Below are 222,486 nucleotides of genomic sequence, written 5' to 3' on the forward strand. Positions count from 1 at the left end.
GGGCAACTATCCCCAGACCTATTCTCTGGTCGGCATCATCAATTGCGCCGTGATGTTGAGCCGTTCTTGGACCGACGTGCGTTAAACCGCCGAACGCCGTGTCTGACCCCGGGGCTGGGGTCGTTGCCGAAGTGAAATCATGAGCCGTCTTATCGTCGTATCCAACCGGGTTTCGGCCCCCACCGATCCTGCCGCCGGCTCGGCCGGCGGGCTGGCCATGGCCTTGTCCGCCGCCTTGAGAAAATACGAGGGGCTGTGGTTCGGTTGGTCAGGCGAGACGATCGAGACCTTCACCGGCGAAATGAAGGTGGAGGACCGGGCCGGGGTCACGGTCGGCCTGGTCGATCTGGAGCCGCAGGACGTCGACGAATACTACAACGGCTACGCCAACAAGACCCTGTGGCCGCTGTTCCATCACCGCATCGATCTGGCTCAGTACGAAAGGTCCTACGGCGAGGGCTATGAGCGGGTGAATCGACGGTTCGCCGAGGTTCTGGCGCCGGTGATCCAGCCGGACGACGTCATCTGGATTCACGACTATCACATGATCCCGATGGCGCGGGACCTGCGCCGCCTGGGGATCCGCAACCGGATCGGCTTTTTCCTGCACACGCCCTGGCCGGCGCGTCAGCTGCTGGTCACCTTGCCCCACCACCGGCGACTGGTGGAGTCGATGTTCGATTTCGACCTGATCGGCTTCCACACCCAGGAATGGAGCGACCTGTTCACCGACTATGTGGTCAGCGAAGCCCAGGGCGAACTGTTCGGCCACGGCGGGCTGGAGTGTTTCGGGCGACGGGTTCAGACCGGCGTCTTCCCCATCGGCATCGACGTGGACGGCTTCCTGGCGGCGCGGAACTCGACGCTGGGCGCCCGGACCTATGACCGGATGGCGGCGTCGGCGGCCTTCCGGTCCATGATCGTCGGCGTGGACCGGCTGGACTATTCCAAGGGGCTGGAGGAACGGCTGCTGGGCTATGAGCAGTTCCTGCACGACAACGCCTCGATGCGGGGCGAGGTCTTCCTGCTGCAGGTGACGCCCATCTCGCGCGACGACGTGGACTCGTATCAGGATCTGCGGGCGCGTCTGGATTCCCTGGCGGGACGGGTCAACGGCGCTTTCGGCGACATGGACTGGCAGCCGATCCGCTATCTGAACCGCACCTATCGCCGCGATCAGCTGGCGGGCATCTATCGGGCGGCCAAGGTCGGGCTGGTGACGCCGTTGCGCGACGGCATGAACCTGGTGGCCAAGGAATATGTCGCGGCCCAGAACCCCGACGATCCCGGCGTTCTGATCCTGTCGCGGTTCGCCGGGGCGGCGGAACAGATGGGCGAGGCCCTGCTGGTCAATCCCTACAGCCGCGAGGAACTGTCGGACGCCATCCAGAAGGCCCTGACCATGCCCCTGTCCGAAAGAATCCGGAAATGGGAGGCCCTGATGCAGGTGGTGCGCGACACCGATGTCGGCATCTGGCGCGACGACTTCGTCAAGGCGCTGCGGTCTGTGGCGAGCGAGCCTGAATCAACCCAGTGGGCGGGGGCGGCCTGAGCAGCCTCAGCGCAGGTCGAAAGCCAGCAGAAGGGTGCGCTGGGCGGGGTTGGCGTTGTCGTCTGACAGCAGATAAAGCCGCGTCGCCCGGCCGCGCCGCTCGGCCGCCACCCCCTCGAAATTATCCGTCGTGCCGGGCAGTTTCAGCTCGATCAGCACCGGCCCCCGCGTTCCGTCTGACGACAGACGACGCAGACGGCCCCGCATGTCGAACGGCGGGCTGTAGCGGCGCTGGACCATGAACCAGCCGTCGCCGGACGGGTCGCGATCCAGGCCGGTGTTGCGATAATCGGCGCCCTGGGGCGCTTCGGTCGGTTGCGAGGCGACGAGGCGGCATCCGGCGGACGTGCAATCCCAGACGCCGCCCGTCTCGCCCGCCGCGCGCCAACCGTCCTGACGGTCTCCCGGAAGGGCGGCGGCCAGACCTTCCAGACCTTCATTGTCGGGGAAGGCGGCGTCAGGCGAGGCTGCGGGCGTCGGCGTCTTCAGGGCCGACAGGGGGCCATAGTTCCAGATGCGATGACGGCGTTCGAAACTGATCAACAGGTCGCCCGAGCGGGTCAGGGCCAGACCCTCGGCGTCGCCGTCGACCTTGTCTATGATCGGTCCGCCGTCTTCCAGCGTCAGCCGACGCGTGGCCAGACGATCGACGCCGATCAGCCGCCCGCGGGCGTCCAGCCGCAGCTCGCCGCGCACCAGGTCTCCGGCGTCCGACACGGCCACGAAGCCGCCGTCGCCGGTCAGTTTCAGGTCCGACAGACCGTGCAGCGGCGAACCCAGGCCGGCCACGATCTCCACCCCGCCCGCGAAATGAACACCCGGCGCCAGGACCGCGCCGGGCAGGCCGAGGCCGACAGGCTTCAGCTGGGCCGGGGCGTAGGTCCAGCCGTCCATCCCCGCCAGGTCCGGCTGGGGCGCGCTGAGCGCGGTGGCGCAGGCCGTCAGCGACAGGGCGGCCCAGACGGCGGCCAGACGGCGTAAACGGGTCATGCGGCCAGTTTCTTCCGCGTCCGGCGCGTGGGGCCGGCTGCCCCCTCGGCCTCGAACAGTTCGGCCAGTTTCTCGGTCATGGCCCCGGCCAGCTGTTCGACATCGACGATGGTCAGGGCCTTGCGGTACCAGCGGGTCACGTCATGGCCGATGCCGATGGCCAGCAGCTCGACCGGCGACCGGTCCTCGATCTCGGCGATCACCTGGCGCAGGTGTTTGTCCAGATAGAGGGCGGCGTTGGCCGACTGGGTCGAGTCGTCGACCGGAGACCCGTCGGAAATGACCATCAGGATGCGCCGCTGCTCGGTCCGGGCCAGCAGGCGGTTGTGGGCCCATTGCAGGGCCTCGCCGTCGATATTCTCCTTCAGCAGGCCTTCGCGCATCATCAGGCCCAGGTTCTTCTTGGCCCGGCGCCAGGGGGCGTCGGCGGCTTTGTAGATGATGTGGCGCAGGTCGTTCAGGCGCCCCGGATTGGCGGGCTTGCCGGCGCTGATCCAGGCTTCGCGGCTCTGTCCGCCCTTCCATGCCCGGGTGGTGAAGCCCAGGATCTCGACCTTGACCCCGCACCGCTCCAGGGTCCGCGCCAGGATGTCGGCGCACACCGCCGCCACCATGATCGGCCGCCCGCGCATCGAACCGGAATTGTCCAGCAGCAGGGTCACGACCGTGTCGCGGAACGGGCTTTCGCTCTCGGCCTTGAACGACAGGGGGGCGGTGGGGTCGGTGACGATCCGCGTCAGGCGGGCCGTATCCAGCATCCCCTCTTCCAGATCGAAGGTCCAGGAGCGGTTCTGCTGCGCCAGCAGGCGGCGCTGCAGCTTGTTGGCCAGGCGCGAGACGACGCTGGACAGGATGGTCAGCTGCTGGTCCAGCAGGTTGCGCAGCCGCTCCAGCTCCATCGGGTCGCACAGGTCGGCGGCGTCCACCACCTCGTCATAGGCGGTGGTGAAGACGCGATAGAAATCCACGGCCCGACCGTCGTCGGCGGTCTGCTGGCGATTGGGCTGCTGGCCCTCGTTCAGTTCCGGCCCGTCCTCGGATGCGTCGCCTTGCGGGTCGCCGGGCGCGCCCTCGGGTCGGCTGTCGCGTTCGTCCTCCGACGACTGATCGTCGGCGTCCCCCTCCATCGACTGGGAGCCTTCGCCGCCCTGTTCGTCCTCGTCCTCGTCCGGCTCGTCGCTGGCTTCGGGGTCCTGGGGATCGGGCTCGTCCTGGCCGGGATCCTCGGAGGAGTCTTCGCCCCGGCCGTCGCCGGGATCCAGGTCGAGGGCGCGCAGCACCTCGCGCATCTTCTCGGCGAAGCCCGCCTGGTCGCCGGCGGTCGCCGCCAGGGCGTCCAGCTTGTCACCGGCCTTGGCCTCGATGCCGGCGCGGACCAGGTCCAGCATGGACTTGGCGCCGTCGGGCGACGGGCGGCCGGTCAGGCGTTCGCGCACCAGCAGGGCCACCGCCTCGGCCACCGGCACGCGGTCGGCGTCGGCGATGCGCAGGGCGCCGGTCTTTTCCAGCCGGGTGACCAGGGCGGCGCCCATGTTGTCGCGCACCCCGGCCAGATATTCGGAGCCCACCGCCTCGACCCGCGCCTGTTCGACCGCGTCGAACACCTCGGCCGCCTTGGTGTCGAGGGGCCGCATCCGGGCGTTGATCGCCGTGTCGTGATTGGCGAGGCGCAGCGCCAGCCGGTCGGCCTGGCCCCGCAGGGACGCGCTCTCGGGTCCCGACGGATCGCGCGGCGGATGCGGCAGGGTCAGGACCCCGCCGGCCAGCTTCGGTCCGTCCGAACCGAACACCACCTCCAGCTCGGGCTGTTCGGCCAGGGCGCGGGCGGCATGGCCCAGCGCGCGCTTGAAGGTTTCGGCGGGAGTATCCGGGGCGGCCATGGCCCCCAGTTAATCCCTTCGCGCCTGCGATAAAAGCGCGATCAGCCCGCTTTTCGGATCGGCGTCCAGCGGCCGTAGGTCAGACAGCGCCAGACCCACTCAAGCGGCCCCATGCGGAAGGCCGCCAGCCATAGCGACGACCAGACCAGTTGAACCGCCCAGACGGCCGCCACCAGGCCCCACATGCCGACATAGTCCACCTGGCCGAACAGGCGCGGACCCCAGGGCATGTAGAACAGGCTGGTCATGATCAGGGTCTGGGTCAGATAGTTGGTGAAGGCCATCTGGCCCACCGGCCGCAGGGGCGCCAGCCACGACGCCCCGTGCCGGGTGATCAGGACGATCAGGCTGACATAGGCCAGGGTGATGAAGATCGGGAAGGAGGCGACGACCTCCGACAGGCCGCGCGTCGGGTGGCTCCCCCGGGGCGCCATGACCTCGGCCCATTCCAGAACGCCCAGCAGGGCCAGAACCGCGCCGCCGACCGCGATGACCGCCAGATAGAGCCTCGTCGGCGCCCGGCCGCTGAGGAAACCCGCCTTGAACAGGCCCATGCCCGTCATCATCAGGGCCACGGTCGAAAAGACGAACATGCTCAGACTGGCGCCCTGAAGGAAAAGCCAGGCCGTCAGGTTCTGACCCATGGCCCCGGCCCAGCCGCTGCGATAGGCGGCGATGGCGGCGTTGACGGCGTCGAGCGAATACTGCGGGCCGCCCTCGTTCATGGCGTCGACGACCACCGGCGGGCCGGCGACCATCAGCCAGGCGGCGCCCGCCTGCATCGCGCCCAGCGCCAGGGTCACGGCCAGGCCGATCCCGATCAGCAGCCGGGCGGAGAATGACCGCATCAGCATCACGAACAGGCCGGACCAGGCGTACAGCAGCAGGACGTCGCCGTACCAGAAGGCCAGGCCGTGGATCAGGGCGATGACCGCCAGCCAGAACAGCCGCCGCCGCAGCAGACGCCCGCGCGCCGCATCGCCCCGCTCGCCCCCGACCAGGAAGATCGAGGCGCCGAACAGCATCGAGAACAGGGTGATGAATTTCTGGTGGAAGAAGACATCCACCGCCCAGCGCGCCACGGCGTTGGCGCCGGTCACGGGAAAGGGGCTGAGGTCCGCGTCGCCATAGACCATGAAGGGCAGGCCGAACGAGGCGACATTGACGGCCAATATGCCCAGCACCGCCAGGCCGCGCATGACGTCGAGGCTGATGATCCGCGCGCCCGCCTCGACCGGCGCCAGGACGGCGTCGCCGACCACGGCGCGGTCATTCCCCTGATCTTCCATCGACATCGGATTCCCCAATCCCGCGGCCGAAAGGGCCGCGGGCCTCAGCCCCTCGGCATCAAGCCCAGCCGGTCCTTGACCGCCGGCTTGGCCTCGAAGGCGATGAAGGCGGCGCACAGTCCGGCCCACAGGGCGTAGCTGACGCCCACGATCATGGCGATGGGCAGGCCCCCGACGCCGTAGATCAGCAGGGTCGTCTCGGTCGCGCCCAGAGCCTGCATCACGTCGCCGGCCTCGAACCAGCCCGAGATCACCATCCCCAGGGCCACCGCCACCTGCAAGCCCGCCGCGGCCAGTCCGCCGTACAGCATGAACCGCCACACCACGCCCAGGCGTGATCCCGGCCGGCCGCTGTCACGACGCTCGACGATGATGCGCCACAGACCCAGGGGGACCACCACCAGTCCGATCAGCAGCACCATGAGACGCCAGTCCAGATCACGGCCGAGCGCGACGGCGTGGGGCGGCCACAGCGGCAGGGTCAGCAGCAGCGGCGGCCAGGCGGCGCCGGCGACGGACGCCAGGATCGGATACAGGGGCGCGGGGCGCGAATGGATCGTCGCCTGCCCCGGCAGGTCGCTGTAGCTCTCGAACCGGCTCATCGCGTCGGCGCCGGCGTGTCGCCGGAATAGTCATAGAAGCCGCGCCCGCTCTTGCGGCCCAGCCAGCCGGCCTCGACATATTTCACCAGCAGGGGGCAGGGCCGGTATTTGCTGTCGGCGAGGCCGTCGTACAGCACGTTCATGATGGCCAGGACCACGTCCAGACCCATGAAGTCCGCCAGTTCCAGCGGCCCCATCGGGTGATTGGCCCCCAGACGCAGGGCCTTGTCGATGGAGGCGACATTGCCGACCCCTTCGTACAGGGCGAAGATCGCCTCGTTCATCATCGGCACCAGGATGCGGTTGACGATGAAGGCCGGGAAGTCCTCGGCGTCGGTGGTGGTCTTGCCCAGGCTCTCGGCGAAGGCGACAGCGGCCGAATGGGTCTCGGCCGAGGTGGCGATGCCGCGCACGATCTCGACCAGTTTCATCACCGGCGCCGGCTTCATGAAGTGCAGGCCGATGAACCGGTCGGGCCGGTCCGAGGCCGAGGCCAGGCGGGTGATCGAAATGGAGGAGGTGTTGGAGGCCAGCAGGGTGTGCGGCCCCAGATGGGGCGCGACCTGGGCGTAGACTGCCTTCTTGACCGCCTCGTCCTCCAGCGCGGCCTCGATCACCAGGTCGGCGCCGGTCACGGCGTCGGCGATGACCTCGGTGACGGTGATGCGGGCCAGGGCTGCGTCGGCGTCGGCCTGGCCGATCAGGCCGCGCGCGACATGGCGCGACAGGCTGGCGGCGATCTCGCCCTGAGCCAGCGGCAGTCGGGCGGCGGCCACGTCATAAAGCCGGACCGAATAACCGCCCAGGGCCACCGCGTGGGCGATGCCTGCGCCCATCTGTCCGGCGCCCAGGACGGCGACTGTGGTGATCGTGCTCATGAACCGTGGTCTATAATGGTCGGGCGGGCACCTTTAGGAAGGTGGCGGCGCGGCGCAAGGGTGGATTTGTCCCTGCACATGAGAATCCTGCGCACCGTGTCCGCCCGGACCGACGCCCGGCCTCAGCCCAGAAGCCCGATCAGGGCGGGGGCGGCGGCGCGGTTGAACAGGACGCTGGCGAACTGAAGCAGCAGGATCACCACGATGGGCGAGATGTCGATTCCGCCCAGGTTCGGGATGATGCGGCGGAACGGCTCCAGCAGGGGCGCGGTGATCCGGTCCAGGAAGGTGCCGACCGAATAGACGAAACGGTTACGGTAGTTGATCACGTCGAACGCGACCAGCCAGCTCAGGATCGCCTGGGCGATGATGAACCAGATCATCAGACTGATGACGGCGTTGACCAGCCAGACGATGGCGAAACCCATGGACGCTTCTCCTGCTTGAGCGAGCGGCGCTTTTAGCCTGTCCCGCCCCCTTCCGACAACGCCCCTCGCGACCCTGCTTCGATTGCGCGCACAAGCCCGTTGACACCACGCCCGCCCGCCTTCTATGTCCCGGCCTCGCCTGGAGGCCCGATCCAGCACTGGAAACGGGGCCGTAGCTCAGTTGGTAGAGCGCGTCGTTCGCAATGACGAGGTCAGGGGTTCGACTCCCCTCGGCTCCACCAGGCGTTGTTAAGCTTTTGATGCTTAACAGAAGTCATGCAAAATCAGCCCCTTAAAGCGCCGTTGCCGCGTGTGTCCGCTACACATGATGCTGAGGGCGAGATGCCGACTGGGTTACAAAGACGAGAGGGCGGACGCTATTCGATACGTCGTCGCGTGCCTGAGGATTTGGTCGAGGCCTTCGGTAAGAAGGAGCTCACCAAGGCGCTGGGAACATCCGACCCCAAACAAGCTCGGCTTCTCCTGCCGGTGTTCTGGTCGGCGTATGACCAGATGTTTGAGCAGGCGCGCGCCAAGATTTCGGGAAAAATTGGACCCCGCGAAGAGGTGCCCCTGTCCGAGATCAGCCCAACGATTATCAGCCTGATCGAACTCGACACCCTAAGGGCAGATAGAGATGCTGCGGCAGCTAATGGCACACTAGCAAGCTTCATCAGTCTGCGTCGCGACGCTCTCCGTTTGCTACAAGGTATGCTAGACGGCGAGGTGCCACCTGATGGTGACTTCAGGACGATTGAAGGCAAGAGGAATGCTCTCCGCGCCCTCCTCACGGGTGAAAGTGTCAATCGGCGTCTAAAAGGGACCCCCTATCGGCGTGCAATAGGGACCCCCTTTTGAGGTTCGGGATGGACGTCACGAGCGCACCGCTTGCGAGGGTTGGGGCGTAGGGAGGGCGTAGCCCGACCGGAGGCTCAACCCTCGCCTGGCGTTCTTCGTGGAGGGTTAGCTGCGGTGTTTGAAGCGCCAGCTGTCGTTGCCGGTCTCGACGATGTCGCAGTGGTGGGTGATGCGGTCGAGCAGGGCCGTGGTCATCTTGGGATCGCCGAACACGGTCGGCCATTCGCCGAAGGCGAGGTTGGTCGTGACGATCACCGAGGTCCGCTCGTAGAGCTTGCTGATCAGGTGGAACAGCAGCTGGCCGCCCGAGCGGGCGAACGGCAGGTAGCCAAGCTCGTCGAGGACCACGACGTCGAGGCGGCAGAGGTGAGCAGCCAGCGCACCGGCCTTGCCCAGGCGGGTCTCCTCTCGAGGCGGTTCACCAGGTCGACGGTGTTGAAGTACCGGCCACGCGCCCCGGCCCGCACGACGTTGGCGATGATGGCGGTGGCCAGGTGGGTCTTGCCCGTGCCGGTCCCGCCGACCAGCACGATGTTGCGCCGGTTCGCCAGGAAGGCGCCGCTGTGAAGCGAGCGCACCAGCCCCTCGTTGATCGGCGTGTCGTCGAACACGAAGGCGTCGAGGTCCTTCACGGCGGGCAGCCTGGCCGCCGCCATCCGGTAACGGATGGAAGCCGCATGCCGGTGGGTCGTCTCGGCGCGCAGCAGGTCGGCGAGGATCTCCATGGTCGTGCGCTTGCGCTGCAGGCCCGTGGTGACCGCCTCGTCGAAGGCTCCGGCCATGCCCTTGAGGCCCAGGCCGGTCAGGGCCGCCATCATCTCATGCCGCTGCATGCATGCCTCGCAAGCTGTCGTAGCGGTCGCAGTCCGCCAGAGGCGGATGCCGCAGCGCCAGGTCATCGGGCGTGACGATGCTCAGCGGCCGGGGCGGTTCGCGCCGGCGCGCCAGGATGTTGAGGATGACGTCGTCGCTGACGGTCCCGGCGGCGAGCGCCTCGCGCGCCGCGGCCTCGACCGGCTCCAGGCCGTCTTCCAGCACCGCCGCCAGAACCCGCACGAACCGGCGATCGGCTTCGTCGCCCGCACCCAGCTTGCGCCTCAGGCGGGCCAGCCCCGGCGGCAACTCCCAGTCCTGGAACGGCGCGCCATTGCGCAGGGCTCCGGGCTTGGTCGCCAGCACCGGGAGGTAGTGCCAGGGATCGTAGAGGGTCCGGTCACGACCGAAGAACCGGCGATGGTCGGCGACGACCTCACCCTCGCAGCGCACGACGATCCGGTCGGCATAGGCGCGGACCTGCACCGTACGGCGCCCGGCCTTCGCCATCACCGAGTAGCGGTTACGGTCGAAGCTGATCAGGCAGGTCCCCGTCACCGCGTGCTCGCTCTCGTGGAAGCCGTCGAACGGGCCCAGCATCGGCTGCAGCGCCGGCCGCTCGGCGGCCAGGGCCTGAGCAACCGTCAGCTCTTTCTGCTCGGGGTGCTGACGCAGCTCGCCCCAGCGCCGGCACTCCGCCTCCAGCCAGCCGTTCAGCTCCTCCAGGCTGGTGAAGCGCAGGCGCGGCTGGAAGAACCGTCCCCGGGCCGTCTGGACCTGGTGTTCGACCTGGCCCTTCTCCCAGCCCGCCGCCGGGGAGCAGGCCGTCGGCTCCACCATGTAGTGGCTCGCCATGACCAGGAAGCGCCGGTTGAACACCCGGTCCTTGCCCGTGAACACCGTCGTCACCGCCGTCTTCATGTTGTCGTAGATCCCGCGCGTCGGCACGCCGCCGAAGAAGGCGAACGCCCGCGCATGCGCGTCGAACAGCATCTCCTGGGTCTCGCGCGGATAGGCCCGAACATAGATCGCCCGCGAGGCGCACAGCCGCATGTGCGCCACCTTCACCCGCATCGGCTTGCCCGCGATCTCCACGTCCTCGTGGCTCCAGTCGAACTGGTAGGCCTCGCCCGGCCGGAACATCAGCGGGATGAACGATGGCGCGTCCGCCACGCCCCGGCGTCGCTTCAGCCGCCACCCCGCCGCGTAGCGCCGGACCGCGTCGTACGACCCGTCGAACCCCTCGCGCACCAGCAGGTCATGAACCCGCGTCATCCGCAGCTTCTCGCGCCGCGGCCGCGCCTCGTCCTCTTCCAGCAGCTCATCGAGCCTGGCCTGGAACGGCGCCAGCCTCGGCAACGGCTGCACCGCCCGCCGATAGGCGAACTCCGCATCCGGCTCCCGGATCGCCTTGCGCACCACCTTGCGCGACAATCGAAGGTCACGCGCGATCGCCTTGATCGCCTTCCCGGACGCAAACTCGCGCCGAATCCTCAACACCGTCTCCAACACCAACATCCCGAACTCGCCGCCTGACATCCGCCAAGCCGCCACCGTTAGACCTCAGGAATGAGGGTCCTTATTCGACGCCGATCACACCGCTAACGGGGTCCCTTTTCCACGCCGATCCACAGTTGCCCCCTCGGAAATACGAGACAAATTTTCAGTCCGGGGTAGCTGCTTGCGTTGTGCGCCCTTCAGTGCCCCTACTGGACTGGACAGCCGTTCCACGGTTGATCAGAGTTGTAGGACAGGGAATTGGGCGCGGCGATGAAATACGCAGAGATGTGGCAAACGCCACTGGCGATAGCGGCAACGCTGATTGTCCTTTTGCCGATCTTAATCGCAGCGTTTGTAGCGGCGGCTTGCTTGGACTTCCTTCAGCGTCTGACCGGGACGTGGGAGGGTGATGGTTTAAGTTTCTATCTGGTCGGTATCCAATGGGGATTTGCCGCTGCTGGTGCGGTATTCTGTCCCCACTTGCTGTTTAGGCGCGCCAATCCTTACGTAGTAGCTTGGGCGCTCATCGGTTTGGTTGCTGCAGTATTGCTTTTCCTCGCTGTCGGCACTTTCATCAATGGGGATCCGGCCAGCTTCAACCAATGGCTTACGTTTGTTTCCATTCCCGTGGGGACAGGCATTGGGGCCCTCTCGGGTGCCCAAGCCGTAAGGCGCAGAACGCCGAAATCAGCTGATGCATTAGCGCAGCCTTCTCGCGTATTGCCATGATCAGCCCAGATCAAGACCGGCGAATTCCTATAGCAGTCTGGCTTACGACTGCGCTGCTGCTAATACTAGCGGCAGTAGGTTCCTGGCCGTATGGGTTTTACATGCTGCTGCGGTTGGTGGTTTGTGTGGCCTCGATTTTCATTGCGTGGAGGCTTGGCCAGCACCGTCCATTAATGTGGGTCTTTATATTCATTGCAATCCTATACAACCCGGTTTTCCGCGTGGCATTTGAACGTGATACGTGGTCAATTCTAAATGTCGTGTCGGCTCTTCCATATGTCGTGGTAGGCTTCCTTCAACGACCAAGAAAGGCGGATCGCTAGAGGGGTCAGTCGTCGCTTAACCGGCGTTGAACTCGTCTTCGCTGACCCGCTGCGGGCTCACGTTGCCTCCAGGAACGTTGTATAGCGTCAACGTTAGATTGCTCTTGATGATCTGGTTACCTTCATATTGCGTGATGAAGTTTTCTTTTCCCGGAAATCTCTGTGTTAACACGTCTCCGGAAAAGCGGCGGCAGCTTTCATCAAGTACGTTACCGGTAGCAAACAGCATCTCGTACTCTCCATCTGGAAGGTCGTTGAATGATGCCTGCTGCCCACGTTTAACAAACATGGTCGAAACTATTTTTCTAGATGGATACTCACGAATTTTTACAAGCGCATCGCCGGAACCCCCGTTCTTTATTGTGATGCGATGCCCATCTTCCTCTAAGCCGTCGCGAGCAAACTCGTCCCCGTTCAAAGGCGGGGTGTCGCATGAGGCCAGAATAACTTTGGGCTCAGGAATTGCCTTAGGGACATTCGTTGGAGCCAGCGGCGGGCCAGGGGCGGGCTCGGTGTACGTAGGAGAATACCGAGGTGGCGACGCGTAGCTTGATCCACCATCAAGCATAACGACGGCTAGCCCGACTGCTGCCGGTAGACCAAGCAGTGCGGCTCCATGTATTGCCCAGCCTCGCCCAGCCGGTTTCCATCCGGACTTAAGCGCAGGATTGTTCTTCGGGACGCCGCGACGCTCCAGCTCATCGACAAGCCGAAGCGCTTCTAATGCTAGTCGCTCGTCGGTCGAGCCGCGAACCTGCCGGGCAATGGCATGAGCGAGACTGAAATTCCCGCGAGAAGCAAAGGCGACTGCGTTGTAATAAGCTAAGCGATCATCGAGAGCAGGTTTCCTGTCTCCACCCGCAGCGTTCCGAATGATTTCCTTGATGGTCAGGATCGGCCCCCAAGGGACGCCCCACCATCCAAACAACCCTGTGGTTATTGAGGCTTTGATTGCTGTTTTTTGCGCGCAGTCGGAGCAAAAAATGCCTTGAACGGGCGTTGTGATAGTGGTGAGGATAACACTCACCACGCTTCTGAAGGTCACGTTCCGTGGTTGCGCGGTCACCTTTCGGCAGCGCGAGCAACTTATCGGCTCAAGAGCCTCGTTCGTTTCAATATCTGAAGCCGCATGTTCGTAGGCGGCGCTGTCGTAATGAGCACGCTTATCTGGATCTCCGAGTATAGAATACGCTTCAGAACATGCAGTAAACCTCTCTGACGCCTTGGGATCTGAGTTAACGTCAGGATGTAGTGCTTTGGCGAGCGACCGATATGCAGTTTTAATCTCGCTGAGGCTCGCATCGGGCGATAAGCCCAAGCGGCTATAGAAGCCTTTCGGATCGTGGTTCACGGTGCCCTCCCCAGAGGTCGTCACCCTAACGTTGCATCGCACAGCCCACTACCAAAAAAGTAGCAGGTTTCGCGACTAGCACCCGCAGGGGCTGGATGCTACACAGAGGGCCCACACGGGGCCCACGGCGTCTCATCTAAGTCGTTGATTTTACTGCGTTGAGCGAGCCTCCCCTCGGCTCCACCAGGCGTTATACTTCAATGACTTGGGCTTTGGGGCTGCGGCTTAAGGCTGCCGGGTTTCCCGCACCATGGACAGGTCGTAGCCCAGTTCTCGGGTCCGGCGCAGGATGGCGTCGCGGACGTCGCGAGATGGGTGGGGCGTGCGGCTCAGAAGCCAAAGATAGCGGCCGGAAGGCTCACCTACGATAGACCAGGAATAGTCTTCAGCGCGGGCGAGCACCCAATAGTCGCCTACGTAGAAGGGGCCGAAGAAGGAGACCTTCAGCTTGGCGTTCCGGCTTCCCTCGACGATCTTGGCCTTGCCCTCGACGGTCTTCTCCTCGCCGGTCAGGCCGCCCTGGCGGCATGAGTTCAGTATACCCACGAGGCCGTCGTCCCGCACGGCGTATCGCGCGGTGACGCCCTCGCAGTCGCGCTCGAACCCGTTCTCGTAGCGGCCGATCTCGTACCAGAGACCGGCGTAGCGGTTCAGGTCGACGGCCTGGGCGGGTTGGGGAACGGCGGTGTTGCCGACAGGACCGCGCTGGAAGGTGGCGCAGGCGGTCAGGGCGACGGCGGCGCCCGCCAGAGCAAGGATTGGAAGAGTGCGTCTAAGGGACATGGCGATACAAACGGAACGACACCCCCCGCGGTTCCTGGGAGAGATGGCGACCCCTCGGTCTCCTTACTTCAACACCGCATACCCGCGCTCCACCATCCGGCGCAGGGCCTCGTAGACTTCGGCGAGTTCGTCGAAGGCGGTGCGGGCGGCGGTCAGGCGGGCGACCTGGTCGGCGGTGACCGGCGAGCCCGAGTGGGCCAGGCGCAGGGCCTCGGCGCCCCATTTGGCGCGGGCGCCGGCGGTCAGGACGGCCAGTTTCTGCAGGGAGGCGGCGTCCAGCCCGGTCAGGGCCTGGCCGATCAGCTCCTTGTTGGCGACATAGGCGGCGTAGTCGATCTGCTCCAGCTGGCCGCGCAGGCGGCGCTGCTCGTGCGGATCGGTGTCCTGCGGCTCGAAATGGTCGCTGTGGCGACGCACGCTCGAGGTTATTTTGGTCGACATGGGCCGGCCCTCCACGGCCGATCCAGACGGTTGCTGGCGGCCACATGAAGACGAAGGTGCGCTGCGTCGGTTAACGCCGCGTTGCGCTGACGCTACGGAAACCCGATATCCGCCGCCTGAGCCAAAGCATGGAGCCGACATGGACCTGAAACTCACGCGCAAACGCGCCCTGATCTGCGGCGGTTCGTCCGGCCTGGGCCGGGCCGTGGCCACGGCCCTGGTGGCCGAAGGCGCCCATGTGGCCCTGTTGTCGCGCGACGCGGCCAGGCTTCAGGCCGTGGCCGACGAACTGAACGCCATGGGCCCCGGCAAGGCGGCCGTGGTCACGGCCGATCTGGCCGATCACGAGGCCCTGATGAGGGCCGCCGACCTGGCCGAGGAGCTGCTGGGCGGCCATATCGAGATCCTGCTGAACAACACCGGCGGGCCGCCGCCGTCGGGCGTGTCGGGGCTGGAGCCGTCGGTCTGGCGCGATCATTTCGAATCCATGGTGCTGTCGGTCTTCCGCCTGACCGACCGGGTGCTGCCGCGGATGCGGGCCGCCGGCTGGGGCCGGATCCTGAACGTCGCCTCGATCACCGTGGTCGAGCCGTCGGCCGCCCTGGGGGTGTCCAACACTTTGCGGGCTTCGGTCGCCGCCTGGGCCAAGACCCTAGCCAACGAGGTCGGGCCGGACGGGGTCACGGTCAACACCCTGCTGCCGGGCCGGATCGACACCCCGCGCATCGCCCGCCTGGACCAGGCGACGGCCGAACGCACCGGCGTGACGCCGCAGGAGGCCCGCGCCGAATCCGTGAAATCCATCCCCGTCGGCCGGATCGGCGCGACCGAGGAGTTCGGCGCCACCGCCGCCTTCCTGGCCAGCCCCCTGGCCGCCTATGTCACCGGCTCGCTGATCCGGCTGGACGGTGGCGCGGTGAGGGCGATCTAGTCAATCCGCAGTTGCAGGTTTAGGATGGGGCCAGAAACCGGAGGACTCCGATGCTGAGTTTGCTGATTCTGGCCCTGTCGAACGGGGCGGTGATCGTTCATCCGGCGCCGCCGGTCGATCAGCCCATGGTGCGGGTCGTGCCGGTGGTGGATCAGGCCATGATCCGGTGTGGCGACCCTCTTGTTCAGACACAGACCGCTTCGCCGTCATCGGCGGGGGCTGTTGCGCCTTTGCTGGATCGCTCGCGAGATGATGGGCAGGTGAGGCGTTACCTGCTTTTGGACCGGCGCGACCAGAACAACTGTCCGGCCCCCATCAGCTATGACGTACCGAATCAGCCGCGCGCCTTGGGACGCGAGTTCGGCCCGTACCGGACGGTCGAGCCGAACCGTTCGGAACGTCCCGCCCGCCCAGGTCTGTAGTCTTTAAAACCGAACCGGCGTCCCTCTAGGCGCGGGGATGGGCCGCCGCATAGGCGTTCAGCAGGCGTTCCGCATCGACGCCGGTGTATTTCTGGGTCGTCGAGAGACTGGCGTGGCCCAGCAGTTCCTGGATCGACCGCAGGTCGGCGCCGGCGCCCAGCAGATGGGTCGCGAAACTGTGGCGCAGGGCGTGGGGGGTGGTGCGTTCAGGCAGGCCCAGCCGCCCGCGCAGCCGCTGGACCGACGCCTGGACGTGGCGCGGGCTGAGCGGACCGCCGCGCCGGGCGCGGAACAGGGCGTCGGACGGCTGAAGCGGAAAGGGCTGGAGCGCCAGATAGGCGTCCACCGCCGCGCGTACTGCGGGCAGGACCGGGACGATCCGGGTCTTTGATCCCTTGCCGAGAACACGCAGGGTTTCGCCCAGCGGGGCGTCGGCCCGGGTCAGGGACAGGCCCTCGGAAATCCGCAGGCCGCAGCCGTAGAGCAGGGTCAGGACGGCGCGGTCGCGCGCGGCCTCCCAGGGTTCGGCGTCCGGGTCGGCGTTGGGTTCGGCCAACAGGCCGCGCGCCTGATCCTCCGTCACGGGCCGGGGCAGGGACGGCTTGATCCGGGGGCCGCGCACCAGGGCCAGCTGGGGGGCGGGCGTGTCCAGCCGCCGGTCGAGAAAGGCGTGAAAGCCGCGAATGGCCGACAGGCTCTGGCTGAGGGACCGGGCCGCCAGGGGATGATCGCCGGATCGGCGCTCCGCCATATGGGCGCGAACCTCGGCGGCGGTGACGGTTCCCAGGCCTTTCAGCGACAGGGCCTCGCCGCGATGGCGTTCGAGGAAGGCGACATACAGCCGACCGATATGACCGTAGGCTTCGAGGGTGCGCGGCGACAGCCGCCGCTCGTGCGCCAGATGTTCGAGCCAGGCGAGCAGGGCGTCGGCGGCGGTCAGTTCAACACCGGCCATCGCTCGGCCATCCGCTCCACCACCCGGGCCAGGAAGGCCGCCAGTTCGCAGCCCATGGTCGGGGTGAAACCCGCTTCCTCGGGCGAGCCGAAGGCGCACAGGCAGGACCGGGGCGGTTCGCCCGGCGTCAGATGCGGGGCCATGCGGATCAGGGCGACCGACTTCACCTGGTCTCCGGCCGCGCCGAACAGGTCCAGCCCCTCGAACATCGGGCCCAGCCAGGTCAGGCCGTGTTCGCCCAACAGATTGTCCACCGCGCCGGTCTCCAGCGCACGCCAGCCGAAGGGCACGCCGCCCGGCTTTTCCATGGCGATGGCGGCGCCGGCCAGACCGAACCGGCCCTGGGCCGCGGCATCCAGACGGCGCGCCAGGTCGGAATGGTTGCGGGCCTCCATAAGGTCCAGTGCGGCGACGTGGGTCTGGGTCTGGGCGGCGAAATTGGCCCGGGCGATCATCTCGACCTCGCGCCGGGCGCCGGTCTCGCGTTCGACCACCGCCTCGAGCCGGGTCAGGGCGGCGGCGCCAAACTCGACCACATTGCGACCGTGCGGACGCAGGCCGATCTCCTCCAGCAGGGAGCGATCGTCCAGCAGGGTCTGGGCATGCGTCTGCAGCCAGCCGCGCACCTCGGGCCAGTGCAGGCCGTCGCCCAGGTGGGGGACCGGCTCCGCCTCGGAGGTTTCGAAAAGGTCCAATGAGCCGCTCAAACAGACCTCTCCGTGACGCGCGATTTACAGGATGGACTGACCGGTCTTGGCCCAGTCCGCCACGAAGGCATCAAGACCTTTGTCGGTTAACGGGTGCTTTACCAGGGCCTTGAATGTGTCGGCGCCGAAGGTGGCGGCGTCCGATCCGGCCACGGCGGCGGCGGCCACATGGGCGACGTTGCGCAGCGAGGCGGCCAGGATCTGGGTCTCGAAACCGTGCACGTCATACAGGACGCGGATTTCCTCCAGCAGGGCGATGCCGTCGGCGCCATTGTCTTCCAGCCGGCCGACGAAGGGCGAGACGAAGGTGGCGCCGGCCTTGGCCGCCAGCAGCGCCTGGGCCGCCGAGAAGCACAGGGTGACGTTGGTCTTGATCCCCTTGTCGGTGAAGACGCGGCAGGCGCGCAGGCCGTCCCAGGTCAGGGGCAGCTTCACGACCACGTTCGGGGCGATGGCGGCCAGCTTGTCGCCCTCCTTGACCATGGTCTCGAAATCGAGCGAGACGGCCTCGGCGGAAATCGGCCCCTCGACCAGGGCGCAGATTTCGGCGATGACCTCGGCGATGTTCCGACCCGACTTGGCGATCAGCGACGGATTGGTGGTGACGCCGTCCACCATTCCGGTGGGGACCATGTCCTTGATGACGGCGACGTCGGCGGTATCGAGAAAGAGTTTCATGGACGGCTTCATAGCCGAGGGCGAAGTTCGGTGAAAGTCGCCTCGGTCCTCATTCCCCTGCCCGTGCCGGAAGCCTTCGATTACGAGGCGCCCGAAGGCATGACGCTGGCGCGCGGCGATCAGGTGGCAGTGCCCCTGGGGCCGCGTCTGATCCGAGGCGTGGTGGCCGAGGTGTTCGAGACCACCGGCTCCAACCGGCGGCTGAAATCGGTCGAGTCGAGACTGGACGACCCTGCGCTACCGGCCGGGGTGATGGACTTCGTCGAATGGGCCGGGCGCTGGACCCTGTCGCCGCCCGGCGAGATGGCGGCGACCGCACTGAAGGGGCTGCGCGCGCCACGCCCCAAGCCGGAACGCCGCGTGCGGCGGGTCGGCGACCGCCAGCCGGCGCGCGCCACCCCGGCCCGGACGGGGGTGCTGGAAGCCCTTGGCGAGCGCGCCATGGCGGGCGCCGATCTGGCGCGCGCCGCCGGCGTGTCGTCCGGCCTGGTCAAGGGCCTGATCGACGAGGGGGTGCTGGAGATCATCGAAATCGCGGCCGAGGCGGCGTTCGAACGGCCCGATCCCGACCATGCGCCGGCGACCCTGAACGGCGACCAGGCGGCGGCGGCTTCGGCCCTGGCGGCCGGGGTGACGGGCGGCGGGTTCCGGCCCTTCCTGCTGGACGGGGTCACGGGGTCGGGCAAGACCGAGGCCTATCTGGAGGCGATCGCGCGGGTGCTGCGGTCCGATCCGGCGGCGCAGATCCTGATCCTTCTGCCCGAGATCGCCCTGACCCAGGCCCTGATCGAGCGGATCACGGCCCGGTTCGGCGCCGCCCCGGCCGAATGGCATTCCGGCGTCGCCCCGCCCCGTCGCCGCCAGGTGTGGGAGGCGGTGGTCGCCGGCCGGTGCAACATCGTGGTCGGCGCCCGCTCGGCCCTGTTCCTGCCCTTCGTCGATCTGCGGCTGATCGTGGTGGACGAGGAGCACGACAGTTCGTTCAAACAGGAAGAGGGTCTGGTCTATCACGGACGGGATCTGGCGGTGGCGCGGGCGCGGATCGAGGGGGCGGCGGTGGTCCTGGCCTCGGCGACGCCGTCGCTGGAGACACTGTGGAACGCCCAGGCCGGGCGTTACGACTGGCTGAAGCTGGGCGCCCGGCACGGGGTGGCGGTCATGCCCGATATCGAACTGCTGGACCTGCGCCAGCACACGCCTGATCCCCAGACCTGGTTGTCCCAGCCCCTGCGTACGGCGGTGGCCGAGACCCTGGCGCGGGGCGAGCAGACCCTGTTGTTCCTGAACCGGCGCGGCTATGCGCCCGTCGTCCTGTGCCGCGTCTGTGGGCACCGGCTGACGGCGCCGGACACCGACAGCTGGCTGGTCGAGCACCGGTACACCGGCCGTCTGGTCTGTCACCTGACCGGCTTTTCCATGGCCCGGCCCAAACTGTGCCCGTCATGTGGAGCGGAGGACTCGCTGGTCTCGGTCGGCCCCGGCGTCGAACGGGTCGAGGAGGAGGTGCGCCAGCTGTTCCCCGAGGCGCGGACGGCGGTGTTCAGCTCCGACACCGCGCCCGACGCCAAGTCTGCGCGGGCCTTGATCCAGCGGATGACCGACGGCGAGATCGACATCCTGGTCGCCACCCAGGCCGCCGCCAAGGGGCACAACTTCCCCCGTCTGACCCTGGTCGGGGTGGTGGATGCAGATCTGGGTTTGCGGGGCGGCGACCTGCGGGCGGCCGAACGGACCTATCAACTGCTGGCCCAGGCGACGGGACGGGCGGGTCGCGCCGACCGGCCGGGGCGGGCCATTTTGCAGACCTGGACCCCCGAACATCCGGTGTTGATGGCCCTGGCGGCCGGCGACCGCGACGCCTTCGTCGAGGCGGAGATGGCCGAGCGGGAAGCCGCCGCCCTGCCCCCCTTCGGCCGGTTGGCGGCGATCATCCTGTCCAGCGAGAATGCGGCCGCGGTGGAGAAGGTCGCCGCCGACCTGGCCCAGGCCATTCCCAACGCCGAACGGCTGGAGGTCTATGGCCCCGCCGACGCCCCCCTGGCCCTGGTGCGCGGACGGCGCCGCAAGCGGTTGCTGGTGCGGGCGGACCGCGACGTGAATCTTCAGGCGTTTCTGCGCGCCTGGCTGGCGCGGGTGAAGGTCCCCGCCTCGGTCCGACTGACGGTGGACGTCGATCCCTACTCCTTCCTCTGACTGCAAGGAGAGGATGGAGGCCTGGCCTCCGAGTCGAACGGAGGGTTTTCGGGCTTGCAAGCCCGCCGCGTAGCCACTCCGCCACCAGGCCGTAACGCGTACAGACTGCCACAGGCCCGGCTGGGACTGATGTCGCGCGCGTTTCGACATGTAACGCGCTGTAGCGGCGAGATGGGGCGCAAAAACGCCTTGAGCGGGCGGCGACACGCGCATCGTCGGCGGCGGAGACGGTCATTCACGAAGGCCGGGTGGTCGCTCCCGCATGTCCGATGGCGAAGGCGTGCCCTCGTCTTCAGGGTCCAGTCATCGAGGGCCGGTCGGCGGCCCGGCATGAACAGGACGCCCGCATGAAGACCCTTTCCGCCCTTTGCGCTTCCGCCGCTCTTGCAACCGCCCTGGCGTCGACCTCCGCCTTGGCCGCAGACATCACCTTCGACTTCGACGTCGCTGCGCCGACCGGGCGGATCATGGTCGCCCTTTTCAACAGCGAGGCCAACTACGGCGGCGAGGGCCAGCCGGTTCGTTACGCCATGGTGGACGCAGCAGCCGCTTCCAAACAGGTCCGGTTCGAGGACCTGCCGGACGGCGACTACGCCATGCGCGCCTTTCACGACATCGATGGCGACGGGAAGATGAACACCAACCCATTCGGCATGCCGATCGAGCCCTTCGCCTTCTCCAACAACGCCGTCGGAAACATGGGGCCGGCCTCGTGGGAGCGCGCGAAGTTCGCGGCGACCGGCGCCGTCGCCCAGACCATCAGCCTGAAGTAACCAGACCTAAGCCCGGAGCCGGACCATGACCCCTTCACGCCGTTCCTTCCTGATGGGCGCCGCCGCGCTTTCAGCCGCCGTCGCCACGCCCGAGATGGTCCGCGCCGCCGCCGCCCTCGACGCCGCCGCCCAGGCGGACTGGGCCCTGGCCACCCGCGACGTCGAGGGCGATCTGCCGCGTCAGACGATGCGCCTGATCCACGGCCGGGCGCCGGCGGGGCTGGAGGGCGCCTTGTTCCGCAACGGACCCGGTCGGTTCCGACGGCCGGGCGGGTCCGTCACCCACTGGTTCGACGGCGACGGCCTGATGCGGGCCTTCCGCATCCATGACGGCCAGGCCACGCTGGAGGCCCGGTTCGCCGATACGCCCAAGCGCCGGGTCGAGACCGAACTGGACGCCGTCGTGACCCCGGGCTTCGGGACCGGCGGCGACCCACGCGCGCGGGTCAACTCGAACGACGACGCCAGCGCCGCCAACACGGCCGTCCTGGCGGTGGGAAACCAGATCTGGGCCTTGTGGGAAGGCGGTTCGCCCCTGGCGATGGATGCGTCCGACCTGTCGACCCAGGGCTTCGTCACCCTGCGGGACGATCTGAAAGGCATGCCGTTCCAGGCCCACCCTCGGCGCGCGCCCGACGGCTCGATCTGGAACGTGGGCACGGCCGGCGCCCAAGCCGTGATCTGGCGGCTGAACGCCGACGGCGGACTGAACCGGGCCGAGATCGTCCGCCTGCCGCGCGCCAGCTATATGCACGACTTCACCGCCACCGACCGGCACCTGATCCTGGTGCTTCAGCCCTGGATCCAGGAACGCCAGGCCATGCCCGTCATCAATGGCCTGGTGTGGCGTCCGGAGACCGGGACACAGGTCATGGTGCTGGACAAGGACGACCTCACGCAGTCACGCCTCTATGAGCTGCCGGGCTTCTTCCATTTCCATCTGGGCGACGCCTGGGCCGAACGCGACGGTACGATCCGTTTCGACGTCGCCGCCAGCGGCGATCCGCGCTTCGCCGTCGCCGGCGCGCGGGTGCTGGTCGAAGGCCATGGCGTCGTGCCGGGCGACCCAGCGAAACTGGCCCTGGTCACCCTGCGCCCCGACGGCAAGGCTGACATGCTGACGACCGACGCCGTCGGCGAGTTTCCAAAGGCCGACCCCCGTCGTCTGGGGCTGAAACGCAGCCTGACCGTCCACACCAGCGGCGAGACGCCCGGGCGCCCCCTGCCCACGGGCCTGGCGGTTCAGGACTGGGACAGCGGCCGGTCGCACGGCTTCACCTTCGGCCTCCATCAGATCGTTGAGGAGACGGTCTTCGTGCCCAAGCCCGGCGCCACGGCCGAGACCGACGCCTGGCTGGTCGGACCGTCGGTCAATCTGAAGGCCGGGCGCACCGAACTGCACGTCTTCGACGCGGCCCATGTCGAGGACGGGCCGGTGGCGACCTGGCAGGCGGACACGGCCCTCCCCGCAGGCTTCCACGGAACCTGGGTGGGATAGGGTGGCCAAGGCACGGCGCTTGCGGGCCTTCACGGTTCGCAAAGCCCGACGTGCCAAGGTGAGACCATGACCCCCGTCCAGACGCCCGCCGACCTGCGCCCCATCACCGCCCTGCGTTTCGGCGCGGCGATCTGGGTGGCCGTCTATACCTACTGGGAAAACCTGGCCGGCGCCGGGTCGTCCGGCCTTGTCGACAAGGGCTATCTGGGGGTCGAACTGTTCTTCGTCCTGTCCGGTTTCATCCTCAGCCACGTCTATCTTCAGTCGGCGGGCGAGAAGCGGTTTTCGTATCGCGGCTTCCTGTGGGCGCGGGTGGCGCGGGTCTATCCCCTGCATGTGGCGACCCTGGTCGGGGTGGGGTTGCTGGCCGCCGTCGCCCTGGTCGCCGGGATGAGCGTGGACGGCAATGTGCTGTCGTGGGTCTCGCTTCCGGCCAATCTGCTGATGGTCCACGCCTGGGGCCTGGCCCCCGTCGCCGGTTGGAACCATCCGTCCTGGTCGATCTCGGCGGAATGGTTCGCCTATCTGTGCTTCCCCCTGTTCGCCTTCGTCTTCTGGCGTGCGCGTGAGAAGCCGGTAGCGGCCGTGGTCGGTACGGCCGCCTTCTTGACGGTGCTGTATTACGGGTTCGAGCGCGTCGCGGGCTTCCCGTTGACCGAGGCGACCATCCGCTGGGGCGCCTTGCGGATCGTGCCCTGTTTCGCCCTGGGCTGCGCCCTGTACCTCGTCTACCGCAAGGCGCCGCTGAAGGCGCCCTGGACCGCCTCGGCCGTGTCGTTCGGTCTGATGGTGTTGAGCGCGGCGCTCGGCCTATGGGACGGGATCACCGTCCTGCTGGCCGGGGCCCTGATCCTGTCCTTGGCCTCCCTGCCGAACGAGCGGGCCGGATGGCTGGCCTCGAAGCCGGCGGTCTATCTGGGGGAGATCAGCTATTCGGTCTATATGGTCTGCGTGCCTTGGAAACTTCTGGCCGTTAACCTCGCGGCCAAGCTGACCGACGCCCCGGACAAGCAGCTTCAACTTTTCGTGTGGTTAGCGATTCTGGCGCTTTTGCCGGTCGTGGCGGCCCTGTCCTACCACCTGGTGGAACACCCGGCTCGCAAGGCTTTGAGAGGGATGGCGCAAGGACGCAAAACAGCGTCAAGCGACAAACCGCAGGACGGCGATACGCCGAAAAGGGTTTTTCAATCCTAATTTCCTATGGTCTAAAAAGACCATCGGCAGTCGGGACGAGACCTCAGCATGATGAAACGGCTCAAAGCCGCCGCGGTTGCGGCGACCCTCGGTTTTTTTGCGCTGGGCGTCACCCCCGTTTCCGCAAAGGCCGATGAGCCGTACTGGCAGTGCGTGACCTTCGCCCGCATGTTCTCGGGCATCAACATCTTCGGCGACGCCTGGACCTGGTGGCGTCAGGCCACCGAGAAGTTCCGCACCGGCGACGCGCCCGAAACGGGTTCGGTCCTGGTCTTCCGTCCCGAAGGCCGGATGAGCCGGGGCCATGTCGCCGTCGTCTCCGACATCCTGACCGACCGGGTCGTGCGCGTGACCCACGCCAACTGGGGCGGCAGCCGCGGCAAGGTCGAGGAAAACGTCACCGTCGTGGACGTCTCGCCGTCCAACGACTGGTCCCAGGTCAAAGTCTGGTACAATCCGATCAACGGCCTGGGCACGACCGTCTATCCGACCTACGGCTTCATCTACAAAGGCGCCCGTGACGCCTTCGACGCCGGTCGTCAGATCGCGTCGAACGCTTCGAGCCAGGGCCAGCACTAGGCCGGCTTGCGCATCCGCCCCCCGCGGGCGATAGCGGCGCATGACCCAATCCAGCGACATCACCTACGCCGGCTATCTGGCGTTGGACGACCTGCTCTCGACCCAGCATCCGCTGTCGGATCAGCATGACGAAATGCTGTTCGTCGTCATCCACCAGACCAAGGAGCTGTGGCTGAAGCAGATCCTGCACGAGACAGCCCTGGCCCAGCAGCTGGTTCGCGCCGGCGACCTGGTCCCGGCTTACAAGAGCCTGGCCCGGGTTTCGCGCATCCAGGCGGTGATGACCCACAGCTGGGACATTCTTTCGACCATGACCCCGTCGGACTATCTGCGGTTCCGGGGTTCGCTGGGCTCCTCCTCGGGCTTTCAGAGCGACCAGTTCCGCCGGTTCGAGGCCATGCTGGGCCTGAAGGACGCCAGCTTCCTGAAGTTCCACGCGGACCGGCCAGAGGCCCTGGCCGCGCTGGAAGCCGCCATCGCGGCCCCCAGCCTGTACGACGACGCCCTGGCCCAGATGGCCCAGGCGGGGCTGTCCATCCCGGCCGAGGTGCTGAACCGCGACGTGACCCAGCCTTATGAGCCGTCCGAGGCCGTCGAGGGGGCCTGGCTGGAGGTCTATCGCGACACCGAGCGCTGGTGGGCCCTGTATCAGCTGGCCGAGAAGCTGGTCGATCTGGACGACGCCCTGCTGACCTGGCGGCACAAGCACGTCGTCACGGTCGAGCGGATCATCGGCCGGCGGCGCGGCACCGGCGGCACCGAGGGTGCGGCCTATCTGGCCTCGACCCTGACCAAGCGCTGCTTCCCGGAACTGTGGTCCCTGCGCACCAAACTTTGATGTCGCGGGGCGGCAACCAAGGCCTCGCCCAGCCATTCCGCCGTTCGACCGCAATCGCGGAGGAACGCAAGACATGACCAATCCCAACGCTCACGACATCAAGGTTCTGAACAGCCTGATCGAGACGACCCTGGACAGCGCCGACGGCTATGGCGAAGCCGCCGTGGAATCCCGCGATCCCGATTACACCAGCCTGTTCGAGCGCCGCAGCATCGAACGCCAGCAGGTGGCGGACGACCTGTCCGAGGCCGTGCGGGGCCTGGGCGGCGACCCGGAATCCAAGGGCTCGATCCTGGCCAAGGCCCACCGCGCCTTTCTCGACGTCAAACACGCCCTGCTGCGCAACGACGACACGGTCGTCGGCTCCATCGACAGCGGCGAAGGCTTCATCGCCGCCAAGTTCGAAAGGGCGCTGGAAGACGCCAGCATTTCGGCCACGACCCGCGAGACCATCCGTCGGGCCTACGCCTTGGTGAAGGCCGATCATGACGAGGTTCACGACCTGAATCGCAGCCTGGAAGGCCAGAGGGACGCGTCCAATCCCCTGTACCCGCAGTAGGGTCAGTCATCGCGCATGAAAAAGGCCCCGGCGCTGTCGCCGGGGCCTTCGTCATTTCAGCACGATCCGCGCTCAAGCCGCGCGCGACAATGTCAAATCAGGCTTCGTCGCCCTTGGCGGCCGAACCGGTTTCCGGAACCACGACGCCCTTGGCGGGACGGACGGTCTGGCGTTCGGCGATCCGGGCCGACTTGCCGCGACGATCACGCAGATAATAGAGCTTGGCGCGACGCACGACGCCGCGGCGCTTCACTTCGATCGACTCGATGTTCGGCGACAGAATGGGGAATTTGCGCTCGACGCCTTCGCCGAACGAGATCTTGCGGACGGTGAAGGTCTCGCTGATGCCGCCGCCGTCACGGGCGATGCAGACGCCTTCGAAGGCCTGGACGCGCTCGCGCTCGCCTTCCTTGATCTTCACGTTGACGCGCAGGGTGTCGCCGGGCTGGAAGACCGGGATGGTGCGTTCGCCCAGGACGCGGGCTTTTTCTTCGGCGTCCAGCTGTTGAACGATGTTCATGTCATTTCTCCTCGAGCTTTGCGCTCTTTGCCTGTGATTTGGCGAGATGCGCTTCCCAGAGGTCTGGTCGTCGCTCCCGCGTGGTCTCTTCCCGCTGCGCCTCGCGCCATTTGGCGACCTTCTTGTGGTCGCCCGACAGCAGCACCTCGGGTATCTCAAGCCCCTCGAACGTCCGCGGTCGCGTGTACTGCGGGTGTTCCAGAAGCCCATCCTCGAAGCTTTCGGACGACAGGCTGTCTGCCGCGCCGAGTACGCCGGGGATCAGTCTTACGCACGCCTCGATCACGACCATGGCCGCCGCCTCGCCGCCGGCGAGCACCGCGTCTCCGACCGAGACCTCCTCGAACCCGCGTGCGTCCAGCACCCGCTGATCCACCCCCTCGAAACGGCCGCACAGCACGACGATTCCGTCGGCCCCACCCTTTTCAGGCGAGACCCATTCCTTGACGCGCGCCTGGGTCAGGGGCCGACCCCGGGCGCTCATGTACAAAAGCGGCCGTTTCGGTCCCGGCAGGCTATCCACCGCCCGAGCCACCACGTCCGCCTTAAGCACGGCTCCCGGGCCGCCACCCGCAGGGGTGTCGTCCAGGAAGCCGCGCGTATCTGTGGAAAAGGCGCGAATGTCAACCGTATCCAGGCTCCACAAGCCTTTCTCGCGCCAGGCCGTGCCAATCAGCGACACGCCGAGCGGGCCCGGAAAGGCCTCGGGGAACATGGTCAGGACGGTGGCGGTGAAGGACATGGCGGCGGCTCATACACGAAATCACGGGCGATGCCTCCCTCTCCCGGTGGGAGAGGGCTTGAGCGCCTGAGAGCGAAGCGATCAGACTTGCGCGAAAGGGTGAGGGTCGGGTGGTGCGAATTGGCCCGCCGGCCGACCCTCATCCGGCTCTTCGAGCCACCTTCTCCCAATGGGAGAAGGACGTGCTTATGCCGTCGGCGCCCCGCCGCCCGCCGCGATCCAGCCGTCGACCTGGTCTTCCAGCACGTCCAGCGGCACCGAGCCGGATCCCAGGACTACGGCGTGGAAGTCCTTGATGTCGAACCGGTCGCCCAGGGCCGCCTTGGCCCGGTCGCGCAGTTCCTCGATCTTCAGCTCGCCGATCTTGTAGCTGGTCGCCTGGCCGGGATTGGTGATGTAGCGCTCGACTTCCTTTTCGATGTCGCGCTCGGACAGCAGGGAGTTCTGACGGAAATAGTCCATCGCCTGTTCGCGGCTCCAGCGTTTGGCGTGCAGGCCGGTGTCCGTCACCAGACGCACCGCGCGCCACAGCTCGGTCGAGAGCCGGCCGAAGTCGGAATAGGGATCCTGATAGAAGCCCATCTCCTTGCCCAGCTGTTCGGCGTACAGCCCCCAGCCCTCGGCATAGGCGCCGTAGCCGCCGAAGCGGCGGAAGCGCGGCAGGCCCTCGATCTCTTGCGCATAGGCGATCTGGAAATGGTGGCCGGGCGCGCCCTCATGATAGCTGATGCCCTCGATCTGGGGCTTCAGCACCTGGGTCATGTCCGACAGGTTGACGTAATAGATGCCCGGCCGCGACCCGTCCGGCGCCGGCGAATTATAGAAGGCGATCGAGGCCGTGGCTTCGCGGAACGGTTCGACCGCCCGCACCTCCAGCGCCGCCTTGGGCAGGGTCGAGAACCACTGAGGGGCCGCCGCCATCACCTGGGCGATGAAGCCGCGCGCGTCTGTCAGATACTGTTCCTTGCCTTCCGGCGTGTTCGGATACTGGAAGCGCGGATCGGTCTTCAGGAAGACGAAGAAGTCCTGCAGCGTGCCGGTGAAGCCGACCTGGGCCTTGATGACTTCCATCTCGGCCTGGATGCGGGCGACCTCGTCCAGGCCGATCTGGTGGATCTGGTCGGCGGTCAGGTCGGTCGTCGTCGAGAGCTGGAGCCGGGCGTTGTAATAGGCCTCGCCCTGCGGCAGGCGCCATACGCCGGCGTCGCTGTCGGCCAGAGGCTGAACCTCGGCCAGGGCCGCCAGCACGGTGTCGAACCCGGCCTTGTAGGGGCCGGTCAGGGCGGCGCGTCCCTCGGACAGCAACCGGTCCTTGGTCGCCTGGGCGGCCTCCAGCGCCGCAACCTTCTTGTTGAAGTCGGCCCAGACCGGATTGTCCGGCCCATCGTCGAACGGGGCGCCGGAAATGACGTTGCGGGTATTGGCGATGGAGGGTGCAAAGACGAAACGGGGCGACACCACGCCGGCCGCCGCACGCTGGCGCAGTTCGTCGGCGACCTGGCCCATCTGGACCTGGGCGGCGCGCAGCCGGGCGACATAGGCTTCGGCGTCGGCGACGCTGGCGACGCGGTGGTTGTTGATCAGGAAAACCGGCAGGCTGGTGGTCGGATTGCCGTTGGCGGCGAACTGAAAGCCCCAGTCGCGCCACTGGTTCGACAGTCGGGCCTGTTGGACGCCATATTCGAACATCCGCCACGACAACCGCGCCTGAGGTCCCAGCTTCTGCGGATCAAACTCGGTCTTCATCCGGGCCAGCTGGCTTTCGGACAGGGCCAGGGCGCGGTCGGCGGCGGCGTCCGAGACGTCGTCCAGCCTGTCATAGTCGGTCTTGATGCCCAGCGAGGTCATCTGTTGCGGGCTGAGGGCGATGCGGGCCTGGAAGGCCTCTTCGAAGAAGGCGTTCAGCCGCGCGTCCTCGCTCTGGGCCTGGGGCGACGGCGCGGCGGTCGGCGCCACGTTTGGCGTCTGGGCCAGGGCCGGAACGCCGGACAGCAGCGCCAGGCCGGCGACGGACGAGATCAGAAGACGACGCATGGACAACCCCTCGAAGAACAGGCGTCCACCTTCGGGGCGTCGCCCGTCCGACGCAAGCGTGTCAGCACGGCAGCGTCACGACGATCCAACAGGGATCGGTCTAAATCGCGATATGGCGCCGCTTGATGCAACCTATGCCCAGGCGCGGCGTTGGGGGACAGCTTGACCATAACATCCGGGTTTTCACCATGCGCAAGATCATCGCCCTCTCCATCGTCGCCGCCGCCCTGGCCGTGTCGGCCTGCAACACCATCTCGGGCGTCGGCCGCGACGTCTCCGCAGCCGGTTCGGCGGTCAGCCAGGGCGCCGAAAACGCCAAGCACTAGGACCGGCCAACGCTGGAACGAAGAAGGCCCGCCGGCGTCCGGCGGGCCTTTTCTTGGGCGTCGTCAGGACGGCTGCCCCTCCGTCGCCGCGATGGCGGCGTCCTCTTCGACCTCGCTCTGCTGGCGCGCCTGAAGCGCGGTCTGTTTGGCGGCCACGACGAAGGCCAGGACGATGGCGAAGACGCCGACGACGGTCGAATAGAGGAAGAACACCACATAGCCGACCCCCAGGGCGGCCGGCGTCACACCGCTGGTCGCGGCGCCTGCGGCCAGCGAGCCCTCAGGAAGACGGGCGAACAGCGGGCGCAAAACCGCGAATGGACCGGTTCCCTCCGCCGCTCGGGCCGAGGCCTCGACGATACGCCCGGACTGAGAGGCGATCAGCTTGCCCGGCAGGGCGTATAGCGAACTGAACAGAGCGTACTGGGTGGCGGTGAAGCCGATCGACGTCAGGCTGGACATATAGGCGATCAGGGCCGTGCCGGCGTAGCCCGTGGCGCTGTTGTCCACCCCGATGGCGAAGGTCAGGGCCGGCAGACTGGGGCCCTGGGTCGCCAGCCAGGCGAAGACCAGGTTGGACAGCGGGCTCATGAATGCGCCGATCACCATGGTGCGGATCAGGCCTAGCCGCGCCACCGACCAACCGCCGATAAAGACGCCCAGGGTGGTCATGACGACCCCGAAGACCTTTCGAACTTCCGCCAGTTCCGTCTTGGTGAAGCCCAGGTCCAGATAGAAGGGGTTCATGATGTTCAGCACGAAATCGGCCAGGCGATAGACGCAGATCAGCGCCAGGATCAGCGTCGCCACTCCCGAAAACCGCTTGTAGAAGTCCGCCAGAGGTTCGCCGAAGGACCCCGCCAGATAGGCGCCCGGGCGGGTTCTCAAACCGGGAATAGGCCAGCAGGCCAGAACCAGAAGCGCCAAGCCCGAGAAAACCGACACGACCTGGAGATAGACGCCGCCCGGCCGGGCCGCCCAGGCGTCGGCGATGGCGGCCTGACCATCCGTTCCAAGGCCGAACAGACCCAGCAGACCATTCAGAGGGCCTGCCTGCGCCGTCAGGCCCGAGCCGACGACCATGGCGGCGGCGCCGATCAGGATCAGGCGGGCGATCCATTCCAGCACCTCCCACCTCGGCCGTGAGGGGGTGTCGCCCACCGGAATGGGTCGGATCGAATGAGCCTTTTCGCGCGGGGCGAACAGGACGCCGGCGACGCCGAAACCCATCAGGGCGGCCATCACCGCATAGGAGACATTCCAGTTGTAGAGATCGGCCAGGACCAGGGGCACGGCGCCGGCCACGATCATGGCGACGCGGTAGCCCATCTGATAGGCGGCGGCCATGGCGCCGTGGCGACTGTCATCCGCGGCCTCGATCCGCCAGGCGTCGATGACGATGTCCTGAGTGGCGCCGAAGAAGCCGACCAGGGTGGCGAACAGGGCCACAGCCAGCAGGGCGTTCGACGGATCGAGGCCCGAAATCGACCACAGACCGAAGACGATGACGGCCTGGGTCAGCAGCATCCAGGAGCGCCGATGGCCCAGAAGGGGCGTCAGGATCGGCACCGCCGTGCGATCAATCAGCGGCGCCCAGACGAATTTCAGCGAATAGGACAGGGTCGCCAGGGCGAAGAAACCGATGACCTCCAGTGTCTGGCCGCTCTCGCGCAGCCAGGCCGACAGGGTGTCGAAGATCAGCAGATTGGGCAGGCCGGCCGAAAAGCCCAGCAGCAGCATGATGAAGACGCGCCGTTCGCCATAGACGGCCAGACCACCGAAACGGCTGGCGGGCGTCGCCTTGCCGGATGCGGCGGCGGGGGTGGCTTGATCGGTCATGCACGGCTCCGGCGGCGGCCGGAATCGCGGGCGCCTGTAACTCAGCCGACCTTGGCGCGGATGTCGCGTTTCGTCCAGCGGGCCAGGGCGGCGCGCAGGGCCTCGGCGTCCAGCGGCTTGACGAGATGGTCGTTCATTCCGGCCTCCAGGCACAGGCGCCGGTCCTCGGCGAAGGCGTTGGCGGTCAGGGCCAGTATGGGGGTGGCGTCGCCCGCAGCGCGGATGGCGCGGGCGGCGGCGGGACCGTCCATGCCCGGCATCCGCATGTCCATGAAGACCAGGTCATAGCGGGCGCGCGCCAGGGCGGCGACGGCCTCATGGCCCGTGGCGGCGGTCTCGACGGTGCAGCCTTCGCGCCGCAGCAGGGTGCGGGCCAGAAGGGCGCCGACCGGATTGTCCTCGGCCAGCAGCACGCGGACGCCGGCGAACCGGGCGGGGACCACGCGGTCGTCTTCAGGCGCAGAGACGGCGGTCGGGGCGGCGGGGTCCGCACCCACGGCGGCCAGAACCCGTTCGGCCAGGGAGGCCCGGCGCAGGGGCTTGATCAGATAGCCGTGGAAGCCGGCGGCCCGATAGCGGGGGATCAGGTCCCGTTCGGACGGTTTCAGCAGCACGACGCCCCGCCCTGCGGGCGGAAGAGGCGCCAGGTCGCCGGCGGGGGCGCCCGCATGGTCGACCAGTGTCACCGGGGCCTTGGCGGCGACCCGGCCTCCGGACGCTTTGATCTGGTCGGCGGCGGCGGCGCGGACGAAGGAATCGGGCGAGTCGATGCAGACCGTCTGGCCGTGCAGCGGGGTGTCGCGCGGGCCGGCGACGGGCAGGAAACCGGCCTCGAAGCGGAAACGGGCTCCGCCGCGAGCATCGGCGTCGGCGCCGGGCGGTCGATCCTCGACCCGAGCCGTCCCCCCCATCGCCGTCGCCAGTTTGCGCACCACCGCCAGGCCCAGGCCCGCGCCGTCATGGCGCACGGCGTCGGAGGAATCGGCGTGGCCGAACTCCTCGAAGATGCGGGCGCGGGCTTCGGCCGGCACGCCGGGGCCGGTGTCGTCGATGATGAAGGCCAGGCGGACGCGCCCGTCGTCCATGTCGGTGGGATCCGGGGTGACGCGTTCGACCGACAGACGCACGCCGCCGGTCTCGGTGAACTTGACCGCATTGCCGGCCAGATTGAACAGCACCTGTCGCAGCCGGCCCTCGTCGGCCAGGATGTCGGGGGCGTCGGCGGCGACCGACCAGACGATCTCCAGCCCCTTGTCGTGGGCGCGCGGGCTCAGCAGTTCGGCGACGCCGCGCACCAGGCCTTCCAGATCGACCGGCGCCAGGTCGAACTCCAGCGACCCCGCCTCCAGCCGGGCGTAGTCCAGCAGGTCGTTGACCAGGCCCAGCAGATGTTCAGCCGACTGGCGCGCATTCTCGGCATAGGCGCGCTGGGCACCGTCCAGCCGTGTGCGCTGCAGCAGGTTGATCATGCCCAGCACGCCGTTCAGCGGCGTGCGCATCTCGTGGCTCATCAGCCGCAGGAACTGCTGGGCCGGATCCACGGCCTGCGTCGCCTGCGTCTCGATCCGTTTCGTCGCCGCCCGTCGCGCCATCATCGTCTCCGTAGACCGGCAATATAGGGGCGGCGGGTTAAGGATTGCCCCACTCACGAATAGAGGAAGGGCGCCTGTTCCGCCGTCGCTTCCCGGATCTCGGACCCCTCGCCCCGCTGGGCCTGGCGTCGGTCGAAGTCGGCCTCGGCGCCCACGGTGGTGCGGCGATAGATCAGGGCCTCGGCGATGTGGCGCCGCAGCACGCCGGTGCAGCCGTCCAGGTCGGCGATGGTGCGGGCCAGGCGCAGGGTGCGGGTCCAGCCCCGTGCGGTCAGCCCCCCGGCTTCGCCCGCCCGCATCAACAGCATCCGGCCCGCCTCGTCGGGCGTGGCGAACCGATCGAGGGTGTCGCCCGAGGCGCGGGCGTTCAGCCCCTGGGCCGGATCCAGCCCCGCCTCGCGCACCCGGTCCTCCTGCATGGCGCGGGCGGCGGCGACGCGGGCCCTGGCCTCGGCCGTGCCTTCGGCCGGCGGGGGCAGGGTCATGTCGGCGGCGGTGACGGGCGGGGTCTCGACCGTCAGATCGATCCGGTCGAACATTGGGCCGGAGATGCGGTTCTGGTAGTCGCGCTGGCAGCGCGGGGCCTTGCCGCAGGCGCCGCGCCCGGCCCCGCCCATGCCGCACCGACAGGGATTCATCGCCGCCACCAGCTGGAACCGCGCCGGATAGCGGATATGGGCGTTGGCGCGGGCCACCACGATCTCGCCCGTCTCCAGCGGCGCGCGCAGGGAATCCAGGGCCTGGGCGCTGTATTCCGGCAGTTCGTCGAGGAACAGGATTCCGTTGTGCGCCAACGAGGCCTCGCCCGGCTTGGCGCGCAGACCCCCGCCGGTCAGGGCCGCCATCGAGGCCGAATGGTGCGGGCTTCTGAAGGGCCGGTCCCGGGTCAGGGCGCCGCGCTCGATCAGGCCGGCGACCGACCAGACCATCGAGGTCTCCAGCAGTTCCTGCGAGGTCAGGGGCGGCAACAGGCCCGGCAGGCGTTGCGCCATCATCGACTTGCCCGATCCCGGCGGGCCGACGAACAGCAGATTGTGCCCTCCCGCCGCGGCGACCTCCAGCGCCCGCTTGGCCCCCTCCTGGCCCTTGACCTCGCGCAGGTCGGGCGCGACGCCGCCGGTCGCCAGCGGGCCGGGCTCCGGCGCGCGCAGGACCTGGGTTCCCTTGAAATGATTGACCAGGGCGATCAGAGAGCGGGGCGCCAGGATGCGGGCGCCGCCGGCCCAGGCCGCCTCCGGCCCCGTGGCCTCGGGACAGATCAGGCCCAGGCCCATGGCGTCGGCGGCCACGGCGGCCGGCAGGGCGCCGCCGACCCGCGCGATCTGGCCGTCCAGCCCCAGTTCGCCGATGGCCGCCCAACCGTCCAGGGCGTCCGGCGCGATCACCCCCATGGCCGCCATAAGGGCCAGGGCCAGCGGCAGGTCGAAATGACTGCCCTCCTTGGGCAGATCGGCGGGGGCCAGATTGGCGATGATCCGCTTGGCCGGAAGCGCCAGGCCGATGCCCGCAAAGGCGCCCCGCACCCGTTCGCGGCTTTCGGCCACCGCCTTGTCCGGCAGGCCGACGATGTTGAACACCGTCTGCTGATCCTGGCCGACCAGCTGGACCTCGACATCCACGCGCCGGGCCTCGACCCCGTCGAAGGCGACCGTGACAACCCGCGCGACCATGACGTCCTCTCCCACCCGGAGAAGGAACGAACCATGAACTGAAATCTAATTCAAGTGGCGATCACGCAACCTGTGCGGCGCGCTTGGCCTCGATCACGTCCCACATCAGGGCGGTGGCGTCGACGCCGGTGAAGGTCTTCAGCTGCTGGGCGCCGGTGGGGGAGGTGACGTTGATCTCGGTGAGATAATCGCCGATCACGTCGATGCCGACGAAGATCAGGCCGCGCTCTCTCAGGGTCGGGCCGATGGCGGCGCAGATCTCCAGGTCGCGCGGCGTCAGCTCGACCGGCATGGCCGTGCCGCCGACGTGCAGGTTGGAGCGGACGGCGCCGGCCGCCGGCACGCGGTTGATCGCGCCCACCGGCTCGCCGTCGATCAGCAGGATGCGCTTGTCGCCCTTGGACACGGCGGGGATGAATTTCTGGATCACCAGCGGATCGCGGCTGCCCACGGCGTGGATCTCGATCAGGGCGTCCAGATTGGGGTCGTCGGCGCGCAGCTTGACCACGCCCGAGCCCCCGTTGCCGTGCAGCGGCTTCAGCACCACCTCGCCATGCTGCTCGTGGAAGGCGTTCAGGGCGACGGGATCGGCCGAGATCAGGGTCGGGGGCTGGAGTCCGGGGAAGGCGGTGACCAGCAGCTTCTCGGGCGCCGAACGCACCTGGGCGGGGTCGTTGACCACCAGGGTCCTGGGATGGACCGTCTCCAGCAGATAGGTGGCGGTGACATAGGCCATGTCGAACGGCGGGTCCTGGCGCATCAGGATGACGTCCACGTCCTCGGCCAGGTCCAGCTTCACCCAGTCGCCGAAGTCGACGTGGTTGCCGACCTCACGTCGCACGGTGATCGGCCGGGCGCGGCAATAGAGGCGGCCCTCCTCCAGCGCCAGGGTGCGGAAATCATAGACCCACAGCTGGTGCCCGCGCGCCTGGGCCGTCTCGGCCATCAGGAAGCTGGTGTCCCCGGCGATGTCGACGGCCTCGATCGGGTCCATCTGGATGGCGACTTTCAACATCGGTAGGCCTTCTCTATGTAGCGGGTTTACGGGATGGGAACGCCGGAACACCGGTGAAACCCCCATCCGCTCATCCCGGCGAAAGCCGGGACCCAGTGCTTTGGGCGAAAGGTCGGTGTGGTTCGCACAGCCTTGTCCCCACGCACTGCCGAGCGAAAGAACTGGGTCCCGGCTTTCGCCGGGATGAGCGGAGTATAAGTCAGTCCAGCTGACGGGCTTCCTCGGCCAGCATGATCGGCACGCCCTCGCGGATCGGATAGGCCAGTTTGGCGCCGACGGAGATCAGTTCGCCCGCGTCGCGGTCGTAGGTCAGCTTGCCGCGCGTGACCGGGCAGACCAGCACCTCCAGCAGGCGGGGATCGACGGAGACGGGCGTGTTGAAGGCGTCACTCATTGTTCTGGGCCTGTCGCGCTTTGCGCTACTTGAGGGTTCTTTAGGGGGCTACCGCGCTTCGCGCTACTTGAGCCCGTCATTGCATGGACGGCGCCGCGTCGTCACCGGCGTCGGCGGCGTCGATGCGGAGCAGGGCGGTCAGGGCCTCGGCGCGGGGCAGCAGGCCCATGGCCTCCAGAAGGGCCTGTTTCTCGGCCGGTTCGAACGGCAGGGCCATCGACAGGCTGTTGATCAAGGCCTCCATCGGCGCGCTCTCGGCCGTATCCCAGTCGATGTCCAGCAGCCGGTGGGTCATGTAGGCGCGCAGGGCGTCGAGGAAGGCGTGGCGGTCGAAGTCCGGCTCTTCCGGCGGGGGCGCCAGATCGTCCTCATAGGCGTCGAAGGCCGCGCGCACCTGGCGATAGGGCGCCTTGGACGGCAGTTCGGCGGCGATGCGGAACCGCGACACCCCGGTCAGGGTGATCAGATACCGACCGTCCGAGGTTTCCGCAAAACCGGTGATCCGCCCGGCGCAGCCGACCGGCGACAGGCCGGGCAGGGCCGGAGTCCCGCCCTTGGGCTGGACCAGGCCGATGATCCGGTCCCCGGCCATGGCGTCGTCCACCATGTTGAGATAGCGCGGCTCGAAGATGTTCAACGGCAGCTGGCCGCGCGGCAGCAGTATGGCCCCTTCCAGCGGGAACACCGGGATCACCTGCGGCAGATCGAGGGCTCGAACATAGCCTTGAGGCATCATGTCTCCTTGGCCTATCGCCCTTCGGGCTGCTTGAGGCCGGTGTTGCTTGGCCTGTCGCCCTGCGGGCTATTTGCGGCCGGTGTTTTGGCGCCTACGAGAAAAGAATGGAGGACAGGCGGCGACGCCCGTCCTTGGCGACGTCGGAACTGACGCCGGCCGCGTCGAAGATGACCAGCAACTGCTTGCGGGCCGCCTGGTCGTTCCACTCGCGATCGGCCTGGATGATGTGCAGCAGATTATCGACCGCGCCCTTGAAGTCGCCGGCCGCGCTCTGGGCCTCGGCCAGGTCGAACCGGGCCTGGTGGTCGTCGGGGGCGGCCGCGACCTTGGCCTCAAGCTCGGCGGAAGCCCCGGTCGGCGCCTTGGCCGCCAGGGCTAGTTGCGCGCGCACGCTCTGGACCGCCGGCTCCTTGGAGTCCTGGGGGGCCATGGCGATGGTCTGGGCCGCCTGTTCGAGATCGCCGCTCGCCAGATAGACCCGCGCCATGCCGGCGATGGCCTTCTCGTTTTCGGGCTCGATCGACAGGACGTGGGCGAAGGCCTGGGCCGCGCCGCCGAAGTCGTTCAGGCCCAGCGACTCCTCGCCCAGCTCCAGCAGTTGCGCCGTCTCGGTGGACCCGCCCTGGCCCCCGGTCAGCTTGTCGATGAAGGCCTTGATCTGGCTGTCGGGGATCGCGCCCTGGAAGCCGTCCACCGGCTGGCCATTGACGAAGGCGTAGACGGTGGGGATCGACTGCACCCGCAGCTGGCCCGCATAGGCCGGGTTGGCGTCCACATCGATCTTGACCATCTTCACCGCCCCCTTGGCGGCGCGCACGCCCTTCTCCAGCGCCGGACCCAGGGTCCGGCACGGCCCGCACCAGGTGGCCCAGAAATCGACGATGACCGGCTGATGCTTCGACGCCTCGATGACGTCGGTCATGAAGGAGGCGTCCGTGCCCTCCTTGATCAGGTCGCCCGAGAGATTGGGGTCCAGGGTGGGGTCAGCGAAGGTCATGTCGGGGGTCCGTGCTGGGTCGAAAGATCGTAACGGCTCAGATGGCGACGGGATGCGCCGGCATCAAGCGGCGAATTGACCCGCTGTGACCCAGGGCGGCGCCCCGCCGCGCGGAATTCAGACTCGGCTTGCGGAAAAACACCGTCTGAATCGTCTGAATCGTCTGAAATTCCCCGCCTCACGCGCGGTTTCGCCGCGCCGCTGCATCCAGATGGGGCGCCGGGCGCACGGTTCAAGCGGCCAAAGCCGTCATCGCCCGCGTCGGCCGTGCGGTCCTAGTGCTGGTTTTCCGGCAGGCGCACGACCAGGCCGTCCAGGGCGTCGGACACGCGGATCTGGCACGACAGCCGGCTGTTGGGCTCGACCTCTTCGGCGAAGTCCAGCATCGACTCCTCCATGGCCGAGGGTTTGCCCGTCGCCTCGCGCCAGGCCTCGTCGACATAGACATGGCAGGTGGCGCAGGCGCAGGCCCCGCCGCAATCCGCATCGATCCCCGGCACATTGTTCCGGATCGCGCCCTCCATGACGGAAAGCCCCGGTTTCACGTCAACGACGTGCTCGGTTCCGTCATGCTCGATATAGGTGATGCTGGCCATGCGCCGCTCATATCAAGCCGGGGCGAGGGCGCAAGGGCGGATGGAAGGCGGGGGTGGTTGAGGCGGGGTGGTTGAGGCGGAACCTGACTCGTCGCCCACGTTGTGAAGGACCGCGATCGGGCCGTCCGAAGCGTCGCCCCAGCCGCGAAAGCAGGCGCTAGCCTGAAGGGCCGGAAGGTCAGGGCAGAGGGAGGTGTTCGTGAATTATGGCTACGATTAGTTGGTCTATTCCATGTACGGGGCCGTGGATGTGGATCCGGTTGCGATGGGGCTCGATCTTCAAATGCCACTCGCAATAGATTGTATCCTCCCCCAGTATCCGCTCCCGCGCTTTTCGCGTCTGGGCGTTCAGACGGACGTTTGGATTTTCGGGGGCGACATCCAGCCCGATTTGCCGAAAGCGGCGCTCAATTATCTGGTTTGACGGCGTGCCGCGAGTGGGATCGGGATGCAGACCATCGGTGGGCGTCAGCGGTGGCGGCGGTGTGGTGAATATCCATCGCCCATGGTCGTTGAGGGCTGCGAGCGCGGCCTGGACCGGGGCGCGGATGGCAAGATAGCCGCCGCCGAGGTCGTTCACTTGGTCCAGCACCCCCGGCAGGAAGTGGATCTCGGGATAGGCATGGGGGCCGAGCTGGGCCAGGCTTTCAGCGTTGTCGCCTTCGACGCGGATCGCGTCACGCCAGAAGGCGATCCGATCCGCCTCATGGCCTACGAAATGGACTTCGGTCACACCGATTGAGGTCTGGGTCGGCAAGGTGCCTTGCCGCCGGAAGGACAGGCTCGCCATCGCGCGGCCGGACCGGATCGTGTGATGAACCCAAGCGAGGTCCACGTTGTCCTCCAATGCTCCGCCGGCGACGGAAATCTCGGTCTGGTCCCAGCCCGCCGGCCAGTCCGGACTGTCCGAGTAGACCGTGGCACGCCCCAACCAAGCGTACAGTTCCTGGACGATTTCGCCGGTTAGCTGGATTTCGGCTTGGCCCGTGGCGATTTCCCAGAGTGAGAAGGCGTCCAACATGGCGCGGGACTGAAAGTCGCCGCCGATCAGTACCGGCTCCTCGCGGTCGAGGCTCGTTTTTACGAAGTCGAGCACTTGGTCGATCCATGCGTTGACCTCCGCGCCGCTCGCGCCGTCGAAGACCCAGTCCGCGCCGTTGACGACGAAGCTCATTCCTGGATGCGACGGCGGATCTGGCCAAGCGAGGCGACGTCGATCTGGTACTGATCGAAGAAGCCGCGTGGCCAAGCCGACAGCGCGCCCGCTGCGGACAACGACAAGGTGCGATGCGCTTGGCCGTCGTCGCCGTCCTCCGGCTGGCCGAAGAAGTGCAGCACGGCCTGGTCGGCTGCCAAGTAGCCGAACTCCGCGACGGCGCGCCGGATACCGTTCAGCACGTGGTCGGAGTGGGTCTCCACCACGACCTGGACCCCCTTGTTGGCCAGCCAGGCCAGGAAGACCCCCATTCTGGACTGGCCGGCCGGATGGAGGTGCGCCTCAGGATTCTCCACGATCAGCAGGCCGCCCGGCTCAGCGATCAGACCCCCTAGGATAATCGGGAGGGCATAGGTCAGGCCGAACCCCATGTTGGTGGAGCGCACCCAGCGCGCGTCGGGCGTGCGGTACTGGAGCTCCGCGATAGTCATGTCGGAGGGCCGCACGCCGTTGATTTCGATGGGCCGCGTCATCTCGCTCAGCCACTGTTCTGCCTCGTACTTGAGGAGCCGGGCCCTGCGCACGGTTGATTGAGGATGCGTGCGGTCAGCCTGGGCGAGCGGTCGGTCACCCAGGACGCTAAGGACATGGGCGCAGAACTCCCCGTGAAGGCCGACCTCAAGGTGATCGTCCGGCTGCGAGGAGGTCTTGTAGACTTCCCGGGGTCCTAGCCGCTCGGCGCTCAGGACGGTGAAGCCGCGCGGCGCGCGGCGGAACATTGCGAACGGGGCTTGGGGGCGCTCTGCGATCGCAAGATAGAGCGCATCCTCCGTGGGGACCGCGAAGACCCAGCGGAACATCACGCCGGCCTCGTCGAAAATGTCGATCCTGATCGGGCCTTCGCTGTCGGCGTTCAGAACCTCGCCCGCAGTCCCAAGCTCCATCCCGCACGGGCCATTCAGTGGCAAGGAGGCCTCCGCCGTGACCGACGCCTCGCGGGCGAGGAACACCGCCTGCAGGAGGGAGGTCTTGCCCGAGCCGTTGAGGCCCGTCAGCACGCTCAAGGGCGCCATCCGCACCCGCTCGTCGCTGAAGCGCTTCAGCCCGCGAACGTGGATTTCGCGGATCATTGCAGGGCGACCTCAACCAGGCGCCGGGTCTCGCCGAGACGCAGGGAGACCTTGGCGAAATCGCCGGTGCCGACCGTGACGGCCCGCAGATAGGCCGGGTCATCGAAGGCTGCGCGGAACAGTTCGGTGATCCGATCCTTGCGGGGCAGGAGCTCGTTCAGCGGGTAGTCAGCCAGCGCGTTCGCCTGGGCCTCGAAAACCGCGCGGTTGATCGGACCCCGCCGGATCTGGCTCGGGGGCCACCGGCGGAAGGCGGCGGGCCCGAGGATTTGATGGGCGTTGGTCATGCCGCGTTTAAAGGCCGCCGCCAGCTCGGCCAGCTCATCGTCCGTGAGACGGGGCCGGGTCGACATGTCATCGATCCGCTTGGTGAAGTCGATGAGGAAAGCGTCCAGGCTTGAGTACACTCGGTAGTCCTCGATGGAGGATTTCCGGAAGGCGCAGAAGCGCAGGGCAAGCTCGCGATTGGTCATCCGGGCGCTGTGGCGAACCCTCATGCCATCGATGCGCCGCCAGTATTGATTGTCGGTGGCCTTGTCGAACTCCTCCGCCTCGGCCAGCTCGCCGATGAACTTGCGCGAGCGCTCCTTGCTCATCGCGTGTCGGATCTCCTGGGCTGACAGCGGGCTGCCCAGGGTGTTCACACGGTTGAAGATGTCGAACTTCACCTCGTCCGGCGTCTGTGGTTCAATGACGTGGACGACGATCTGTGTAGCGCGAAACCGCCGCAGGGAGCCGGCGTCGAGCTGCTCATAGGTGAGACCGTCGAGGGTGATCAGATACTCGAGGTCGGCCGCGTTAAGAGCGTGCTCATTGCGCATGAAGAGCGAGATGGTCGACAGGCGCTGCACGCCATCGACCACCTGATAGGTTCCGTCGTCGTCCTGGTTGAAATAGAAGGCGGGCAGCGGGATGCCGAGGAGGATGGACTCGATCAGACGGGTGCGCTGTCGGGCCTGCCAGACGTACTCGCGCTGGAAATCCGGCGCGAGATCGATGTCCCCATCTTCGATCTGATCGACGACGTCGCGGAGCGAGAAGTTCTTCGTGGTGATGCGGATCTTGGCGGGATCCCACGGCTTGATGTCCTCGCCGCCGCCACTGGTGTCTTCTGCGTCGATCTCAAGCTCGACGTCTGGGGACGAATCCTCGCCTTGGAGTTCATTCATGTTTGAGCGCATCCAGATGGGCCGACCCGAGCTCTATTAAGTTTGGCCTAAAGCCTTCGCTCCCGATAGGTGACAGAGACAGAAATATGGTTAAAAAATCGCGCGAAACCTCAGCCGGATTGCGGGCTACCCACGGTCTGGGAGTACGCCTTGAGCGGACCTAGCCGGGTAGATCTAACGATATCCGAGGCCTCTTAACCATGCTGAGCCGCTCCCGCTTGGCTGGAAGAACCCAACGGAGCCGCGTCCAGTCGATTGAAGCTCGGTTGGAGTAGGCGCCAACCTGATCGGGGCGGCGCCAACGACCGCTGTCCGGCCCCGTCCGAGTGTCCGCTCCTGGCGCAATCCCGCCCCTCACCCCTCCGCCGCCACATACACCCACGCCCCCACGCCCGCCTCCGTCGTCACGCGCACCCGTCGATAGTCCTCGCCCTCATAGGCGTCGGCGGCGGTCAGGTCGGCGGGGGCGACAGGGTAGAGGCGGCCGGGGACGGGCGGGGCGGCGTCCGGCGTCGGGATCAGGATCGGATAATGGGTCAGGCCGGTCTCGGCCGTGATCTGGGGGTCGTCGACGGGGGGCTCGTCGATGGGGATGTGCGACAGGCGAAAACCGCTCAGTCGGTCCGGGGCGCCCGGCCCCAGGTCGCGGCCGAAGACGGCCGTCTGGACCGCCGGGTCCTGCAGCGTGCCATAGGCGAACAGCAGGACCTCAGCGGTCATCGGGGCATCGGCGGCGGTTAGGCCGCCTGTTTCTTGCGGCTGGGGGCGACCATCAGCTTCTTGGTTTCGGCGATGGCCTTGGCCGGGTTCAGGCCCTTGGGGCAGACCTGGGCGCAGTTCATGATGGTGTGGCAGCGGTACAGTTTGAACGGGTCTTCCAGGTCGTCCAGACGCTTTTGCGTGGCGTCGTCGCGGCTGTCGGAGATCCAGCGATAGGACTGCAGCAGGGCCGCCGGGCCGAGGTATTCTTCCTGGTTCCACCAGTAGCTGGGGCAGGAGGTCGAGCAGCAGGCGCACAGGATGCACTCGTACAGGCCGTCCAGCTTCTCGCGCTCGGCCGGGGTCTGCAGCCGTTCCTTCTCGGGGTCGGGCTCGTCCGACTGGAGATAGGGCTGGATCGAGTCGTACTGGGCGTAGAACAGGCTCAGGTCCGTCACCAGGTCCTTGACCACCGGCTGGTGCGGCAGGGGGGCGATGGTGATGTTGTGCGACTCGCACTCGTCCCAGCCCTTGGTGCAGGCCAGGGTGTTGCGCCCGTCGATGTTCATCGAGCAGGACCCGCAGATGCCTTCGCGGCACGAGCGCCGGAACGACAGGGTCGGGTCGATGGTGTTCTTGATGTGGATCAGGGCGTCCAGCAGCATGGGGCCGTGGTCGCCGGTCGGAACCTCATAGACGTCCCAGCGCGGGTCCGCATCGACCTCGGGGTCGTAGCGATAGACCTTGTAGGTGCGGACGTCCTTGGAGCCGGGCGCGGCCTTGTGGACCTTGCCCTTGGTGGGCTTGGAGCCGCGGGGGAGGGAGAGTTGAACCATCTGCGTTCGACCTCAGTAAACCCGAGCCTTGGGCTCGATGTACGCGATGTCGTCGGACATCGTGTAATTGTGCACGGGGCGGTAGTCGATCTGGACCTGCTCGCCCGGACGCTTCCACGCCAGGGTGTGTTTCATCCAGTTGGCGTCGTCCCGATCCGGATAGTCCTCGCGGGCGTGGGCGCCGCGCGATTCCGTGCGGTTCAGCCCGCTCTCGATGGTGACGACGGCCTGGGCGATCAGGTTGTCGTACTCCAGCGTCTCCATCAGATCGGTGTTCCAGATCAGGCCGCGATCCGTGGTCTTGATGTCGGCGCCGGCCGCATCGATGGCCCGCAGCTTGTCGGTGCCCTGTTGCAGGGTCTCGCCGGTGCGGAACACCGCCGCGTCGGCCTGCATGGCGCGTTGCATAGACAGGCGCAGCTCGGCGGTCGGGGTCGAGCCGTCGGCGAAGCGGAAGCGGTCCAGGCGCGCCAGGTGGGCGTCGGTCTGGGTCTTGGAGGCGGACGGCACGGCCGAGGCCTTGTCCACCACCTCGCCGCAGCGCAGGCCCACGGCGCGACCGAACACCACCAGGTCGGTCAGGGAGTTGGAGCCCAGGCGGTTGGCGCCGTGAACCGAGACGCAGGCCGCCTCGCCCACGGCCATCAGGCCGGGCACCACGCTGTCGGGGTTGCCGTCGCGCAGCGTCAGGACTTCGCCGTGATAGTTGGTCGGTATGCCGCCCATATTGTAGTGGACGGTCGGCAGGACCGGGATCGGCGCCTTGGTCACGTCGACGCCGGCGAAGATCTTGGCGCTTTCGGAAATGCCCGGCAGGCGCTGGTGCAGGATCTTGGGATCCAGGTGGTCCAGGTGCAGGAAGATGTGGTCCTTGTTCGGGCCCACGCCGCGGCCTTCGCGGATTTCGATGGTCATGGAGCGGCTGACCATGTCGCGCGGGGCCAGGTCCTTCACGGTCGGGGCATAGCGCTCCATGAAGCGCTCGCCTTCCGAGTTGGTCAGGTATCCGCCCTCGCCGCGCGCGCCCTCGGTGATCAGGCAGCCGGCGCCATAGATGCCGGTCGGGTGGAACTGGACGAACTCCATGTCCTGCAGCGGCAGGCCGGCGCGCAGCACCATGGCGTTGCCGTCGCCGGTGCAGGTGTGGGCGCTGGTGGCCGAGAAGTAGGCGCGGCCGTAGCCGCCGGTGGCCAGAACCACCATCTTGGCGCGGAACTGGTGAAGCTGGCCGTTGTCGAGCTGAAGCGCCGTGACCCCAGTGCAGGCGCCGTCCTGCATGATCAGGTCGAGCGCGAAATATTCGACGAAGAACTTCACTTCCCGACGCACCGACTGGCCGTACAGGGTGTGGAGGATGGCGTGGCCGGTGCGGTCGGCGGCGGCGCAGGTGCGCTGCACCGGGCCTTCGCCGAAGTTGCGGGTCATGCCGCCGAAGGCGCGCTGATAGATCTTGCCTTCGTCGGTGCGGCTGAAGGGCACGCCCCAGTGTTCCAGCTCGTACACGGCCTTGGGCGCGTTACGGACCAGATATTCGATCGAGTCCTGGTCGCCCAGCCAGTCCGACCCCTTGACGGTGTCGTACATGTGCCACTGCCAGCTGTCCTCGCCCATATTGCCGAGCGAGGCGGAGATGCCGCCCTGGGCCGCGACCGTGTGGCTGCGGGTCGGGAAGACCTTGGTGACGCAGGCGACCTTCAGCCCCTGCTGGGCGGCGCCGAGGGCGGCGCGAAGGCCGGAGCCCCCGGCGCCGACGACGACGACGTCGTATTCGTGATCGATCAGTTCGTAAGCGGCCATCAGCTAATCAGGCTCCGAAACCAGCGGGCAGGGGCGCCGAACCCAGCGCCATCCGCACGATGAAGAAGACGCTGGCGGCCGCCAGCACGAGGAAGACCAGGTTCAGCAGCGCCACGAGCGCCTTGCGCGTTCCCGGCTGGGGCACATAGTCCTCAAGGATCACCTTCCAGGCCACGCTGACGTAGCCGAAGAAGACCACGGCCGTCAGCGCCAGCAGGCCGGCGTTCAGCCGGTTGGCGAACCAGTCCTGCACGGCGTCATAGCCGGCGCCCGTCAGGGTGAAGGCGGTCGAGGCGACCCACAGGCCCAGCGGCAGCACGACGACCAGCAACACCCGCTCGGCCAGCCATTCGCCGGCGCCGTGGCGCTCGGAAATCTTGACGTTGTTCTTGAACCGGGCCCCGTTCCCTTTGCCTTGACCGCTCACAGCGAAACCCTCCCGACGGCGAACAGGACGACCCAGAACAGGATCGCCAGCGGAACCGGCGCCCAGACCGCGATGCGCGACAAGATCGTGGACGACTTGATGGTCAGGCCATTGCCGGTGTCGTTGATCGTGTGACGCGTCCCGTTCAGGATGAAGGAGAACAGCACGACCGTCAGGCCGAAGCTGACGAACAGGCCCAGCGGCGACCCGGCCAGGGCCAGGGCGGCCGCATAGGCGTCCGGTCCAAAGGCCAGGGCCCCCAGCCAGGCGACGACGATCAGCGCGCCGACCGTGGCGGCGATGATGGTGGCCCGGAACAGGATGGAGGCCGCCATGGTGACGTGCCAGCGCCAGATGCCGATGTGGGGCGAAAGCGGTGTGACGTGACCGTTGGGCTGGGTGACGAAACGACCGGTCCGGTCGCTAGAGGCGCCACCCGAGGTCGGGCTGGGCTGGGTCATGCGAATGGTTCTCAAAAGCGAATGAATTCAATCGCCGTGTGCGGTTGCGAAGGCTTTTGTGTCTCTAGAACGACGGTGTCAACGGACCGTGACCAACATCGCGAATTCTTGCCGCCTGTGGCCTGTTCCGTGTCGTGGTCGTCGGATTTGCGCATGATCGATCCACGCTCTGTCTCGGATAGAGGATTTACGCGGGCGGCCGGGAATTGGATTTTTCCGATCTGGCGGCGCTTCAAGCCCGTCTCCGATCTCGCCATGTCCAATCCGCCACCCTATATGTGACGAATGACCGAGATCACGCCCCGCCCCGTCCTTCGCCTGCATCCCGCCCATCGCGACGACATCGGCGACCTGACGACGCGCCGCCCGGTGCCCGGTCCGGGCCTGGACCAGGTCGATCCCTTCCTGTTCCTGAACCACCACGGGCCCCAGACCTATGCGCCGGGCAACGCCGGCCTGCCGTTCGGCCCGCACCCGCACCGGGGGTTCGAGACCGTCACCTTCATCCTGGACGGCGAACTGGCCCATAACGACTCCGGCGGGGGCGAGAGCATCATCAAGGCGGGCGGGATCCAGTGGATGACCGCCGGCTCGGGCCTGATCCACGCCGAACTGTCGCCGGCCGATTTCAAGCGGAACGGCGGGCCGATGGAGATCCTGCAGCTGTGGGTGAACCTGCCGTCGCGGCTGAAGATGACCAAGCCCGACTATGTGGGACTTCAGGCCGCCGACATCCCCACCTTCACCACCGAGGGCGGCGTGGTGGTCGAGCCGGTGTCCGGCGAATGGCTGGGGGTCAAGGCGCCGATCCAGTCGCTGATCGACATCCATCTGGCCGTCGTCCGCCTGCCCGCCGGCGCCCGGTTCCAGGCTCCGGTCGCGCCCGGCCGCACCGTCTTCTTCTATGCGGTCAAGGGCCAGGTCTCCGTCGCCGGAACCCCCGTGCCCGAATGGAACCTCGCCGCCCTGGGCGAGGGCGACACGGTCGAGATCACGGCCCAGACCGACGCCGTCGTCCTGCTGGGCCACGCCGAACCGATCAACGAGCCGGTCTTCAGCCACGGCCCCTTCGTCATGACCACCCGCGAGGAAATCATCCAGGCGATCGAGGACTACCAGTCCGGCAAGTTCGGCCCACCGCCGAAGGTGTGAGGCGCGCCCCTACGCTTTGAACAGTGGTCGCCGGCGCAGACAGCAGACATTGCAACGGACTGTTTGGGGTGATGGGGTGGACGCCCCCCGACGGCATCTATGTGCCAGAGTGAGGTGTTGAACAGCACTCGAAGGAGGCGTCCGTGGAACAAGTTAGCACTGTCGGTCTGGATCTCGCCAAGAACATCTTTCAAGCGCATGGCGCTGATGCCTCGGGCGAGGTGGTGTTTCGCAAGAAGTTGGGTCGAGGCCGATTGCTGGCGTTCTTCGCTGGCCTGTCGCCCTGCGTGGTGGCGATGGAGGCCTGCGCCGGCGCCCATTACTGGGGGCGTGAGCTGGCCCGCCAGGGTCATACGATCCGATTGATCCCGCCCATCTATGTAAAGCCGTTCGTGAAGCGTCAGAAGAACGATGCGGCCGATGCCGAAGCCATCTGTGAGGCGGCGCAGCGCCCCAGTATGAGGTTCGTGCCGCTGAAGGAGGAGGAGCAGCAGGCCAGCAGCGTGGTCTTTCGGGCCCGCGACCTTCTGGTCCGGCAGCGAACCCAGACGATCAACGCCCTGCGCGGTCACCTGGCCGAATACGGCTGGATTGTTCCCAAGGGCGTTCCGCACGTCGATAGGTTGATCGCGCGCGTCGAAGATCCGGCAGAGGCGCTTCCAACCGCCGCGCGGACGATTCTTCTCGTCCTGGTCTCGACCCTCCGATCGCTGGACCAGCAGATCGCCGTGCTCGATGCGGAGATTGCTTCCCGGGCCAAGAACGATCCGGTTGCGCGTCGACTGATGACCATTCCCGGATCGGTCCCATCACAGCTACAGCCTTGGTCGCACTGGCCCCGTCACCCGAAGCCTTCAAGAGCGGTCGGCACTTCGCCGCCTGGCTGGGACTGACGCCGCGACAACGATCCACCGGCGGTCAGCAGAAGCTCGGCGCGATCACCAAGATGGGCGAGCGAACGCTTCGACGGCTGCTGACCATCGGGGCCAGCGCGGTGATCAAACAGGCCGTCATTCGGGGCGCGCCAGCAGGTTCCTGGCTGAGCCAGATGCTGGAGAGAAAGCCCAAGATGTTGGTCATCGTCGCCTTGGCGAACAAGAACGCCCGCATAGTCTGGGCGCTCTTGGCCAAGGGCGATGTCTACCGAGCTCCGGTCGTGTCGGCCTAGCCAGCACGACCGCGAGACGTCGAAGCGTAGGGATGAGCGAAGGAGCGTATGGCGCAACAGTCGGCGAGACGGGATCAGGAAAACCAGGGCTTTCCACTGTGCTTCGAGCACGCCGTGGGTGATTTGGACCGGATCCGCGAACTCCCATACAGGCCAGCGGTCTTTGAGCGACCGCATCAACAGGCCGGACAGATGGCAGCATCCGACTACGTGTCAGAAATTCCCGAAAATCACTCTTGCGCTGAAGGGGGCGTCCACAGATGGAAAGCGGACTTGGCCTGACGATCTACCGCGATCTTGCGTCTGAGGTTTGATCCGGCTTCACCTCCGGGAGATCCAACCCTGCCGCCACTTCAACGGTTCGGGAAAGAGTCATTTCTGGGGTGCCGACCGCCAGCACAAGAGGCACCTTATGCTCGACGCCGCCAACGAGAACTATTAGGCTCAGGACTCATAGCCAGAATAGCACTGTAGCGGCGAGGGCGATGGCGGACAGGAAGACGGTCGGGCACCGATCGTAGCGGGTGGCGACGCGACGCCAGTCCTTGAGCCGGCCGAACATGATTTCGATGCGGTTTCGGCTTTTGTACCGGCGCTTGTCGTAACGGATAGGCGCGGTCCGGGATTTTCGACCGGGGATGCAGGGCGTGATGCCCTTGGCCTCCAAAGCGTCCCTGAACCAGTCTGCGTCATAGCCCCGGTCGCCCAGCAGCCATTGGGCCTTGGGAAGGCTGTCCAGCAGGGCCGCAGCACCGGTGTAGTCGCTGACCTGGCCTGCCGTCATGAACAGGCTGATGGGGCGTCCGTTCGCATCGGTTACGGCGTGAAGCTTGGTGTTCATGCCGCCTTTGGTGCGTCCGATGAGCCGCCCAAGACCCCCTTTTTTACCGCGAGGCTCGAAGCCGTACGGTGCGCCTTGAGATAGGTCGCGTCGATCATGAGGGTGCGCCGTTCGGCCTGAGCGCCGGACAGTCCCTCCATCATCCGGATGAAGATCCCGGCCTCGCTCCAACGCTTCCAGCGGTTGTACAGCGTCTTGTGTGGGCCATAGACCGGCGGCGCGTCACGCCAGCGAAGCCCGTTGCGGTTGACGAAGATGATCCCGCTCAACACCCGACGATCATCCACCCTGGGCTTGCCGTGGCTCTTGGGGAAGTGCGGCTGCAGCCGCGCCATCTGCTCGTCCGTCAGCCAATAGAGGTCGCTCATATCCAGTCTCCTTACAGAGCCTGAATCAGATCGAGCACATCACATCAATGGGTCCTGAGCCTAAGCTCGCGATGGCGGCGAAAGGCCATCCCCGCGCCAGCTTGCTGCCTGACGTCAGAAACTCTTCGATCGAGTCCGAAACTGTAAATGGCTGTGACCACAGCCATCCGATACCTACCCAAGCGACGCCCATCAGGCCGATCACCTTCAAAGCTGACAACCGAACGAGGACACGATTGGTTTGACGTGACATGCCGTCATCTTGGTCGTTGCAATAGGTGAACGCAACGTCCGCTTAGGGTCGGTTTGCGAAACCGGCCTCAGCCCCGAAATCGGACCTTGGCGTTGACGCAGGTGGACCCGCCGGCCTCCCGGAATCCTCAGAAACCGATCGTCACCGACGGCGCGCTACGCCGCGCCTCGCCATGGTGCACAGCTTCGATGTTGTTGCCGTCGGGATCGAGCACGAAAGCGGCGTAGTAGCCCGGATGATAGGCCCGCTCGCCCGGCGCGCCGTTGTCGCGTGCGCCATGGGCCAGCGCCGCCCGATAGAAGGCGTCGACCGTCGCGCGGTCCTTGGCCTGAAAGGCCAGGTGATGCCGACCCGTCAGGACGCCCCGGCTCTCCGCGCTTTCCGGCGAGGACACGACGAGTTCATCGGCCCAGAAATAGCCGTCGGCCGTATCGATGACGGGAATCTCCAGCACGTTCAGAACAGCCGTGTAGAATTCCCGACTGAGCTGGAGATCACGGACGACCAGCTGGATGTGGTCTATGAGCCGACCGCGATGCAGTTGTGTCGTTCCCATGGCCTGTCCTGTTTCCCTGGCGTCGCGAAATCCGAGTTTCGAACCGACATGTGTGACGCCGCAGAATGGTGCTCCGCGGAAGGATCGCCTTGATCTTTCGCAAAGCGATCATTCCCCCGGCTCGACCGCGACGGGCGCGGGGCGGGACCAGATGATGCGTTCCCCGACAAAACCCTATATGACGCCGGTTCCTTGCGACGACCGAGCCGAAGACACGCCCAAATGCCCAGCCTGAACGAGATCCGCGCCACCTATCTGAACTTCTTCGCGGCCGACGGTCACGAGAAGGTGCACTCGGCGCCGCTGGTGCCGCAGAACGATCCGTCGCTGCTGTTCGTCAATGCGGGCATGGTGCCGTTCAAGGACTATTTCACCGGCGCGTCCAAGCCGCCCTATCCGCGCGCCACCAGCTCGCAGAAGTGCGTTCGCGCCGGGGGCAAGCACAATGACCTGGACAATGTCGGCTACACCGCCCGCCACCTGACCTTCTTCGAAATGCTGGGGAATTTCTCCTTCGGCGACTATTTCAAGGAACACGCCATCGACCGGGCGTGGAAACTGGTCACGCAGGAGTTCGGCCTCGACGCCAAACGCCTGCTGGTCACCGTCTATATCGACGACGACGAGGCCGCCGCGATCTGGAAGAAGGTCACCGGCTTCGGCGACGACAAGATCATCCGCATCGCCGGCTCCGACAACTTCTGGGCCATGGGCGACAGCGGTCCCTGCGGCCCCTGCACCGAGATCTTCTGGGACCACGGCGACAAGATCGCCGGCGGCCCTCCCGGCTCGCCGGACGAGGATGGTGATCGCTACGTCGAGATCTGGAACAACGTCTTCATGCAGTTCGAGAAGGAGAACGACCAGATCGTTCGCAACCTTCCCAAGCCCAGCGTGGACACCGGCATGGGTCTGGAGCGGATGACCACCGTGCTCCAGGGCGTGCATTCGGTGTTCGAGACCGACCTGTTCAAGACCCTGATCGCCGCTTCGGAAGACGCCACCTCGACCAAGTCGGACGGCGAGCGCGCCGCCAGCCACCGGGTCATCGCCGACCACCTGCGCTCCTCCTCCTTCCTGATCGCCGACGGCGTCACCCCGTCGAACGAGGGCCGGGGCTATGTGCTGCGCCGGATCATGCGCCGCGCCATGCGCCACGCCCACCTGCTGGGCGCCGCTGATCCGCTGATGCACCGTCTGGTCCCGACCCTGGTGGCCCAGATGGGCGACGCCTATCCCGAACTGGCCCGCGCCCAGCCCTTCATCGAGGACACGCTGAAGCAGGAAGAGGTCCGCTTCCGCACCACCCTGGGCCGGGGCATGGCCCTGTTCGACACGGCGGTTCAGGGCTTCAAGCCGGGCGACATGCTGGACGGCCAGACCGCCTTCACCCTGTCCGACACCTATGGCTTCCCGCTGGACCTGACCCAGGACGAGGCCCGCCGTCGCGGCTTCTCGGTCAATGTCGACGGTTTCGAATCCGCCATGGCCGAACAGCGCCAGCGTTCGCGCGAACACTGGAAGGGCTCGGGCCAGACCGCCAACACCAACGAATGGCTGGCGATCCGCGACCGCATGGGTCCGACCGTCTTCACCGGCTATGACACGATCGAGGGTTCGGGCGAGGTCCTGGCCCTGATGAACGGCGGCGCTCCGGTCGAGACGGCCGAGGCCGGCGACATCGTCGAGATCCTGTTCGACAACACCCCCTTCTACGCCGAGAGCGGCGGCCAGACCGGGGATCAAGGCACACTGGAATGGCCCGGCGGGGAAGCCGAGGTTCTTGACGTCAAGAAACACGCCGGCGACCTGCATGTCCTGTCGGCCCAGATCACGGCCGGGACGCTTGAGATCGGCGCCCGCGTCGCCCAGCTGGTGGACGCCGACAAGCGTATGACCACCCGCGCCAACCACTCGGCCGCCCACCTGCTGCACACGGCGCTGAAGAATGTGCTCGGCCCGGCGGTCGCCCAGAAGGGCCAGTTGGTCGACTCTGAGCGCGCCCGTTTCGACTTCAGCCACGGGGCGCCCGTGACCGAGGACGAGCTGGCGGCCATCGAGGCCGAGGTCAACGCCGTCATCCGCCAGAACGTCCCGGCGGAGACCAGGCTGATGGCCCCGCAGGAGGCCATCGAGGCCGGCGCCATCGCCCTGTTCGGCGAGAAATACGGCGACGAGGTCCGGGTTCTGACCCTGGGCCGTTCGCTGGTCAGCGATAACGCCCCCTATTCGGTCGAACTGTGCGGCGGCACCCATGTGGCCCGCACCGGCGACATCGGCCTGTTCAAGGTGGTCCAGGAAACCGGCGTCGCCGCCGGCGTGCGTCGTATCGAGGCCCTGACCGGCGAGGCCGCCCGCCTCTATCTGGAAGCCCAGGCCAAGGTGACGCGCAACTTGGCCCGCGACTTCAAGATCCAGACCCAGGACGTGCCCGGCCGGGTCGAGGCCCTGCAGGGTTCGGTCAAGACGCTGGAGAAACAGGTCGCCGAGCTGAAGAAGCAACTGGCCCTGGGCGGCGGCTCGGGCGCGGCGTCTGCGCCCGAAGAGATCGGCGGGATCAAGCTGATGGCCCGCGTCCTGGACGGCGTGGACGGCAAGGGTCTGCGCGGCGTGGCCGAGGACTTCCGCAAACAGGTCGGAACCGGCGTCGTCGCCCTGATCGGCGTGACCGAGGGCAAGGCCGCCGTCACCGTCGCCGTCACCTCGGACCTGACCGACCGCGTCAACGCCGCCGACCTGGCCCGCACCGCCGTCATCGCCATGGGCGGCCAGGGCGCCGGCGGCAAACCCGACTTCGCCCAGGGCGGCGCCCCGGATGGATCCAAGGCCGAGGCCGGCCTGGCGGCGGTGCGGGTGGCCCTGGCGGGCTGAGGCCCGTCAGCCCATCGGATCCGGCGTCAGGTCCACCCCCGCCAGTTTCCAGTCGAACACCCCGCGGCGCTCCAGGATCAGCACCAGGGCGTCGTCGGGCCGGTCGTCACGCGTCAGGGTGACGGCGAAACGGTCGAACCCGCGATAGGCCCAGGACTGGTGGATTTCGGACTTGGGCGCGGCCGGGGTGTCCGTTGCGGGCACGGGCCGCTCCGGCCGGGGCTTTTCGCCGGACCGGACCATGGCGGCGACGGCCTGGGGGGTGACGAAATTATCGACGGCCCCGTCCACCAGCGACGGCGCCAGCAGCATGCCCAGGGCGGCCAGACCCGTGTCGTCCCCCGCCCGGTGGCGGATCTCCAGGGCGGCCCGGGCGTTCAACTCGCTCTTCAGACTGGCGCGGAAGGCGGGAAAATCGACCCGGCGTTCCAATCCCGCTGCATCCCCGGTGCGCGCCGCCCGGATCAGGCCCTGGGCGGCCACGAAGGGCGAGATAAAACAGGCGATCAGCAGGCCTGCGGCCAGTGCGGCCAGCAGCCCGACGACGATCTTCTTCAGCATAGGAACTCCATCCTCACTCAACGCGGATTCCGGCCGGCCGGTTGCCTCAGCGTGGGGCGGCGGCCGTCTCGCCGGAAACCGCAGCGACAGGCGCGGCCACGGCCGGCGCGGCGCCGTCAGGCAGACCGATCTGGACCAGGATCCACTCAAACGGCCCCTGGCGCTCGAAGGTGAAGATGGTGCGCGATCCGCCCTGGTCCGCCACCGCCATCCGCGCCCGGTTCACGCCCCAGAAGATCGGCTTGGGCCAGGGTTGGGGCGCATCGTCCGCAACGGCGGTCGCGGTCATGCTGGACCGTTGGCTGGCGTACCGGCCCTCGCCGCGCGTCAGGGCCCCCAGGGCGGCCGGGGTCAGATAGGCGTCCACGTCCGGCCCGTTCAGCACCGGGTTCCGCTCCATCTGGCGCCGCACGGCGCCGATGGGGTCTTCCAGGAAGGAGGGCGCGGGCGCCAGAGCCTGGGCCTTTCCGGTCAGCTGCGGCCGCAGCGACTGGCGCACGGCCGCAAAATCAATCAGGCGCGCCAGGCCCTGCACGTCTCCCGCCTCGGCCGCAGACCGGATGGCGAAGAAGCCAACGGCCGGCGCGGCGAAAAAGGCCACGGCCGCGGCCACGACCGCCAGGATCAGAAGATTGCCGAACAGTCGTTTCACGAAGCCTCCCCCACGCTGGAACCGATCATGCACGGCCTCCGCGACGACGCAATGAAAAGCCCCGCCGGATCGTTCCGGCGGGGCTTCATTCTTGTTTATCCTACCGCGCTTCGCGCTGCTTGAGGACGTTGTCCTGTCGGCAACGGGTTGCTGCCGGATCTTGTGGCTCAGCCGACGTCGGGCAGGGCGGTCTTCAGGTTCTCGGCGACCTTGTCGAGGAAGCCCTCGGTGGTCAGCCAGCCCTGTTGGTCGCCGACCAGCAGCGCCAGGTCCTTGGTCATGAAACCGGCCTCGACCGTCTGGACCACAACCTTTTCCAGGGTGTCGGCGAACGTGCCCAGGGCTTCGTTGCCGTCCAGCTTGGCGCGGTGCTTGAAGCCGCGGGTCCAGGCGAAGATCGATGCGATCGAGTTGGTCGAGGTGGCCTCGCCCTTCTGATGCTGGCGATAGTGGCGGGTCACGGTGCCGTGGGCGGCCTCGGTCTCCAGCACCTTGCCGTCCGGCGTCATCAGCACCGAGGTCATCAGACCCAGCGAGCCGAAGCCCTGGGCGACCACGTCCGACTGGACGTCGCCGTCATAGTTCTTGCACGCCCAGACGAAGCCGCCCGACCACTTGATCGCGGCCGCGACCATGTCGTCGATCAGACGGTGTTCGTAGGTCAGGCCCTTGGCCTTGAAGTCCTCGGCGAATTCGGCGTCGAACACTTCCTGGAACAGATCCTTGAAGCGGCCGTCATAGGCTTTCAGGATGGTGTTCTTGGTCGACAGATAGACCGGGTAGCCGCGTTGGAGGCCGTAGGACAGCGAGGCGCGGGCGAACTCACGGATCGACTCGTCCTGATTGTACATGGCCATGGCCACGCCGGCGCCGGGGGCCTTGTAGACCTCGTGCTCGATCACTTCGCCGTCGTCACCGACGAACTTGATCGTCAGGGTGCCGGGTCCGGGCATCAGGAAGTCGGTGGCCTTGTACTGGTCGCCGAAGGCGTGGCGGCCGACGACGATGGGCTGGGTCCAGCCGGGCACCAGGCGCGGCACGTTCGAGCAGATGATCGGTTCGCGGAAGACCACGCCGCCCAGAATGTTGCGGATGGTGCCGTTCGGCGACTTCCACATCTTCTTCAGGCCGAACTCCTTCACCCGCGCCTCGTCCGGGGTGATGGTGGCGCACTTCACGCCGACGCCGTGCTTCTGGATGGCGTGGGCGGCGTCGATCGTCACCTGGTCGTCGGTGGCGTCGCGGTGCTCCATGCTCAGGTCGTAATAGTCCAGATCGAGATCCAGGAACGGGAAGACCAGCTTGTCCTTGATCATCTGCCAGATGATGCGGGTCATTTCGTCGCCGTCGATGTCGACGATGGGGTTTTCGACCTTGATCTTGGCCATGCGTGAGGTCCGCCTCTGAACTTTGGGGAATGATATCGTGGCGGGGATATAGCGGGGCTGGGCGTCCGCGCAAACCCCGCCGTCCGTTAACCCTGCTCGGAAAAAACCTGACGGCCAGGTTGAACCCGCGTCACGGGTTTCGGCTTGTTAGACCCCAAGGGCCTGACCGGTCGCAGCGGCGGACGACGGAATGACGGATGAAGAGCGCGAACTCGTCGAGCGGTGGATCATCACCTTCTGCGAGACGCCGCCGGTGATCGATGTGGAACTGATGCGAAGGCTGATCGCTGAACAGCAAGCGACGCCGCAAGGAGTTCCCCCATGCCAGCCAAGACCTTCAGGACCGGCGACCGCGTAAGGTGGGATAACAGCCAGGGCGCATCCGTCGGCCAGGGGGCAGGACGATCACCGCCGAAACTCACATCAAGGGGCACAAGGCGGCGGCGTCGTCCGATAATCCGGAGTATGTCGTCGAGAGCGCAAAGACCGACGCCTGCGCGGCGCACAAACCTTCGGAGCTGAACAAGGCATGAGGACCATCGATCTGTTGCGGGGCGTCGCCCTTCCGGCGCTGGCGGCGTCTGCGCTCGCCGTCGCGGCCTGCGGCGACAAGGACGCCGCTCAAAAGGCGGGTTCGCCCCAGGCCCCGGCCTCTTCGACGCCGCCTGCCGCCGCCCCGGCGCCCGTGCTGCAGGCCCGCAGCGAGACCCGCCAGTTCAAGGACTGGCGCGCCACATGCGGCAATGACGGGACCTGCTGGGCCTTCGGCTTCGCGCCCGAATTCGCCGCAGGCTGGGTCCGCATCGCCCTCCAGCCCGGCCCTGACGCCAGGCCCGAGGTCAGCTTCGGCTATTGGCCCGACGGGGACGCGCCCGCCTCGCGCCAGATCGGCCTGGAGATCGACGGCCGCACCTTTGCGGCGACTCTCAACGACGATGGCGACAGCCAGGCCCCTGTCGGCCTGATCCGCACCGACGCCCGTCCTGTCATCGACGCCATGGCCCAGGGCAAGTCCATGGTCGTTCGCGGCGCCTCCACCCAGGCGGTGTCGCTGAACGGGGCGGCCGCCGCCCTGCTCTGGATCGATGAGAAACAGGGCCGCCTCAACACGCCCACCGCCCTGATCCGTCGTGGCGACCGTCCTGCCTCCACCGTCCCCGTCGCTCCGCCCCTGCCGACGGTCACGCCCGCGCCGGCTGTGGATCAGGCGGGCTTCGGCGACGTGAACCAGCGCGTGCCCGCCGCCCTTCGCGCCCGCACCGAGGTCGGCACCTGCCTGAAGGAATCGGCCATGCCGGCGGTCAGCGACATGGTGATGTCCGCCCGGCTGGACGCCCGCACCGAGCTGTGGGGCGTGCCCTGCGGTGCGGGGGCCTATAATGTCACCCACAACTGGTATCTGACGGGGCCGGATGGTCGCGACCCGCGTCCGGCGATCCTTGCCGGAACGGCGGGACCCGGCGCCGACCCGGTCATGCCCGACAACTCCACCGTCAACGGGGCGTATGATCCCAAGACCCGCACACTGTCGGCCTTCGCCAAGGGGCGCGGCATCGGCGACTGCGGCTCGGCTCAGACCTGGGCCTGGACTGGCGACCGCTTCGTCCTGACGCAGGAGAGCACGATGGGGGAATGCGCGGGCGTGCCGTCCGACTTGTGGCCCGTCGCCTGGCGCACGCGGTGAACGACCCGGAGGTCCTGATCATCGGCGCGGGTCCGGCCGGTCTGACGGCGGCGACCTATCTCGGGCGGTTTCGTCGGCGGACCATGGTGATGGACGCCGGCGCGCCGCGCGCCTGCTGGATCCCGCTCAGCCACAATATGCCGGGCTTTCCGGCCGGCATCACGGGCGCCGATATTCTGAAGCGGATGCGCGAACAGGCCGAGGAATACGGCGCCGTCATCAGGCCGGGTCGGGTCGAGAGCCTGGTCCATGACGGCGAAGACTTCATAGCCCAGGTCGAGGGGAGATCCATCCGCGCCCGCGCCATCCTGCTGGCCACGGGCGTCGTCGATCATCACCCCGACTTGCCGGGCGTGGAGCGCGCGGTGCAGAAGGCGCTGGTCCGCATCTGCCCCATCTGCGACGGCTATGAGGCGACCGGCAAGGCGGTCGCCGTCATCGGCGACAGCGACAAGGGCGCGCGCGAGGCCGCCTTCATGCGCACCTATTCAGACCGGGTGACCCTGATCCACATCGGCCCGGCCGACGCCCTGACCCGTCGCGACGAACTGGACCGGCTGGGCGTCGAACTGGTTCTGGCCCCGCTCGAGTCCATCGATATCGAACAGGACCGGGTGACCGCCCTGAGCTATGGCGGCCAGAGCCGGACCTTCGATCTCGTCTATTCGGCCCTGGGCACGTCGCCCAACGCCGAACTGGCGCAGGGCCTCAAGGCCCGGCTGGCCTCCGACGGCCGGCTGGAGGTCGATCTGCACCAGGCCACCAGCGTGCCGGGTCTCTACGCCGCCGGCGACGTGGTGCGCGGCCTCAACCAGATCGCCGTCGCCACGGCCGAGGCGGCGGTCGCCGCCACCGACATCCACAACCGCCTGCGCCAGATCGACGGGCTGACGGTCTCCGACTAGGCCCACTAAGCTTGGGTCGCGATCCAGCCGTCCACGATCCGCTCCAGCACCGACAGGGGCACGCCGCCGGCGGCCAGGGTCGTGTCGTGGAAGCCCTTGATATCGAAACGGTCGCCCAGGCTCGACTTCGCCTTTTCGCGCAGACGCACCCATTCGGCATGTCCGACCTTGTAGCTGCAGGCCTGGCCGGGCCAGACGCAGTACCGATCGATCTCGGTGGCTATGGCGCTTTCCTCGTCGCCGCCCGTGTCCACCATGTAGCGGATCGCCTGTTCCCGGCTCCAGCGCTTGTGGTGCAGTCCGGTGTCGGCCACCAGACGGGAGGCGCGGAACAACAGGCTCTGCAGATAGCCCAACTCGCCGAACCGATCGTCGGCGTAGACGCCCATCTCGTCGGCCAGTTGCTCCGAATACAGCGCCCAGCCTTCGCCATGGGCGCTGAAGAAAAGAGCCTTCGAGATCAAAGGCAGGCGGGTGTTTTCGATCGCCAGCGTGCCCTGGAGATGATGCCCGGGCAGAGCCTCGTGATAGGCCAGGGTCGGCAGGCTGAAGCGCGGACACTCGGCGGTGTCGCGCAGATTTATATAGAAGGCGCCCGGTCGCGACCCGTCCAGGCTGGGCGCCACGGCATAGCCCCCCGGCGCCCCGGCTTCGATGGCGGCGGGCACGCGGCGGACCTCCACCCTCGCTTTCGGCAGCCGTCCGAAATAATGCGGAAGCCGGGCCTCCATGTCAGCGATCTGTGCGTTCAGATCGGCCAGAATCTGGGCCTTGCCCGCATCGGTGTTCGGATAGATCTGGGACGGCTGGCGGCCCAGGGCGGCCATGCGCCGGCCCACCGTCCCCTCCGTCATGCCTTCGGCCTTCAGCAGCGCGTCCATGCGGGACAGGATGTCGCGCGACTGGTCCAGCCCCATCTGATGGATGGTCTCGGGGTCGAGGTCGGTGGTGGTCATCAGCCGCAGATTGGCGGCGTAATAGGCCTCGCCCTGAGGTCTGGCCCAGAGGCCCGCGTCGGTCGTAGCGCGCGGCCTCCAGGTCTCGAGCAGGGCGATCTGGCGCTCCAGTGCGGGATAGATCTCGTGTTCGACGATGACGGCCGCCCGCCCTGACCAGTCCCCTGCGATTCCCTTCTCAGCAGTGCGGCGGATGATGCTGCGGGTCAGGCCGGCCTCGGCGGCGGCCGGGGCGCGCAAGGCCCGCATCTGGTCCAGGGCCTTGGCGACGATGAAAATGGGCGGGATCACGCCGCGACGGGCGTCCGCACCGCTGGCCTCGGTCTCCTGATCCAGCACCTGTGCGAACGCCGAGAGGCGAGACAGATAGGCTTCTGCGTCGGCGGTGGTCTCGATCGAATGCTGGGTGTCGAGGAAATCCGGCGTCGCCTGATAGGCGCCGGTCAGCTGGGAGACTGTATAGGGCTGAAGCGGATACACGCTGGGATCGACGAAGCCGAAATCGCCGTAGCCGAAGCCCTTGGCCGCATCCAGAGCCTCGGCCTGGAAACGAACCACTTCGAAACTGGCGGCGCTCTGGCCGGTCAGGCTCGAGGCGTCGATGGCGCGAATCTCGGCCAGCCAGGTCTCGTTCAGGGCGATCGCCCTGGCCCGGTCCTGAAGGCCTCGGCCCGCCAGAGCGGACTTCAGGCCGGCGCGGGGCCCTGTATCGAGGCCGAGATTGGTCGCCAGCTGCGGATTGATATCGACGGCCTGCTCGCCGATCCGGGCGACCAGGGCGTCCGCCGCCCCGGTCTGGGCGCGCGCGAAGGCCGGTGCGGCAAACGCGGCGACGCCCGCAAAGGCTCCAGTCTGCAGTAGTCGGCGACGGTCGATCATCTCAGCCTCCTCAGCCGTTGGGATTGGCGACTTAGGCCTGCGTCGCGATCCAGCCGTCCACGATCCGCTCCAGCACCGACAATGGCACGCCGCCGGTGGCCAGGGCCGTGTCGTGGAAACCCTTCAGGTCGAACCGGTCGCCAAGGCTGGTCCTGGCCTTCTCGCGCAGGCGGACCCATTCGTTGTGGCCGACCTTGTAGGCGCAGGCCTGGCCCGGCCAGCCGCAATAGCGTTCGACCTCGGACACGGCCGCGCCTTCCTGGTCGCCATAGGCCTCCATCATGTACTGGATGCCCTGTTCGCGGCTCCAGCCTTTGGAATGGATGCCGGTGTCCACCACCAGACGGGCGGCGCGGAACATCAGCGACTGGACATAGCCGATCTGGCCGACGGGATCGTTCTCATAGGCGCCCAGTTCGTCGGCCAGCTGTTCGGCGTACAGGCCCCAGCCCTCGACATAGCTGGAGAAGCCCAGCAGATTCATCAGCTTGGGCGCGGCCGCGCTCTCCTGTTGCAGGCTGATCTGCAAGTGGTGGCCCGGCGTCGCCTCATGATAGGTCAGGGTCGGCAGGGTCCAGGACGGCCATTCCGCCGTGTCCTTCAGATTGATCCAGTAGATGCCCGGCCGGGTCCCATCCAGGCTGGGCGAGTTGTAATAGCCCATCGGGGCGCCGGCCTCGATCTCGGGCGGGACGCGCTTGATCTGGACCGAGGCCTTGGGCAGGCGGCCGAAGGCGCCGGGCAGACGGGCCTGCATGTTGGCCATCTGCTCGTTCAGCTTTTCGATCAGCTCGGCCTTGCCCGCGTCGGTGTTGGGATAGACGTATTTCGGATCCTGACCCAGGGCGCGGATCCGTTCGGCCACCGATCCCTGCGTCAGGCCCTGGGTCTTCAGCAGGCCGTCGGCGCGGGCGGTCAGCTCGGCCATCTGCGCGCGGCCGGTGCGGTGAATCTCGTCGGCCGTCAGCCGCGTGGTGGTGATGAAGCGCAGGCTGTTGGCGTAGTACTGCTGGCCCTGAGGCAGGCGACGCACCGAGGCCTCGTGGCCGGCGCGGGGCAGGGCGGCCTTCAGCAGGGCGTTCTGGGCCGACAGGGCCGGATAGACCCGCTGCGCCAGCAGGGTCTCGACCTGGGCGCCCCAGTCGCCGGTCAGTCCCTTGGCCCTCGCTCGATCCGCCACCGAGGCGACCAGGGGCGAGGCGGCGGCGTTCGTGGCCAATATGCCGTCCTGCTGGGCGATGGCCTTGGCCAGGATGAAGTCCGGCGGAATGACGCCCAGGGCGTACTCCTCACGCAAACGGTCCGTCTCGGCGCTCAGCACGTCGGCGAAGGCGTTGACGCGCGCCACATAGGCGTCGGCGTCGGCGGCGGTCTCGATCGTGTGCTGGTTGGCCAGGAAGTCCGGCGTCGACTGATAGGCGCCGCCCTGCTGGCTGACCCGATAGGGGTTGGGCCAGCCGCCCTGGCCATAGGGGATGGCGAAGGTGGCGATCACCCCGTCCAGATTGTCGGTGATGGTGTCGTAATAGATGCCATCCTGGGCGTCCATGGACGTGCGGTCCATGGCGCTCAACGCGGCGCGCTGGGCCTTGGTGAAGGCGCGGAACTTCTCCTCGTTCTCCAGGGTCGGCGCGGTCAGCTGGGACTTGGCGGCGGCGCGCGGGCCCTTGTCCAGGCCGAAGGCGGTGACGGCCTCGGGGCTCAGGTCCAGGGTCTGTTCGAAGGCCTGGTCCATGAAGCCGGCCAGGGCGGCCTTGGCTGCGGCGGCGTCGCCGGCCGGGGCGGTTCCGGCAAAGACCTGTCCCCCTGCGGCGGCCAGGCCCGCCCCGGCTGCGGCGGACAGAAGAAGGCGGCGACGGTCGATCATGGAAGGCCCCTGCGAAGATGTCGCCGCAATGGAGCCCCGAGAGCCGCAGGCCGCAAGTGAAATTGCAGACAGGCTCGATCCCAACGGGGAGGACAGGCGATCGCGTCAGCGAGCGTCAGGCGGGGGGCGACTCGGTGTCTGAAGCTGAGCCGGTCATCACCGCCGTCGGAGTCGCCCCCCTCCTGGTTGCTGCGCGACCTGTCCTCCCCACGCGCCTGCGCGCGCGGGGAGGTGAAGATCATCCCGCCGCCTTCACCGCCGCCGAAACCTCGGACACCACCCGTTTCACCAGGGCGGCGTCGTCGCCTTCCGCCATGACGCGGATCAGCTTTTCCGTGCCCGAGGGGCGGACCAGCAGCCGCCCCTGGCCGTTCAGGGTCGCCTCGGCCTCGGCGATGGCGGTCTTGACCGTGTCGCTCTCCAGCGGCTTGCCGGCGGTGTAACGGACATTCTCCAGCCGCTGCGGCACCGGGTCGAACTGGCGGGCCAGTTCGCTCATCGGCTTGCCGGAGTCCACCAGAACGGCCAGCACCTGCAGCGCCGCCATCAGGCCGTCGCCGGTGGTGGCGTGGTCGTGCAGGATGATATGGCCCGACTGTTCGCCGCCGATGTTGAACCCGCCTTCGCGCATCCGCTCCATCACATAGCGGTCGCCGACCTTGGTCCGCTCCAGCGTCAGGCCCTCGGCCTTCAGCCGGCGCTCCAGCCCCAGGTTGGACATGACGGTGGCCACCACGCCGCCGCCGGTCAGCAGGCCGCGTCTGGCCCAGTCCAGCCCGACGAGGGCCATGATCTGGTCCCCGTCCACCACCTGACCCTTTTCGTCGCAGATGATCAGCCGGTCGGCGTCCCCGTCCAGGGCGATGCCGATGTCGGCGCGGTAGCGTTTGACCGCCTCGACCAGGGTCGCCGGATGGGTCGAGCCGCATTCGGCGTTGATATTGGTTCCGTTCGGGGTCACGCCGACGGGGAAGACCTCGGCGCCCAGTTCGAACAGGGTGGTGGGCGCGACCTTGTAGCCGGCGCCATTGGCGCAATCGACGGCGATCCTCAGGCCTTGCAGCGTCAGGCGTTTCGGGAAGGCCTGTTTGGCGATCTCGATATAGCGGGCCTGGGCGTCGTCGATCCGCTTGACCCGGCCCAGCCTGTTCGACGGCGCCAGCCCCTGGTCCAAGCCATCGTCCATCAGGGCCTCGATCTTCAGCTCGATCTCGTCCGACAGCTTGTAGCCGTCCGGGCCGAACAGCTTGATCCCGTTGTCGGCGTAGTCGTTGTGCGAGGCTGAAATCATCACCCCCAGGTCGGCGCGCATCGACCGGGTCAGCATGGCCACCCCCGGCGTCGGCACGGGACCGAAGGTCCGCACGTCCATCCCCACCGAGGCGAAACCGGCGACCAGGGCGGGCTCGATCGTATAGCCGGACAGGCGGGTGTCCTTGCCGATCACCACCAGATGACGGCGGTCATCCCCGGTGCGGAACAGTTTGCCCGCCGCCAGGCCGACGCGCAGCGCGACCTCGGCTGTCATCGGATAGGTGTTGGCGCGCCCGCGAATGCCGTCGGTGCCGAAATATTTCCTGTCGCCCACGGGCTGGTCCTTCGTCTGGCGGCTTCCGAACAGGAAACCTTCCGAAACCCCTTTTTAGGTGCGGTCCGTCCTAAGATTGCATAGACGGCCGGTGGGGGCTGGTGCGTGGCTTAGCCCCGGATCGCCGTCTGTGCAAAGCGGCGCCCTTCTGTTTCCCTCTTCCTCGGAGTTCCTGCGCATGTGCGGCATCATCGGCGTCACCGGCAATGGACCTGTCGTTCCCCGGCTGATCGACAGTCTGAAACGGCTGGAATACCGCGGTTATGACTCGGCCGGGGTCGCCGCCATGGTGGACGGCGCGGTCGAACGCCGCCGCGCCAAGGGCAAGATCCGTAATCTGGAAGCCGTCCTGGCCGAACAGCCGCTGACGGCCTCGGTCGGCATCGGCCACACCCGCTGGGCCACTCACGGCGCCCCGACCACGGCCAACGCCCACCCGCACAAGGCCGGGCGCGTCACCCTGGTCCACAACGGCATCATCGAGAATTTCGCCGAGCTGAAGGCCGAACTGGCCGCCGAGGGCCATGTCTTTGAAAGCCAGACCGACACCGAGGTCATCGCCCATCTGCTGGACGCCGAGCTGAACACGGGCCGGGCGCCGCTGGAGGCCTTCAAGGTCACGCTGGACCGGCTGACCGGCGCCTATGCCCTGGCCGTGCTGATCGACGGCCAGGACGATCTGATCCTGGGCGCCCGTCGTGGCAGCCCCCTGGTCGTCGGCTGGGGCGAGGACGAGATGTATCTGGGCTCGGACGCCCTGGCCGTCGGCCCCTTCACCCAGAAGATCAGTTATCTGGAAGAGGGCGACTATGTCGCCGTGACCCGCAGCGGCGCCCAGATGTTCGATGTGACCGGCTCTCCGGTCGAACGGGCGGTGGTCCAGGTCTCGGCCTCTTCGGCGATGGTCGAGAAGGGCGAATATCGCCACTTCATGGAAAAGGAGATCCATGAACAGCCCGACAGCGTCCAGCACACCCTGTCGGAATATCTGGACCTGGTGACGGGTAAGGCCAAGCCTCAGGCCGTGGACTTCGCCGCCCTCGACCGGATCCAGATCGTGGCCTGCGGCACGGCCTTCTACGCCGGCCAGATCGCCCGTTACGCCTTCGAGAAGCTGGCGGGCCTGCCGTGCGACGTCGAGATCGCGTCCGAGTTCCGCTATCGCTCGCCGGCGGTGTCGCCAAGGACCCTGGCGGTCGCCGTCAGCCAGTCGGGCGAGACGGCCGACACCCTGGCCAGCCTGACCTGGTGCAAGGCCCAGGGGCTGAAGACGGCGGCGGTGGTCAATGTCCATTCCTCGTCCATGGCGCGCGAGGCCGAGGTGCTGTGGCCGACCCACGCCGGGCCCGAGATCGGCGTCGCCTCGACCAAGGCCTTCACCGCCCAGGTCGCGGCCCTGCTGGCCCTGGCCGTGGCGGCCGGGGTGGCGCGCGGCCGGATCGACGCTGCGACCGAGGGGGAACTGGTCAAGGCCCTGTTCGAAAGCCCGCGCCTGATCGCCGACGCCCTGCGCATGGGCGACAGCATCCGCGCCGTGGTCCAGGACCTGGCCAAGGCCGACGACGTCCTGTTCCTGGGCCGGGGGGCCATGTTCCCCCTCGCCATGGAAGGGGCGCTGAAGCTGAAGGAGATCAGCTATATCCACGCCGAGGGCTATGCCGCCGGCGAGCTGAAGCACGGTCCCATCGCCCTGATCGACGAGGAGACCCCGACCATCGCCCTGGCTCCGCTGGACGATGTGTTCGAAAAGACCGCCTCGAACCTGCAGGAGGTCGCCGCCCGCGGCGGCCCGGTCATCATGATCACGCCGGAAAGGGCTCCGGATCTGCACGGCGCCGGCATCCGCCGCATCCACGCCCCGGACTGCCACCCCCTGATCGCGCCCCTGGTCTACGCCGTGCCGGTCCAGCTGTTGGCCTATTACACCGCCGTCCAGAAAGGCACCGACGTCGATCAGCCCCGCAACCTGGCCAAGTCCGTCACGGTGGAGTGAGGGGCCTGTTCGCCGACCGAGCCCGCCGCCGCCCTTTGCAGGGCGGCCATGTCGGACAGCAGTATGGCCGCCCGTCGCACCCGGATCGCCCCGGTCGCCCGAAGCTCGCCTGCCGCGGTGGAAATTCCGGCCCGGCGTACGGCCAGAAGATCGGCGAGGTCGCTCTGGCGCAATGTGACCTCGGTCGCGCCGCCGAGAGCGTGGATGTCGAGCAGGAGGCCGGCCAGGCGTTCCGTCACCCGGCCATGCGCGTGACGCGTCACCTCGGCCCGGGCTGTTTCCATCCGACGGCGCATATCCGCCAGGGCGGTCTCGATCAGGGTGTCGCGATCAATCGCCTCGATGAGGCCGTCGGCTGAAATCACGACCTGGCGACCGCGCGTCAGCCACAGAGCGCTCTCGTCCGGTCCCGTTCCCAATGCGGCGTCGAAGTTCAGCAGGTCGCCGGGACCGACGAGGCCGAGGCAGACGGGATCCCTCGCTCCCTGCCGCGCCGCCACGCCTTCCAGAACCAGGGTCACAAGCGATCGACCCGCCTGCAGTGACTGGCTGCGGGCGCCGGGAAAGACGGGGTCTTCGCCCGGTTCCATCCCTTGGATCGCCAGTTGGGAGAGGAGTGCGCGCGCGAGATTCGGTCGGAGCATGGGCCGATCAATCGCGAAGCGGAGCCGCGCGCGATAACATGGGTTAAGCCGTCACACCGGCTCGTTCTGAAGGCGCAGATAGGTGGCGTCGAATTCCGCGATCTCGGCCAGCCGGCGCCAGTCCAGGATCTCCACCTGTCGGCCGCTCCAGTTGACCACCCCCTCGCCGCGCAGCTCGGTGATGAGACGGCTGACGTGAACGGTTGAAAGGCCCAGGGCGTCGCCCAGGGTCGCCTGGGTGAGGGGCAGGTCGAAACGCATTCCGTCGACCTTTCCGCTGGTCTTTCCCGTTGTTTGGCCGACCGCCTGAAGACGCAGATAGAGTTCGCACACCAGATGGGCCAGATGGCCCAGGCCGCTGCGACGCCCCATGGCCACCAGCCACTGGCGATGGATGGCGGCGTCGATGATGGTGTCCAGCCATAGAAGCCGCGTCAGGTGCGGATGGCGCTCGGTCAGGCGGATCAGCTTGGCGTGGGGGGCGGAGGCGACGACACAGTCGGTCAGGGCCACGACCCCATGATCCATCTGTTTCATCAGCAGACTATGCAGGTCGATGAAATCGCCCGGCACATTGATCTCCGTGATCTGGCGCGCGCCGTCCGCCAGACTGCTGTAGCGGGCCGAAAAGCCGGAGATCAGAAGCGTGCTGTGCAGGGGATGGGAATGTTCCTTGACGATGTCCGCGCCGCTGCGAATCTCGCGCGGCGGATCGAGCACATCCTTCAGGGCCTCGATCTCGTCCGGCGCGACCTGATCGCGCAGCGAGAGTTTCTCGACCAGGGTGGTGATCCTGGAGGGGGGCGAGACGATGGTCATTCACCGGTCTCCTGCAAGGTCCAACCTTCCGGCGCCGCGTCCGAGGCCCGGGCGGTGACGCTGACTACCGTGCGGCCGTCGGCATCGGTCACGATCACGCTAAACGACGCCGTTTCCCAAAATGCCGCACCGCGGTAGCGCAGAATCTCCCCAAGGACGGTGACCGCCTCTTCGCGGGCGGCTTCGACATCGGGCAGATCCTCGCCCTGGTCATCGCGAATACAGTCGCCGTTTTCGGTGTGGAAATAGAAATGCGGCAATCGGGCCTCCAGCAGCAGGTCTGCAGGAAGCGGTCGTCAAGCCGATTGGTTCAGATCACGCTGCGCGATCAAGGACAAAGGCCAGATCCTGGCTGCGCCACATGACGAGATAGCCGTCATCGTAGAGCGGGGTGGGAAAGTCGTAAGGCGAGATCTGGAGATTTAGAGGTCTGGACGATCCCGCCACATTTTCCGGAAGTTCGATGTTTGGAACCGGATCGCTATTGGAGGTGACCATTACATAGTCCGCGCCGGAGCGGACCATGTTCGCGACCGCGCTCCACACATCTCGCTCCAGCAGATGGTTCACCAGGTCCTTGGAGAAAATGAGGTCGGCGCGGGCCGGAATTTCGCGCGTGATGTCGAGGACGCGGAAGGCATAGCCGGGAAAGGCCCGTCGATTGGCGGCGATCAGGGCGTCGACGATATCGTACCCGATATAGTCGATCTTTGGATTTTGCTTGAGGAACGTCGGCATCCAGTTGAGATCGCCACAAGGCAGGTCGGCGACGGATTGAATGTCATAGACGCTGACGACCTGCGCTAGGGCGATAAGCGCTTGCCGAACGGAGCCTGAATCCCGTGTTGACCCGGGACCTGACGCGGACTCCGACGACTTCCAGGTCTTGCCGCGATAGACGTGGGTAAAGCGAGCTTTCAGGTCGCGATGCCTCTTTGGCCGCTTGCCTATGCCTAGCAGCTTTCGAGTACGGCTGCGTAGGCGCTTCAGAAATAGAGCCATGCTTGTGCTCGCCACGGTTGAAATCGGCCGGCTGGCGTCAGATTTCCTGGTTGAAGGCGCCGATTTCGGGATAGGCGGCGAGGCGGGGCTTGATCTCCTTGCGGAACAGGTCGCGCATGTCGTCCTCGGATCGCATGCTCTCGACCACCACGACCAGTTCGGGCTTGTTCGAAGAGGCGCGGACCAGGACCCAGGAACCATCCTCCAGGTGCACCCGGACGCCGTTCACGGTGATGGCCTCCAGGATCTTGCGACCCAGGATTTCGCCGCCGGAGGCCGCAAGGTCGGAATATTCCTTCACGATCCGCTCCAGCACCCCGTACTTCAGCTCGTCGTCGCAATGGGGCGACATGGTCAGGCTGGTCCAGGCGTCGGGCAGGGCGGCTTTCAGTTCACTGAGCTTCTTGCCCGGATTCCGGTCCAGCATGGCCAGGACCGCGCCGGCGGCCACCAGGCCGTCGTCGTAGCCGTGGCCCAGGTCTCCGGCCATGAAGAAGTGGCCCGACTTCTCGAACCCCGCCAGGGCGCCCAGTTCGGCGGTCTTGCGCTTGATGTAGGAGTGGCCCGTCTTCCAGTAGACCACCTCGGCGCCATTGGCCTTGAGGATCTCGTCGGTCTTGTAGAGGCCGGTCGACTTCACATCGACCACGAAGGTGCTGTCCGGATAGACCTTGGACAGGTCGCGGGCCAGCATCAGGCCGATCTTGTCGGCAAAGATCTCCTCGCCCGTGTCGTCAACCACCCCGCAGCGATCACCGTCGCCGTCGAAGCCCAGGGCCAGGTCGGCGCCGGTCTCGCGCACCCGCTGGGCCATCTGCACCAGCATGGCGTGATCTTCCGGGTTCGGATTGTACTTGGGGAAGGTGTAGTCGAGGTCGGTGTCCATCTCGATCACCTCGACGCCCATCCGACGCAGGGCGTCCGGGGCGAAGGCGCCGGCGGTGCCGTTGCCGCAGGCGCAGACCACCTTCAGCGGCCGCTTGATCTGCACCTTGGAGGCGACGTCGGCCACATAGGTCTCGCGGAAGTCCCCGACACGGACCAGTTTCCCGCCCGGCCGGGCCACGCCCTCGCCGTTCAGCACGATGTCTTTCAGCCGGGCCATTTCCTCGGGCCCGAAGGTCAGGGGCTTGTTCGCCCCCATCTTGACCCCGGTCCAGCCGTTCTCGTTGTGGCTGGCCGTGACCATGGCCACGCAGGGGGCGTCCAGTTCGAACTGACCGAAATAGGCCATGGGCGACAGGGCCAGGCCGACGTCCAGAACCTCCATCCCGCCTTCCAGAAGGCCCAGGATCAGGGCCTGTTTGACGCTGAGGCTGTAGCTGCGGAAATCATGGCCGGTGACGATCCTGGGCGCGACGCCGATTTCGTGGACATAGGTGGCCAGGGCCAGGCCGAGCGCCTGAACGCCGAGGAGATTGATCTCCTTCTCCAGGATCCAGCGCGCGTCGTATTCCCGAAACCCGGTCGGCTTGACCAAGGCCTCAGTCTCATAGGCGGCCGTGTTCGGCTTCAGGTCTTGGCGGGGCTTGAGCATGGGGCCTCGGTGTAGGGAACGTCTGGTTCAGGGGCGTTGCGCTGGTCGGCGGTTTGGAGCCGACCCGAACGACATCGTCAGGCGGCCGCGCGCTTGCGGATGCGGGCGATGCGGCGCAGGCGGCGCCAGAAACGGCCGCGTTCCGGTTCGGGGTAGGGCTGCAGGTTCTCGACGAACTGATCCGCCGAGGCGCGCCAGCTGAACTTCTCCGCATAGGCGCGGACGACCTTGCGGTCGAGTTCGAGGCATTTCAGGCAGGCGGTCTTCAGGTCCTCGTCGATCGCGCCGGCGTTCGAGCCGGGGATGATGTCGATGGGGCCATGGGCCGGATAGGCGGCGACGGGGGTTCCGGCGGCCATGGCCTCCAGGATCACCAGGCCGAAGGTGTCGGTCCAGCTGGGGAAGACGAAGACGTCGGCGTCGCGGAAACAGCGAGCCAGTTCGTCGCCGAACCGTGCGCCCAGGAATTTGGCCTCGGGATATTTTTCCTGAAGCTCCGCGCGGGCCGGGCCGTCCCCGACGATGATCTTGGTGCCCGGCAGGTCCAGCTCGAGGAAGGCCTCGATGTTCTTTTCCACCGCAACCCGGCCGACGTTCAGGAAGAAGGGCCGGGGCCAGTCTTTCCCCCCCATCTGGTCGTAGATGCGCTCCAGATGGGGGTGGAACATCTCGGTGTCCACGCCACGCGACCAGGGGGAGACGTTCTTGAACCCATGCTCGACCAGTTCGTCGCGCAGGGTCGGGGTCGCCACCATCAGCCGGCCCGACGGCTTGTGGAACCATTTCATATAGGCGTAGCCGACCTGGACCGGGATCGGGAACCGGGCGGAGACATATTCGGGGAATTTGGTGTGGTAGCTGGTCGTGAACGGCAGCTTCCATTCCACGCAGATGCGGCGCGTGGCGATGCCGATCGGACCCTCGGTGGCGATATGCACGGCCTCGGGTTCGAACGCCCGCAGCATCTCGCGGATTTCTTCCTCCGCGCCCAGAGCCAGCCGGATTTCCGGATAGGTCGGGCAGGGGATGGTCTTGAACAGGCTGGGTTCGATGACCTCGACCTCGTGACCCATGCCGCGGCATTCCGCGACGGTGCGGGTCAGGGTGCGGACGACGCCGTTGACCTGAGGTTCCCAGGCGTCGGTGGCCAGAACGATGCGCATGGAGGCGGGCGGACCCTGAGCCGTTGAGTAAGGGCGGAACTTCTAGACGGTTCGGATGACGAAGGCGAGACGGTCGTGGGTGTTTGAGTAGGGGAGACCCCTATGAGAGGCGAAGGGCCGGGATCCTGTCGGGCTCCAGCGTGCCCAGGGTCTCTCTCGTCTGAACATAGGCGGCCATGATGTGGTAAAAGGAGCTGGCCGGTGCGGGCTCGTCGATGAATTTGCCCCCTTCCAGCATCTTGTCATGCCAGAGGCCCTGCGGCGTCAGATAGCGCCATAGCGCCCTCTGGGCTCTGGCGGCCTGTTCGAGGCAAAGAGCGCGCCGGCCGTCGTCGCTGAGCGAGGCCAGGATGAGGGAGGCCTTCAACCATTCTGTCTGGGGCCAGAGGCGCGCGCGCGGGCTTCTTACGCCGCCGTCGATGTTCATGGCGTCGATGGCGATGCCGCGTTTGAGGTCGACGCCCTTGAGGCCCGCTTCATAGAGCCGCCAGGCGTCGGCGAGGACGGCCGGGTCTGCGCGTTTTCGGCCGTACCGCGCCATCAGCCAGGCCCATTCGAACTGGTGTCCCGGTTCCACCAGCCGCCCATCGTCGCCCGAAGCGGGGGTCCAATCCTGCTGGAAGAATTCACGCAAGCAACCGGTGTCCGGGTCGATGAAGCGGGCGCGCGCCAGGGTGACGATGCGGTCGGCGAGCGCGGCCCAGGCCTGGTCTCCGCCGGTCTCTTCCCAGGCCAGCGCCGCTTCTAGAAGATGCATGTGGGCGTTGGACTGATAGGGATGGCCGCCGTGTTCCGTCAGTCCCCCCTGGCTGTCCGCGCGTTCCAGCAGAAGGTCGCGCACCGCTGCGGCTTCGACTTCGAGCTGCGGAGCGTGGGTCGCATCGGCGACACAGGCCAGGGCGAAGATCAGGAAGGCCTGATCATAGACCGTCGCGGTTTCGTCGAGGGGAGAACCGTCCGCCGCCAGCAGGGTCCGCATCTGGCCGTCAGGTCGAAGATAGGCGGCCCGCAGACGATCCAGGCCGGTGGCGACCACCGCCTTCCAGGGACCTCGCCAGCCTTGGCGCCCCGCTTCGGCATAGACCTGCAGCTGGCGCGCCTGGACCCGGGCCCGCCGTGATGTGGCGACGTGGCGTCCGTCCAGTGCGACCACCTCTTCGAAGCCGCCCGTCGAATCCTGACCCAGGCTGGACCAGACAGGAAGGGCAGCCTGTCGGAGCCAGGTCGTCAGCCGTGCAGCGCCAGCGTCGAGGGTTTCCGGAGCATTGGCGCGGGGGAAGTCGAGATGCTGGGGCGACAGTTTGCGCAACCGCTCCACCACCTTTTTCACGTCCTGGCTCTTGCGGAGGTCGGTCACCAACACTGCGTCGCGTTCAACGATGATGCCGATGTCCTTGAGGCCGATGGCCGCGACCATCACCCCGTCGCAGGCTCGAACCAGGCAGCCTTCCGAATCTTCCAGGATGTGCAACCCCACGCTGCCTTCGCCCGACGCATGAACCGAATCCCAGGCGCCGAGATCCGACCATTCGAAACGAACCGGCAGAACCGAGGCGCGGCTTGTCTTCTCCATGACGGCATAGTCGATGGAAATCTTGGGAGCTGAGGTGAAGCCGGACCCAAGCAGGACATAGGGGCCGTCGATCTCGGCCTGATCCAGTGCGGTACGGACCGCTTCTCCAACGGCGGCGGCCCGATCCAGGATCTCGCGAACGAGCACGTCGGCGCGGACGATGAAATTGCCGCTGTTCCAAAGATAGCCTTCGGAAATATACCGTCGAGCGGTCGCTTGATCCGGCTTCTCGACGAAGGCGGAGACTTCCGACAGAGCTGGGCCGGAGGGGGCGATATAGCCATAGGCCGACGAGGGCTCTGTCGGAACCACGCCCAGGGTGACGATACGCCCGTCCACTGCCGCAGAAACAGCCTCTTTCACCGACCGGCGAAACGCTTCGTCGTCAGGAATGTGGTGGTCCGACGCCACGAACAGATTGACGGCGTCGGGCGCACGGCGACGGGTCCAGAGCGCGGCGGCGGCCATGGCGGCGGCCGAGTCACGCCCTTCAGGTTCGAGCAGGATGACGGCGCTGGCCCCGATCTGCTCCAATTGCTCCAGGATCGTCTTTCTGTGCGAGACGCCGCCGACCACGACCAACTCGCCGGAGCCGTCTGTCAGGTCGATCACGCGAGCGACCGTCTCCTGAAACAGCGAACGATTTCCAGCGAGTGGAATGAACTGCTTGGGGCGTGACGGTCGCGACGCAGGCCACAGGCGCGTTCCTGAACCGCCGCACATGATAACCGGGTAGATTGTCGCCATGATCAACGCCGTGAACTGTCAGGGAGCCCCCCCTATTAGGGGCGCCGCGTCGCGTCGTCACCTTCTTTGCCGACCCGAAGTTGCGATAGGCTAGGGCTGAGTCACGGGGGTGACGCGTAATCACCAGGTTACAACGGCAGCACCGTCGTCGACTTCACCTCCTCCAGCACCGCATAGGTCCGGGTCTCGCGCACCCCCGGCATCCGCACCAGGACGTCGCCGAGGAAGGCGCGATAGGCGTCCATGTCGCCGACCCGGGCCTTGATCAGATAGTCGAAGCCGCCGGCGACCATATGGCATTCCAGCACCTCGGGCTGGCTGCGGACGGCGGCGGCGAAGGCTTCGAAGACGTCGCCGGTGGTGCGGTCCAGTAGGACCTCGACGAAGATCAGCAGGTCGCGGCCGACCTTGGCGGGGTCGATCATGGCGGCGTAGCCGGTGATGATCTTCTTTTCGCGCAGGCGCCGGACCCGTTCGAAACAGGCGGCGGGCGACAGGTTGCACTGCCGCGCCAGCTCGGCGTTGGACAGCCGGCCGTCGGTTTGCAGCACGCGCAGAATGCGACGGTCGACGGCGTCTATATCGATCATCGGAAATCAGGACCCCAAACCGAACGATCTTCGGCCTGATCTCGTATCATACGAAGCACCTTCAATGAACTCCGGCCTATACGGCGGAAATCCACAGGATTTGTCGCCGATGACCACCCCCGCCTTCACGCCTTCGAGCCTGGCCGCCTGGGACGGTCTGGACGCGCATAAGTTCCGCGATGAGCGTGAAGCCGTCGCCGCCAACCTGGCCCGCATGCCACTGGACGCCGCTGAGCGCGCCGCCGTGGTCGCGGAAGCCACCGCCCTGGTCGAACACGCCCGCCGCAGTCAGAAGAAACAGGGGGTGGTGGAAAGCTTCCTGCAGCAGTTCAGCCTTGGCACCCGCGAGGGTCTGGCCTTGATGTGCCTCGCCGAAGCCCTGCTGCGCGTGCCGGACGAGGAAACCCGCGACCGTCTGATCGCCGAGAAGATCGGCTCGGCCGATTGGGCCAGCCATCTGGGCCAGTCCGACAGCCTGTTCGTCAACGCCTCGACCTGGGGCCTGATGCTGACCGGCAAGCTGGTCGATGTGGACGACGAGGCGCGCAGCGACCTGCCCGGCTTCCTGAAGCGGATCGCCGGGCGACTGGGCGAGCCGGTCATCCGCCAGGCGGTGGCCACAGCCGTCAAGATCATGGGCGAACAGTTCGTCGTCGGCCGCACCATCCAGGGCGCGCTGAAGCGGTCGAACAAGGAAGGCTGGCTGTGCAGCTTCGACATGCTGGGCGAGGGCGCCCGCACCGTCGCCGACGCTGACCGCTACGAGAAGATCTACGCCGACGCCATCGAGGCCGTCGGCAAGACGTCGAAAGGCCAAGGCCCCGAGCACGGTCACGGCGTGTCGGTGAAACTGTCGGCCCTGTCACCCCGCTATGAGGCGACGCACGAGGACGACGTGTGGGCGACCCTGTATCCCCGTATCCTGCGCCTGGCCCAGATCGCGGCAAAGTACGACATCAACTATACGATGGACGCCGAAGAGGCGGACCGTCTGGCCCTGTCGCTGAAACTGCTGGACCGGCTGGCGCACGAGCCCAGCCTGGGCGGCTGGACCGGCCTGGGTCTGGCGGTTCAGGCCTATCAGAAGCGTGGGCTGGAAACGATCGAACGGGTCGCCGACCTGGCCCGTCGTTCGGGTCGTCGGCTTATGGTGCGGCTGGTCAAGGGTGCCTATTGGGACACCGAAATCAAGCGCGCCCAGGTGTTCGGTCGCACCGACTATCCGGTCTTCACCACCAAGGCGGCGACCGACCTGAACTATCTCGTCTGCGCCAGGGCCATGATCGAGGCCTCGCCGGCGATCTACAGCCAGTTCGCCAGTCACAACGCCCACACCCTGGCCGCCGTGCGCCGCATGGCCCGCGACCGAGGCGTCACGGTCGAACACCAACGCCTGCACGGCATGGGCGAAGCCCTGTACGACGCGGCGCAAGAGGCCTGGTCGGACGAGACCGTCATCGTGCGCGCCTACGCCCCCGTGGGAGGGCACGAGGAACTTCTGCCCTATCTTGTTCGGCGCCTGTTGGAAAACGGGGCCAACTCCTCCTTCGTCCACGCCTTGCTGGACGAGCGCGTGCCCGCCTCGGCCGTCGCGGCCGATCCCATCTCCTTGGTCGAGCAGGCGCCCGACCGTCACCCCAAGATTCCGGTTCCCAAAGACATGTACGGCGATCGTCAGAACTCCCTCGGCCGCGATTATTCGCAAGCCGCCGACCGAGACGCCCACGCCCGCGCGCTGGAGGGGGTCGACCGTGAGAAGCTGACGTCCGGCCCGATCATCGGCGGCAAGCTGCGCGCCGGAATCGACGCTCAGGCAGTAGCCAATCCGTTCGACCGGTCGCAGGTGCTGGGCCATGTCTCGGAAGCCGAGACGACCGACATCGACGCCGCCGTCGAAGCCGCAGCCAACGCCCAGGTTCAATGGGACCGTCAAGGCGGCGCCAAACGCGCCGTCGTCCTGCGCGCCATGGCCGATGCGCTGGAGGCCGATCTGGACCGTCTGGTCGCCCTGCTCAGCCGCGAGGCGGGCAAGACCCTGAACGACGGCGTCGCCGAGGTGCGTGAGGCCGCCGACTTCTGCCGCTACTACGCTGTGCTGGCCGAACGTGATTTCACCGCCCCCGAAACCCTGAAGGGTCCGACAGGCGAAACCAACCAGCTGTTCCTGCACGGACGCGGCGTCTTCGCCTGCATCAGCCCGTGGAACTTCCCCCTGGCCATCTTCACCGGCCAGATCGCCGCCGCCCTGGCCGCCGGCAATGCGGTTTTGGCCAAGCCGGCCGAACAGACCCCCCTGATCGCCGCCGAGGCCGTGCGCCTGTATCAAAAGGCCGGTCTGAACCCGGACCTGCTTGCCCTGGTTCCCGGACGCGGCGAGACGGTCGGCGTAGCCCTGGTCACCCACCCCGGAATCGACGGCGTGGCCTTCACCGGCGGCACCGACACGGCCGCGGCCATCAACCGCTCGATAGCCGCCCGCCCCGCCGCCATCATCCCCTTCATCGCCGAGACCGGCGGCCTGAACGGCATGTTCATCGACACCACGGCGCTGAAGGAACAGGTGATCGACGATGTGATCCAGTCCGCCTTCGGCTCGGCCGGCCAGCGCTGCTCGGCCCTGCGCGTCCTCTATGTGCCCAAGGATTCGGCTGACGCCCTGATCGAGGGCCTGAAGGGCGCGCTGGCGGTCCAGACCGTCGGCGATCCCGCCGATCCAAAGACCGACATCGGCCCCGTCATCGACCCGGAATCCCGCCGCGCCTTGGAAACTCACGTCGAGCGCCTGTCGAAGGAGGCGAAGATCATCGCCCGCGCCGGCCTGCCGCTGCGCGCCGAAAAAGGCGATCTGTTCGCCCCCACCATCGCCGAAATCCCCACGCCCGACTTCCTGGAACGCGAGGTGTTCGGGCCGATCCTGCATATCTATCGCTACAACTCGGCCGATCTAAAAACCGTCGCCGGCAAGCTCGCCGCCCGCGGCTACGGCCTGACGCTTGGCGTCCACAGCCGGATCGAAGCCTTCGCCACCGAAGTGATCGACCTGGTTCCGGCCGGCAATGTCTACGTCAACCGCTCGATCACGGGCGCCGTCGTCGGCGTGCAGCCGTTCGGAGGGGAGGGCCTGTCGGGCACGGGGCCGAAGGCCGGCGGACCTAACAGCCTGATCCGCTACGCGGCCGAAAAGGCGATCAGCGTTAACATCGCCGCGCAGGGCGGGGATCCGGCGCTGTTGAACCTGTAGCACTCGTTATTTAGCAAGGTGGCGCGCCCGGCGGTTCTGGCAGGTTGCGGTAAATAGTCTAAGGAAGACGAATGAAGCGCATCTGTATCGACGGCTACAATCTCTCACTGTCCAGAGGGACTGGGATCGCCACCTACGGGAGAAATTTGCTGATCAATGCACGTGAACTCGGTTACGGCACCGAGGTTCTCTATGGGCCTGCAGCCCCGCGAAATCGCAGCAATGTTCTGAACGAGGCTGCGCTTGTCGACGCGGAGCGACCGCCCAGGAAGTTGAGCCGCAAGGAAAAGATCAGCCGCTTCAAGGGCGCGCTAACCTCCAGGTTTGGCCGGGTTGCGCATTCGATACAGCCCTCGGGTGAAGTGATCTGGCCGTCACGCGGCGGAGGGCGCCCGGCGGCGGATCGCTTCTGGGCTGCTCCGGAATTATTTGCCCACGCCAGTCGTAGTTTGCAAGTCTATGGCGCGACGACGCCCGTCGTGTTTGAGGGTTCGTCCGAAGTCCCGCCGCCTGACGTGATGCACTGGACGGCTCCCTTGCCTGTCTACTCGAAGAAGACGGCAAATATTTATACCTTCCATGATCTCATACCCCTGAGATTGCCTCATACAACCTTAGACGACAAAAGCGTCTTCATGGCCTTGTGTGAGAACGCCATAAAGAGAGCGGATCATATTGCAGTTGTTTCCGAGACTACGCGTCAGGATGTCATGAGAATATTGAATGTGCCAGAAGACCGGGTCACCAACACCTACCAGTCCGTCTCTCTGCCGAAATCTTTGATTGAACGCCTCGAACGCGACGTTGTTATGGAGCTGGAAGGAATATTCGATCTAGGATGGAAAGAATATTTTCTTTATTTTGGCGCTATTGAACCCAAGAAAAATTTGGGGCGGATTATTGAAGCCTATTTGAGTTCCGGCGTGAAAACGCCCCTGATCATCATCGGGGGACGGGCCTGGCTCGATGAAGGCGAAACGGCGCTTCTCAATCAAGTCAAACGTGACGGCGGTCCGAACGCTGATCGTATCCGCCAGTATGAGTTCATGAGTTTTCCTATGCTGGTCAGCCTGATCAGGGGGGCGAAGGCGGTTTTGTTCCCCTCCCTGTACGAGGGATTCGGCCTTCCGGTGCTGGAAGCCATGCGCTTGTCGACGGCTGCGCTGACATCCACCGGCGGGGCTCTGCCCGAAGTCGCGGGGGATGCCGCATTGATTGTGGACCCCTATGATGTGCCCAGCATCACGCGCGGCATCCAGGCGCTCGATGCCGATGAAGCGCTTCGCACAGAACTAGTCGCCAAGGGGCTTCTGCAGGCCGCACGCTTCACACCGGAAGCATATCAGCAACGGCTGAGCGAGCTTTACGCCAAGGTGCTCTGACCCTGAAGAATGGCTGCGACGCCCGTCCGGAAATGAATGTTCGGCTTCCAACCCGGCAAGCGGTCATAAGGCGGCGCGAACCGCATGATTTCCCTCGGACGATAGGGCAGCGTTGGCATGACTTCGGGTAAGGCGAGACCAGCCGCCTGGGCGACGATCCCCGGAACATCGCGCAAGATCAGCACCTCGTCGCCATAGACAGTGAATATGTTCGAGTCGCTGTCCGACCAGGCGGAATCAGAGAACAAGGCGGTACGGACGGCCTCGACCGCGTCATCGACATGGAGGAAGCATATTTCTTGCTCCCCCTTGCTCATGGTCATTGCTTCGCCCGACTGGATGCTTCGTATCAAGGCCGGAAGGAATCTTTGATGGGCTTGGCCGGGGCCGTACACGTCATAGAAGCAGAGGGAACATACCTCCAGAAGTTCGGCTTGGTGAAAGAAGGTTAGGAGATCTTCAGTCGCGCGTTTCGTCGCCGCATAAAAGGTTTGGGGGGAATACTCGTCTGGACGGGAGAAGGTCGAGAAGGTTGAGATATTGACGAAGCGTTTGACTTTCGCCTCGATGCAAGCGTTCACGAAATGCATCGGAAACGTCACATTGGAGGCGACCAGGGCATCGACGTCCGCCGGCGAATGTCCTTTCCGAACATCTGCCGCCAGGTGCACGGCGTAATCCGGCCGCCAAGCCAGCAGATCGCGGGCCAGTCCCTGCGATTCCCCTTCATAGAGGATCCGAGCCGGGCCGGCCTCTGTGACGCCGGAGCTGCGGGAAATTACCGCCACCTCATGTCCGGCCGCCATCAACGCCGACGTCAGGCGTGCGCCGACATAGCCCGTGCCTCCGCTGATGACGATCCGCATCTCAGATGTCCTTGAGCAAATTGGCGACGTATCCGGCGGAGTAGGCGAACATGTCTTCTCCCTTAGCCTGGCGATCATACCATTCCGCCGTGTCCTTGAGGGATTGGTTTAGCGACTGGCTGGTGCGCCAGCCGAGTCGTTCGTTGGCCTTGGCGGGGTCGATTAACAACAGGCCTGCTTCCTTACCGAATGTGGCCTTGGCGTCGACGATGACCGAGCCCCGGCCAAGGGCCGCGACCATGGAGTCGCAGATTTCCTGAACCGTGCGGGTCTCGCCCGATGCGAAGTTCCAGGAGCCCCGATACCGGCCAGCATCGGTGTCGAGAGCGGCCGCCAACTGCATATAGCCGACCAGAATATCGAGTACATAGGTCCAGGGGCGCACAGCTTCCGGCATTCGAATCGTCACCGAACCGCCGTTCAGTAGATCGCGCATGCAGTCGGGGACCAGGCGATTCGGCGACCAGTCTCCTCCGCCGAACACATTGCCTGCCCGCCCCGAAGCGATCGCTGCGTCGGCCGAGTTGAAATAGGATGTCTGGTATGAGTGATAGATCAGCTCTGCGGCGCCCTTTGAGGCCGAGTAAGGATCGTCGCCCCCCATTTCCTCATCCTCGCCGTAGGGCTCGAGGCGTTCTTTATTCTTATAGCATTTGTCGCTGGTCACAATCACGGAAGTGACTGCTGAATCCGAGGTACGCACCAACTCACAGGCGTTCGCCACACCGATGACATTGGTCGTCACCGTGTCCAGAGGGTCGCGATAGGAGACCGAGACGATGGCCTGGGCAGCCAGATGGAAGAGAAAGTCCGGACGCGTCTCATCGATGACCTCGCGATAGGTTTCGATGGACCGGACATCTCCGATGGCGGACGCGGGATTGACGAGATGCGAACTGACCTTCAGCGCGTAATAGGCGTGCAGGTCGTTTTCCGGCTCCGAAATGGACAGACCGGCAACCTCGGCTCCCATCTGGCGCAGCATGAACACCAGCCAGGATCCCTTGAAGCCCGTATGGCCAGTTACGAGCACGCGTTTGCCGCGGAAAACTTGGGTCAGTGACACGGATGAATCCTTTTGAGGTGCAATCGAGGAAGGCCCTCGGGCCTAATCAAACGCAGGGCGCGTGGTAACGGTCAGCCCGAACGAGGTGCAGACGGCTCCGCCGAGCATCAGCTTCAGATGGAGAGATTCCGATCCCCAGACTTCCTGCAGATCCGTCGACATATTGCCAGCATAAGGCGGGGTGTCGATGAAGCAGTCGAGAGGGCCATCTCCAGCCTTGAAGTTCAGGGGCGCCACATAGTGACCCGCTGCGATCAGCTGCTTGGCGATGAACTTGACGTCGCCTCGCCGCATACGTTTTGCGCCGGCGCCGGCGCCCTTGCTGGTTAGGTCGAGATCGAAGATGAAGACCCCGGTTCCTCCGGGGCGGAGACGGTCTATGGCGGCCAAAACCTCCTGGCGCGCCGCCGATGCGTCGCCAAGTTGGTTCAAATGGTCGATCGACCAGACGACGTCGAACACCCCCAATTCGGTGGGAAGCCCGCCGATCACGCCCGATGCGGCAGAGACGGCCTCGTCGAATTGAGCGCCTGAGATCAGCTCATGCCTGTGCGCCATATTGCGCAGGCCCTCGGCGTTGATAGCTGCCGGATCCGTCGTCTTCAGTAACACGGTGCTTTTCACACCGCGCGCCGCAAGATAGCTGAGCAGGGGGTTGCGTTGCTCGCCGAGCACCAGAGCCCTTACGCCTTGTCCGATCCCCTTGTTGTCGCGAAGAGACTGGAGAACATAGGCGAATTCCCAAGCCTGCCGGTGGAAGCGAAAGGGTTCTCCCAGTTCGCGCAACCAGTAGCGCGCCCAGGCCGACGACAGGTCGTCTTGTGTGACGGTCTTGCTGGTGAGCGACAGGGTCGAGGATCGCCACCGAACCGGCGGCAGAGTCGCAGCCGCCGAACGAGCCGTTCTGTATGCGGACTGTTTCGCAGCGAAGACGGACCAGTCCTGCGGCGACCACTCCGTCGCAGCCGGCTTTCGAAATTTGCGGCGGATATTGTCGATCAGTTTCATCAGAGAACCTTGGATGACGACACTTGGATGCTACTCCGGCGAGGCCATCTTGGGGCGCTTGGTCACACCGAGTTCCTTGGCGATCTCGGACAGCAGAACATTCCCGTCATCACTGACGCGCCCCGCATGCGCCGTGTAGGCGGAATCGGCGTCATGCCAGGAGCAAGCGAAATGGTGGCACAGGCTGGTGCGCTCTGTGTAGGCGTTCAGCGAGAAGAGTTTGTCTCCGTTAGCCTTGGGCGCCAAGGGGGAGAAGTAATCCTGGGGATAAATCTTCACGCCGGCATGAATGACCGGGTCGTCCAGGTGGGGTGACGTCCCCATCCCTCCGACGTGATGTCCTTTTTCGAAGAAGTAGAGCGCTGTCAATTGCGGCGCCCAAAGGTAGAACGCCTTTTTTCGCCAAGCCTTTATAGGGCCCATGCCTTCGTAAACCGAGCACATGTATTCGGCGATCTTGGCGTTGGGTTTAGTAGCCATGGAGTGCGCCGTGTACCAACCGCCCTCCTTTTCATCTATGCCGATGAAGGCATCGAACTTGTCTGCGACTTCGAGTTCCTCGATCAAGTCTCGAATTTGATGTCCATCAGTTACCTCGACGTCGGCGTCGAGATACATGCCGCCGTGTTCCTTCAGGACCCACCAGCGGAAATAATCGGTCAGGAAGGCATGGTCTTTCGCTGTGTAAAGCTCTTTGACATAGTCGTTGATGTCGATCGGCAGGTTGCTGGCGTTCCAAAGCTTAATTTCAAAATCGGGAAGCTGGTCGGCCCAAGTCTGAAGGTAGCCTTGGAATCGATCGGGCTTCCCGTCAAAGCCGAAATAGATTCTGTGAAGGATTTTTAGGTTTGGGCGCGAGTTTTTGACTGCTGAAGACGGTACTTTCTGTGTGATCTCGATAGGTTCACCAGGCGATATTTTGCCGATCACTTCCGGAGCGGACGGCGTTCCCATACCCGACCGCGCCTTAAGCATATCGACGTACTCGTGATACAGCATCGGATCCTTGCGATGCCGTTCACGTTCTTCACCGCTCATCTCAACATTTAGGTTGGCGAAGAGGTGATAGACGCAGGTGTTCTCGGTATGGCGTAAGGTGTCGCCGTCGAGAGTGAACTTGGGAGAGAAATACTCCTGTGGATAGACCTTGACCCGCCCCGCGACTGTGGGCGAATCCAACTGTGTCATCATGCCCTTGGTTTTTATGACGCCCTTTTCCAAGAAATAAAGCGACATGAGTTGGGGGCCGATAAGACCGCGCATCTCTCTCCAGTGCCACATAGGGCCGGAAAGGGTAGTCTCGTACATGTTGACCATGAAGTTCACCAGCTCGCTGTTCGGCTTGGCGATAACGGTCTGGGCGGTCGGGTGCCCGTTGTAATAGTCCTCGACGCCGACGGCGGCGTCATATTCGTCCGAAGCGAAGACGTCCTCGATTAACTGATGCAGTCGTGCGCCGTCGAGGATTTCGCAGTCTGCGTCCAGATACATGCCGCCGAAGCGCTGCAACGCCTTCCAGCGATAATACTCGCTCAGAAAAACCGGAGAGTTTGCTGCGGCGGCGCGCCGAACCCATTCGTTTTCGTCGAGATCAACGTTGGTGCCGTTCCAATGCATGACGCGATAGTTCGGCATTTCTCTGGACCATGTGTCGAGATAACGGCCGAACGGATCCGCATAGGGCGGCATGTCGTCAAAATAGACGCGGTGGAGAATGCGCGGGTTTTGCACTGCCAGGAACTCCTAGGCGTCAGCTTTTAAGGCGTTTATAACGGGACGAGGATGGGGTGAAACTACCACTGTTTCCAAGGCGCGGCGCCCGAAGCCCACAGTTCTTCCAAGCGCGACTTGTCCCGAACCGTGTCCATGGGCTGCCAGAACCCCTCGTGCAGAACGACGCCCAGCTGACCGTCGCGGGCGAGGCCTTCCATGGCGCCCTGTTCCCAAACCGCTGTCGTGTCGTTTTCGATGTAGTCGCCGACTTTCGGCGACAGCACGAAGAAGCCGCAGTTGATCCAGCCACCGTCGCCGGCCGGCTTTTCACGGAAACCGCGCACCATATCGCCTTCCAGTTCCAGGGAACCAAAACGGCCTGGCGGTTGTGCGCCGGTCACGGTGGCCAGTCGGTCGGACTTTTCGTGAGCTTCGATCCCAGCGGCGATATCGACATCGCCGACGCCATCGCCATAGGTCATGCAGAAATAATCATCACCTGCGACATAGGGCAGGATGCGTTTGATGCGGCCGCCGGTCATCGTCAGTTCGCCGGTATCAACCAAAGTAATTTTCCAAGGCTCTGCTGCGGCGTTGTGCACCTCCCTCGAATTATTCTTTAAATCGATTGTTACGTCAGACCGGTGCAGGAAATAGTTGTTAAAATACTCCTTGATCACATAGCCTTTGTAGCCAAGGCAGATAACGAACTCCGTGATTCCGTGGGCACTGTACATCTTCATGATGTGCCACAGGACAGGCATTCCCCCGATCTCGACCATCGGTTTGGGGCGTGTGCCAGTCTCTTCTGCGAGGCGCGTGCCTAAGCCGCCGGCAAGAATTACCGCTTTGGTCATACGATCCCCTATGTGTGTCGGCCCCGATAGCGGTGCAGATAGCTGAGCCAAGCATGAACCGCAATAAGGCAACCCGCTTGTTAACCGAGCAATTATTTATTTGAACAGCTCTGGACGCTTCAGCATGAGGGCTTGAGCGGCAATCAGGGTTTTTCCATCTTCCAACGTGCCAGAAACTGCGAGGCGACCTAAAAAACTCAACGTCAATTCGTGAACGACTATCTGTTCATTCTCTTCCTCGATGCCTCCGCCTGCGGCTATGCGATCCTGTGTCGCGTAAGGGGCGAGGAAGATGGCGACCCGCTCTGTGGACAGGCCGGGCATGGTCCATAGTTTGACTACCAACTCGAGTTCGCCGAGCTGAAGGCCAGCTTCCTCAAGTGCTTCTCTTCGTGCTGCGGCTTCATATGACTCTTCATCATCAACCATGCCTGCGGGCAATTCCAGAAGATGCGCTCCCTGTTCTGCCAAGAGAACGGCCGGGCGAGGCATCGATACAAGAATGCAGGTCTTTCTGTCCTCGTCGTATGGCAAGACTGCAGAAGACACACCGTGGTGTTCGACAGTGCGCCGCCAAGTGCTTTCGTCCGGATGTCGTACGACGATTTCGTCCAGGCTGCTCCAGCCTTTGATGATCGGACTGCGCCGGATGACTTTGCTCATGGGGGTGAACCTAGCTCTGGATTCCATTAGCGCACAGCCCTAAACGATGCCGTGGCTGCCTTTTGCGGCATAGGCTAATCGTTGGAACGGAAAGAGAAAACGTTGTTTAAGCGTCGTGAGCATGTTCCCGCGAAATTTTCGCACGAACTCCCGCTTCTGAGTTTGGATGAAATTGTCGGACTCGATCGCTATCAATTCGAGCGCCGCGCGCGTGCGCGCGCTGCGAGTGCGTATCTCGGAGATGGCGTCGTCCTGTGCCGCGTCATGGGCCGTTACAAGCTCTATGTGTCGGGCCGAGATGTGGGTTTCGGAGCCCATGTTGTTATGGACGGGATATGGGAGCCTTGGATTCCTGCGTTTATGGGGCGTCAAATCAAGTCGGGCATGCATGTCGCCGATGTCGGTGCAAACCATGGCTATTATACCGTCTTGATGGCGGAACTTGTCGGTCCTGCCGGCCGGGTCCTTGCGGTGGAGCCGCATCCGGAGACCTGCCAGCTCCTGAGGAAGTCAGTTGACGTCAACGGCTATGCCGGTCGAACCGATGTGGTCGAATGCGCGGTCGGAGAATTTGCGGGAGAGACATTGACGCTTTTCGTGCCAGAGAACGAGCCCAAGAACGCCCATGTTTTGCACGAGGCGAGGGAGGGGGCGCTGAGCATCAGGAGTGAGCGTCTGGGAGACTTGCTCGCAGGCTGGCCCAAGATCGACTTCATAAAGATTGACGTGGAGGGGGCCGAAGAGGCAGCACTTTCTGGCGCGGCGCAGCTAATCGAGCGGGATCGGCCGATGTTGCTGCTTGAATACAACATTTATCGCTGCCGAAATCCGGAAGGACTTCTATCGTGGTTGATCGCGCTTTATGGCGATCTGGAGGAACTGGATCTGACTGGCACCCTGAGGCCGGTTTCCCGGAGCGATCTTCTGGATCGCGCCCATACTGAGGACTGGATGCTTTACTGCAGCCGTTGATGGGGCGCTGTCTCGTCAAAGCCTAGACCAGATGATCGAATTCAGCTCTCAGGACCTGGTCTTTGAAATCCTGCAGAGTCGTGCCGTCCGACAGTCCGAAGCGTTCGAGCTTCGTGAACTGCGTCTTGATGGCTTCCAAGTCTGCGTTGCCGTCACGTCTCGCGATGAACCAGTCGAAGTAGTCGAGCCCGCATTCTTGGTAGGTCGATCCGAGTTGAGCCAGGATGATGCGTTTCGCCCGAACGAGGGCCGAGAATTCTGGTGTAGGCGCTGTCATTGGGTGTGGGAACACTACGGCTTTGAAAATGAGAGCGGGCGAGGAGTAAAGCGCCCTTAGCGTATCTTATCGAGGCTTGCGCCTGGACCTCGCCGATGACGAGGTTCGAAGCTCAATCGTCCGGGTTATATAGGACAGGCAGGGTGGGGCGAAAGAGTGGATGGGCGTGAAGAGCAAGCGTTCTTTCTTATTCCCAACGAATTTCAGTGCTGAGTGTCTCAGTCCTTCTAATGTGAAGCGTTAGGGTCTTCGGGGGTTTTATGGATCGGCAGTATTTTTATCTTGGACGAAATAGGGCGCTTACCCGACTAAAGACGGGGCAGCCCTTCTTTGTCGATACGGCGGACTCAGCTATTACGCCATGGATCGTAATGCATGGGGTCTGGGAAACATTCGCCGACGACATCGTCAGTTCCTACGTCAAGCCGGGGATGACGATCATCGATGTTGGCGCGAACGTAGGATACTACACCGTCAAATGGGGCGACATGGTCGGTTCCCAAGGGCGGGTGCTGGCGGTTGAAGCCAATCCTGCCACTGCACGTCTGCTCCGCGAAAATGTCGCTTTGAACGGTCTTGCCGGCCGGTGCGAGGTTCATGTGGTCGCGGCGGGCGTCCAAGAAGGGACGGCGACGCTGCGGGTGCCGATGTGGAACGGGGGAGGAGCTTCCTTCATAAGGGACGTTGGGCGTCAAGACGTGGCGGACATTGAGGTCGCCGTCATGCCGCTCGATCGGCTGTTTCCCGATCTGAAGAATGTGGATCTGATCAAGATCGATGTCGAAGGCGTTGAGCCGGAAGTGCTTTCGGGCGCGCGCCGTATTATCGAAGCCAGTCCGAAATGCGCATTTCACATCGAGGTGCATGCTTTCTGGGAAAGCCAATACGGATCAGTCAAGGCTGTGCTTGAGCCAATATCCCTGAATAGATCGATTTTTTTAATGAAGCCGAACGGAACCATCGCTCCGGTGGCGATAGACGACATCGCAGACTACGCAGCGGTTCAGCCTGGTGGAATTGCTGATGTCTTCATCTGTCCTGCGCACGAAGATTACATATGGCGTGTCTCGTCCTACATGGATCGATAATTGTCGTCGTCACGAAATGTCGTCCATATCCCAACCATCATCACGCCCGTGTTTCTGGATCGTGATCGTGACTGGGTGCAAGGTGGCGTCGCCGTTTTTTCAGGACGCGTCGACTAAAAGCTCGGACAGGTTTTCGACATGTTCATCCGGGCAGAAAAAGAAGTAATCTTCGCTGAGGAATCATCCCGCAAGGAACTGCTCTATTTCATCCAATCCAATTCCCTTTAAGCGACTTTCATGCGTGACCGCAAATGCATTCGGGGCCTTGCCCGGTAGCGGATAAATGGCGTCGAACGGCCGATATTTCTGTCAGCGGTGAAGATTAAGCTCCAAAATGATCGCGCACCCCGGAGAGCGCTAGAGCGTCTCCTGAGCGCCTTCCAGAATCATGGGCTCGAAACCTTCGGCATCCAACTTGATCAGAACGACAGGTGGACTGCCGGCCATCTTGGAACCGAGCGTGTGGACCTCGCCAGCGCAGGAGTAATCAGAAGGGCCGTCCGCCACCAAGCTCGCTTGAGCGTGGTTCCCGCGGCTGAAGGGCCGGGATAGAGACGCCGATCAGGTCCCCCAGTGCGACCTTGTGCAGCGCGGTCGACAGTCTGTTTCGCATGCTGTTTCGTTCAACGAACGGGTTTATCTCGGGATTTGGTTCGAAGGCGACCGACAGACCGGAGGGGCCTACCAGAGAAGGGAGCTTGACCGTGCGGTATCCCATGTGGGCACCGAGTATCCGGCTGCGTTAGCGCCTAACCATCGTATAGAGGATAGAAGGGGTCGGGCCATTTTATTGTAACGAGGCGAGGTATCCTCGAAGTTCATTCAGCTCTTCTGCAAATCGTTGCCCGCCAAATTTATAAACATTGGCGAAGATTTGATCAAGTGTGGCATGGCTTTAGCCCAAAACCCGTTATGAGTCGAGAAACGTCCGTTACTGCCTTCTTAATATTAGATCTGCGTAATCGGAGTGCGTATTGTAGCGTCGAATGATCTCCACTTTCTAACAATGCGCCGACCAATCACGACTGAATTTCTTTAAACCTATCAGTTCAAGAGCTTCGAAAGGCGACTTTCGCTCTGTAGTGTTAAGATTTTGACGCGGGGACTTGAAGCGCTCGAGAGATATAGCGGATCGAAATGGCGGCGCATCTTCGACCCGATCTAGGCTAGGCGATTCGTGAAACAACGGCCCCGAGGAAATGAATTTGCCCATGAAGCATTCCGTGCTGGACCCACAGCCGAAGCTCGGCTGTCTGATTGGTAAGCCATGATCTCGTCATTTCGATTTTGTATCGGCCAGCTTTTTCTATCTTGTAGAAACCCGTCGTCGTATCTTCGGCGTGGCCCCAATCGAATCTAAGATCGACCACGTCATCGAAAACGAGAAAGTCGAACTCTGCTTCGATTTTCCATTCGCCTGATGTGAGTGTGATATCGGGGCCATATACCAGTATGCGGCCTCGCCCTATCAGATCGATTTCCGGGGAGCCGCCCTCGCGTTCCTGACCCAAAGTGTAGGAGAAGATATCGGGCGTCCAAGTCGCTGTGGCGTTTGCGGCAACGGGGAGGGATCCATAATGGCTGAGCGCGTGCGTGCCCCTGTCGTCCTTCGCGTGGGAAACGGCCGGTTCTGCGCCCATGACGGCATTGACAACCGTCGATAGATCATCGACCGGCGCGGCCCCGTGCAAAGTCAGATAGTTCGCGAACGCGAGCCAGGTCGAAAGTTTGGAAACCGCCTCTCTGGGCCGGAACGTAATCGCGGCGGCCATCATGGCCTCGACTGAGTCCTCAAAGGAGCGTGTATGGACGATGATCCACTGATGCGGGTCCAGTCCGCCGACGGCCGCTGGATGATCGACGACGACCAACTCGCCTTCCGGTGGCGGTGCCTGCTCCTGGCGCTCTCCGCGGCGATCCTGAAGGGTCATGCCGGCTGTCGCAGCCATGTCGCGCAGGTGTGACATGATGCTATCTTCGTGCGTGGAGGGAAGAAGCCAGATGTGGTTTCGGCGGATGGAGATCATCTGGCCCGTAGCCAGCCGTATATGTCTACGGCCTGTTCAATGTCGTCGAACATTTTTGTGCGCCCGCCGTCTATGATCAGGGCGCGATCGCACAACCTTGAGATCATGCTCATGTCGTGAGAGGCCATGAGGAAGGCGCGATCGCCGCGGCGCTCGAAAAGCTCTTCCTGACATTTTTGCTGAAACCGGGCATCGCCCACGGCGACGAGTTCGTCGATTAGATAGCAGTCGAATTCGATGGCCAGGGAAAGACCGAACGCCAAGCGTGCGCGCATCCCAGATGAGTAGTGTTTTACGGGCTGACGCAACTTCAATCCCAGCTCTGCGAAATCATCGACGCGGGCGAGGAGGTTCTGGAAGTCCTTATCATATAGGCGAGACAGAAAACGGATGTTGTCCATGCCGGACAGGCTGCCTTGGAAGCCGCCTCCGAAGCCGATGGGCCAAGATGGCCTCACATGCCAGTTGACTTGGCCAGAACTCGCGCCGAGCACGCCACCCAATATTTTTATCAAAGTCGACTTGCCCTGGCCGTTCCTGCCAAGAACGGCCAGCCGCCCTTGGCAGGGCAGGTTGAATGTCAGGTCGTGAAAAAGAGGCTTTCTGCTCGGCGCCTCGATATAGCGCTTGGAGAGGCCCACGACGGAAAGCGCCGCGGGAACGGCGACTTCATTGAGGGTCATGGTTGATGATGCTCGCGAACCCCGGCCCATATCAGCCAACCGACTCCGTAGGCGAGCAGGGTTGAGAACAGAACGGACAATATCGCCAGAAGGCGTTTAGGCTCTGTGGCCTTGTCCGGCAGGTTCGGCGTGACGACCTGTTCGAGATAGAGCTGCTGGCGACGCGCTTCGGTTCGGGCGTCGTTCAGGCTAGACCTTGCGGCGGCGACCTCTCGTCCAGCAAGCTCCTGATCCAGGGATAGGCGCTCGTATGCGCCGATCTTGGGCGCCAGCGAGGTCGTGTTGCCAACCAGTTTTGCGCGCTCTTCTGCAATCTGGCGCTCATATGCGAGGATACGTGTGTCGAGCGCGGAAAGCTGAGGGCTCTGGGGCGCTCCAGAAGATAGCTGGGCCCGCTCTGCGCGGAGTTCTGCGAGCGACGACATCAGTCGGCCGATGAGTTCCCCGCCTTCGGTTGCGGTCTGGGCCGGATCGATCAGGCCTTCGCGGTTCCGGAAGTTCGCGAGCGTGGTCTGCACGCTTGCAAGGCGTTGTTCGGCTTCGGAGACGCGCCGTTGAGCGTCCACAACGGCCTGTGAGGAAGAGCGTTCGTTGAGCTGGTTGACCAAGCTTTCGCCGCCCTCCAGCAGACCTGTGGCGATATGTCGGGCGTCTTCAGGGCTGAAAGCTTCCACGCGCAAGGTGCTGATGCCGGTGGTAGAGTCGTAGCCTACGGTCAGGAACCGGGTGAAGGCGTCATGCAGATCCTCGTTGGTGCGACCTTCGCCAAACCGGGGGAAGCGGAAGAACGGATCCGCTCCGCGCGGAGCCAGCATTTCGCGGAGCGGCATCGCCTTCTGAAGATCCGCGATAGCCTGACGGGATTCGATGTATTGGTGCACCGAGAAGGCGTCGGTCTGGGAGGTTGACAGGCCCACGCCCTGAAGCGCGAAACCCAGTGAGCTCGGCGCCTGTTGAGATTGCGATCTGACGACGAACTTGGCCTCCGATACATAACGGGGAGAGGCCATTCCGGCGAAATAGACGGTCGCTAGCAGCGTGGGAGCCACAACGATCGCCAGAAAGGCTTTGGGCACCTTTTGCGCGAAATCTCGAAGAGGCTTCCGTTCGACGACGGATGCGGAATGCGTGCCAAGATAGGTCAGTTTTGAATCGGACATTTGAGGTCTCTGTTTGGCCTATTCGACGTCGACGCGTTCGCGGAAAAGGCGGAGCATCAACAGTCCTGCCGCATTGAATATTCCGCCCCAGATGATCGGGTAAATCGGGTCGTAGTGGGTTTCGACAAATTCGCCGAATACGCCAGCGCGGATCATCTCGACGGCGTGGGGAATCGGCAGCCAGAGAAGAACCGTGCGGAACGTGGAGGGCACGAAGGAAATCATGAAGAAGGCCCCTGACAGGGGGATGAGAAGATACATGAACAACTGGGCAAGTCGTTCAACCGTCTCGAAACGAATGGCCAAGGCGGCGATGGTCATCGCCAATCCGGTGGAGAGCCAGGCCAGTGTCAGCCAGCCGCCGTAAAGCAGCAGCGGCTCCTTCGGCAGGCCGACCTGCCCCAGAGCCGCCAGGATTACATAGACCACGGCGAAGGCCGTCGTCGTGCCTGCGATTTCAAGAACGAAGCGCGACACGAAAATATGCAGAGGGGAAATCAGGCGATGATACATGAGGCCGACATTGGCCTGCAGCGCGCTGAGTCCGTGCGTCACCAGATGTCGCATCAGGAGCAGCGACATATAGCCCGTCATAACGAATGGCCCCAATCGAATGCCGTGTTCGTATGCGGGCTTAAGCGCAGACCACAAAATGATGACCCCCAGACAAAAGGCCAGAGGTTCGCCGATTACCCACAGAAAGCCGATGCCTTCCCGGCCATATCGGGTGACGATCTCGCGCATGACCAGCGCGCCGATGATCCGAGACTGTTCTCGGAAGAATTTGACGGGAGACGGAATGGGGGAACGCTCCTGAAGCCCATCTGTGTTGAATGAGCCGGATGACCCTATATCCAGCGCTGAGGGTCAATGTAAATGTATGTCTGGTGAAGCGGGCGCGCGATATTGCGTTCCGATCGGGTGTGGGGCAATGACTGCGCCGGTGTATGGCCTAGGCGCGGGCATTCGTCTGTTGAATGAGGAAGCTGGCCATGACGCAATTTCGCGGCGGCGTGAACGTCATCGATCCAGTCGAGGCGGGGGCGGTTCCCTCTAAAGGGGTCTTCATGCGCGAGCGCGTGGAGTTGATCGCTGGACCTCACATGGTGAGGCTGCAGGTTCAGATGTCTCCCTACGCCCAAAGCGAAACCATCGCCGTTCGCGCGCTGTCGCCGGAAGGTCATGAACTGGCCAAGGATGACGTATGTGTCGGCGACGCTGACGCCATGGTCAGGTTAGATGCGCTCACGTTGAAATTTCACCTGCCAGAAGCGCAGGAGATAACCTTCGAGGGGCATGCCAGCGCGAACGTCTCGACCACACACCTGAGGTTTTTCACCCAAGCCCCTGTCGGCGAATACGAGAGGAATGAAGACAGATTCAACTTCTATCCGGGTGACATACCGCACCGATCCCTGCGTTTCCTGGTGATCGGCACGACCGCAGTCTGCAATGCGAATTGCAGTCACTGTCCAACCAACAAGGTCTATTCACGGACCCAGGCCAAGGGGGTCATGGATATGGCTCTTTTCGAGAGAATAATACGGGAACTCGCCGATCTCGAATTCGACGGCACAGTTGCTTTCGGCTTGTTCGGAGAGCCTTTGCAAGATCCCCATCTCGCGGCTCGCGTCGAAATGATCCGGAGCCTATGTCCGAAGGCGAATATCAGTCTTTCCACGAACGCCGCGCTTTATGACGCCGCCAAGCATCGTGACGCCCTGGCGAAGATCGACGATATCGCGGTGCATATCGAGGCGCTTACTTCTGATGTTTATGAGACGGTCATGCGCCCGCTCAAGGTGCGGCGGACCTTCCCGCGTGCGGAGCAGTTGATCGCGGACCAAGCCGGTCGGGTTCATATCGTCAGTCCGGTTCACCGGCAAAATATTGATCAAATCGCCAACATCAAATCGCACTGGGAAGAGAGGGGTGCAGGCGAGACCGAGTTCATCGCGCTGTCGAACCGTTGCGGCCAGAGCCCGAATTACGACAACCTGGCCCTAGCTCCTACCGCTGTTGGATGCGGTCCCGAAATGGTCATAACGGAGCTTGTCGTCGACTGGGACGGTGCTGTCCTGACCTGTTGCCAGGATTTCCATCGCTATGGGCGTATCGGGGATCTGCGGCGCGAGAGCGTGGTGGAGACCTTGGCAAGCGCCTCTCGAGCCCGCGTGAGACGTCTGTTCAACGAGAAACGCTGGAACGCTCTCAAGGCCTGTGCTGGATGCAAGCTGGACAGCGAAAGCGCTGTCAAAACCGTTGTCGATGAAAAGCTTGCCGTTCTTGACGAGAAACGTCGGTTCTCGGCGGATCAATTCGGTTTCAAGGGAGCCGCCAAACGGGTCGATGGCGGAATATTGCTCGACGCCCGCAACCTCGCCAGCGCTATCGGCCTTCGTAGCAGAGCGAGACGCGGGGCGACCACCGGCCCCAATCGGCGTCTTACGCCCGGAAACTATCTCGTCAAGTTCGATCTTGTCGATCTGAAACAGGATCCGGGCGGCGGAATAACCCTAGACGTCACCGACGGGTCCAATGTCCTTACGCGACACGTGCCGAAGCGGAAGGGGCCTTGGGAAATGCATCTGGATGTGAGGCCGGACGCGGGCAAGCTCGAATTTCGCATTCACGTCCGCGGCGCCCGATTGTGGTTTTGCGGAGTTACCGTCGAACGGATCGACCTAACCGCCTGACTCGCGCGATGGCTCTGGTGCCTCGGTGAGGGGCACCCAACGGGTTTCGCCGTGACACCGCCCCCATCCCCCGCTATCTCGCGCGCGTGATGAACGAAACAGAACGCCAGTCGGAAGAACGCAGCTGGGAGACGGCGAAGACGCTCGCCGAGGCCTTGCCGTATATTCAGGTCTATGACCGCGAGACCGTGGTCATCAAATACGGCGGCCACGCCATGGGCGAGAGCGCCGTGGCGCGTCAGTTCGCGGCCGATGTGGTGCTGCTGAAGCTGATGGGGGTCAACCCGGTCGTGGTGCACGGCGGCGGGCCGCAGATCAGCGCCATGCTGGACAAGGCCGGGGTCAGGTCCAGCTTCGTCGACGGGTTGCGGGTCACCGATCCGGCGACGATGGAAGTCGCCGAGATGGTCCTGTCCGGCGCGGTGAACAAGGAGATCGCCCACTGGATCACCATGGCCGGCAAGGAGGCGGACGTGCGCGGCGTCGGTCTGTCGGGCAAGGACGCCGGCCTGCTGACGGTCGAGAAGACGCGCCGGACCAAACGCGATCCCGACAGCATGATCGAGCACGAGGTGGACCTGGGCTATGTCGGCGAACCGACCAAGGTCGATCCCAAGCTGATCAAGGGCCTGATCGCGTCGGAGACCGAGGACTGGGTGCCGGTCATCGCCCCGATCGGGGTCGCCGAGGACGGACAGACCTACAACGTCAACGCCGATACGGTGGCGGGCGCCATCGCCGGATCGCTGAACGCCAAGCGGATGCTGCTGCTGACCGACGTGCCGGGGGTCAAGGGCGCGGACGGCGACATCATTCGCCAGATGACGCTGGAGGAGGCGCAGGCCCTGATCGACAGCGGCGTCGCCCACGGCGGCATGATCCCCAAGCTGGAGACGGCCATGGCGGCCGTGCGCGCAGGCGTCGAGGCCGTGGTCATTCTGGACGGCCGTCGGCCCCACGCCATGCTGGTGGAGCTGTTCACCGAATTCGGCGCCGGCACCCTGGTGAAGGCGTCTTGATCGACCTGTCGTACGTCAACGCCTGGGTGTTCGACATGGACGACACCCTGTATCCGCGCGAGCAGGGGCTGATGTCCCTCGTCCAGGCGCGGATCAACGCCTATGTGGTCGAGGCGGTCGGCCTGGCGCCCCAGGAGGCGCGTATCCTGCAGCGCCAGTTTCTGGATGAACACGGCACCACCCTGGCCGGGCTGATGGCCAACTACACCATCGATCCCGAGGACTTCCTGAACGTGGTCCACGACGTGCCGCTGGACGGGGTCGAGCCCAATCCGCGCCTGGCCGAGCGTCTGAAGACCCTGCCGGGGCGCTGTTTCGTCTTCACCAACGGCGCGCGGGACTATGCGCATCGGGTGCTGGACCGGATCGGCGTCGCCGACTGTTTCGAGGGGGTGTTCGCCATCGAGGACGGCGACCTGACGCCCAAGCCGGCCCCATCGGCCTTTCGTCGCATGATCGAGCGGTTCGATTTCGAACCCCGTTGCGCCGCCTTCTTCGAGGACACGCCCAAGAACCTGGAGCCGGCCAAGGCCCTGGGTATGGCGACCGTCCTGATCGGCGACGGCCACGGCAAGCCCCTGGGGGACCATATTGACCGGATCGCCCCCGATCTTCTCGACTTCCTCAACGCCCTGACCTTCAAGGACGCCGCATGACCGACCTGTCGCATCTCGAATCCGTCATCGAGGCCGCGTGGGAAGACCGCGCCGACGTCTCGGCCGCCACCCATGGCGATGTCCGCGACGCGGTCGAGACCGCCCTGGCCCTGCTGGACGCCGGCCAGGCGCGTGTCGCCTCACGCGGCGAGGACGGGGTCTGGACCACGCATCAGTGGCTGAAGAAGGCGGTGCTGCTGTCCTTCCGCCTGAACGACAACCAGATCATGCGCGCCGGCGACCGCGGCCCGACCAGCCACGCCCCGGGCGTCGGCCCCTACTGGGACAAGGTGCCCAACAAGTTCGGCGACTGGGCCGCCGGCGACTATCAGGCCGCCGGCTTCCGCTCGGTGCCCGGCGCCATCGTCCGCCAGGGCGCCTATATCGCCAGGAACGTCGTGTTGATGCCGTCCTTCGTGAACATCGGCGCCTATGTCGATGAGGGGGCCATGGTCGACGCCTGGGCCACGGTCGGGTCCTGCGCCCAGATCGGCAAGAACGTGCACCTGTCGGGCGGGGCGGGCATCGGCGGAGTGCTGGAGCCGCTTCAGGCCAATCCGACCATCATAGAGGACGGCTGTTTCATCGGCGCCCGCGCCGAGGTGGCTGAAGGCGTGATCGTGCGCGAAGGGGCGGTCCTGGCCATGGGCGTCTATCTGTCGGGCTCGACCAAGATCATCGACCGCGCCACGGGCGAGGTCTTCCGCGGCGAGGTGCCGGCCTATTCGGTCGTGGTTCCGGGCGCTCTGCCGGATCCTAAGGGCGGCCCGTCGCTGTACTGCGCCGTCATCGTCAAGCGGGTGGACGCCCAGACGCGGGCCAAGACCGGTGTCAACGAGCTGCTGCGCAACTGATCAGATACGAAAACGGAGGCGACCGCGCGGCCGCCTCCGTTGTTTATCCGGCCGACAAGATCAGGCGGCGGACTTCATCGCGTCCTTGTTGACGGCGGCGTCGGCGATGCCGGTCAGGTCTTCGTCGGTCTGGGACTCTTCCTGCAGGGTCTCGTCCAGCAGGGCGGCGGCGTCCTTCATGCCGAGCACCAGGGCCCAGCGCTTCAGGGTGCCGTAGCGGGTGATCTCATAGTGTTCGACCGCCTGGGCGGCGGCCAGCAGGCCGGCGTCGAGGGCGGGGTTGTCCTTGTATTCTTCCATGATCTCGTCGCCCTCGGCCAGGATGCCTTCGATGGCGTCGCAGGTCTTGCCGCGGGGGGCCTTGCCGATGATCTCGAACACCTGCTGCAGGCGTTCGATCTGACCTTCGGTCTGGTCCTTGTGCTTCTCGAAGGCCGCCTTCAGCTCGGGCGACTGCGCCGCGCGGGCCATCTTGGGCAGGGATTTCAGGATCTTGCGCTCGGCGTAATAGATGTCCTTGAGCGTGTCGTGGAACAGGGTGTCGAGGGTTTTCTCGGCCATGATCGTCTCTCGCAAAAATTGTGATGGGGCGCGGGGGCGCACCCCATCACAAGCGATCAGGCGGAGAACCGTTCCACTGTTCGGAACCGGGCTTAGCGCCTCACCCGGCCCGCTTCAGATCCGGCGGGGTCGCTTCGTCGGTCAGGAGGCGGATCGCCTCCTCCACCGTGACCACCGTCTGGGCCTGGGAGCCCAGGCGGCGGATGGCGACTAGGCCCTGTTCGGCTTCCTGGCGGCCGACCACGGCGATGACGGGCACCTTGCCGACCGAGTGTTCGCGCACCTTGTAGCCGACCTTCTCGTTGCGCAGGTCGATCTCGGTGCGCAGGCCCGCCGCCTTGAACCGGGCCATGACGTCGCGAGCGTAGTCATCGGCGTCCGAGGTGATGGTGGCCACCACGGCCTGGACCGGCGCCAGCCACAGGGGGAAGGCGCCAGCGTAGTTCTCGATCATGATGCCGATGAACCGCTCGAACGATCCGAGAATCGCCCGGTGCAGCATGACGGGCCGGTGCTTCTGACCGTCCTCGGCGATGTAGGTCGCATCGAGCCGTTCGGGCAGGACATAGTCCAGCTGGATCGTGCCGCAGGTCCATTCGCGGCCGATGGCGTCCTTGACGATGAAGTCCAGCTTGGGCGCGTAAAAGGCGCCGTCGCCCTCGGTGACGACCGGCTCGGTCCCGGCCGCGCGAGCGGCTTCGGCCATCAGGGCCTCGGCCTTGTCCCAGAATTCGTCGGAACCGGCGCGGTTCTCCGGGCGGGTGCCCAGGCTGATATAGGCGGTCTCCATGCCCAGGTCGGCGTGGACGCTGCGGGCCAGTTTGATGAACTCGGCCGTCTCCTCGACGATCTGGTCCTCACGGCAGAAGATGTGGGCGTCGTCCTGGGTGAAGCCGCGCACCCGCATCAGGCCGTGCAGGGATCCCGACGGCTCGTAGCGGTGGCAGGCGCCGAACTCGGCCATGCGCAGCGGCAGTTCGCGGTATGAGCGCTGGCCCTGGTCGAAGATCTGGACGTGACCGGGGCAGTTCATCGGCTTGAGGCTGAGGGTCTCGCCCTCGACCGTTTCGCAGACGAACATATTGGGGCGGTACTTGTCCCAGTGGCCGCTCTGTTCCCAGAACTTACGGTCAAGCACCTGGGGCGTCTTGACCTCGACATAGCCGGCGGCGTCCAGGCGGCGGCGCATATAGGCCTCCAGCACGCGCCACAGGATCCAGCCCTTGGGATGCCAGAAGACCATGCCCCGGCCCTCTTCCTGCATGTGGAAGAGCTCCATCGCCTTGCCGACCTTGCGGTGGTCGCGCTTCTCGGCCTCTTCCAGCCGCTGCAGATAGGCGTCCAGGTCTTCTTTGGTCGCCCAGGCGGTGCCGTAGATGCGCTGCAGCTGTTCGCGCTTGGAATCGCCGCGCCAGTAGGCGCCGGCCAGTTTGGTCAGTTTGAACGCCTTGCCGACATGGCGCGTCGAGGGGAAGTGCGGGCCCCGGCACAGGTCGATCCAGTCGCCCTGCTTGTACAGGGTGATGGTCTCGTTCTCGGGCAGGTCCTTGATCAGCTCGGCCTTGAACTTCTCGCCGCGCGCCTCGAAGAAGACGATGGCCTCGTCGCGGTCCCAGACCTCGCGTTCGAACCTGGCGTCGCGATCGACGATCCGGCCCATCTCCTTCTCGATGGCGGCGAAGTCGTCGGTCGAGAAGGGCTCGTCGCGGAAGAAGTCATAATAGAAGCCGTCCTCGATGGCCGGGCCGATCGTGACCTGGGTGCCGGGGAACAGGGTCTGGACCGCCTCGGCCAGGACGTGGGCCGTGTCGTGGCGGATGGTGTAGAGCGCGGCGGGATCGTCGCGCATGATCAGGCGGAAGTCGCCGCCCGTTTCCAGCACCCGACCCATGTCGCGCTGCTCGCCGTTCAGCTCGGCCAGCACGGCCTTCTTGGCCAGGGACGGCGAGATCGAGGTCGCAACGTCACGCGCCGTCGAACCGGCCGGATATTGGCGCACGGCGCCGTCAGGGAATTTCAGATCGATCATGACTGTTGTTCTTTTTCGTCAGTCTTTGCAGGCGGAACCGGGTCATAGCCCGATCCTCCGAAGGGATGGCATTTACAGAGGCGGCGCACGGTGAGCCATCCCCCCTTGAGCGGTCCGTGCTGGATCAGGGCGTCGCGCCCATAGTCCGAACAGGTCGGCAGAAACCGGCACTGTTGGCCGATCAGGGGGGACAGCGTCAGCTTGTAGCCCCGATGGGCCGCGCGGACGCCGCGTTCATAGAGAGACATATGTCCCTTCGCCGGGGGCTGGATGGGTTCGCCGCGCTTATCCCCTGTCATCGCAGGGGGATCAACCGCTGAGAGCCCGTCAGGCCGCGCCGGCGAGACGAGTTCGTTCCGCCAGGGCCTGGTTCACGGCCTCCAGCGTCGCCTCGACCGCCACCAGGGTGGAGGCGTGACGCGCCGGATAGTCGGCGACGGGCCTCAGCACCCGCAGATCCTCGAACCGGCCGATGGGGCCTTCGCCGCCGGATTTCAGCATGGCCGACAAGGCGTCGCGCGCCTCGGCGATCTCTGCGGCCGCAGCCCCGATCACGGCCTGGCCCAGCACCCCGGCGGCCGCCTGGCCCAGGGCGCAGGCCTTGACGTCCTGGGCGAAGTCGATGACCCGGCCCTGGTCGTCCAGCGTCACATCCACCGTCGCCCGCGACCCGCACAGTTTGGCCACCCGCTCACCGGTCCCGTCCGGCGACGCCAGCCGCCCCGAATGGGGCAGGTTCGCCGCCAGCATCAGGATGCGCGCGCTGTAGAGATCGTCGATCATGGTGCGAACATAGGACGACAACCGCGCCCGTGAAACCTCCCTCTCCCCTGCAGGGGAGAGGGAGAACGGCGGCCTACGACTGGATCGGCAGGAAGATGTCCGTGACGGCCTCATGCTCCGGCACGTCGGGGAAGAAGCTGACGCGTTGGGCGAACAGGGGGAAGTCGCAAAGCTCGTGTCCGCTGCGCGGCAGCCACTGCCCATAAAGCCAGGCGGCCGAGGCGCTCAGATCGTCGCCGCCGCCGACCTGTCGCAGCACCGCACAGCGTCCGGCGGGGATGACGCCGGCGACCACGCCCGCCGCGTTCGGCAGGATCGCGCGCGGGGTGGCGGCGCACAGATCGATGCGATGGGGCGCGGCGTCGTCATCCTCGGGCTCCGTATGGAAGATGTTGAAGGTGGCGCTGATCTTCGGCGGCAGGCCCGCCGCCTTCCGCCAGGCGATGAAACGACGGATCGTGTCGCCGATGTGGGCGGGATCGCCGCTGTGCGTCAGCAGGCCGACGGCGGTTTCCGGGAAGTCGAGAATGCGAACCTCGGCTTCGGTGGGTGTGGTGGGTGTCATGGTCTGGCTCCGGGCTTGGGTGAGCGGCGTCTGGGCCGCAAGCCAGGGCGTCCAGCGGGGCGCTCTTCGGAACTCGGTCGGGCTCTGGTCGAAATGACGTCGGAAGGCGCGGCTGAACGCCTCCGGCCCCTCGAACCCGCTGTCGAGCGCGATCTCCAGCACGCTGGCCCCGTCACGAAAGGCCAGGCGGTAGGAGGCGCGCTTCATCCGCTTCAGTTGGACGTACCGACCGACGCTGATCCCGAACAGCGAAGAGAACTGCCGCTGGAAATGGTGTCTGGAAAAGGCGGACACGTCGCTCAGCAGCTCCACGTTCAGATCCGCCTCCAGGTTTTGGTCGATGAAGATCAGAACCCGGCGCATCCGCGCATGATAGTTGTCGATGACGCTTCGGCTCATCCGCACCTCCCTGGCACGGCTGGAGATAAGGGAAGAGGGGCGGCCGAGCCTGACCCGGAATGCTCAGGTCTCGATCGAGAACCCAAGCGCCCCGTCGGCCTCCACCTCCAGCCGCGCCTGGGCGTAGTCCGCCAGTGTCGGGTGCGGCGTCTCCAGCGGATGGGTCCAGGCGGCGGTGATGACCACGACGTCCGCGCCCGCGGCCTCGCCGGCCGTGATCCCGGCCTCGGCGTCCTCGAACACCAGACAGTCCTTGATATCGACGCCCAGGGTTTGGGCCGCCAGCAGATAACCCGAGGGGTCCGGCTTGCCGCGGTCCACCCGTTCGGCGGTGATCATGACGGCGGGCGGTTCGACCCCGGCGGCGGCCATGCGGGCGCAGGCCAGGGGCACGCTGGCCGAGGTGACCACGGCCCAGCGGTCGGGCGGCAGGCGTTTGAGGAAATCCAGGGCGCCGGGAATGGGGACGACCCCGTCCACATCCTCGATCTCGCCGCGCTCGACCCAGGCGGCCTCCTCGGCAAGGTCGATGTCCGGCAGGTTCTGGCGGCGGATGGTGTCGGGCGCGCGCACGCCGTGGATGGTGGGAATGAAACGCGCCACGTCCAGGCCGTGCCGCTCGGCCCAGCGGGTCCAGACCCGTTCGGCGGCGGCGGTCGAACTGATCAGGGTGCCGTCCAGGTCGAACAGGAAGGCTTGATAGGTCTTGGGCGTGTGGGGAGAAGCCATGCGTCTATCCAGCACGGGTCTGGACCGGGGGCAACCGGACGCCGCCCAGCCCCCATAATGACGCTGGTTCGCCGCCTGTGTTTTCAACGGCTTGACGAAATCTCGCGGCCATCGACCTGTCGGTCTTCCGATCCGTGCGATCCTGGATGGGGTGTGATCGCCGCAGGGGCGGCCAGAGTTCGGATGAGGGAGATTTCAGACGATTCAGACAATTCAGACTATGTTTTTGTGAGTCTGAAATCGCGGCTCAACCGCCCTGAAGCGAACTCCAGGTCCGGGCCGTGTCCGGCGTCGTCCCGCCCGAGGACGCCGCGCCGCCGGCGGAATTGCGCGCCTGCAGCCATTGCAGGCTCTGTTCGGCCTGTTCGGGCGGCAGTTCGCGGCGCAGGATCTGTTCGGCCTCGCCCATCTTGCCCTGAAGGCCCACCACCATGGCCAGGTTCTGGCGCACCCGGCTGGAGGCGGCGGGCTGGGCCGCCGCACGCCGCAACAGGGTCTCGGCGCCCGGCGCGTCGCCGCGCGTCAGGGCGGCCGTGGCGGCGTTGGTCAGGACGTCGGGATTGTCGGGCGACAGGACCAGGGCCTGGTTCCAGGCGGCGTGGGCGTCGTCGAACCGGCGCACCTGTTCATAGGCCACGCCCAGCAGCGAATAGGCCCGCCAGTCGTGCGGCGCCAGGTCGCGCGCCTTCTCCAGCGGAGCGACGCCATAGAAGGCCTGGCCTCGGGCGATATGGGCGCGACCCAGCTCCAGCAGGGCGTCGAGATTGGCCGGCTGGACGGTCAGCACCCCCTCGGCGGTCTGGACCGCCTGGTCGTACCGCCCCATTTCGCGCAGGGCCTGGGCCAGTTTCACCCCGGCCACGGGATCGGCCGGATTGATCTCCTGCTCCCCGGCCCAGAAGACCGAGCGCGACAGGGCGTCCATCCGCTCATAGGCGGCGCGGGTCTCGGCCGGGGCCGGGGCGCGGCCCTGTTGGGCGGGGGCGGGATCGGCCGCAAGCGCCGGCGCGGCCGACAGGCTGAGCAGGGCGGCGGTTGCGAGAAGGGCGGGCATGGGCGACATGGGTGGAGTCCTGACGGTCCTCGGTCGCCCCCAGACTCGCCGGTTCGCGTCAACTGTTGGTTAAGAAGGCCCGTCATGTCCGTATTCCATCCCCTGCTGGTCGCCGCACAAGACGGCGCAGACGCCGTGCCGATCCGCTTCGTCGGTCCGGATCAGGCGCTGGACGGCGCCGTGCGCCCCTGGGCCGATCTGCACGGGTTCGAGGGCAAGCCGGGTCAGCTTCTGATCGCGCCCCAGGGCGACGGGATCGGCCAGGTCCTGGTCGGAACGGGTCCGGTCTTCGATCCGATGGCGGCGCGGGGCCTGTCCGCCCGCCTGCCCGGCGGCCTCTATCGTCTGGAGACCGAGCCGCATCAGGCCCAGGCCGCCGCCCAGGCCTTCCTGCTGGGGGCCTATGTCTTCGACCGCTACAAGGCCCGGCCGGACAAGACGCCGGTCCGGCTGGTCGCGCCCGAGGGTCTGGACGTCGCCGAGACCACGCGGATCGTCGCCGCCTGCGCCCTGGCGCGCGAGATGGTCGATACGCCTGCCGCCGACATGGGACCGTTGCAGATCGAGACCATCGCCCGCGAGATCGCCGAGAGCGCCGGGGCCGCGATCACGGTGACCGAGGGCGACGCCCTGCTGGAGGCGAACTATCCCGCCGTCCACGCCGTCGGCCGGGCCGCCGCGCCGCACCGGGCCCCGCGCCTGATCGAGATCGGCTGGAAGCTGGACCAGACCGACCTGCCGCTGGTGGCCCTGGTCGGCAAGGGGGTGGTGTTCGACACCGGGGGGCTGGATCTGAAACCCGCCGCCGGGATGCGGAACATGAAGAAGGACATGGGCGGATCGGCCCACGCCCTGGCCCTGGGGCGGCTGGTCATGCAGGCGGATCTGCCGGTGCGGCTGGTGGTCATCGTGGCGGCGGTGGAGAACGCCGTCTCGGCCGACGCCTTCCGGCCGGGCGACATACTCAACAGCCGCAAGGGGCTGACGATCGAGATCGGCAACACCGATGCGGAGGGGCGGCTGATCCTGGCCGACGCCCTGACGCGGGCGGGCGAGCATGAGCCCGACGTGACCCTGGACTTCGCCACCCTGACCGGGGCGGCGCGGATCGCCCTGGGGCCGGACCTGCCGCCCCTCTATACCGACGACGACGCCCTGGCCGAGGGCCTGCTGGCGGCGGGGACCGCGGTGCGCGACCCCCTGTGGCGGATGCCGCTGTGGGCCGGCTATCGCAGCGCTCTGGACACCGAGATCGCCGACCTGAAGAACGACTCCTCGGCCTGGGCCCAGGCGGGGTCGGTGACGGCCGCCCTGTTCCTGCAGCGCTTCGCCCCGACCACCGGCGCATGGGCGCATATGGACATCTTCGCCTGGAACCCCCGCGCCCGGCCCGGCTATCCCGAAGGCGGCGAGGCCCAGGCCCTAAGGGCTTGTTTCCACTATTTGAAAACGCGGTTCTGTTGATTTCTTTCAGAAAAAAGACGGCTGTTAACGGCCCCTTCGGCATCTGACGATAGGGTTTGGGTTCAACCATGCGAGTCCACGTTTGACCGACGTCCTCGACCTTCTTCCGACCGGCGACCGCCTCGCTCGCCCCGACCTCGCCGAACAGGCGCTGGAAGGGCTGGTGCGCGCGTCCGCCTATCGCAAGACCGAGCCCATGCATTGCCGCGTCGCCGTGGCCGACATCCTGTCGGACCGCGACGCCCGCATCGACCAGCTGCTGCACGGCGAGATCTTCGACGTTCTGGACCGGGCCAACGGTCGGGCCTGGGGCCGGGCGCGCCGTGACGGCGTGGTCGGCTGGGTGGTGCTGGACAGTCTGTCGGCCGGGGCGCCCCTGCCGACCCGCCGCGTCGCCGCCGTGGACGCCGCCTTGCCGCTGAACGCCCTGGTGGTCGAGACGGCCGAGGGCCTGGCCGAGACGGATCTGCAACCCGTCGGCGATTTCGAACGCGACCTGGCCGCCGTGGCCGAACGCCTGCTGGGCCGGCCGCACGAGTTGGGCGCCCGCTCCTCCGTCTCCACCGACTGTTCCGGCCTGGTGCAGCAGGCCTTGCTGGCCTGCGGCCTGCCCGGTCCGCGTCGCTCCGACGCCCAGGCCGAACTGGGCCAGGCGGCCCCCGCCGGCCCGCACCTGCGCGGCGACATCGTGGTCTGGCTGGCGCCCGGCGGCGATCAGGACTGGACCGGCCATTCGGCCCTGATGATCGACGCCGAACGGATCATCCATTCCACCGGAGACAAGGGCGGGGTCGTGATCGAGGCCCTGGCCGAGGTCGAGGCGCGCCTGACGGCCGAAGGTTTCGCCTCCGCCGTCTTCCGCCGCCTCTGATTTAATCCCGCATCGTCCGCATCGCCCCCAGCCGCGCGAAGGCCAGGGTCAGGGCCTTGCGTCGCGCCGGCGCCAGCGGACTGACCGGCGCCGTCCGCACGACAGCCCCGCCGAAGCCGTCGGCCACGATAAGCCCGGGCGCCTCCGGCAGGATGTCCTGCGGAAACTCCGGCGCGACCGCAAAATAGAGGGCGTCGCAGAACGGCCCGTATTCCTGCCATTTGCGGTCGAGGCGATAGTCCTCCACCCCTGACTTGACCTCGCAGATGACGATGTCGCCCTTCGGCCCGACCGCCATGACGTCGGCCCGCCGTCCATTGGGCAGGCAGACCTCGAGCAGGGGCGCATAGCCCATGTCCAGCATCAGCCGCGCCGTCCCCCGCGTGACCGACAGGGTGGTTTCCGGCCGACTGAAGACCAGTTCGAGCGAGACTGCGGTGGCGGCCATGCCGGATTTATGTTCCGGATACGTTCCGGACGCAAGCAGCGGATCGTCCGGCGGCCCCGATCGGGCTCAGGATTATGGATGGGCTCCTGGGAGGGGATGCGCCTCAGGCGATCTCCTCGACCTCGCCGTCCAGATCCATCAGGGCCAGCTCGACCTCCACGTGGGGGTGGCGCTGCTTGATCGCGTCGCGCAGGGCGTGAAGCTGCTGAGTGTGGACCGCCAGTTCCTTGTCGGGCGTATCGACGGTCTCGGCGCCCAGAAGGACCTTGTAGGCGCCGCAGTCGCGGTGGTCGATCACCATGACCTTGTGGATGTGGTGGAGGTCGATGGCGACGTCCATGTGGGTCCAGAAGGTCTCGCCCCAGCTGGGGAATTTGTCGGTCAGAGCGCCCAGCGAGGCGCCGGCCAGGACGACGTGGTCGTATTTGTCATGGAGACCGTGGCCTTCCATATAGGCGATGGTGTCATCGGTCAGGCGATAGTCCATGCAGGTCAGCAGCAGGATTTCGGTGTGGCCCCGCGCCCGGGCGACGCCGGGCGCCAGGGTGGACAGCAGGCTGACGCCGCCGCCCAGGGCGATCAGACCGAAGGCGCTCCGGCGCGACAGGTTGGGGGTGTTGTGGGCGCAGCAGTCGGTCACGATGATCGCTCCGTGGTTGAGGGCGATGTCACGGGTAACTGCGTTCGTCCAGCTTGACTATTCAGTAGTCGTGCGGACCAGGGGGATAATACGGCCTTAAGGCTTGGGGGCGGGCGAGCGCGGCGTGTTGCGACCTCGATCCGGGCCTCTCAGCGCCCCGTGCTGACCACCCGGCTCATGTCCAGGCCCAGGGCGCGGGCGCGGGCCATCAGGCGGCTGCGTTCCGCCGCGGAGACGCTCTGGTCGCGATGCCAGATCCACCAGTCGGACTTGTTCGGCAGGGCCAGGATGGCCCAGCTGTATTCCGGATCATGGTCCCAGACCCAGTAGTTCTGGCCCGCCAGACCGCCGAAGCTGAGCAGGCCGGGCAGGGTGAAGCGGAATTTGGCGTTGGTCGTGGTGTCGGCGATGCGGGCGTTGGCGCGCAGCACCTCGTTGCGCCCGTCGGCGCGGCGGGTGCAGGTGACGACGATGCCGTAGCGGTCGGGTCGATCCTGACGCGTGAAGTCGATCTGGGCCCGGCTGCAGTCCTTCTGGACGTCGTTATGGCTGCGCTCGATCTCGAACCAGCGGCCGTCGAACCGGTCCAGATCGACGGCCCGCGACTGGGCCAGGGCGGCGGAGGGCAGGGCGATCAGGGCGGCGGCGACGAGGGAGGCGGTAATCTGGGCGGCGCGGATCATCGGGCGTATCCTCGTTCGGGTTTGAAAAACGGATACGTTGCAAGCCGGCCTTCGGTTGCCGTCAGGGGTTCAGGCGCGCCCGATTGACGGCCCAGTCGGCGCGCGTCTGACCCCACAGGTCGATGACATGATCCTGCATCGGCTCGGGCAACTGGCCGCGTCCGCGATTGATCGAGCCCAGCCGCGTCGCCACCCGGGCCGAGGGCAGGTTGTCGGGATCGATACAGTGGATCACGTCGTCCCAGCCCAGCACGTCGAACGCGTAGTCCATCGTCGCGGCTGCGGCCTCGACCGCATAGCCCTTGCCGGTGGCGTCGCGGTGCAGGCTCCAGCCCACCTCGCGGCCCGGCCAGCCATAGGGGTGGAGGGGGCCGATCCGTCCGACCCATAGACCGGTCGATTTTTCCAGGATGGAGAACATGCCCTCGCCCGTCAGGGCCCACATGCCGGCGACGGCGCAGAGGGTGCGCCAGACCTGGGGCGGGGACTGGACGCCGCCGATGAAACGGGCGGTCTCCTCATCGGCCATGAATTCGGCCCAGCGCGGAAAATCCTCGACCGCCGGCGGACGCAGGATAAGCCGCGCCGTCTCCAGCGTCGGACCCAGGGTCACGTGCGGCGGAACGGCGTAGGTCACAGCAGATACTCCCGCTCCAGCGCATACTGGCTGCCGTCGCCGGTCAGGACGCTGGAATAGAGGCCGAAGCGGTCGATGCGGATGGGCGGCGAGTGCAGCAGATTGTGGCCCGCCATCCAGGCGCCGATCCGGTCCGGGTTCGTCTGGGGCTTCAGATAGGCCAGGGTGACGTGCGGGCGGTAGTCGCGGGCCTCCAGCCTCAGGCCCGCGCGTTCGCCGGCCTTCTTGCAGCGGCCCGCCAGGACGGCCAGCCTTTCGTTGGGCGTCTCGACCCCGGCCCAGAGGGTGTGGCTGCGGTGATCGTCGCCGAAGGCGCCGACGCCCTTCAACACGATCTCGAAGGGGCCTCCGGCGACGCGGGCCAGTTCGGAGGCCAGGTCGTCAGCCCGGCGCTCGTCGGTCTCGCCGTAGAAGGCCAGGGTGACGTGCAGGGCGTCCAGGGGTCGCCAGCGCGCGCCCGGAAGGCCCGACTGGCGGCGTTTCAGCGTCTCCTCGACGTCCGGCGGCAGGGTCAGGGCGGTGAACAGGCGCAACATGCGACCGAAGGTAGCGGCAGGAACCGCGCCCTCCAAGTCCGGTTTTCCTTGCAGTGGAGCCTGTGGCTCACGATATTCGAGCCCTGTGATCGGAGAAGTCTCTCCGGCCAATCGGAGAAAGCACGTCGCCATGAGCGATTTCAACAACGGCTACGCCCGCCCCCTGCCGCAGACGGCCGACATGTCGGTGGACGCCGGCCTGCGCGGCTTCATGCTGGGCGTCTACAACAAGCTGGCCCTGGGCCTCGTGGTCGCGGCGGCCCTGGCCTATGTCACCGGCAATGTGCCGGCGGTGCAGCAACTGCTGTTCGGCGTGACGCCGGACGGCCGCGTCGGCCTGACCATGCTGGGCATGATCGTCCAGTTCTCGCCCCTGGTGCTGCTGTTCGGCTCGATGTTCTTCATGAAGAACCCGACGGCGAAGGGTGTGAATCTGCTGTACTGGGCCGTGGTCGCCTCGATCGGCGCGGGCCTGGGCGTCCTGTTCCTGCGCTATACCGGCGCCTCGCTGGCCTCGACCTTCCTGGTCACGGCGGCGGCCTTCGGCGGTCTGAGCCTGGTGGGTTACACCACCAAGAAGGACCTGACGGCCATGGGCACCTTCCTGATCTTCGGCGTGATCGGCCTGATCGTCGCGATGATCGTCAACATGTTCATGCAGTCGGGGACCCTGTACCTGATCATCTCGGGCCTGGGCGTGCTGATCTTCGCGGGTCTGATCGCCTATGACACCCAGCGTCTGAAGATGACCTACTACGCCCTGGGCGGCGACCAGAACGCCATGGGCGTGGCCACGGGCTTCGGCGCCCTGAGCCTGTTCATCAACTTCGTGAACCTGTTCCAATTCCTGCTGGCCTTCATGGGCGGCAACCGGAACTAAGACCTGTCGCAAGACGGATGCGGAAAGGGCCCCTCGCGGGGCCCTTTCTTTTTGCGGCATAGTGTTTACGCCTTGGCTCGACCAAATGGGGGTGAGCGATGTGGAAACGCGGACGGTGCTTGGCTGGGCTTGTCGCAAGCTTGCTCATGACGTCGTCGCTCGGGGGGTGCCTGACATTGGCCGCCATTCAGAGGGCCAATGAGGAACGAGAAGTTTCGCAACGTTTGCATGCGGGGGCCGTCGAGCAATCCTGGTTCGAACGCGAGGGATTTCCACTTTCGGGCAATGTCGAGGTGAAGACTCCTACAATCGTTGCGACGCCGGACGGCTCTCGGCCGGTGGAGCCGGAAACTCTGACCTGCGAGGGGCTGTCCGCCAGACTGATCCCAGACACGCCGCATCATCGCTGGGTTCTGGAACATCGATTTGGCTTTGCGCTGGAGCCCGGCGGCGAGTGGCGAAGCGGCGTTCCGGGGCTGCATCGCTGGGCTTGGCCGGAAAGCCCAGCCTATGTCCAAGATGTCGAATGCGGTTCCGGCGGCGTGTTCAGCTTTCCGAAGATACCCGACGGGCGGTACTTCTTCATGGCGGGTCTCAACTCACCTTCTTATGATTCCGCGAGTCGAGTGGATTTCGTCCTGAAACCCCTAGTCGTTTCGGGCGGGCGTCGACGCCCGCAGTTGATAGTCGTCATGGAGTACGGGGCCGTCTCGCGGCCGTCGAAGAAATAGGCCCGTCTTAATCCACCACCTGGAACTTCCGGCCGTCGAACACCCGCAGGACTTGGGCCAGGTCGCGGCCGCGTTTGAGGATCTGGCCGCCTTCGCCGATGATCGCCCACTGGCCCTGGCGCACCTGGAGCGCCGGGCGTTTCTCGATGCGGTAGAAGGGGGCGTCGCCCGACCGGCGGAAGACGGCGACCTCGGCGAAGTCCTTGTGGCCGACCATGGCGTAGTCGCGCCATTCCCCCTGGGCGACCATGCGGCCATAGACCCGCAGGATCAGGTCCAGCTCGCGCCGTTCAAAGAAGACCGTGCCGGATTGGGGCTGGGCCTCGTGCGGGGTCATGCTCATGGTCTGAACTTAGTCGCCCCGGCGAGCGGCGCCAGAGGGGTCTGGCGGGGAAGAAAACGCCCGCGACACCAAATGGCCCTGTTTCGGTCCTTCGCCCGCCCGTTTGGAAGGCGAGATACCGATCATCGGCTCGTCGGAGTTCGGAAGCGTCCGGATCCTGAACAGCCCCCCCAGCCCCCTGGATGTTTCCACAAAGGGCTCCGGCGGCCGATGCTTCCTCCAAGCGAGCGCCCGCCTTGCCGATCCCCTCCCCCTCCCAGGCAAGGCGGGTGTTTCTTTCTGGAGCCAGGCTCGGGTCGGATGCGCCACGGTCGGCGCCCGACCCGAAGCCTTTAGGCCGCGCCCTCAGGCCGTAAGAGGGATTTCCAGGTTCACCGTCACCGTATCGCCATTGCGGCGCGCCTCGACCGCGGTCGCGCCCGCCGATCCGCGCAGGGCCTCGGCCGCCGCGCGGGCGTCTGCGACCGGGGCACCCCCGACTGAAGTAATGATGTCGCCGGCGATCAGTTCGCCCTGGGCCGCCGCCGAGCCGCCCTCGACAGCGACGACCTGAACCTCGCCATCGAGGTCGCGCAGGGTGGCGCCGTAAGCCAGCACCCGGTCCGCGCCGATATGGACCGCGCCCTCGACGGGGGTCGCAACCGTCAGGGCGGTCGTGGCCTCGTGCCCGGCGCGCAGATAGACCACGTTCAGGCTGGACCCCGGCGCGGCGACGCCGACCGTGGCGTTGACCGACCCGGCGTTGGCCACCGGCCGGCCCTGGATGCGGGTGACGACGTCGTCGTCGCGCAGGCCTGCCCGTTCGGCCGGCGAGCCGGGGGCCACGTCGGCGACCACGGCCCCGCGCACGATGCCCAGCCGCATCTCGCGGGCGCGTTCGGCGGTCAGGGAGGCGAAGATGGCCCCGGTCTCGCCGCGCTTGACCTCGCCGTGGGCGCGCAGCTGGTCGGCGACATACAGCATGATCCGCGTGGGCACGGCGAAGGCGATGCCGTCATTGCCCCCGCCCATGCCGCCCGACAGGATCGAGGTGTTGATCCCGATCAGCCGCCCCCGGCTGTCCAGCAGCGGCCCGCCCGAATTGCCCGAGTTCACGGCCGCGTCGGTCTGGATATAGTCCTCGACGGCGTCGCCCAGGCCCGAACGGTTCAGGCCCGAAATGACCCCCATGGTCAGGGTCTGGTCCAGGCCCAGCGGATATCCGACCGCAAAGGCCAGGTCGCCGGTCCGCAGGGTGTCGGAATCGACCGTCTGGACCTGTTTCAGGTTCAGCGGCCGGCCGTCGGGCACGATCTTCAGCACGGCGATGTCGGTGGCCTTGTCCGCCCCGACCAGGACGGCGTCGAACAGGCGGCCGTCGGTCAGGTCGACGGTGAATTTCCGCCCGTTCTCGACCACGTGGTTGTTGGTGATCAATATGCCCTGGGCCGCGTCGACGATGACGCCCGAGCCCGAGGCGTAGGGTTTGGGATCGTCGGCGTCCGAGCTGGGGCCGCGCGACTGGCCCAGGGTCGTCACCTGGACCACGGCGGGCAGGGAGGCCTCCAGGCCGGCGGCGAAACTGAAGACTCCGCGCCGGGCGTCATAGGGAAGATAGCTGGGGCCGGACTGCGCCGGAGACTGCGCAAGGACCGGACCGGCGAAGGCCAGCAGAGCGGCCGCAAGAGCGAGGGTCGAGGCGGCCGTGGAGCGAAGCGTCATCGAGATTTCCTTGATCGAGACGCGACTCTAGCCCGAGTTCTCGCGCATGACGATGGGCTCGGCGGCGGCTTGTTTCGGGCGGTTGCAAAACAAGGCTTGCGTCAGGCCCGCTCCCACATGACCATCGGCGTTCGCGAACACCCGGAGCCGCCGCATGAGCCAGACGACGATCGACCGCGCCCGCTCGGGTTCGACGGCGTTCGACCGCCTGTTCCGCGAGCACCCCCGCCAGGTCGGCGAGACCTATCTCCAGCATATGGCCGCCTCGGCCGTCTTCGGTTTCCGCCTGCTGCGGCTGGCCGGCGCCGCCTTCGCCCATGCCCTGATCCCTGGCGTGCACAAGACCACAGTCTCCACCGCCGTGCGCTGCATGGCCCAGGAAATGGGCGGCCGGGCGGAAGAGGCGAAACTGACCCGGATGCGCGATGCTGGGGTGTGGGACGTGGGGCTCTAGTCGGGTCGGGAACCGCCCGGCCATGCAATTGCCGGGGTTCGTGCTATATAGGCCGGCTAAACCGCATCCAGGATCGCCGCCTTGAGCATCACGCTCGATCTTTCCCGTGTCTCCAACGCGCCCGCTTTGAAGGCCCCCGTCAACCTGTCCGGTCTGACGCGCGCGGGCCTGCGCCAGGCGCTGATCGACGCGAACGTCTGTCCGCCCGAAAAGGCCAAGATGCGCGCCAGCCAGGTGTGGAGCTGGATCCACCACTACGGCGTCACCGAGTTTTCGGCCATGAGCAATGTGGCCAAGGACATGCAGGCCAAGCTGGCCGAGCATTTCACCCTGGCCCGGCCCGAGATCGTCGAACGCCAGGTGTCGAAGGACGGCACCCGCAAATGGCTGATCCGCACCGCCCCGGGCATCGAGATCGAGACCGTCTATATCCCCGACGTGGGCCGGGCCGGCGCCCTGTGCGTGTCCAGCCAGGTCGGCTGCACCCTGAACTGCACCTTCTGCCACACCGGCACGCAGAAGCTGGTCCGCAACCTGACCGCCGCCGAGATCGTGGCCCAGGTCCAGGTCGCCCGCGACGACCTGGAGGAATGGCCGTCTCCGAAAGAAGACCGCCGCCTGTCCAACATCGTCTTCATGGGCATGGGCGAGCCGCTCTACAATCTGGACCATGTCGCCGACGCCATCGACATCATCTCGGACAATGAGGGCATCGCCCTGTCGCGTCGGCGGATCACGGTCTCGACCTCGGGCGTGGCGCCGCAGCTCGACGCCCTTGGCACGCGCACGGCGGCCATGCTGGCCATCAGCCTGCACGCCACCAACGACGCCCTGCGCGATGTCCTGGTGCCGCTGAACAAGAAATATCCGCTGGACCAGCTGATGGCGGGCATCCGGGCCTATCCGGGCCTGTCGAACGCGCGGCGGGTGACGTTCGAATACGTCATGCTGAAGGGCGTCAACGACAGTCCCGAAGAGGCGCGGGCCTTGCTGAAGCTGATCGAGGGCATTCCGGCCAAGATCAACCTGATTCCGTTCAACCCCTGGCCGGGCGTCGAATACGAATGCTCGGACTGGAAGACGATCGAGCGTTTCGCCGCCATCCTGAACAAGGCCGGCTACGCCAGCCCCATCCGCACGCCGCGCGGCCGCGACATCCTGGCCGCCTGCGGCCAGCTGAAGTCCGAGAGCGAGAAGGTGCGGGCGAGCGCGCTCAGGAAGGCGGAGCAGGCGGCGGGGGCGGAAGCGGCCTGAACGGACGATTGTAGACCATCCACCAAGCGACATAGCCTGCGGCCGCGCCGGGAAAAATGAGCAGGTATGGCGGAACGATAGGCCAGAGAATCCACTGGGCCAGACTCGCGCTGGGCGCGCCAATCACGGCCCCGACCAAAGGCGAGCGCAGCCCCATTCTGTGCGTCATGGCCCAGGCTGGCCAGCCCACCATCACGATGCCGATGAGAAAGACGGGCGTAGCCACGCTGAAGACGAGGATTATCCCAATCAGCCAAGCGAAGAGGTGTGTCGGATAGTCCGTTGCTGAAAGCTGATCCCACATGGCCAAAAAAACGAGTTGACCCGAAAAGCTGGCTCCGCCCGCGACCGCTCCGAAGATTAAGGCGCGAAACAGATGGTCGAAGGGAATGCGCTCGCGGTTCATGCCGAAGCTCGCCCTAACTGAGCCGCCCGCTCCGTCATCGTCGCCGGCGTCCGCACGTCCCAGGCCAGACCCAGCCGTTCCAGCAACTGGATGAACCGGAACCCCCAGTCGCTCTGGCCGGGATAGAGGCCGATCTTCGCCGAGCCCGGATAGGCGTGGTGGTTGTTGTGCCAGGCCTCCCCCATGGTCGGGATGGCGGCCCAGGGCACGTCATGGGCCTGGACGCCCGCCTCGCGCACCAGCCAAGTCTGCGGGCCTCGACGGTGGGCCAGATGGCCGACGAACCAATGGCCGATGACGCTGGCCGAGACCCGGGCGCAGACGCCCCAGACCACGAAGCCCCAGCCGCCCATCAGCCACAGCGCCGCTGCGACAGGAAGCTGTTGCAGCATCCAGGTCCGTTCCAGGAACCGATAGAAGGGATCGCAGCCGATCCGGCCCAGATCGAAACGCGGCGGTCGTTCCAGCACCAGCCGGCAGTGCATCTGCCACCAGGCGTCGACCGCCATAGGCCGCCGGTGGGCCAGATAGTCGTGGCAGGCGGTCTGGCGCTGGGCCCAGTCGCGCATGTCGTGGCTGCGGATCATCCAGAAGGGACCGCTCATGCCGACCAAGGTCCCGAACCAGACCAAAACCCGCTCGAGCCACAGCGGGCATTCGAAGCTGCCGTGGATCAGCCGGCGATGGAATCCGACCGAATGGCCCAGCAGCAGGGTCGCCCCCGTCGTGACCACGAAGGCCGCGACAGCGGCCAGGCTGAAGGTCATGGCGCCGAAGATCAGGGTGGCCGCGAGCATGCCGCCGTTCCACAGCGAATGAAGCGGGTCCCAGACCACCCGACCCTCGGTCGGGCTGCAGCCGGGTGTCGCGACCAGGCTGTTCACGGCGCAGGGATCATGGTGGTGCATGTCGCGCCTCCCGGTAGGTAGTTAGGTAATCACTTAAACACCGAAATGAGTCACTGGCAAGCGGTTAGCAAATCGCTTAAATACCGCCCTATGCAACGCGTGTTCGAAGCCCTTTCCAGTCCCGTCCGTCGCAAAATCCTAGCCTATCTTGCCCACGCGGACCTGACCGCTGGCGAGATCGCGGCCAAGTTCGAGATCTCCAAGCCGGCGGTGTCCCAGCATCTGTCGGTGCTGGAGGTCGCGGGTCTGGTGACCAGCGAAAAGAAGGGCCAGTACGTTCACTACAGCCTGGCGCCCGACCAACTGACCAACACCCTGAACGGCTATGTCCAGGAGGTCTGCCCGGTCGCCAAGCCGCTGAAACGCGAGAGCGCGGCCCTGGCCAAGGCGCGAGCGAACACGCCGAAGGACGACGGTCTGTAATCTTTCGTCACAAGGTGTTGCTTCGCCGCGCTTGCGGATTGGGGCGGCAATCGGGCAAGGCGTGTGGATATGGACCCATCACTGTCCGACGTTCTGTCCAGCGCCGAGGTGCAGGCTTTCGCCTCGGGCTTTCCGGTCATGGTCATGCACCTGGCCGTCACCCTGCTGCTGCTCGCAGCGGGGGCGGCGATCTACGCCATGCTGACGCCGTGGAAGGAGATCGCCCTGATCCGCGAGGGCAATCCGGCCGCCGCCGTGGCCTTCGCCGGGATATTGGTTGGTCTGGCCATTCCGCTGGCGGTGTCCCTGTCGGTCTCGACCTCGGTTCGGGACATCACCATCTGGGGGGTGGCGACCCTGGTGCTGCAACTTCTGGCCTTCCGGGTCGTGGACCTGATGCTGCACGGCCTGCCGCAGCGGATCAAGGACGGCGAGGTCTCGGCCGCCGTGGTCCTGGTGGGGGCCAAGCTCGCCACGGCCGTGATCCTGTCCGCCGCCCTGACCGGCTGATCGGCGGGCTGACCCATGCAATTCCCCCGCCTGCCGGACTGGGCCATCTACAGCGCGGTCGCGGGCGTGCTGCTGGCCGTGTCGCTGGGCCGGCGCGAGAACGCCGACGCTCCGCCCGCGCCGCCGCCGCCGGACGAGATCGAGGGCGCCCTGCTGGGACCCGTCACCCCCTTCGATGCGGCCGTCACCCTGGACGCGCCGGACACGCCGTTCAGGCCCCGCTCCGGCACCGCCTTTTCCATCGCCGGGCGCGGCCGCTGGATCACCGCCCGCCATGTGGTCGAGGGCTGTCGTCGCCCGGCCCTGGTGATCGGCGGCGGCCGGGCCGTGGCCGCCGACGTGCGCCTGGCGCCCCGCGCCGACGTGGCGCTGCTCATTACCGACGGCGGCCCGCCCGCCCTGCCGGTCGCCGCCCAGACGCCGCTGCGCAAGGGCCAGCGCGCCTTTCATCCCGGCTTCCCCCAAGGGCGGGCCGGCGAGGTGACCTCGCGCCTGCTGGGTCGCGAGACCCTGAAGGTGTTCGGGCGCGGCGCCCGTGACGAGCCGGTCCTGGCCTGGGCCGAGGTCGGACGCACCGACGGACTGGAGGGCACCCTGTCGGGTCTGTCGGGCGCGCCGGTGATGGATGGACGCGGCCGCGTCCTGGGGGTCACTATCGCCGAGGCCCCGCGCCGGGGGCGAATCTACACCACGGCGCCGGAATCCTTCGCTCCCGCCATTCGCGGCGAACAGCGCGCGGACGAGGTGGCGCTGGGCGAGCCGGTGACCATCGACAACTATGGCCGGGTGGCGGATGCCCTGCGGCGGGACCTGCGCGTGGCGCAGGTGGTGTGTCTGTCGGTTTGAGGCGGGCCGTTAACCCGTCATCCTCGGGACAAGCCCGAGGATGACGGGGTCTAGATGGCCGCCTTTATTTCAGCGCGCCGCTGTTCAGGTTCAGGTCCCCGGCCTCGATGACCTCCAGGTTCGGGTGTTTGGCGCGCAGGGCGTCGAGGAACAGCGAACCGTCGCCGACGATCACCAGGCTGGCGCGATTGACCGGCAGGTGGTCGGCGAAGGCGGCCTGGACCTGTTCCGGCGTCACGGCGCGGACGCGGCCGGCGTAGTCGGCCAGATCGCTCATCGGCAGGTCGTACAGGGCCAGGTTGGCGACCAGGGCGCCCAGGCCGTCGACCGTCTCCAGCGAGCGGCCGAAGCCGCCGATCAGGGTGGCCCGGCGCGGGGCCAGGTCGGTCTGGGTCGGGGTTTCGGCGCCCAGTTTGGCGATCTCGGCCAGGATCAGGTCGGCGACCTCGTCGGCGGTCTCGTTCTTGGTCTGGGCTGAGGCGGTGAAGAGACCCGCGTCGGCGCGGACGCCCAGCGAGGATCCGGCGCCGTAGGACAGGCCGCGCTTGATGCGGATTTCCTGGTTCAGCCGCGACGAGAAGCCGCCGCCCAGCAGGGTGTTGCCCACCGTCAGCGGGAAATAGTCGGCGTCGGTGCGCGACACGCCGCGGATGGCGGCGGTGACGGCGGCCTGACCGGCGCCCGGCTGGTTCACCACCACGATGCGCGGGGCCAGAGCCTGACCTGCGGGATTGGCGGCGCCGGCGGGCGCCGTCCCGGCCGGGCGCCAGTCGCCGAACGCCTGTTGCGCCAGGGTGCGGGCGGCGGCGGGGGTGATGTCGCCCGAGAAGACCAGGGTGGCGTCCGACGGCCGATAGCGGGCGGCGTGGAAGGCGGCGACGTCGGCGGGGGTGATGGCCGGCACCGTCTGTGGCGTGAGCGTCGCGCCATAGGGGGCGTCGCCATAGATGACGCGGCCCACGGTCATGCTGGCGATGGAACTCGGCTGGCTGAGCGCGACGCGCAGGCCGTCCAGGGCCTGGGCCTGCTGACGCTCAAGCTCCTCGGCGGCGAAGACCGGGTTCTTCACCAGATCGGCCATCAGGGCGACTGTCGCCGGGAAGGCGTTGGCCGGGGCGTTGGCGTAGACATTGGTGAAGTCCACGCCGGCGCCGGCGCCGACCGAGGCGCCCAGTTGTTCGATCTGGGTCGCGATCTCGGGCGCCGTCCTGGTCTTGGTGCCCTGGGTCAGCAGGGCGGCGGTCATGGCGGCGATCCCGGCCTTGCCCGCCGGATCGTCGGCCGAGCCGGCGTCGAAGCTTAGACGGGCCGACACCAGCGGCAGGCCGTCGGTCGGGGCGACCAGGACGCGCAGGCCGTTGTCGAGACGGAAGTCGGCGACGCTGGGCGTGGCCGGGGCCACTTCGGCTCCCGGCTGCGGCAGGGGCGTGCGCTGGGCCTCGGGCAGCAGGAGGGCGGGGGTCCCGGCCGGCGCCAGGTCGGCGACCTTGACCGGGGCGTCGACGTTCATCTTCTGAACCGAGGGCGGGTTCTGCTCGTCGGCGGCCAGGTAGCGGATCGTCGCCTGGCGCTGCGGCGTCAGATATTTGCGCGCCACGCGCTGGATGTCGGCGACCGTGACGGCCTGGATCTGGGCGATCTCGCGGTCGGCGGCAGCGGCGTCGCCGGTGTTGATCAGGGCGAAACCGAGCGCGGTGGCGCGGTCGTCCACCGTCTCGCGGCTGCGCAGGGCGTCGGCGACGATCTCGTTCTTGGCCTCGGTCAGTTCGGCGGCGGTGACGGGGGCGTCGCGCAGCTTGGCGATCTCGGCGTTCAGGGCGGCCACGCCCTCTTCGGCCGTATGGCCCTGGGCCATGATGGCCAGGGCGGTCAGATTGCCGGCCTGCTGGGCGAAGTCGGGGGTCGAGCCGATCTGGGCGGCGATCTGCTGATCATAGACCAGCGACCGGTACAGGCGGCTCGACTCGCCGGTGGACAGGATGCCGTCCAGCACGGTCAGGGCGGCCCGGTCGGCGTCGGCGTATTTGACCGTCGGCCAGCCGACGACGGCGGTGGGCAGGGGCACGTTGGGCGCATAATAGGTGGCGTCGCGCGGGCCGGTCGGCTCGGGCTCGACGACATTATTGGCCGGCAGCGGCGTGGTCGGGTTCTTCAGCGGGGCGAAATACTGGTCGATCCAGCGGTCCAACTGGGCCTGGTCGAAATTGCCCGCCACGATCAGATAGGCGTTGTCGGGCCGGTAATAGGTGGCGTGGAAGCGCAGCACGTCGTCCAGGGACGAGGCCTCGAGCTCCTCGATCGAGCCGATGCCGGCGCGGCGATAGGGGCTCTCCTGATACAGGGTCTCGGGCACGAACAGGCCGAACAGCCGGCCGTAGGGATTGGCCAGAATGCGCTGGCGGTATTCCTCCTTCACCACGTCGCGCTCGGCGACGAAGGTCGGCTCGTCCACGACCAGGGAGCCCATCCGCTCGGCCTCGGCGAACAGCATCCGCTGCAGGTGGTTGGCGGGGACGGTCTCGAAATAGGCGGTGGTGTCGTCGGCGGTGAAGGCGTTGTTCGACCCGCCCACGTCCTCGGTCAGCCGGTCGAAGGTCTCGGGCGGCAGGTTCTTCGTCGCCTTGAACATCAGGTGTTCGAACAGGTGGGCGAAGCCCGAGCGGCCGGCGGGATCGTCCTTGGACCCCACCTTGTACCAGACCTGGACCGTCACGTTCGAGGTGTCGGCGTCGCGCGCCGTATAGACCTCAAGCCCGTTCGGCAGCACGCGCTTGGCGAAGCCAAGCGGCGGCACGACCACGCCCTGGGCGGCTTGGACAGCGGCGGGCGCGGGGGCCGGGGCGGCGAAGGCGGGGGCGGCCAGCCCCAGCAGCAGGGCCGAGGCGGCGACGGTAAGGGACAGGCGGAATTTCATGCGGCTCTCCAAGGCCCGGAACGCCGGGCGGCTGGACCGTATCAGCGATTGCCCGCAACGCACCTTACAGAGCTGTAATCTTCAGCGTCCGAACACCTCGACGCCGATATCGCCGGCGGACGTCAGCCAGGCGCGCTTCATGCCCTGGCTGTTGAAAGGGCAGGCGATGTTTCCGGCGGCGTCGAGGGCGATCATTCCGCCGTCGCCCCCCATCCCGCCGATCTCGTCGATCACGGCCTGGGTGGCGGCGGCCAGGGTCTGGCCGGCGGCGACGCGCCAGGCGACCTGGGCGGCGGCGGCGACGCGGATGAAATATTCGCCCTGGCCGGTGCAGGAGGTCGCGGCGTGGCCGTCGGCCCAGGTTCCGGCGGCGGGGATGGGGGTGTCGCCGACGCGGCCCGGCATCTTGCCGAAGACCCCGGCGGTCGAGGTGGCGGCGGCGAGGCGGCCCCGGCTGTCCAGCACGCAGGCGCCGACCGTGCCGTGGCTTAGGGTTCCGGGCGGATGATTGTCCTCGCCCTGGCCGGCGCCGGTGTACCAGGCGGCCTCGTCGACGATGGGCTCCAGCCCCTGATCGTGCGCGAACAGGGCCGCGCCCTCGCCGACCAGCATGACGTGGGGCGTGCGGTCCATGACGGCGCGGGCGGCGACGACGGGGTTGCGGAAGCCTTGCAGGGCGGCGACCGACCCGGCGCGCTTGGTCGATCCGTCCATCAGGCTGGCGTCCAGCTCATAGGCGCCGGCCAGATTGGGAGAGGCGCCCTTGCCGGCGACATAGAGGCCGGAATCCTCGAGCATGGTCACGGCCGCCACGGCGACGTCCAGGGCGCTGTCGCCCACGTCCAGCCGCGCCTTCATGGCCTCGACCACCTGGCGCATGTGCGCGACCTCGGCGTCATAGTTGCGTTCGCGCCGGGCGCCGGCGCCGCCATGGAGGATGAGGGCGGTCATGTCGTCTTCCTGAGCCTGTTTCTGTCGCCTCTTTCAATCGGGCGTGGCGCTCTTTAGCGTTGGGATGAAGGCCGCGCCATGTCGGCTTGTCCAATAAACCAACGGCCTCAAGTCGTGCGAAGCGCGCTAGGCCAAGGAGGAATAATGCGCGCTGTCTTGTCCAAGGCTCCTGGCGGTCCCGAAACCCTGGTGGTGGAAGACGTGCTCGATCCCACGCCCAGGGCGGGCGAGGTGGTGATCGAGGTCAAGGCCGTGGGGATCAACTATCCCGACACGCTGATCATCGAGGACAAATACCAGTTCCGTCCCGAACGGCCGTTCTCGCCCGGCGCCGAGGTCGCTGGCGTGGTCGAGGCGGTGGGCGAGGGCGTCAAGGGCGTGGCCAAGGGCGACCGGGTCATCGCCGTGCCCGGCTGGGGCGGGCTGGTGGAGCGGCTGGCGGTGCGGGTCGAGACGGTCATTCCCATTCCAGAGGCCATGAGCTTCGAAGAGGCGGCGGCCCTGATCATGACCTATGGCACCAGCTATTATGCGCTCAAGGACCGGGCGCAGCTGAAGGCCGGAGAGACCCTGCTGGTGTTGGGGGCGGCCGGGGGCGTGGGCGCCGCCGCGGTCGAACTGGGCAAGGCCATGGGGGCGCGGGTCGTGGCCGCCGCCTCGACCAATGACAAGGTCCAGTTCGCTTTGGACCTGGGGGCCGACAACGGCCTGATCTATCCAACCGGGCCGATGGACAGGGCGGCGCAGAAGGAACTGTCGGGCGAGTTCAAACTGGCGACGGGGCGAGACGGGGCCGACGTGGTCTATGACGCGGTGGGCGGCGACTACGCCGATCCGGCGCTGCGGGCCATGGACTGGAACGGGCGCTATCTGGTGGTCGGCTTCCCGGCGGGAATCCCGTCCCTGCCGCTGAACCTGACCCTGCTGAAGTCGGTGTCTGTGATCGGGGTCTTCTGGGGCGCGGCCGTGGCGCGTGATCCGAAGGGGCACGCCGCCAACATGACCGAGCTGATGCAGATGTACGCCGAAGGCAAGATCCGGCCGCGCGTGTCGCAGACCTTCCCGCTGGAGAAGGCCGGGGAGGCGATCAAGGCGCTGGGCGACCGTCAGGCTCTGGGCAAGATCGTTGTGACGGTGGGGGATTGAGCCACCTTCTCCCCTTGCGGGAAAAGGTGGCCCGAAGGGCCGGATGAGGGGTTTGTGCGAAACGGCGAGGCCGGCGCGACCCTTCGCCCGACCGCGCCAGGACGACGGCTGCGCCGCCGTGCGCGGTCTCCTCTCCCGCAAGGGGAGAGGGGTTGGACTATTTCCCCTTCAGCCGCTGAACCGCGTCCTCGGCCTGGTCGCGGTGGCGGCGTTTGATGTTGGCGCCCAGGGTGGCGATTAGGGCGGCGATCACGGCCGCGTCGTCGGTATAGCCGATGCCGGCGAACAGGTCGGGGATCGCGTCGATCGGCATGATGAAATAGGCCAGGCCGGCGAAGATCATGCCCTTGGCCGGCAAGGGCGTCGCCGGGTCGCGCGCGGCGTACCAGGCGGCCAGGGCCTGATCTGCGAAGGGGATGCGGGCGGCCGTGCGCTGGATCTTGGGCCAGAAGCCCTTGGCGATGCGCACCTCGTTGACCTTGACGACAGAGGGCACGAGGGCCTTTCGCGGGTCCAGGGCGTCGACGGGTTTGGCTTTGGCGCTCATGGCCGCTAAATCCTCAAACGAAACTCAGGTTCAGTACAACATAGGAATGACCGGGATGAAACTCGACAGCACCATTTCCGCCGTGGTCACGGGCGGCGCCTCGGGTCTGGGCGAAGGCACGGCGCGCGCCATCGCCGCCACCGGGGCCAAGGTCGCCCTGTTCGACCTGAACGCCGAGAAGGGCGAGGCCATCGCGGCCGAGATCGGCGGCGTCTTCTGCCAAGTGGACGTCACCGACGACGCCTCGGTCGCCGCCGCCTTCGCCAAGGCCCGCGCCGCCCACGGCCAGGAGCGGCTGACCGTCAACTGCGCCGGCATCGCCACCGGAATGAAGACCGTCTCGCGCAAGAAGGACACCGGCGAGATCAAGGCCCACGACATGGCCCAGTTCGAACGCACCGTGCGGGTCAATCTGTTCGGCACCTTCCGCGTCCTGTCGCAGTCGGCGGCGGGCATGGTGACGCTGGAGCCGATGGCGGACGGCGAGCGCGGCCTGATCGTCAATACGGCGTCGGTGGCGGCCCAGGACGGCCAGATCGGCCAGGCGGCCTATTCGGCGTCCAAGGGCGGGGTCTACGCCATGACCCTGCCGATCGCGCGGGATCTGGCCCAGGAAGGGGTGCGCTGCAACACCATCCTGCCCGGCATCATGTGGACGCCGATGATGGCCGGGATGGACCAGAAGATCCAGGACGCCCTGGCCGCCGCCATCCCCTTCCCCAGCCGCCTGGGCACGCCCGCCGACTACGCCTCCCTGGTGCTGGAGCTGGCGCGCAACGTCTATATCAACGGCGAGTGCATCCGCCTGGACGGGGCTATCAGACTGGCGCCGCGCTGAGGCGCGGGGGGCGCTACGCTCGCGACGCGTTCCCGCCTTCGCGGGAATGACGAAGCTCGCTGCTTGAGCGCCAAGGGCGTGTGGGGTGCTGAAACGGTCCGAGAAATTGGGCTCAAGCAGCACGAAGTGCGATAGCCCAAAAAAAGGGGTTGCGGCCTGCCGCAACCCTCCGCTATACGCCCCCTCCTCGACGGGGAGCGCACCTAGCTCCTACGGAGTGCGGGCGTAGCTCAGTGGTAGAGCACAACCTTGCCAAGGTTGGGGTCGAGAGTTCGAATCTCTTCGCCCGCTCCAGTCGAGATTGCCAAGGCAATCAATAGGTTATGGCAGGGCGATCCCAACGGGATCGCCCACCCTATTTTTTACGCCGCTACCACACCGCTACCAAAAATCTTTTGCTGGCGAGCGCTCGCCTGTCCATTGGCATGGCGCATTGCGGTGAAGGCCCCTGAAATCTGCTGAAAAGACCGAACTAATTTTTGCGGAGATCGACCCGCGAGCAGGTCACGGGAAAATAGTGCCTTGGAATGTTGTTGCCCGCAGCTTCTTGCCTCGTATCCGTCAACCGCCGCCTTTGACTCTCTGAAGGATCCCGCGGGGTTTGGCGACGGTCAGGGTGTCGCGGTCTCGGCGCGGTCCCGAGCGATTGCTGTTCACCGTCCTGTAGTGACCTTAATAGGACCGGCCCGGTCTATCGCTCGTCCGCACGTCGGACTTCGCGGACGTCTGGCCGGCGTCGGCCGCCTGTCTGACCAAGGACCTGTGATGACCTTCACCCGCCTGCGCTCGCTGCCGGACCCGGATCATCTGCCGGCTCTGGACGCGGCCTATCTGTCCGCCGATCCCGCCCGTGGACTGGGCCCGACCGAGCCGGCGCCGCGTATCCTTCTCCTGTACGGATCGCTGCGCGAGCGGTCGTATTCGCGGTTCTGCGTCGAGGAAGCGGCCCGCCTGCTGCAGCAAATGGGATGCGAGACCCGCATCTTCGACCCCACCGACCTGCCCCTGCCGGGCGCGCCCGGCGACGACGACCACCCGGCGGTGCGCGAGTTGCGCGAACACGCCCTGTGGTCGGAGGGCATGGTCTGGTGCAGCCCGGAGCGGCACGGCCAGGTCTCCGGACTGATGAAGCTGCAGATCGATCACCTGCCGTTGAGCCTGGGCGGCATGCGCCCGACCCAGGGCCGGACGCTCGCCGTCATGCAGGTGTCGGGCGGGTCCCAGAGCTTCAACGCCGTCAACACTCTGCGCCTTCTGGGCCGCTGGATGCGGATGGTCACCATCCCCAACCAGTCGAGCGTGGCCAAGGCCTTCCAGGAATTCGACGAGGCCGGCCGGATGAAACCCTCGGCCTACTATGAGCGGATTGTCGATGTGATGGAGGAACTGGTGCGCTTCACCATCCTGGTCCGGCCCCACGCCGTTCAGCTCGTGGACCGCTATTCGGAGCGCAAGGCGGCCGGAGTTTTGGTGGATGCCGCGTCCGACCTCTCGGCCATTGCTATCGCACGCCAGGCCTGAGGCTGCGTTTTTGGCGGTAACGCGCCAGAACTGGCGAATTGCGATCCTCCCTGTCGAGGCAGGGTCTTCAGTGGAGCCGCACGGCGCAGAGCCTCGCCGGCGCCATGGGGAGGCGCTTATCCTCGATCGACCAGAGAATAGCTTGTGCTGCGTCCCCCGCCGTCATCCTTCACGAGGATGCCCCGGTCCACCAGATCTTTGATGTCGCGCAAGGCCGTGTCGGGCGAGGACTTCGTCAGCGCCGCCCATTTGGTCGAGGTGAGCTTGCCTTCGAAGCCGTCGAGCAGCCGGTTGATGACCGTGCTCTGGCGCTCGCTCAACGTCTGACCTGCGAGCGCCTCCCAGAAGCGCGCCTTGCGCATCACATGGGTCAGGGTGGCTTCCGCGCCGTCGAATGCGCGATCGAGGCAGCCGAGGAACCAGTCCAGCCAGAGGGTCACGTCCAGCGCGCCTTTCTGGGTCGTCTCCAGGGTCGCGTAGTAGTCCTTGCGCTCCAGCCGGATCTGGGCGGACATGCTGTAGAACCGCTGGGCGCTTTTCTCGGAACGGGCGAGCGCCATGTCGGCGATCGCCCGGGCGATCCGGCCGTTCCCGTCGTCGAACGGGTGGATGGTCACGAACCACAGGTGGGCGATCGCGGCCTTGAGGACCGGATCCGTCCGCGGCTCGTCAGTGAACCAGTCGAGGAACGCGCGCATCTCGTCCTGCAGACGGGCGGCGGGCGGCGCTTCATAGTGCACGCGCTCTCGTCCGAAGGGGCCCGAGACGACCTGCATCGGGCCGGAGCTCTCGTTGCGCCAGGCGCCGACGACGATCTTCGTCATGCCGCTGCGTCCGGTCGGAAACAGGGCGGCGTGCCAGCCGAACAGCCGTTCCTCGGTGAGCGGAGACGCAAAGTTCTGGGTCGCGTCGAGCATCATTTCGACGACGCCTTCGACGTTGCGATCCGCGGGGGCGAGGGCCCCGATATCCATGCCGAGGCGGCGGGCGATGGAGGATCGCACCTGATCCTTGTCGAGCAGCTCGCCTTCGATTTCGCTGGATTTCAGGACATCTTCGGTAAGGGTCTCGAGGACGGCTTCAGCGCGGAGGTCGAAGCCGAGCGTGTGCATCCGGCCAAGCAGAAGGCCTTGGCGATGACGGACGGCTGGGAGGCGATCGGCAAGCGCGTCAGCGCGCCATTCCAGACGCGGCCAGCCTTCGATCTCATGGATGTATTGCGCCATTCCCCGCACTCCTTGCGGGGAATATGGGCGTTATGCGCCGCAGGAGCAAGGCTGTTCTCCGCGTGAAGTGCGGAGAATAGGACGCCTAATCTCCGCACCAAGGGAGGCCTCGCACACTATAGGCGGCCCCCGCACCCTGGGTATCCGCGGACTGCGCGGCTATCGGCGCCCAAGGAGCTCCGAAACCCGCGGGCCGCAGTTGGGCCTCAGGCGGAGACGCCCGCTCAAGAGGCTGGGCGCGCGCCCTTCGGCGCCGCATGCCGGGAGAAGCCGACCACGAGGATAGCAATCGTCAGAAGCTGAACGGCGACGCCCTCGACCGTCGGATAAAGACCGAGGATCTCGATGCGGGGGATCCACTCCAGCGGATGGACATCGAGCCAGCCCGCCTCCTGCAGCGCAGCCACGCCCTTGCCGACGAGGACGACCGACAGGATGGCCATGAGGATCGAGCTCAGCGAGAAGAACCGGCCGATCGGGAGGCGCATGCTGTAGGCCAGCAAGGCCCAGGCCACCACGGCCAGGATGGCCACCGCCGTCAGGGCGCCGGCCAGCATGCCGAGATGGCCGCCCTGGCTCCAGATCGCCGCATAGAAGAGGATGGTCTCGAACACCTCGCGATAGACGACGATGAAGGCCAGCAGGAACAGGAACCAGGCCGACCGCTTCGACAGCGCGTGGGAGAGCTTGTCGCGGATATAGGTCTGCCAGGCGTCGGCGTGCGACTTCCCATGCATCCAGATGCCGACCGAGACGAGCACCACGGCCGCCAGGAGCGAGCCGAATCCTTCGGTGAGCTCCCGGCTGGCGCCGCTGATGGAGATGAAGAAGGTCGCGGCCGCCCAGGTGGCGCCGCCGGCGACCAGCGCGGCCACCCAGCCGCCGTGGACGTAGCGCAGCACCTCGGGCCGTTCGGCCTTCCTCAGGAAGGCGATCATCGCCACCACGATGAGGATGGCTTCCAGCCCTTCGCGCAGCAGGATGGTGAAAGCGCCGAGGAAGCTGGCGAGATTGTCCGCCTCCTGGGGCGCGAGGGCGCGTTCGGCCGTGTCCAGCAGGGCGTTCGCGCGGGCGACCCGGTCCGCGACCTCCTGGGTCGGCGCGCGCCTGCTGATCGAGATGCGCAGGTCGGTCATGGCCGTCTCGACCCGCCGCAGCAAGGCGCCGTCACGAGCGCCGAGCGCCGGCTCCACCGGTTCGACGCCGTCGAGATAGGCCGAGAGGGCGAGGTCGGTCGCGGCCTTGCGGTCGCCCCGGCGATAGGCGGCCTCGCTTTCGGCCAGTCGCGTCCGGGCCAGGGTCAGGGTCGATCCCTCGGCGCGAACCGTCGCCTCGGGATGGCGACGCAGGTGAGCGATGACCGCCCGCGCCTTCGTCTCGCCGATCCTTGTCGCCAGCTCCGCCGGGGTGGCCTGGGTGAGGGCGGCCAGGTCAGGGAACGCGGCGCGGATCGCCGCGTCGCTCTCCCAGAGGCGTCGACCTTCGGCGGCTTCGGCGTCGGTGAAGGCGAACCGGCCCACGTAGAAGGCCAAGGCCCAGCGATCCTCGGCCGGCAGATGGGCGAAGCTGGCCATGGCCGTGCCCTCGAGCCCCTGATCGATCACCTGGTAGAGGCCGAACACGCTGCGCTGACGGGCGCGCTCCACATCCGCGAAGGCGATCGCAGGCGGGTCGAGCCCCTCGGCGCCCGGGCCGTCGGCGCGTCCGGTCACGCCATGGCAGACCGAGCATTGCTCGGCATAGAGGGTCGCGCCGCGGGCCAGATCAGGCGGGAACGAAGGCGCGAGCGGGCTCGGATAGGCCGCCAGCACCGCGCCGGCCAGCGCCTTGGCTCGGGCCCCGACGACCCCCGGGTCGGCCTTGTCGAGGATGGCCGCCTGCAGGGCCTCCGCGTCACGGATCAGGCCGGCCTTGGCCGGGTTCGGCGGCAGGGCGTCCAGTCGGGTCCGGATCTGGCCGCCGAACTCGATCATCTCGCCGTATTCGGCCGGATTGGTCACCTGACCATTGGCAACCGCGCCGGCATAGTCGACCGCCACATAGTCGAGCAGTCGCCAGGCGACCTGGGCCTCGGAGGCGGACGGCGCCTGGGCCAGGGCGGGTGCGGACAGCCCCATCGCAAGCATCAGGGCGAAAAGGCGGAGCAGAGGGCGCATGGGAGACCTAGTTGTGAGCGGCTCGCAATAGCATTCAGGCGACGGCACTGTCGCGCTTTATTCGCGACGCGGCCGGGCTCGCAGGCGGCGACGGCTCCCCGTCCGCCGAGACGCCACGGCGCTGCGTGGCCAGCCCGGGCAGCTACGCGGCGCGGCGCTCGTTACAGGTGGATCGTGCGGTCCGCCACAGCCAGGCATGCCTCGCGCAAGGCTTCCGGGAGCGTCGGATGCGCATGGCTCGTCCGCGCCACGTCCTCGGCCGCCGCGCCGAATTGCATGACGGCGACCGCTTCATGGATCAGACTGCCGGCGTCCGGCCCCAGGATGTGCACGCCGAGAATCTTGTCCGTCCTGGCGTCCGCCAACACCTTGACCAACCCGTTCTTCTCCAACCGCGCCTTGGCCATGGCGTTTGCCGAGAACGGAAAGCGCCCGACGCGATAGGCCACGCCGGCCGCCTTGAGGTCGTCCTCGGTGCGCCCGACTGAGGCCAGTTCCGGCCAGGTGTAGACGACGGCGGGGATCGTCCCGTAGTCGACATGGCCTGCGCCGCCGGCAAGGCGTTCGGCAAGGGCGATCCCTTCCTCTTCCGCCTTGTGGGCCAGCATGGCGCCGCCGATGACATCGCCGATGGCGTAGACCCCTTCGGCGCTGGTTCGAAAGCCGTCGTCGACCGGAATAAAGCCCTTGCGGTCGGGCTTGATGCCGACCGTCTCAAGGTCGAGCCCGGCGGTGGCGGGGCGTCGGCCAATCGAAACCAGCACGACATCGGCCTTGATGGTTCCCCGCGCGCCTTCGCCCATGGGCTCGACGTCAAGGACGACGTCGTCGCCGTCCATCCGCGATCCGACCACCTTGTGCCCGAGGCAGAACTCGAAGCCCTGGGCCTCGAGCACCTTGTGCAGCGCCGTCGACATCTCCGAGTCGACGCCGGACGCGATCCGGTCGAGCACCTCGATAACCGTGACCTCGCTGCCGAGCCGGCGCCAGACCGACCCCAGCTCCAGTCCGACGTAGCCGCCGCCGATCACCGCCAGATGGCGCGGCGCCGCCGTCAGGCTCAGCGCGCCGGCCGAGGTGACGATCCGTTGCTCGTCGATGGGCAGATCGGGCAAGGTCGCCGCTTCCGATCCGCTGGCGATGACCACCGCCTTGCGGGCCTGCACCTCGAAGGGGCCGTCGGCGCCGCTCACCTCCACGCGGTCGCGCGCCAGCAGCCGCCCGCGGCCCTGGAGGCGTGTGACCTTGTGCTTGCGCAGGAGGTAGGCGACCCCTTCCCCCAGCTCGGTCACCACCTTGCCCTTGTGCCGCATAACGCCGTCAAGGTCGGCCCGCACATTGTCGACCAGGACGCCGAACGCTTCCAGGTTGCGCGCCATCTCCAGCCGCTCGGTGGCCTGCAGCAGCGCCTTGGACGGAATGCAGCCGATGTTCAGGCAGGTTCCCCCGAGCACTTCGCGGTCGTCGATGACGGCCACCGACATGCCGAGCTGGCTCGCCCGGATCGCGCAGGGGTATCCGCCTGGCCCGCCCCCGATGATCACCAGATCATACGACATCGTGGAAGCGCCCATGGGGTCAGGCCTTGCTGTGGATGGATGGGTGAAGAGGGCGCGGCCAGCCCATGGAGCCAGCATCAGGCGCCGACCTAGCCAGGGCGGCGTCACGCGTCGCCATTCGGAACCCGCTCCTGGGGAGGGCCGGCAGTCGGCGGAAGTCGATGTCCAGGTCCTGATCCGGCAGCCGGTAGCTCAGGTCGGCGAGCAAGCCGACGGCGCGCTCCATCAGGTCGATGACGATGCTTTCGCCCGGGCAACGGTGACCAGTCGCCGGATCCCCTCCGCCTTGGGGAATGAGACCGAACGGGTCTCCGGCGCCGTCGATGAAGCGCTCCGGCCGGAACTCCTCGGGATCGTTCCAGCCCGCGGGGTCGTGATTGGAGCCGAAGAGATCGAGGACGACCTGCCGGCCCTCCGGGAAGACGAGATCGCGCCAGCGAAACGGCGTACGCACGCGCCCGATCACCGCCGGGAAGAACGGGTAGAAGCGCCGCACCTCCTGAACGAAGGCGCGGCGGCGCCCGGGGTCCGCGGCGGCCAGGCGGGCCGCCTCGGGGTGCGCCTGCATCGCGTGCGCTACAAACACGATGTAGACCGAGGTCGCCACGGTCGGCCGGAGCACATTGGCCAGCTCAACCGCCGCCGTCTGGAGCGGCAACGGTTCGCCATCGCCGGCGCGGGCCCGGGCCCAGGCGTGAGAGGCGGTCTCCGGATCCGGAGACAGACGGCCGGCGCGAATGTCTTCGATGATCGACGCCAGCCAGGCGTCGACGCGCCGACGCGCATGCCTTGACCACAGGTGACGTGGTCCTCGCGATCCGGCTGCGTCGAACAGCGCCCTCAGGTGACGGACCCGTCTCGCTTCTTCCTCCGGCGCAAGGGGCACCCCGGCCCAGGCGCAGACGGCGCGGGTCAGAACCGGCTGCAGGGCATCGTACAGCACGATGTCTTCCTCACCGGCCCATTCGACGGCCGCGCGCCGCCACTCCGCCTCGAACAGCTCGCCCAGCCGCGCGATCCGTTCCGGCGACATGAGGGACATGAAGACGCGCTTGCGAGCGCGGTGCGCCTCGCCGTCCAGGCCCTGGACGCCGCCCTCTCCAAGGAGCGTCCGACGAACGGGCGCCGGCATCGCGCCGGCCCGCGAGATTCGGGCCTCGTCGTAGAAGACCCGAGCCGCCTCGCGGCCCCTCAAACAGATTGTCTCCTTCAGCGCCAGACGGGTCTCGAAGGCGTCGGCGCCGGCCTGCTCGAACAGGCGGGAGAGGCGCCGGTACGGGTCCGCCAACAGGGCCAGGGTCTGGTCGCCAAGTCGCGACGTCCGCCTATGCGCCATCGAAGTCCTCCAGATAGAAGAGCGGTCCGCGACGGGAGCTCCGGATCTCGTGCAAACGTCGCCGTGACCCAATGGCTCCAGGGTCATCTTGCCAACCGGATATTCGACCGGTCGGCGGGCGCGGCGGATCCGCGAAGAGTGGGTCGAACTGATCGAGGGCCGGATTCACAGCGGAGCGGACGGATCGTGCAGCGCTTCGATCACCTTGCAGGCGGAGACCCGGCCGCCGGCGCATTCCGCGGTCATGCGCGACAACTCGCGCTGGAGGGCCCGGAGCCGGGCGATCTTCTGGGTCACATCGGCCAGATGGCGTTCGGCCAGAGTGCTGGCCTCGGCGCAGGGTCGATCCGGGTGATCGGACAGATCCAGCAGGGAGCGGATCGAATCCAGATCGAAGCCCAGTTGGCGGGCATGCCGGATGAACGACAGGCGGCGTTCCGCCGCGTCGTCATACATGCGCCGGTCGCTGGCGGTGCGCAGCGGGGCAGGAAGCAGACCGATCTCCTCATAGAAACGGATGGTCGGGACCTTGACGCCGGTGGCGGCCGCCAGCTTGCCGATGGGGCGCAGGCCGGGCGAGGCGGAAGAGGGCAAGGTCATCGCGTCATCTCGGGGCGGCGGACTGAACGGCGGACGGCGGGTCGAGGGAGGGTCATCGACCCAGCCCCATGAGGACGATGGCGATGCCGAAGGCGCCGATCGTTGAGACGCCGGTGAGAGCCATGCCGAAGGCGCGGGCGGCCGCGCCGCGGGGATAGCCCATGGCGAAACACACACGACCGACGAGATAGAGGGCGACCAGCACGGGCAGGAGGATCATCTCCTCGCCGCGCAGAACGGTGGCGAGGACGAGGTGGGCGCCGACCGCCAGGACTGTCTGCTCAAGCGAGTTCTGGAGCACGGCGGCGGGTACGGCGAGCCTGGCGCTGGGCGCCGCAAAGGCGGAGCCCGGCCGGTCGGCCCCCGAGCGGAACCGGATGCTGGCGACGGCCCTCACGCAGGCGGCGAGCCACAGGAAGACCGGGAGGTCCGCCTTCAGGGCATAGGCCAGCCGATCGGCCGTCGCCATGTCCGGCGCGGCCCCAAGGAGCGGCGGCGGCAGCCAGAGCCAGGCCGATGCGACCGCCCCGGCGGTGATGAGGATCGCCAGCGCCGAGCGGACGGCGATTCCCCTCTGGTCGGCGGACAGGGTCATCGCGCCGCCCGTCCCAGGGTCGAGGCCGCCGGGCGGCTATCCGAGCTCCGAGCGGTCAGGAGGAGCAGCGCGACACCGCAAACAATGGCCGCGTCGGCCAGGTTGAAGGTCGGCCAGTGGGCCTCGCCCCAATGAAGGTCGATAAAGTCGGTGACCGCACCGGAGCGCAGCCGGTCGAGCAGGTTCCCGATCGCTCCGCCGGCAATGAAGCTCGCCGCGACCGCAGTGACGGCGCTTCGCGTCCGCCAGATCCAGGCCAGCAAGGCGCCGACGATCACAAACGCCACGGCGCTCAGCGCCCATCGCCCCGCGTCGCCCGAGCCGGCGAACAGGCCGAAGGTGACGCCGGGATTGAAGCCCAAACGCAGTGCGAGGAACGGCGTGAGGTCCACCGGGGCGGCCAGCTGAGCGCGGGCTGCGGCCTTGGCGGCCTGATCCAGAGCTGCGATCAGCACGACGAGCGCAAAGGCGATCGCCTGCAGGCGTCCGGGAGCACGTCGGGTCGGGTGCACGGTGATCATAAGGCCTCCAATGGATTTCAACCGATTATGCTTCCTCTAGCTACTAGAGGATCAAGCCGGTTTCGGCCAATAGGCGCCTTTCAGACCAAGCATTCATTTTCGGCTTGATCCTCAAGCGACTGGAGGATGCATGCTTCCATCGAAAGGTGACCCGATGACTGAATCCCTCCCGTCCTGTGATCCGGCCTCGTCCGGCTGTGGTTGCGGCGCGGCCGTCAAGTTTGACGGCGCCATTCCGGCCTATCGGCGCATCCTGATGGCGGTGATCGCCATCAACGGCGCCGCCTTCCTGGCCATTGCCGGCGGCGCGGCCTTGCAGGGCTCGGCCTCCCTGGGCGCCAACGCCCTCGACTTCCTGGCCGACGCCGCCACCTACGGCATCAGCCTGGCCGTGATCGGCCGTTCGGTCGCCGTGCGGTCCGGCGCAGCCATGATCAAGGGCGCCAGCCTCGCGGCGCTGGCCTTGTTCATCCTGGGCTATGCGATCTGGCGCGCCACGACCGGAGCGGCGCCGGAGGGCTTCATCATCACCGGACTAGGCGCTCTGGGTTTCTTCGCCAACGCCCTGGCCGCCCTTCTGCTGGTCCGCCACCGGGAGGGTGACGCCAATGTCCGTTCGGTCTGGCTGTGCACGCGCAACGACCTGATCCAGAGCCTGGTGGTTGCGGCGACCGGGTTGGCTGTCTGGCTGACCGCCTCGCGCTGGCCCGATCTCATCGCCGGTGCAATCCTGGCGGTGATCTTCCTGCACTCCGCTTGGTCGATCCTGAAACAGTCCCGCGAAGAATTGAGGGCCGCGGCGTGACGGCGAGTTTCACCCCCGCGCTCGGCCATGCCGCCCTCAGCGGCTTTTATGACCCCGTGATCACCATGCTGACGCGCGAACGCGTATGGCGGGCGCGGCTGCTCGACCAGGTCGCGCCGCAGCCGGGCGAGACGGTCATCGACCTCGGCTGCGGAACCGGCTCATTCGCCGTGAGCCTGGCGCAGCGGGCGCCGGGCGCGCGCATCGTCGGCGTCGATCCTGACAACGATATTCTCAGGCGCGCGGCGGCGAAGGCGGCGGCGGCCGGCCAGAACATCCTGTTCGTGGAGGCCTTCGCGCGTGATGTCGCCGCCGTCCTCGGCGACCGCGCCGCAGACAAGATCGTGTCCAGCCTGGTCTTCCATCAGCTGCCCATGGAAGAGAAACGGCGAGGTCTGGCGGCGAGCTTGCGGGCGCTCAAGCCCGGCGGGACGCTGCACATCGCCGACTACGGACGTCAGACAGGCTCCATGCGCATGCTGTTCCGCATCGTGCAGTCGCTGGATGGTTACGAGAACACGCAGCCGAACGCCGACGGCGTGCTGCCAGACCTGATCGTCGAGGCCGGCTTCACGGATGTCCGCGAGGTCGATGTCCTGCCGACCTTGACGGGCGCGATCGCCTTCTATCGCGCGGTGCGACCATGAAGCGGTTACGAAGCGGGCGGAGCGTGATACAGGGCCGTATGGGATGCGGATCGGCGAGACGAGGGAGGATGGCGATGCTACTGGCGTCGTTCCTGTCGTTCTTCGTCCTGATCACTGCGGTCGATGCCGCCGCCTGCGTCGCGGAAGAGGCCGGGGCTTCGCTCACGGCCGCCACGGCCGAACGGTTCGTTGGGCCTTCAGGGGAAGACAATGCCGACCGCGGAACCGTCGGTCTGCGCGGCGGCGCCCACTGTCAGTGCCACCATGGCGGCGTCGCGGCGCTGCCCGCGGCGCCGGAGATGAGCCCGACGGTCAAAGCCAGCGGACCACACCCGGTTCTGTTGGTGGACCGTCGACCGTCCCGGAAGCCCGCCGGACCGGAACGCCCACCGAGAGGCTGATGGGACTGCGCGCGAACGCGCGCCTTCCACGTCAACCTTCCGGGAAACAGGACCTATGCCATCTCCTAAACGCCGTCTGCCGCACCCCGCGGCCGGCGGAGCCGCGATCGCCCTCGCGGCGATCCTGGCCATGCTGACCGCAGGGTCAGCCTTCGCCGAACCCGTCACCCTGGCCGAGGCGCTGTCTCGCGCCGCGGCCTCTTCGCCCACGCTGGCCGCCGCCGAAGCCGATGTCGCCGCCGCCGTCGGCCGCGCGCAACAGGCCGGGTTCCGGCCCAATCCCGAACTAGGCCTCGAGGTCGAGAATTTCGCCGGCACCGGCGGCTTCTCCGGCGTCGACGACGCCGAGAGCACGTTGAGTGTGGGCCAACGGTTCGAACTCGGCGGCAAGCGGCCCGCGCGCGAGCGCGCCGCCCAGGCCGAGGTGGACGCCGCCCGGCTGCGCTTCGCGGTCGCGCAGGCGGACCTGGAACAGCAGGTGCGCGACGCCTACGCCGAGGCCTGGGCGGACGGCCGCCGGGTCGAACTGGCCCGCGATCAGTTCATGCGCGCTGATAACCTTCAGACCATCGCCACCGAACTGGTGGACGCCGGTCGCGAACCGCCGCTGCGAGCTCTGCGAGCGCGCACCGCCGCCCTAGAAGCGGTCGGACGGGTTCGCGCGGCTGAAGCCGAATACGCTGAAGCTCAGCGGGCGCTCGCCGCCCTGTGGGGCGGGGGCGAAGACCTGCCCGAACCGACCGCAGCTGAAACCCCGACGGCGTCCGGCGCCGTCATCGACCCGGCCAGCGCGCTCGACGTGCGCCTCGCCGAAGCCGAAGTGGAGACCTCCATCGCCGTCGTCGAGCGAGAACGGACCCTGTCCCGCCCCGATGTGACCGTCAGCGTGGGCGCCCGCCAGTTCCGGGGCACGGACGACACAGCTCTGGTGTTCGGCGCCTCCATGCCGATCGGTCTGTTCGACCGGAACCAGGGCAATATCGCCGCCGCCAACGCCGAGCGGACCGGAGCCGAGGCTCGCCGCAACGCCGCCCTCGCCGGCGCCATCCGGCGGACCCGCGACGCCCAGGCCGCGCTGCGGACGGCCGAGGCCCAACTGGCCTTCCTCAAAACAAGGGCCGAACCCGATGCGGTCGAAGCCGTGCGCATCGCGCGTGAAGGCTTCTCGGCTGGCCGCTTCACCCTGCTGGACGTGCTGGACGCCGAAGAGGCGCTCAACACCGTTCAGGCCGACATGATCACCGCCGAGCTGGAGCGCGCGCAAGCCGTCGCCGCCCTGACACGCGCCACCGAAACTGAAGGATCCGCCCAATGAAGAGATTCACAAACCAGCAACGCCTCCTCGGCGGCGCGGCGGCAGCCGTGATCGTTCTCGGCGGCGGGTTCGCCGTCTGGAGCATGACGCGTGGTCCGGAAGCGCCGGCGGAAGCCGTTGCGGAAGCCGAAGAAGAACACGGCGCCGGCGAGGCCCTGGAGATGGACGCCGCCCGTATTCAGGCGGCCGGCATCATCCTCGCGCCCGTGGGCAGCGGCTCGCTCAGCGCCGAGATCGTGGCCCAGGGCACCGTCGTTGGCACGCCCCAAGGGGAGGCCGTGCTTGCGGCCCGCGCCGACGGCGTGATCACCGGCGTCTCACTGCGCCTCGGCGACAGCGTGCGCGCCGGCCAGACCGTGGCCCTGATCGAGAGCCGCGAGGCCTCCTCCATCGCCGCCGAACGGGCGACCGCCCAGGCTCGCTTGACCGCAGCCCGGCAGGCGCTCGCCCGCGAGCAGCGGCTGTTCGACTCGCAGATCACCGCGCGACAGGATCTTGAAGCCGCCCAGACCGTCATGGCGGAAGCCGAGGCGGAAGCGCGACGGACCTCGTCCGCCGCCGCCGCCGCCCGGGTCTCCGGAGACGGCCGCAGCACGGGGGTCGTCAGCCCGATCAGCGGGCGGGTGACCTTGTCCAATGCCACCCTCGGCGCCTTCGTGACGGCCGGGACCGAACTGTTCCGGGTCGCCAACGCCAGCCAGATCGAGGTTCAGGCCTCGGTTTCCGCCGAGGACGCGGGCCGGATCGCTCCGGGCGACCGGGCCAGCATCACCCTGCCGGAAGGCGAGGTCCAGGCCACGGTGCGGTCGATCACCCCGGGGGTGGATGCGGAAAGCCGCGCCGCCACCGTCCTGCTCACCGTCTCCGGCGTGGGAGGCTTGCGTCCCGGCCAGGCGATCGCTGTGCGGATATACACCCGCGACGCCGGAACCACCGAGGGCGTGTCGGTGCCTGAAGAAGCCATCCAGACCGTCGAAGGCCGCGACGTGGTCTTCGTCAGGACCGCCAACGGCTTCACCGCGGCGCCGGTCATCGTCGGCCAGCGCAGCGCCGGCCGGGCCCAGATCACCTCCGGCCTGACGGCCGGTCAGACCATTGCCACCCGCAACGCCTTCCTGCTCAAGGCCGAGTTGGGCAAGGGCTCGGGCGAGGAAGAATAGATCATGATCGCCAACCTCATGGCCCTGTCGGTGCGGGCGCGATGGATGATCATCGCCCTCGTGTTGATCGTCTCCACCTACGGCGCCTGGCAGCTCACACAGCTGCCGATCGACGCCGTTCCCGACATCACGAACAAACAGGTTCAGATCAACACTCAAGATCCGTCTCTCTCGCCCGTCGAGATCGAAAAGCGCGTCACCTTCCCTGTCGAGACCGCCATGGCCGGCATCCCCGGCCTGCATTCGACCCGGTCGGTGTCGCGTAACGGCTTCTCGCAGGTCACGCTGGTCTTCGACGAGAAGGTCGACCTCTATTTTGCGCGCCAGCAGGTCAATGAACGACTCGTCCAGGCCCAAGCGGGCCTGCCCGACGGCGTACAACCCCGTATCGGCCCTGTCACGACGGGCTTGGGCGAGGTCTTCATGTACGCCATCGACTACACCAACCCGGGCGGTCGCGGCGCGACCGTTCGCAACGGCCAGCCGGGTTGGCAGTCGGATGGCTCCTTCCTGACGCCCGAAGGCGATCGGCTGACGGACGACGTGTCTCGCGCGGCCTATCTCAGGACCGTGCAGGACTGGATCATCGCCCCGCAACTGCGGACGGTGAGCGGTATCGCGGGTGTTGACACCATCGGTGGCTTCGAAAAGCAGTTCGTCGTCGAGCCGGACCCGACCCGTCTGGCCCAATACGGCGTCTCCTTCAGCGAACTGGCCGAAGGCCTAGAGGCCGCAAACCTTTCGATCGGCGCCAACTTCGTCGAGCGCGGCGGCGAGGCCTATCTCGTGCGGGCTGACGCCCGTATCCGCAGCCTCAGTCAGATCGAGGAGGCGATCGTCGCCACGCGCGGCGGCGTTCCCGTCGCCGTGCGCGACGTCGCCGCCGTTCGTCTCGGCGGCGATCTGCGCACAGGCGGCGCGACGATGAACGGCCACGAGGTCGTCATCGGCACCACCCTGATGTTGATCGGCGAGAACAGCCGCACCGTCGCCCGCTCGGTCGGCGAACAACTGGAGACGACCGTTCGGTCGCTGCCGCCGGGGATCAAGGTCACGCCGGTGCTGGATCGCTCCAAACTGGTCAACGCCACGATATCGACCGTTGAGCGCAACCTGATCGAGGGTGCGATCCTCGTGGCCGTCGCCTTGTTCCTGCTGCTCGGCAACCTCCGCGCCGCCCTGATCGCCGTGGCGATCATCCCTCTCTCTTTCTTCATGACGGCGATCGGCATGAATTTCATGGGGGTCTCAGGGAATCTGATGAGCCTGGGGGCGCTCGACTTTGGCCTCATCGTCGACGGCTCGGTGATCATCATCGAGAACTGTCTTCGTCGGCTGGCCGAACGACAACACCACGAGGGCCGTCTGCTGAGCCTGCGCGAACGGCTGGAGGAAACCACCATAGCCACCCAGGAGATGATCAAGCCGACCGTCTTCGGTCAGGCGATCATCCTGCTCGTCTTTGCCCCCCTGCTGACCTTCCAGGGCGTGGAGGGCAAAACCTTCTCGCCCATGGCCATCACCTTGATGCTGGCGCTGGTCGCGGCCTTCATCCTGTCCATCACTTTCATCCCGGCCATAGTCGCCGTGGTGATGCGCAACAAGGTCTCCGAGAAAGACGTCTTCTTCATTCGTTGGATCAAGGCGAAATACGAGCCGGTGCTGCGTCAAGCCGTGGCTCGTCCCTGGCCCTTCGTGGGCGGCGGTCTGGCCCTGTTCGCCGTAGCCGGCATGGTCTTCACGATGCTCGGTCAGGAATTCATCCCGACGCTGGACGAACGCAACCTGGCCCTGGCTTCCCAGCGCGTGCCCTCGACGGCGGTAGAACAGTCGCTGCGCATGCAGGTGGGCGTGGAGAGGGCCATCACACAGCTGCCGGAAGTCGAGGTGATGTTCTCCAAGACGGGAACAGCGGAGGTCGCCACCGATCCGATGCCGGCTAACTTCTCCGATGGCTTCATCATCCTCAAGCCGCAGGACGAATGGCCAAAAGGAGTGGACACCAAGGCCGACGTGATCGAGCGCGTCGAGGCTGCGGCCAATGCCCAGGTTGGGCAGGCCTACGAACTCAGCCAGCCGATCGAACTGCGGTTCAACGAACTGATCGCCGGCGTGCGCGGCGATGTGGCCATCAAGCTCTATGGCGACGACCTCGACAAGCTGACGGCCACGGCCAATCAGATCGCGGCCCAGCTCAACGCCACCCCGGGCGCGGCCGACGTCAAGGTCGAACAGACCGACGGCGCGCCGTCGCTGGACGTCACCTTCGACCGGGCCGCGATCGCCCGGTTCGGCCTGACCGTGGCGGAGGTCGCCGACACGGTGGCCGCCGCCATGGGCGGGCGCGAGGCCGGGCAGCTGTTCGAGGGCGACCGGCGCTTCGATGTGGTGGTGCGCGTACCCAACGCCAGCCGAAACGACCTCGACGCGATCGGTGCCCTCCCCGTGATGCTGCCGGAGCAGGAAGGCCGCGTTCGCGCGTCCGTGCCCTTGCGTCAGGTGGCCACGTTCCGCTCCGCCGAGGGGCTGAACCAGATCAGTCGCGAGAACGGCAAGCGCCGCGTTGTGATCCAGGCCAATGTCCGCGGCCGGGACGTCGGGTCCTTTGTTACCGAGGCGACGCCCAAGGTCGAGCGGGTGCCGCTTCCGGCGGGATCGTGGATCGAGTGGGGCGGGCAGTTCCAGAACCTGAAGGCGGCGTCCGATCGCCTGGCTCTGGTGGTTCCGATCTGCTTCCTGGCCATCTTCGCAGTGCTCTTCCTCGCCGTAGGAACGCTCGGTCGGGCGGTGGCGGTCTTCCTCACCGTGCCCTTGGGGTTGGCGGGCGGGGTCTTCGCCCTGGCGCTCACCGGCATCTCCTTCTCGGTGTCGGCCGCGGTGGGTTTCATCTGCCTGGCCGGGGTCGCGGTCTTGAACGGCCTGGTGGTCATGTCGTCGATCCGGCAGCGGCTCGATGACGGGATGGAACTCACCCGCTCCATCATCGAGGGCTGCATGGAGCGGGTCCGCCCGGTCATCATGACGGGTCTCGTCCCGGCCATCGGTTTCGTGCCCATGGCCTTGGCTCACGGCACCGGAGCCGAGGTGCAGAAGCCCCTGGCCATGGTCGTCATCGGCGGCCTGATCACCGCGACCCTGCTCACGCTGCTCGTCCTGCCGGCCATGAGCCGGCTGGTCCTGGGCCTGACCGAGGGGCGGCGTTCCAAACCTAGCGACGCGCCGGCCGTGGAACCGGTCCCGGCGGAATAGTCCCGGTCCCCGCCGCCGCCTCGGCGGCGGGGACGTTTCATCAGGAGATCATTATGTCCGCTGCAATCCCGCTGGTGCCCTTTCCAATAAAGCTCTTGCGCATCTACACCGACGAGGCCGCCTATTTCGGCGACCGCAAGGTCTTCGAAATCGTGGCCGAACGGGCCCGGGCGGCCGGCGTCGCCGGCGTGACCGTTCTGCGAGCCCTGGTTGGGTTCGGTCACACCTCACACATGCATCGGCGTCATCTTCTGGATGATGATCAGGCCCTGATCGTCGAAATGCTCGACGACGAGGCGAAGCTTCGCGCCTTCGTCCAGACCCTGACGGATCTGGAGCATCTGGGCCCAATCACGCTTGAGGCGGTCGAGGTTCTGCGCTGGCCCCACGCCGCGACCGGCGCTGTTTAGATACTGGAAGGGCGCGAGATGGAGAACACATGAACACCCCTGAAACCGATGGAGAACACATGAACACCCCTGAAACCGAAAGCCGCCAGCGACAGGTTCTGCTTGTTGTGTTCGCTCTCAATGCCGCGCTGTTTCTCGGTCTTGGCGTTGCCGGGTGGTTGGCTGACTCAAGCGCCTTGCTGGCCAACGCCCTGGACAATGCTTCCGATTCGGCCGTCTACCTGATCAGCTTTGCGGCGGTTGGCCGGGCTCTTATCTGGAAGACCCGCGCCGCTCGGGCGTCCGGGATCATGCTCCTGATCTTCGCGGGCGGCGTTCTGTTGGACGTGCTGAGGCGGACGCTGACGGGGACCGAGCCGATCGGCTGGACGATGATGGCCATGGCTGTGGTGGCCGCCATCGTAAACTTCGTGTGCCTGGAGCTGATCCGGCGCCAACGCAGCGATGACGTGAACATGAAGGCCGCCGAGACCTTCAGTCTCAATGATTTCGCCTCCAACGGCGGCATCTTGATCGCGGGCGGATTGGTCCTTTGGCTGGATCAGTCTTGGCCGGACCTTCTCGTGGGCCTGATCGTGGCCGGGATCGCCGTGAAGGGCGGCCTGGAAATCCTCCGCGACGCCGCCCGCTCGCGTCTAGAGGAGAGCGAGTCTCAATGAGCCCTGCGATGATTGACATTCAATCCGTCCAACGCTGGCGCAAAGGAGGCATCCTGGTCGGCGGAGTGCTGCTCCTCGGTTGCACGATGTTCATCACGCCCTGGCCTTCGCTCGATCATCCGGCAGAGCAACTAGGCTTGGTTGCTATCGCGGTCTGCGTCATAGGCCGCGCTTGGTGTTCGCTCTATATCGGCGGTCGCAAAAAGCAGGAAATCGTGTCGACGGGTCCTTATTCCGTCAGCCGGAATCCTCTGTACGTCTTCAGCTTCATTGGGGCATTCGGGATGGGCGCGCAGTCGGGCCTGACCGTAGGAATCGCATTTGCCTTTGCCTGCTGGGTGGTCTTTCGAATCGTCGTGGACTGGGAGGAACGTTTCCTCACCGATGCGTTCGGGCGCCCCTATGAAGACTATCGCAATAGCACTCCCCGTTTTCTTCCCGATCCGTCGCTTTGGAGAGACGATGCTGAAGTCGTTGTCCGGCCAGCATTCTTCATTCGGACGATCCGGGACGGAAGCGTCTTCCTTCTGGCGCTTCCGCTCTTCGAAGCGATAGAGGCAATCCAGAGGTTCCAAGGCTTTCACACCTTGGTGCAACTACCTTGAGGCCGGGCACCGCTAAACACTTGAGCGATCATGAAGACATCGACGGTAGTGCCCGTGCGATGGCGCACTTCGACTGACTTCGCGTGGGCGATCTCCTGGCGCCCCTGCGCTTTCGCCAGCGGCGCTCGCGTTCTTGCACTGTGACCAGCAAAGGCGCGCCGCGCGGCGTGGTCCTGGGGGGCGGGGCGCGCGGGGCCGTCGAGACGATCGACGGTGTCGACAGCCCTCGACGACCTCCACGTCTGGGTTTCGGGCGCCGAGACCGTCGCAGCCCTCCTCGAGGCGAGGTTCGCGAACAACTCCACCGTCCAGATCGAGACACATCCCTGTGGAGAGGTCGAGGACAGCTATCGCTGACCGGGCCGGCGTTCGGCTGAGGATAAGCAAATGGGCGGAAAGAGACTAACGGTGCGCGGACGCAGCCCCGGCTGGTCCGAACGGCCCTACAGCAAACGCCGCGCCGGGCGCCGCAGGCGGCCGGAGCCCCCCCGGCCGGTGCTCGACCTCGTTGCAGCCCTGATCAGCCTTGGGCTCGCCGTCGGCGGGGCGCTCGTCTTCGGATTGAGGATGTCCGGCGCCTTCAAACTGCCGCTGCATCTCGGCTACGGCGCGATCCTGGCGCTGCTCGGCGCCGCCTGTCTCGTCAGCGCCCGGCGCGGCTGGCCTCGCCGTGTCACAGCGATCGGCCTGGCGGTCGCCCTCGCAGTTGGAACGGCGGTGCTCTATCCAGGTGGGCCGCCCTGGCCGTGACGATAACCTTTCCTTGCCCGCTCCAGGACTAGGGTCCGGCATGTCTCGCGCCGCCGACGAGCCGATGAACCCGAGCCCGCCGCGCATCGCCCGCGGCGGCTTGCTGGACGCGCTCCGCTTCGTCGTCGGGGCGCTGATCATCCTCTACCATTTCCGCGAGGCCTCGCCGGTGCCGCTGCCTGAGCTGCATCCGGTGTTCGAGCGCGGCTATCTGCTCACCGACTTCTTCATCATCGACTCCGGCTATGTCCTCGCTCGCATCTACGGCGACCGGCTCGCCGCCGGCCAGGTCTCGCTGCGTGCCTATGCGCGCCAGCGGTTGCTGCGGGTCGTCCCGGCCCACCTGGTCGTCAGCCTCATCCTCATTGTCCTCGTCGGCGGCGCCGCCCTGGCGGGGATCGCGCCCAGCAATCCGCGCTGGTTCGACTGGTCGCAACTGCCCGCGCAGGTGCTGCTGGTCCAGGCCTATGGCGTGCCGGGCGGGCAGGGGTGGAACGCCCCGACCTGGACCCTCTCGGCCCTGATCGGCTGCTATCTCCTGTTGCCGTGGATCTGCCGCGCCCTGTGGCGCTGGCCGCCGGTCGTCGTGGTCATCGGCGCGACTCTCCTCGTCGTCGCCGCCGACGTCGCGGCGTGTTTCTGGCTCGGCGATCCAATCTACCGCCTGCCGATGCGCTACGGCATCCTGCGCGCCCTACCGCTGTTCCTGCTCGGGGTCGCGGCGGCCTTCTACGGCGCGCGGGTCTACGTCGGGCCGCGTCTGGCCGGAGCGATCGTCGTCGGCGCCGCCGTCGCCCTGGGGGTCCTTCAGGCCTTCGGCGCCTTCAGCCTGCTGTCGCTGGGCCTGATGACCGTGATCATCTGGGCCGCCGGCGCCGTACCGGTGCGCAGGCCTTCGCGGCTGATCGAGCATCTGGCCCTGATGTCTTTTTCGATGTTCCTCACCAATGAGGTGAGGAACATCGTCTGGTTCGGCCTGCTCGACGCCCTGGGACAGGAGGCCTGGTCGTCCGGGGTTCGCTGGGCCCTGTGGACCGTCGGCTTCGTCTGGGCCTTCGTGGCCGCCGCGGTGTTCCGCTACGGCTTCGACCGTCCGGTCCAGACCTGGCTCAATCCTTCCGGGTTGACGCGGACCGACGGGGAGAAGGCTCGGTGTCCGGCGCCGCCTGTAGTCACGCCGGAAAGTCTCGGCTCTGGGGGGCCGGGAAAGAAACTGGCTGAACGCGCGGCGCTCCGGTGAAGGAACCGACACCGGTCGTTTTCCTTTGCATCTCCAGTGGCTGGAGGACGTAGTCTCCGGCTGAGTGACGACAGGAGCGGGCATGGCGGCGGAAACCTTCGAAAGCCGATACCGGGTCAGCGGCATGGATTGCGCCGGTTGCGGCCGCAAGATCGACACCGCCGTTCGCCAACTGCCGGGCGTGGAGGACGTTTCCGTGACGGTGCCGACCGGCGCGCTCAGGGTTCGGCATGGCGGCGAGGTCACCGACCAGGCGGTCCTGGGTCAGCTCCGCAGTCTTGGTTATGACGGGGAAGCCCTGACGCCCTCCGGGAGCGCCGGCCCGGCGGCTGGCGATCCCGGCAATGCTGTTGGCCGGGAGGACGCTAGGCCATGGTGGTGGACTGGAAAGGCGCGCCTGACCGCGCTTTGCGGTCTGGCGCTGCTCACGGCCTATGGCGTGGGGACGCTGTTTCCCTCTGTCGAACTCTACGCCTTTCTGGCGGCGTTGGCCGTAGGGCTTGTTCCCGTGGCGTGGCGCGCGCTGTCGGCGGCCCGCTACGGCACGCCCTTCTCCATCGAAATGCTGATGACCATCGCCGCGGTGGGCGCGGTCTTCATCGGTGCGGCGGAAGAGGCCGCCGCCGTCGTCCTGTTGTTCCTCATCGGCGAGATGCTGGAAGGCGTGGCGGCGGGGCGCGCCCGCAATAGCATCCAGGGTCTCGCCGCCCTCGTGCCCAAAACCGCCTTTGTCGAGGTCGACGGCGTGACGACGGAAGTCGCAGCCGAATCCGTGGAAATCGGGGCTCTCATTCTGATCCGGCCCGGCGACCGGGTGCCGGCCGACGGCGAGATCATCGAGGGCGCCGGGGACCTCGACGAGGCCCCCGTGACGGGCGAGAGCGTGCCCAGGCGCAAGGTCGTCGGCGATCCCGTGTTCGCCGGCACGATCAACGGCGGCAGCGTTCTGAGAGTCCGCGTCACGGCTTCGGCCTCGGACAATACCATCGCCCGCGTCGTGCGGCTGGTCGAGGAGGCGCAGGAGTCGAAGTCGCCGACCGAGCGCTTCATCGACCGCTTCTCCAAAATCTACACCCCGGGCGTTCTCGTCTTCGGGGCCCTCGTCGCCACGGCGCCGCCGCTGCTCTTTGGCGGGGCGTGGAGCGAATGGATCTACAAGGGCCTCGCCGTCCTGCTGATCGGCTGTCCCTGCGCCCTCGTCATCTCCACCCCCGCCGCCATCGCCGCCGGCCTCTCGGCGGGGGCCCGGCGCGGCCTGCTGATGAAGGGCGGGGCGGTTCTGGAGACGCTCGGCAAGATCACGGCCATCGCCTTCGACAAGACCGGCACCCTGACCGCCGGCAAACCCGTCGTCACCGACCTCGTGGCCGGATCACACGATTCCTCAGCCCTGCTGTCCCTGGCGGCGGCGCTGGAGACGGGGTCCAGCCATCCGCTGGCCCTCGCCATCCTCGCCCGGGCCGAGGCCGACGCGATCTCCGCCCCGCCGGCCGCCGCCACCCACGCCATCGCGGGCGAGGGCGTCGAGGGCGAGGTCGGCGGTGAGCGGATCTTCCTCGGCTCGCCCCAGGCCGCGGCCAGGCGAGTCCCGATCTCGCCGGCCCAGGACGCCGCCATCGCCGCCCTGAACGCCGAGGGCAAGACCGTCTCCGTCCTCATCGCCGGGGGCGGGATCGCCGGGTTCCTGGCCATGCGCGACGAGGCCCGTCCCGACGCCGTCGCGGGCCTCGCCGACCTCAAGGCGCGGGGCATACGCACCATCATGCTGACCGGCGACAACCGCCGCACGGCCGAGGCGGTCGCCGCCGGCCTGGGCATCGAACCCCGGGCCGAACTGCTGCCGCAGGACAAGCTGGTGATCGTCAAGGCCCTGCAGGCGGAGGGCCTGGTCGTGGCCAAGGTCGGCGACGGCATCAACGACGCCCCGGCCCTGGCCCAGGCGGATGTCGGCATCGCCATGGGCGGGGGAACCGACGTGGCGCTGGAGACGGCGGACGCCGCGGTCCTGCACGGGCGGGTGCGGGACATCCCCGACATGATCGCCCTGTCGCAAGGGGTGATGGGCAATATCCGGCAGAACATCACCATCGCTTTGGGGCTGAAGGCCGTCTTCCTGGTCACCACCGTGATCGGGGTGACCGGCCTGTGGCCCGCCATCCTGGCCGACACCGGGGCCACGGTGTTCGTCACCGCCAACGCCATGCGGCTGCTGCGCTGGACCCCGCGTCACCAGACCTGAGGGAAGGACCGCCGGATCGGAGACACCCGGGTCCGGATCCCGGTCGGACCGCGTGGCGGGCGACGGGTCAGGGAGCGTCCGAAATCGGGCAACCATGCCTTCGCTCACGGATTGCGCCGGGATCAGGCAAGCGCGCCGGAGCTGACTGCAGGGATTCATGGGCGAGGAGATTGACGATCCGCCGGACGCCGGCCGCGGAGGCGAGCCGTCCGATGCGGCGAACGCTCGCGTCGAGGCCGATCCGGGCGAAAGCGCGATGCGGCCAAGGCTGCATATGACGGGCAGGGGCCTCAGCCCGGCCGAGTACCGCGCCCAGCACGGCGCCCACCCGCATCAGGCCGACGTCTCGCGCGGCGCCGTCCGCAGCGGCGAGGGCGACGGTGTCGACCGCCGGCAGGACATGGCGAGGCGGGGGTGCTGGCCCGACAGGCCGTAACGCGATCCACCCGCGTCGGAGCCCGTCCTCCTCCGCCCAGGCGGATCGGTCGCTCGCGGCCCCGGCGTATCAGGCGCCGTTGTGGCGACCGAACACGCGGCTCGACCCGTCGTTAAGAATCAGGACGGTCGTTTAGGGTTCGCGCCCGGCGGCCTCCATGCCCGGCGAGCCGGCGGGCATGCCGGGCGCGCTCAGCGCCCGGGCGGCGGGGCGTTCGCTGAGCAGGCGGTCGACGTCGCCGGCCGGGACATGGCCCTCGATGGCGTAGGCGCCCATCACGGCCGTGTGGCACGAGGCCAGCCGGTCGGGAATCCCGTGCCGGGCCCGGATGGGGGCGAGGTCCTCGCGCTCGACGACCTCGACGGTCCAGCCGGCTTGGCGCATGTGGGCGATCCAGCCGCCGCAGCAGCCGCACCACGGGGTCTTGTAGGCGGTCATCCGCTTCTGGGGCGCGGCGAGCGCCGGGCCCCCGACGCCGGCGAGCGCGAGGCCGGCAGCGCCGTCAGAACGGCGCGTCGGGAGGGGGAGGGCGAAGAAGCGGGCATGACGGATCCTGGCGAGCGAGGCGACAATCCTAGCCGGATCGCCGGGCGTTGGCGACGCAGACGATGTCGCGGGCTGCCGCCAGGCCCGGTCCCTCAGGATGTGAGCAGACCGCCCCGGCTCGACGACCGGGGGAGCGTCGCGCGCGGGGCGGGCTATGGGACATTCCGCCTCAGGTCGTCGAGCCAGACCCGGGCGCTCGCGTCCGAGGGCGCCCGCCAGTCGCCTCGCGGCGAAAGGTTGCCGCCGGACATCACCTTGGGGCCGTTCGGCATGGCGGAGCGCTTGAACTGGCTGAGGGCGAAGAAGCGGGTGACGAACACCTCCAGCCATTGCTTGATCGTCGGCAGATCGTAGGCGGCGCGCGCGGCGGCCGGGAAGTGGGCCGGCCACGCCCCCGCCTCGACATCCCGCCAGGCGTGCCAGGCCAGGAAGGCGACCTTGGAGGGACGCAGGCCGTAGCGCGTCAGGTAGAACAGGTTGAAATCCTGCAGTTCGTAGGGCCCGATCTTGGACTGCGTGCTCTGCAGCGCGCCCGCAGCGGCCTGCGGCACCAACTCGGGCGAAATCTCCGTGCCCAGGACGCCAAGCAAGGTCGCCGAGGCCGCCTCGTCGAACTGCCCGGTGGCCGCGACCCAACGGATCAGGTGCTGGATGAGGGTCTTGGGAACCGAGCCGTTGACGTTGTAGTGGCTCATGTGGTCGCCGACGCCGTAAGTCTGCCAGCCCAGCGCCGACTCGGACAGTTGCCGGTGCCGAGCACCAGGCCCTCGCGCTGGTTGGCGAGCCGAAACAGGAAGTCGCTCCTCAGTCCTGCCTGGACGTTTTCAAAGGTGACGTCGTAGACCGGTTCGCCGCGGGCGAACGGGTGCCCGATCGCCTCCAGCATCGTCCGCGCCGCAGGCCGGATGTCGATCTCCTCGCCCGTCACCCCGAGGCTTCGCATCAGGGCCCAGGCGTTGCGCTTGGTGCCCTCGCTGGTCGCGAAGCCCGGCATGGTGAAGCCGAGGATGTCGGTGCGCGGGCGGCCCAGGGCGTCGAAGGCCTTCGACGCGACGATCAGGGCGTGGGTGGAGTCGAGGCCGCCGGAAACGCCGACCACGATGCGCCGGACACCGGCGGCGTCGAGGCGCTTGGCGAGACCCTGCACCTGGATGTTGAAGGCTTCGTAGCAATCCTGGTCCAGGCGGGCCGGATCGTCCGGAACGAACGGAAACCGGTCGTGCGGCCGCAGCAGCCCGATATCGACGTGCTCCGCCGCATGCTCGAAGGCGATCCGCCGGAAGGCGTGCTCGGGATGGCCGGCGGCGGCGGCGGCGTTGTTGAAGGTGGACGTCCGCAGCCGCTCGAGGCGCATTCGTTCGACGTCCACGTCCGCCAGGGCCATCTGGGCGACGTCCGGGAAGCGGCGGGTCGCGGCCAGCAGACGGCCGAGCTCGTGGATGGTCGCCTGCCCGTCCCAGGCCAGGTCGGTGGTGCTCTCGCCGGGCCCGGCCGCGGCGTAGAGGTAGGCGGCCTGGCATCGCATCGACTGCGAGGCGCAGAGCAGCGCGCGCTCGTCGGCCTTGCCGACCACGATGTTGGACGCCGACAGGTTGCAGAGCAGGGTGGCCCCCGCCAGCGCCGCCAGGGTCGAGGGCGGCGTGGCGGCCCAGAAGTCCTCGCAAAGCTCCATGTGAAAGGCGAAGTCCGGGACGTCGCTGGCTTCGAAGATCAGGTCCGTCCCGAACGGGGCCGACTGGCCAGCCACGGCGATCTCCAGGCCACGCACGCCGGCGCCGGGGGCGAACCAGCGGTTCTCGTAATATTCCCGATAGTTCGGCAGGAAGCTCTTCGGCACGACCCCGAGGATGCGGCCGCGGGCGAGGGCGACGGCGCAATTGTAGAGCCGTCCGTTGCGGACGAGGGGCGCTCCCACCACCAGCACCGGCTGCAGGTCCCGGCTCGCCTGCACCAGCTCGGCGAGCGCGGCGTTCACCGCCTGAAGGAGGGCGTCCTGGAGCAGGAGGTCGTCGATCGCATAGGCGGACAGGCCCAGCTCCGGAAACAGCATGAGGTCGGCGCCGCGGGCGTGTCCCTCCCGCGCCAGTTTCAGGGTCTCGAGGAGGTTGGCCGCCGGATCGGCCACGGCGATGCGCGGCGTGCAAACCGCCACACGCACGAACCCCTGCGCCCGGTTGGAATAGAGTTCATGCGCTCGGCCTCCTTTGGCGTCGACCGGTACAGGAGCGGCCCGGCGCCCGGCAAGTTGCGCCCTCCGTCGCGCGCCGCGGCCGCCCGAGCTCGGGCCCGCCGTCATCGCGGGCAGGCGGAGCTCGCTGTCGAGGGCGTCGCGGCGCCCCCGACGGCGGCCTACGGCCGCACGGCCGCGTAGAGGGAGATCGACCCGGTCGGGGTGGGAATCCGCCGCGTCTCGCTCACGGCCTCGAAGCCGGCTTCGCGCATGAGGTCCGGGAGCACGCCGAGCGCATTGGGCTCGGTGTGCTCGAAGCCGTCCAGCATCTGAACCTGCCGGAAGAGCAGGCGCATCAAGGGATTCGCCTGGCGGCCGGCGTCGGCCATATGCAGCCGGCCGCCGGGTCGAAGCGCGCCCAGGCAGGCGGCGAGGATCGCCCGCTTCACGGGCATCGGGCATTGATGCAGCACCAGGCTCGAGACCACCTTGTCCGCGGCCGCGCCCGGCAGGATCGCGGTCAGCGCGTCCCCGTAGCCGGCTCGCCATTCCACGTGGACCCCGGCCCGGCGAGCCTTGTCGCGCGCGATCTCCAGCACCGCCTTGTCGGGATCGACGCCGATGAGGCGCGATCCCGGCGACGCCGTCTTGAGCTGGATCGCGAAGGTCCCGGTGCCGCAGCCGACGTCGAGGATTGTCTCGCCAGGCTGCGGATCGGCTTCCGACAGCAGGGCGCACCGCCAGCGACGCTCCCGGGTCATGACGGCCAGCACCCTGTCGTAGGCGCCGGTGAGCTCGTGGCGACCGAGCGCGGGGACGAAGTCTCTGTCCTGGTTCATGGCGACGAGCATCGCCTGGATTCGGGCTCGCCGCTTGAACGAAGCGGCTGCTCAGCCGGAGGGGACCAGGCGCCGCGGCTGCACCCCGAACATCGCCTTCATCGTCCGCGCGAGGTGCGCGCCGTCGGAGAAGCCGGCCTCATGGGCGGCGGTGGTCACGTCGACCCCGCCCGCCAGCAGTGTCGCCGCAAGCTGCAGCCGCCGCCAGAGGACGAACCGCTTGAACGACAAGCCTTGCGCTTCGGCGAAGACGTGACGGAACCGGTCGGCCGACAAACCCGCGCGGCCCGCAGCCGCATCGAGCCGCACGGGGCCTTCCGAGAGCGCGGCGTCGATGAACGTCAGGACGCCGGCCATCCAGGACACCGCGGGCGCGGCCGGCTCGCCTCCGGCTCCGCCCGCCTGGTCCGACCAGAACCGCCGACGGCCCTCGGCCGCCAGCACGTGGGCGCTGGACGCGCGGACGAGCACGGCCCGAAGCGCCGCGCGCGCCTCCACGCCCAGACTTCCCGGCTCGAAAAACAGGATCTCGGCCTGCGCCGCGGCGCCGAGCCGATGGCCCACGAGCGGATCGACGAGAAACGCCGTGGCGCGAAGGACGCGGCCGCCCGCAGTCTCGACGGCGATCGGCCGGTCGGCGAACACCGCCTGCGCCGCGAGGTGCCGGTGAAGCGCGTTGTCGCCGACCGCGCCGCGCCACCGCGCCCAGCCCGGGCCGATCTGCAGACCCCCGCGCCAGGCGCCGTCAGGGCTCACCGGCGCGCCACAGGCGGGAAACGACGCCGGATGGGGTCAGTCACGGTCCCGGCCCCCGGATCGGCCGCGGCGATCTCGCTCGTCGCGGCGGTCGGATCGCGCGGGCTCGTCGGCGTCGTCCTCGAGGCGCTCTTCCCGCGCCCCGGACGCCACGCCGGCGGGACCGATTCGCCAGCTCACGACGGCGACCACCAGGAGCACCAGCAGCAGGGCGGCGGCCACCGAGCCCCGGCGGGACCGCCCAAGAAGATCCGACGCGGGCGCCCGTCGTTGAGGAGTCAGATCGATGGACCTCAGCAGGCACGACAGGCGTGCCTCGCCCGACCTTGAGGGCATTCCGTTCATGTCGCTCATGTCACCCACCTCCTTCAAGATCGAACTCGGGTACTCCAAGGCGAGTTCCAACGCTGCGGTCCCTCAGTCCACGGTTCGGCTTGTTCGCACGACATCCCCGCGCCGAGCGCCGCCTCGAAGCCCATTCGGGTTCGGACCGAAACAACTCGGACAGTCGGCACTGTCCATCTTCACGCCGCTTTGAAGCCGTCTGCTGAACCCATAAAGGCTCGACGCGGCGGAGAAGCCAAAGGTTCCCCGCCGCGTCGTCAACCCGGACGCCGCCGCCCCGTGCGACGACAGTCCGGCAGCAGGGGATTACTGCGGCCGAATCGCCTTCACTTCGCCCGCGCTGCCTGTAACGACCAGATCAAACTCGACCCGGTCGCCGACCTTCGCCTGGTCAATCAGGGCGGGTGACGCCGCGAAGCCCATGGTCATCGCGGGCCATTCCAGACTGGCGATCGGCTCGTGCTCGATCGTGATCTTGCCGCCCTCCGCGTCGATGGCCGAAATCACCCCGCGCGCGGTCGCGGACTCCTCTCCGGCCGCCGACGACATGGCGTCCATCTCCGCCGGCGCCGCGGGGGCAACGGCGGAACCGGTGGCGGCTGGGGTTTCCGTCTCCGTCGCCGGCTGCTGACTGCAGGCCGTCAGGCCGATGACTGCCCCGGCTGACAGGCTCAGACCGAGAGCGAGCGTGCGCGACTTCACAAACAGGTTTTTCATAGGGTAGCTCCTTGGGTGGGGGTTGGGGTTGGACGTGATTTCCGGCGTCTCAGGAGGAGATAGCCGGCTGGGATGACAAGCATCGACAGGAGGGGCGCGGTGATCATGCCGCCGATCACCGGAGCGGCGATCCGGGTCATGATTTCCGACCCCGCCCCGTGGCCGATCAGGATCGGGAACAGGCCGCCAAGGATCACGGCGACCGTCATGGCCTTGGGTCGGACCCGCAGAAGGGCGCCTTCGCGCACGGCCTCTTCGACCTGACCCTGGTCTGGGTCGGGCCCTCGATCCTTCAGCGCATGTTTGAGATAGATCAGCATCACCACGCCGAACTCGGCCGACAAGCCAGCAAGGGCGATGAAGCCCACGCCGGTCGCGACCGACTGGTCGAAGCCCATCAGGTAGAGCAGCCAGAAACCACCGGTGAGGGCGAACGGCAGGGTGCCCATGATGAGCAGGGCTTCGTCGAAGCGGCCGAAGGTCAGGTAGAGCAGGATGAAGATGATCACGAGCGTGGCTGGAACCACGATTTTGAGCCGCTCGGCTGCTCGTTCCAGATATTCGAACTGGCCAGAGTAGGCGATGCTGACGCCCGGCGCGAGATCCACTTCGGCGGCGACCGTCCGGCGTAGATCGGCGACGACAGACGCGAGGTCGCGCCCCCGAACGTCGACATAGACCCAGGTGGTCAGCCTGCCGTTCTCGGATTTGAGCATCGGAGGGCCGTCCGCGATCTGGAGATCGGCGACCGTGCCAAGGGTGATCTGCTGGCCCGACGGCGTCAGGATCGGCAAGGCGCGCAGTTGTTCCAGACTGTCGCGCAATTCTCTCGGGTAACGGACGCTGATCGGATAGCGGGCGAGCCCCTCCACCGTCTGTCCGATCGTCTCGCCGCCCACGGCGCCCGATACGATCGATTGGACATCGGCGATGTTCAGGCCGTAGCGGGCCGCCGCGCGCCGGTCGATGTCGATGTCGACATAACGCCCGCCGGTCAGGCGTTCGGCCAAGGCGGAGGTCACGCCCGGTACGGTCCTGGCGACATCGGCCACCTGGGCCGCGATACGGTCCATCGCGGCCAGGTCAGAGCCGGACACCTTGACGCCGACGGGGCTCTTGATGCCCGTCGCCAGCATGTCGATGCGATTTCGGATGGGAGGGACCCAGACGTTGGACAGTCCGGGGACCTGAACCGCGCGATCGAGTTCTTCGATCAGTTTTTCCGGGGTCATGCCCGGCCGCCATTCATCGCGCGGCTTGAACTGGATGGTGGTCTCGAACATCTCCAGCGGAGCCGGATCCGTGGCGGTTTCCGCCCGGCCCGCCTTGCCGAACACGGTCGCCACTTCGGGCACGGTGCGGATCATCCGGTCCGTCTGTTGCAGCAGTTCCGCGGCCTTGGCCGGGGAGAGACCCGGCTGGGCCGAAGGCATATACAGCAGGTCGCCCTCGTCCATCGCCGGCATGAATTCGCCGCCGAGCTGGCTAAGAGGCCAGGCGGTGGTGGCGAAGATCAGCAAGGCTGCCACCAAGGTCTTTCTGGGATGATGCAGCACCCAGTCCAATGGCCCGCGATAGATGCGCGTGAGCCAGCGATTGATCGGATTGCTCTGTTCGGCCGGGATCCGTCCGCGGATCAGATAGCCCATCAGAACCGGCACGAGAGTGATGGACAGGATCGCCGCCGCCGCCATCGCATAGCTCTTGGTAAAGGCTAGGGGCGCGAACAGCCGGCCCTCCTGGGCCTGCAGGCTGAACACCGGGATGAACGACAGGGTGATGATCAGCAGGCTCAGGAACAGCGCGGGGCCGACCTCCACGGCCGCCTCGGTGATGACCTTCCAGCGATCTTCGCCCGCCAGCTTTTCATCCGGGTGATCGTGTTCCCATCGTTCGATGTGTTTGTGGGCGTTCTCGATCATGACCACCGCCGCATCCACCATGGCGCCGATGGCGATGGCGATGCCGCCCAGCGACATGATGTTGGCGTTCACGCCCTGAAGATTCATGATCAGGAAGGCCGCCAGGACGCCCAGCGGCAGGGTCAGGATGGCGACCAGCGCCGACCGGGCGTGCCAGAGGAACAGGCCGCAGACCAGGGCGACGACTATGAACTCCTCGATCAGCTTGCCGCTCAGATTGTCGATCGCCCGGTCGATGAGCTGCGAGCGATCGTAGGTCGTCACCACTTCGACTCCCGGGGGCAGTCCGGCTTTGAGCGTCTCGAGTTTCTCGGTCACGGCCGCGATCGTGGCGCGGGCGTTTGCGCCGGATCGAAGGATGACGACGCCGCCCGCGACCTCGCCTTCGCCGTTGAGCTCGGCTATGCCGCGTCTCATCTCCGGGCCGATCTGGATGGTCGCGACATCCCCGAGGCTGATCGGCACGCCTCCAGCCGCCGTGCGGAGCGGCACGGCCCGGAAGTCGTCGAGCTCGGTCAGATAGCCGTTGGCGCGGATCATGTATTCGGCTTCGGCGAGCTGGAGCACCGAGCCGCCCGTCTCGCCGTTGGCGCGCTGGAGAGCGTCCACCACCGCCTGATGGGTGACGCCGTAGGACGCGAGCCTGACGGGGTCGAGCACCACCTGGTATTGCCGCACCATGCCGCCCAGGCTGGCGACCTCGGCGACCCCCGGCACGGTCTTCAGCTCGTAGCGGAGGAACCAATCCTGCAGGCTTCGCAATTGCGCCAGATCGTTGCGGCCTGTGCGATCGACCAGGGCGTATTCATAGACCCAGCCTACGCCGGTGGCGTCCGGACCAAGTGCCGGTTGGGCGGTCGCGGGAAGCCGCGCCTGCACCTGGCTGAGGTATTCGAGGACCCGGGAACGCGCCCAGTAGAGGTCCGTCCCATCTTCGAACAGCACATAGACGAAGCTGTCGCCGAAGAAGGAATAGCCTCGAACCGTTCGCGCGCCGGGTACGGACAGCATGGTGGTCGCCAGAGGATAGGTGACCTGGTTCTCGACGATCTGGGGCGCCTGCCCCGGGTAGCTGGTGCGAATGATGACCTGCACGTCCGACAGGTCCGGCAAGGCGTCGACCGGCGTGCTGCGAACCGCGAACAGGCCGGCGGCGAGCAGGGCGACGGCGGCCATAAGGACGAGGAAGCGCCCCTTGACCGAGGCGCGAATGACCGCGGCGATCATTGGCTCGACCTCCCGCGCGAGGCGGGCGCGGCCATGGATGCGCCCGTTGGGGCGGCGGTGGCGGGCCGGGACGTCGGGCCGATCGGCCGCGCCGTTACGCCTGACAGGCTGGCTTCGGAATCGATCAGGAACTGCCCCGACGCGACGATCCGTTCGCCTTCCCTGAGACCGGCGAGGATCTCGGTTTGCCCCCCGGCTTCTCGCCCGACACGGACCTCGGCCGGTTGATACCGGCCTTCCGGCCGGGCGAGCATGACAATGTCCCGTTCACCCGTTCGGATCACCGCCTCGGTCGGCACGAGCAACGCCGTCGTCGAACCGCCGCCGAAGGTGATCCGGCCGAACATGCCGGGGCGCAAACGGCCCCCGCGATTGGCCATTTCGATCCGTCCCGTGACCGTGCGGCTGTCGCCGACGAGTTCCGGCAACAGGGCGGTCAGACGACCCGTGAACCGCTCTCCCGGGAACGCGGTCAAAGCCACCTCGACGGACTGTCCGACCCTTAGCCGGCTCCCCAGCGCCTCCGGGATGGCGGCATTGACCCAGACGGTGGCCAGGCCGTTGATCTCGGCCAAGGTCATGCCTTGGGTCACGCTCATGCCGGCGCGCACGCCCAGGGTCTTGATCACGCCGCCAGTGGGCGTTGAGATCGTGATCGTGTTTCGCGCCCGCCCGCTGCGCTCCACCGAGGCGATCAGGCTCTCGGACATGCCCATCAGCACCAGTCGCTGCCGCGCCGCCTGGATCAGGGGCGTGTTGCCGGTGCGCCGTACGGCCAGATATTCCGTCTGGGCGCCGCCCCAGGTCGGGATGAGCAAATCGACCAGAGGCGCGCCCGCAGCGATGACATCGCCCGGCGCGCGGTTGTAGACTCGCTGCACGAAGCCGTCGGCCCGCGACTGGACCACGGCGATGTCGCGTTCATTGTAATCGACCACCGCCGTGGCGCTCAGATCGCCCTCAAGGTCGCCACGGCGAGCCGTGGCATACCGGACCCCCAAATTCTGGGCCAGCGCCGGATCGATTCGAACGCCGGGGGTGGCGGTCGTTCCCCCCTCATCGGCATATTTGGGGATGGTCTCCATGTTCATGGACGACTTCCCCGGCCCCGGGTAGCGTTCGTTTGGAACCATGGGATCGTACCAATAGAGGATCTCGCGCTCCCCTCCCCCCTCGGCGGTCTCACCGCCGGCCCCATCCAGCCGCGGAGCGACGACGATGCCGGCCCCGACGCCGACCCCGACCAAAAGAAGCGCGCCCATGGCGATGCCCAGGCGTTTGTTGCGAAGGGCGTTCATCGGTCGTCGTTCCCATAGGTGAGAGTGATCTCGACCACTTGACGCATCACGGCGGCCTCGCGATCGAGCGTGTCGAGCCGGGCGTTGGCCACGGCGGTGAAGGCTTCGAGAACTTCAACGATGCCCGCCCGACCCGCCGCATAGCTCGCGGTTTCGAGATCGGAACGCTGAAGGACACTGGGCAGAACGACGTCGCGCGACCGGACCCATTGATCGTGAGCGGTCGCGTATTCGGCCAGGGCGCTTCGCAGCGACGCGGTCAACACGCGCTCAGCGTCCTCACGCTCGGCGGTGACCCGCAGCGCATCAGCGGCGCGCGCGGCGATGACGGGATCCTGCCTTCGACCGGGAAAGATCGGCAGCCGCACGCTCGCTCCGACGGAGAACAGATCGCCGAACCGCTCATCGCGGCGGGCGTAGCTGGCTTGGAACGACCAGTCCGGGCGACGTCCGGCGCGGGCCAGGTCGACCTCGGCTTCGGCGCGGCGCGCGGCGGCTCCATAGGCCCGCACGGTCGGCAGCTGGGCGATGCCGTTCCGCAAGGCGGTCAGGTCGAGATCGTCCTGCGGCGGCGGGCCAACCGTCTCGGGATCGGCGTCGCCCGTCCACCGGGCGAGTTCGGCTCGCGCCTTCTCGATGTCGGCGGCGAGACTGCTGCGGCGATCGTCAAGATCGGCTTTGAGCTGAACGGGCCCGAGAGCGTTGGCGGGCCGATAGGCGCCGGACGCGACTCCGGCCGGGGCGGCGTCCCACAGGGGTTGCAACGTCGCCAGCAGCTCTTCCAACGCCGCAAAGCGGCGTTCGGCATAGAACAGGTCGATCCACGCAAGGCCCACGGCGACCCGGACCTCTCGTCGCGCGACGGACTCCTCAGCGCCGGCGACGCCGATCGCCGCCTCGGCGATGTCTCGCTCGGCGCGACGACGCGCGCGGCTGGGCACCTCCTGCTCGACGCCGATCCTGAGCATGGTGAAGTCTTCATCGAATTGCCCCGCGAACGGCCCGGTCACCGGATATCCGTCGAGACCGACGGAGAGCCGGGGGTCCGGCAGAAGCCCCGCTGCCGGAACGGCCGCACGAGCGGCGTCGACACCCAATGCGCTGGCGCGCAGACTGGGTGCGCTGAACGCCGCGCGGGCCAGGGCCTCGTCGAACGTCTGGGGGTCAGCCTGGGCCGGCGCGGTCCAGACGCTCAGGAGCAGAACGGAAGCGGGAAGGATCGCCCAGCTTGCGGTTAGCTCACGGCACCGGGTGGGCGCCGAAGCCTCGGCTCGCCGCGTCGTGACGCGCGGCAGGCGGACACGGGGCGGCTGACAAGCAGACGCGCGTGTCGCCGTCCTCAAACGAATGGTCATGAAATTCCTCGAAACCATCGGACCCGCCGTGAGGGCAGGACACCGGCGAAGGGCTCAGATCGATCGGTTACCGCGGCGTAACGTCGCGCACGGCTTCCCGTTCAGCGAAAGCGTTCTAAGCCAGCCGTTTCGGCGGATTCTTCAGTGGAAGCGGGCCTGCGCCCTCTCGCACGACATCGACGGCTGCGAACCGGAGTCCCCGCGGAGCCGAAGGCCGTTGAACGGTCGGCGCCGGCGGCATGGGCGCCGCGACGGCGGCGCAGCCCATCTTGGCGATGCAGTCGGGCGTCATCTCGTCGCAAGGGCTAGTAGCGCCGCCGGAAGGCCCGTCCGCCATCACCATCATCTCGGCGCAATCCATGTCCGCCATGCCGCCCGTCGCTTCGAATACCTGGAACGGCGTGGCGTGCGCGGACGACTGGCCGACGAAGCCGGCCACCGCCAGGGCGAACAGAAGGGTGCGGACGAGGTTCCACATGCGCGGTCATCCCACGCCCGTCGGCCGGCCGTGTCAAGCGACCGACGGGCTGGCGTCGGGCGCGCGCAACGCAATGCTCCGGATCAGCGCGCGCCCGCCCGCAGTTCGAACGAGGGATTCAACCCCGGCGCCCGTATAACTCATTGAACCCCTCTGGTTTCGGAGCCTCCCTATGACCACTCGCAAAATCCTTTCCGTCGTCGGCGCCGTCGGCGCCCTGCTGTTGGGGGCGACGCAGGCTGCCGCCCACGCGCGCGTCGTCGCCTCCAACCCGGCGGCGAGCGCGAGCATCGCCTCGCCGCGTTCGCTGACGGTCACCTTCAGCGAACGCGTCGTTCCCGCTTTCTCGGGCCTCGAGGTCGTGAACGCCGCCGGTGCCAAATTCCCGGTCGCGACCACCGTCTCCGATGACGGCATGACCGTTTCGGGACGGACGGCGCGACCGCTCGCGGCCGGCGCCTACAGCCTCAACTGGCATGCCGCCTCCGCCGACGGCCACCGTATGACCGGCGCCATCGCCTTCACGGTACGCTGACCCATCGTGCTCGACGTTCTGGTCATCCTGCTCCGGCTCGCGCAGTACGGCGGCGCGGTCGTCCTGCTCGGGACGCCGCTGTTCCTCCTCTACGGGTTGCGCGGGTCGGACGCGGTGGCCCTCGGCTGGACGAGATCCTTGCTGGTCAGCGCGGCGGCCGTGGTCGCCATAGGCTCCGCCGCCGCCTTCGCGGCCCAGACCGCTGTGATGGCGGGCTCGCTGACTGAAGGTCTCAAGCCGGCGACGCTCGGCTTCATGCTCACGGGCACGAGCCTCGGACCCGCCTTTCTCGTCCGGACGCTGGCCGCGTTGCTCGCGCTTCTTGCGCTCATTCAAGACAAGCCGTCCCGCGGCCTGTGGAAATTCGTCGCTGTCGCCGGTCTTATCGTCGGCGCCAGCTTCGCCTGGACGGGACACGGCGCGGCCACCGAAGGCGCGGGGCGCTATGTTCATCTGACGGCCGCGATCCTGCACAGCTGGGCGGCGGCGGTGTGGCTCGGCGCGCTCGCGGCCTTGCTGATCCTGACGTTGCGGCGGCGGTCAGAAACGGTCGATGGCGATAGGATCCTCTATCGAGCCCTTCACGGATTCGCCGGCGTCGGATCCGCATCGGTCGCCGTCCTGGTTCTGAGCGGATTGGTGAACAGCTGGTTCATGGTCGGACCCGATCGTATCGCTGGCCTCTTGAGCACGCCCTACGGTCTGCTGTTGACGGGCAAGCTCGTGCTCTTCGCGCTCATGCTGGTTCTGGCGGCCGCGAACCGCTTTTATCTGACGCCCCACCTCGGCAGCGCCCTGGACGATCCCGAGTATCTTGGCCCCGCCATTTCACGGCTGAAACGCAGCTTGGTGATGGAGACCCTCCTCGCCCTGGGGCTGCTGGCCCTGGTGTCCATCATGGGAACCCTGGCTCCGGTCTCGGCCATGGAAATGGCGATGTAGCCGTTGGCGCGCGCCGAACGCGCTGGAGCCAGGTGCGTCGCACGCGCTCTTGGGACCGGCTGCGAATGGCCGTTGGCCCAGCGACCTGGACCCGCCTAGACTGCTCAAGAATTGAGGGGGCGCGCCGTGTCAGATCGAGTTCGTGATCTTATTGAACAGTGGCGGCGCGACCCGGCTGCGACCTACCAGACCTGGTTCTTGTGGGACGAGCGTCTGAAGAATTTCCGCTCCATCCGTCGCGGCATCGGCCAGGTCGTCAAGGAGATCGAAGCAGGCCGGTTCGGCGTGGCCTATCGCGGGTCGTCGCTGGAGACGATCGTTCATTCGGTGGCCGAACAACGGCAGATCTTCAAGGGCGCGGACCATGCCTTCCTCTGGAAGCCCAAACTTCGCATCCCGGACATCTACGAAAACCCGGCCAATCAACGCGCTTTCGGCCGGCTCCTGCATCACTGCAGCTGTTGTTCGACAGCAACGGAAATTCTCGCGGGCATCCGCACGATCGACCAACTCCGAATCAAGGGACTCGGGCCTGCAGTGGCCAACCTGATCTATTTTCTCCATCCCACCCACGTTTCGCCGTTCAATACCGCGATCGTCAACGGCTACAACGCGATCACCGGATCAAAGGTCAAGCTCGGGAGCTGGGAGCACTACCTTGCGATGCGGCAAGGAATTTTGGCCCTCAACGCTCGCTACAGCGATCTTCTGTCCAACGATCTCGGGGCGATCGCGGGCTTCCTGTTCGACGTGGGCTCCGGCCGTTATCCCGCGCCGCCCCTGGACGACGAGAGTCTGTCCGCCAGCGGCTGGGACGCGCGGCTGGCCGAAGCGCGCGCCGAAGCGGTCAAGTTCGAGAAGACCGCGCTCCAGCAGGGCGAGACGGACCGGACCCACACAGAGATCCAGGCCTGGGTCCGTGATCTGGGTCGCGCGCTGGGCTACAGGGTCTGGATCGCGTCCAATGACCGCGGGCGCCAGCACGAGGGCGCACGCCTGAGCGAGGGCTGCCTAGAACAACTACCGCCGTCGCTGGCGAACGGTCCAGGCGCCGAGTCCATCCGGCTGATCGACGTACTCTGGCTGGAGGGAGACGCGGACCGCGTGGCGGCCGCCTTCGAGGTCGAGCATTCCACCACGATCTACTCCGGTGTCGTGCGAATGCTGGACCTCGCCCTGTCAGGCGAACTAAACATCTCCGCCGGCCTTTTCCTGGTCGCTCCCGACAGCCGCGAAAACGATGTGCGGGCGCAGTTGCAACGTCCGGCCTTCAGCCGGATCGCCGATCTCAATGTGCGCTATCTGCCCTACGGAGAACTGGAACGGCACCGGGCATCAATCGCCCGCTTCGGAACCGGTCTCAGGGCTCTGACCGAGATTTCGCACCGCGTGACCTGATCGTCGGTGACTGGCCCGCCTCGCATCCAGGTCGTTCTGGCTCACAGGCCTGATAGGCAAGAGCGCGATCCTCCAGCCGCACCCGCCAGGTGATCAGCATGGCATTAAGCGCGGTGAACACCACTGCTATCCAGACCTGGCCGAAAACCAGCGGCAACATGGCGATCTCAAGAGATGCGATCCAGTAGTTGGGATGACGAATGACCCGGAAGGGCCGGATCGGACTAGCGGCGCGCCGGGCAGGTGATGATCCGAGTGGTCCAAAACCGGCCAAGGTCGCGATCACCCCGCTTGCTCCAGCGCGCTCGTCGTGCTCTCGGCCATCAGGGCGACTGCGTGTTCCAGGAACAGGTCGTTCCGCTCCGCGAAGCTGTGCGGCTGCAGATACCAGTCCATTGGGACGCACGAATGCCGTGTGTCGATCAAGGCGTTTCGATAGATAGGCGCCAGCCGCTCGAAACCGCCGTGGGTCGTGGCGAACATTTCGGCCCCGTTGGCCGCGACGTCCTCTTGCCGCAGGATGTGCGGCGGCCAGGCGGTGGTCAGGGCGGCGAGACGCGGTGGTGAAGTCCGGTCGTTGTCTCTTGGCAGAGCTTCCTGTGATCGAGCCGTCGCCTGCCTCATGGCTCCCGCTTGCGAACCGCACGCGCCATTTTCAGGTCGCGGGAGATCCGTATCCACAGCAGGATGAAGCCCGAAATCACAATGCTCAGGGTCAAGGCGGTAGTGATGATGATCAGGGGGTGATTGAAGTCCTCGCCGTCGTTCCAGTCCATGACGTGCAGTCGCCAGAAGAAGTCGAAGATCCGCCACACGCCCGAGCGGCGCGTCACCACTTCGCCTGTCGCTGGCGACAGGTAGAAGGCCGTCTTTTCGCGGTCGGCGAAGTCTACCCGCCACAGCGGTCCGGTGCGTCCCGTCTCCTCGGGCGCCGTCGCCAGAAGAACCGCGCCGGAAACCCGCGCCTCGCCCTTGTACGCGCCCTTGGCGAAGGCCGAGGCGTCGGCGGCCGACATCGGTCCGAACGGCCGGCCGGTCGCGGCGGACACGACGACTGGCTCGCCCGACGCCGGCTTCAAGGTCCAGGCCGCCCCCCGCGGCGTCGTGTGAAGCTCCGCCTGGACAGGCGCGACGCCCGCTCGGCGCGCGATCTCGCTCAGTGCCGGAAGCGCGCCGAGCTCCAGCGGGCTCGGCTTGAGGTCAACCGCCCGATGTTCGCCGCGCACCGTCTCGATCGGAATGGCCGTCATCACCAGACCGCCGCCGACCCAGAACAGCACCTGAAGGCCGACGATGAGCGCAATCCATTTGTGCAGCTGGGTGGAGAGCTTGAGAACCTTCATCCCTGGGCCTCGCCTAGCCGTGACGCGCGAAGACGCGCGTACCGCCGCCCTTGAGGATCAGCAGGGTCTCATAGGGCTCACGTTGGCCGTCTGGCGTCTCCATGCCGGGAGACCCCAGCGGCATCGCCGGCACTGCGAGGCCCACGGCCTCGGGACGTTCGGCCAGAAGCTTGCGGACATCCTCGGCCGGCACATGGCCCTCGAGGACATAGCCGCCGATCATGGCCGTGTGGCAGGAGGCGAGCGCCTCGGGCACGCCTTGGGTGCTGCGTATAGAGCGAAGGCTCGGGAGTTCGTTGACCCGCGCCTTGAAGCCGGCGGCGCGCATGTGATCCACCCAGGCCGTGCAACAGGCGCAGGTCGGGGTCTTGTAGACCGCGAGCTCGGTCGATGAACGGGCGCCCGGAGCGCAGGCCGCGACGGCGACGGAGCCGGCCCCCGCGGCCAGAAACGCACGGCGTGAAAGGGTGGGCATCGATCTCATGGGTCCCTCTGGCGAGCGATATCTGGAGGCCGCCGATGACGGTCGCCGCCGCGATCAGGCGGCGGGGCGGAAGGGCCGGGCCGAGGAGTGATAGACGTCGAACCTCCACTCGTCACCCCGCTTGCGCAGGACGCTCGTGGCGGCGCCGCGGCGCTCTATGGGGGCCCGGGCTCCGTACTTGAAGGTGATGTGGAAGGTGTAGGTCTCGCTCACGAAGGCGGTGTCGCCGTCAACCTCGACTTTCATTTCGTGGTTGCGGAAGTCGAAGCCGGCCAGATCGGCGAATTCGGGCCCGAGATGGTGCTCCAGATAATAGGCGAACGATCCCTCCACGCCGCCGTTCTCGAAGATCTCCGAGTCGGTCCAGAACAGGGCCGGCGTCTGCGACACGTCCATCCGCTCGATGGCGTCCTTGTAGGCGGTGACGACCGCTCGGACCTGGGCCTCGTCAGCGGATTGCGCATCGCCGGGGGCGTGCGCCGAGCCTGGCGTATGGGCCGAGCCGGGGGCGTGGGAGCGGGCCGGCGCCTGTGATTGAGCTTGCGCTTGGCCGGAGGTCGCGAGGAGGGCGGCGACCGCCGATCCGGCGAGTGCTGAACGGAACATCATGGTGCAGTCTCCTGGTTTGCCGCGGCCGCAGTAGAACCCGGTCCGGCGAAGTAGATGAAGAACGAGGCGTTCGGGCGACGACGGACCCCAAGGCCGTCAGAACATCAGATGCCTCATGCCATGGGTCAGCATCCCGCCCAGCAGGCCGTTGACCACCACGGCGGCGGCGGTCACGGTCAAAAGACCGATGTAGATCAGCTCGCGCCCGCGCCCCGGCCGGCGGACCCATTGTTCCTTCGCCCACCAGCTCAGCAGGCCGAGCGCGGCGATCGAGGTGCCGAGCCACCGATGGTAGAGGTGAGTCACATCGTCCTTCCCGGGCAGCCCCATAGCGAACCATCCCAGCGCCACCGCGGCGACCGCGGAGATCGCCGCCAGGGCGATGATCACCCGCGTGCCCTGGGTCAGGACCGGCCGACGCAGCGTCAGGGCGGCGATCTCGAGGAGCGCGGCGACGAGGAACAGCGCGATCGGGAAATGGACGGCGGCGGGATGCATGGCGCCGAGCCAGCGATACAGGCGCTGGGGCATTGGCTTGGGACCCTCGTCCGCCGTCATGGCCCCGTGGTCCATGTCCATAGCCATCCCCGGCATGGCCATCACGCCGCCTTCTGGCACGGCGCCCGCCGGCGCGGCGGCCTGGGCACGGGCCGCGGCCTGCTTGTCATGATCCTCGTGCGCGAACGCGGGCGCGCTGACAGACAGCGCCACCACCAGGGCGATCCCCGACAGAAGTTTGCGTATCGACATTGTTCTCTCCCATCCCGTCCCTTCTGCTAACTACGCACCGGGGAGGCCGTCCCCTCGTTTGAGGGATTTGGCTTGTTTCGGCGTAGTAGGGATTAGGGGCGCAAGGAGAGTGTTCGATGGCGCGTAATTTGGATGATCTTTTGGCCGGATCGGCGGCGACGCCCTTGGGCCGGTCGCTCGACGGGCTCGAACCGCTCGTCTGGAGCCGGGTCGACGCGCTTCGCGGCGAAAGGCTCGCGTCGCAACTGCGTTTGGGGGCCGTCGCCATGGCCCTGGTCACCGGCCTGACGGCAGGCGGCGTCGGCGCGGTCGCCGCCCCCAGACCGGCCGGGGAGATGGCCATTTTCACGGTCGACGCGGGCCTGTCGCCTCTGGTGAGACTGGAAACCGGCCGATGAAGCGCGGCTGGCAGGCCATCGCCCTGACGGCCGTCCTGGCGGCGGTCGCCAGCGGCGCGGGCACTTGGATCAGCGCCAGCTGGGTGCTGAGCCGGCGCGAACCGCCATCCCTGCACGACATCGTGCACCACGACCTGAAGCTCTCGCCCGACCAGCTGACCCGCATCGACGCAGTCGAAGCCCGGTTCGCCGCGCGCCGGCCCGCGCTCGAAGCGGACGTCCGCGCGGCCAATCAGGAACTGGCGCGCGCGATCGCAAGGAGCGACGGCGACGGTCCCCAGGTCCAGGCGGCGGTGGACCATTTCCACGTCGCCATGGGCGCCTTGCAGAAGGAGACGATCGCCCACGTCTTCGAGATGCGGTCCGTTCTGACGCCGGCCCAGGCCGAGGTATTCGACGACCGTATCGTCGAGGCCCTCGCGCCCGACGAAGGCTAGCGTTCCGCGTGGACAGCCCCAACGACCTGTCAGCCCGCGCCGCCGGCGGGGACCGGGCGGCCTTCAGCGAGTTGATGCGGCAGACCAAGACTTCTCTGTTCCGTTTCGTCCGGCGCTATGTCGGCGATGAACAGGACGCCTGGGACCTGTTGCAGGACACCTATGCGGCGGCCTGGATCAACATTCGCCGCTACGACCCGGTCCGACCCTTCGAGGCCTGGATCCGGACCATCGCACTCAATAAATGCCGGGACTGGAGCCGTCGCCGCTTCGTTCGGCGGCTCATCCGGGGCGACGTCGACCTGTCGTCGCCGGAAGCCATGTCCGTGCCGGACGGGGCCGAGGCGGTGGATGACCGGATGGATGCCAGCGCAAGGCTGGCGCGGTTGAACGAGGCCATGAGCCGTCTGCCGCCGCACCTCAAGGCTCCGCTTATGCTGACGGCGATCGAAGGGCGCAGTCAGGCGGAAACGGCCGGGATGCTGGGTGTCTCCATCAAGACCGTGGAGACCCGCGTGGCGCGGGCTCGTCGCAAGCTGTCCGAGGCGCTGGACGACACGCCCGCTGTCCGGGCCGCTCTTGAGTGATCAGCTCGAGGGTCCTCGGAACCTTCGTCGCGCCTTAGCCCCGCTCGGGCCGCAGCGGCGCTCCGTCGATCGACCTCCAGGCGGCGAGGGATGCGGCGCCCGTCCGCGTATTCTAGTATGAGGGCGTCGCGGGAAATCGACCCGACTGTCGCCCTTTTCTTTCAGGAGCTTGTCACATGAGAGTCCCGATCCTCGCCGCCGCAGCGGCGATCACCCTGGGCGCCTGCCAGCCGGCCGCCGACCCTCAACCGGTCGAGGCCCAGACGGCGCCGGGCGCCTCGGCGACGACCCCGATGGAGGCCGCGCCGGTCGCCACGCCCGAGCCGACCCCGCAGCCGCAGGCCGCCGCACCAGCCCCGGCGCTGTCCCCCCGGGCCTCGACGCCCCGACCGACCCGCCCCGCGCCGGCGCCAGCACCCGCCCCGACGCCGCCGCCGGCCGATCCGATGGCCGGCCATGACATGTCGAAGATGGACGGCATGACCATGCCGCCCAACCAGTAGTCCACGTAAGCATCAGGAAGTCTCTCATGAACCGTTCAATCCTCACCAGCCTGGCCGCTCTGGCGGCGCTGGCTCCCGTCTCCCTCGCCCAGGCCCAGAGCCATTCGCACGCGGGCATGTCGGCGCAGGATCACGCCGCCATGCAGGCCCCCGCCAACGGCGTCGTCACCGCGCCCGCGGACAACGCCATGCTAGCGGTCGCGCCGACGACCTTCTCGGCGACGTTCCCGCACGCCATGACCCTGACCTCTCTCAGGCTGACGGGCCCTGACGCCCGGTCCATCGACGTGGCTGTGGTCGACGACGCGGCGCCGGTCACCACGGTCAGCGCGCCCCTCCCCATCCTGGCCCCCGGATCCTATTCCGCCGCCTGGGCCGCGAAGGGCGCCGACGGCCACCAGATGAACGGCGTGGTCCGTTTCATGGTTCACTGAGGGATCGGCCTCCCGCCTCCTGAGGGGCCGAAGCCGGATGTGGAAGGAACGCCGCGCGACCTGCCGCGCGGCGTTTTTCCGTCGTCGATCAGCGGTCGGCTCCCCGGCTGACCCCTCGCGATGGTCTTTCAGCCCTGGGCTCAGTCGGCGCGCCGTGATCGCCGGCCGGCGCGATCCATCCGGCCGGGGGGCGAACTACGCTCCTGAAGGTGGGGCGCCAAGCTCGCCAATGTCCGGGTCACAACGTGGGCGTCGCCGAAACCGCGTCCTACAGCTTGGCCAGCCTCCGGGTCGTACAGAATGGTGAAACAGCCCAGCGCCTTGGCCGGGCGAATGTCCCATTCCAGACTGTCTCCGACGACACAGACCTCGGGCGGATCGACGTTCAAGGCGGCAAACACTCGCCTGAACGCGCCCGGATCGGGCTTGCCAACGCCGACCTCGCCTTCAATCTGGATATGATGGAAACGCGAAGCCAGACCGAAACGCTCGATCTTGGCGCGCTGCAGTGGACCGGCGCCGTTGGTGAGCAGCGCGAGCCGGTATCCAGCGTCCCGCAGTTGGACCAACACGGCGTCCGCCTTGGGTTCGAGCCGCATCTGCCGGTCGCGATGGAGGCTGAAGGCGTCGGCGATGCGCTCTGCGATCTCGGGAGATACCGTTGGACTACTGTCGCGCCGCAAGGCCTCGAAGGCTTTGGCTGCGATGACGCGCCGGGCCTGCTTCGGGTCTGCGCGGCCCACGGCGTGGCTGTCCGGATCGCTCCAGAAGGCCCGCCCCGCCTCCGTCAGGGCGCGCGCTGCAACGTCCGGAGCGAGGTCGCCAAGCTCGGTCTGGTATACCTGACAGACGCTGCGCCACGCCAGATCAGGGCGGCGATAGGCTGAGAGCAGGGTGTCATCCAGATCGATCACGACGGCCCGGATCCGCCGCCCCGCTGTCATTGGACAACACCGGGCCGGTCACCGGCCGGCGCAAGGCACAGGCTGTAGCGAGGCCCTGGCCCCGGCGGGGGCGTCCTGACAACCGACCCGTTGCGTGCCTGTGGGGGCGCCGGCGTCAAGACAAGACCCGCCGCCGCTTCGCTAGAACCACGCCCGAATGCCGACGACCAGCCGGGTGTCTTCCGAGCTTCGCCCGTCAGCTTCCAGGAAGTCCGCCGTATTGCCGAAGCTCTTGGTCCATTCGACGCCGACATAGGGTGCGAATTCCTTGCGGAACTCGTAGCGCAAGCGGGCCCCGATCTGGAGCGTCGACAGGCCGGACCCGATCCGGAGTTCGGGGATGTCCTCCGCCGACAGCACCACCTCGGCCCGGGGCTGCACGATCCAGCGATTGGTGATCCGCTGATCATATTCGGCCTCCGCCCTCGCCGTCAGTTCGCCCTTGTTGGACAGGAAGGCCGCCGCATCGACCTCGAACCAGTAGGGCGCCAGACCCTGAATGCCGACGACCAGATCGGTCCGGTCGCCCTCGGGCCGGTAGGTCTGCCGCAGGCCGGTCTGGAAGTCGAAGAAGGGTCGGAACGCCCGGCTGTAGAGGGCCTGGATCTCGGCCTCCTCGACCTCGCCGTCAAAAGCGCCCTCCCCTTCCGACTTCCACCAGAACCGATTGATGTCGCCGCCGGTCCAGCCCTGGGCGTCCCAGGCGTAGCCTTCCTCGTCGTCGCCAAAGGTCGCTTCGAGCTGGTCGATGATGACCGCCGTCGTGCGGACGTTTCCGTGCTCGACCAACAGCTGGGCGCGGGCCGCCGCCATTTCGGCGGGGTCGAACAGCAGGTCGGCGGCATTGGCCGGCCCGCTTGCCGCGCCCGCCGGAGCGGGGGCTTCCGGTGGACGTCCGGGATTGTTCGCGCTGGTCGGGACGTCGGGCGGCATGGCCATTCCGGACATGTCGTGTCCGGCCGGCATCTGACCCATCGTCGACATGTCGTGCCCCGCCGGCATGGCCGGCGCGGGCGGGGTCTGACCCATGGTCGACATGTCATGGCCGGCATGCGGGGACGCGGCGGCCGGAGCCGGCTGGGTCTGGCCCATCGTCGACATGTTGTGTCCCGCCGGCATGGCTGGCGCGGGCTGGGTCTGACCCATGGTCGACATATCATGACCGGCATGCGGGGACGTGGCGGCCGGAGCCGGCTGAGTCTGGCCCATCGTCGACATGTCGTGCCCCGCGGGCATGGCTGGCGCAGGCTGGGTCTGACCCATGGCCGACATGTCATGGCCGGCATGCGGGGACGCGGCGGCCGGAGCCGGCTGGGTCTGGCCCATAGCCGACATGTCGTGCCCCGCCGGCATGGCCGGCGCGGGCTGGGTCTGACCCATGGTCGACATGTCATGACCGGCATGTCTAGACGCGGCGGCTGGAGCGGGCTGCGTCTGGGGCATCGTAGACATGTCGTGTCCCGCAGGCATGGCCGGCGCAGGCCGGGTCTGGCCCATGGTCGACATGTCGTGCCCCGCCGGCATCGCCCCAGCCTGCAGACGGACGGGCACCGCGCCCGTCGGGCACGTCGGCGCTCCGGCCGTCCCTATCCGGGATGCATCGGCGGTGGAGGAGCCGCGCGCGACGCAACCCTCCGGAAGCGTCTGGCGAACAGGCGCGGGCGTTGCATGCTCGGCGTGGCTCTGCGCCAGCGCAGGCGTTCCCGCCGCCGCGGAGGCCGCGGCGAGGATCAGGGGAAGGACGGCGACCGACGTCTTCACGATGCAGCTCCTTCCATCGGACGGACCGTGACCACATTGAACATCCCGGCATGCATGTGCAGCAATAGGTGACAGTGGAAGGCCCAGTCGCCGGGGTTGTCGGCGGTCAGGTCGAAACTGACCTTGCCGCCCGGCGGAACGTTGACAGTGTGTTTGAGCGGCTGGTGCCCGGCAGGGCCCCCGGTGACCAGTTCGAAGAAATGGCCGTGCAGATGGATCGGGTGCGCCATCATGGAATCGTTGACCAGGGTCACGCGCACCCGCTCGTCCCGCTCGAACCGGATCGGCTCGACCAGCTCGCTGAATTTTCGGCCGTCAAAGCCCCACATGAACCGCTCCATATTGCCGGTCAGATGGATTTCCATCGTCCGGGACGGGGGACGCTGATCCTTGTTGGGCTGGAGCGAGACGAGGTCGGTGTAGACGAGGACGCGATGCGGAACATCCTGAAGCCCGATCGGACGCTCGCCCATGCGGTTGGCCGGCGCCATCGCGATGGCATCGACGCCCACACCGACCGCCATGTCGGGCGGCGCATTCTCGGGATCGCGCATGTTCATTCCGGCCATGGAGCCGTGATCCATTCCAGGCATCGCCCCGGCAGGCTGGGCAGGCACGGCGCCGTGATCCATGCCCGCCATGGCTCCGCCGGAGGCTCCGGTCATGGCCCCGTGGTCCATCCCGGCCATGGCTCCGCCCGGCTGGGCTCCCATGGACCCGTGATCCATTCCGCCCATGCCGCCCATGTCCCCCATGCCCATGTCCTTCATGGTCAGGTTGGGAACCTCCCGCAGCGGCGGAACCTCGGCGGTCATTCCAAGACGCGGCGCCAGGGTCGCCCGCCCCATGCCCGATCGGTCGATGGCTTCGGAGACGATGGTGTAGGCGCGGTCCTCGGTCGGCTGGACGATGACGTCATAGGTCTCGGCCACAGAAATCTGGAACTCGTCGGTCTCGATCGGGCGCACATTCTCGCCGTCGGCCTGAACCACGGTCATCGGCAGTCCGGGAATTCGCACGTTGAAGATCGACATGGCCGAGGCGTTGATGATGCGCAACCGCACCCGCTCGCCGGGCCGGAACAGACCGGTCCAGTTCTCCCGCGGCCCGTGGCCGTTGATCAGATAGGTGTAGGTCGAGCCGTTGACGTCGAGGATGTCGCGCGGATCCATGCGCATCTCGCCCCACATCCGGCGCTCTTCCAGGCTCATCCGGTCGCTGCCGTCCAGCAGGCCGGCCAGGGTGGTGCGCTGGCGGTTGAAGTAACCGGGGCTCTTCTTGAGCTTGTCGAAGATTTCGTGCGGGTGCATGAAGCTCCAGTCCGACAGGACCAGCACATGTTCGCGGTCGTAGGCGACCGGGTCGGCGCCCGCCGGGTCGATGACGATGGGCCCGTAATGGCCGAGCGCCTCCTGCAGTCCTGAGTGGCTGTGGTACCAGAAGGTGCCGGACTGCCGGACCGGGAATTCGTAAACGAAGGTCTCGCGCGGGCGGATGCCGGGGAAGCTGACGCCCGGCACACCGTCCATCTGGAACGGCAGCAGGATGCCGTGCCAGTGGATGGATGTGTCCTCATCAAGCTGGTTCGTCACCGCGAGGCGGACGTTCTGGCCTTCGCGCAAACGGAGCACCGGCGCGGGAAGCACGCCGTTGATCGTTGTGGCCGTGGCGGTGCGCCCGTTCACGGTGAACGGCGACTGACCGATCGTCAGGTCGATGTTCGGGCCGGTGAGGGTCGGCAGGTCCGCCCGCAACCCCGGCGAACCTGTCTGGGCCCAGGCGGGCATCAAGCCCTGCAGGGCCGCGAGACCGCCTCCGGCGACAGCGCCGCGCAGCAGTAGTCGACGATCCAGCTTCATGGGATACTCCTGAAAGTCATGACCGCGCCTCCGTACGGCGACGATCTATAGGGATTTACGCAGGCGACGCGGTCGGCCCTCGCGACACGCTGCCGCAGAGCCGACCGCGCCGGCGGCCCTCGCGGCCGCCCGCCGAATTACCGCCGCGCCAGAAGAGCCTTCATCTGGGCGATCTCCTGTTCCTGGGAGCGGACGATTTCCTCGCACAGACCGAGCACTTCCGGATCCGTCAGCGAGGCTTGCTGGCACATCAGGATGGCGCCGGAGTGGTGCGGGATCATCGAACGCAGGAACTCCGTGTCTCCCACCGCCGCCTGGGTCCGCATACCCCAGAAGCTGACCGCAAACACCAGGGCGGCAGCCCCGCCGATCAGCAGATTCGTCCGTTTCGACGGATACATCGACCGCATGAACACCAGCATGAGGATCGCCATAGGCGAGACCATCATGAGGGTCATGTAGACGTTGTTGAGGTTGAAGTAGAAATGATTGAGGGACGCGATCATCGTGTACATCACGAGGTACATGATGATGAAATCCAGGACGAGCTCGATCGCGAACGACCGATAGCTCCCCTTCATGGCGTGCATGGTCTTCATGTTTTCCATCGATTGTTCTTCCTCTACTCGCAAATCTGCAACGGGACTTCTCGCCGACGCCGGATCATCCTGCGCTGGCGGGATGAGCCTCCAGCCAGGCGCGCAGCTCCGCGATGTCCGCGGTCTGCATCTCGATCGTCTTCTGCGCCATGCGCCGGATGTCGGCGTCCTGGCTTTCGCGCAGCACCACCTGGGCCATGTCGAGGGCGCCCTGGTGATGCGCGATCATCTTGCGAGCCCAGGTCTGGTCCGTGTCGACCCCGGTCGCGGCCATCATGGCCTCCATCATTTTCGCTTCGGCCGGCGCGAACGGCGGCTCACCGCCTCCGCCCGGCGCTGCCGCACCGGCTGCGGCCCCCACGTTTGTTTCGAGCCAACGCTGGAGCTCGGCGATGTCCCCGGTCTGCATCTCGACGGTCTTCTGCGCCATCCGGCGAATGTCGGCATCCCGCGTGTCGCGCAGCACGATCTGGGACATATCGAGGGCGCCTTGGTGATGGGGGATCATCTTGCGGGCCCATGCCTCTCCGGCGCTGGCTCCCGTCGCCGACCTCATGGCCTCGTGCATCCTCGCCTCGGCGGCGGAGAAGGGCGTCTGCGCCATCGCCATGGGCTCCGGAGTCTGCGCCGACTCGTCGGCCTTGGAGGCCGCCGGCGGCTCGGCGGCCGGGCTGCACGCCGCCACGAGGAGAGCGGAACAGCCGGCGAGCAGAACGGACGAGCGTGTGAAGGTCAGGTTGAACATCGGGTGTCTCCGGCGTGGGGCGGCGCCGGCGAATCGGCCGGCGGCTAGTTGAAGAGGGCGCCGGCGAGGCGGCGGCGGGACGCGGACTTGAACCGGGATCTCGGCGCCGTTGCGCAACCGGACATGAACGCCAGTTAAATCCGGGTCCTCCGACACGGTTCCGCCTTGATCAAATATACCCGAACGCTGTTGGATCAGGCGAGGGATCGGCTGCCGGAGTGCGTAATGGCGCAAACGCCGGTCGTCGCCTTCTCCTGGCCCCGGTCCCCCATGCCGCCCCCGTTAAAGTCTGACCGCACGAAGCCGCAGCGCATTGCCGATGACGCTCACGGAGGACAGGGCCATCGCCAACGCCGCCAGAGCCGGCGACAGCAGGAGGCCAAAGATCGGGTACAGCAGCCCCGCCGCGACCGGGATGCCCAGGGCGTTGTACCCGAAGGCGAAGACGAGATTCTGGCGAATGTTGCTCATCACCGCCTTCGACAGCTTGCGGGCCCGGACGATGCCCTGGAGGTCGCCCCCCAGCAGGGTGACGCCGGCGCTCTCGATCGCCACGTCGGAACCTGCGCCCATGGCCACACCAACATCGGCGGCGGCCAGGGCCGGGGCATCGTTGACCCCGTCGCCAGCCATGGCGACGATCCGGCCCTCGGCGCGCAGCCGCTCGACGACCGCCGCCTTGTCCTGCGGCAGGACCTCGGCCTGGACGTCGTCTATGCCGAGCCGGCGCGCCACCGCCTCGGCCGTGGTCCGGTTATCCCCGGTCATCATCACCAGGCGCAGGCCCGCGGCCTTCAGATCGCGAATGGCCCCGGCGGTCGTCGCCTTGACCGGGTCGGCGATGCCGAGGACGCCGGCCGCGGCCCCGTCCACGGCCACGAAGATCGCGGTGGCGCCGTCCTGGCGTAGCGCCTCGGCCTCGGCCTCGAGGGCGGCGACATCGACGCCGATCTCGCCGAGGTAGCGGCCGTTGCCGAGCGCCACGCGGCGGCCGTCGACCACCCCGGTGACGCCACGCCCGACCGGGCTGTCGAACTCCGAGGCCTCCGACAGCGCGAGCTTGCGATCCGTCGCGGCGCGGACGACGGCGTCGGCCAGCGGATGTTCGCTGGCCCGCTCCAGACTGGCGGAGAGTCTCAGAAGCTCGGTCTCGTCGAACCCGGGCGCGGGCCGGATCGCCGTGACCGACGGGCGCCCCTCGGTCAGGGTGCCGGTCTTGTCGAGCACCAGGGTGTCGACCTTTTCGAAACGCTCCAGCGCCTCGGCGTTCTTGATCAAGACCCCGGCGTGGGCGCCGCGCCCCACCCCGACCATGATGGAGATCGGCGTTGCCAGGCCCAGCGCGCAGGGACAGGCGATGATCAGCACCGAGACCGCGGCGACCAGCGCGTAGGACAGGCGCGGTTCGGGACCGACCAGGCCCCAGACGAGGGCGGCGAGAACCGCGATGCCGATCACTGCCGGCACGAACCAGCCGGACACCTTGTCGGCCAGCCGCTGGATCGGCGCGCGGCTGCGCTGGGCCTGGGCCACCATCTGGACGATCTGCGCCAGCAGGGTGTCGGCGCCGACCTTGTCAGCCCGCATCACGAACGAGCCGGTCTTGTTGAGCGAACCGGCGACGACCTTGTCCCCGACGCCCTTGGTCACCGGCATGGATTCACCCGTGACCAGGGACTCGTCGATGGTTACGCGACCGTCCAGAATCTCGCCATCGACCGCCACCTTCTCGCCGGGGCGGACGCGCAGCCGGTCTCCGACGGCGACCATGTCGAGCGTGACGTCCTCGTCGCCGCCGTCGTCACGGAGCCGCCGCGCGGTCTTGGGCGCCAAATCAAGCAGCGCCCGGATGGCGCCGGACGTCTGTTCGCGGGCGCGCAGCTCAAGAATCTGGCCCACCAGAACCAGGACGGTGATGATGGCCGCTGCCTCGAAATAGACCGGCGCGCTGCCGTCCATCCGGCGGACCGCCGCCGGGAACAGAGCCGGCGCCAGCACCGCGACCACGCTGTAGATCCAGGCCGCGCCGACGCCGATGGCGATCAGGGTGAACATGTTGAGGCTGCGGTTGCGGAGGGAAGCCCAGCCCCGCTGGAAGAACGGCCAGCCGGCCCACAGCACCACGGGCGTCGCCAGCGCGAACTGGATCCAGTTGGAGGTTTGGCCCGAAATCCGCATCGCCAGTCCGGTCAGATGGCCGCCCATCTCGAGCGCGAAGACGGGCAGGGTCAGGACCGCGGCAACCCAGAGGCGGCGGGTGAAGTCGATCAGTTCGTGATTGACCGGCGCCTCGGCGGTGACGGTCTCCGGCTCCAGCGCCATGCCGCAGATCGGGCAGGAGCCCGGGCCCTCCTGGCGCACCTCCGGATGCATCGGGCAGGTGTAGATGGCGCCCGGGATGACAGGCGCCGGTTGCCGGGCCTCGCCGAGATAGCGGTCCGGATCGGCGATGAATTTGGTCCGGCAGCCCGCCGAACAGAAGAAATAGTCCTTATCGTCGTGGGCCGCCCGATGCGCTGTGGTCGCCGGATCGACGGTCATGCCGCAGACCGGATCGACCGCCTTCGCGCCGCTGTCCGCCGATTTGGCCGAACAGCAGCTGTGGTCGGGCGGATGCGAAGGGGAGGGCATGGACATGGCGGGCTCCTTGAAACAGCTGGACGCCATATATACCCTAAGGGGGTATCGCGCAAGGCGCTGTCCTGGGGTATGGTCGAACGGTCAGAGCGAGGAATTGGATGCAGACGGAAACAAAACCCAAGGTGTTGAACCGCCTGAACCGGATCGAGGGCCAGGTGCGCGGCATCGCCCGGATGGTCGAGGAGGACCGCTACTGCGTGGAGGTCCTCACCCAGCTCCAGGCCGTACGGGCGGCCCTGCTGCGCGTCGAGAGCGAGGTGCTCAGAGACCACCTTGACCACTGCGTCATGGGGGCGATGACCGGCGACGATCTCTCCGATCGCAAGGCCAAGGCCACAGAACTGATCGACCTTCTCGGACGCGCCTCGCGGTAGCGCAGGACATTTCCCTAGACATCCCGTCGGATTGGTTCGGCGAGCGTCTTAAAATATCCTCTCGGGTAGTCGGGCCGACCGCCGATCTGGCCTGCCCGGGGCGTGTGGACCCCGGACCGGAAACTTGCCCAAGAGATGATCCCACAGGCTGGTGAACAGGCCGAAAAACCCACGGAAAATCACGGGAGCGTAGCAAAGACGTGGAGCCTGCATCTGCGCCTAGGCCAGGACCTTGAGGCGCCGACCGCCCAGGCTCCCGGGCGACGGCTCCGGGCGCCGGGTCCTCAGACGGCTTGAGGAGCGCCCCTTCAAGGCGTGCATCCAGCTTACATACCTTGACGCCGAGCTGTTCTTTGAAGCCCGCCACGATGCGGTCCGGCTGGGCCTCAGGGCTCGACAGGGCCGTCGGAGAGGGCGGAATGACGAGGCGAGGGCCGGCCGATCAGCGCCAGAAGGCCCGATGACGATCGCCTGACGGCTCAGGGCGGACGGTCGTCCAGAACCACGCGGACCGAGCCCGCGCGAGCCACGGTCAGCTGGATTGCGACATGGGTGGGCGACGTGGTCTTCGTGCGCGCCCGCATAGACGGCCCATCCATCGCCCATGGAGAAAACCGCGCTCGATGAGATCCAGGCCATCGTTCACCACGGCCCGCGCTGAACTGTGGGCTGAGCCGGTGGCACGCGTCATCCCGCCTTCCGATGAAACCTGCAAGCCGACCGCCATGAGCCCGCGAGCGGCGCAGGATCAGATCATGGCCTTTTCTCCAGCGCGGCAGGCCTGACCCCCGGATGCGAGAGGATGAGGGATGGCGGCGACCGATGCGTAGACCAATTAAGCGGTCCGTCCTGTGCCGCCCGCCGTGGGGGCCATCGTTCATGACGTCCGTTTCTCCGACTCACGAAGGCTACCCGGCTGATCTGAGGGCCCTGACCAGCCTGCGGGCCTTCCTGGCCATGGGCGTGGTGCTGTTCCACTACCAGCTTCAGTGGGATCCGGCCCTGGGCTACAGCCCGATCATCGAGCGAAGCCGGCTGGGGGTCGACGCCTTCTTCATGCTGTCGGGCTTCATTCTGGCCCACGTCTACGGCCCCGCTTTCGCCGCAGGAACGTTCAGCTACAGGCGCTTCCTCGTGGCCCGCTTGGCTCGGCTCTATCCCCTCCATCTGGCGATTTTAGGCGGTGTTCTGATCATGGTGCTCGGAGCTTCAATCTCTGGCGTTCCGTTCGATCTCTCGACCTACACGACAGAGGGCTTCTTCAAGACCCTGTTCCTGGTACAGGCGTGGTTTCCAAGCGAAATCGGATACAATTGGAGCGGCCCGTCCTGGTCGCTCTCGGCGGAATGGTTCGCCTATCTGCTGTTCCCGGCCTACGCCCTTCTCTCGATCCGGATGAGACATCGTCCTTGGTTCCTGCTCGGCTTGGGCATCGTCAGCTATGTTGTCATCGACGCGGCCTACGTCTCAACCTTCGGCAAGGTTCTGCCTCGGGCCGAGGACGACATGGGCATCTTGCGCATAGCGCCGGCCTTTCTGATCGGCATGGCGCTCTACGGCTTGGGCCATCGCTGGCGCTGGAGCCGGCCCGTCGCCATCGCCGCCGCCCTGGCTGCTACCCTCGTGTTGCTCGGCGCTATGCAGCTGTCGTTGGACGACCGGATCATCGTCGCCCTCTCAGCCCCCGTTATCCTGACCTGGTCCCTGCTCGCACGCGCGGACTGCGAGGGGCCTCTCGCCGCCCCTGCGCTGGTTTTCGCCGGTGAAGCCTCCTTCGCCCTCTATCTCGTGCACATGCCCGTCCTCGTCGCCTTCAAGGGCGTGGTCGCCGAACTGCGCGGCATCGACAGCGCCTTCCGCATCACGCCAGTCGAACTGGCAGGGTTGTTCGTCGTCACGGCGCTGATCGCGGCGGCCCTGCATCTGCTCGTTGAGAAACCTGGGCGAACCTGGATCCGACGCCGGTTCGAAAGCCGGCGAGCCCGGCCCGCAGCGCCGGCCTGACCCCGGGCCACGAGACGTGGGTACTGCCTCGGCGTCGGTCAATCCCGACCGGTCGGCGCCGCACTGGCGCCGCAGCGACCCGCAGCCCACCAAGAAAACATTTTGAGAATGATAGTGAGTCACTCCCATGCCGCCCCTTACCACGACTGGCGGATCGATCAATGTTCGCATCGTCGCAGCCGTCAACGGAGCTCCCGACCTCCGCCATCACGTATCCACCTGAAGGACGAATCCTAGCCATATCGTGATGCGGCAACCTCGACCGTTGCCATTGGGATCGGGTCGCACTATGGCGGATGAAGGAGCCGTTCAATCTTGTCTCGCCTGTTTCGCACCATTTGCGTCAGCCTGTGCGCCGCCCTCGTGGCGACGTTGAGCCTGCATGGGGTTCAGGAAGGGCGGCACCAGATTGCCCATGCGTCGGATTGGCCGGCAGTCGCGATCGGCCACGGTGATCACGCAGAGATCGCGGACGTCGATCATGGCTCGCTGCACGTCCATATCGCCCCCGACGCGCCGGCCGAGGATCCACTGGATCAAGCCGAAGACGGCGAAGACGAGGGCGAGGCCGGGCGTCCAGCAAGCCATCACCACCATACGAGCGGCGACAGCCACACCGCCATCCCGATCCTCAACCGCGATCTGAGCCCCCTCGTCGCCATGAACGCCGTGCTGATCCAGCCGGCGGGCGATGGCGCACGTCCGGCCCACGACGGCGACGGGCCTGAATACCCTCCCAGACGGACGCGCACGATCATCTGATCCGACGCGGCCAATCGGTCGCGCGTGCACCCCCGTTTCCCGGAGAGAATCCCTTGAAGACCCCATCGTCCGGCATTGCCGGGCCGTGGGCGCGACTGACGGCCGTGTCGGCCCTCGCGCTCATTCTGGCGGCCTCGCTGCCGCCGACCCTTGCTGTCGCACAGGATGCGGCGGCCACGTCCACCGCGCCTGTACTGTCGCTGGACGAGGCGCTGCGTCGAGCCGCCCTGGTCGATCCCTCACTGGCACCGACCCAGGCCCGGCGACAGGCGTCGCGGGCAGCCGTGCGTCAGGCGGACGTTCGTCCCAACCCCACGCTTGGGGTGATGGTCGAGAACTTTCCGACCATCGGCGGAGGCGACCTGTTCCGTCGGACCGAGACCACGCTCACAGTCGAGCAACGGTTCGAGCGGGGCGGTGACAGGTCCGCCCGTGTCTCTCTCGCCGAAGCCGAAGGGCTGCTGGTCGACGCCACCGCGCGCATTCGCCAGTTGGACCGGCTCGAACAGGTGCAGCGCGCCTGGGCGGAAGCTCTGGCGGCTCAGGCCGAGTTGGAGATCGCCCGCGAGCGCCTTGACCTCGCCGAACGGTTCCAGACCGAGGTCGGTCGCCGCGTGGACATGGCGCGCGATCCTCTGTTCGCCGGGGCGCGCGCCGAGGCCGAACTGGCTCAGGCCCAGATCGACTTCGATCAGGCCGGGATTACCGTCCGGGTCGCCAACATTTCGCTGGCCCGGTTCTGGGATGGGTCATCGGACTTCACCCTTGGCGCCGAGACCTTCGCCGACACCCGGTCGGCGCTCGACGTCACGGATGGGGTCGCCCAGGCGGACCTGGACATCTTCGTCGCACAGCGCGACATCGCCGTCGCCCGGGTGGCGGTGGAGACGGCCCGCGCCCGGTCGGACGCCACGGTCAGCGCCGGCGTCCGTCACTTCGGGGACGGCAACGACCTCGGCTTTGTCGTCGGCGCGTCGATTCCCCTTGGTCGCTACGACCAGAACCTCGGGGCCATCGACCGCGCCCGAGCGGAGGGGCTGGCCGCCGAGGGTGATCTCGCCGCCGCCCGCATCGACCGTGAACGTGAGATCGCGCGCCTGCAGGTTCAGGTCATGGCCCGAGCCAGCGAAGCTCGCAGGATCGGGCAGGAAACCCTTCCCCAGGCCGAGCGCGCCGTCGTTCTGGTGCGCGACGGCTTCAACAGGGGCGGCTTCACCTACAACGACGTCATCTCCGCCCAGACCGCCCTGCTGCAGACCCGCGCCCGCCGCGTCGCGGTGCTCAAGCAATTCCATATCGATCGCGCCCGCCTCGACAGACTGACCGGCGCGCACGGCGCCCTGATCCTCGCCCTGGAGACTCAACCATGATCCGCCTGACACCTTCGCGGCGCTGGCTCGTTGCGTCCGCGATCGTCCTCGCCTTCGCCGCCGCCGCTTGCGGAGACAAGCCCGCCGAAAAGGCAGGCGAAAACGGCGAGGCTGCCGCCGCCGACTATGAGCGTGGCCCTCACCGAGGCCGGATGCTCCGCGACGGAGACTTCGCCCTTGAGATCACCATCTTCGAGGAAGGACCAGAGCCCCTGTTCCGGCTCTATCCCTATCTGAAGGACAAGCCGCTCGATCCACGTCAGGTCCAGGCGACCATGGCCCTGACCCGTCTCGGGCCGAAGGTCGATCGGTTCACCTTCATCCCGACCGAGGACTATCTCGCCAGCCCCGGTGTCGTCTCCGAGCCGCACTCCTTCGACGTGGCGGTCGCGGCGACCCAGAACGGCAAGCGATCGACCTGGGCCTACCAGTCCTATGAGGGTCGCACCGTCATCTCAGCCGACGCCGCCCGCGCCGGTGGCGTCACCACGCAGCGCGCCGGTTCCGCAGTCCTGGGCGAGTCTCTGCCGTTGAGCGGTCGGGTCGAGATCACGCCTGAGGGCCAGAGCGATGTCTTCGCCCGCTATCCGGGTCGGGTGATGGCGTTGAACGTCGAACTGGGCCAGCGCGTATCGCGAGGCCAGGTTGTGGCGCGGGTCGAGTCCAGCGAGAGCCTCCAGACCTATTCCGTCACCGCGCCGATCTCCGGCGTCATCATGGCCAAGAACGTCAACGCCGGGGCCATCACCGGCGCGGGCGGCGAGCCGATGCTGGTGATCGGCGACCCAACCCGCCTCCATGCCGAGTTCGCCCTCTATCCGCGCGATGCAGAACGTGTCCGCCGGGGCCAGCGGGTCGAGGTCACCAGTCTGGCAGGTGACCACCGTTTCAATGGCGTCATCGAAACCATCCTGCCCGGCTCTGATCCGATGAGCCAGACCCTGATCGCCCATGTCGAACTGGCCTATCAGGGCGGCGTCTGGCGGCCGGGCCTGGGAGTACAGGGCACCGTTCAGGTCGGTGAGGGTGCAGTGCCTCTCGCCGTCCAGACCAAGGCCATCCAGCCGTTCCGCGATTTCCAGGTCGTCTACGCCAAGGTCGGCAACACCTATGAGGTGCGGATGCTCGAACTGGGCCGAAGGACCGACGAGTGGACCGAGGTGCTTGGCGGGCTCGAACCCCGAACCGAATACGTCGTGGACGGCGCCTTCCTCATTCGCGCGGACATCGAAAAGTCCGGCGCGAGCCATGATCACTAGGGGGCGCGAGAACCATGCTTGCACGCATCATCGCCCTGTCGATCCGCTTCCGATGGGCGGTCATGGGGCTCGTCCTCCTGGCCTGCGCCATCGGCGTCTGGAGCTTCCAGCGCCTGCCGATCGACGCCACTCCGGACATCACCAACGTCCAGATTCAGATCAACACCGAAGCCCCCGGCTATTCGCCGCTGGAGGCCGAACAGCGCATCACCTTCCCCGTCGAGACCGCCGTCGCAGGCGTTCCGGGCCTTCAATACACCCGCTCGGTTTCGCGATACGGGTTGAGCCAGGTGACCGTCATCTTCGACGACGGCACCGACATCTATTTCGCACGCCAACTGGTGAATGAGCGCCTCCAAAGCGCCCTCGGTCAGCTTCCCCCCGGCGTCACCCCTGAACTTGGCCCTATCGCCACCGGCCTCGGGGAGATCTTCATGTATACGGTCGAGGCCGAGCCGGGTGCACGACGTCCCGACGGCCAGCCCTATACGACCGAAGACCTGCGCACGCTTCAGGACTGGGTCATCCGGCCCCAGCTTCGCAACACGCGCGGTGTCACCGAGGTCAACACCGTCGGCGGCTACGAGCGTCAGTATCACGTCACACCCGATCCGCAGCGGCTGGCGGCCTACGGGGTGACCATGGCCGAGGTGGTCGAAGCGCTGGACAACAACAACGCCAACGTCGGCGCGGGCTATGTCGAGCGCTTCGGCGAACAGTATCTGATCCGGGTGCCGGGGCAGGCTTCGACGAGTGAAGACCTGGGCAACATCGTGATCGCCACGCGTGGGGGCGTTCCGATCCGCATCCTGGACGTCGCCGACATCGGAATGGGCCAGGAACTTCGCACCGGCGCCGCGACCGAGAACGGCAAGGAGACGGTCCTTGCGACGGTTCTCATGCTGGCTGGCGAGAACAGCCGTATCGTCGCCCAGGCCGCCGCCGCCAGCCTGCAGGAAGCCGCCAAGGCCCTGCCGCCCGGTGTCGTCGCCACGCCGGTCTACGACCGCACCGAACTGGTGGAACGCGCCATCCACACCGTCGAAAAGAACCTCGTCGAGGGCGCCCTGCTGGTCATCGTCGTGCTGTTCCTGCTGCTCGGCAACATCCGCGCGGCCCTGATCACGGCGGCGGTCATTCCCGTCACCATGCTGATGACCATCACCGGCATGGTGCGGACCGGAACCTCCGGCAATCTGATGAGCCTCGGCGCGCTCGACTTCGGCCTGATCGTGGACGGCGCCGTCATCATCGTCGAGAACTGCCTCAGGCGCTACGGCGAGGCCCAGCATCGCCTGGGTCGTATCCTGACCCGCGAGGAACGGTTCGATCTGGCGGCGACCGCCTCCAGCGAGGTAATCCGGCCCTCGCTATTCGGGGTCATGATCATCACCCTGGTCTATGTCCCCATCTTCGCCCTGACCGGGGTGGAGGGGAAGACCTTCCACCCGATGGCGATCACCGTCGTCATCGCCCTGACGGCAGCGCTCCTGCTGTCCCTGACCTTCGTACCCGCCGCCGTCGCCATGTTCGTCACCGGCAAGGTCGAGGAGAAGGACAGCTTCCTGATGCGCTGGGCCCGGGTGGGTTATCAGCCGGCGCTCGACTTCGCGCTCAGGACCCGCAGCCTGATGATCGGCATTGCGGTCGTGCTGGTGCTGCTCGCCGGGTTCGGGGCGTCGCGGATGGGCTCGGAGTTCGTGCCCAATCTCGACGAAGGCGACATCGCCATGCACGCCCTGCGCATCCCGGGCACCAGCCTGACCCAGGCCGTGCAGATGCAGACTGCGTTGGAAGCCCGCATCGCCCGCTTCCCCGAGGTGGAGCGGGTCGTGGCCAAGATCGGCACCGCCGAGGTCGCCACCGATCCGGTGCCGCCCTCGGTCGCCGACACCTTCATCATGCTGAAGGACAGGAAGGATTGGCCGAACCCTCGCAAGTCTCGCGGCGACCTCGTCGCCGAGATGGAAGAGGCCGTGAATGAGATTCCCGGCAGCAAATACGAGTTCACCCAGCCGATCCAGATGCGGTTCAACGAACTGCTGAGCGGGGTGCGGGCCGACGTCGCCATCAAGGTCTATGGCGACGATCTCGACGAACTGCTGCGCCTCGGCGCCGAGATCGAAGCCATCGTGGCCTCGGTGGACGGGGCCGCCGATCCCCAGACCGAACAGATCACCGGCCTGCCGGTGCTCCAGATCACACCCAACCGACCCGCCATGGCGCGCCTTGGCCTGAGCATCGAAGACGTCCAGTCGGTTATCTCCACCTCGATGGGCGGCACGACCGCCGGGCAAATCTTCGAGGGTGACCGTCGTTTCGACGTCGTTGTCCGCCTGCCCGAGCGTCTGCGCGCCGACACCAACGCCATCGGTCGTCTCCAGGTCCCGCTCCCGGCGGGCGAAGGACAGCCGCGTCAGTTCGTGCCCCTGAATGAGGTCGCCACGATCGAACTCACAAAGGGTCCGAACCAGATCAGCCGAGAGAACGGCAAACGCCGCATCGTGACCACGGCCAATGTCCGCGACCGCGACCTGGGTTCGTTCATCCGCGAGGTTCAGGACCGGGTCGATGCTGAGGTCGCCATACCGGCCGGCTATTGGGTCACCTATGGCGGAACGTTCGAGCAGTTGATCTCGGCCGCCAAACGATTGCAACTCGTGGTTCCCGCGGTGTTGCTGCTGATCTTCGGCCTGCTGTTCGCCTTGTTCCGCTCGGTCAAGGACTCGGCCATCGTTTTCTCCGGCGTGCCTCTGGCCCTGACCGGAGGGGTGGCCGCCCTGATGCTGCGTGGGCTGCCTCTGTCGATCTCGGCGGGGGTCGGATTCATCGCCCTGTCCGGGGTCGCCGTGCTCAACGGTGTCGTCATGGTCACCTTCATCCGCAGCCTGATCGCCGAAGGGAAGCCTCTTGGCGAGGCAATCCGGGAGGGGGCGCTGACCCGTCTTCGCCCGGTGCTGATGACGGCGCTCGTCGCCAGCCTCGGCTTCGTGCCCATGGCCTTGAACGTCGGAGCCGGCGCCGAGGTCCAGCGCCCGCTGGCCACGGTCGTCATCGGCGGGATCATCTCCTCGACCCTGCTGACCCTGCTCGTGCTCCCCGCCCTCTACAGCCTCGTCCACGGCCGCCCGTCTTCGCCGAACGGCGTCAGACGGTCGTGGCGTGAGCGGCTTCCCTTCGCATACTCCCGGAGGACTTCATGAACCCGCGTCTCCAGCGCGCGACCGCCTGGTTGCGAACGCCCATCGGCCTGCTGAGCGCAGGCCTGTTGGTGCTCTTCCTCAACGGCCTGTTCACCGCCACCCTGGCGCACGGGGTGGCGGCAGGGGACAAGGGCTACATCCAGGAGACGTCCGGCATCGTCTTCTGGCCCTTCGTCTATCTGGGGGCCAAGCACATGGTCACCGGTTACGACCATCTGCTGTTCCTGTTCGGGGTGATCTTCTACCTCTACCGCCTCAAGGATATCAGCCTCTACGTCACCATGTTCGCCGTCGGGCATTCGACGACCCTGCTGCTGGGCGTGATGCTGAACGTCAACGTCTCCAGTTATCTGATCGACGCCATCATCGGCCTGTCCGTCGTCTACAAGGCGCTCGACAACATGGGGGCCTACCGACGCTGGTTCGGTGTCCAGCCGGACGCCAGGGCCGCGACCCTGGCGTTCGGTCTGTTCCACGGCCTGGGTCTGGCGACCAAACTGCAGGACTTCCAGCTGTCTTCAGACGGCCTCTTGGTCAACCTGATCGCCTTCAACATCGGCGTGGAGATCGGCCAGCTTCTGGCGCTCGGAGCCATCCTGATCGCCATGGGATTCTGGCGCCGGACCGCCAGCTTCGGGCGCCACGCCTATCTGGCCAACGTCATCCTCATGATCCTCGGTTTCATCCTGACGGGCTATCAGCTCGTCGGCTTCTTCGTCGCCTGACGGGAGACCTTCCATGCAAAATCTCAATCAACCCGATCCCGCCGAACTGCCGTCGACGGCCAAGCTGCTCAAGTCTACCGGCGTCGCCGTCGTCATCGCCTCGGCCCTGCTGGTCACCGTGGTCCTTCCAGCCGAGTACGGCGTCGATCCTACCCGCATCGGCTCGGTCTTCGGGCTGACCGAGATGGGCCGGATCAAGCGCCAACTCGCCGTTGAAGCTGCGGCTGAAGCGGCCTCAACGGCGGCGGTCATTACATCCACGAGGACCGCGCCTGCCTTGCCGGCAGCCGCACCAGTGGGCTCACCAGACACCGCAACTCAGGAGCCGGCCAGGTCTGCCAAGACCGAAGCCGTCCCGCCAGCGGTCACGACCCAGACGGCAGCCGCAGCTACGACAACCAATGGCGCATCGGCGGGTCGCAGCCATCGCACGTCCCTGACCCTTGAGCCTGACGAGGGGGCCGAGATCAAAATGGCCATGGGGGACGGCGCGAAGGCGAACTTCACCTGGTCCACCAGTGGCCCGGCGGTGAACTATGACACCCATGGTGACGGCCAAGGGATCACCTATCACGGCTATAGCAAGGGAACCTCCGCCCGCGAGACGGGGGTGCTAACGGCCGCTTTCGCGGGTCATCACGGCTGGTTCTGGCGTAACCGCAGCGGCGAGCGTGTCACCATCACGCTTCAAACCTCGGGCGACTACGAGAGCGTCGATTTCGTCGACTGAGGCTTACGGTCGGATGTCTCCCGCCTTGGGCTCACTCCTTCGTCGTCGGCCATCGCGGGTGGCGCTCGTCGATGACGAAGGGATGGCTGTGCAACGCCTCTCCGGATTGACCGTCCAGATGCGGATCGTCTTCGGCCGGTGCGTCATGCCGATGCGGCAGGTCCGTCGGGTCGTTCGCAGGCCAGACTACAAATCCTAGGACCGTTCCGAACGCGCACAGGGCGGCCAGCACCAGAAAGGCCGCGCTGGGGTCCGCAGCCGCGCTGACCAGACCGGCGACCGGATAGGCGATCAGCCAGGCGGCGTGGGACAGGGCGAACTGCGCCGCGAACAGGGCCGGACGATCCTGTGCGTTGGAAGACCGACGCAAGGCGCGACCCGCCGGTGTGAGGGTCAGCGAATAGCCGACGCCCATGACGGCCCAGAGGATGAGCAGGGCGACATAGGTAGTCGCCAGCACCGATCCCCCAAGCAGCACCAGGGTCATGATCGCGGCGCCCCACAACATGGCGGTCCGGTCTGCGACCCGGTCCAGCAGGCGAGGCAGGGCGATCGCCGCCGCCATCGACCCCGCCCCGAAAGCCGCTAGCGCCCAGGCGGCGGCTTGGCCGGACATGGCGAAGCGGGACTGCACCAGGACGACCGTGTTGACGAACACCATGGCCCCGCCGGCGGCCTCGGCGATGCTGATGGCGATCAGACCGCGCAGACGTGGCGTCAAAGCGAACAGGCGAACCCCGCCCGTGAGCCGCTGGATGAAGGGTTTCTGAGCCGTCTGCGTCAGTACCGGCAGTGCAGCCGTGACGACGAAAAGGGCCGAGATAACGAAGCCGAGGGACGTCCCGGCGAACAGATTGTTGTAGCTCATGAAGGCGAGGAGCACGGCCGCCAGCACGGGACTGGCCACGCTCTCGAGATCGGCCGCGAGGCGCGAGAGCGACAGGGCCTTGGTGTATTCCGCCTCGTCAGGCAGCAGGTCGGGGATCATCGCCTGGAACGCCGGGGTGAAGGCCGCCGAGGCGACGTACAGCACCGTCATCAGGGCATAGACCTCCCAGGCCTCGCCAACGAACGGCAAGGCGCCGGCGACACAGGCCCGGACGACATCCAGCGAGACCAGCAGGGCCTTGCGGGGAAGCCTGGCCGCCAGGGCGCTCGCGAAGGGCGCGACGCCGATATAGGCGATCATCTTGATGGCCAGGGCCATCCCCAAGACTTCGCCGGCATTGGCCCCGGCCAGATCATGCGCCAGCAGACCCAGCGCCACCGTCGCCATGCCCGTGCCGAGCAGGGCCGCGACCTGAGCCGTAAACAGGTGCCGATAACCGGCATGTCGGAGCGGGGAAAACATCGAAGATCATCCTGCGGGTCGAGCCAGGGGGCTAGCCTTATCCCCTCCGGGGGGATAGCATCTTGCTATGGCCCACGTCGTCCATAAATCCCATCCCGAGATCGTCAATCGGCTCAAACGCGCCGAGGGACATCTGCGGAAAACCATCGCCATGATCGAGGGCGGCCGCACCTGCCTCGACCTCGCCCAGCAGCTTCACGCAATCGAGAAGGCCGTGGCGGCGGCCAAGAAGGCCCTGATCCACGATCACATCGACCATTGCCTCGCCCATGCGGCGGAGGGCGATCCGGCTGAGGCGCGGCAGGCCATGGCCGAGTTCAAAGACATCACCAAATACCTGTGAGACGCCGATGACTCCGTTTGCGGACCTGCTCGCGCAGGGCTCGGCCCATGCCTGGCTGTTCATTCCCTCGGCCCTCCTTCTCGGGGCGCTTCACGGTCTTGAGCCGGGGCATTCCAAGACCATGATGGCGGCCTTCATCGTCGCCGTGCGCGGGACGGTCTGGCAGGCGGTATTGCTCGGGCTTTCGGCGACCTTGTCGCACACGGCCATCGTCTGGGCGATCGCCCTGACCGGTCTTTACTTCGGTCAGTTCTTCGACATCGAAGCCTCGGAGGGCTGGTTCCAACTGGCCTCGGCCGTGATCATCCTCGGTGTCGCCGCCTGGATGCTGTTGGCCACATGGCGCGAGCAGAACGCCGTCCATAACGAGCATGATCATGACCACACCCACGACGAGACGCGCTGGATCGACACGGGCCATGGCGTCGTCAGCCTGAGTATCTTCGAGGACGGTATTCCGCCGCGCTTCCGGTTTGCCCCCGATCACGGTCCTGTCCCGAGGGCCGGCGACATCAAGGTCGCCACCACGCGCGCGGACGGCTCCGTCCAGACATTCCACTTCGAGACACGCGACGGCTATCTCGAATCGGCTGACGTCATTCCCGAACCCCACGCCTTCACGGCGCGGCTGGTTCTGGGCCACGGCAATCACACCCATGACTTCGACGTCGAGTTCGCCGAACACGATCACGAGCATGGTCATGACCACGGCGGCCTGGATGTCTCAAACCCCGGCCACCAGGACGCCCATGAACGCGCCCACGCCAACGACATCAAGAAACGGTTCGCCAACCGCAAGGTGACCACCTGGCAGATCATGCTCTTCGGCCTGACAGGCGGCCTGATCCCGTGCCCGGCCTCGATCACCGTCCTGCTGCTCTGCCTGCAGCTGAAGCAGGTGGCCTTGGGTGCGACCCTCGTCCTGTGCTTTTCGATCGGATTGGCGGCGACCATGGTCACCGTCGGTGTCGCAGCGGCGATCGGGATGCGGCATGCGGAGAAGCGCTGGTCGGGAGGTTTCGCGGCTTTTGCGCGGAAAGCGCCCTATTTTTCAGGCGGGCTGATCGCCATCGTCGGCCTGGTTCTCACCTGGCAGGCCGTCATGGCCCTGGCCGGGTAGTTCCTTCATGACCGGCACGCCCTGTATCGATATCTGCACCTTCGACGGCCGCTCGGGTCAGTGCGAAGGCTGTGGTCGAACGCGCCCGGAGATAGCGGGCTGGCGCAAGCTTAGTCCCTATCAGAAGAGAACCATCGAACGGGATCTGCCGCGTCGTCTCGCCAGGCTTTCAGCCAACCTCACACCGAAACCGACGGTGTGAAAAGAGACGTGAGGCCGTGGCCATCGCTCCGGTCCACCTTGCGGGTTACGGCGTTTGAGACCCGACGACGTCTCATTCTGACCGGCGCTGGCGAGATAGCGGTCGAGAATGAACTGGTCGAGAGGCACGCCGACCGCCCATCTCGGGAGCTGTTTCGTGCTTCATCCTCGAACGCTATGCTTCCGCTTCTGGGTGCTTTTGCGAGTGATGCCGGTTCTTATCTAGCTGTACTGTAAGCCTTTTTGGAACCTTGAAGCTTTCGCGCGATTAGCGTTCGGGTCGCAACCGATGCCGACCGGAGCGAACCTCGATGCCGGCTTCCGCCAAACTTCTCTCCATCGCGACCGCAAACGCGCCGAATGTCATGACCCAGACGGACGTGGTCCGGGTCGCTCAGGCGCTGTTTAGAGACCGGTTTCCCGGAATGGACCGGATGCTGCCCGTGTTCGACACTGCGGGGATCAGGACGCGGCAATCGGCCATGCCCCTGGATTGGTATCTCACTCCACGGAGTTGGCCGGAACGGACCCAGGCCTATCTCGACATCGCGGTCGGCATGTTCGCCAGAGCCGCGGAAGCGGCTCTCGATCAAGCAGGCCTGAAAGGTTCCGATGTCGACGTGGTCATCACGGTCTCATCGACGGGCATCGCCACGCCCAGCCTTGAGGCCCGCGCCATGGCCCGGATGGGATTTCGCTCCGATGCAGCGCGGGTCCCGGTCTTCGGCCTCGGCTGCGCCGGCGGAGCGACGGGCCTCGCCCTTGCGGGAAGGCTGGCCCAGGCCTCGCCGGGGGCCGTGATCCTCGTGGTCGTGGTCGAGCTCTGCACCCTTTCGTTCCGGATGGAGGATCTGACCAAGGCGGACATTGTTGCGACGGCGCTGTTCGGCGACGGGTCGGCCGCCTGTGTGGTGCGCTGCGGCGAGGCGGGCTTCGCCTCGATCGAGGCGGCGGGCGAACACACCTGGCCCGGAAGTCTGGACGTCATGGGCTGGCGCGTCGGCCCGACCGGTCTGGGCGTGATCTTCGACCGCGCCATTCCTCCGTTCGCCCGCGAAAACCTCCGACCGGCGATGGTCGGGATGCTCGAACGCCAGGGCCTGGAGCTTGAGGATGTTGATCGTTTCATCTGTCACCCGGGCGGAATGAAGGTCATCGACGCCCTGGAGGGATCCCTGTCCCTCGATCAGGGCAGTCTGGATCACGAACGGGAGGTTCTGGCCGACCACGGCAACATGTCCGCGCCGACGGTCCTCTACGTCCTCGACCGGGCGAGACGACAGGGCCTGCCGAACCGGTCGGTCGTGACCGCCCTGGGGCCAGGTTTCACCCTCAGCACCGTGACCCTGAGGGCGGCGGCGGATGCAGCCCTTCGTCGTCCTCGCCCTGGTGACCGCGCAGCGGCTCGGGGAACTGGTTCTGGCCGAGTATAACACTCACCGTCTGCGCGCCCAGGGCGCCGTCGAGACGGGCGCGGACCACTACGTCTTCATCGTCCTCCTGCACGGGGCCTGGCTTCTGGGACTGTGGGCGTTCGCGTGGGACAGGCCGGTCAACCTTGCCCTGCTCGCCGTCTTCGTTCTGCTCCAGGCAGGCCGGGTCTGGGTGATCGCCACTCTCGGTTCCCGCTGGACGACCCGGATCATCACCTTGCCAGGCGCGCCGCTGGTCACTCGGGGGCCTTATCGCTTCGTCTCCCATCCCAACTATGTCGTGGTCGCCCTCGATCGCGGTCCTGCCGCTGGCCTTCGGACTGGTCGGCTATGCGATCATATTCAGCCTTCTCAACGCAGCGATGATGTGGGTGCGCATCCGCAGCGAGGCCCGGGCTCTTTCGGCGGCAACCGCCGGAGCGCAGCCGGGATAGGAGACCGCTCGAGGCCTTCCTGTCGTGTCAGCAGGCGCGGATCCTGGCGGTGAGCTTAGCAACTCTGGTGCGAAGCCCCGTCCACCAGCCAAGCGGCTTTTTGGTTTTAGGCGGTCCAGCAAGTTCGCGGCGCCTGGCTCAGGGCAGTGTGAACACCGTCTGGATCCAGCCGCTCGTCTGGGCATGTTCGAGCAGCTCGAAGATCGGGATCGCAAACAGGAAGATCAGGCCATTCCTGAGGGTGACCAGAAAAAAGATGGGGCGGACTTCGAGGGTCTCGGCGTCCCGCCACTTCGAGACGTCTGGCCAGAAACGAGGCGTGGCCGGCGAGCATGAGGAGCCATTTCAGGAGCCAACCTGACGCCCGCGGCGTACCTCGCCAACAGTGAACCGGAGAAAAAGGAAGGGCGGAGGCGGCCGCCCCGAGCGGGGGTGGAACAGTCCAGGAGCCCGTGATGCGACCCTTGCCCTCATCGACGCCCCAGCCTTCCGATCGTCTCTCGGCGTCGCTTTTTGATCTACCGGGAGCCCTTCAGCCGGAGTTGGACGACGCGTCCCTACTCTCCCTGCTGATGACACGCACCTTGCCACAGCGTGACATTCCCCGGGCCGTTGAGACTTTGCTGAAGGTCTTCGGCTCGGTGGCAGCCGTCGTCGCTGCCGACCCGCCGGAACTCGCCCGGGCCGCTTCACTGAACGCGACCACGATCACCGACCTCAAACTACTGCAGCAGTTGAGCGTCCGTCTGGCCCGGTCGGAAGCTTGCCGACGTCCCGTCGTATCGTCCTGGTCATGCCTTATAGCCTATGTGCGCTCAGCGTTGGCCCACGCACCCCGGGAGCAGTTCCGCGCCCTCTACCTGGATCGAAAGAACGTCCTCCTCCGGGACGAATTCCTCGCAGAAGGGACCGTTGACCACGCGCCGGTCTACCCCCGGGAAGTTATCCGGCGCGCGCTCGAAGTCTCGGCCTCCGCGCTCATTCTGGTCCACAACCATCCGTCCGGCGATCCGACGCCTTCGCGCGCTGACATCGAAATGACGCGGCAGATCAACGATGCTGCGCGCGTCTTCGGCCTGCAGGTCCACGACCATCTCGTCATCGGCCGCCAGGGTACGGCGAGCTTCAAACAGCTCGGCCTGATCTGAGGCCGCCATGACCCTGAAAGCCATCGTCACCGCCCTGGGCGGCGACCTTTACGCCGGGGGCTCACGCGCCAGCATCCCCGCACCCGGTCACAGCACGGCGGATCGTTCGGTTTCTCTGATGCTGGCCGATGATCGCGTCATCATCCACGGATTCGGCGGCGCCGACTGGCGCACTGCCCGGGATGATCTTCGCGGTCGAGGCTTCATCGACGACGCCGGTCGGCTCACCGGCGGCGGGCGCGGACGGTCCTCATCGCCGAGACCGGACCGGCGCTTTCGCGTGGAGACCGCGTCGCGTCTGTGGACCGCGACGACGGGGCGAACACCCCACGGTCCGGCCGCTCTCTATCTACAGCGGCGCGCCGTTCTGGCCGAGGACGCGGTCTCCAATCTTCGGCTGCACCCGGCCGCGCCACTCTCGGTGTATCGGAGCGGCGGGCGCTCGCGTCCGGCTCTGATCGCCCGGATCAGCGACGCCGACGATCGTCTGACGGCGGTCGAACTGACATATCTCGAGACCAACGGGCTGCTCGCTGCCGGTCTGCGCCTGGCTCGCAAGACCGTGGGTCAGGTGCCCCCCGGCGCGGCCGTTCGCCTCTCGCCTGCGGCCGAAAACATGCTGGTGGGCGAAGGGGTCGTCACGACCTTGTCGGCAATGGACCGCTTCGGTCTTCCCGGCTGGGCCCTCATGGCCGCCAACAACCTCGCCGTCTGGAGCCCGCCCGCCTGCGTGCGCAGGGTCCTGATCGCCGCCGATCGAGGCGAGGCCGGTGAGGCGGCGGCGTCCCGGCTCCGCCGCCGCCTGGTCCGCGATGGACTTGATGTCGAGGCGTCATGGCCCGACCCGCCGTTCGGCGACTGGAACGAGGTCGCGGTCGCGGCAACGTCGCAAAAGGGGGAGCGAGGGCGCTGAGGGGCGCCGGAGCGGCAGGGATGGGCCCCGACGCCCGGCAGGAGAGACCTCATGAGCGACCTCGTTCCCGTCATCACCCCAACAACCTCTATTCCTGAAACCCCGACCCCGGCCGTCATCTTCACGCCCGTGGAACGCATCGTCCGCCTCGGGGATCTCGGCATCGCGCGAGAGAACCTGCGCTATGGCGAACCGCCCGACGACGATATTCCGACCCTGGCCGCTACCCTGAAGGCGGCCGGTCAGTTGCAGCCCGTGACCGTCAGGCCCGGTCGCGGCAAAAAGGAGCAGCCGTTCATGGCCCTCGACGGTCGTCGTCGTCGTCTGGCGCTGGCTATCCTGCTGGAGGCCGGCGACATCGACGAGGACTATCCGGTCCGGACCTATGTCGAGACCGATCCGGCGCGCCAGGCGGCGGCGGTCCTGCTGACCAATACCGCCGTCCCGGTCCACGTGGCCGACGTCATCGCGGCCATCGGCCGGATGCTGAAGTCGAAACTGACGATCACCGCCATGGCGCGGGCGCTCGGTTATGACGAGATCGAGATCAAACGGCTGGCCGCCTTGTCCGGGGTCGCGCCGGCCGCTCTGGTGGCGCTGAAGGCGGGCCGCATCACCCTTCGCCAGACCCGGTTGCTGGCACGGCTGCCGGATCGCCAGGAGCAGGAGGCTCTCGCCCAGATGACCTTGGACGGCCATGGGTTTCAGGAATGGCGGGTCAGCGAACGTCTCGACGACAGCCGGGTCACCACGCGCGATCGCCGCTGCGCCCTGGTCGATCCTCGGGCCTATGCCGACGCCGGGGGGCGGACGGAGAGCGATCTGTTCGGCGAGCTTCCGCCGGTCCTGCTCGACCCGGACATTCTGACCGACGTCTGGACCCGTCGCGCACGCGGGATCGCGGCCGTGTTCGAGGCCGAAGGGATCTCGGTTCACGTGACCGCCGGCCCGGAGCCAGAGCTTACCGATGATCTGGAGGCGCTCGGTTATGTGTATGGCGGTTCACTCCCCGCCGAAGAGATGGCGCGCTATCGGGCGCAGCGGGAGGTGTTCAACGATCGGACAGAGAAAGCGCGCATCGCCCTGGCGGACGTCGAGCACCCCGACGTCGCCGATCTGGCGATCGTCGATATGATCCACGCCAGGATCGCATCAGACCAGACTGGATGCGGGGGCCGGGTCGTAACGACGATGGTCCTGTGGCCGGCCGCGGAGGCAGGCGTCGATGTCCGCTGCTACACGCCGGAGGAACCCGAGATCGACGATGAGGATGAGGACGCCGCGCCGGAGGCCGCGCGTCGGACCTCGGCGCCACCGGCCTATGTCCCGCCGGAAGTCGAGGCTCCGGAGCCGGAGACCGAAGGCGTGAACCACGCCCTTCACACCGTGCGGACCGATGTAGCGACGCGCGGCCTGATCCGCGCCTTGGCCGACGATCCCGGGGCGGGGCTGACGGCCTTGATCGCCCGGCTGTTCACCGTCCTCGTCCGGCGCGCCCACATCGGGCGCGTGGACTCAGCCCTGGCCATCACGGCCTGTGGGTTCAATCCCGCCAATGGCCGGGTCATTGAGACCCTGGACGGGGACGTGCGTCGCCGGCTCGAAGATCGCCGCACGGCCTGGGAAGCGTCCGGCAAGACGGTGATCGGCTGGGTGCATGGGCTGGCCCACGGCGAGAAGATGGGATTGCTGGCGGAGTTGACCGCCATCAGCCTCGACGTCCGGGAGGAGAAGACCTTCTCCATCCGCCGCAGCGCCCGGGCCGAGGCGGCGGAGCTGGCCGCTCTCTGCCAGGCGGACATCACTCTACACTGGACACCCGACGCCCCCTTCCTGCAGCCCCACTCCAAGGGCCTGCTGACCGGCATGCTCGAGACCATGGGCGCAGAGGACGAGCGGGCGAAGACGCTCCGCAAGACCGAGCTGGTCGACTGGGTGGCCGAACAGGCCGCGCAACGGACCTGGGCTCCGGCCGCCCTGTCCTGGGCCGCCCCGATCGACGCCGATCAGGACGCCCCGGACGTCGAGGACCAGGCCGCCGGCGATGGCGTCGATGAGGACGACGAGGGGGCCGGCGCCTTCGTCGTCACTCCGGCGGGCAAGGCGGCCCTGGACGTCGCCGCCGCCTGATTATCCGCACACGGAAACACCGCCCCGGCGACCTGCCGGGACGGTGTTTCTCTGTCGTCGTGCGCGTCGACGCGACTGTCGGGGAGACGAAGGGAGGGCGGGGCGAAGCGAGCCTGGAGGACCGAGAGGGAGGAGCCCTCCGCTCCAGGCGATCGGAGCCTTCCATGTCAACGATCCGCAACCTGTCGCTGTTCGCCGACCTCGCCGTCGGGAATCTCCCCGCCAACATCCTGGCCGCTGCCCGTGCATTGGCCATCCATCTTGCCCGCTCGCGCCCGCTGGATCGACGTCTCGTGGCCGAGGTGATGACCACCGCGTTCGGAGCGTCCGACGCCGAGGGCGGCTGGACCTGGCGCGACGCCTATGACGCTATCGAGGCCGCGACGGTGCTTCAGATCCGCCGCCTCGCGCCGCAGATCGCCCGGCTCGAGGACGCCCCGGCCGAGATCGCCGCTCTGCTCGCCGCGGTCTCAGCGCTTGGCCTGACCCACAGCCGGCGCAGTGAGGAACAGGTCGCGCTGGACCAGTTCTCCACCCCGCCCCAACTCGCCGCCCTCGCGGTGCTGGCGTCGCAGGTTCGGCCGGGCGACCTCGTGCTGGAGCCCTCGGCCGGGACCGGATTGCTGGCCGTAGTGGCCGAAGCGTGCGGGGCGAGCCTGACGTTAAACGAGCTTGCGCCCACGCGCGCCGCGCTCCTCGACGGACTGTTCGCCAAGGCGACGCGCCGGCGGCACGATGGCCGCCATCTACCCGACCTCCTCGGGGACGCCGGGGCGTTCGACGTCGTGGTCTGCAACCCGCCGTTCTCGGATCTTCAGGCCCATCTTATCGCGTCGGTCAAGGTTCTGGCGGACGGCGGCCGGATGGCGGCGATCGTGCCCCTCACCGCCCTTGCCGACACCGATCTGAGGCGGGTGCTCGAAGGCCACGGCGTCATGGTGGCCGCCGTGGCGTTTCCCGCGCGCGCTTTCGCCAAACACGGCACCTCGGTCGAGACCGGCCTGCTGGTTATGGATCGCGGCGGGACAGCCGTCTGGGACGGCCTTCTTCACCAACCCGAGGATCTGGAGGCGACCGCCCGGATTCTCGCGAGCCTTCCGAATCGCGGCACCGCCCGCCCGCGCGTGCGGTTGACGTTGGACGCCGCCGCCTTCCTCGCGCCGCGCGACCGCGGGCTGGCCCTTCCCGCAGGCCGACTGGCCTTCCTGGCCGGAGCAACACCCCTGGCCTATGAGGCGCGGCCCTGGGCTGGAGAGGGCCGGGACGTCGGCCTCTATCAGGCGCATGCCCTGGCGCGGATCGTCCTGCCCGATCCCCGGCCTCACCCTTCACCCCTGGTCGAATCCGGGCCCATGGCCTCAGTCGCGCCGCCCGCGCCGACCTACCGGCCGGTGTTGCCGCCGGCGGTGCTCAACCAGGGCCGGATCTCCGACGCCCAAACGGAGACGGTGATCTACGCCGGCGAGGCCCATGCGGCCTTCCTGCCCGGCCGGTTCCGCCTCGGCGAAGCACCGCATGAGGTGGCGCTCGTGCGCGATGATCAAAGCGAAGCGTTCGCCTTCCGTCGGGGTTTCTTCCTCGGCGACGGCACCGGCTGCGGCAAGGGGCGGCAGATCGCCGCCATCGTCGCAGACAACATGAGCCAGGGGCGCGTGCGCGCAGTCTGGCTCTCCCGCAATGACGCCCTGCTGGAGGACGCCCGGCGCGACTGGGGCGCCATCGGCGGCGGGGCCCACGACATCGTGCCGCTGTCGAGCTGGAAGCAGGGAGACGGGGTCCGGCTGGACCGGGGTATTCTGTTCACCACCTACGCGACCCTGCGTCAGCCGGCGCGGGGCGTCCGTCCCTCCCGCCTCGACCAGATCGTCGCCTGGCTGGGCGAGGACTTCGACGGCGTCATCGCCTTCGATGAAGCCCACGCCATGGCCAACGCGGCCGGTGGCGGCAAGGGCGCGCGGGGGACGAAGAAGGCCTCGCTGCAGGGCATGGCGGGGCTGGCGCTGCAGAACCGTCTGCCGAACGCCAGGATACTTTATGTCTCGGCCACGGGCGCCACCACGGCCGAGAACCTCGCCTATGCCGCACGTCTTGGCCTGTGGGGCGGGCCCGAAGCGCCGTTCATGTCCCGCGCCGACTTCCTGGACGCCATGGACCGGGGCGGGGTCGCGGCCATGGAGCTGGTCGCACGCGAGCTCAAGGCGCTCGGGCTTTATGTGGCGCGATCGCTGTCGTTCGAGGGCGTCGAGTACGAACCCCTGGTCCATCCGCTGATGCCAGACGACGTCGGCGTATGGGACCAGTGGGCCGACGCCTTCCAGCTGATCCACGCCAATCTGGCAGAGGCGCTGAAGGCGACCGGTCTCAGCGACGACGCTGGCAAGCCGAAGAGCGCGATGGCGGCTTCCGCGGTCCACTCCGCTTTCGAGGGCGCTAAACTGCGCTTCTTCGGTCACCTTCTGGCTGGCCTGAAGGCGCCGAGCCTGATCGCGTCAATCCGCGACGACCTCGCCTCGGAGCGCTCGGCCGTGGTCCAGATTGTCTCCACAAACGAGGCGGTGATGGAGCGGCGGCTGTCCTCGATCCCGCCCGAGGAATGGAACAACCTCTCCATCGACCTGACGCCGCGAGAATACGTCCTCGACTATTTGCGCGAGGCCTTTCCCGTGCATCTGATGGAGGCGGTCGAGGACGATGACGGCAATGTCACCATGGTCCCGGTCATAGACGACGGTCGTCCCGCCCTCAGTCAGGAGGCGTTGGCCCGACGCGAGGCCCTGATCGAGAAGATGGCCTTGCTGCCCGCTGTGCCGGGCGTGCTCGACGCCCTGCTGGAAGCTTTCGGGACCGACGCGGTCGCCGAGATCACGGGCCGGTCGCGCCGGGTGGTGAGGGACGGTCGTCGCGTCGTGGATCGGCGGGGCGCCTCCGCGGCCCGCGCCGAGACCGACGCTTTCATGTCGGGCCGCAAGCGGGTGCTGATCTTCTCCGACGCCGGCGGAACCGGCCGCAGCTACCATGCCGACCTGTCGGCTCCGAACCAGCAGCGGCGGGTCCACTATCTGGTCGAACCGGGCTGGCGGGCCGACGCCGCCATCCAGGGCCTTGGCCGCTCCCACCGGACGCATCAGGCATCCGCGCCCCTGTTCCGGCCCGTCACCACCGACATCCAGGGCGAGAAGCGGTTCACCTCGACGATCGCGCGCCGGCTGGACTCTCTGGGCGCGCTCACGCGCGGCGAACGGCGCACCGCCGGAGCCGGCCTGTTCCGCGCCGAGGACAATCTGGAGAGCCCTTGGGCGCGCCGGGCATTGCTGGTCTTCTACGGCGCACTGGCCTTCGGGGAGCTGGACTCGATGACGCTTGAGACCTTCGTGGCCAAGACGAGCTTGAAGCTGCTCGACGACGACGGCGGCCTCAAACCCTCCGACGACCTGCCGCCGATCCATACCTTCCTGAACCGGCTTCTGGCGCTGCGCATCGCCGACCAGAACGCCTTGTTCGCGGACTTCGACCGCATCCTGTCCGGCATCCTCGATCGAGCCGCCGCCTCCGGTGAACTGGACCGCGGGCTGGAGGACATCGAGGCCGAGGAACTGGAGGTCACGGATCAGGAAGTGATCCGGACCGATGTCTCGACCGGCGCCGAGACGGCTCTGGTGACCTTCTCGCTCAAGGTAAGGCGCGAGATCCTCGTCGCCGACGCCGCCCTGACTTGGGCGAAGGATGTCGCCCACCAGCTGGTCGTCAACGAGAAGTCGGGCCGCGCCGCGATTGCGGAACTCGGCTTGACCACCTCGACGGACGAGAACCGCCTGATCACCGCCGTGCGGCTGGTTCGGCCCGACGATCGCCAGACGATGGCCGAGAAGACGTTCGAGGAGTCGGCGTGGAAGCCAGCGGAGGTTTCGACCTGGCGGCGGGTCTGGGACCAAGAGGTCGCCGGGACCGACCCTTGGCGGACGCGCGAACTGACGCTTGCCACGGGATTGCTGTTGCCGATTTGGGGCCGGTTGCCGGCGCGGGGTTGCTCGGTTCGCCGGGTCCGGGCGCCGGACGGACGCCGCTGGCTGGGGCGGGTTCTGGACCAGGTTCAGGCTCGAACTCTGAAGACGAGCCTGGGTCTGACCGACGTCGCCGAGGTTTGGGCGGACGGCGCGAGAACCGCCGCCACGATCCTCGACCGCAACGTCCAGCTATCGCTGGAGGGCGGGCTGTGGCTGAAGCGGTCCCGCGTTATGGACCGCTGGCGCATCGAGGTGGTGGGAGGCCGGACGGATCGCGACGCCCTGGTCGTCTCGGGCTGTTTCGTGGAGATCATCGCCTACACGCCTCGGGTCTTCGTCCCGGTTGAGCGGCCGACCGTGTTGGAGGCGGTGCTGCGCCGCCATCCGGTTCAGACCGTCCTCGACGGGCAGGCCGCCTGAGCGGGTCAGACCGGCGTCGCCTTCGGCGGGGACCGGGACGGGTTCAGAAGGGGGACGCCGCGACCCGTCACATCCTTGATATTGGCGGTGACGAGCGTCAGACCGTGGACCAGCGCGGTCGCGGCCAGGGCGGTATCCTCCTCGTCGCCGTCGCGCTCGGCCAGCATCCGGCCCCAGACGGCGGCCACGGCTTCGTCGATGGGCAGGATGCGGCCCGCATAGGCGGCGATGACCGCGTCCACGCCCTGTGTGATCGCCGCGGCGGCAGGATGGTCAGCGGCTGTCGCCCGCTCCGCTCCGTATCGCAACTCGCGGACAGTCATGGCGCTGATGCAGAGCTCGTGGTCATCGACCGACCGGAGCCAGGCCAGGATGTTGGCGGACGGTTTGGGCTTGCTGCTCTGGCTGACGACGTTGGTGTCAAGCAGATAGATCATCCCCTCGGCCGCATGAATGGCTCGAGCCCGCCAAGGTCGGCTCCCTGCATCGCGCGCTTCGCCGACGTCGCCGGGTAAGGGCGACCGGATTTGGGATGGGCGCGCGCATAAGCGGTCGCCGCCTTGATCTTGGCGAGCGACAGCGACGGGTAGTCCTCGAGGATCTCCTCATCGGTGGCTCCGCCTGCCGAGAGCGCCGCTAGGCGGTGGACCTCGATGTCGGTGCCTCTTACGACGGGAGCGCCGTGTTTGATCTCGATGGCGCGATCCACAGCCTCCAGCGCCTTCAGGCGTTGCGCGACATTTGTCCGATGCCGCTTCAACTGCACGATGAGCGGCCCGACAGAAACACTGGCGGACTGCGGAGACTCCTTGATCACGGCGACATACAGGTCGTCGAGCGCGGAAGGCGTCAGGGTGTGGCGATAGGTGGCCACCATGTCGAGATAGACGAGATCGGTCAGGCCGACGCATCGCACAGCGCGCTTGGCCGGACCTGAGGCCTCTGGCTTGAGTGGTCGGCGGTTGACGTCGCGTTTGATCGCGTCGAGCGGTTGATCAAGGACGAACGCCGCTTCGGGCAGAGTCCACTGGGGATCGGGCATCGAACAAGCCTCCTAATATGATCCAATATAGGATCACATTGTGGGTTCGGCAATGTCGGTGAGGCCCAGGATCGCGTGCGCGACCGAACACCGTCCAAAGGAGCGGAGGAAGGGAGTTTCCGGGTGAAGCGGGATTGGGGAGATCGGCTCCCCGACGGCTTCGGATATCCAGGAGACTGACATGCAAAACGTGATGTTCACCGGCCGATTGGCGGCCGACCCCCAGATCACCGACGACTTCGGCAAGGCGGTGTTTCGCCTGCTTGAAAGCCGCGGCGTCGACAACGCCGGCAAGGATCGGCTGGTCGGCGTCAACTGCGTGAGCTGGTCCAAAGGCCTCAACGAGAAGGTCATAGCCCGGGGCCTCGCGCAGGGGTGTGAGGCCGTGGTCATCGGCGCTTTCATCGACACCGCCTACGCGGCCAAGAACGGGACCGAGCGGACGGCCAAGGAACTGGTCATCAACCGGCTCACCGTCCTCGACTGGGCCGAGGAACGCGACATCCAGGACAGCAGCGCCGACCGCGCCGCCGCCTGATCCCTCATCAACATTCAATTCTCAGGAGACTGACCATGCAAACCGTGATCATCGAAGGCTATCTGACGGCCAACCCCTCCGTCCTCTCGGCTCAAGGCTCGGGCAAGAAGCGGGCAAGCTTCCGCGTGCTCGAGACTACCCGTTTCCGCAAGGCCGACGGCACGCCCGGCGAACGCACGACCGGCTTCAACTGCATCTGCTTCAACGAGGCGACGGCCGAGAAATACATCGGCCCGTTCGCCCGCAAAGGCAGCCGCGTCGTGATCCAGGGTCATGTCGAGAACGACACCTGGACCGGCAAGGACGGTGTCGAACACTACGACATGCGCGTGATCGTCGGGGATATCCGACTGAAGAACCGGCGCGAAGCTTCCGATGGCGCCGCCGAGGACGAGGGCGACTCCGGTCGCCAGGTCCAGGAGCCGGCCAGTGGCTACGACCTAAACGACGACATCCCGTTCTAGACAGCGGGCGAATGAGAGCGGCCCGGCGCGCGAGCGTCGGGCCGTTTCCTTTGGGGAGGGAGGGAAAGGCAGGGCGGCGCAGGGCGAGCCGATCGGGCTCGTCAGCATCGGAGCTTCCCATGACCGCCTCTGCCTGGACCGATGACCGCATCGGTCGTCTGAAGACACTCTGGCTCGAGGGCCAGACCGCCGAGCAGATCGCCCGCGATCTCGCCAATGGCATCACGCGCAGCGCCGTGCTCGGCAAGGTCCATCGCATAGGTCTGTCGGCGGGCCGTTCCGGCCGCCCGCCCAAAGGCTCTGACGCCCGTCCGAAGCCGGTCGGCCTCTCGCCGGCCAGGTCCCTGGCGACCCGGCCGATCGACGCTCGTCCCGTAGTCGCGGCTGAACATGGCCTGGCAACAGTCCTCTCGGTGCGGCGCTGCCAGTGCCGTTGGCCTTTCGGTGAGCCCGGAGCCGCTGACTTCAGTCTGTGCGGTCAACCGGTGACCCGGGGGGCCTTCTGTGCCTTGCATGCCGCCGTCGCCTATCGGCCGGCGGCGGACACTCCCCGCACCCTCGACCGGCTGGCGCTTCTCGACTGAGATCCGTCACGCCCTTGCTGCAATCTGAGACGATCTGAACGGCGGCCTCGACGAGGTCGCCGTTTGTATTTGGCCCGGGCAGCCAAGATCGGGCCGCCCGCTTGTCGGCCTCTGGCCGATCGAGGTCCCGACGCGGCCCCGGCCGCTGAGTTGAAAGTCGCCCGTCAGATTCTGCGCTGGGACCCGCGACGACTACGCGCGCCTTGCTTCTGGCTGGAATTCCCGAAAAAAAGGCGGCGCATGTCCTCGACATGGACGCCCGCAAGCGTGACATCAGCGGCCCCGTTCAGGGGGCGATGGAGGCCTTTCTTGGCAGGCTGGCGTCCCGTCGGCTGGACCGGTTCCGCCGCAGAATAAGGGCCCGTAGACAGGCCGTCCTCTCTTCAGTGAACCGTCTCCCAGCCTCGCATCGGCGTGACGTCGTGGGAGCCCTCGGTTTGCACGAGAAGCTCCACGTCGCGGCCTGAGAGATGGATTTGCCGCGTCAGCTTTAATCCGGCGTCCTCCGCATCGACACGGAAGTCATATTCACCGATCTGCCGATCGTCTTTCATGACGCGCCATCCGCCTTGGGTTCGCAGCACGGCGACGGTGATCTTCTCCATACCAGGCTCCGACGTTTGAAGGACGGGTTGATTTAGCACCGCTGGTTTCTCTCATGCCAGTGAGTGAGCATCGGACTATTGCCTGCGGCGCCCTCAGACGTTCGCAACCGCGTAGCGCCGCCGGCTCGCCGACGCCGACGGACGGGAAGAGCGTTGTCTTGTCTTCCGTATCGGCGCAACGGCGCCGAGTGGTGTCGTCGTCGCGAAGGGCGACGACGACTTACCCCCACACAACGCCCTCCGATTTTGTCACAGCACCCCGGAAGTCAACGGCTTCGCCTTATTCCCTCCACGGAGGGCAAGCGGCCCTCCGCTCCGGTGACTGCCGGGGACCCCGCTGTGGCCAAAACCGGGGTCGTTGCGCATGGGGCGCTCGACATTCTCCAGGAATGTTCCAATGACCCGTTTCAACACTTCATCCTCCGCCTTGGCCGACCTGTCCGCTTCCCTGGACGAGGGAGGTTCGCTTCCGACCGAAGATGCCCTGGTTCAACTCGGGCGCGCGCTCATGACCGAGCTGATCGACGTCATCTCTGACACCGCGCTGGAGGATTTCCAGAACGATATCGTCGAGACCTACGGCGCCAACAACACCATTCTCGACAACCTGCATATCTATACCGCCTTCAGCGCGCTCGATCCTCTGACCCAGGACAAGGTGTCGAAGCTGACGGGGTCCGTGCTGGAGAGCCGGACCAGCCGCAGTTCACCGGCGGGGCTGGCAGCTGGCCGCAGCTCGGTGTCCCGGTCTCAGATCGAGCGCCCGCTGCTGGAGCCGGGCGAGATCCGCGCCCTTCCAGACGACATCCAGTTGGTGTTCGCCGCCGGCGCCCGGCCGCTGCGGACGACCAAGCTCCTCTACGACGTCCGCGAACCGTTTCGGACGCGTGCGCAAGACGTCGCGCCCGATCAGGTCGCGCGGCTGGATGCGCCGCCCGGAGCTCCGCACCCATGGGCCGGTCGCCGTAGTCTGGGCGAGGATGCAGAGGCGTCTCTGCCGCTGTTCAAGGAAGTGGCCGCAGCGATGGACGACAAGAAGGTCGCAGCGCGGGTGGCCGATATCTACGGGCGGGTGGCGCAGGAGATGGCCGCGCAGGATGCGGCGCTCGATCATTTGCGAGGTCTAGGCGATGGCTAGGAAAGAAGCGGCGAGCGCCCGTGTGCAGGTTTATCTAACCGATCCCAAGGTCGTGTCTGGTCTCAACCGGGAGGCCCGTAGCGGCAAGATGCCGCTCAGTCAGGCGGCCGGGCGTGCCATCGCCCGTGGACTGCAGAAGAGCCCCCAGGCCGATCCCGAGGATCGCCTGCTGCAGCTCGAACGGTCCCTTCGCGACCATATGCGATCCACGGCTCGCGACATGCAGATCGTCCAGGAATTGCTTATCGAGGTGGCCCGCGCCTTCTTCGTCCGGCTCCCCGACGCTATCGTCGACGAGGACCCCACGGTCCAGGCGGCCGTCGATCGTCGTATCGAACGACTCCTGGACGCCACGGCCGCCCGCATCGTCGCCGGACGGACTGATCGTCCCGTGCCAGACGAAGGCCGGGCGTTCGGCCAGGCCAACTGATGGCGGTCCATCCGATCATCGCCGAGCGCAAGCTCGAGGCGCTGCGCCATGCATTGGGCGACACCATTCTGGCGGCCCTGGTCGAGCCGGCGGTCGTCGAAATCCTCGCCAATCCCGACGGCCGTCTGATCCTCGACCTCAGCGGCGAAGGGCGGCTGGATACGGGCGCGACCCTGTCGGCCGAGTCGCGGGAGCGGGTGATCCGCCTGATCGCGGATTATGTCGGCGAGACGGTCACGCGCGACGATCCCCGGCTCGCTGGGGTCCTGCCCGGCACAGGTGAGCGGTTTCAGGGGATGCTGCCGCCCGTCACCAGCGCGCCTGCGTTCTCGATCCGCAAACGGCCCTCGGTGATCTGGAGTCTGGAAGACTATGTCCGCGACGGAGTCATGACCGATCAACAGGCGGTCGTGTTGCGTGACGCTGCGGAGCAGCGACTCAATATCCTCATCTCGGGAGGCACCGGATCCGGCAAGACCACCCTCGCCAATGCCGTGCTCGCTGAGCCGGCCTTCGCCCAGGATCGGGTCTTCCTCGTCGAGGATACGCCAGAGCTTCAGTGTTCGGCCTGGGACACGGTGTCGGTGCTGACCCGCCGTCAGCCGATCCCGATCGGCGTGGTCGATCTGGTCAGGGATGCGCTCCGGATGCGACCCGATCGGATCGTCGTCGGCGAAATGCGGGACGGGGCGGCGGCGTTGGAGACACTCAAGAGCTGGAATACGGGCCATCCCGGCGGACTTTCGACCCTCCACGCCAACTCGGCCGACGACGTTCTGCGTCGCGTCGAGGACCTGATTGCCGAGGTTTCCTCGCGCACGCCGCGTCGAGCGATCGCCCAGGCCGTCGATAGGATTGTCCACATCCGACGCACCGCCTCCGGACGGCAGGTCCAGGCCGTACTCGGTGTCGAGCCTTTGGGCGACGACGGCTACGCGATTAGTGTCCTGGCCTGATTTTCGTCGAACTCGAAACTACAAAGTCTGAATTTTGTTGCGCACTGGGAAGGTCGGCTTTCGGGAAGTCACGTCTGGAACGGCACTCGCGCGGCTCCAACTAGGTCGTGCTACGACCTCGTCCCGCAGCAAGAAGATGACCGCACGTAGCTCAAATCTTCCAAAATTACGCAATCAGGTCCGGGGCCGCCGACACAGGCCGCGTCGCAGTCGGTCACGAGCTTGGTGAGATCGGCTTCCAGCGCTTTGAGCTCCGAGAGCTTGGTCTGGACGTCCTCCAGATTCCGTCGCGCGAGGTCGCGGGCGTCCACACACGAGCGGTCGCCGTTCTCGAGCAGGTCGACCAGGCTCCGCACCTGATCGATAGGAAAGCCCAACTCCCTGCAGCGGCGGATGAAGGTCAGTCGCTTGAGGTCAGCGTCGCCATAGGTGCGATGCCCGCCGTCGCGACGCTCGGCGCGGCGCACCAGACCGATCTCCTCGTAATAGCGGATCGTCGGCGGGTTGGTCCCGCTGCGCTTGGCGAGAGCTCCGATAGAGAGAGCACGGTCCATGTCGTCATCCGGAAAATAGGGCTTGAAGCTAAAGTTACTTGAAGTCCTACAAGGCGTCCAATGGAACGGTGCATCGGACCCGTTCAGGAGCGTGAGACATGGCAGCCAAGGACGTTCCGATCGCCTGCACTCTGGGCGCCGGCGACTATCAGGAGAGAGTTCGGTGGATCGCCGATCTCAACCAGCGCAGCCTTCAGAGCCATCGCCGGGACGACCTGACGCTGCACATCGACTACGAAGCCGGCGCGCTCGCGGATGTCGAAGAACTCGTCCGTAAGGAAACCGCCTGCTGCGCCTTCCTGACCTTTGAGATTGAGCCGCGGCTGGGGTCCGTCTGTCTCGTGGTCACGGCGCCGGAAGACGCCCGTCTCGCCGCCGACACCCTGTTCGAAGACTTTATCGCCTCGGGTCCGTCGACCCAGGCCCAAACCCGTGGATGCTGCTGATCATGACCTCTCTGACCCCCGGCGCGCCGTTGAACGCCGAGCCCGCCAAGGGCGACCCGAACCAGAAGGCGGTCGGCGTCGGCTCCATCGTCGCGACTACGGGCGCCGTTCTCGGATGTGCGGCCTGCTGCGTCGTGCCGCTGGCCTTCCCGGTGCTGGCTCTGGGCGCCTCAGGCGCCGTCCTGGCCTGGTTCGCGGGAGCCCATATGTGGATCACGGGCGTCGCCTTCATGATCGTGCTCGCTGCTTGGGGTTGGTTGGCGTGGCGGACTTTCCGCCGCGGTCATCCGCTGGCGCGATCGACCGTAATCATGATGGCTCTTTCAACTCTCATGCTCGCCCTGGCCCTCGTCTGGCCCCGGATCGAACCCGCGCTGATGGCGATGCTGCGATGACCCTCGAAACGACACCGAAGAAGAAGATCAGACCGCCTTGGGTCGTTCTCGGTCTGGCGGGCGCCTGCGTGGCCTGCTGCGCCGTGCCGATCGCGGCGCTAGTACTGGGCGGTGCGACCCTGGCCGCCGCAGGCGTCGCCCTGAGCCAGAGCTGGGATGCGATCGCCTGCGGCGCGCTGATGCTGATCGTTCTGGGCGCCGCTCTTGTTTTGATGCGGCCGAAACGCCCGGCCCCATCCTGCAGCGTGGACGGGTCCTGCGGCTGCAAAGAAAAGGCCTGAGCATCGCGGGAGTGACTTGGCTGTGAATGCGCCAACGCCTAAACATTTGCGAATGATAACCGCTCTTAAGAACCGTCTCCGCGCCTTGGCTTTGGGGTTGCTCGCTCTCGGCCTGGTTGGAGCGGCTCCGACGACCGCGTCCGCCCAAGAAGCGGCGTCTTCACAGACGGCATGGCGTCTTCTCGACTATCTCGCGGTGGACTACAGCGGAGCGGTCCAGAACGGCCAGGTCATAAGCCCGCCCGAATACGCGGAGATGAATGAGTTCGCGGCCCAGGTGCGCGAACGGATCACAGCCCTCCCGGTCCATGCGGCTCAGCCGGGGCTGGTCAGCAAGGCCCGGGCGCTTGAAGCTGCGATCACCGCCAAGCAAGATCCCACGGTCGTGGCCGGTCAGGCGCATGCTTTGGCCGCTGAGTTGCTTGTCGCCTATCCTACACCCCTGGCGCCCATCCGGACGCCGGATCTTCCCCGAGGGGCGGCGCTCTACGCGCAAAACTGCGCCGCCTGCCACGGCGCGACGGGCGGCGGCGACGGGCCTTTGGCGGCCGATCTCGACCCGCCGGCCATCGCCTTTGCAGATCTCGATCGGGCGCGGCAACGCAGTGCGTTCGGCCTGTATCAGGTCATCAATCAGGGTCTCGACGGCACGGCGATGGCGAGCTTCGCCCATCTGTCGACCGACGAGCAGTGGGACCTGGCCTTCTACGTCGGACGCTTCGCCTTCACTGAGGAGCGGGCCGCCGCCGGCGAGAAGCTCTGGAACGAGGATGCGGCGGTGCGCGCCCGCTTTCCGGATCTCAAGGCCCTGTCCCAGATCACGCCGGCCGCCCTGGCCGTCGCCGTGGGGCCCTCCAAGGCTGACGCCCTGACCGCTTATCTGAGGCGGCATCCCGAGGCCGTCGTCCAACAGACCACGGGCTCGCTCGACATAGCACGCCAGAAGCTGCGCGAAAGTCTGGCGGCCTATGAGGCGGGCGACAAACGCAAGGCGACGGATCTCGCGCTCGCCGCCTATCTCGACGGCTTCGAGCCGGTCGAACCTTCGCTGACGGCGCGCAACAACGCCCTCATGCTGCGCATCGAAACCGCCATGGGCCAGGTGCGCGGCGCGATCAGCCGAAACGCGCCCGTCGCCGAACTGCGAGGCGAGATCGAGACGCTGGACGAATTGTTCGCCGAGGCCGCTCGCGCCCTTGCGCCCGATCAGGCCAGCAACGCGTCGAGCTTCGTGGGCGCGTTCGCGGTCCTCCTGCGCGAGGGTCTGGAAGCCTTGCTGATCGTGGTGGCGATGATCGCCTTTCTCCGCAAGGCGGAGCGCACCGATGTGCTTCCTTATGTGCATGGCGGCTGGGTGGCGGCGCTGCTCGCCGGCGGACTGACCTGGGGGGCGGCGACCTATCTGATCACCATCAGCGGCGCCAGCCGCGAGCTGACGGAGGGCTTCGGCTCGTTGATCGCCTCGGTGGTGCTGATCTCCGTGGGCCTTTGGATGCACGGCAAGGCGCAGGCCGACGCCTGGCAGGTTTACATCCGAGAGAAGCTGTCGACGGCCCTGTCGAAGAAGTCGGCCTGGTTCCTGTTCCTGCTCGCCTTCATCGTGGTCTACCGCGAAGTGTTCGAGACGATCCTCTTCCTGACCGCCCTCTGGACCCAGGGCGGCGGTGCAGCGATGCTGGCCGGCATCGGCGCTGCGGCCATGGTTCTCGTTGTCGTGACCTGGGTCATGCTGCGCCTCAGCCGCAGCCTGCCGATCGCGAAATTCTTCCAGTACAGCGCCATCCTGATGGCGGCCCTCGCGGTGGTTCTCGCCGGCAAGGGGGTAGCGGCCTTGCAGGAAGCCGGGCTGATCAGCCTGCATCCATTGGCCTTGCCGCGTGTCGACTGGCTGGGCTTCTATCCGACCCTTGAAGGTGTCCTCGCCCAACTCCTGGCCATCGCTGCGCTGGCGTTCGGTTTCATCGTGGCGACGCGAAAGACCAAGGATCTGACATGACGACTGCCGAACTCCGCGAAACACTGGAAACGCGCCAGGTCTGGATCTATTTCGCCGCCGTACTGGCAGCCGTAGCGGCCGGCCTGCTGATCCCGGGCACCGAGGCCCTGGAAGGCGCAATCAATCCGGCGCTGGCCCTGATGCTGTTCGTCACCTTCCTCCAGGTTCCGGTCGCGGCGCTCGGCCGTGCGCTTCGCGAACTTCGGTTCATGGGCGCCTTGCTGGCCGTCAACTTCATCGCCGTGCCCTTACTCGTCCTCGGCCTGGTCCAGTTCCTGCCGGCCGATCCTCTGATCCGTCTTGGCGTGCTGATGGTGCTGCTCTGCCCGTGCATCGACTACGTCGTGACGTTTGCCCATTTGGGGAAGGCAGACGCCCGGCTGCTGCTGGCTTCGACACCGGTTCTGCTGATCGCGCAGATGGTACTGCTGCCGATCTATCTGCGCCTGTTCCTAGGGGCCGAGGCGGCGGCCTACGTCCAGCCCGGCCCGTTCGTCCATGCTTTCATCTGGCTGATCGTCATACCTTTCGTTCTGGCGGCTCTGGTTCAGGCCTGGGCCGCGCGGAGTGCGACGGGCGAGCGGGTCTCGTCGGGGCTGGGCCTCGCGCCGGTGCCGGCGACAGCACTCGTTCTGTTCATCGTGGTCGCCGCCGTCGTGCCGCAACTCGGGCAAACTCTAGACAGAACCCTGAGTGTGGTTCCGGTCTACATCGCCTTTGCCGTGCTGGCTCCGCTGATTGGCTGGGTGGTGGCGCGTCTCGCGCGCTTGACCCCCGAGGCCGGTCGAGCGGTCGCCTTTTGCGCAGGCACCCGCAACTCGCTGGTGGTCTTGCCGCTGGCGCTCGTCGTGCCCGGGGCCATCCCCCTGGTCCCCGCCATCATCGTCACCCAAACCTTGATCGAGCTGCTGGCAGAACTGGTCTACATCCGCATTATGCCTCGACTGGGTGGCGACACCGACGCCTGAACCAAGCTGCGGCGAGGAGATCCTGCCGGGATTGCGGGATCAACCGCGCAATCTGATCAAACCCCATTCAATGGCCCGAAGCCGTCGTCGATGACGCCGTTATGGGATTGTCGCGAGAACGACATTTCACCGTGACTCATCTCCGGCATCAGCTGGCCATGGTCCAGGTGTTCGAGCAGGTCGAGAACAAGGATGGTCGATCCAGAGAGATCGATAGGGCGGACGACTTCGCGGCCCTCGTTCGGCGACTGCGTCTGCCCTTGCTCAACTTCTTCTCACGACGATCCGGCTCCCGAACGGACGCCGAGGAAATGGTCCAGGATCTGTTCGTGCGTCTGCTGCGCCGGGCCGATCTCCTGACCCTGGACAACGTCGATGGCTATGTCTTCGAAGCCGCCGCCAACGTTGCGCGCGACCGAGGACGCTATGAGCTTTCGCGCGGAGGAGGGCGACATGTCGATATCAATACCCTGTCTGCCGAGAGCGAAGAGCCGGGCGCTGAGCGTATCGTCGCCGGCCGTCAGAGGCTGACACGGATGCTCGCCGCCCTCGACGCCCTGCCGCCCCGCGCCCGGACGATCGTTATCCTGCGCCGGTTTGAAAACCTGACCTACGCCCAGATCGCCGAAAGGCTGGGGATTTCCGTGAGCGCGGTAGAGAAGCATATGGTGCGCTCAATGTCGGCGCTGCGACAGGACCTGGGAAAGATTTCCGATTGATGTCTCCCGCCTCGCCGACCCCCGACAACGATGACCATGACGACCCCGCCGCCTTCTGGTTCGCGCGGATGAACAGCGGTGCGCGACCCGGCCAGGCCGACGAAGAGGGTTTTCGCGCCTGGATCGAGGCGGACCCTGACAACAAGCAGGCGTATCGCCAGTGCCAGATCGCCTGGGGCGCGCTGGGCGTTGAAGCGGGCGCGCCGGATGTTCTGGCCCTTCGCGCGAGGGCGTTGAAATCTGACTCCGGCGCCGTGACGCGCAGGCGAGCCCTGTTCGGCCTGACCGGAGGTGCCGTCGCTGCGGCGGGGGCCGGTGTCTGGGTCCTGTCCGCTTCGTCCCCAGCGAGTGCCCTGATCGTCACCGGGGCGGGGCAGAGAATGACCGCGCCCCTGCCAGACGGATCGGAGGTGACCTTGGCGCCCCTGACCCGTCTGCGGCTCGACTATGCCTCTGATCGCCGTCGCGTTCGCCTCGAGGAAGGGCAGGCCTACTTCAATGTCCTCGCCGACGGCGATCGTCCGTTGACGGTAATCGCGGGGGATCGGGCGATGAGCGCCGGGGCCAGCCGGTTCCAGGTCAGCCTGTTGGACGAGGGGCCGGACATCGTCGTGGAGGAGGGCGCCCTGACGGTCGCCGACCGGCGCAACGGCTCCCGCATAGTGGCCAATCTCGCGGCCGGTCAGCGGGGCACCGGAGAGGGCGCCGAATTGCGCATTGCTTCTGTCGACGTCGAGAGCGCCACGGCATGGCGCCTGGGGCGTTTGGTCGTTCGCGATAAGCCCTTGAGCGAGGTGGTCGAGACCTTCAATCGCTACTCCTCCGATCATCTGGTGATCGGCGACGACAGGGCCGGCAAGGTGCGGATTTCCGGGTCTTTCCGCTACGACGCAGGGCGGGAGTTCGCCCAGGGTCTGGCCAGCGGTTTCGATCTAGACGTTGTTCAGACCCCGGACGGAACATGGCGGATCGACGCCTCTGACTGAACGGCGACGCTTCGATGAAATTTCCAAGACGGGGTGGGGATCAGGGCAGTGCCTTCCGTTCCTGGGAGTGAGCCGGCGCACGTCCGGCACTGCATCTCATGGGGCTACAATGACCAACACCACTCCGCTCGCCGGCGCCCTCAGGCGCGGCCTCCTCGCCTGTGTCGCCGTCGCCGCGCTCGGTGTCTCGGCGCCCGCCATGGCCCAGACAGCCGCCAATCAGCCGGTCGCCTTCTCAATCGAAAGCCAGCCGCTTGAAACGGCTCTGACGAGCTTTGCGCGCACCGCCGACGTTCAGGTGCTGTTCGCGCCTGAACTGGTTCGTGGAAAGCGCGCAAACCGAGTCTCGGGATTGATGTCGCCGTCCCAAGCTCTCGGCCAGATCCTCGCCGGATCCGGCCTGGTCGCGACGCCGGTGGGCGAGCGCACCTTTTCTGTTTCAGCGGGCGGAACCGAGACGAGCGACGCGGCCCAACTCGACGATGTGATCGTCACGGCGCAGAAGCGCGAGCAACGCATCCAAGACGTGCCTCTGGCGGTGACGGTCATCGATGGCGATGACGCTGCACGGCGCGGCATCGACAGCGTCACCGGCCTGGTCGATGAGGTTCCGGGGGTCTCGGTCAACTACGCCTTCGGCGGAACGAACTACGGCCTAATCTCTATCCGCGGCATCGGCGGCGCCGATGACTATAAGCCGAATGGCAACCCCTCGGTCGCCCTGCACATCGACGGCGTCTACCAGACCTCCAACGCCTATCTGGGCATGCCTCTGTTCGACCTGGAGCGCGTGGAAGTCCTGAAGGGGCCTCAAGGCACACTGTATGGCCGCAACACCACCGCTGGCGTCATCAACGCCATCACCCGAGGTCCGACCGACGTGCGGGAGGGAAGCGCCCGGGTCGAGTACGGCAGCTATGACTACACCGCCTTCGAAACCGCCTTCGGCGGCCCGGTGACGGAAAGGGTCGGCGTGCGGGTGGCGATCCTGGCCGAACAGGGCGGCGGCTTCATGGACGGCGCCGGGGCCGGCGATCTTGCGGGCTTCCGCCTCTCGGTCGGCGGGGTGGTGCAGAACCAGATGCCGCCGATCCTCGATCCCGGCCGTCGAGAAGGCTTCGGCGACAAGGACCTCGTCGCTGGTCGTGCGACGGTGGCGATCGAACTCGCGCCCCAGACGGATCTGACCATCAAACTGTTCGGCAGTCGGGATCGTGGCGAGACGCGCCAGTACGACCGGATCTCGGCGGCGCTCGACACCAACATCGCCAACGCCGGCGAGAACGATGACCCCTACGAGTTCTATTCGGCCGAATATCCAACACAGGACATCGACATCTACGGTCTGTCGGCGACCCTGGAGCATGAGCTCGGCGATAACCTCAACCTCACGATCGTCGCGGGCGCCCAAGGCACCACGCGATCGGTTCAGGGCAACGGCGACGGCTCGCCCTATCCGGCGTCCCGCTTCGACGCCGACGAAGAGCTGAGCCAGGCCTCCTTGGAGGTCCGACTGGGCGACGACACCGGCGGGCGGTTCGACTGGATCCTCGGCGGGTTCCTCGTCTCCGACGAGATCGACTTCGACACCCGCTGGACCAGCTACACGGCGCGCACGATGTACGACAATCTGCACAAGCAGACGCGCGACAGCCTCGCCGCCTTCGGCCAGATCGACTTCCGGGTCACCGAGCGGCTGCAGCTGTCCGGCGGCCTGCGCTACACCCGCGACGAGGCGACCTTCAGCGGCCGCAACGACGACCTCAATCCCTGGGGTATCTCGACCTTCACGACCACCTTCGCCACCACCAACCCCTTCATCTGGGATCGCGCGTTCGAGGACGACAATGTTTCGGGCCGCATCACAGCCAAGTACGACGTGACGTCCAGCCTCAACGTCTTCGTCTCGGCCGGCACCGGCTACCGCGCCGGCGGTTTCGATGGCACCTCGATCTTCACCCAGGCCGAGACCCTGCCGTTCGAGTCCGAGACGGTCACCGCCTATGAAGCCGGGCTGCGCTGGACCACCGGCCGCCTGCGCGTCTCACTTGACGCCTTCGCCTATGAGTTCGAGGAGCTCCAGGCCACGACCCGCCTGGCCAACGACACCAATGGCCGAGCCAACGTCGGCGAGGCCGAGACCTCGGGCATCGATTTCGCCATCAACGCCGTCCTGTTCGAGACGGACACCCAGACCCTGGACGTCGATCTCTCGGCCGCCTTCCTGGACTCGGAAATCATCTCGTTCAGCTCGGCGCGCGTGGCCGACGTCCTGGCCACCGTCGGCGATCCCCTGCCGGGCGCGCCGGACGTGACCGCCACGTTGTCGTTCAACCACGGCTTGACCCTGTCGAACGGCTGGAGGATCAACTCGCGCCTGGGCGTCGCGCACCACGGCGAGGAATCCAACCGCCTGAACGCCATCCCGGGCAATACGGCGGAGGCCTATACGCTGGTGAACGCCCGGGTCGAACTGGCGTCCACGGCCGACTGGGCGGTCTACGCCTACGGTCGCAACATCACCGACGAGGTCTATTTCCCGGAGTTGAACGGCGCGTCGCGTCTGGTCGGCGCACCGGCCACCTATGGCGTCGGATTGCGCTACGCCTTCTGACGACCATCCGCGCCGTCGCCTTCATCCCCGGCGGCGGCGCGGACCCACCTTTGCGCGACAGGACGCCTCATGCCGCCGCTGAACCGCCGAACCCTGATGGGCGCAAGTCTTCTCGCCCTCGCGCCCGCCGTCGCGGCCGCCCAGTCGAACCTCGACTGGGTCGGCATCAAACGCCTGATGCAGGGGCCAGTCCTGGGTTGGGCGCGCGGCGAGGAGGCTGTCGTCTGGACGCGGGCCAGCGGTCCTTGGCCGATCTGCATCGAATACGACGTCGATCCCCAGTTCCCGGACCCACGTCGCAGCCCGGTCCTGGCCGCCGATGTCGTGGAGGACTTCATCCAGGTTCATCGGCTTGAAGGGCTGGAGCCTGGCCGTACCTACGCCTACCGCGTCATTGTCGATGGCAAACCCAATCCGGACGACTTGGGACTGGAACCTTGGACATTGACGGCGGCGCCCGAACAGGCGGCCCGGTTCAGGCTGGCCTTCGGATCCTGCGCCCGCCGCGCCCGCTATCCTGTCCAGCCGATCTGGCGCGCAGTTGAGACTGCCCGACCCGACCTCTTTGTCTGGGCCGGAGACGCGGTCTATGCCGACAGCCTGGACCCGGAGATCCTCGCCGAGGAATATCGCCGCCAGCGCGATCTGCCTGAGATCCGACGGTTCATGGCGACCACGCCCCAATTCTGCATCTGGGATGACCACGACTATGGGCTGAACGACCAGGATCGTCGTCATCCCGGCAAGGTCGCCGCGCTGGAAATCTTCAAACGCTACTGGCCCAACCCGTCCGCCGGCCTGCCCGGCACGCCGGGCGCCTTCTTCCGGTGGTCTCAGGGCGGGGTCGATTTCTTCTTCTTGGACGTCCGTTATCACCGGGACCCGAACATGGGCCCGAACGTCGCCGGCAAGACCATGCTGGGCGAGCAGCAGCGCGACTGGCTGATGGCCGGGCTCAGCGCTAGCCGTGCGCCATTCAAGGTGTTGATCTCCGGTTCCGGCTGGAATGACGGCAAGGCCGAGGGTGCGGATGCCTGGTCCTCGTTCACCCATGAGCGGGACGCCATCTTCGAACACATCATGGCCGAGAGGATCCCCGGCGTCCTGCTGCTCTCGGGCGATACGCATTTCGGCGAGATGAACTGCCTGCCCTGGTCGGACCGCGGCGGCTACGATCTGTACGAATTCGTCAGTTCGCCGCTGGCTCAGGATACCGTCGACCTCTACCTGACGGGCCGCCCGGTCATGCGGGTGCGCCAGGCATTCTCTAACGACGTCAATTTCGGCGTCGTTGACTTCGATTTGACCTTGCCGGATCCCACGGTCCGGTTCGAACTGCGTGACGAGGCCGGACAGTCGGTTTGGCCCGCGGTAGTCGTGAAGGCATCGGAACTGCGGAACGGCGTGAGCTCCTGGCTGGACAAGCTTGACGCCACCTCGAAGCGACGTTGGGCTGACGTGGCCGCTGGGCTCGGCTATTATTCCTCTCGCTGACGACTTGGCTGACTGATCGGCTGACGCTTCAGATTATCGTCTGGAACTCAGTAGTGATTGCTTCGATCAATAATTCCGTTAATCTGGAAATATGGAATCAGAAGACGCAATCCTGGCGCTTGCCGCCCTCGCCCAATCGACCCGGCTGGAAACCTTCCGCCTTCTGGTGCGCCATGAACCGGGGGGGGCGCCGGCCGGCGAGATCGCCCAGACTTTGGCCGTGCCGGCCAACACCCTGTCGGCGCACTTGGGCGTCCTGACCCGCGCGGGCTTGATCAAGTCGGAGCGGCGAAGTCGGTCGATCATCTACCGCGCAGACCTGGACCGGTTCCGAGACCTGGTCCTGTTCCTGCTCAAGGACTGCTGCGGGGGCAGGGCCGACCTCTGCGAGCCCCTGCTGGCCGAGCTCGCGCCCTGCTGCCCCTGAGGATCCCGTGGACATCGTCATCTATCACAACCCCGCCTGCGGGACGTCGCGCAACGCGCTCGAGCTGATCCGGCATGTCGGCGTCGAGCCGCATGTCGTCGAGTATCTGAAGACGCCACCGTCGCGGACCATGGTCGCCTGGCTGGCCGAACGGGCCGGCAAGCCGCTGCGCGACCTGTTGCGCGAGAAGGGAACGCCCTACGCCGAACTGGGCCTCGGGGACCCGGGCCTGACAGACAATCAGTTGCTCGATGCGATCGAGGCTCATCCGATCCTGCTCAATCGCCCGATCGTCGTCAGTCCTATCGGCGTCGGGCTGTGCCGACCGTCCGAGATCGTTCTGGACCTCCTGCCCGCCGACGATCTCAAGCCCTTCACCAAGGAGGACGGCGAGGTCGTCATCGACGCCGCCGGCCAGCGGGCGAGGCGATGATCGACACCCCCGTGGCGGACGATGCGCCGCGTCGCCTGTCCTTTCTCGACCGCTGGCTGACGCTGTGGATCTTCGTGGCCATGGGCCTGGGCGTGGCTCTGGGAACCTTGGCGCCGGGCCTGCCGACCTGGGTCGACAGCCTCTCGATCGGCTCGACCAACATCCCGATCGCCATCGGCCTGATCCTCATGATGTACCCGCCGCTGGCCAAGGTCCGGTACGAGGAACTTCCGCGCGTCTTCGCCGACAAGCGGGTGCTGGCCCTGTCCCTGTTCCAGAACTGGGTGCTGGGCCCGGTCCTCATGTTCGCCCTGGCGGTGATCTTCCTGCGCGATCAGCCGGACTACATGACTGGCGTCATCCTGATCGGGCTGGCGCGCTGCATCGCCATGGTGCTGGTCTGGAACCAGCTGGCACGCGGCGACAACCAGTATGTCGCCGGCCTCGTCGCCTTCAACTCGATCTTCCAGATCCTGTTCTTCAGCCTCTACGCCTGGTTCTTCCTCACAGTCCTGCCGCCCCTGTTCGGCCTGCAGGGCAGCGTGGTGGACGTCAGCGTCTGGACCATCGCCGGGGCGGTGCTTGTCTACCTCGGTCTTCCATTCCTGGCCGGCTTCCTGACCCGTCGCAGCCTGATCGCCCGCCGCGGCGCCGACTGGTACGAGCGGCGCTTCCTGCCGCGCATCGGGCCGATCACCCTGATCGCCCTGCTGTTCACCATCGTGGTCATGTTCAGCCTCAAGGGCGGCGAGGTGGTGGCTTTGCCGCTGGACGCCCTGCGCATCGCCACTCCCCTGACGATCTACTTCCTCGTCATGTTCGTGGTCAGCTTCCTCATGGGCAAGCTGATAGAGGCCGACTATCCGCGCACAACCGCCCTGGCCTTTACTGCGGCCTCGAACAATTTCGAGCTGGCCATCGCGGTGGCCATCGCAGCCTTCGGGCTGACCTCGCCCGTCGCCTTCGCGGCCGTCATCGGTCCCCTGGTCGAGGTGCCGGTGCTGATCCTGCTGGTGTCGGTTGCGCTGTGGATGGGCCGCCGCTGGTTCCCGGACACCGCCCCGCCGGCGGACGCCGCCTGATGGTCGTCCTGCATCTGCTGGACGCGGATGACGCCGGCCTGATCGCGACCCTGCGTGGCGCGGGTCTGCCGGACCCCGGTGACGGCCGCTACTTCAGCGCCGATCACTACGGCGCGGTCATCGGCTACGTCGGACTGGAAGGGGAGGGACGCGACCTGCTGCTGCGCTCCTTGGTCGTCCTTGCCGACCAGAAGGCCCGCGGCCTGGGAAGTCGGGTGCTGGCCGCCGCCGAGACCGCCGCCGGCGACCTGGGCGCTGCACATCTGCACCTGCTCACCACGACGGCCGAGCGCTTCTTCACCCGGCACGGCTTCGTCGTCGCCGATCGGGCGTCTGCACCGCCCGCGATCCGGCGAACCGGCGAGTTCGCGGATCTCTGCCCGGCGTCGGCCGCCTACCTGACCAAGGACCTCTGATGACCTTCGCCCGCCTACGGTCGCTGCCGGATCCGGATCATCTGCCGGCTCTGGACGCGGCTCATCTGTCTGCCGAGCCTGCCCGTGGACTGGGTCCGACAGACCCGGCACCGCGGATTCTGCTCTTGTATGGATCGCTGCGCGAACGGTCCTACTCACGGCTCTGCGTTGAGGAAGCGGCCCGTCTGCTGCAGCGGATGGGATGCGAGACCCGCATTTTCGACCCCTGTGACCTTCCTCTGCCGGGCGCGCCTGGCGACGATGACCACCCGGCGGTGCGCGAGCTACGCGAGCACGCCTTCTGGTCAGAGGGCATGGTCTGGTGCAGTCCGGAACGGCACGGCCAGGTCTCCGGGGTGATGAAGCTGCAGATCGATCACCTGCCGTTGAGCCTGGGCGGCATGCGCCCGACCCAGGGCCGGACGCTCGCTGTCATGCAGGTGTCGGGCGGGTCCCAGAGCTTCAACGCCGTCAACACCCTGCGCCTCCTGGGCCGCTGGATGCGGATGGTCACCGTCCCCAACCAGTCGAGCGTGGCCAAGGCCTTCCAGGAGTTCGACGAGGCCGGCCGGATGAAGCCATCGGCCTACTATGAGCGGATCGTCGATGTGATGGAGGAACTGGTGCGCTTCACCATTCTGGTCCGGCCCCACGCCGTCCAGCTCGTAGACCGATATTCCGAACGGAAGGCCGCCGGGGTTCCGGTCGAGATCACCTCGGATCTCTCCGCAATCGCTGCAGCACCCCCCTGAAGGGGGCGGGGCGTTCGATACCGGAAAGTTAAGCCCCGGCCCCCTGTCCCAGTGCAACGTCAAATTTTTGCAGTGACCCGAATAGCTGCTTGTGGCGCGCACTTCAGACCTCAGCCGCGTCTCAGACCTCTCGATTCAAGCTGCCGCTGGCTCACCCCGAAAGGGCCTTTCGGGGAGGCGGGCGGCCAAAACTTTCTCCTGGATGCCTCGCCGCACCATCATCGACGATCGATTGGATGGCCACATCCGGCGGATCGGCGCAGGGCGGAAGGTCCAGGCTGTGCTCTGTGTCGAGCCGTTGGGCGACGACGGCTACGCGATAAGCATCCCGGCCTAAGGCCAATCTTTCACCTGAAATTGAGGCGGCGTCGTTTGGCAACGAGCGCTGTCGGACACGAAACCCAAGTCGTGAAAAGTCGCCATCGCAGTCGGGGCGACTTTCGGACCGCAAGTCATCACAAGTCGTATTTTGAGTCTTTGCGAGTTGTCGGACAGTCGTTTGCAAGTCGCGTAAAATAATCGATCCACAGAGTTGACAACCTGTGGATATATTTGCTTGCAATGTGGTGCATCGCGCTGAGACGCGCTGAACACAGGAAGCAAGACATGCGTGGAAGACTTGGGCGCCGCCTGTTCGGCGCGATGATGACGTGCGGCCTGATGATGGCCGGGCCGGCCCTGGCCGGAGGTTCAGGGATGCCCTGGGAAGGGCCGCTCCAGCAGGTGGTCCAGTCCATCACCGGGCCCGTGGTCCAGGCCGCAGCGGTCGTGGCGGTGGTCGTCTTCGGCGCCGGCATCGCGATGAGCGAGAACGGATCCTCGATGCGACGCGGCCTAGGCATCATGTTCGGCCTTTGCATTGCCTTCGCGGCCTCGACCTTCTTCCTCGACTTCTTCGGCTTCGCCGGCGGGGCGGAGATCGGATGATGGCCGGCTCCCTCCAGGACGGACGACCGGAGGGCTGGGATCTTCCGGTCGCCCAGGCCCTGAGCGAGCCGGTCCTCATGGCCGGGATGCCTCGGGACTACGCCATCGCCATGGGGACGATCGCGGTGGTGCTCGGCCTGGCCCTGCGGATCTGGTGGCTCGGCCTTCTGTGGTGGGCCGTCGCCCACGCGATCGGCTTGTGGGCCGCCAGGGCAGACCGCCGGTTCTTCGATGTGCTTCGGCGCCACCTCGCCCTGCCTGGCCATCTGGACGCGTGAGGGGCCGATGCGCTTTCTAGAAGAACATCGCAGACGCCCGGCGGCTCTGGCCGACCATCTGCCCTGGGCCGCCCTGGTCGCGCCGGGCGTGATCCTCAACAAGGACGGCTCCTTCACCACGGGCTTCCGGTTCCGGGGACCGGACCTGGAATCCTCGACCGAGGACGAGCTGATGGCCGTCCGGGCGCGTCTGAACAATGCGCTGAAGCGTCTCGGAACAGGCTGGTGCCTGCATATGGAGGCGCGCCGCCGTGAGGCCGCCCCCTATCCGGAGAGCGCGTTCGACCTGGATGTCGCCTGGCTTCTCGACGAGGAACGTCGGAGCCGCTTCGAGGCTGGCGACCCGGCCTTCGAGACGGATTTTCGCCTGGCCCTGACCTGGCTGCCGCCGGCCGACGAGACGCGGAGAATGGAGCGCTGGCTGTTCGACGGCCTGGCCAAGGGCGGCGCGGACTGGCGCCAGGCCCTGGCGGTCTTCACCCGGGAGGCGGCGACGACGCTCGACCTCCTGTCGGACGCCCTGCCCGAGATTGCTCCGCTCGACGACACCGACCTGCTGACCTGGTTGCACGACTGCGTGTCGCCGAGGAGCTTCCCGGTCGCCGCGCCGGATTCGCCGATGTATCTGGACGCTTGGCTGGCGGACGCCGACCTTTCCGGCGGGATCGCCCCGCGTCTCGGCGACCGCTGCCTCAAGGTCGTGTCCGTGCGCGGCCTGCCGTCGGTGACCCGGCCCGGGCTGCTCGATGCGCTCGGCGCCCTGCCGTTTCCCTACCGCTGGACGGCGCGCTGGATCGGTCTCGACAAACCGGCGGCCGAGCGCGAGATCGTCAAACTGAGGAAGCGCTGGTTCGCCAAACGCAAGGGTGTGGGCGTCCTGCTGCGCGAAGCGATCACCAAGGAGGAGGTGCCGCTCCTCGATACCGACGCGGCCTCCAAGACCGAGGAGTGCGACGGCGCTCTGGCCGCCTTGGGGGCCGAGGCCTGCGCTTTCGGCTATCTGACCCTGACGGTGACCGTGCTTGACGCCACGGAGGCCGGCGCCGCCGCCAAGGCGCGGGCCATCGAGGCCGCGTTGAACGCTCAGGGGCTGCTGGCCCGGATCGAGGACCTCAATTCCGTGGAGGCCTGGCTTGGCTCCCTGCCGGGCGAGCCCTATGCCGACGTCCGCCGACCGCTCGTCTCGACCCTGAATCTGGCCGATCTGCTGCCGGTGTCGGCGGTCTGGGCCGGCCCGTCCGTGGACCTCAATCTGGACGGCCCACCGCTGGCGACGGCCCGGACGACGGGATCCACACCTTTCCGGCTGGTGCTCCACGTCGGCGATGTCGGTCATGCCATGGTGGTCGGACCAACGGGCTCGGGCAAGAGCGCGCTACTCTCGTTTCTGGCCTTGCAGTGGTTCCGCTACCCGGACGCCCGCGTGGTCTTCTTCGACAAGGGTCGATCGGCGCGGGCAGCGACCCTGGCGGCCGGCGGTTGCTGGCGTGCGCTCGAGCCCGGCGCGCGGTTCTCGCTGCAGCCTCTGGCGCGCATCAACCAGGAGATTGAAAGGGCCTGGGCGTCGGAATGGATCGCAGAGACCGTCCGGCTCGCGGGGCTGGAGCCTGTGCCAAGGATCCGTGAAGAGATCTGGGCGGCGCTCGCGGCCCTGGCCGACGCCCCCGTGGCGCAGCGCACCCTGACGGTCTTCTGCGCCCTGGTGCAGGACAAGGCGGTCGCCGCCGCGCTGGAGCCCCTGACACTCAAAGGTCCGCACGGCGCCCTGCTCGACGGAGAGGGCGAGGTGCTGGTTCCCAGTCGGTTCGACACCTTCGAGCTGGAAAGCCTGATGGCCACGCCCTCGGCCGTGGCGCCGGTCCTCTCGGCGCTCTTCCATCATCTCGAAGGCAGCTTCGACGGTCGACCCACACTGCTGGTGCTCGACGAGGCCTGGCTCTTCCTCGGCGAGACGGCCTTCGCCGCCAAGATCAGGGAGTGGCTCAAGACGCTGCGCAAAAAGCGGGTCGCCGTCGTGTTCGCGACCCAGAGTCTGGACGACGTGGCCGCCTCGCCGATCGCGACCAGTCTGATCGAGAGCTGCCCGACCCAGGTCTTCCTGCCCAACCCCCGCGCGCTCGAACCGTCTTCAGCCCGCCTCTATCAGGGGTTCGGCCTGAACCGGCGCCAGCTTGAGCTGATCGCCTTCGCCACGCCCAAGCGGGCCTATTACTGGCGCCAGCCGCGCGGCCGACGCCTGTTCGATCTGCCCCTGACCGGCGTGGCCCTCGCCCTGTGCGGGGCCAGCGCGCCGGAAGACCAGACCCTCATCGACCACATCCTCGCCGCCTCCGGAGAGGCCGGCTTCGCGCGGGAATTTCTCACAGCCAAGGGAGTGCACAATGTTGATGCAGTTTTCGACGCCTTCGCCCGACCGCTCGCGGCCGAATAGGCCGGTCCAGATCGTGGCCGCCGGCCTCGTCGCCGTCAGCCTGCTGGCGACCGCGACCCCGGCGCCTGCACAACAGGTCGTCTTTGACCCCCGCAACCACATCGAAAATGCGCTTCAGGCGGCGCGTCAGCTGGAGAGCCTGGCCAACGAGGCCAGGAGCCTTGCGGCCTCGCCTTACAGCCACCTAACCGGCAACAGCCAGTCGTTGCGCGACATGGCCGAACTGGCCCGTACGGCGCGCGGGATCGCCAGCTCTGTTAGCGGCCTGGAGCAGCAATTCCAGAGCCTCTATCCCGATGACCTGTCTGGATCGGACATGCTGCGGCTTCTGGAACAGGGTCAGGCCCGGACCGCCAACGCCCGGCGAACGGCCGAGGATGTGGCTCGCACGGCGGCCGAGCTCGAACGTCTTGGACAGGGCCGCAATCAGCGGCTGACGGGCGCCCTCTCGGCCAGCGAGGCCGCTTCAGGCCAGACCGCCGCGATCCAGTCGTCGAACCAGATGCTGGCTGTCCTCGCCGAGGATCTGGCGGCGCTGCGCACCATCATGCTGGCCCAGTCCCGGCTTCTGGCCGAGGCGACGGCGCGGGACGCCGCGACCCAGGCTTCGGGGGACGAGGCCCGTCGCCGCCGCTGGGCGGGCTCGGCCGGAACGCCCGCCGCACCGACCTTTGATCCCCTGTCGCACGCGCGGGACTGAGGAGCGGGAGGATGTCGGTCGGAGTAGAAACCCCCAATGAGCTGATGGTGGTGTTCTCCAACACCATATCGGCCGGGTTCGACGCCCTGCAAGGCGCGGTCAACGGCGTCTTCGGGCTCCTGATCGTCCTGGTCGTCGCCCTGACCGGTATCCAGTGGGCGATGTCTTCCAATCGCGAAGTCCTGGCCTCTGGCTTTGGAAAGGTGCTGCTGATCGGAGCCTTCGCCTGGCTGATCAACGACTGGCAACAGCTGTCCGAGACGATCTACGCCGGGTTCATTGAACTGGGTCTGACGGCCGGCGGCGGTTCGCTCAGCCGCGCGGACTTCCTCAACCCCGGCGCCATCCTGGCCCAGGGCTGGGAGATTGTGAAGGCGCTGGGCGAGACGCCGGCGCCCGTCGACAATCCGCTCGACGTTGTGGGCAACATGGCTGACGCCCTGATCCTGGGCCTGGCCATGATCGGCATCATGCTGGCCTTCGCCGTGCTGGCCCTTCAGATCATCGTGGCCCTGCTCGAGTTCAAGATCGTCACTCTGGGCGGCTTCATCCTTCTGCCTTTCGGCATCTGGAACAAGTCCGCCTTCCTGGCGGAGCGGCCCCTCGGATACGTCGTGTCCTCGGGCCTCAAGGTGCTCGCCCTGGCCATCGTGATCTCCGGGGCCCGGACCGTCTTCGATCAGCTCCAGCCCTCGGCCAATCCCGACATCTATGAAGCGCTGAGCATCCTGGTCGCTTC

218 protein-coding genes, 3 tRNA genes and 3 pseudogenes (2 of these 224 only partly in view) are annotated in these 222,486 nt (G+C 66.7%); 109 read left to right on the plus strand and 115 right to left on the minus strand.

Translation table 11 applies throughout. The annotated features are described in order from the left end of the window. Both GYM46_RS08190 and GYM46_RS08195 read left to right on the plus strand, forming a co-directional pair. Positions 1–85: the end of a glycoside hydrolase family 15 protein gene (locus tag GYM46_RS08190; protein WP_008263767.1), read on the plus strand. 1,700 nt of this gene lie to the left of the window's left edge; the window shows 85 of its 1,785 coding nt (coding positions 1,701–1,785); the start codon falls outside the window, past its left edge; its stop codon occupies positions 83–85. Positions 86–139: 54 nt separating this feature from the next. Then, positions 140–1,552 (plus strand): alpha,alpha-trehalose-phosphate synthase (UDP-forming), encoded by a 1,413-nt coding sequence (locus GYM46_RS08195; RefSeq protein ID WP_008264209.1) that lies wholly within the window; start codon positions 140–142, stop codon positions 1,550–1,552. Positions 1,553–1,558: 6 nt separating this feature from the next. On the opposite strand, the gene GYM46_RS08200 is transcribed toward GYM46_RS08195, so the two are convergent. The 6 genes from GYM46_RS08200 to GYM46_RS08225 all read right to left on the minus strand — a co-directional run bounded on the left by GYM46_RS08200 (position 1,559) and on the right by GYM46_RS08225 (position 7,619). Next, on the minus strand, positions 1,559–2,542 hold the full coding sequence (locus GYM46_RS08200; protein WP_008262545.1) for an esterase-like activity of phytase family protein: 984 nt from the start codon (positions 2,540–2,542) through the stop codon (positions 1,559–1,561). After that, entirely contained in the window at positions 2,539–4,422 is a 1,884-nt protein-coding gene (gene cobT, locus GYM46_RS08205) for a cobaltochelatase subunit CobT (protein WP_008259293.1), read from the minus strand. Before cobT ends, GYM46_RS08200 begins: the two co-directional genes overlap by 4 nt. Before the next feature lie 41 nt (positions 4,423–4,463). Further along, complete coding sequence (locus GYM46_RS08210) at positions 4,464–5,717, minus strand: DUF418 domain-containing protein (protein WP_008264205.1); 1,254 nt, start codon at positions 5,715–5,717, stop codon at positions 4,464–4,466. A gap of 38 nt (positions 5,718–5,755) precedes the next feature. Beyond that, positions 5,756–6,313, minus strand: a complete 558-nt coding sequence (locus tag GYM46_RS08215) for a hypothetical protein (RefSeq protein WP_008259089.1) — start codon at positions 6,311–6,313, stop codon at positions 5,756–5,758. Next, positions 6,310–7,191 (minus strand): 3-hydroxybutyryl-CoA dehydrogenase, encoded by an 882-nt coding sequence (locus GYM46_RS08220; protein WP_008262496.1) that lies wholly within the window; start codon positions 7,189–7,191, stop codon positions 6,310–6,312. The genes GYM46_RS08215 and GYM46_RS08220 overlap by 4 nt, the downstream gene beginning before the upstream one ends. Before the next feature lie 122 nt (positions 7,192–7,313). Continuing rightward, positions 7,314–7,619 (minus strand): YggT family protein, encoded by a 306-nt coding sequence (locus GYM46_RS08225; protein WP_008262663.1) that lies wholly within the window; start codon positions 7,617–7,619, stop codon positions 7,314–7,316. 166 nt (positions 7,620–7,785) lie between these two features. Between GYM46_RS08225 and GYM46_RS08230 the strand changes: the two genes are divergently transcribed. Beyond that, a tRNA-Ala gene (locus GYM46_RS08230) sits at positions 7,786–7,861 on the plus strand. A 34-nt stretch (positions 7,862–7,895) separates the two neighbouring features. After that, a complete protein-coding gene (locus GYM46_RS08235; RefSeq protein WP_156796489.1) occupies positions 7,896–8,477 on the plus strand; it encodes a DUF6538 domain-containing protein in 582 nt (193 codons plus the stop codon). A 105-nt stretch (positions 8,478–8,582) separates the two neighbouring features. On the opposite strand, the pseudogene istB reads toward GYM46_RS08235, so the two are convergent. Both istB and istA read right to left on the minus strand, forming a co-directional pair. Further along, a pseudogene (gene istB, locus GYM46_RS08240) lies at positions 8,583–9,310 on the minus strand (IS21-like element helper ATPase IstB). Continuing rightward, on the minus strand, positions 9,297–10,808 hold the full coding sequence (gene istA / locus GYM46_RS08245) for an IS21 family transposase (RefSeq protein ID WP_164952576.1): 1,512 nt from the start codon (positions 10,806–10,808) through the stop codon (positions 9,297–9,299). Before istA ends, istB begins: the two are co-directional and overlap by 14 nt. 252 nt (positions 10,809–11,060) lie before the next feature. On the opposite strand from istA, the gene GYM46_RS08250 reads away from it, so the two are divergent. Both GYM46_RS08250 and GYM46_RS17015 read left to right on the plus strand, forming a co-directional pair. Beyond that, positions 11,061–11,519: a hypothetical protein gene (locus GYM46_RS08250; protein WP_156796488.1), complete on the plus strand. Its 459-nt coding sequence runs from the start codon at positions 11,061–11,063 to the stop codon at positions 11,517–11,519. Further along, positions 11,516–11,842, plus strand: coding sequence for a DUF6804 family protein (locus GYM46_RS17015; protein ID WP_365799443.1), 327 nt, complete (start codon positions 11,516–11,518; stop codon positions 11,840–11,842). Before GYM46_RS08250 ends, GYM46_RS17015 begins: the two co-directional genes overlap by 4 nt. Positions 11,843–11,858: 16 nt before the next feature. Here the strand turns inward: GYM46_RS17015 and GYM46_RS08255 are convergent, their stop codons facing one another. The 3 genes from GYM46_RS08255 to GYM46_RS08265 all read right to left on the minus strand — a co-directional run bounded on the left by GYM46_RS08255 (position 11,859) and on the right by GYM46_RS08265 (position 14,417). Next, positions 11,859–13,193, minus strand: coding sequence for a J domain-containing protein (locus tag GYM46_RS08255; RefSeq protein ID WP_083793404.1), 1,335 nt, complete (start codon positions 13,191–13,193; stop codon positions 11,859–11,861). A 225-nt stretch (positions 13,194–13,418) separates the two neighbouring features. Then, positions 13,419–13,976, minus strand: coding sequence for a lipocalin family protein (locus tag GYM46_RS08260; protein WP_008259211.1), 558 nt, complete (start codon positions 13,974–13,976; stop codon positions 13,419–13,421). A 63-nt stretch (positions 13,977–14,039) separates the two neighbouring features. Next, on the minus strand, positions 14,040–14,417 hold the full coding sequence (locus GYM46_RS08265) for a hypothetical protein (RefSeq protein WP_035309283.1): 378 nt from the start codon (positions 14,415–14,417) through the stop codon (positions 14,040–14,042). A 139-nt stretch (positions 14,418–14,556) separates the two neighbouring features. Between GYM46_RS08265 and GYM46_RS08270 the strand changes: the two genes are divergently transcribed. Then, positions 14,557–15,348: an SDR family oxidoreductase gene (locus tag GYM46_RS08270; RefSeq protein WP_008261776.1), complete on the plus strand. Its 792-nt coding sequence runs from the start codon at positions 14,557–14,559 to the stop codon at positions 15,346–15,348. Between the two features lie 50 nt (positions 15,349–15,398). Continuing rightward, positions 15,399–15,770, plus strand: coding sequence for a hypothetical protein (locus tag GYM46_RS08275; RefSeq protein WP_008263403.1), 372 nt, complete (start codon positions 15,399–15,401; stop codon positions 15,768–15,770). Between the two features lie 25 nt (positions 15,771–15,795). Here the strand turns inward: GYM46_RS08275 and GYM46_RS08280 are convergent, their stop codons facing one another. From GYM46_RS08280 to fsa, 3 genes are read right to left on the minus strand one after another with little or no spacing between them, the layout of a single operon-like run. Beyond that, positions 15,796–16,725, minus strand: coding sequence for a tyrosine recombinase XerC (locus GYM46_RS08280; protein ID WP_008258679.1), 930 nt, complete (start codon positions 16,723–16,725; stop codon positions 15,796–15,798). After that, positions 16,707–17,420, minus strand: coding sequence for a DUF484 family protein (locus GYM46_RS08285; protein WP_008263507.1), 714 nt, complete (start codon positions 17,418–17,420; stop codon positions 16,707–16,709). The genes GYM46_RS08280 and GYM46_RS08285 overlap by 19 nt, the downstream gene beginning before the upstream one ends. Positions 17,421–17,456: 36 nt before the next feature. Then, on the minus strand, positions 17,457–18,110 hold the full coding sequence (gene fsa, locus GYM46_RS08290) for a fructose-6-phosphate aldolase (protein ID WP_035309286.1): 654 nt from the start codon (positions 18,108–18,110) through the stop codon (positions 17,457–17,459). A 30-nt stretch (positions 18,111–18,140) separates the two neighbouring features. Here fsa and GYM46_RS08295 point away from each other — a divergent pair, with 30 nt between their 5' ends. Beyond that, the gene (locus GYM46_RS08295; RefSeq protein ID WP_008258863.1) at positions 18,141–20,303 is read left to right on the plus strand and encodes a primosomal protein N'; all 2,163 of its coding nucleotides are present in this window, start codon (positions 18,141–18,143) and stop codon (positions 20,301–20,303) included. Positions 20,304–20,317: 14 nt separating this feature from the next. Here the strand turns inward: GYM46_RS08295 and GYM46_RS08300 are convergent. Beyond that, positions 20,318–20,394 (minus strand) — tRNA-Ala (locus GYM46_RS08300). 256 nt (positions 20,395–20,650) lie between these two features. On the opposite strand from GYM46_RS08300, the gene GYM46_RS08305 reads away from it, so the two are divergent. From GYM46_RS08305 to GYM46_RS08330, 6 genes are all read left to right on the plus strand, one after another. Next, positions 20,651–21,076: a DUF2141 domain-containing protein gene (locus GYM46_RS08305; protein WP_008259716.1), complete on the plus strand. Its 426-nt coding sequence runs from the start codon at positions 20,651–20,653 to the stop codon at positions 21,074–21,076. 25 nt (positions 21,077–21,101) lie between these two features. Next, positions 21,102–22,574: a carotenoid oxygenase family protein gene (locus tag GYM46_RS08310; protein ID WP_008264272.1), complete on the plus strand. Its 1,473-nt coding sequence runs from the start codon at positions 21,102–21,104 to the stop codon at positions 22,572–22,574. A 66-nt stretch (positions 22,575–22,640) separates the two neighbouring features. Continuing rightward, on the plus strand, positions 22,641–23,768 hold the full coding sequence (locus GYM46_RS08315) for an acyltransferase family protein (protein WP_008259925.1): 1,128 nt from the start codon (positions 22,641–22,643) through the stop codon (positions 23,766–23,768). 48 nt (positions 23,769–23,816) lie between these two features. Continuing rightward, a complete protein-coding gene (locus GYM46_RS08320) occupies positions 23,817–24,347 on the plus strand; it encodes a CHAP domain-containing protein (protein WP_008259345.1) in 531 nt (176 codons plus the stop codon). 40 nt (positions 24,348–24,387) lie between these two features. Next, the gene (locus GYM46_RS08325) at positions 24,388–25,185 is read left to right on the plus strand and encodes a tryptophan 2,3-dioxygenase (RefSeq protein WP_008262447.1); all 798 of its coding nucleotides are present in this window, start codon (positions 24,388–24,390) and stop codon (positions 25,183–25,185) included. Between the two features lie 73 nt (positions 25,186–25,258). Further along, complete coding sequence (locus tag GYM46_RS08330; RefSeq protein ID WP_008261194.1) at positions 25,259–25,744, plus strand: PA2169 family four-helix-bundle protein; 486 nt, start codon at positions 25,259–25,261, stop codon at positions 25,742–25,744. A gap of 97 nt (positions 25,745–25,841) precedes the next feature. Here the strand turns inward: GYM46_RS08330 and rplS are convergent, their stop codons facing one another. From rplS to GYM46_RS08345, 3 genes are all read right to left on the minus strand, one after another. After that, positions 25,842–26,264 carry a 50S ribosomal protein L19 gene (gene rplS, locus GYM46_RS08335; protein ID WP_008262119.1) on the minus strand — a complete coding sequence of 141 codons (423 nt, stop codon included), beginning with the start codon at positions 26,262–26,264 and terminating at the stop codon, positions 25,842–25,844. 1 nt (position 26,265) lies between these two features. After that, positions 26,266–27,006 (minus strand): tRNA (guanosine(37)-N1)-methyltransferase TrmD, encoded by a 741-nt coding sequence (gene trmD, locus GYM46_RS08340; protein WP_008261330.1) that lies wholly within the window; start codon positions 27,004–27,006, stop codon positions 26,266–26,268. Between the two features lie 186 nt (positions 27,007–27,192). Then, the gene (locus GYM46_RS08345) at positions 27,193–29,040 is read right to left on the minus strand and encodes a DUF885 domain-containing protein (RefSeq protein ID WP_008263576.1); all 1,848 of its coding nucleotides are present in this window, start codon (positions 29,038–29,040) and stop codon (positions 27,193–27,195) included. 188 nt (positions 29,041–29,228) lie between these two features. Between GYM46_RS08345 and GYM46_RS08350 the strand changes: the two genes are divergently transcribed. Further along, positions 29,229–29,366, plus strand: coding sequence for an entericidin A/B family lipoprotein (locus GYM46_RS08350; protein WP_008261150.1), 138 nt, complete (start codon positions 29,229–29,231; stop codon positions 29,364–29,366). A gap of 63 nt (positions 29,367–29,429) precedes the next feature. On the opposite strand, the gene GYM46_RS08355 is transcribed toward GYM46_RS08350, so the two are convergent. The 16 genes from GYM46_RS08355 to sdhC all read right to left on the minus strand — a co-directional run bounded on the left by GYM46_RS08355 (position 29,430) and on the right by sdhC (position 45,880). Next, on the minus strand, positions 29,430–31,205 hold the full coding sequence (locus tag GYM46_RS08355; RefSeq protein WP_008262653.1) for an AmpG family muropeptide MFS transporter: 1,776 nt from the start codon (positions 31,203–31,205) through the stop codon (positions 29,430–29,432). 41 nt (positions 31,206–31,246) lie between these two features. Beyond that, positions 31,247–32,800: a response regulator gene (locus GYM46_RS08360; RefSeq protein WP_008258998.1), complete on the minus strand. Its 1,554-nt coding sequence runs from the start codon at positions 32,798–32,800 to the stop codon at positions 31,247–31,249. A gap of 50 nt (positions 32,801–32,850) precedes the next feature. After that, a complete protein-coding gene (locus GYM46_RS08365; RefSeq protein ID WP_008258860.1) occupies positions 32,851–34,467 on the minus strand; it encodes a YifB family Mg chelatase-like AAA ATPase in 1,617 nt (538 codons plus the stop codon). A 61-nt stretch (positions 34,468–34,528) separates the two neighbouring features. Next, positions 34,529–35,482: a glutathione synthase gene (gshB, locus tag GYM46_RS08370; protein WP_008262759.1), complete on the minus strand. Its 954-nt coding sequence runs from the start codon at positions 35,480–35,482 to the stop codon at positions 34,529–34,531. Positions 35,483–35,681: 199 nt separating this feature from the next. Then, the gene (locus tag GYM46_RS08375) at positions 35,682–35,876 is read right to left on the minus strand and encodes a Trm112 family protein (RefSeq protein WP_008261770.1); all 195 of its coding nucleotides are present in this window, start codon (positions 35,874–35,876) and stop codon (positions 35,682–35,684) included. 76 nt (positions 35,877–35,952) lie between these two features. Beyond that, the gene (locus GYM46_RS08380; protein ID WP_369733966.1) at positions 35,953–36,609 is read right to left on the minus strand and encodes an LON peptidase substrate-binding domain-containing protein; all 657 of its coding nucleotides are present in this window, start codon (positions 36,607–36,609) and stop codon (positions 35,953–35,955) included. A 94-nt stretch (positions 36,610–36,703) separates the two neighbouring features. Beyond that, on the minus strand, positions 36,704–37,609 hold the full coding sequence (locus GYM46_RS08385; protein ID WP_008261980.1) for a thioredoxin family protein: 906 nt from the start codon (positions 37,607–37,609) through the stop codon (positions 36,704–36,706). A gap of 275 nt (positions 37,610–37,884) precedes the next feature. Further along, positions 37,885–38,205 (minus strand): 2Fe-2S iron-sulfur cluster-binding protein, encoded by a 321-nt coding sequence (locus GYM46_RS08390; RefSeq protein WP_008259676.1) that lies wholly within the window; start codon positions 38,203–38,205, stop codon positions 37,885–37,887. 178 nt (positions 38,206–38,383) lie between these two features. Further along, positions 38,384–39,379: a hypothetical protein gene (locus GYM46_RS08395; RefSeq protein ID WP_008262475.1), complete on the minus strand. Its 996-nt coding sequence runs from the start codon at positions 39,377–39,379 to the stop codon at positions 38,384–38,386. Beyond that, on the minus strand, positions 39,376–40,491 hold the full coding sequence (locus GYM46_RS08400) for an AAA family ATPase (protein ID WP_008259850.1): 1,116 nt from the start codon (positions 40,489–40,491) through the stop codon (positions 39,376–39,378). Before GYM46_RS08400 ends, GYM46_RS08395 begins: the two co-directional genes overlap by 4 nt. Next, positions 40,488–41,660, minus strand: coding sequence for a DUF262 domain-containing protein (locus GYM46_RS08405; RefSeq protein WP_008263513.1), 1,173 nt, complete (start codon positions 41,658–41,660; stop codon positions 40,488–40,490). Before GYM46_RS08405 ends, GYM46_RS08400 begins: the two co-directional genes overlap by 4 nt. A gap of 354 nt (positions 41,661–42,014) precedes the next feature. After that, complete coding sequence (locus tag GYM46_RS08410) at positions 42,015–42,380, minus strand: gamma-glutamylcyclotransferase family protein (RefSeq protein ID WP_008261743.1); 366 nt, start codon at positions 42,378–42,380, stop codon at positions 42,015–42,017. Positions 42,381–42,397: 17 nt separating this feature from the next. Then, positions 42,398–43,195 (minus strand): succinate dehydrogenase iron-sulfur subunit, encoded by a 798-nt coding sequence (locus GYM46_RS08415; RefSeq protein WP_008260084.1) that lies wholly within the window; start codon positions 43,193–43,195, stop codon positions 42,398–42,400. Positions 43,196–43,207: 12 nt separating this feature from the next. Continuing rightward, complete coding sequence (gene sdhA / locus GYM46_RS08420) at positions 43,208–44,992, minus strand: succinate dehydrogenase flavoprotein subunit (protein ID WP_008261579.1); 1,785 nt, start codon at positions 44,990–44,992, stop codon at positions 43,208–43,210. A 7-nt stretch (positions 44,993–44,999) separates the two neighbouring features. Then, positions 45,000–45,419, minus strand: a complete 420-nt coding sequence (gene sdhD / locus GYM46_RS08425; RefSeq protein ID WP_008260418.1) for a succinate dehydrogenase, hydrophobic membrane anchor protein — start codon at positions 45,417–45,419, stop codon at positions 45,000–45,002. After that, the gene (gene sdhC / locus GYM46_RS08430) at positions 45,416–45,880 is read right to left on the minus strand and encodes a succinate dehydrogenase, cytochrome b556 subunit (RefSeq protein ID WP_008262276.1); all 465 of its coding nucleotides are present in this window, start codon (positions 45,878–45,880) and stop codon (positions 45,416–45,418) included. Before sdhC ends, sdhD begins: the two co-directional genes overlap by 4 nt. Before the next feature lie 285 nt (positions 45,881–46,165). Here sdhC and GYM46_RS08435 point away from each other — a divergent pair, with 285 nt between their 5' ends. Both GYM46_RS08435 and GYM46_RS08440 read left to right on the plus strand, forming a co-directional pair. Beyond that, the gene (locus GYM46_RS08435) at positions 46,166–47,032 is read left to right on the plus strand and encodes a pirin family protein (protein WP_008259622.1); all 867 of its coding nucleotides are present in this window, start codon (positions 46,166–46,168) and stop codon (positions 47,030–47,032) included. 143 nt (positions 47,033–47,175) lie between these two features. Then, positions 47,176–48,200: pseudogene (locus GYM46_RS08440) on the plus strand (IS110 family transposase). Positions 48,201–48,651: 451 nt separating this feature from the next. Here the strand turns inward: GYM46_RS08440 and GYM46_RS08445 are convergent. The 3 genes from GYM46_RS08445 to GYM46_RS08455 form a co-directional block, all read right to left on the minus strand. Continuing rightward, a protein-coding gene (locus GYM46_RS08445; RefSeq protein WP_156796487.1) for an IS5 family transposase occupies positions 48,652–49,409 on the minus strand; the annotation gives its coding sequence in 2 pieces (ribosomal slippage) (positions 48,652–49,088 and positions 49,088–49,409; 759 coding nt in all). Positions 49,410–49,434: 25 nt separating this feature from the next. Beyond that, on the minus strand, positions 49,435–49,662 hold the full coding sequence (locus GYM46_RS08450) for a hypothetical protein (protein ID WP_156796486.1): 228 nt from the start codon (positions 49,660–49,662) through the stop codon (positions 49,435–49,437). Positions 49,663–49,789: 127 nt separating this feature from the next. Beyond that, a complete protein-coding gene (locus tag GYM46_RS08455; protein WP_008259840.1) occupies positions 49,790–50,218 on the minus strand; it encodes a VOC family protein in 429 nt (142 codons plus the stop codon). A gap of 222 nt (positions 50,219–50,440) precedes the next feature. Here GYM46_RS08455 and alaS point away from each other — a divergent pair, with 222 nt between their 5' ends. Further along, on the plus strand, positions 50,441–53,089 hold the full coding sequence (alaS, locus tag GYM46_RS08460) for an alanine--tRNA ligase (RefSeq protein WP_008259949.1): 2,649 nt from the start codon (positions 50,441–50,443) through the stop codon (positions 53,087–53,089). 6 nt (positions 53,090–53,095) lie between these two features. On the opposite strand, the gene GYM46_RS08465 is transcribed toward alaS, so the two are convergent. The 3 genes from GYM46_RS08465 to GYM46_RS08475 all read right to left on the minus strand — a co-directional run bounded on the left by GYM46_RS08465 (position 53,096) and on the right by GYM46_RS08475 (position 55,690). Beyond that, positions 53,096–53,650, minus strand: a complete 555-nt coding sequence (locus GYM46_RS08465; protein ID WP_008263043.1) for a DUF2939 domain-containing protein — start codon at positions 53,648–53,650, stop codon at positions 53,096–53,098. Positions 53,651–53,696: 46 nt separating this feature from the next. Further along, complete coding sequence (locus GYM46_RS08470; RefSeq protein WP_164952639.1) at positions 53,697–54,302, minus strand: DUF2939 domain-containing protein; 606 nt, start codon at positions 54,300–54,302, stop codon at positions 53,697–53,699. A gap of 167 nt (positions 54,303–54,469) precedes the next feature. Next, a complete protein-coding gene (locus GYM46_RS08475) occupies positions 54,470–55,690 on the minus strand; it encodes an NADP-dependent isocitrate dehydrogenase (protein ID WP_008258947.1) in 1,221 nt (406 codons plus the stop codon). 190 nt (positions 55,691–55,880) lie between these two features. Between GYM46_RS08475 and GYM46_RS08480 the strand changes: the two genes are divergently transcribed. The 4 genes from GYM46_RS08480 (at position 55,881) to GYM46_RS08495 (ending at position 58,279) form a co-directional block, all read left to right on the plus strand. Continuing rightward, on the plus strand, positions 55,881–56,048 hold the full coding sequence (locus GYM46_RS08480) for a hypothetical protein (protein ID WP_008264400.1): 168 nt from the start codon (positions 55,881–55,883) through the stop codon (positions 56,046–56,048). A gap of 64 nt (positions 56,049–56,112) precedes the next feature. After that, entirely contained in the window at positions 56,113–56,223 is a 111-nt protein-coding gene (locus GYM46_RS16830; RefSeq protein WP_232216290.1) for a DUF2945 domain-containing protein, read from the plus strand. Then, positions 56,220–57,374 carry a DUF1176 domain-containing protein gene (locus GYM46_RS08490; protein WP_008263249.1) on the plus strand — a complete coding sequence of 385 codons (1,155 nt, stop codon included), beginning with the start codon at positions 56,220–56,222 and terminating at the stop codon, positions 57,372–57,374. Before GYM46_RS16830 ends, GYM46_RS08490 begins: the two co-directional genes overlap by 4 nt. Further along, positions 57,371–58,279: an NAD(P)/FAD-dependent oxidoreductase gene (locus GYM46_RS08495; protein WP_232216265.1), complete on the plus strand. Its 909-nt coding sequence runs from the start codon at positions 57,371–57,373 to the stop codon at positions 58,277–58,279. Before GYM46_RS08490 ends, GYM46_RS08495 begins: the two co-directional genes overlap by 4 nt. 5 nt (positions 58,280–58,284) lie before the next feature. Here GYM46_RS08495 and GYM46_RS08500 read toward each other — a convergent pair whose 3' ends face one another. The 3 genes from GYM46_RS08500 to glmM form a co-directional block, all read right to left on the minus strand. Beyond that, positions 58,285–60,114 carry a DUF885 domain-containing protein gene (locus GYM46_RS08500; protein ID WP_008263668.1) on the minus strand — a complete coding sequence of 610 codons (1,830 nt, stop codon included), beginning with the start codon at positions 60,112–60,114 and terminating at the stop codon, positions 58,285–58,287. A gap of 31 nt (positions 60,115–60,145) precedes the next feature. Beyond that, complete coding sequence (locus GYM46_RS08505) at positions 60,146–61,981, minus strand: DUF885 domain-containing protein (RefSeq protein WP_008261882.1); 1,836 nt, start codon at positions 61,979–61,981, stop codon at positions 60,146–60,148. 238 nt (positions 61,982–62,219) lie between these two features. Continuing rightward, complete coding sequence (gene glmM, locus GYM46_RS08510; RefSeq protein ID WP_008261345.1) at positions 62,220–63,569, minus strand: phosphoglucosamine mutase; 1,350 nt, start codon at positions 63,567–63,569, stop codon at positions 62,220–62,222. A 178-nt stretch (positions 63,570–63,747) separates the two neighbouring features. Here glmM and glmS point away from each other — a divergent pair, with 178 nt between their 5' ends. Further along, positions 63,748–65,562 (plus strand): glutamine--fructose-6-phosphate transaminase (isomerizing), encoded by a 1,815-nt coding sequence (gene glmS / locus GYM46_RS08515; RefSeq protein ID WP_008262839.1) that lies wholly within the window; start codon positions 63,748–63,750, stop codon positions 65,560–65,562. On the opposite strand, the gene GYM46_RS08520 is transcribed toward glmS, so the two are convergent. The 8 genes from GYM46_RS08520 to GYM46_RS08555 form a co-directional block, all read right to left on the minus strand. Beyond that, positions 65,523–66,152, minus strand: a complete 630-nt coding sequence (locus GYM46_RS08520) for a Crp/Fnr family transcriptional regulator (RefSeq protein ID WP_008263853.1) — start codon at positions 66,150–66,152, stop codon at positions 65,523–65,525. The two genes, glmS and GYM46_RS08520, sit on opposite strands and share 40 nt — an antisense overlap. A gap of 105 nt (positions 66,153–66,257) precedes the next feature. Continuing rightward, a complete protein-coding gene (locus GYM46_RS08525; protein WP_008260381.1) occupies positions 66,258–67,025 on the minus strand; it encodes a Crp/Fnr family transcriptional regulator in 768 nt (255 codons plus the stop codon). Then, positions 67,022–67,285: a DUF6894 family protein gene (locus GYM46_RS08530; RefSeq protein WP_008263959.1), complete on the minus strand. Its 264-nt coding sequence runs from the start codon at positions 67,283–67,285 to the stop codon at positions 67,022–67,024. Before GYM46_RS08530 ends, GYM46_RS08525 begins: the two co-directional genes overlap by 4 nt. Positions 67,286–67,340: 55 nt before the next feature. Then, on the minus strand, positions 67,341–68,027 hold the full coding sequence (locus GYM46_RS08535) for a class I SAM-dependent methyltransferase (RefSeq protein ID WP_156796484.1): 687 nt from the start codon (positions 68,025–68,027) through the stop codon (positions 67,341–67,343). 37 nt (positions 68,028–68,064) lie between these two features. Beyond that, the gene (locus GYM46_RS08540) at positions 68,065–69,564 is read right to left on the minus strand and encodes a phosphomannomutase/phosphoglucomutase (RefSeq protein ID WP_008259911.1); all 1,500 of its coding nucleotides are present in this window, start codon (positions 69,562–69,564) and stop codon (positions 68,065–68,067) included. A 77-nt stretch (positions 69,565–69,641) separates the two neighbouring features. Then, positions 69,642–70,727 (minus strand): glycosyltransferase family 4 protein, encoded by a 1,086-nt coding sequence (locus tag GYM46_RS08545; protein ID WP_008258828.1) that lies wholly within the window; start codon positions 70,725–70,727, stop codon positions 69,642–69,644. 100 nt (positions 70,728–70,827) lie between these two features. Then, positions 70,828–73,047: an AGE family epimerase/isomerase gene (locus GYM46_RS08550; RefSeq protein ID WP_244304217.1), complete on the minus strand. Its 2,220-nt coding sequence runs from the start codon at positions 73,045–73,047 to the stop codon at positions 70,828–70,830. Positions 73,048–73,175: 128 nt separating this feature from the next. After that, entirely contained in the window at positions 73,176–73,637 is a 462-nt protein-coding gene (locus GYM46_RS08555; RefSeq protein ID WP_035305865.1) for an Lrp/AsnC ligand binding domain-containing protein, read from the minus strand. 109 nt (positions 73,638–73,746) lie between these two features. Between GYM46_RS08555 and putA the strand changes: the two genes are divergently transcribed. Then, positions 73,747–76,878 (plus strand): bifunctional proline dehydrogenase/L-glutamate gamma-semialdehyde dehydrogenase PutA, encoded by a 3,132-nt coding sequence (gene putA / locus GYM46_RS08560; protein ID WP_154725867.1) that lies wholly within the window; start codon positions 73,747–73,749, stop codon positions 76,876–76,878. A gap of 71 nt (positions 76,879–76,949) precedes the next feature. Further along, complete coding sequence (locus tag GYM46_RS08565; protein WP_154725868.1) at positions 76,950–78,260, plus strand: glycosyltransferase family 4 protein; 1,311 nt, start codon at positions 76,950–76,952, stop codon at positions 78,258–78,260. Here the strand turns inward: GYM46_RS08565 and GYM46_RS08570 are convergent. The 6 genes from GYM46_RS08570 to GYM46_RS08595 all read right to left on the minus strand — a co-directional run bounded on the left by GYM46_RS08570 (position 78,242) and on the right by GYM46_RS08595 (position 84,433). Then, positions 78,242–79,126: an NAD-dependent epimerase/dehydratase family protein gene (locus GYM46_RS08570; protein WP_164952640.1), complete on the minus strand. Its 885-nt coding sequence runs from the start codon at positions 79,124–79,126 to the stop codon at positions 78,242–78,244. The genes GYM46_RS08565 and GYM46_RS08570 overlap by 19 nt on opposite strands. A 1-nt stretch (position 79,127) precedes the next feature. Then, on the minus strand, positions 79,128–80,192 hold the full coding sequence (gene rfbG, locus GYM46_RS08575; protein WP_164952641.1) for a CDP-glucose 4,6-dehydratase: 1,065 nt from the start codon (positions 80,190–80,192) through the stop codon (positions 79,128–79,130). Positions 80,193–80,234: 42 nt separating this feature from the next. Further along, entirely contained in the window at positions 80,235–81,200 is a 966-nt protein-coding gene (locus GYM46_RS08580) for a hypothetical protein (protein ID WP_154725871.1), read from the minus strand. A 30-nt stretch (positions 81,201–81,230) separates the two neighbouring features. Next, positions 81,231–82,931 (minus strand): glycosyltransferase, encoded by a 1,701-nt coding sequence (locus tag GYM46_RS08585; RefSeq protein WP_154725872.1) that lies wholly within the window; start codon positions 82,929–82,931, stop codon positions 81,231–81,233. 62 nt (positions 82,932–82,993) lie between these two features. After that, positions 82,994–83,770, minus strand: coding sequence for a glucose-1-phosphate cytidylyltransferase (gene rfbF, locus GYM46_RS08590; protein WP_154725873.1), 777 nt, complete (start codon positions 83,768–83,770; stop codon positions 82,994–82,996). 96 nt (positions 83,771–83,866) lie between these two features. After that, positions 83,867–84,433, minus strand: a complete 567-nt coding sequence (locus tag GYM46_RS08595; RefSeq protein ID WP_154725874.1) for an NUDIX domain-containing protein — start codon at positions 84,431–84,433, stop codon at positions 83,867–83,869. 81 nt (positions 84,434–84,514) lie between these two features. Here GYM46_RS08595 and GYM46_RS08600 point away from each other — a divergent pair, with 81 nt between their 5' ends. Continuing rightward, positions 84,515–85,405, plus strand: a complete 891-nt coding sequence (locus GYM46_RS08600; protein ID WP_154725875.1) for an FkbM family methyltransferase — start codon at positions 84,515–84,517, stop codon at positions 85,403–85,405. 22 nt (positions 85,406–85,427) lie between these two features. Here GYM46_RS08600 and GYM46_RS08605 read toward each other — a convergent pair whose 3' ends face one another. Beyond that, positions 85,428–85,682, minus strand: coding sequence for a hypothetical protein (locus GYM46_RS08605; protein WP_154725876.1), 255 nt, complete (start codon positions 85,680–85,682; stop codon positions 85,428–85,430). Between the two features lie 260 nt (positions 85,683–85,942). On the opposite strand from GYM46_RS08605, the gene GYM46_RS08610 reads away from it, so the two are divergent. Then, a complete protein-coding gene (locus tag GYM46_RS08610) occupies positions 85,943–86,770 on the plus strand; it encodes an FkbM family methyltransferase (protein WP_154725877.1) in 828 nt (275 codons plus the stop codon). Between the two features lie 1,166 nt (positions 86,771–87,936). On the opposite strand, the gene GYM46_RS08615 is transcribed toward GYM46_RS08610, so the two are convergent. Genes GYM46_RS08615 through GYM46_RS08630 form a run of 4 tightly spaced genes read right to left on the minus strand, consistent with a single transcriptional unit; the run spans position 87,937 to position 91,441 of the window. After that, a complete protein-coding gene (locus GYM46_RS08615; RefSeq protein WP_154725878.1) occupies positions 87,937–88,737 on the minus strand; it encodes a hypothetical protein in 801 nt (266 codons plus the stop codon). Positions 88,738–88,793: 56 nt separating this feature from the next. Next, positions 88,794–89,480: an ABC transporter ATP-binding protein gene (locus GYM46_RS08620; RefSeq protein ID WP_154725879.1), complete on the minus strand. Its 687-nt coding sequence runs from the start codon at positions 89,478–89,480 to the stop codon at positions 88,794–88,796. After that, positions 89,477–90,640 carry a chain-length determining protein gene (locus GYM46_RS08625; RefSeq protein WP_154725880.1) on the minus strand — a complete coding sequence of 388 codons (1,164 nt, stop codon included), beginning with the start codon at positions 90,638–90,640 and terminating at the stop codon, positions 89,477–89,479. Before GYM46_RS08625 ends, GYM46_RS08620 begins: the two co-directional genes overlap by 4 nt. 18 nt (positions 90,641–90,658) lie before the next feature. Next, a complete protein-coding gene (locus GYM46_RS08630) occupies positions 90,659–91,441 on the minus strand; it encodes an ABC transporter permease (RefSeq protein ID WP_268865003.1) in 783 nt (260 codons plus the stop codon). A 191-nt stretch (positions 91,442–91,632) separates the two neighbouring features. Between GYM46_RS08630 and GYM46_RS08635 the strand changes: the two genes are divergently transcribed. The 4 genes from GYM46_RS08635 to dapD all read left to right on the plus strand — a co-directional run bounded on the left by GYM46_RS08635 (position 91,633) and on the right by dapD (position 95,865). Further along, entirely contained in the window at positions 91,633–93,336 is a 1,704-nt protein-coding gene (locus GYM46_RS08635; protein WP_164952642.1) for a radical SAM/SPASM domain-containing protein, read from the plus strand. An 89-nt stretch (positions 93,337–93,425) separates the two neighbouring features. Next, positions 93,426–94,355 (plus strand): acetylglutamate kinase, encoded by a 930-nt coding sequence (gene argB / locus GYM46_RS08640; protein WP_164952643.1) that lies wholly within the window; start codon positions 93,426–93,428, stop codon positions 94,353–94,355. Beyond that, a complete protein-coding gene (locus tag GYM46_RS08645) occupies positions 94,352–95,011 on the plus strand; it encodes a pyrimidine 5'-nucleotidase (RefSeq protein WP_164952644.1) in 660 nt (219 codons plus the stop codon). The genes argB and GYM46_RS08645 overlap by 4 nt, the downstream gene beginning before the upstream one ends. Continuing rightward, the gene (gene dapD / locus GYM46_RS08650; protein ID WP_164952645.1) at positions 95,008–95,865 is read left to right on the plus strand and encodes a 2,3,4,5-tetrahydropyridine-2,6-dicarboxylate N-succinyltransferase; all 858 of its coding nucleotides are present in this window, start codon (positions 95,008–95,010) and stop codon (positions 95,863–95,865) included. Before GYM46_RS08645 ends, dapD begins: the two co-directional genes overlap by 4 nt. Before the next feature lie 60 nt (positions 95,866–95,925). On the opposite strand, the gene GYM46_RS08655 is transcribed toward dapD, so the two are convergent. The 7 genes from GYM46_RS08655 to GYM46_RS08685 all read right to left on the minus strand — a co-directional run bounded on the left by GYM46_RS08655 (position 95,926) and on the right by GYM46_RS08685 (position 101,994). Next, positions 95,926–96,426: a ferritin-like domain-containing protein gene (locus tag GYM46_RS08655; RefSeq protein ID WP_164952646.1), complete on the minus strand. Its 501-nt coding sequence runs from the start codon at positions 96,424–96,426 to the stop codon at positions 95,926–95,928. A 100-nt stretch (positions 96,427–96,526) separates the two neighbouring features. Further along, positions 96,527–98,455, minus strand: a complete 1,929-nt coding sequence (gene thrS, locus GYM46_RS08660) for a threonine--tRNA ligase (RefSeq protein ID WP_164952647.1) — start codon at positions 98,453–98,455, stop codon at positions 96,527–96,529. Further along, on the minus strand, positions 98,452–98,703 hold the full coding sequence (gene yidD, locus GYM46_RS08665; RefSeq protein ID WP_008261575.1) for a membrane protein insertion efficiency factor YidD: 252 nt from the start codon (positions 98,701–98,703) through the stop codon (positions 98,452–98,454). The genes thrS and yidD overlap by 4 nt, the downstream gene beginning before the upstream one ends. Before the next feature lie 79 nt (positions 98,704–98,782). After that, complete coding sequence (locus tag GYM46_RS08670) at positions 98,783–99,238, minus strand: iron-sulfur cluster assembly scaffold protein (RefSeq protein WP_040350220.1); 456 nt, start codon at positions 99,236–99,238, stop codon at positions 98,783–98,785. A 73-nt stretch (positions 99,239–99,311) separates the two neighbouring features. Next, positions 99,312–100,202, minus strand: coding sequence for an AraC family transcriptional regulator (locus GYM46_RS08675; protein WP_008259810.1), 891 nt, complete (start codon positions 100,200–100,202; stop codon positions 99,312–99,314). Positions 100,203–100,265: 63 nt separating this feature from the next. Then, positions 100,266–100,931 (minus strand): HAD-IA family hydrolase, encoded by a 666-nt coding sequence (locus tag GYM46_RS08680; protein WP_008261702.1) that lies wholly within the window; start codon positions 100,929–100,931, stop codon positions 100,266–100,268. A 247-nt stretch (positions 100,932–101,178) separates the two neighbouring features. Continuing rightward, positions 101,179–101,994 (minus strand): tetratricopeptide repeat protein, encoded by an 816-nt coding sequence (locus GYM46_RS08685; protein WP_008260323.1) that lies wholly within the window; start codon positions 101,992–101,994, stop codon positions 101,179–101,181. A 75-nt stretch (positions 101,995–102,069) separates the two neighbouring features. Here GYM46_RS08685 and GYM46_RS08690 point away from each other — a divergent pair, with 75 nt between their 5' ends. Both GYM46_RS08690 and GYM46_RS08695 read left to right on the plus strand, forming a co-directional pair. Next, entirely contained in the window at positions 102,070–103,449 is a 1,380-nt protein-coding gene (locus tag GYM46_RS08690) for a leucyl aminopeptidase family protein (protein ID WP_008259528.1), read from the plus strand. Between the two features lie 82 nt (positions 103,450–103,531). Further along, entirely contained in the window at positions 103,532–104,320 is a 789-nt protein-coding gene (locus GYM46_RS08695) for a C40 family peptidase (RefSeq protein ID WP_008259698.1), read from the plus strand. Position 104,321: 1 nt separating this feature from the next. Here the strand turns inward: GYM46_RS08695 and mmcB are convergent, their stop codons facing one another. From mmcB to thpR, 5 genes are all read right to left on the minus strand, one after another. Beyond that, positions 104,322–104,768 (minus strand): DNA repair putative endonuclease MmcB, encoded by a 447-nt coding sequence (gene mmcB / locus GYM46_RS08700; protein ID WP_008263341.1) that lies wholly within the window; start codon positions 104,766–104,768, stop codon positions 104,322–104,324. Between the two features lie 103 nt (positions 104,769–104,871). Further along, positions 104,872–105,408 (minus strand): carbonic anhydrase, encoded by a 537-nt coding sequence (locus GYM46_RS08705; protein WP_008259173.1) that lies wholly within the window; start codon positions 105,406–105,408, stop codon positions 104,872–104,874. 149 nt (positions 105,409–105,557) lie between these two features. Continuing rightward, positions 105,558–106,091 carry a lipocalin family protein gene (locus GYM46_RS08710; protein WP_008261229.1) on the minus strand — a complete coding sequence of 178 codons (534 nt, stop codon included), beginning with the start codon at positions 106,089–106,091 and terminating at the stop codon, positions 105,558–105,560. 61 nt (positions 106,092–106,152) lie between these two features. After that, entirely contained in the window at positions 106,153–106,728 is a 576-nt protein-coding gene (locus GYM46_RS08715) for a GNAT family N-acetyltransferase (RefSeq protein ID WP_008262253.1), read from the minus strand. Further along, positions 106,725–107,264, minus strand: a complete 540-nt coding sequence (thpR, locus tag GYM46_RS08720; RefSeq protein ID WP_008264190.1) for an RNA 2',3'-cyclic phosphodiesterase — start codon at positions 107,262–107,264, stop codon at positions 106,725–106,727. The genes GYM46_RS08715 and thpR overlap by 4 nt, the downstream gene beginning before the upstream one ends. Positions 107,265–107,394: 130 nt before the next feature. Here thpR and GYM46_RS08725 point away from each other — a divergent pair, with 130 nt between their 5' ends. Further along, positions 107,395–108,144: a Bax inhibitor-1/YccA family protein gene (locus tag GYM46_RS08725; protein WP_008263679.1), complete on the plus strand. Its 750-nt coding sequence runs from the start codon at positions 107,395–107,397 to the stop codon at positions 108,142–108,144. A 176-nt stretch (positions 108,145–108,320) separates the two neighbouring features. Next, complete coding sequence (locus tag GYM46_RS08730; RefSeq protein WP_155988141.1) at positions 108,321–108,875, plus strand: hypothetical protein; 555 nt, start codon at positions 108,321–108,323, stop codon at positions 108,873–108,875. A 7-nt stretch (positions 108,876–108,882) separates the two neighbouring features. Here the strand turns inward: GYM46_RS08730 and GYM46_RS08735 are convergent, their stop codons facing one another. Together GYM46_RS08735 and GYM46_RS08740 are read right to left on the minus strand one after the other, a co-directional pair. Next, a complete protein-coding gene (locus tag GYM46_RS08735; RefSeq protein ID WP_008262258.1) occupies positions 108,883–109,218 on the minus strand; it encodes a DUF2794 domain-containing protein in 336 nt (111 codons plus the stop codon). A 345-nt stretch (positions 109,219–109,563) separates the two neighbouring features. Continuing rightward, positions 109,564–110,919, minus strand: a complete 1,356-nt coding sequence (locus GYM46_RS08740; protein ID WP_008264152.1) for a trypsin-like peptidase domain-containing protein — start codon at positions 110,917–110,919, stop codon at positions 109,564–109,566. A gap of 154 nt (positions 110,920–111,073) precedes the next feature. Between GYM46_RS08740 and GYM46_RS08745 the strand changes: the two genes are divergently transcribed. Together GYM46_RS08745 and rlmN are read left to right on the plus strand one after the other, a co-directional pair. Next, complete coding sequence (locus GYM46_RS08745; protein WP_008263032.1) at positions 111,074–111,373, plus strand: DUF6356 family protein; 300 nt, start codon at positions 111,074–111,076, stop codon at positions 111,371–111,373. 81 nt (positions 111,374–111,454) lie between these two features. Continuing rightward, positions 111,455–112,627 (plus strand): 23S rRNA (adenine(2503)-C(2))-methyltransferase RlmN, encoded by a 1,173-nt coding sequence (rlmN, locus tag GYM46_RS08750; RefSeq protein ID WP_008259577.1) that lies wholly within the window; start codon positions 111,455–111,457, stop codon positions 112,625–112,627. On the opposite strand, the gene GYM46_RS08755 is transcribed toward rlmN, so the two are convergent. Both GYM46_RS08755 and GYM46_RS08760 read right to left on the minus strand, forming a co-directional pair. Next, positions 112,587–113,033, minus strand: coding sequence for a hypothetical protein (locus GYM46_RS08755; protein ID WP_040349827.1), 447 nt, complete (start codon positions 113,031–113,033; stop codon positions 112,587–112,589). The two genes, rlmN and GYM46_RS08755, sit on opposite strands and share 41 nt — an antisense overlap. After that, on the minus strand, positions 113,030–113,941 hold the full coding sequence (locus GYM46_RS08760) for an acyl-CoA desaturase (RefSeq protein ID WP_008260768.1): 912 nt from the start codon (positions 113,939–113,941) through the stop codon (positions 113,030–113,032). Before GYM46_RS08760 ends, GYM46_RS08755 begins: the two co-directional genes overlap by 4 nt. A 90-nt stretch (positions 113,942–114,031) precedes the next feature. Between GYM46_RS08760 and GYM46_RS08765 the strand changes: the two genes are divergently transcribed. From GYM46_RS08765 to GYM46_RS08775, 3 genes are all read left to right on the plus strand, one after another. Beyond that, positions 114,032–114,364, plus strand: a complete 333-nt coding sequence (locus GYM46_RS08765; protein ID WP_008263381.1) for a metalloregulator ArsR/SmtB family transcription factor — start codon at positions 114,032–114,034, stop codon at positions 114,362–114,364. 69 nt (positions 114,365–114,433) lie between these two features. Then, positions 114,434–114,874 carry a DUF350 domain-containing protein gene (locus GYM46_RS08770; protein ID WP_008263805.1) on the plus strand — a complete coding sequence of 147 codons (441 nt, stop codon included), beginning with the start codon at positions 114,434–114,436 and terminating at the stop codon, positions 114,872–114,874. A gap of 15 nt (positions 114,875–114,889) precedes the next feature. Beyond that, positions 114,890–115,720, plus strand: a complete 831-nt coding sequence (locus GYM46_RS08775) for a S1 family peptidase (protein WP_008264237.1) — start codon at positions 114,890–114,892, stop codon at positions 115,718–115,720. Between the two features lie 64 nt (positions 115,721–115,784). On the opposite strand, the gene GYM46_RS08780 is transcribed toward GYM46_RS08775, so the two are convergent. Together GYM46_RS08780 and GYM46_RS08785 are read right to left on the minus strand one after the other, a co-directional pair. Beyond that, positions 115,785–118,634, minus strand: coding sequence for a M16 family metallopeptidase (locus tag GYM46_RS08780; protein WP_008261314.1), 2,850 nt, complete (start codon positions 118,632–118,634; stop codon positions 115,785–115,787). Between the two features lie 81 nt (positions 118,635–118,715). After that, positions 118,716–119,585: an isoaspartyl peptidase/L-asparaginase family protein gene (locus GYM46_RS08785; RefSeq protein ID WP_008261662.1), complete on the minus strand. Its 870-nt coding sequence runs from the start codon at positions 119,583–119,585 to the stop codon at positions 118,716–118,718. Positions 119,586–119,729: 144 nt separating this feature from the next. On the opposite strand from GYM46_RS08785, the gene GYM46_RS08790 reads away from it, so the two are divergent. Then, positions 119,730–120,731 carry an NADPH:quinone oxidoreductase family protein gene (locus tag GYM46_RS08790; RefSeq protein ID WP_040349826.1) on the plus strand — a complete coding sequence of 334 codons (1,002 nt, stop codon included), beginning with the start codon at positions 119,730–119,732 and terminating at the stop codon, positions 120,729–120,731. Positions 120,732–120,888: 157 nt separating this feature from the next. Here GYM46_RS08790 and GYM46_RS08795 read toward each other — a convergent pair whose 3' ends face one another. Next, positions 120,889–121,278 (minus strand): YkvA family protein, encoded by a 390-nt coding sequence (locus tag GYM46_RS08795; RefSeq protein WP_008258645.1) that lies wholly within the window; start codon positions 121,276–121,278, stop codon positions 120,889–120,891. A 55-nt stretch (positions 121,279–121,333) separates the two neighbouring features. Between GYM46_RS08795 and GYM46_RS08800 the strand changes: the two genes are divergently transcribed. The 3 genes from GYM46_RS08800 (at position 121,334) to arsH (GYM46_RS08810) (ending at position 123,637) form a co-directional block, all read left to right on the plus strand. Next, positions 121,334–122,116, plus strand: coding sequence for an SDR family NAD(P)-dependent oxidoreductase (locus GYM46_RS08800; RefSeq protein WP_040349825.1), 783 nt, complete (start codon positions 121,334–121,336; stop codon positions 122,114–122,116). 219 nt (positions 122,117–122,335) lie between these two features. Then, positions 122,336–122,410 (plus strand) — tRNA-Gly (locus GYM46_RS08805). A 471-nt stretch (positions 122,411–122,881) separates the two neighbouring features. Further along, entirely contained in the window at positions 122,882–123,637 is a 756-nt protein-coding gene (gene arsH, locus GYM46_RS08810; protein ID WP_035307546.1) for an arsenical resistance protein ArsH, read from the plus strand. A 116-nt stretch (positions 123,638–123,753) separates the two neighbouring features. Here the strand turns inward: arsH (GYM46_RS08810) and GYM46_RS08815 are convergent, their stop codons facing one another. From GYM46_RS08815 to lspA, 7 genes are all read right to left on the minus strand, one after another. Further along, positions 123,754–124,863 (minus strand): Fic family protein, encoded by a 1,110-nt coding sequence (locus GYM46_RS08815; protein WP_164952648.1) that lies wholly within the window; start codon positions 124,861–124,863, stop codon positions 123,754–123,756. Positions 124,864–125,087: 224 nt separating this feature from the next. Continuing rightward, entirely contained in the window at positions 125,088–127,019 is a 1,932-nt protein-coding gene (locus tag GYM46_RS08820) for a cytochrome c/FTR1 family iron permease (protein ID WP_088582524.1), read from the minus strand. Between the two features lie 161 nt (positions 127,020–127,180). Then, a complete protein-coding gene (lpdA, locus tag GYM46_RS08825) occupies positions 127,181–128,593 on the minus strand; it encodes a dihydrolipoyl dehydrogenase (protein WP_164952649.1) in 1,413 nt (470 codons plus the stop codon). A gap of 4 nt (positions 128,594–128,597) precedes the next feature. Further along, entirely contained in the window at positions 128,598–129,866 is a 1,269-nt protein-coding gene (locus GYM46_RS08830) for a cytochrome P450 (RefSeq protein ID WP_244304219.1), read from the minus strand. Positions 129,867–130,079: 213 nt separating this feature from the next. Further along, on the minus strand, positions 130,080–130,514 hold the full coding sequence (locus GYM46_RS08835) for a MerR family transcriptional regulator (protein ID WP_052004910.1): 435 nt from the start codon (positions 130,512–130,514) through the stop codon (positions 130,080–130,082). Positions 130,515–130,566: 52 nt separating this feature from the next. Beyond that, a complete protein-coding gene (locus tag GYM46_RS08840) occupies positions 130,567–131,109 on the minus strand; it encodes an MAPEG family protein (RefSeq protein ID WP_035307551.1) in 543 nt (180 codons plus the stop codon). Beyond that, positions 131,106–131,630: a signal peptidase II gene (gene lspA, locus GYM46_RS08845; RefSeq protein ID WP_164952650.1), complete on the minus strand. Its 525-nt coding sequence runs from the start codon at positions 131,628–131,630 to the stop codon at positions 131,106–131,108. Before lspA ends, GYM46_RS08840 begins: the two co-directional genes overlap by 4 nt. A 154-nt stretch (positions 131,631–131,784) precedes the next feature. On the opposite strand from lspA, the gene GYM46_RS08850 reads away from it, so the two are divergent. The 14 genes from GYM46_RS08850 (at position 131,785) to GYM46_RS08915 (ending at position 145,546) form a co-directional block, all read left to right on the plus strand. Beyond that, positions 131,785–132,435 (plus strand): cation transporter, encoded by a 651-nt coding sequence (locus GYM46_RS08850; protein WP_164952651.1) that lies wholly within the window; start codon positions 131,785–131,787, stop codon positions 132,433–132,435. Further along, a complete protein-coding gene (locus GYM46_RS08855) occupies positions 132,387–133,082 on the plus strand; it encodes a class I SAM-dependent methyltransferase (protein ID WP_244304221.1) in 696 nt (231 codons plus the stop codon). The genes GYM46_RS08850 and GYM46_RS08855 overlap by 49 nt, the downstream gene beginning before the upstream one ends. Before the next feature lie 68 nt (positions 133,083–133,150). After that, a complete protein-coding gene (locus GYM46_RS08860; RefSeq protein ID WP_164952652.1) occupies positions 133,151–133,483 on the plus strand; it encodes a hypothetical protein in 333 nt (110 codons plus the stop codon). Between the two features lie 55 nt (positions 133,484–133,538). After that, entirely contained in the window at positions 133,539–134,798 is a 1,260-nt protein-coding gene (locus GYM46_RS08865) for a TolC family protein (protein ID WP_164952653.1), read from the plus strand. Continuing rightward, on the plus strand, positions 134,795–135,958 hold the full coding sequence (locus GYM46_RS08870; protein ID WP_164952654.1) for an efflux RND transporter periplasmic adaptor subunit: 1,164 nt from the start codon (positions 134,795–134,797) through the stop codon (positions 135,956–135,958). The genes GYM46_RS08865 and GYM46_RS08870 overlap by 4 nt, the downstream gene beginning before the upstream one ends. 3 nt (positions 135,959–135,961) lie before the next feature. Beyond that, positions 135,962–139,207: an efflux RND transporter permease subunit gene (locus GYM46_RS08875; protein ID WP_164952655.1), complete on the plus strand. Its 3,246-nt coding sequence runs from the start codon at positions 135,962–135,964 to the stop codon at positions 139,205–139,207. A 53-nt stretch (positions 139,208–139,260) separates the two neighbouring features. Next, on the plus strand, positions 139,261–139,617 hold the full coding sequence (locus tag GYM46_RS08880) for a DUF190 domain-containing protein (protein WP_164952656.1): 357 nt from the start codon (positions 139,261–139,263) through the stop codon (positions 139,615–139,617). 59 nt (positions 139,618–139,676) lie between these two features. Further along, entirely contained in the window at positions 139,677–140,276 is a 600-nt protein-coding gene (locus GYM46_RS08885) for a cation transporter (RefSeq protein ID WP_164952743.1), read from the plus strand. Between the two features lie 8 nt (positions 140,277–140,284). Further along, positions 140,285–140,881, plus strand: coding sequence for a methyltransferase family protein (locus GYM46_RS08890; RefSeq protein ID WP_244304223.1), 597 nt, complete (start codon positions 140,285–140,287; stop codon positions 140,879–140,881). Positions 140,882–141,094: 213 nt separating this feature from the next. Then, positions 141,095–141,238 carry a hypothetical protein gene (locus GYM46_RS08895; RefSeq protein WP_164952658.1) on the plus strand — a complete coding sequence of 48 codons (144 nt, stop codon included), beginning with the start codon at positions 141,095–141,097 and terminating at the stop codon, positions 141,236–141,238. A gap of 30 nt (positions 141,239–141,268) precedes the next feature. Next, complete coding sequence (locus tag GYM46_RS08900; protein WP_164952659.1) at positions 141,269–141,631, plus strand: hypothetical protein; 363 nt, start codon at positions 141,269–141,271, stop codon at positions 141,629–141,631. A 40-nt stretch (positions 141,632–141,671) separates the two neighbouring features. Further along, positions 141,672–142,871, plus strand: a complete 1,200-nt coding sequence (locus GYM46_RS08905; protein ID WP_244304225.1) for an acyltransferase family protein — start codon at positions 141,672–141,674, stop codon at positions 142,869–142,871. 82 nt (positions 142,872–142,953) lie between these two features. Beyond that, positions 142,954–145,110 (plus strand): heavy metal translocating P-type ATPase, encoded by a 2,157-nt coding sequence (locus GYM46_RS08910; RefSeq protein ID WP_164952660.1) that lies wholly within the window; start codon positions 142,954–142,956, stop codon positions 145,108–145,110. Between the two features lie 157 nt (positions 145,111–145,267). Beyond that, on the plus strand, positions 145,268–145,546 hold the full coding sequence (locus GYM46_RS08915; RefSeq protein WP_164952661.1) for a hypothetical protein: 279 nt from the start codon (positions 145,268–145,270) through the stop codon (positions 145,544–145,546). A gap of 132 nt (positions 145,547–145,678) precedes the next feature. On the opposite strand, the gene GYM46_RS16835 is transcribed toward GYM46_RS08915, so the two are convergent. The 10 genes and pseudogenes from GYM46_RS16835 to GYM46_RS08965 form a co-directional block, all read right to left on the minus strand. Then, complete coding sequence (locus GYM46_RS16835) at positions 145,679–145,984, minus strand: DUF411 domain-containing protein (RefSeq protein WP_244304227.1); 306 nt, start codon at positions 145,982–145,984, stop codon at positions 145,679–145,681. Positions 145,985–146,244: 260 nt separating this feature from the next. Then, positions 146,245–148,250 (minus strand): annotated as a pseudogene (locus GYM46_RS08925) (NAD(+) synthase). A gap of 191 nt (positions 148,251–148,441) precedes the next feature. Then, a complete protein-coding gene (locus GYM46_RS08930) occupies positions 148,442–149,113 on the minus strand; it encodes a class I SAM-dependent methyltransferase (protein WP_230307678.1) in 672 nt (223 codons plus the stop codon). Between the two features lie 39 nt (positions 149,114–149,152). Next, positions 149,153–149,857 carry a helix-turn-helix transcriptional regulator gene (locus GYM46_RS08935; protein WP_052004914.1) on the minus strand — a complete coding sequence of 235 codons (705 nt, stop codon included), beginning with the start codon at positions 149,855–149,857 and terminating at the stop codon, positions 149,153–149,155. A 36-nt stretch (positions 149,858–149,893) separates the two neighbouring features. Further along, positions 149,894–150,211 carry a hypothetical protein gene (locus GYM46_RS08940; RefSeq protein ID WP_135194148.1) on the minus strand — a complete coding sequence of 106 codons (318 nt, stop codon included), beginning with the start codon at positions 150,209–150,211 and terminating at the stop codon, positions 149,894–149,896. Between the two features lie 297 nt (positions 150,212–150,508). Continuing rightward, a complete protein-coding gene (locus tag GYM46_RS08945) occupies positions 150,509–150,919 on the minus strand; it encodes a copper-binding protein (RefSeq protein WP_164952662.1) in 411 nt (136 codons plus the stop codon). Continuing rightward, on the minus strand, positions 150,916–154,068 hold the full coding sequence (locus GYM46_RS08950) for an efflux RND transporter permease subunit (protein WP_164952663.1): 3,153 nt from the start codon (positions 154,066–154,068) through the stop codon (positions 150,916–150,918). The genes GYM46_RS08945 and GYM46_RS08950 overlap by 4 nt, the downstream gene beginning before the upstream one ends. Next, positions 154,065–155,366 carry an efflux RND transporter periplasmic adaptor subunit gene (locus tag GYM46_RS08955; RefSeq protein WP_112863185.1) on the minus strand — a complete coding sequence of 434 codons (1,302 nt, stop codon included), beginning with the start codon at positions 155,364–155,366 and terminating at the stop codon, positions 154,065–154,067. The genes GYM46_RS08950 and GYM46_RS08955 overlap by 4 nt, the downstream gene beginning before the upstream one ends. Further along, positions 155,363–156,721, minus strand: coding sequence for a TolC family protein (locus tag GYM46_RS08960; protein WP_135194144.1), 1,359 nt, complete (start codon positions 156,719–156,721; stop codon positions 155,363–155,365). The genes GYM46_RS08955 and GYM46_RS08960 overlap by 4 nt, the downstream gene beginning before the upstream one ends. Positions 156,722–156,836: 115 nt before the next feature. Further along, positions 156,837–157,199 (minus strand): hypothetical protein, encoded by a 363-nt coding sequence (locus GYM46_RS08965; protein WP_088582514.1) that lies wholly within the window; start codon positions 157,197–157,199, stop codon positions 156,837–156,839. A gap of 172 nt (positions 157,200–157,371) precedes the next feature. On the opposite strand from GYM46_RS08965, the gene copC reads away from it, so the two are divergent. From copC to GYM46_RS08980, 3 genes are all read left to right on the plus strand, one after another. Then, on the plus strand, positions 157,372–157,734 hold the full coding sequence (gene copC / locus GYM46_RS08970; RefSeq protein ID WP_088582513.1) for a copper homeostasis periplasmic binding protein CopC: 363 nt from the start codon (positions 157,372–157,374) through the stop codon (positions 157,732–157,734). Positions 157,735–157,740: 6 nt separating this feature from the next. Further along, complete coding sequence (copD, locus tag GYM46_RS08975; protein ID WP_088582512.1) at positions 157,741–158,676, plus strand: copper homeostasis membrane protein CopD; 936 nt, start codon at positions 157,741–157,743, stop codon at positions 158,674–158,676. A gap of 126 nt (positions 158,677–158,802) precedes the next feature. After that, a complete protein-coding gene (locus GYM46_RS08980; protein WP_088582921.1) occupies positions 158,803–160,074 on the plus strand; it encodes a type II restriction endonuclease in 1,272 nt (423 codons plus the stop codon). On the opposite strand, the gene GYM46_RS17020 is transcribed toward GYM46_RS08980, so the two are convergent. From GYM46_RS17020 to GYM46_RS09010, 6 genes are all read right to left on the minus strand, one after another. Beyond that, positions 160,037–160,234 (minus strand): hypothetical protein, encoded by a 198-nt coding sequence (locus GYM46_RS17020; protein WP_353738806.1) that lies wholly within the window; start codon positions 160,232–160,234, stop codon positions 160,037–160,039. The two genes, GYM46_RS08980 and GYM46_RS17020, sit on opposite strands and share 38 nt — an antisense overlap. A 122-nt stretch (positions 160,235–160,356) precedes the next feature. Continuing rightward, positions 160,357–160,698, minus strand: coding sequence for a hypothetical protein (locus GYM46_RS08990; RefSeq protein ID WP_088582511.1), 342 nt, complete (start codon positions 160,696–160,698; stop codon positions 160,357–160,359). After that, entirely contained in the window at positions 160,695–161,417 is a 723-nt protein-coding gene (locus tag GYM46_RS08995) for a PepSY domain-containing protein (RefSeq protein ID WP_164952664.1), read from the minus strand. The genes GYM46_RS08990 and GYM46_RS08995 overlap by 4 nt, the downstream gene beginning before the upstream one ends. Positions 161,418–161,430: 13 nt before the next feature. Then, positions 161,431–161,901: a DUF411 domain-containing protein gene (locus GYM46_RS09000; protein WP_306418727.1), complete on the minus strand. Its 471-nt coding sequence runs from the start codon at positions 161,899–161,901 to the stop codon at positions 161,431–161,433. A 54-nt stretch (positions 161,902–161,955) separates the two neighbouring features. Next, entirely contained in the window at positions 161,956–162,510 is a 555-nt protein-coding gene (locus GYM46_RS09005; protein ID WP_088582508.1) for a YybH family protein, read from the minus strand. A gap of 96 nt (positions 162,511–162,606) precedes the next feature. After that, positions 162,607–163,260, minus strand: coding sequence for a DUF2231 domain-containing protein (locus GYM46_RS09010; protein ID WP_088582507.1), 654 nt, complete (start codon positions 163,258–163,260; stop codon positions 162,607–162,609). Between the two features lie 116 nt (positions 163,261–163,376). Here GYM46_RS09010 and GYM46_RS09015 point away from each other — a divergent pair, with 116 nt between their 5' ends. From GYM46_RS09015 to GYM46_RS09035, 5 genes are all read left to right on the plus strand, one after another. Next, the gene (locus GYM46_RS09015) at positions 163,377–163,658 is read left to right on the plus strand and encodes a hypothetical protein (protein WP_088582506.1); all 282 of its coding nucleotides are present in this window, start codon (positions 163,377–163,379) and stop codon (positions 163,656–163,658) included. After that, on the plus strand, positions 163,655–164,095 hold the full coding sequence (locus tag GYM46_RS09020; protein WP_088582505.1) for a Spy/CpxP family protein refolding chaperone: 441 nt from the start codon (positions 163,655–163,657) through the stop codon (positions 164,093–164,095). The genes GYM46_RS09015 and GYM46_RS09020 overlap by 4 nt, the downstream gene beginning before the upstream one ends. Before the next feature lie 8 nt (positions 164,096–164,103). Further along, on the plus strand, positions 164,104–164,682 hold the full coding sequence (locus GYM46_RS09025) for an RNA polymerase sigma factor (RefSeq protein ID WP_230307708.1): 579 nt from the start codon (positions 164,104–164,106) through the stop codon (positions 164,680–164,682). A 176-nt stretch (positions 164,683–164,858) separates the two neighbouring features. Then, entirely contained in the window at positions 164,859–165,185 is a 327-nt protein-coding gene (locus tag GYM46_RS09030; RefSeq protein ID WP_164952665.1) for a hypothetical protein, read from the plus strand. Between the two features lie 26 nt (positions 165,186–165,211). Next, positions 165,212–165,619 carry a copper resistance CopC family protein gene (locus tag GYM46_RS09035; protein WP_164952666.1) on the plus strand — a complete coding sequence of 136 codons (408 nt, stop codon included), beginning with the start codon at positions 165,212–165,214 and terminating at the stop codon, positions 165,617–165,619. Positions 165,620–165,759: 140 nt separating this feature from the next. Here the strand turns inward: GYM46_RS09035 and GYM46_RS09040 are convergent, their stop codons facing one another. The 6 genes from GYM46_RS09040 to GYM46_RS09065 form a co-directional block, all read right to left on the minus strand. Continuing rightward, positions 165,760–166,533: an HAD family hydrolase gene (locus GYM46_RS09040; RefSeq protein WP_164952667.1), complete on the minus strand. Its 774-nt coding sequence runs from the start codon at positions 166,531–166,533 to the stop codon at positions 165,760–165,762. Positions 166,534–166,704: 171 nt separating this feature from the next. After that, positions 166,705–168,324 (minus strand): copper resistance protein B, encoded by a 1,620-nt coding sequence (locus tag GYM46_RS09045; RefSeq protein WP_244304229.1) that lies wholly within the window; start codon positions 168,322–168,324, stop codon positions 166,705–166,707. Then, on the minus strand, positions 168,321–170,183 hold the full coding sequence (locus GYM46_RS09050) for a copper resistance system multicopper oxidase (protein WP_035308097.1): 1,863 nt from the start codon (positions 170,181–170,183) through the stop codon (positions 168,321–168,323). The genes GYM46_RS09045 and GYM46_RS09050 overlap by 4 nt, the downstream gene beginning before the upstream one ends. 137 nt (positions 170,184–170,320) lie before the next feature. After that, positions 170,321–170,791, minus strand: coding sequence for a DUF305 domain-containing protein (locus GYM46_RS09055; RefSeq protein WP_035308099.1), 471 nt, complete (start codon positions 170,789–170,791; stop codon positions 170,321–170,323). Positions 170,792–170,846: 55 nt separating this feature from the next. Further along, on the minus strand, positions 170,847–171,527 hold the full coding sequence (locus tag GYM46_RS09060) for a DUF305 domain-containing protein (protein ID WP_052004990.1): 681 nt from the start codon (positions 171,525–171,527) through the stop codon (positions 170,847–170,849). A gap of 282 nt (positions 171,528–171,809) precedes the next feature. Continuing rightward, the gene (locus tag GYM46_RS09065) at positions 171,810–174,158 is read right to left on the minus strand and encodes a heavy metal translocating P-type ATPase (protein WP_088582918.1); all 2,349 of its coding nucleotides are present in this window, start codon (positions 174,156–174,158) and stop codon (positions 171,810–171,812) included. 107 nt (positions 174,159–174,265) lie between these two features. On the opposite strand from GYM46_RS09065, the gene GYM46_RS09070 reads away from it, so the two are divergent. The 8 genes from GYM46_RS09070 (at position 174,266) to GYM46_RS09105 (ending at position 184,594) form a co-directional block, all read left to right on the plus strand. Further along, positions 174,266–174,541, plus strand: coding sequence for a metal-sensitive transcriptional regulator (locus tag GYM46_RS09070; protein WP_088582502.1), 276 nt, complete (start codon positions 174,266–174,268; stop codon positions 174,539–174,541). A gap of 879 nt (positions 174,542–175,420) precedes the next feature. Beyond that, positions 175,421–176,545: an acyltransferase family protein gene (locus tag GYM46_RS09075; RefSeq protein ID WP_088582501.1), complete on the plus strand. Its 1,125-nt coding sequence runs from the start codon at positions 175,421–175,423 to the stop codon at positions 176,543–176,545. 315 nt (positions 176,546–176,860) lie between these two features. Further along, entirely contained in the window at positions 176,861–177,307 is a 447-nt protein-coding gene (locus GYM46_RS09080) for a hypothetical protein (RefSeq protein WP_088582500.1), read from the plus strand. A gap of 53 nt (positions 177,308–177,360) precedes the next feature. Further along, positions 177,361–178,677 carry a TolC family protein gene (locus GYM46_RS09085; RefSeq protein ID WP_052004992.1) on the plus strand — a complete coding sequence of 439 codons (1,317 nt, stop codon included), beginning with the start codon at positions 177,361–177,363 and terminating at the stop codon, positions 178,675–178,677. After that, positions 178,674–179,936, plus strand: a complete 1,263-nt coding sequence (locus GYM46_RS09090) for an efflux RND transporter periplasmic adaptor subunit (protein WP_035308110.1) — start codon at positions 178,674–178,676, stop codon at positions 179,934–179,936. The genes GYM46_RS09085 and GYM46_RS09090 overlap by 4 nt, the downstream gene beginning before the upstream one ends. 14 nt (positions 179,937–179,950) lie before the next feature. Further along, the gene (locus GYM46_RS09095) at positions 179,951–183,139 is read left to right on the plus strand and encodes an efflux RND transporter permease subunit (RefSeq protein WP_035308111.1); all 3,189 of its coding nucleotides are present in this window, start codon (positions 179,951–179,953) and stop codon (positions 183,137–183,139) included. Beyond that, positions 183,136–183,864 (plus strand): HupE/UreJ family protein, encoded by a 729-nt coding sequence (locus GYM46_RS09100; RefSeq protein WP_035308114.1) that lies wholly within the window; start codon positions 183,136–183,138, stop codon positions 183,862–183,864. The genes GYM46_RS09095 and GYM46_RS09100 overlap by 4 nt, the downstream gene beginning before the upstream one ends. Before the next feature lie 13 nt (positions 183,865–183,877). Then, positions 183,878–184,594 (plus strand): hypothetical protein, encoded by a 717-nt coding sequence (locus GYM46_RS09105; RefSeq protein ID WP_035308115.1) that lies wholly within the window; start codon positions 183,878–183,880, stop codon positions 184,592–184,594. A 31-nt stretch (positions 184,595–184,625) separates the two neighbouring features. Here GYM46_RS09105 and GYM46_RS09110 read toward each other — a convergent pair whose 3' ends face one another. Beyond that, on the minus strand, positions 184,626–185,945 hold the full coding sequence (locus tag GYM46_RS09110; protein WP_088582497.1) for an MFS transporter: 1,320 nt from the start codon (positions 185,943–185,945) through the stop codon (positions 184,626–184,628). 67 nt (positions 185,946–186,012) lie between these two features. Between GYM46_RS09110 and GYM46_RS09115 the strand changes: the two genes are divergently transcribed. From GYM46_RS09115 to GYM46_RS09155, 9 genes are all read left to right on the plus strand, one after another. Then, the gene (locus tag GYM46_RS09115; RefSeq protein WP_088582496.1) at positions 186,013–186,288 is read left to right on the plus strand and encodes a metal-sensing transcriptional repressor; all 276 of its coding nucleotides are present in this window, start codon (positions 186,013–186,015) and stop codon (positions 186,286–186,288) included. 7 nt (positions 186,289–186,295) lie between these two features. After that, on the plus strand, positions 186,296–187,408 hold the full coding sequence (locus GYM46_RS09120) for a nickel/cobalt efflux transporter (RefSeq protein WP_154725908.1): 1,113 nt from the start codon (positions 186,296–186,298) through the stop codon (positions 187,406–187,408). 7 nt (positions 187,409–187,415) lie between these two features. Continuing rightward, entirely contained in the window at positions 187,416–187,610 is a 195-nt protein-coding gene (locus GYM46_RS09125) for a DUF1289 domain-containing protein (RefSeq protein ID WP_135194134.1), read from the plus strand. Positions 187,611–187,920: 310 nt separating this feature from the next. Further along, a complete protein-coding gene (locus tag GYM46_RS09130; RefSeq protein ID WP_154725907.1) occupies positions 187,921–189,042 on the plus strand; it encodes a type III polyketide synthase in 1,122 nt (373 codons plus the stop codon). Continuing rightward, positions 188,972–189,529, plus strand: a complete 558-nt coding sequence (locus GYM46_RS17025) for an isoprenylcysteine carboxyl methyltransferase family protein (protein ID WP_208861697.1) — start codon at positions 188,972–188,974, stop codon at positions 189,527–189,529. Before GYM46_RS09130 ends, GYM46_RS17025 begins: the two co-directional genes overlap by 71 nt. Before the next feature lie 402 nt (positions 189,530–189,931). Then, a complete protein-coding gene (radC, locus tag GYM46_RS09140) occupies positions 189,932–190,624 on the plus strand; it encodes a RadC family protein (protein WP_135194131.1) in 693 nt (230 codons plus the stop codon). A gap of 118 nt (positions 190,625–190,742) precedes the next feature. Beyond that, the gene (locus GYM46_RS09145) at positions 190,743–191,537 is read left to right on the plus strand and encodes a toprim domain-containing protein (RefSeq protein ID WP_348271530.1); all 795 of its coding nucleotides are present in this window, start codon (positions 190,743–190,745) and stop codon (positions 191,535–191,537) included. 51 nt (positions 191,538–191,588) lie between these two features. Next, complete coding sequence (locus GYM46_RS09150) at positions 191,589–193,667, plus strand: ParB/RepB/Spo0J family partition protein (protein ID WP_135194129.1); 2,079 nt, start codon at positions 191,589–191,591, stop codon at positions 193,665–193,667. 164 nt (positions 193,668–193,831) lie between these two features. Further along, positions 193,832–198,091, plus strand: a complete 4,260-nt coding sequence (locus GYM46_RS09155) for a strawberry notch-like NTP hydrolase domain-containing protein (RefSeq protein WP_164952668.1) — start codon at positions 193,832–193,834, stop codon at positions 198,089–198,091. A 5-nt stretch (positions 198,092–198,096) separates the two neighbouring features. Here GYM46_RS09155 and GYM46_RS09160 read toward each other — a convergent pair whose 3' ends face one another. Both GYM46_RS09160 and GYM46_RS09165 read right to left on the minus strand, forming a co-directional pair. Next, on the minus strand, positions 198,097–198,528 hold the full coding sequence (locus GYM46_RS09160; protein WP_035305778.1) for a type II toxin-antitoxin system VapC family toxin: 432 nt from the start codon (positions 198,526–198,528) through the stop codon (positions 198,097–198,099). Continuing rightward, positions 198,525–199,133 carry a DUF433 domain-containing protein gene (locus GYM46_RS09165; protein WP_035305776.1) on the minus strand — a complete coding sequence of 203 codons (609 nt, stop codon included), beginning with the start codon at positions 199,131–199,133 and terminating at the stop codon, positions 198,525–198,527. Before GYM46_RS09165 ends, GYM46_RS09160 begins: the two co-directional genes overlap by 4 nt. Positions 199,134–199,314: 181 nt before the next feature. Here GYM46_RS09165 and GYM46_RS09170 point away from each other — a divergent pair, with 181 nt between their 5' ends. From GYM46_RS09170 to GYM46_RS09180, 3 genes are all read left to right on the plus strand, one after another. Then, positions 199,315–199,671 carry a single-stranded DNA-binding protein gene (locus GYM46_RS09170; RefSeq protein ID WP_035305771.1) on the plus strand — a complete coding sequence of 119 codons (357 nt, stop codon included), beginning with the start codon at positions 199,315–199,317 and terminating at the stop codon, positions 199,669–199,671. A 35-nt stretch (positions 199,672–199,706) separates the two neighbouring features. After that, the gene (locus tag GYM46_RS09175; RefSeq protein ID WP_035305768.1) at positions 199,707–200,135 is read left to right on the plus strand and encodes a single-stranded DNA-binding protein; all 429 of its coding nucleotides are present in this window, start codon (positions 199,707–199,709) and stop codon (positions 200,133–200,135) included. 119 nt (positions 200,136–200,254) lie between these two features. Beyond that, the gene (locus GYM46_RS09180; RefSeq protein WP_035305766.1) at positions 200,255–200,719 is read left to right on the plus strand and encodes a GcrA family cell cycle regulator; all 465 of its coding nucleotides are present in this window, start codon (positions 200,255–200,257) and stop codon (positions 200,717–200,719) included. A 383-nt stretch (positions 200,720–201,102) separates the two neighbouring features. Here the strand turns inward: GYM46_RS09180 and GYM46_RS09185 are convergent, their stop codons facing one another. After that, positions 201,103–201,324: a hypothetical protein gene (locus GYM46_RS09185; RefSeq protein WP_035305764.1), complete on the minus strand. Its 222-nt coding sequence runs from the start codon at positions 201,322–201,324 to the stop codon at positions 201,103–201,105. Between the two features lie 397 nt (positions 201,325–201,721). On the opposite strand from GYM46_RS09185, the gene GYM46_RS09190 reads away from it, so the two are divergent. Genes GYM46_RS09190 through trbB form a run of 3 tightly spaced genes read left to right on the plus strand, consistent with a single transcriptional unit; the run spans position 201,722 to position 203,848 of the window. Continuing rightward, positions 201,722–202,462 carry a type IV secretory system conjugative DNA transfer family protein gene (locus GYM46_RS09190; RefSeq protein ID WP_166450302.1) on the plus strand — a complete coding sequence of 247 codons (741 nt, stop codon included), beginning with the start codon at positions 201,722–201,724 and terminating at the stop codon, positions 202,460–202,462. A 22-nt stretch (positions 202,463–202,484) separates the two neighbouring features. Continuing rightward, on the plus strand, positions 202,485–202,892 hold the full coding sequence (locus GYM46_RS09195) for a hypothetical protein (protein ID WP_244304233.1): 408 nt from the start codon (positions 202,485–202,487) through the stop codon (positions 202,890–202,892). Next, a complete protein-coding gene (trbB, locus tag GYM46_RS09200) occupies positions 202,892–203,848 on the plus strand; it encodes a P-type conjugative transfer ATPase TrbB (protein WP_164952671.1) in 957 nt (318 codons plus the stop codon). Before GYM46_RS09195 ends, trbB begins: the two co-directional genes overlap by 1 nt. Before the next feature lie 110 nt (positions 203,849–203,958). Here trbB and GYM46_RS09205 read toward each other — a convergent pair whose 3' ends face one another. Then, positions 203,959–204,402, minus strand: a complete 444-nt coding sequence (locus tag GYM46_RS09205) for a MerR family transcriptional regulator (RefSeq protein ID WP_164952672.1) — start codon at positions 204,400–204,402, stop codon at positions 203,959–203,961. Positions 204,403–204,500: 98 nt separating this feature from the next. On the opposite strand from GYM46_RS09205, the gene GYM46_RS09210 reads away from it, so the two are divergent. The 19 genes from GYM46_RS09210 to trbL all read left to right on the plus strand — a co-directional run. Further along, complete coding sequence (locus GYM46_RS09210) at positions 204,501–204,848, plus strand: hypothetical protein (protein WP_164952673.1); 348 nt, start codon at positions 204,501–204,503, stop codon at positions 204,846–204,848. Between the two features lie 2 nt (positions 204,849–204,850). Then, the gene (locus GYM46_RS09215; protein ID WP_164952674.1) at positions 204,851–205,243 is read left to right on the plus strand and encodes a hypothetical protein; all 393 of its coding nucleotides are present in this window, start codon (positions 204,851–204,853) and stop codon (positions 205,241–205,243) included. Then, positions 205,240–205,524: a hypothetical protein gene (locus tag GYM46_RS09220; RefSeq protein ID WP_164952675.1), complete on the plus strand. Its 285-nt coding sequence runs from the start codon at positions 205,240–205,242 to the stop codon at positions 205,522–205,524. Before GYM46_RS09215 ends, GYM46_RS09220 begins: the two co-directional genes overlap by 4 nt. A 52-nt stretch (positions 205,525–205,576) precedes the next feature. Further along, the gene (locus tag GYM46_RS09225; RefSeq protein ID WP_164952676.1) at positions 205,577–207,520 is read left to right on the plus strand and encodes a cytochrome c/FTR1 family iron permease; all 1,944 of its coding nucleotides are present in this window, start codon (positions 205,577–205,579) and stop codon (positions 207,518–207,520) included. Further along, positions 207,517–208,488, plus strand: coding sequence for an arsenic resistance protein (locus tag GYM46_RS09230; RefSeq protein ID WP_164952677.1), 972 nt, complete (start codon positions 207,517–207,519; stop codon positions 208,486–208,488). The genes GYM46_RS09225 and GYM46_RS09230 overlap by 4 nt, the downstream gene beginning before the upstream one ends. A 167-nt stretch (positions 208,489–208,655) precedes the next feature. After that, positions 208,656–209,207, plus strand: coding sequence for an RNA polymerase sigma factor (locus GYM46_RS09235; RefSeq protein ID WP_244304235.1), 552 nt, complete (start codon positions 208,656–208,658; stop codon positions 209,205–209,207). Beyond that, the gene (locus tag GYM46_RS09240; RefSeq protein WP_164952745.1) at positions 209,207–210,193 is read left to right on the plus strand and encodes a FecR family protein; all 987 of its coding nucleotides are present in this window, start codon (positions 209,207–209,209) and stop codon (positions 210,191–210,193) included. The genes GYM46_RS09235 and GYM46_RS09240 overlap by 1 nt, the downstream gene beginning before the upstream one ends. 109 nt (positions 210,194–210,302) lie before the next feature. After that, positions 210,303–212,807 (plus strand): TonB-dependent receptor domain-containing protein, encoded by a 2,505-nt coding sequence (locus tag GYM46_RS09245; protein WP_164952678.1) that lies wholly within the window; start codon positions 210,303–210,305, stop codon positions 212,805–212,807. Positions 212,808–212,876: 69 nt separating this feature from the next. After that, a complete protein-coding gene (locus GYM46_RS09250) occupies positions 212,877–214,301 on the plus strand; it encodes an alkaline phosphatase D family protein (RefSeq protein WP_164952679.1) in 1,425 nt (474 codons plus the stop codon). Between the two features lie 91 nt (positions 214,302–214,392). Beyond that, positions 214,393–214,728 carry an ArsR/SmtB family transcription factor gene (locus GYM46_RS09255; RefSeq protein ID WP_164952680.1) on the plus strand — a complete coding sequence of 112 codons (336 nt, stop codon included), beginning with the start codon at positions 214,393–214,395 and terminating at the stop codon, positions 214,726–214,728. A 7-nt stretch (positions 214,729–214,735) separates the two neighbouring features. Continuing rightward, complete coding sequence (gene arsC, locus GYM46_RS09260; protein ID WP_164952681.1) at positions 214,736–215,161, plus strand: arsenate reductase (glutaredoxin); 426 nt, start codon at positions 214,736–214,738, stop codon at positions 215,159–215,161. Then, positions 215,158–216,243 (plus strand): ACR3 family arsenite efflux transporter, encoded by a 1,086-nt coding sequence (gene arsB, locus GYM46_RS09265; RefSeq protein WP_164952682.1) that lies wholly within the window; start codon positions 215,158–215,160, stop codon positions 216,241–216,243. The genes arsC and arsB overlap by 4 nt, the downstream gene beginning before the upstream one ends. After that, complete coding sequence (locus tag GYM46_RS09270; protein WP_164952683.1) at positions 216,243–216,659, plus strand: GNAT family N-acetyltransferase; 417 nt, start codon at positions 216,243–216,245, stop codon at positions 216,657–216,659. Before arsB ends, GYM46_RS09270 begins: the two co-directional genes overlap by 1 nt. Further along, positions 216,659–217,411 carry an arsenical resistance protein ArsH gene (gene arsH / locus GYM46_RS09275; RefSeq protein ID WP_164952684.1) on the plus strand — a complete coding sequence of 251 codons (753 nt, stop codon included), beginning with the start codon at positions 216,659–216,661 and terminating at the stop codon, positions 217,409–217,411. Before GYM46_RS09270 ends, arsH (GYM46_RS09275) begins: the two co-directional genes overlap by 1 nt. A gap of 606 nt (positions 217,412–218,017) precedes the next feature. Continuing rightward, positions 218,018–218,338, plus strand: coding sequence for a TrbC/VirB2 family protein (locus tag GYM46_RS09280; RefSeq protein WP_164952685.1), 321 nt, complete (start codon positions 218,018–218,020; stop codon positions 218,336–218,338). Further along, positions 218,338–218,616: a VirB3 family type IV secretion system protein gene (locus GYM46_RS09285; RefSeq protein WP_164952686.1), complete on the plus strand. Its 279-nt coding sequence runs from the start codon at positions 218,338–218,340 to the stop codon at positions 218,614–218,616. Before GYM46_RS09280 ends, GYM46_RS09285 begins: the two co-directional genes overlap by 1 nt. Before the next feature lie 7 nt (positions 218,617–218,623). Continuing rightward, complete coding sequence (gene trbE / locus GYM46_RS09290) at positions 218,624–221,047, plus strand: conjugal transfer protein TrbE (RefSeq protein ID WP_164952687.1); 2,424 nt, start codon at positions 218,624–218,626, stop codon at positions 221,045–221,047. Then, on the plus strand, positions 220,998–221,747 hold the full coding sequence (locus tag GYM46_RS09295) for a conjugal transfer protein TrbJ (protein WP_164952688.1): 750 nt from the start codon (positions 220,998–221,000) through the stop codon (positions 221,745–221,747). The genes trbE and GYM46_RS09295 overlap by 50 nt, the downstream gene beginning before the upstream one ends. Positions 221,748–221,758: 11 nt before the next feature. After that, positions 221,759–222,486, plus strand: the 5' portion of a protein-coding gene (gene trbL / locus GYM46_RS09300) for a P-type conjugative transfer protein TrbL (protein ID WP_164952689.1). It continues 688 nt past the right edge of the window; 728 of the gene's 1,416 nt are visible here — the first part of the coding sequence; the start codon lies at positions 221,759–221,761; the stop codon falls past the right edge of the window.

It is taken from the genome of Brevundimonas mediterranea (assembly GCF_011064825.1).
GTDB classification, from domain to species: domain Bacteria; phylum Pseudomonadota; class Alphaproteobacteria; order Caulobacterales; family Caulobacteraceae; genus Brevundimonas; species Brevundimonas mediterranea_A.

Excerpts from the sequence above, each read along its gene's own strand:
- GYM46_RS08450 (WP_156796486.1), bottom strand. The coding sequence starts at position 49,662 with ATGTCACGTCAAACCAATCGTGTCCTCGTTCGGTTGTCAGCTTTGAAG.
- argB (WP_164952643.1), top strand. The coding sequence starts at position 93,426 with ATGAACGAAACAGAACGCCAGTCGGAAGAACGCAGCTGGGAGACGGCG.
- GYM46_RS08320 (WP_008259345.1), top strand. The coding sequence starts at position 23,817 with ATGATGAAACGGCTCAAAGCCGCCGCGGTTGCGGCGACCCTCGGTTTT.
- GYM46_RS08310 (WP_008264272.1), top strand. The coding sequence starts at position 21,102 with ATGACCCCTTCACGCCGTTCCTTCCTGATGGGCGCCGCCGCGCTTTCA.
- GYM46_RS09215 (WP_164952674.1), top strand. The coding sequence starts at position 204,851 with ATGACCTCTCTGACCCCCGGCGCGCCGTTGAACGCCGAGCCCGCCAAG.
- GYM46_RS08950 (WP_164952663.1), bottom strand. The coding sequence starts at position 154,068 with ATGATCGCCGCGGTCATTCGCGCCTCGGTCAAGGGGCGCTTCCTCGTC.
- GYM46_RS08900 (WP_164952659.1), top strand. The coding sequence starts at position 141,269 with ATGGGCGGAAAGAGACTAACGGTGCGCGGACGCAGCCCCGGCTGGTCC.
- GYM46_RS08365 (WP_008258860.1), bottom strand. The coding sequence starts at position 34,467 with ATGGTCGCGCGGGTTGTCACGGTCGCCTTCGACGGGGTCGAGGCCCGG.
- GYM46_RS08265 (WP_035309283.1), bottom strand. The coding sequence starts at position 14,417 with ATGTCGACCAAAATAACCTCGAGCGTGCGTCGCCACAGCGACCATTTC.
- GYM46_RS08405 (WP_008263513.1), bottom strand. The coding sequence starts at position 41,660 with ATGAATGAACTCCAAGGCGAGGATTCGTCCCCAGACGTCGAGCTTGAG.
- thrS (WP_164952647.1), bottom strand. The coding sequence starts at position 98,455 with ATGATCGATCTGAAATTCCCTGACGGCGCCGTGCGCCAATATCCGGCC.
- GYM46_RS08520 (WP_008263853.1), bottom strand. The coding sequence starts at position 66,152 with ATGGAACCGGGCGAAGACCCCGTCTTTCCCGGCGCCCGCAGCCAGTCA.
- GYM46_RS09100 (WP_035308114.1), top strand. The coding sequence starts at position 183,136 with ATGAACCCGCGTCTCCAGCGCGCGACCGCCTGGTTGCGAACGCCCATC.
- lpdA (WP_164952649.1), bottom strand. The coding sequence starts at position 128,593 with ATGGGCGCTTCCACGATGTCGTATGATCTGGTGATCATCGGGGGCGGG.
- GYM46_RS08260 (WP_008259211.1), bottom strand. The coding sequence starts at position 13,976 with ATGTCCCTTAGACGCACTCTTCCAATCCTTGCTCTGGCGGGCGCCGCC.
- gshB (WP_008262759.1), bottom strand. The coding sequence starts at position 35,482 with ATGTTGAAAGTCGCCATCCAGATGGACCCGATCGAGGCCGTCGACATC.
- GYM46_RS08770 (WP_008263805.1), top strand. The coding sequence starts at position 114,434 with ATGGACCCATCACTGTCCGACGTTCTGTCCAGCGCCGAGGTGCAGGCT.
- GYM46_RS08795 (WP_008258645.1), bottom strand. The coding sequence starts at position 121,278 with ATGAGCGCCAAAGCCAAACCCGTCGACGCCCTGGACCCGCGAAAGGCC.
- GYM46_RS08690 (WP_008259528.1), top strand. The coding sequence starts at position 102,070 with ATGTCCGTATTCCATCCCCTGCTGGTCGCCGCACAAGACGGCGCAGAC.
- GYM46_RS08945 (WP_164952662.1), bottom strand. The coding sequence starts at position 150,919 with ATGAAAAACCTGTTTGTGAAGTCGCGCACGCTCGCTCTCGGTCTGAGC.
- GYM46_RS08505 (WP_008261882.1), bottom strand. The coding sequence starts at position 61,981 with ATGATCGACCGTCGCCGCCTTCTTCTGTCCGCCGCAGCCGGGGCGGGC.
- GYM46_RS08910 (WP_164952660.1), top strand. The coding sequence starts at position 142,954 with ATGGCGGCGGAAACCTTCGAAAGCCGATACCGGGTCAGCGGCATGGAT.
- GYM46_RS08775 (WP_008264237.1), top strand. The coding sequence starts at position 114,890 with ATGCAATTCCCCCGCCTGCCGGACTGGGCCATCTACAGCGCGGTCGCG.
- GYM46_RS08670 (WP_040350220.1), bottom strand. The coding sequence starts at position 99,238 with ATGATCGACGATCTCTACAGCGCGCGCATCCTGATGCTGGCGGCGAAC.
- trbE (WP_164952687.1), top strand. The coding sequence starts at position 218,624 with ATGCGCTTTCTAGAAGAACATCGCAGACGCCCGGCGGCTCTGGCCGAC.
- GYM46_RS08725 (WP_008263679.1), top strand. The coding sequence starts at position 107,395 with ATGAGCGATTTCAACAACGGCTACGCCCGCCCCCTGCCGCAGACGGCC.
- GYM46_RS09170 (WP_035305771.1), top strand. The coding sequence starts at position 199,315 with ATGCAAAACGTGATGTTCACCGGCCGATTGGCGGCCGACCCCCAGATC.
- GYM46_RS08465 (WP_008263043.1), bottom strand. The coding sequence starts at position 53,650 with ATGCTGAAGAAGATCGTCGTCGGGCTGCTGGCCGCACTGGCCGCAGGC.
- fsa (WP_035309286.1), bottom strand. The coding sequence starts at position 18,110 with ATGAAACTCTTTCTCGATACCGCCGACGTCGCCGTCATCAAGGACATG.
- GYM46_RS08490 (WP_008263249.1), top strand. The coding sequence starts at position 56,220 with ATGAGGACCATCGATCTGTTGCGGGGCGTCGCCCTTCCGGCGCTGGCG.
- GYM46_RS09185 (WP_035305764.1), bottom strand. The coding sequence starts at position 201,324 with ATGGAGAAGATCACCGTCGCCGTGCTGCGAACCCAAGGCGGATGGCGC.
- dapD (WP_164952645.1), top strand. The coding sequence starts at position 95,008 with ATGACCGACCTGTCGCATCTCGAATCCGTCATCGAGGCCGCGTGGGAA.
- GYM46_RS09015 (WP_088582506.1), top strand. The coding sequence starts at position 163,377 with ATGGCGCGTAATTTGGATGATCTTTTGGCCGGATCGGCGGCGACGCCC.
- trbB (WP_164952671.1), top strand. The coding sequence starts at position 202,892 with ATGGCGGTCCATCCGATCATCGCCGAGCGCAAGCTCGAGGCGCTGCGC.
- GYM46_RS08280 (WP_008258679.1), bottom strand. The coding sequence starts at position 16,725 with ATGGCCGGTGTTGAACTGACCGCCGCCGACGCCCTGCTCGCCTGGCTC.
- GYM46_RS09150 (WP_135194129.1), top strand. The coding sequence starts at position 191,589 with ATGAGCGACCTCGTTCCCGTCATCACCCCAACAACCTCTATTCCTGAA.
- GYM46_RS09255 (WP_164952680.1), top strand. The coding sequence starts at position 214,393 with ATGGAATCAGAAGACGCAATCCTGGCGCTTGCCGCCCTCGCCCAATCG.
- GYM46_RS08625 (WP_154725880.1), bottom strand. The coding sequence starts at position 90,640 with ATGTCCGATTCAAAACTGACCTATCTTGGCACGCATTCCGCATCCGTC.
- GYM46_RS08345 (WP_008263576.1), bottom strand. The coding sequence starts at position 29,040 with ATGCGTCGTCTTCTGATCTCGTCCGTCGCCGGCCTGGCGCTGCTGTCC.
- GYM46_RS09075 (WP_088582501.1), top strand. The coding sequence starts at position 175,421 with ATGACGTCCGTTTCTCCGACTCACGAAGGCTACCCGGCTGATCTGAGG.
- GYM46_RS08390 (WP_008259676.1), bottom strand. The coding sequence starts at position 38,205 with ATGGCCAGCATCACCTATATCGAGCATGACGGAACCGAGCACGTCGTT.
- GYM46_RS08780 (WP_008261314.1), bottom strand. The coding sequence starts at position 118,634 with ATGAAATTCCGCCTGTCCCTTACCGTCGCCGCCTCGGCCCTGCTGCTG.
- rplS (WP_008262119.1), bottom strand. The coding sequence starts at position 26,264 with ATGAACATCGTTCAACAGCTGGACGCCGAAGAAAAAGCCCGCGTCCTG.
- GYM46_RS08550 (WP_244304217.1), bottom strand. The coding sequence starts at position 73,047 with ATGGCGACAATCTACCCGGTTATCATGTGCGGCGGTTCAGGAACGCGC.
- GYM46_RS08815 (WP_164952648.1), bottom strand. The coding sequence starts at position 124,863 with ATGGCGCAATACATCCATGAGATCGAAGGCTGGCCGCGTCTGGAATGG.
- GYM46_RS08210 (WP_008264205.1), bottom strand. The coding sequence starts at position 5,717 with ATGTCGATGGAAGATCAGGGGAATGACCGCGCCGTGGTCGGCGACGCC.
- GYM46_RS17025 (WP_208861697.1), top strand. The coding sequence starts at position 188,972 with ATGCAGCCCTTCGTCGTCCTCGCCCTGGTGACCGCGCAGCGGCTCGGG.
- sdhC (WP_008262276.1), bottom strand. The coding sequence starts at position 45,880 with ATGACCCAGCCCAGCCCGACCTCGGGTGGCGCCTCTAGCGACCGGACC.
- GYM46_RS09240 (WP_164952745.1), top strand. The coding sequence starts at position 209,207 with ATGTCTCCCGCCTCGCCGACCCCCGACAACGATGACCATGACGACCCC.
- GYM46_RS09095 (WP_035308111.1), top strand. The coding sequence starts at position 179,951 with ATGCTTGCACGCATCATCGCCCTGTCGATCCGCTTCCGATGGGCGGTC.
- GYM46_RS08195 (WP_008264209.1), top strand. The coding sequence starts at position 140 with ATGAGCCGTCTTATCGTCGTATCCAACCGGGTTTCGGCCCCCACCGAT.
- GYM46_RS08990 (WP_088582511.1), bottom strand. The coding sequence starts at position 160,698 with ATGAGGCAGGCGACGGCTCGATCACAGGAAGCTCTGCCAAGAGACAAC.
- GYM46_RS09145 (WP_348271530.1), top strand. The coding sequence starts at position 190,743 with ATGCTGGCCGATGATCGCGTCATCATCCACGGATTCGGCGGCGCCGAC.
- mmcB (WP_008263341.1), bottom strand. The coding sequence starts at position 104,768 with ATGGCCGCCACCGCAGTCTCGCTCGAACTGGTCTTCAGTCGGCCGGAA.
- GYM46_RS09005 (WP_088582508.1), bottom strand. The coding sequence starts at position 162,510 with ATGATGTTCCGTTCAGCACTCGCCGGATCGGCGGTCGCCGCCCTCCTC.
- GYM46_RS08215 (WP_008259089.1), bottom strand. The coding sequence starts at position 6,313 with ATGAGCCGGTTCGAGAGCTACAGCGACCTGCCGGGGCAGGCGACGATC.
- GYM46_RS08275 (WP_008263403.1), top strand. The coding sequence starts at position 15,399 with ATGCTGAGTTTGCTGATTCTGGCCCTGTCGAACGGGGCGGTGATCGTT.
- GYM46_RS08915 (WP_164952661.1), top strand. The coding sequence starts at position 145,268 with ATGGGCGAGGAGATTGACGATCCGCCGGACGCCGGCCGCGGAGGCGAG.
- sdhA (WP_008261579.1), bottom strand. The coding sequence starts at position 44,992 with ATGGCCGCTTACGAACTGATCGATCACGAATACGACGTCGTCGTCGTC.
- GYM46_RS08880 (WP_164952656.1), top strand. The coding sequence starts at position 139,261 with ATGTCCGCTGCAATCCCGCTGGTGCCCTTTCCAATAAAGCTCTTGCGC.
- GYM46_RS09295 (WP_164952688.1), top strand. The coding sequence starts at position 220,998 with ATGTTGATGCAGTTTTCGACGCCTTCGCCCGACCGCTCGCGGCCGAAT.
- GYM46_RS08360 (WP_008258998.1), bottom strand. The coding sequence starts at position 32,800 with ATGATGGCGCGACGGGCGGCGACGAAACGGATCGAGACGCAGGCGACG.
- GYM46_RS09280 (WP_164952685.1), top strand. The coding sequence starts at position 218,018 with ATGCGTGGAAGACTTGGGCGCCGCCTGTTCGGCGCGATGATGACGTGC.
- GYM46_RS08955 (WP_112863185.1), bottom strand. The coding sequence starts at position 155,366 with ATGAACGCCCTTCGCAACAAACGCCTGGGCATCGCCATGGGCGCGCTT.
- GYM46_RS09190 (WP_166450302.1), top strand. The coding sequence starts at position 201,722 with ATGACCCGTTTCAACACTTCATCCTCCGCCTTGGCCGACCTGTCCGCT.
- GYM46_RS08415 (WP_008260084.1), bottom strand. The coding sequence starts at position 43,195 with ATGGTTCAACTCTCCCTCCCCCGCGGCTCCAAGCCCACCAAGGGCAAG.
- GYM46_RS08525 (WP_008260381.1), bottom strand. The coding sequence starts at position 67,025 with ATGACCATCGTCTCGCCCCCCTCCAGGATCACCACCCTGGTCGAGAAA.
- GYM46_RS08965 (WP_088582514.1), bottom strand. The coding sequence starts at position 157,199 with ATGTGGAACCTCGTCCGCACCCTTCTGTTCGCCCTGGCGGTGGCCGGC.
- GYM46_RS09120 (WP_154725908.1), top strand. The coding sequence starts at position 186,296 with ATGACTCCGTTTGCGGACCTGCTCGCGCAGGGCTCGGCCCATGCCTGG.
- GYM46_RS08960 (WP_135194144.1), bottom strand. The coding sequence starts at position 156,721 with ATGACCATTCGTTTGAGGACGGCGACACGCGCGTCTGCTTGTCAGCCG.
- GYM46_RS08380 (WP_369733966.1), bottom strand. The coding sequence starts at position 36,609 with ATGCCTCAAGGCTATGTTCGAGCCCTCGATCTGCCGCAGGTGATCCCG.
- GYM46_RS09205 (WP_164952672.1), bottom strand. The coding sequence starts at position 204,402 with ATGGACCGTGCTCTCTCTATCGGAGCTCTCGCCAAGCGCAGCGGGACC.
- GYM46_RS09090 (WP_035308110.1), top strand. The coding sequence starts at position 178,674 with ATGATCCGCCTGACACCTTCGCGGCGCTGGCTCGTTGCGTCCGCGATC.
- GYM46_RS09210 (WP_164952673.1), top strand. The coding sequence starts at position 204,501 with ATGGCAGCCAAGGACGTTCCGATCGCCTGCACTCTGGGCGCCGGCGAC.
- GYM46_RS08395 (WP_008262475.1), bottom strand. The coding sequence starts at position 39,379 with ATGAGCTTCGTCGTCAACGGCGCGGACTGGGTCTTCGACGGCGCGAGC.
- istA (WP_164952576.1), bottom strand. The coding sequence starts at position 10,808 with ATGTTGGTGTTGGAGACGGTGTTGAGGATTCGGCGCGAGTTTGCGTCC.
- GYM46_RS08305 (WP_008259716.1), top strand. The coding sequence starts at position 20,651 with ATGAAGACCCTTTCCGCCCTTTGCGCTTCCGCCGCTCTTGCAACCGCC.
- GYM46_RS08555 (WP_035305865.1), bottom strand. The coding sequence starts at position 73,637 with ATGATCGATATAGACGCCGTCGACCGTCGCATTCTGCGCGTGCTGCAA.
- GYM46_RS08760 (WP_008260768.1), bottom strand. The coding sequence starts at position 113,941 with ATGCACCACCATGATCCCTGCGCCGTGAACAGCCTGGTCGCGACACCC.
- rfbF (WP_154725873.1), bottom strand. The coding sequence starts at position 83,770 with ATGACCAAAGCGGTAATTCTTGCCGGCGGCTTAGGCACGCGCCTCGCA.
- GYM46_RS08330 (WP_008261194.1), top strand. The coding sequence starts at position 25,259 with ATGACCAATCCCAACGCTCACGACATCAAGGTTCTGAACAGCCTGATC.
- alaS (WP_008259949.1), top strand. The coding sequence starts at position 50,441 with ATGCCCAGCCTGAACGAGATCCGCGCCACCTATCTGAACTTCTTCGCG.
- GYM46_RS09035 (WP_164952666.1), top strand. The coding sequence starts at position 165,212 with ATGAACCGTTCAATCCTCACCAGCCTGGCCGCTCTGGCGGCGCTGGCT.
- GYM46_RS08655 (WP_164952646.1), bottom strand. The coding sequence starts at position 96,426 with ATGGCCGAGAAAACCCTCGACACCCTGTTCCACGACACGCTCAAGGAC.
- GYM46_RS08860 (WP_164952652.1), top strand. The coding sequence starts at position 133,151 with ATGGCGATGCTACTGGCGTCGTTCCTGTCGTTCTTCGTCCTGATCACT.
- GYM46_RS08875 (WP_164952655.1), top strand. The coding sequence starts at position 135,962 with ATGATCGCCAACCTCATGGCCCTGTCGGTGCGGGCGCGATGGATGATC.
- GYM46_RS09030 (WP_164952665.1), top strand. The coding sequence starts at position 164,859 with ATGAGAGTCCCGATCCTCGCCGCCGCAGCGGCGATCACCCTGGGCGCC.
- GYM46_RS08455 (WP_008259840.1), bottom strand. The coding sequence starts at position 50,218 with ATGGGAACGACACAACTGCATCGCGGTCGGCTCATAGACCACATCCAG.
- GYM46_RS09225 (WP_164952676.1), top strand. The coding sequence starts at position 205,577 with ATGATAACCGCTCTTAAGAACCGTCTCCGCGCCTTGGCTTTGGGGTTG.
- GYM46_RS09065 (WP_088582918.1), bottom strand. The coding sequence starts at position 174,158 with ATGCCCTCCCCTTCGCATCCGCCCGACCACAGCTGCTGTTCGGCCAAA.
- GYM46_RS08580 (WP_154725871.1), bottom strand. The coding sequence starts at position 81,200 with ATGAAACTGATCGACAATATCCGCCGCAAATTTCGAAAGCCGGCTGCG.
- GYM46_RS08635 (WP_164952642.1), top strand. The coding sequence starts at position 91,633 with ATGACGCAATTTCGCGGCGGCGTGAACGTCATCGATCCAGTCGAGGCG.
- GYM46_RS08890 (WP_244304223.1), top strand. The coding sequence starts at position 140,285 with ATGATTGACATTCAATCCGTCCAACGCTGGCGCAAAGGAGGCATCCTG.
- copC (WP_088582513.1), top strand. The coding sequence starts at position 157,372 with ATGACCACTCGCAAAATCCTTTCCGTCGTCGGCGCCGTCGGCGCCCTG.
- GYM46_RS08480 (WP_008264400.1), top strand. The coding sequence starts at position 55,881 with ATGACGGATGAAGAGCGCGAACTCGTCGAGCGGTGGATCATCACCTTC.
- GYM46_RS08940 (WP_135194148.1), bottom strand. The coding sequence starts at position 150,211 with ATGAGCGACATGAACGGAATGCCCTCAAGGTCGGGCGAGGCACGCCTG.
- GYM46_RS09270 (WP_164952683.1), top strand. The coding sequence starts at position 216,243 with ATGGTCGTCCTGCATCTGCTGGACGCGGATGACGCCGGCCTGATCGCG.
- GYM46_RS08615 (WP_154725878.1), bottom strand. The coding sequence starts at position 88,737 with ATGTCACACCTGCGCGACATGGCTGCGACAGCCGGCATGACCCTTCAG.
- GYM46_RS08410 (WP_008261743.1), bottom strand. The coding sequence starts at position 42,380 with ATGACCGCTGAGGTCCTGCTGTTCGCCTATGGCACGCTGCAGGACCCG.
- GYM46_RS08685 (WP_008260323.1), bottom strand. The coding sequence starts at position 101,994 with ATGTCGCCCATGCCCGCCCTTCTCGCAACCGCCGCCCTGCTCAGCCTG.
- GYM46_RS08995 (WP_164952664.1), bottom strand. The coding sequence starts at position 161,417 with ATGAAGGTTCTCAAGCTCTCCACCCAGCTGCACAAATGGATTGCGCTC.
- GYM46_RS09175 (WP_035305768.1), top strand. The coding sequence starts at position 199,707 with ATGCAAACCGTGATCATCGAAGGCTATCTGACGGCCAACCCCTCCGTC.
- GYM46_RS09285 (WP_164952686.1), top strand. The coding sequence starts at position 218,338 with ATGGCCGGCTCCCTCCAGGACGGACGACCGGAGGGCTGGGATCTTCCG.
- GYM46_RS08315 (WP_008259925.1), top strand. The coding sequence starts at position 22,641 with ATGACCCCCGTCCAGACGCCCGCCGACCTGCGCCCCATCACCGCCCTG.
- radC (WP_135194131.1), top strand. The coding sequence starts at position 189,932 with ATGCGACCCTTGCCCTCATCGACGCCCCAGCCTTCCGATCGTCTCTCG.
- GYM46_RS08605 (WP_154725876.1), bottom strand. The coding sequence starts at position 85,682 with ATGACAGCGCCTACACCAGAATTCTCGGCCCTCGTTCGGGCGAAACGC.
- GYM46_RS09160 (WP_035305778.1), bottom strand. The coding sequence starts at position 198,528 with ATGATCTATCTGCTTGACACCAACGTCGTCAGCCAGAGCAGCAAGCCC.
- GYM46_RS09060 (WP_052004990.1), bottom strand. The coding sequence starts at position 171,527 with ATGTTCAACCTGACCTTCACACGCTCGTCCGTTCTGCTCGCCGGCTGT.
- GYM46_RS08745 (WP_008263032.1), top strand. The coding sequence starts at position 111,074 with ATGAGCCAGACGACGATCGACCGCGCCCGCTCGGGTTCGACGGCGTTC.
- GYM46_RS08475 (WP_008258947.1), bottom strand. The coding sequence starts at position 55,690 with ATGGCCAAGATCAAGGTCGAAAACCCCATCGTCGACATCGACGGCGAC.
- thpR (WP_008264190.1), bottom strand. The coding sequence starts at position 107,264 with ATGTTGCGCCTGTTCACCGCCCTGACCCTGCCGCCGGACGTCGAGGAG.
- GYM46_RS08840 (WP_035307551.1), bottom strand. The coding sequence starts at position 131,109 with ATGACCCTGTCCGCCGACCAGAGGGGAATCGCCGTCCGCTCGGCGCTG.
- GYM46_RS08735 (WP_008262258.1), bottom strand. The coding sequence starts at position 109,218 with ATGAGCATGACCCCGCACGAGGCCCAGCCCCAATCCGGCACGGTCTTC.
- GYM46_RS08400 (WP_008259850.1), bottom strand. The coding sequence starts at position 40,491 with ATGATCCGCGAAATCCACGTTCGCGGGCTGAAGCGCTTCAGCGACGAG.
- GYM46_RS08785 (WP_008261662.1), bottom strand. The coding sequence starts at position 119,585 with ATGACCGCCCTCATCCTCCATGGCGGCGCCGGCGCCCGGCGCGAACGC.
- GYM46_RS09010 (WP_088582507.1), bottom strand. The coding sequence starts at position 163,260 with ATGTCGATACGCAAACTTCTGTCGGGGATCGCCCTGGTGGTGGCGCTG.
- GYM46_RS09130 (WP_154725907.1), top strand. The coding sequence starts at position 187,921 with ATGCCGGCTTCCGCCAAACTTCTCTCCATCGCGACCGCAAACGCGCCG.
- GYM46_RS08375 (WP_008261770.1), bottom strand. The coding sequence starts at position 35,876 with ATGAGTGACGCCTTCAACACGCCCGTCTCCGTCGATCCCCGCCTGCTG.
- GYM46_RS08595 (WP_154725874.1), bottom strand. The coding sequence starts at position 84,433 with ATGAGCAAAGTCATCCGGCGCAGTCCGATCATCAAAGGCTGGAGCAGC.
- putA (WP_154725867.1), top strand. The coding sequence starts at position 73,747 with ATGACCACCCCCGCCTTCACGCCTTCGAGCCTGGCCGCCTGGGACGGT.
- GYM46_RS16835 (WP_244304227.1), bottom strand. The coding sequence starts at position 145,984 with ATGACCGCCTACAAGACCCCGTGGTGCGGCTGCTGCGGCGGCTGGATC.
- GYM46_RS09105 (WP_035308115.1), top strand. The coding sequence starts at position 183,878 with ATGCAAAATCTCAATCAACCCGATCCCGCCGAACTGCCGTCGACGGCC.
- GYM46_RS08545 (WP_008258828.1), bottom strand. The coding sequence starts at position 70,727 with ATGCGCATCGTTCTGGCCACCGACGCCTGGGAACCTCAGGTCAACGGC.
- GYM46_RS08610 (WP_154725877.1), top strand. The coding sequence starts at position 85,943 with ATGGATCGGCAGTATTTTTATCTTGGACGAAATAGGGCGCTTACCCGA.
- GYM46_RS08250 (WP_156796488.1), top strand. The coding sequence starts at position 11,061 with ATGAAATACGCAGAGATGTGGCAAACGCCACTGGCGATAGCGGCAACG.
- GYM46_RS08930 (WP_230307678.1), bottom strand. The coding sequence starts at position 149,113 with ATGCTCGTCGCCATGAACCAGGACAGAGACTTCGTCCCCGCGCTCGGT.
- GYM46_RS08765 (WP_008263381.1), top strand. The coding sequence starts at position 114,032 with ATGCAACGCGTGTTCGAAGCCCTTTCCAGTCCCGTCCGTCGCAAAATC.
- GYM46_RS08820 (WP_088582524.1), bottom strand. The coding sequence starts at position 127,019 with ATGCGCCCTCTGCTCCGCCTTTTCGCCCTGATGCTTGCGATGGGGCTG.
- GYM46_RS08850 (WP_164952651.1), top strand. The coding sequence starts at position 131,785 with ATGACTGAATCCCTCCCGTCCTGTGATCCGGCCTCGTCCGGCTGTGGT.
- GYM46_RS08740 (WP_008264152.1), bottom strand. The coding sequence starts at position 110,919 with ATGACGCTTCGCTCCACGGCCGCCTCGACCCTCGCTCTTGCGGCCGCT.
- GYM46_RS08905 (WP_244304225.1), top strand. The coding sequence starts at position 141,672 with ATGTCTCGCGCCGCCGACGAGCCGATGAACCCGAGCCCGCCGCGCATC.
- GYM46_RS08835 (WP_052004910.1), bottom strand. The coding sequence starts at position 130,514 with ATGACCTTGCCCTCTTCCGCCTCGCCCGGCCTGCGCCCCATCGGCAAG.
- GYM46_RS08350 (WP_008261150.1), top strand. The coding sequence starts at position 29,229 with ATGCGCAAGATCATCGCCCTCTCCATCGTCGCCGCCGCCCTGGCCGTG.
- GYM46_RS09070 (WP_088582502.1), top strand. The coding sequence starts at position 174,266 with ATGCAGACGGAAACAAAACCCAAGGTGTTGAACCGCCTGAACCGGATC.
- GYM46_RS08620 (WP_154725879.1), bottom strand. The coding sequence starts at position 89,480 with ATGACCCTCAATGAAGTCGCCGTTCCCGCGGCGCTTTCCGTCGTGGGC.
- GYM46_RS08355 (WP_008262653.1), bottom strand. The coding sequence starts at position 31,205 with ATGACCGATCAAGCCACCCCCGCCGCCGCATCCGGCAAGGCGACGCCC.
- GYM46_RS09050 (WP_035308097.1), bottom strand. The coding sequence starts at position 170,183 with ATGAAGCTGGATCGTCGACTACTGCTGCGCGGCGCTGTCGCCGGAGGC.
- GYM46_RS08435 (WP_008259622.1), top strand. The coding sequence starts at position 46,166 with ATGACCGAGATCACGCCCCGCCCCGTCCTTCGCCTGCATCCCGCCCAT.
- GYM46_RS09220 (WP_164952675.1), top strand. The coding sequence starts at position 205,240 with ATGACCCTCGAAACGACACCGAAGAAGAAGATCAGACCGCCTTGGGTC.
- GYM46_RS09165 (WP_035305776.1), bottom strand. The coding sequence starts at position 199,133 with ATGCCCGATCCCCAGTGGACTCTGCCCGAAGCGGCGTTCGTCCTTGAT.
- GYM46_RS08790 (WP_040349826.1), top strand. The coding sequence starts at position 119,730 with ATGCGCGCTGTCTTGTCCAAGGCTCCTGGCGGTCCCGAAACCCTGGTG.
- GYM46_RS09000 (WP_306418727.1), bottom strand. The coding sequence starts at position 161,901 with ATGAGATCGATGCCCACCCTTTCACGCCGTGCGTTTCTGGCCGCGGGG.
- GYM46_RS09020 (WP_088582505.1), top strand. The coding sequence starts at position 163,655 with ATGAAGCGCGGCTGGCAGGCCATCGCCCTGACGGCCGTCCTGGCGGCG.
- GYM46_RS08270 (WP_008261776.1), top strand. The coding sequence starts at position 14,557 with ATGGACCTGAAACTCACGCGCAAACGCGCCCTGATCTGCGGCGGTTCG.
- GYM46_RS09250 (WP_164952679.1), top strand. The coding sequence starts at position 212,877 with ATGCCGCCGCTGAACCGCCGAACCCTGATGGGCGCAAGTCTTCTCGCC.
- GYM46_RS08885 (WP_164952743.1), top strand. The coding sequence starts at position 139,677 with ATGAACACCCCTGAAACCGAAAGCCGCCAGCGACAGGTTCTGCTTGTT.
- GYM46_RS08540 (WP_008259911.1), bottom strand. The coding sequence starts at position 69,564 with ATGCTCAAGCCCCGCCAAGACCTGAAGCCGAACACGGCCGCCTATGAG.
- GYM46_RS08535 (WP_156796484.1), bottom strand. The coding sequence starts at position 68,027 with ATGGCTCTATTTCTGAAGCGCCTACGCAGCCGTACTCGAAAGCTGCTA.
- GYM46_RS08865 (WP_164952653.1), top strand. The coding sequence starts at position 133,539 with ATGCCATCTCCTAAACGCCGTCTGCCGCACCCCGCGGCCGGCGGAGCC.
- cobT (WP_008259293.1), bottom strand. The coding sequence starts at position 4,422 with ATGGCCGCCCCGGATACTCCCGCCGAAACCTTCAAGCGCGCGCTGGGC.
- GYM46_RS17015 (WP_365799443.1), top strand. The coding sequence starts at position 11,516 with ATGATCAGCCCAGATCAAGACCGGCGAATTCCTATAGCAGTCTGGCTT.
- GYM46_RS08385 (WP_008261980.1), bottom strand. The coding sequence starts at position 37,609 with ATGACCTTCGCTGACCCCACCCTGGACCCCAATCTCTCGGGCGACCTG.
- GYM46_RS09245 (WP_164952678.1), top strand. The coding sequence starts at position 210,303 with ATGACCAACACCACTCCGCTCGCCGGCGCCCTCAGGCGCGGCCTCCTC.
- GYM46_RS08325 (WP_008262447.1), top strand. The coding sequence starts at position 24,388 with ATGACCCAATCCAGCGACATCACCTACGCCGGCTATCTGGCGTTGGAC.
- GYM46_RS09110 (WP_088582497.1), bottom strand. The coding sequence starts at position 185,945 with ATGTTTTCCCCGCTCCGACATGCCGGTTATCGGCACCTGTTTACGGCT.
- GYM46_RS08220 (WP_008262496.1), bottom strand. The coding sequence starts at position 7,191 with ATGAGCACGATCACCACAGTCGCCGTCCTGGGCGCCGGACAGATGGGC.
- GYM46_RS08565 (WP_154725868.1), top strand. The coding sequence starts at position 76,950 with ATGAAGCGCATCTGTATCGACGGCTACAATCTCTCACTGTCCAGAGGG.
- GYM46_RS08235 (WP_156796489.1), top strand. The coding sequence starts at position 7,896 with ATGCAAAATCAGCCCCTTAAAGCGCCGTTGCCGCGTGTGTCCGCTACA.
- GYM46_RS08870 (WP_164952654.1), top strand. The coding sequence starts at position 134,795 with ATGAAGAGATTCACAAACCAGCAACGCCTCCTCGGCGGCGCGGCGGCA.
- GYM46_RS08755 (WP_040349827.1), bottom strand. The coding sequence starts at position 113,033 with ATGAACCGCGAGCGCATTCCCTTCGACCATCTGTTTCGCGCCTTAATC.
- GYM46_RS09155 (WP_164952668.1), top strand. The coding sequence starts at position 193,832 with ATGTCAACGATCCGCAACCTGTCGCTGTTCGCCGACCTCGCCGTCGGG.
- trmD (WP_008261330.1), bottom strand. The coding sequence starts at position 27,006 with ATGTCCTTCACCGCCACCGTCCTGACCATGTTCCCCGAGGCCTTTCCG.
- GYM46_RS08225 (WP_008262663.1), bottom strand. The coding sequence starts at position 7,619 with ATGGGTTTCGCCATCGTCTGGCTGGTCAACGCCGTCATCAGTCTGATG.
- GYM46_RS09230 (WP_164952677.1), top strand. The coding sequence starts at position 207,517 with ATGACGACTGCCGAACTCCGCGAAACACTGGAAACGCGCCAGGTCTGG.
- GYM46_RS09115 (WP_088582496.1), top strand. The coding sequence starts at position 186,013 with ATGGCCCACGTCGTCCATAAATCCCATCCCGAGATCGTCAATCGGCTC.
- GYM46_RS08800 (WP_040349825.1), top strand. The coding sequence starts at position 121,334 with ATGAAACTCGACAGCACCATTTCCGCCGTGGTCACGGGCGGCGCCTCG.
- yidD (WP_008261575.1), bottom strand. The coding sequence starts at position 98,703 with ATGTCTCTCTATGAACGCGGCGTCCGCGCGGCCCATCGGGGCTACAAG.
- GYM46_RS08500 (WP_008263668.1), bottom strand. The coding sequence starts at position 60,114 with ATGATCGACCGTCGCCGACTACTGCAGACTGGAGCCTTTGCGGGCGTC.
- GYM46_RS17020 (WP_353738806.1), bottom strand. The coding sequence starts at position 160,234 with ATGTTGCCGCTGGTTTTCGGCCAGGTCTGGATAGCAGTGGTGTTCACC.
- GYM46_RS08200 (WP_008262545.1), bottom strand. The coding sequence starts at position 2,542 with ATGACCCGTTTACGCCGTCTGGCCGCCGTCTGGGCCGCCCTGTCGCTG.
- GYM46_RS08675 (WP_008259810.1), bottom strand. The coding sequence starts at position 100,202 with ATGAGCCGAAGCGTCATCGACAACTATCATGCGCGGATGCGCCGGGTT.
- arsH (WP_164952684.1), top strand. The coding sequence starts at position 216,659 with ATGACCTTCGCCCGCCTACGGTCGCTGCCGGATCCGGATCATCTGCCG.
- arsB (WP_164952682.1), top strand. The coding sequence starts at position 215,158 with ATGATCGACACCCCCGTGGCGGACGATGCGCCGCGTCGCCTGTCCTTT.
- GYM46_RS08710 (WP_008261229.1), bottom strand. The coding sequence starts at position 106,091 with ATGATCCGCGCCGCCCAGATTACCGCCTCCCTCGTCGCCGCCGCCCTG.
- GYM46_RS09125 (WP_135194134.1), top strand. The coding sequence starts at position 187,416 with ATGACCGGCACGCCCTGTATCGATATCTGCACCTTCGACGGCCGCTCG.
- GYM46_RS08680 (WP_008261702.1), bottom strand. The coding sequence starts at position 100,931 with ATGGCTTCTCCCCACACGCCCAAGACCTATCAAGCCTTCCTGTTCGAC.
- GYM46_RS09180 (WP_035305766.1), top strand. The coding sequence starts at position 200,255 with ATGACCGCCTCTGCCTGGACCGATGACCGCATCGGTCGTCTGAAGACA.
- lspA (WP_164952650.1), bottom strand. The coding sequence starts at position 131,630 with ATGATCACCGTGCACCCGACCCGACGTGCTCCCGGACGCCTGCAGGCG.
- GYM46_RS08570 (WP_164952640.1), bottom strand. The coding sequence starts at position 79,126 with ATGCGGATCGTCATCAGCGGAGGCACGGGCTATGTCGGCGCACGCCTG.
- arsH (WP_035307546.1), top strand. The coding sequence starts at position 122,882 with ATGACCTTCACCCGCCTGCGCTCGCTGCCGGACCCGGATCATCTGCCG.
- GYM46_RS09055 (WP_035308099.1), bottom strand. The coding sequence starts at position 170,791 with ATGGAAAACATGAAGACCATGCACGCCATGAAGGGGAGCTATCGGTCG.
- glmS (WP_008262839.1), top strand. The coding sequence starts at position 63,748 with ATGTGCGGCATCATCGGCGTCACCGGCAATGGACCTGTCGTTCCCCGG.